This is a genomic window from Streptomyces griseus subsp. griseus (assembly GCF_003610995.1).
Taxonomy (GTDB): Bacteria; Actinomycetota; Actinomycetes; order Streptomycetales; family Streptomycetaceae; genus Streptomyces.
Genome location: NZ_CP032543.1, coordinates 114,504 through 345,189, shown reverse-complemented (window position 1 = coordinate 345,189; position 230,686 = coordinate 114,504). Strand labels below are relative to the sequence as shown.

Genomic DNA, 230,686 nt, shown 5'->3' with positions numbered 1-230,686 from the left:
AGCTGCCGCCCCGCCAGGGTCAGCACCGCGCCCGGGGTCGCGGGCGCGTCCTTCTCCACCACGGCCGTCACCGCCGCGAAACCGCGCCGGAGGTTGCTGCCGTGGTCGGCGTCCCCGATCGCCGAGTCCAGTTCGGTCAGTCGGTCCGCCTCACGGTCCACGGCGGCCGCGGCGGCCATCATCCAACGGCGGAAGAAGTCGGCGTCCAGCACATGATCTCCTGTTCCCCGGGGCCTGCCCGGCCCGGTTCGTACGAGTACGGTCGGCGCGGGAACTCAACGGCCCCAGCGGAGCGCGGGAGTCTCCACGGGCGCGTCCCACAGCCGCAGCAGCTCCTCGTCTACCTGGCACAGCGTCACCGAGCAGCCTGCCATGTCGAGTGAGGTCACGTAGTTCCCCACGAGCGTACGGGCCACCGGCACACCCCGTTCGGAGAGCACCCGCTGGACCTCGGCGTTGAACCCGTACAGCTCCAGCAGCGGTGTCGCCCCCATCCCGTTGACCAGCGCCAGCACGGGTCCGGTCGGCCGGAGGTCCTCCAGCACCGCGTGCACCGCGAAGTCGGCGATCTCGCCCGAGGTCATCATCGGCCGCCGCTCGCGTCCCGGCTCGCCGTGGATGCCGATGCCCAACTCCAGCTCACCGGTGGGCAGATCGAAGGTCGGGCTGCCCTTCGCCGGGGTGGTGACCGCGCTGAGGGCCACCCCGAAGCTCCGCGAGGAGCCGTTCACCTGCCGGGCCAGCGAGGCCACCCGCTCCAGGGGTGCGCCCTCGTCGGCGGCGGCCCCCGCGATCTTCTCGACGAAGAGCGTCGCCCCCGTGCCGCGCCGCCCGGCCGTGAAGGTGCTGTCGCTCACCGCCACGTCGTCGTCGACCACGACCTGGGCGACCTGGATGCCCTCGTCGTCGGCGAGCTCGGCGGCCATCTCGAAGTTCAGCACGTCACCGGTGTAGTTCTTGACGACGAAGAGCACCCCCGCCCCGCTGTCCACCGCCGCTGCCGCCCGCACCATCTGGTCCGGCACCGGCGAGGTGAACACCTCCCCGGGACAGGCGGCCGACAGCATCCCGGGCCCGACGAACCCGGCGTGCAACGGCTCGTGCCCCGACCCGCCCCCGGAGACGAGCGCCACCTTCCCGGCCACCGGCGCGTCCCGCCGTACGACGACCCGGTTCTCCACATCGACGGTCAGTTCGGGGTGGGCGGCGGCCATACCCCGCAGGGCGTCGGCGACGACGGTCTCGGGGACGTTGATGAGCATCTTCATGGCTGTCTCCTTGTCGGTCCACCCGCCCTGGCGGGGGTCCCTGGCCAGGGCGGGTGCCGGGTGGCTGCGGCGTACGGTCCGCAGACGTCGGGTTTCCAGTTCTTGAGGGAGTGTCCCCGTGGGCTATGCCGAATACCGCCGCCACGACGCCGACTTCTGCCGCACCTACGTCTTCGGCGACGACCCGGACAAGCCCCGCCTGCTCCAGGACCTGCCCCGCGTTTCGACGCCGGGCGCGCCGTACTCCAGGCCGATCCGGGCATCACCGGCAAGAGGCTCTTCGCCGAAGTCGAACGGCTGGCGGCCGAGGCCGGGTGGGAGATCGGCATCTGGCACGCCGGGCACCTCGTCGGGGAGTTCCCGCACGAGACCCATGACGGCGCGAAGGCGGAGTCCTGCATCACCCCGGAGAACACCACACGGCTGCGCCGCACCGACCGTGCGGGCCGGGTCTGCCACTGGATCCTGGAACCGCACTTCGTGGAGAGGCGGCGCGGGTTCGGCGGCTTCTGCGAGCAGTTGCTCGACCTCGCCTGACGCCGGTCACGGAGACGCGACACCGAACTCCGGGCGGACGCCCCGCGCTTCCGCACAGCCCGGCCAAGGCGGACCGGGGGCCAGCACCTCGCGGTGCGACGACCGGCTCTTCGGCCGCTCGGAGCCTTTCCCGACCGGCACGCGGATCGGCTGGTGTCCGGTCGGCCCCACGCGTCACCTCCTGAACGGGCGTGGTGTCACCGCGGCCCGGCGGCGAGGCCGGTGATCCCGGTCCGGACCTGACCTCGCCGGCTACCGCGCCCCCGGCCAGGCGCCGACCCAGACCCGGTTGATGGCGCTGATGTAACGCGCCCCGCACCGGTCTACCGGCACCACCAGCTGGCTGCCGGCCGCGTCCAGGCCCTCGTCGTCCAGCCGGGTGGCCAGGAGGACGGGGGCGTCGCCGAAATCGGCGTCGATCTCCGCCCAGGCCAGGACGGTGTGGTGCCCGTCGCCGCCGGAGACCGCCAGAGCGAACCGGGAGCGGTCCTTGCGCCGGCGGGTGTCGAAGAGCGGCTGCGAGGCGAGAGCGACCTCGCGCAGCAGAGGTCCCTCGAACACATGCCGCTGCGGCCCGCTGGTGGCGCAGTCGAAGACGACCTCCGCCCGGTGCTGCTGCCATCCGTCCCGCAGGTCACGCACCGTCAGGGTGGCGGGACGGCCGACGTCCCCGAGCAGGGCCAGAGACGCGAGCTGTGCGGCAGGGGCGCGGCGTGGCGCACCGAGTCGGCTCATGGTGATCCCCCATCCGGACGGCCCGTGGGTCGGCTGCCAGAGAGGTATGCCCAGCGATCGGGCCGGCGAACCGTGGATGCGAGGCCGTGCGGTTGTCCGGCCTGGCTTCTGTGACCCCTATCCGAGGTTCGTCCTCCCATCCGCCGGTGTGCGGGACGGTCGGCGTCAGCGCTCCCGGGGCTGGCTCCCGGGGCGGTCGATGTGCACGTTGGTCGACTTCACCCGGGCCGTCGCCAGGACGCCCACTTCGAGACCGAGTTCCTCCACGGACTCGCGGCTGATCAGCGACACCAGCCGGTGCGGGCCCGACTGGATCTCCACCTGGGCCACGATGTCGTCCATCGTGACGGCGGTGACGATCCCGGCGAAGGAGTTCCGCACGGAGGTCAGCGCCCCGCCGCCGGGCACCGGGTGCAGGCCCGCGGCGCGCTCCGTGGCGAAGCCCGCCAGGCTGACGCCGTCGATCAGCCGGTTCCCCGAGCCGCCCCGGTCCATCGCGAGGTGACCGCCGTCCGCCCATCGGCGAACGGTTTCCGGACTGACGGCCAGCAGCTCTGCGGCCTGGCCAATGCTGTACGAAGGCACCCCCGCACTCTAGGCCAAGGGGGACCGGAACCATGGCCTCACCCGCTGCCGTCACAATACGTGACACATGGCCCACCACGGCCGACAACAGGGCAGGTTGCTGCGTTAATTGACAGCTCGTCAGGGCGGCGATATCCGCTTTGCCCTATCGACATCCTCGATCGGATTAGCTTAGGCTCACCTAAGTCGGGCTGGGCTGCTCTGTCGGCGTGCCCATCTCGCGTACCTTCCCGGCGCCTGACAGGCGGCTTTCCCGCACGATGGGAGTGACATGTCACAGGTTCATCCTGGCGACGCACCACTGATCCATGACCTCATCGGGATCGGCTTCGGTCCCTCCAACGTGGCCATGGCGATCGCGCTCAGAGAGCACAACACACGCGTCGGCGGGCAGGAGTCGGTCACCGCTCACTTCTTCGAGCAGCAGCAGAGCTTCGGCTGGCACCGCGGCATGCTGATCGACGACGCCACGATGCAAGTGTCGTTCCTCAAGGACCTGGTGACCCTCCGTAACCCGGCGAGCGAGTACAGCTTCCTCTGCTATCTGCAGAGCAAGAACCGGTTGATCGACTTCATCAACCACAAGAACCTCTTCCCGCTGCGCGTGGAGTTCCACGACTACTTCGAGTGGGCGGCGGCCAAGGTCGACGACATGGTCTCCTACGGACACGAGGTCGTCTCCGTGACGCCCTTCGTCCACGACGGCACCGTGGAGTACCTGGACGTCACCGTCCGGTCGGGCGGCGGCCTCGAAGTGCACCGCGCCCGCAACCTCGTCATCGGCACCGGGCTGCGCCCGATCCTGCCGGAAGGCGTACAGCGCGGCGACCGCGTCTGGCACAACTCCGATCTGCTGCGCAAGGTCGACGGCCTGGAGGGCACCTCGCCCTCGCGGTTCGTCGTCGTGGGCGCCGGACAGAGCGCCGCCGAGAACGTCGCCTACCTGCACCGCCGTTTCCCCGAGGCCGAGGTCTGCGCGGTCTTCTCCCGGTACGGCTACAGCCCCGCCGACGACAGCAGCTTCGCCAACCGGATCTTCGACCCGGGCGCCGTGGACGAGTTCTTCGCCGCACCCGACAGCGTCAAGAACAAACTGATGGCCTATCACGGGAACACCAACTACTCCGTGGTGGACATCGACCTGATCGACGACCTGTACCGGCAGATGTACCGGGAGAAGGTGCTCGGCACCGAACGGCTGCGCTTCCTCAACGTCTCCCGGGTCACCGAGGTCGAGGAGCGGCCCGACAGCGTCCGTACCACCGTGAAATCCCTCGTCACCAGTGAGGAGACCCCGCTGGACGCCGACATCGTGGTGTTCGCCACCGGCTACAGCCCCGCCGACCCGCTGGGCCTCCTCGGCGAGGTCGCCGACCGCTGCCTGCTGGACGACGAGGGCCGCGTCCGGGTCGAGCGCGACTACCGGATCGCCACCGACCCCGCCCTGAACTGCGGAATCTATCTTCAGGGCGGTACGGAGCACACGCACGGCATCACCACGTCCCTGCTCTCCAACACCGCGATACGGGTCGGCGAGATCCTGGACTCCCTGCTGGACCGGAGCGTCAAGTCCACCTCCGACGAGGCGCGCCCGGTCACCGACGGCACCGGCAGCGCCGTCGCCTGAGGGCCGTGAGGGCGTCCCCGGAGACGGGCGCGCCCTCACGCCGGACCATGACGTCCCGGTGATCAGTAGGGATAACGTACGTCCATATGAGCACGACTGCAGTTGAGCGCCCCGTGACCAGGGGTGCGACAGAGGTCCGCCGCGGGCGGCTTGTGGGGCTGGGCACGCTGGTGGCGCTTCTCGCGCTCGCAGCGACCCTGTCGTTGGCGGTGGGAGCCCGTGCGCTCAGCCCCGGCGAGGTCTGGCACGGGTTGTTCGCGTCGCCGGACCCCGACCAACGGCTCACCGAGATACGGCTCATCGTGCAGACGGTCCGGGTCCCCCGTACGGTCCTCGCGATCGTGGCGGGCATCGCCCTGGGCGTCGGCGGAGCGCTGATCCAGGGGTACACCCGTAACCCCATCGCCGACACCGGGCTGTTGGGGGTGAACAGCGGGGCCTCGTTCGCGGTGGTGACGGTGATCGCCGTGTTCGGGTTCACCGACCCCTTCCAGTACGTCTGGTTCGCCTTCGTGGGGGCGGCTCTCGCCGGCGTCGTCGTCTTCGGGCTGGCGAGCATCGGCAGGGGAGCGGGCAATCCGCTGACGCTCGCCCTGGCCGGGCAGGGCATCACGGTCTTCCTCATGGCGATGACCACCGCGGTCGCCCTGACCGACCAGAAGTCGCTGAACGCGCTGCGGTTCTGGAACGCGGGCTCGGTGGCCGGGGTGGGGTTCGACGTCATCTGGCCGGTGACCGGGTTCATCGGCGTCGGGCTCCTCCTGGCCCTGAGCGCCCTGCCCTCCCTCAACCTGCTGAATCTGGGCGACGACGTGGCGCGGGGGCTGGGCGTGAACATCGTGCTGAGCCGGGCCATCGGCATCGTCGCCATCACCCTGCTGGCGGGGGCGGCCACGGCGGCGTGCGGTCCCATCGCCTTCCTCGGGCTCATGGTCGCCCATGTGGCCCGGTATCTGACGGGCCCCGACTACCGCTGGCTGGTGCCGTACGCGGGTCTGCTCGGCGCCGTCATCCTGCTGGTCTGCGACATCGTGGGGCGCCTGGTGGTGCGGCCCGGTGAGCTGGAACCGGGTGTCGTGGTCGCCCTCGTCGGCGCCCCGTTCTTCGCGGTCCTGGTGTGGCGAGGAAAGTTCAAGAGCGCATGAGCGAAACAGAGATGAATCCGAAGGGCGCCGACTCGGCGGATCCGAAGGCACCGTTGGCGCCGGGTGTGCGGATCGGGCGGGTGTCGTTCGTCTGGCGGCCCTGGCTCGTCCTGGTCACACTGGTGCTGGCGGCCTCCGCCTTTCTGGTGTTCTGCCTCTCCATCGCCGTCGGGGACTTCCCCATCGGCCTGTCGCGGGTGATCGCCACGCTGCTGGGCCAGGGCGAACAGGTCGACGAGTTCGTGGTGATGGACCTGCGGATGCCGCGTGCCCTGGCCGGCCTCGTCGTGGGCATCGCGCTCGGTGTGTCCGGGGCGATCACCCAGTCCGTCGCCCGCAATCCGCTCGCCAGCCCCGACATCCTCGGGATCACCAGCGGCGCCAGCGCCGTCGCGGTCTTCCTGGTGACGGTGTCGGGCGGGGCCGCCGCGGCGGTCGTCGGCTCGGTGGGCCTGTCGGCGGCGGCGCTCCTGGGCGGCCTCGGCACCGGGCTGCTGGTCTACTTCCTGGCCTGGCGGCGCGGGATCGACGGCTTCCGGCTCATCCTCATCGGCATCTCGGTGAGTGCCGTGATGCAGGCGATCACGACCTGGCTGCTGGTGTCGGCCGACATCAGGGACGTGGCCCGGGCCCAGGCGTGGCTGGTCGGCTCGCTGGACGGCCGGTCGTGGGACGAGGTCGAGGTGGCGTTCTGGGGCGGGCTCGTCCTGCTCGTGGTGGTGGCCGCCGCCGCGTTCCAGTTCAAACCGATGCACCTCGGCGACGACGTGGCCGCCGGGCTGGGCGTCCGGTACGGCAGGGTACGGGCCGTGCTCCTGCTGTGCGCGGTGCTGCTGGCAGCCGTGGCGGTGAGCGCGGCGGGCCCTGTCCCGTTCGTCGCGCTGGTGGCGCCCCAGGTGGCGATGCGGCTGGCGAGGTGCCCGACGCCGCCGATGGCCGCCTCCGGCCTGCTGGGGGCGCTGCTGCTGACCGGTTCGGACCTCATCGCGCGTACGGCGCTGCCGGTCACCCTTCCGGTCGGCGTGGTCACCGCGGCGATCGGCGGCCCGTTCCTCGTCCATCTGCTGGTACGGGCGAACCTGCGCCGGTCCGGTCCGTGACGGCCTGAGGCGAACTGCCGTCGAAGGCACTAAGGTTAGGCGAGCCTAAATTCAAGGGGTGCTTGTGGTCGCGCAGTTCATCACCGAGACCCGGTCCGAGGTCAAGGGCGCCGCACGGCTGGCGGCGAGGGGCGTCACGGTCGGCTACGGCGGACGGGCGGTCATCGACGATCTCGACGTGGCGATCCCGCCGGGGGTCGTCACCACGATCATCGGTCCCAACGGCTGCGGAAAGTCGACGCTGTTGCGCACCCTGACCCGTCTGCTCAAACCGGCCAGCGGGACGGTCGTGCTGGACGGCGAGGACATCGCCAGGCTCAGGACCCGGGACGTGGCGAAGAAGCTCGGCCTGCTGCCGCAGGCGCCCGTGGCACCCGAGGGGCTGACGGTGGGCGACCTGGTCGCCCGGGGACGCCATCCGCACCAGAGCTGGCTGCGGCAGTGGTCCTCGGACGACGCCGGAGTCGTGGAGCGCGCTCTGGCCATGACCGGGGTGGCCGATCTGGCCGACCGTCCCGTCGACTCGCTCTCCGGCGGCCAGCGCCAGCGCGTCTGGATCTCGATGACCCTGGCCCAGGGCACCGATCTGCTGCTGCTGGACGAGCCGACCACCTATCTGGACCTCGCGCACGCCATCGACGTGCTCGATCTGGTCGACGACCTGCACGAGTCGGGGTGCACCGTGGTCATGGTGCTGCACGACCTCAATCTCGCCACGCGCTACAGCGACAACCTCATCGTGATGCGGGCGGGTTCGATCCTGGCGCAGGGGCACCCGCGTGATGTGATCACCGCCGAGCTGCTGCACGACGCCTTCGGGCTGCAGGCGAAGGTGATCGAGGACCCGGTGGGCGACCGGCCGCTCATCGTCCCGATCGGACGTACGCACGTCCGGCCGGTGATCGACTCCTCGGTGAAGTGAGACCCCGACAGCGGGAATCGGCCGGACGGTGACGGGCCCGGGCGGCGAGAGAATTTCAAGTAAGGCTAGGCTCGCCTCACTTGGTCGGATAAGGTTTGCTCGCCCTCATCCAGGGGCGCAGTGGACAGCGCGAAAGCAAGGGATTCCGGATGCTTCTCCATCGAACGACGCAGGTGCGGCCGTGGCGGCGGCTGGCCGCGGCACTTTCTGTCGCGACCCTCGGCGTCGGCCTCCTCGCCGGATGCGGTTCCGGCACGGAGGCGAAGAAGAGCGACGACGCCCCGGCCGCCGAGGCCGGCGCGTTCCCGGTCACGGTGGAGCACGCGTTCGGAACCACGAAGGTCGAGAAGGCCCCCAAGCGGGTCGTCTCCGTCGGCTACACGGACGACCAGGCCATCCTGGCGTTCGGCATCAAGCCGGTCGGCATGGTCGACCAGTACCCGAACCCGGTGGGCCGGACCCCCGACATCAACACCCAGTGGCCCTGGGTCAAGGACAAGTGGGGCGACACCCGCCCCGAGGTCATCATGAACAACGGTGACTCGGGCCCCAACTACGAGAAGATCGCCGCCCTGCGGCCGGACCTGATCATCGCGGTCTACTCCGAGGTCGACAAGGCCGCCTACGACAAGCTCTCCAGGATCGCGCCCACCGTCGGCCGCACCAAGGCCGAGAAGGAGCCCTTCAGCGCCGCGTGGCAGGACAACGCGGTGCACATCGCCAAGGCGCTCGGCAAGGAGTCCGAGGGCACCGAACTGGTGAAGGGCATCCAGGACAAGCTGGACGCCGCCAAGAAGGACAACCCCGACTTCGCCGGCCAGAAGGCCGTCGCGCTCTCCTGGTACAAGGGCGCGGTGTACCCGTTCACCTCCACCGATGTGCGCGGCCAGCTGGTCACCGGTTCCGGCTTCGGCTACCAGACCGAGATCGACAAGATCGCCGACGGCAAGTTCTCCACCGAGCTGTCGCCCGAGCGCATCGACCTGCTCGACGTCGACCGCATCTTCGTCATCAACGACAAGGCGGACACCGAGGCGCTCAAGAAGTTCGAGCTCTTCGCCAACCTGCCCGCCGTCAAGAACGGCAAGGTCTCCTACCTCCTGGACAGCGAGGGTCCGGCCATCGGCGCCGCCATGTCCCAGGGCACGCTGCTCTCCCTGCCGTACGCCATCGACGAGCTGGTCAAGGCGGCCAAGTAGCGATGACGGCCGAACCGCCCTCCCCCCACCGAGAACTGGCGATCGCGTGACTGTCACCGACACCCCCCCGGCCCCGGCGAAGCTGCGTACGGCGACGGGGAGGGAGGCCACCGGCTGGGTGGCGGCACACTGCCGCCGGGCCCCGTGGCTGACCCTCTCCACCGTGGTCACCACCGTGGCCGGAGCGGCCCTCCAAGTGGTCCCCGTGCTCCTGCTGGGCCGGGTGGTCGACGGGGTGGTCGGCGGCGAATCACGCTCGGTGCTCGTCACGGTCGGAGTGCTGATGGGGGCCGCCGCGCTGTTCGGCGCGGCGGCCACCGCGGCCTCCACCTATCTGATCGGGCGGCTGGGGGCCGAGCTCCTCGCCCAGCTGCGCGAGAGCGCCGTCCGCGCCGTGCTGGGCATGCCGAGCGCCCGCGTGGAGCAGGTCGGCCGGGGCGATGTGCTCTCCCGCGTCGGCGACGACGTGGCCGTCCTGTCCAAGGGCATCCGGCAGGCCATCCCCACGGTGTTCTCGGCGGGCGTGCTGGTCGCCATCGCCACCCTCGGCATGTTCGGCCTGGACTGGCGGCTCGGCGTGGCCGGCGCCTGCGCCCTGCCCGCGTACGCGCTGGCGCTGCGCTGGTATCTCCCCAGGTCCGCCCCGCTCTACCGCAAGCAGCGCGTCGCCCAGGCCGACCGGGCGCAGGCGCTGATCAGCGGCCTCAACGGGATCGACACGGTCCGGGCGTACCGCCTGGAGGGCGACGTCCGCGAGAAGGTCACCGCCGAGTCGTGGCGGGTGCGCAACCTCGGCGTCGAGGTTTTCCGGTTCTTCGGCCGCTTCGTCGGCCGGGAGAACCGGGCCGAGTTCATCGGCCTCGTCCTGATCCTGGTGGTGGGGTACGCCCTGCTGGAGGCCGACGCCGCCACCCTCGGCGAGGTGTCGGCCGCCCCGCTGATGTTCCACCGGCTGTTCACCCCGCTGGGCTCCATCATGTTCACCTTCGACGAGGCGCAGAAGTCCGGCGCCAGCCTCACCCGCCTGGTCGGGGTGCTGGGGGAGCCGTCGGAGGAGCGGCTGGTGGGCGACGAGTCCGTCGTCCCGGCCGAGGCCGTACCGTACGCCGTGACGGTCCAGGAGCTGACCTTCAGCTACCCGGACACCGACGAGCCGGTCCTGCGCGACGTGAACCTCTCCATCCCGGCCGGTGGCTCGCTGGCGCTCGTGGGCGCCACGGGCGCGGGCAAGTCGACCCTGGCCGCGCTGATCGCCGGCATCGGGACCCCGCAGTCCGGGGCCGTGCGCATCGGGTCGCGGGAGCTCGCCGGACTCGACGAGGCCGAGGCCCGGTCCCTGGTGAGCATCCTGACCCAGGAGACGCACGTCTTCTCAGGGCCGCTCGCCGACGATCTGCGCCTCGCCGCACCGGACGCGAGCGACGACCAGCTGATGGAGGCGCTGCGGACCGTCGGCGCCGACGGATGGGTGGAGCTGCTCCCCGGCGGGCTGCACGCCATGGTCGGCGAGGGCGGCGAGCGCCTCGATGTGACCAAGGTCGCACAAGTGGCGCTGGCCCGGCTGGTGTTGAGCCGGTCGCCGGTGGTGGTCCTCGACGAGTCAACCGCCGAGGCGGGCAGCGAGGGCGCCGCCGAGCTGGAGCGTGCCGTGCTGGCCGCGTGCGCGGGCCGCACCACCCTCTTCGTGGCCCACCGGCTGACCCAGGCGATGGCGGCGGACCGGATCGCCGTCCTGGACGCCGGGCGCGTGGTGGAGGAGGGGACGCACGAGGAGCTGGTGGCTCTGGGTGGCATGTACGCGCGTCTGTGGCGCGCTTGGCGCGAGGGTAGTTAGGTCAACCTCAGTAAGGTTAGGCTAACTTTCAAACCTCGGAAGGGTCTGAGTCTTCGATGACGGAACCGTCTGCTCCTCACGTACTGCTCTCTCCCACCCACTTCGCCGATGTGCGCAGGCGCATCGGCGAGTACAGCGACCGGACCGTCGCCGAGGCATGTGCCATCGGGCTGGCGTACTGGGCGACGGGTACCGGCCCCGAAGGCATCGACCTCACGCCCGGGACCTCGTTCGCCGATGTCCTCGGCTGGGTCGACAACGGCGGTGGCGGGAGCCGGGGCTGGGAGGTCGGTGCGGACGGCCTGAGCGTCACGGTCCCCGACGGTGTGCCGGTGGCCGACGCGCAGCTCGCCCTGGACGACCTGGCCGACTTCCCCGACCGGCCCGTCGGCACCATCGGCCCCTCCGGCATCGCGGCACGGATCGAGACCCTGGCCGGCTGGAACGACAACCGGGCCGACCGCGTCCGCCCGACCGTCGTGGAGCTGTTCCGCGAGCAGGCCCGCAGCAGGCCGAACGCCGTCGCGATCGTCGACGAGCACCGAACCCTGACCTACCGTGAGGCCGCCGAGAAATCTGCGCAGTTGGCCCAGCACCTGATCGGGCGCGGGCTCGACTCCGAACAGGTCGTCGGGATCTCGCTCGGTCGCTCCGCCGAGATGGTCATCGGCCTCCTCGCCGTGCTCCAGGCCGGCTGCGCGTTCGTCCCCCTCGACCCGCAGTGGCCCGCCGCCCGCAGGGCCGTCGTCATCGAGGACGCCGGGGTCGTGCTCCAGCTCGACGGCTCGGGCGTCTCCGACGCGTCCGAGCCGGACGCCGTCGCCGTCGACCTCGGCGACTGGGGATTCGGCTCCTGCCCGGCACAGGCGCCCGAGGTGGTCGTCCACCCCACCTCACTGGCGTACGTCATCTTCACCTCCGGCTCCACCGGCCGCCCCAAGGGCGCCATGATCCGCCACGAGGCGATCAGCGAGCGCCTGCTGTGGCAGCGGGAGGAGATCCTGCGGTTCGGCCACGACGACGCCTCGCTCTTCAAGGCGCCGCTCTCCTTCGACATCTCCATCAACGAGATCTTCCTGCCGCTGGTCTCCGGCGGCCGGCTGGTCATCCTGCGGCCCGGCGGCGAGCGCGACCCGCACCACCTGCTGAGCGTCATCGCCGAGCAGCGCGTCACCTTCACCTACCTGGTCTCGTCCATGCTGGACGTCCTCCTGGAGATCGAGGCCGGCTCCGGCCGTCTCGACAGCCTGCGCCACGTCTGGTGCGGCGGCGAGGTGCTGACCCCGGAGCTGTACGAGCGGTTCCGCACCCGCCTCGACATCCCCATGTACCACGGCTACGGCCCCGCCGAGACGACCATCGGCGTCTCCCACGTCATCTACCGGGGCGAGGCGGAGCGCCTGTCGACCTCGATCGGCAAGGCCAACCCCAACACCCAGCTCTACGTGCTGGACGACGAACTGCGCCCGGTCCCGGTCGGCGTCGGCGGCGAACTGTACGTGGGCGGACTCCTCCTGGGACGCGGCTACGTCGGTGCGCCCGGCCTCACCGCCTCCCGGTTCGTCGCCAATCCCTTCGCCTCCGACGGCTCCCGGCTCTACCGGACCGGCGACCTCGCCCGGTTCGCCCCCGACGGGTCGCTGGACTTCCTCGGCCGGGCCGACAACCAGATAAAGATCCGCGGGATGCGGCTGGAGATCGAGGACGTCGAGGCCTCCCTCGCCGAACACCCCCGTGTCCGGCACACCTGCGTCGTCGCCCGGAAGAACAGCGCGGGCGGCACCTACCTGGTGGGGTACGTCATCCCCTCCACCGGTGGCGAGGAGCTCACGGCCGACGAGGTCACGGCCTGGGCCACCGCCCACATGGTCGAGTACATGGTCCCCGCCCACCTCGTCGTCCTGACGGAGTTCCCGCTCACCGCCAACGGCAAGATCGACCGGGCCGCCCTGCCGGAACCCGCCCGGCCCACCGGCGGCCTCGTGGCACCCGCCACCGAGAACGAGCGCCTGGTGTGCGCGGCGGTCGCGGCGGTGCTGCGCGTCGACGACGTCGGCGTCGACCAGGACTTCTTCCTGCTCGGCGGCGACAGCATCCTGGCGATCTCCCTGCTCAGCGCCCTGCGCGAGGTCGGTCTGCATGTGACGGCACGCCAGATCTTCACCAACGGCACCGTCGGGGCGCTGGCGGCGGTGGCGAGCCGCGACGACGTCTCCGCCGTCGACCACGCCGACACCCCGACCGGCTCCGTGGTGGGATCACCGATCGTGCAGTGGCTCGGCGAGACCACCGAAGCGGTCGACGGCTTCGTGCAGTCGGTCGTCCTCAACACCCCGGCCGCGCTGACCGCCGACGCCCTCTCCACCGTCCTCACCGCCGTCCTCGACCGCCACGACATGCTCCGCGCCCGGCTGGTACGCGGCGAGCGCTGGAGCTTCGACATCCCGCCTGCCGGGGCGGCCACCGTGGGCTGGGAGGAGAGCGACGCGCCGCTGGAGGAGTGCGTCGAACGTGCCACCGGGGCACTGGACCCGGACAACGGTGTGATGCTGCGTGCCGTCTGGCGCCGCGCGGAACGCCAGCTGGTCCTGGTCGCCCACCACGTGGTGATCGACGGCGTGTCCTGGCGGATCCTCATGGAGGACCTGGCCACGGCCTGGCGTCGGCACGCCTCGGGCGCAGCTGTCGAACTCCCGCCCGTCGGTACGTCGTTCAGGCGCTGGACCCAGCTCCTGGAGCGGGCGGACTTCGCCACCGACCGCACCTACTTCGAGCGTGCCCTGCCGGGCGAGGACGCGCCGATCGGCAGGCGTTCCCTCACCGAGGCCGACACCGTGGCCCGTGAGCGGACCCGGACACTCACCGTCGGACCCGAGGAGACGGCCGCACTGCTGGGCGAGGTCCCCGCCACGTTCCACGCGGGCGTCAACGACGTCCTGCTGACCGCGCTGGCCGTCGCCCTCGCCCGGTGGCGCCGCGACCGGGGGCAGGAACAGACCTTCGCCCACATCGAATTGGAAGGGCACGGCCGTGAGGGGAGGTTCGTGGCGGACGCGGTCGGCTTCGACCCCGAACTGTCGCGTACGGTCGGCTGGTTCACCACGCTGTTCCCGGTGACCGTCGACCCCGGCGCGGCCCCCGACCTCACCGCACCCGCCTATCTCGCCGCCGCCCTCAAGGCGGTCAAGGAAGACCTCGCCCGGGTCCCGAGCAACGGCCTCTCCTACGGCGCCCTGCGCTACCTCACCGACACCGGACCGGTCGCGCCCGCGCCCCAGGTGCTCTTCAACTACCTGGGCCGCTTCGACGCGGGCGCCTCGGGGGACTGGCAGCTCGCGGGCACCACAGGCCAGTTGGGTGAGAGGCGCGACCCGAGGATGCGCCTGCCGCGCGCCCTGGAGTTCAACGCGATCGCCGAACCCGACGCCGACGGCGCGTACGAGCTGGTCACCACCCTCTCCTGGCCCGAGGGCGTCTTCACCGACGAGGACACCGCCACCCTCGCCGCGTACTTCGGCGAGGCACTGTCCGCACTGGCCACGCTGGAGGAGGGCGGCCACACCCCCAGCGACTTCCCGCTGGTGGCGCTCGCCCAGGCCGACGTCGACGACCTGGACAGCGCGGAGCTGCGGGACATCCTGCCGCTGACCCCGCTGCAGGAGGGCCTCTACTTCCACTCGGTCTTCGACGACGACGCCACGGGCAGCTACGTGGAGCAGCAACTGCTCACCCTGGAGGGGGAGGTGGACGCCGGCCGGCTCGCGGCGGCCGCCACCCGGCTGCTCACGCTCCACCCCAACCTGGCCGCCCGCTTCACCGCCCTCGCCGACGGCCGGGTGGTCTCGGTCCTGGAGAGCGGAGTCCGGGCGCCCTTCACCACACTGGACCGCCCCGCCATCACCGACGACGAGATCCGCGGCCTCGCCGAGCGGGACCGCCGCGCCGGGTTCGACCTCGCCACCGGCCCCCTGATGCGCTACACCCTCATCCGCGCCGGAGCCGGCCGCACCGTCCTGGTGCAGACCGTCCACCACATCATCGCCGACGGCTGGTCCGTGCCGCCGATGCTCCGCGCCCTGCTGGCCGAGTACCACGCACCGGGGTCCGTGTACCCGATCGGCGGCTACCGCGACTACGTCGGCTGGCTCGCCCGGCAGGACCAGGACGAGAGCGACCGGGTATGGCGCGAGGAACTCGCCGACCTGCCCGGCCCCTCCCTGGTCGCCGAAGGGCACACCCCCTCCGAGCAGTTCGCCGACATCGCGGCCGAGCCCGCCGAGGACATCGACATCGCCGCACGGTCGGCGGGCGTGCCCCTGAGCGTCGCCGTCCACAGTGCGTGGGCGGTGACGCTGGGAGGCATCCTGCACGGCCGGGACGTCGTCTTCGGCTCCACCGTCTCCGGACGCGACGCCGACGTGCCAGGCATCCGGGACATGGTGGGCCTCTTCATCAACACCATCCCCGTACGGGCCCGTTGGTCCGCCACCGACACCGCGTACGACCTGCTCACCGCTGTCAAGGAACATCAGAGCGCCGTCCTGGCGCACCAGCACGTGTCGCTGGCACGGATCGGGCGGCAGAGCGGCGCGGGCTCCCTCTTCGACACCCTGGTGGTGTTCGACGTCGCGACCGACGTGGACGCCCTGCGCGGCCCGGACGACACCCTGGCCGTCACCGACATCGTCAACGAGGGCGCCCCGCACTACCCGTTGACGCTGGTCGTGGAGCGGTCGCACGACGGCCGCCCGCGCTTCAACCTGATCTACGACGGGGAGCTGCTGCGCAGGGAGAGCGCCGCGGCGATCCTGCACGCGTTCACCCGGACCCTCACCGAGCTGCTGAGCCGCCCGGACGCCCGGGTCGACGAGCTGGCCCCCGAGTCCGACAGGGCCCCCGAGCGGGCCGCGCCGACGACCCTGGGAGCGCTGTTCGACACCGCCGCCCGCCGTGACCCGGCGGCCACCGCCGTGACCCAGTGCGCCCTGGACGGCGGTACCCGGTCCCTGACGTACGGCGAACTGACCACCGCCAAGAACGCGTTGACGTCCGTCCTGGGCGCGGCCGGAGTCCGCCCCGGGCAGCGGGTCGCCGTCGCCGTCCCGCGCTCCCTGGAGCAGGTCGTCGCCCTGATCGCCGTCGTCACCGCCGGAGGCGCGTACGTGCCGCTGGACCTGGCGTACCCGGACGAGCGGCTGGAGTACATCCTCGCCGACTCCGCCCCGCAGGTCGTCCTCGTGGACCGGGACCAGCGCGACCGCTTCACCCGGCTGCTGGAGAGCGCCGGAGTGGAGGCCCGCGTACTCGTCCAGGGGGATGAACAGCCGTCGGCCGGCACCGCCGCGCCCGAGGTGAGCCCGCAGGACGCCGCGTACGTCATCTACACCTCCGGCTCCACCGGCCGGCCCAAGGGCGTCGTCGTCCCGCACTCCGCGGTGGCCACGCTCCTCGCCAACACCCGACCGGACATGGACTTCGGGCCGGACGACGTCTGGGTCCAGTTCCACTCCTTCTCCTTCGACTTCGCCGTCTGGGAGCTGTGGGGCGCCCTCGCGCACGGTGGCGAACTGCTCGTCCCCGAATACGCGTTGACCCGCTCGCCCGTCGACTTCCACCGGCTGGTCAGGGAGCGCGGAGTGACCGTGCTCAACCAGACCCCCTCCGCCTTCCACCAGTTCGTCGAGGCCGACCTGCACGCCGACCGACCGGTCACCGCCCTGCGCCGCGTCATCTTCGGCGGCGAGGCGCTGGACCTCGGGCGGCTGCGCGGCTGGGTGGAGCGGCACGGCACCGGTGCGCCCGAGCTGGTCAACATGTACGGCATCACCGAGACCACCGTCCATGTCACCCACCGGGTCCTGACCGACGAGGACTTCACCGGCGGCACAGACGTCAGCCCGATCGGCGGACCCATCCCGGGGCTGACCACGTATCTGCTGGACGACCGGCTCCGGCCGGTGCCGCCGGGCCGGGTGGGTGCCATCTACGTCGCGGGCGATCAGGTGTCCCTCGGCTATCTGGGCCGCCCGGCGCTCACCGCGAGCCGCTTCGTGGCGAACCCGTTCGCGGGCGACGGCTCCCGGATGTACCACACGGGCGACCTCGCCCGCCGGACCCTCGACGGGGAGCTGGAGTTCGCGGGCCGCGCCGACGACCAGGTGCAGCTGAAGGGGTTCCGGGTCGAACTCGGCGAAGTGGAGAACGCCATGAGGGAGGTGAACGGCGTCGTCGACGTGGCCGTCACCGTGGCCGACAGCGGCGACCACCTCGTCGCACACATCGTGGGCGCCGCGCCCGCCGATCTCACCACCCTGCTCTCCGCCAAGCTGCCCGTCCACATGGTGCCCGGCCGGGTGCTGCCGGTCGACGCGCTGCCGCTGACGGTCAACGGAAAGCTGGACCGCAAGGCGCTGACCGAGCGGGCCGCGCACCAGGACGGCCCCCAGCAGGAGCGGGCCACGGGCGGCTCCGACGCCCTCACCGCACTGGTCGACATCTTCGCCGGGACGCTGACCGGCACCTCCGTGGACGCCGACACCGACTTCTTCGGTGCCGGGGGCGACAGCATCATCGCCATCACCGTGGTCAACCGGGCCCGCGCGCTGGGTCTGCCGATAGCGCCCCGGGACGTGTTCCTCCGCAAGACCCCGCGCGCCCTCGCCGACCACCTGGCCACCCGCGCCCCGCAGACCGCGCCGACGCCCGTCACCCGCCGCGAGGACGGCCCGCTGCCGCTCACCCCGATCATCCTGCGCCGACGGGAGCTGGGCGGCTCGCTCGCCCGGTTCGCCCAGGCCAGGGCCCTGGAGGTCGCCGACGGCACCGGTCTCGCCGACATCCGGCGCGCCGCGAACGCCGTCGTGGCCGCCCACCCGGCCCTCCGGCTGCGGCTGGGGACCGAGCACGGCGTATGGACCCTGCGCACCGAACCCGCCCGGGAGGCCACCCTCGCCACCCCGGACACCACCGACGCGACGGCCGCCGCCAACGCGGCCGCCGGACGGCTGGACCCGGAGGCCGGAGACGTCATCGCGTTCTCCTGGCTGGCGGCGAGCCGCACCCTGGTCGTCACGGTCCACCACCTCGCCGTCGACGCGGTGTCCTGGCTGATCCTCCTGGACGACCTCACCACCGCCCTGACCGGCGCCGCCCTGGAGCCGCCGACCACGTCGTACGCCGCGTACGCCGAAGCCCTCGCCGTACGGTCGGCGGAGTCGGCCGAAGGGCTCGGCCACTGGCTCACCACCCTCCAGGCCCCGCCCTTGGTGCCCGCACCCGGCGAACTGCGCGAGACCACCGCCGTACTCCCGCCCGACGTCAGCGACCTCGTGACCCGCACTGCCCCCGCGGCCCTCGGCGTCGGCCTCACCGAGCTGCTCTGCGGCGCCCTGCGCACCGCGCTGACCCACATCCAGCCCACCCCCACCGACCTGGCGATCGACCTGGAGCGCCACGGCCGGGTCCCGGCGGCGGAGCACCACGACTACACCCGTACCGTCGGCTGGTTCACCTCCATCGCCCCCGTACGGCTCACCCCGCACACCGACCCCGTCGCCGCGGCCCGCGAGATCGCCGAGCGCCAGCCCGATGAGGAAGGCCACGTCGCCTACGGCCGGCTCAGGTACCTCAACCCGCAGACGGCCCCCCTCCTCACCGCTCGCCCCCAGGTCCTCTTCAACTACCTCGGCAGGGGTGGTGAGTCGGAGGCCTTGAGGGTCACCGGTGACGGCGAGGGCGAGAGCCCGTACGCCGTCGAGGTCAACGCCTGGACCGACGACGCCACCGGCAGCCTGCACGCCGCTCTCACCCTCGCCGCGGGGATACCCGAGGAGCTCACCGACCACTGGCTCACCGCCCTCACGCAGATCGGGAGCGCCGCCGCCACCGCCGAGCGCACCGCCCCGGTCACCCCCCTCCAGCGCGGCCTCTTCTTCCAGGCCCAGATGGCGGGCGCGGCCGGACACTACGTCGCGCAGAGCTGGTTCACCTTCGACCGGCGGCTGGACACCGGCGCCTTGGCCGAAGCGATGGCGTACGTCATCGCCCGCCACCCGGTCGTCGGTGCGGGCTTCACCACCGACGACGACGGCAACCCGGTCCAGCTTCTCAAGGCGGGCCGCCGGGTCGACGTCCGCACGGTCGAACTGACCACGGACGCCGAGGCCGAGGCCCTGCGCATCCGGGACCGTGAGAGCGGCTTCGACCCGGGGGAGCCGCCGCTGATCCGGCTGACCGTGGTGCGGCTGCCCGACGGCCGTGACGGGCTGCTGCTCAGCTACCACCTGCTGCTCTGGGACGGCTGGTCCCGCGAGATCCTGCTGCGCGACCTCTTCGACGCGTACGAGGCCGTCGTCGCGGGCGAGCCGTGGGACGCCACCCCGGCCGTGCCGGGCTTCGAGGAGTACGCCCGGGAGCTGGCCGCCAAGGACCCGGCCGTGGCGGAGCGCTTCTGGGCGGACCATCTGACCGGCCTCTCCGGTCCTACGCTGCTCGCCGGTCCGGCCCCGGACCTCATCGAGGAGCTGCCGCAGCCGCTGGTGCACACGCTCTCCGCCGAGCTGACGGAGCTGCTGAGGGAGGCCGCCCGGGTCCACGGCGTCACCCTGAACTCGGTGCTGACCGGGGCGTTCGGGCTGCTGCTGGGCGCCCGTACCGGCCGTGCCGACGCCGTGTTCGGCGTGACCGTCTCGGGCCGGGAGGGCGCAGGGCACGGAGACATCGTCGGCGTACTGCTGAACACCGTGCCCATGTGGACCCGGGCCCGGCCCGAGGAGACGGTCGGCGCGTATCTGTCGGCCGTACAGGCGGCGCGGGTGGCGGCGATGGACCACGAGCACCTGGGGCTCGGCGAGATCCAGCGGGCCAGCGGCCACGACACCCTGTTCGACAACCTCTTCGTGCTCCAGAACTTCCTGGACCTGGACGCCTTCGCCGCGATGAACGCCCGCCACGGCATCACCTCGGTCCGGGCGGACGACTCCACGCACTACCCGTACACCTGGGTCGTCACCCCCGGCGACCGCCTCACGGTCAAGCTGGAACACCGGCACGGCGACGCCGAGGCCGCCCGACGGCTGCTGGACGACTACCTGCGGGTGCTGGAGGACGTGGCCCGGTCGACGGGCCTGATGGGTGCGCTGCGCGGCCTGGGGCCGGACCCTGAGCCCGCCGCACGTACGGACATCGGTACGGACACCGTCGTCGACCGCTTCGACCTCGCGGCCGACCGCCACCCGGATCGGATCGCGCTCGTCGCCGACGGCGCGACGATGACGTTCGCCCAACTCCGCGACCGCAGCCGGGCCGTGGCGGGGGTGCTCGCCCGGCGGGGGATCGGCCCGGAGACGACCGTGGGCCTCGCGATCCCGCGCTCCCTCGACTGGATCGCGGCCCTCTTCGCCGTACTGCGGGTCGGTGGCGCCTACGTACCGCTGGAGCTCGACCACCCCGACGAGCGGATCGCGACCATCGTCGAGGACGCGCGGCCCGAGGTGATCCTCACCGTGAGCAGCGTCTCGCCCCGGCTGAGCGGCGAGCTGATCGAGCTGGACCGCCCGCTGCCGGAGGCCGAGCCGTACGTCACGTTCGCCCCCGACGACCCGGACCGGCTGAGGCGTCCCGCGTACACGATCTACACCTCCGGATCGACCGGCAAGCCCAAGGGTGTGGTCACCGAATACGCGGGTCTCACCAACATGCTGATCAACCATCAGCGCCGGATCTTCGAACCGGTCCTCGCCGAGCACGGCCACCGGACCTTCCGGATCGCGCACACCGTGTCGTTCGCCTTCGACATGTCCTGGGAGGAGCTGCTCTGGCTCGCCGACGGACATGAAGTCCACATCTGCGACGAGGAGTTGCGCCGGGACGCACCCCGGCTCGTCGCCTACTGCGCCGAGCACGCGATCGACGTCATCAACGTGACCCCGACCTACGCCCAGCAGCTGATCGCCGAAGGGCTGCTGGACGACCCGCGACAGCGGCCCCCGCTCGTGCTGCTGGGCGGCGAGGCCGTCACCCCGACGCTCTGGCAGCGGCTCTCCGAGACCGAGGGAACGGTCGGCTACAACCTGTACGGGCCCACCGAGTACACCATCAACACCCTGGGCGTCGGCACCTTCGAATGCCAGGACCCGGTGGTGGGCGTGGCCATCGACAACACCGAGGTGTACGTCCTCGACCCCTGGCTGCGACCGCTGCCCGACGGGGCCCCGGGCGAGCTGTACGTGGCGGGCGTCGGCATCGCCCGCGGCTACCTGGGCCGGAGCGCCCAGACCGCGCACCGCTTCGTCGCCTGCCCGTTCGGCGCCCCCGGTGAGCGCATGTACCGCACCGGGGACCTGGTGATCCGCCGGCCGGACGGGAACATCGTCTACCTGGGCCGTACCGACCAGCAGGTCAAGATCCGCGGCCACCGGGTCGAACTGGGGGAGGTGGAGGCCGTGTTCGCGGCCCATCCGGCGGTGCGGTTCGTCGCCGCCGTCGCCCAGCCCGACCCGCAGGTCGACGGCGCCTACCGGCTGGCCGCCTATCTCGTCGTGGAGGGGGCGGAGCTGGCCCAGGTCGCCGCCGAAGTCAGCTCCGGGCTGCCGGACTTCCTGCGCCCGACCCACTTCGCCCGGGTCGACAGCATCCCGCTGACCGTGAACGGGAAGGCTGACACCAAGGCGCTGCCCGAGGCGCGACCGCTCGGCGCGCTGACCACGGCGGGCGAGCGCGGACCGGAGACCGAGACCGAGACCGTGGTCTGCGAGTTCTTCGCCGAGGCACTGGACCTGGAGGACGACGAGGTGAGCGCGGTGAGCGACTTCGTGTCCCTCGGAGGACACTCCATGCTGGCGGTGCGGCTGATCGGGCTGCTCCGCCGCGAGTACGGTCCAGTGGTCACCATCCGTGATCTGTTCACCCTGCGCACCCCGGAAGCGATCGCCCGCCACCTCGATGAGAACTGACACCCCTTGATGAAAACTGACACGCAGCGGCCCCGCCCGGGCGCCGCCATCCTGCGCACCGCGCTGCGCCGCAACATCGGCGCCATGATCGCGGGCACCGTCCTCATGGGCCTGTACCAGGCGGCGGAGACGGCGTTCCCGATCGCGCTCGGGCTGATCGTCGAACACACGATGCAGGACCGCAGCCTCGGCTCGCTCGGGGTGTCGATCGGCTCGCTCGCCGTGATCATCACGACGGTCTCGCTGTCGTGGCGGTTCGGCATGCGGGTGCTCCAGAAGGCCAACACGACCGAGGCGCACCGCTGGCGCGTCCAGGTGGCCGCCTGCGGGCTCCAGCCGGTGGCCCGGGATCTGGACGGCCTGAAGTCGGGTGAGATCCTCACCATCGCCACCGAGGACGCCGACCAGACCGCCGACATCATCGAGGTGGTGCCGCTGCTGGTCAGCTCCCTGGTCGCGGTGGTCGTCGCCGCGGTCGCGCTGAGCCTGGCCGACATACGGCTCGGCCTGCTGGTGATCGTGGGGACCGTCGGCATCCTGTCGATCCTCGCGGTGATGTCCCGGCGGATCGGCTCCAGCACCCAGGAGCAACAGGCCAAGGTGGCGCGGGCCGGGGCCAAGGTCGCCGACCTCATCATCGGCCTGCGCCCGCTGCACGGCTTCGGCGGCAACCACGCCGCGTTCGGCTCCTACCGCAAGGTCAGCACCGACGCCAGACGCCAGGCAATCACCGTCGCCAAGGTGAACGGCGTCTACGCGGGCACCGCGCTGGCCCTGAACGCCGTCCTCGCCGCCGCCGTCTCGCTGACGGCGGGCTGGCTGGCGTTCGGCGGCCAGATCTCCATCGGTGAACTGGTGATGGCCGTGGGCCTCGCGCAGTTCATCATGGAGCCGCTGAAGCTGTTCTCGGAGATGCCCAAGTACGTGATGATCGCCCGGGCCTCCGCCGAGCGCATGGCGCTGGTGCTCTCCGCCCCGCCGGTGGCGACACCGGGCCCCGAACGCCCTTCCCCGGGCGGTGATCTGGAGATCGACGGAGTCCGGCACGGCACCCTGCAAGGGGTGAAGTTCCAGGTCGCGGAAGGGGAGTTCGTGGCGATCGCCCCCTACCAGCCGCGTGCGGCGGCCGACCTCGTCGCGGTGCTCGCCGTGAACGTCGCGCCGCCCGCGTACGAGGGAGCGGTCCGGCTCGGCGGGCAGGAGCTGGCGGACCTGTCGGTCGAGGCGGTCCGGGAGCACCTGCTGGTGAACCCGTACGACGCGGAGATCTTCGGCGGCACCCTGCGGACGAACATCGACCCGTCGGGCACCAGCCGTACGCTCCCCGAGGCCGTCGAGGCGTCCATGCTGACCGATGTCGTCGCCCTCCACCGCGACGGCCTCGACTACGCGGTCCGCGACCGGGGGGCCAACCTCTCCGGAGGGCAGCGCCAACGGCTTTCGCTGGCACGGGCGTTGGCCGCCGACACCGACATACTGGTGCTGCACAATCCGACGACCGCCGTCGACGCGGTCACCGAGCAGCTCATCGCCCGCAACATCGCGAAGCTGCGGCGGGGGCGCACCACGCTCGTCATCACCAGCAGCCCGGCGCTCCTGGACGCGGCCGACCGGGTGCTCGTCCTGGACGAGGGGGTCATCACCGCCGAGGACACCCACCGCAACCTGCTCGCGGGCGACGAGGCGTACTGCCTGGCCGTGGCCCGGTGATGCCACCGGCGGGGGCGGTCGCCGCCCCCGCCGGTGCTCAGCCCAGCGCCCAGGCGACATCCCTCAGCAGAGCCTGCCGCCAGCCCGCCCGGTCATGGTCCGACGCGGACCGCGAGACCCGTACGGTCGCCCCGGCCCGCTCGGTGAGGGACTCGACCAGCTCGCAGTGCGGCAGCATCCGCCTCTCGTGCTCGCCCAGGTCGAAGGCGCACCGCAACCGCGACAAGTCGTGCGCCCCGCGCAGGAGTTCGGCGATGGTTCCGCCGACCGGCCCGCCCAGCGGGTCCGCCGATCCCTCGGCGCCCGGCGTCCACCAGAACGACCCCGACTGACAGGCGACACGGGAGACCAGCTCCGGGAACTCCAGCGCCGCGTACAGCGCGCTCAGCCCGCCCAGGCTCTGCCCGGCCACCACCAGCCGGTCCGGATCGGCCCGTACGCCCGCCCCGGCCACCAGCGGCAGCAGCTCGTCCCGCACCGCCTCCCACAGCCCGGGTCCGCACCCGAACTCGGTGGACCGGTCCTTGGCCGGGAGGAAGACCAGGGTGACGGGTTCCAACTCGCCGGCGGCCACGGCGGAGGCGAAGGCGTCCATCGCCGGGTGGAGGTGGAGCCAGTCGTCCCCGTCGAGGAGCAGGACCACCGGCCCGCCGCCCGCGACCGGGTGGACCCCCACGGTCCGCCGCCCGCCGAGCCGCTCGCTGCGCCAGCGCAGCCGGGTGTCCGGGAGGGGCAGGATGTCGTCGGGGCCGACGGCCGGCCAGTGCGGCTGGGGCGGTGCGTCCGGCGTCGCGGCGATGGAGCGGTCGCCGCCCGCCCCGACCGGGTTGAGCGGGTCGGCGCAGGCCTCGCCGGCCACGAGGAACCGGTAGGTCACCCGGAGCCGCGCGGGCATGGCCACCTCGGCGTACCAGCAGTCCGTCTCCGCCCACCGCCGCAGGGAGACAGGCCCCGACCAGCTCTCGAAGTCGAGGGCGGCCGGAGAACCCCGCCACAGGAACAGCGTCAGCCAGCCGTCGTCGGCGGGGACCGACAGCGGCGCGCGGGCCGTGGCCCAGAACGCGTCGGTGCCGGGCTTGCCGGGAAGGCCGAACGAGGCGAAAGGACTCTCCGCGTCGGCCGGGCGGCCGGGTCCGGGGCCGGTCATGGCCGGCCCCGGAGATCGGGTGCCGGGTGCCGGATGAGCAGGCGCATGGACATCTCCTGGTGGGAGGGGAGGGGCTCGCCCTGGGTAAGGCGAGCCTAACCCGGCGATCTTCACCCTTCCAGAGGTACTCCGCATCGCGAACTCCCCGTGGCCGAGGAGGTGTACGTCCCCGGCTCCGCACTGCGAGCCGTACGGGCCCTCGCTAGCGTGGACGGTGCAGAGCCCCGCCCCGACGAGCAGAAGGACCTCACGATGGACCGACCCCCGCCCGCGGCGAGAGGCGACATCGGCCGACGCGTCGCGGCGCGCCGCCTCCAGCTGGATCTGTCCCGGCAGGACGTGGCCCTGCGGGCGGGCGCCGCACCCGGCTACATCCAGTACGTCGAGGAGCAGTCCGCCACCCCCGGCATCGGCTTCCTGCTCCGGCTGGCCGACGCCCTGGAGACCACGGTCCAGGAGCTGACCGGCGGGACCGTGGACCTGCCGGGCGGGCTCGGCCGGGCGGCCCGTGAGGCCCGGATGGTCGAACTCGACGACACCGAGTGCTGGGCCCTGCTCGGCGACCACGGCGTGGGGCGGGTGGCGCTGAACGACGGCGACGGGCCCGTCGTGCTGCCGGTGAACTACCAGGTGTCCGACGGCGAGGTCAGGTTCAGCACGGGGGACCGCTCCCCGCTCGCTGGAGCGGACGGTACGGAGATCGCCTTCGAGACCGACCACATCGACGAGGCCTTCAGCAAGGGCTGGAGCGTGCTGCTGGTGGGAACCGTCCGCACGGTGACGGACGAGGACGAGGCGCTCCGGCTCCGGGAGACGGCGTACTCCAGCCCCTGGGCCGGTGAGGGACGCGACCGCGTCATGATCCTCGCGCCCCGCCGCCTCACCGGGCGCAGGATCGTCGTGGACGGCGCCCCGGGCCAGGCCGGCTGAACCGGCGGCGCCGGGTGGGGGCGGTCCGCTCAAGGCGACGTACGCACCACGGGCGCTGCCCGGTCCAGATCATTCCGCCGGGTTACGCGGGGAAGGGCGACGGCGGCGGCAGCCGAGCCCCCCGCCGCTGAACGGAGCCGGCACGGAGCCGACGGAGCCCCGGAGCAGGCTGGTCCCGGGCTCCGGGTGCCGCCACGGCCGTCACTCCACGGTCAGGACCTCGTCGACCGGCCGGCGAGGGGTGGCGACACCCCGGGGCCCGTACCCGAACCGGAACACCATGTGGACGAAGCCGGTCAGGGAGCCGGGCTCGCGGGTCAGCGAGCGGAGTTCGGGCCATTCCAGGGGCTGCGACATCAGCGAGGTCGACAGCCCGTCGAGAGTGGCTTGCAGGAGTACGCGTTCCATGGCCTGCCCCGCCCGCAGCCAGTCGGCCGGGGAGTCGTCCAGTGTGCCCAGCAAGGCGATCTGCGGCCGCTCCTCGAAGGCGGCGACGGCCCGGCCCGGCAGGTCGCGCGGCGCGTCGAAGTCCCGTGCGGGGGCGGTCACCCCGTACTGGCGCGGGCCGAGCGCGTAGGAGGGGATGCCCTCGGTGGCGGGTCCCTCACCGGCCTTGCCCGTACGGGTCCAGGCGGCGATCTCCTCGCGCAGCGCTGCGTCGGCCGACTCGAAGAGTTCGGCGTCGCGCACCAGGTCCAGGACCGCCTCCGAGTGCCAGGTCCCCGGCACGATCAGCCGGCACCCCTCCAGGAGGGCGGCGCCGCGGAGCCCGTCGACGATCTCCCCCGGAATCCGCTCGTCGGAGAAGGGGAAGCGGCTGGTGTGGCGCTGCCGTACGGCGGGGTACAGCTCCGCCGGGTCCGGCTCCGCCGGGTCGGGCCCCTGGAGCACGACATCGGCCAGGTGCCAGGGGTCGCGCGGGTCGGGGAGCAGCTCGGTGGCGGCGCCCCACCCGTGCTGGGCGGCGGACACCCGCAGGTTGAACAGGGCGGCGCCGCATCCCAGGTGCAGCCCGCGCCCGTCCGGATCTCCGGCGGGCAGTGAGCGCGACGGGTCTCCGTACAGGGCGAGCGAACGGGTGCCCGCGCGGTGGACGAACCGCCAGGGCTGGGCGTTGTGCATGGACGGTGCGGTGACGGCGTCCTCGACCAGCGAGGTCACGGTCTCCACGAGCTGCTCTGTGGTGGGCATGGCTTCCTCTCCGGTGCTCCCTCGGCTCCAGCTTCCGCCGGGAACGCCAACGCGGGGAGGGGCCGAACGGCCCTGCCCCCGGACCGACCGGGGCCCCTCTCCGCCCCCTGCGGCCCGCACCGCCGCCCTTTCCCGATGCCAGTCTCGGAAGAGCTCCGGGCTGCGGACGGCAGGAGGACCCCTCATGAGCGGTACGGCGAGAGGCCAGGACACCGTGGTCGGTGCCGACCCCCGCGCGGACCGGTACCCGGCCGTCCGCTGGGCGGCCGACGAGGCCCGCCTCCGCGCCCCCGGGCGGCGGCTCGTCGTGGCCGTACCGCCGCTCCACGAACCCCGGCGACGCCCCCGCGCCACCGGGAGGCCGAAGAGGCCGCCGTACAGGACCTGGCGGCCGCCGTGGCCGGGGCGCGGGAGCGGCAGCCGGGCCTGCGGACCACCGCCTCCCGTCTCGAAGGGCCCCCGGCGCCTGTCCTGGCGGGCCTGACCCGCGAGGCCCGCATGGTGGTGCTCGGCTCCCGGCACCTGGGCAGGCTGGAGGAGTTCCTCAGCGCCGGTTCGCTGGTCGTCCCGGTCACCGCGCAGGCGCACTGCCCCGTGACCGTGGTGGGCCGGGCCGGAGGAAGCGCCGCGCGGCCGCCGTACCTCGTGGTCGGCGTCGACGGCGGCGAACCTCCAAGGCGGCGCCCGCCCTGGCGTTCGAGGAGGCCGGTCCACGGGGCTGCGCCCAGCGCGCGGTCGCGGTGTGGCAGCCGCCCCGGTGTTCTCGTTGCGCGGCGGTGACGCCCCGACGGAGGCCGAGCGCCGCCTGCTGGCCGAGCCTGTTGCGGGGTGGGCCGGGAATTACCCCGACGTCCGGCTGGACCACGAGGTGGTGACCGGGTCCCCGGTCGAGGCGCTCGCGGACGCGGCCGGACACGCCGTCGCCGTGGTGGTGGGCCGCCGGGGCCGGGGTGGCTCCACCGGGAGCGCCCGGACTCCGTCGTCCACGGGCTGCTGCACCGGGCCCCCTGCCCGGTGATCACGGCCCCCGCGCCGGCACCGGCATGACCGGGCCCTCCCACGGCGGCCTCATCACGGACACCTCGACATGAGCCGGCGCGGTGCGGCGGCTACGTTGGGAGGTGCGGACACGAGCGGTCCGCGCCCTCGACGCCGTCGGAGGTGTTCATGGGCGGCGACGGCCGTGAGACCGAACGTGCCAGGCTCCCGCGCTTGAGACTCGACGAACTCCTCGACGAGCTCCAGGGCCGCATCGACGAGGCCCGGGGGACCCGCGACCGGCTCAACGGCCTGCTGGAGGCCGTCATGTCGGTCGGCCGGGAACTGGCTCTGCCCCAGGTGCTCCGGGGCATCGTCGAGGCGGCGGTCGCGCTCGTCGACGCCGAGTACGGGGCGCTGGGCGTGATCGGCGACGACCAGAAGCTCGCCGAGTTCCTGCCCATCGGCATCAGCGACGAGGTACGGGAACAGATCGGCGGCCTCCCCTCCGGCCACGGCATCCTCGGCGAGCTGATCCGGCACCCGGAGCCCCTGCGGCTGGGCGAGCTCTCGGCCCACCCGACCTCGTACGGCTTCCCGCCCCACCATCCGCCGATGCACTCCTTCCTCGGCGTGCCCATCAGGGTCCGCGAGGAGGTGTTCGGCAACCTCTACCTCACCGAGAAGCGCGGCGGCGCCGACTTCGACGCGGAGGACGAGGCCGTCGTCTCCACGCTGGCGGTCGCGGCGGGCATCGCCATCGAGAACGCCCGCCTCTACGAGGAGGGGCGGCTGCGCGAGCGGTGGCTCGCCGCCGGCTCCGGCTTCACCAGCGCGCTCCTCTCCGGCTCGGCGGAACCGGAGGTACTGGAGGGGATGCTGGCCCGGGCCGTGGACATCGCCGGTGCCGACCTGGGCGTCTTCCACCTGGTGGAGCCGGACGGTGAGCTGAGCGGGTCGCTCGCCCGGGGGAAGGGGGCCGAGGCCCATCGCGGCCTGGCGCTGCCGTCCACCTGGGGCACCCTCGCCGGGGTCACGCTCGCCGCCGACGCCCTCATCACCGTTCCCGACGTGGCCGACGACCCCCGGATCACCGTACGGCCCGAGAGCTGGGAGGGGTTCGGCCCCGCGGTCGCCGTCGTCGTGGGACCAAGGAGAAGCTGAGCGGGGTCCTCATCCTGGCGCGGCTCCAGGGCGGTGCCCCCTTCGCCGGCCCGGAGATCGCCTCGCTTCCGGGGTTCGCAGGGCAGGCCGCGCTGGCGCTCGAACTGGCCGAGCGTCGCCGCGCCGCCGAGCAGGTGAGCCTGCTGGAGGACCGGGACCGGATCGCCCGTGACCTTCACGACCTCGCGATCCAGCGGCTGTTCGCCACCGGGATGACCCTCCAGAGCGCCCGCCCGTTCGTCGACCACCCGGAGGCGGCCGAACGGCTGGGCCGGGCGATCGACGACCTCGACACCACGATCAAGATCATTCGCTCCACCATCTTCGGCCTCCGTGAGCACGAGCCGACCGGAGCCGCCCCCAGACTCCGGACCAGGGTCGTCGAGGCGGTGGACACCGCAGCGCCCGCCCTCGGGTTCCCTCCCGCGCTGCGGATGGAGGGGCTGATCGACACGGACGTGCCGCAGGACGTGGCCGACCAGGTGATCGCGGTGATCGTGGAGGCCCTGAGCAACATCGCCCGGCACGCGGGGGCGCGGGAGGCGGAGGTGTCGGTCGTCGCCGACGACGGTGTGCTGACGGTGACCGCGACCGACGACGGCACCGGCCTCCCTCCTGACGCCCGGGGCAGCGGCCTGCGGAACCTGACCGAACGGGCCGAACAGCTGGGCGGCACCTTCTCCGCGGAGAGCGGCCCGCCCCCGCGCGGCGGCACGGTACTGGAGTGGCGCGTCCCGCTGCCTGCGGGGCACGGGGGAGGGCCGTACCGGACGGCGGGGTGACCGCGCCCCTCCCTGTCGGCCGCCCCGGCCGGCAGTTTCGGTCCGCTCACCGGCCGGGGCCTCGCCACGTCTGCCGCCCCGGGCGCCCCTCACCCGTCCTGCTGCCTGTGCTCCCGCACCTCTGTCGCGATGACGGCCGCCTGGACCCGGCGCTCCACCCCGAGCTTCCCGAGCAGCCGGGAGATGTGGTTCTTCACGGTCTTCTCGGAGAGGTAGAGCCGCTCGGCGATCTGCCGGTTGGTCAGCCCCTCGCCGATGAGGTCCAGCACGGAACGCTCCCGTTCGGAGAGGGCCGACAGCCGCTCGTCCTCCACGGGACCGGCGGGCAAGGGCGTGCGCAGGCGGCGCATGAGCCGGGCCGTGGTCGCCGGGTCCAGCATCGACTGGCCCGTCGCCACCGTCCGCACGGCCGACACGAGGTCCGACCCGTTGATCTGCTTCAGCACATACCCGGCAGCCCCGCCCATGATCGCGTCCAGCAGGGCGTCCTCGTCGTCGAAGGACGTCAGCATCAGACAGGCCAGCCCCGGCATCCGGGAGCGCAGCTCGCGGCAGACCGTGATGCCGTCCCCGTCGGGCAACCGCACATCGAGGACCGCGACATCGGGCCGGAGCGCGGGGCCGCGGGCGAGCGCCTGGGCGGCGGTGGACGCCTCCCCGACGACCTCCAGACCGGGCTCGGCCCCCAGGAGGTCGTGCAGCCCCCGGCGTACGACTTCGTGATCGTCCAGCAGGAAGACCCGGATCGGCGCCCCGGCTGCTGCGGTCGGTGTGCCGGACATCTGCGGCCCCCGGTGGTCGGTCGGCTCCCAAAGCTTCCACCCCGGGCTTCCACCTCAGGACTACGTCCAGGGCTTCCGCTCCAGGCTTACGTCCAGGGCTGTCCCTCCAGGCTCCGGTCGGGGTCAGGCCCCGGCTCCCGGTCCTACCCGCATTGTCCCAGGGGCGCGGCCCAAAGGCCCCCCGGATCCGTTTTCCGCTGGTCAGTGCGGGTGGCGGAAGGCGTTGGCGTAGGCTTGCCAGCCTGACTGGACAGACCTGCCCACCCGTGCGCGCGCAGTTGCGGTGGGGTGACTACGGAGGTTCGCGTACATGCCGAGCAGCAGTCGTACGGCACTGGTCGAGGACCTGATGGGGCGTTTCCCCGAGGTGCCCCGGGAAGCCGTCATCAAGGAGGACCTGCTGCGCGGCGGCATGGCCTTCGACGAATCCGCGCTCAGCGGATCGGTCGGCGGGGCCACCGGTGACGTGAAGCCGAAGTCGTACTTCATCTTCTCCTTCGACCACCGCACCCTGCCCGAGCTCGGTGCCGCCGCGCTCAACCGGCCGCCCGAGGAGGTCGTGCTCACCGGCGGCCCCTACGGGCTGCGCCGCACCGTCGTGTCGGTGCGCGTCAACCCCGACTCCCCGTACGTCGTGCGCGGCGGTGAGGACGGGACGCTCGGCCTCTACCTCGACGGGGCGCGGATCGCGGACGTCGGGCTGCCGCCGATGCCGGAGTACTACCGCCACCAGCTGTCCAACGGCAAGTCGGTGATGGAGGTCGCCCCGACCATCCAGTGGGGCTACCTCATCTATCTGACGGTCTTCCGGGTCTGCCAGTACTTCGGCGCCAAGGAGGAGTGCCAGTTCTGCGACATCAACCACAACTGGCGCCAGCACAAGGCGGCCGGCCGCCCGTACACCGGGGTCAAGCCGGTCGAGGAGGTGCTGGAGGCCCTGGAGATCATCGACCGGTACGACACCGCCGGCGTATCCCGCGCCTACACCCTCACCGGCGGATCGATCACCTCCCAGGTCGCCGGGCGTGACGAGGCCGACTTCTACGGGCACTACGCCAAGGCCATCGAGGAGCGCTTCCCCGGCCGCTGGACCGGCAAAGTGGTGGCGCAGGCGCTGCCCCGCGAGGATGTGCAGCGCTTCCACGACTACGGCATCCGGATCTACCACCCCAACTTCGAGGTGTGGGACCGCCGGCTCTTCCAGCTGCACTGCCCCGGCAAGGAGCGGTACGTCGGCCGCGACGAGTGGCACCGCCGGATCCTGGAGTCCGCCGAGGTGTTCGGGCCGCGCAACGTCATCCCCAACTTCGTCGCGGGCATCGAGATGGCCGAGCCCTTCGGCTTCACGAAGGTGAGCGAGGCCATCGACTCGACCACCGAGGGTCTGCGGTTCTTCATGTCCAACGGGGTCGTGCCGCGCTTCACCACCTGGTGCCCCGAGCCCACCACCCCGCTCGGCAAGGCAAACCCGCTGGGCGCGCCGCTGGAGTACCACATCCGCCTCCTCCAGGCGTACCGCGCGACGCTGGAGGAGTTCGGGCTCAACTCCCCGCCCGGCTACGGCCCCGCGGGACCCGGCCGCGCCGTCTTCTCGGTCAGCTCCTTCATGGACAGTCTCGAAGGTCTGGAGGAGGAGCCCGCCGTCTGAAGATCCCCGAAGATCGGGCACCGTTCCGCGGGAACGGGCACGATCCGGGCGCACGCCCCGGCCGAGCGGGCGCCGGGGGCGCCCGGAAAGCCCGCCGGTAGGGGTGTGACCAGCGGCGGTCCATCGATGTAAACGGGCATGAACGGGCAGAGGGAATCTCGCGAAGAGCCTGGTCGAGGGGGAGACCCTGCTTGTAAAAACGTCACATGGGCCCGAACGGACCGGCCCACCGCCTGAACAGCGCCACCGCAAGAGCCAGGGATGTGTGTCGTGGACACCGACGAACGCCGCAGAGGAATTCTCGACACCGCCCGGCGGGACGGGTCGGTCGAGGTGAACGCCCTGGCGGCGCTGTTCAAGGTGGCGAAGGAGACCGTCCGCCGCGATCTGCACGTACTGGAGGAGCACGGTCTCGTCCGCCGGACCCATGGCGGCGCCTACCCGGTGGAGTCGGCGGGCTTCGAGACCACGCTCGCGGTCCGCACCACCCGGAACGTCCCGCAGAAGTCACGGATCGCGGCCGCCGCCGCCGACCTCCTCGGCGACGCGGAGACCGTCTTCGTCGACGAGGGCTTCACCCCCCAGCTCGTCGCCGAGGCGTTCCCCCGGGACCGGCCGCTGACCGTCGTCACGGCGTCCCTGGCCGTCGCCACCGTCCTCGCGGACGCCGAGAAGATCTCCGTCCTGCTGCTCGGCGGCCGGGTGCGCGGCTCCACGATGGCCACCGTCGACCACTGGGCCTCCAAGATGCTCGCCGGCTTCGTCATCGACCTGGCGTACGTCGGTGCCAACGGCATCTCCCGCGAGTACGGCCTCACCACCCCCGATCCGGCCGTCGCCGAGGTCAAGGCCCAGGCCATGCGCAGCTCCCGGCGCCGCGTCTTCGCCGGGATCCACTCCAAGTTCGGCGCGGTGAGCTTCTGCCGTTTCGCCGGTGTCGGCGACTTCGAGACGATCGTCACCGACGCCGGGCTCTCCTCGGCTGAGGCCCAGCGCTACTCCCTGATGGGCCCCCAGGTCATCCGCGTCTGACCCGCCGCCCCGGTCCCGCACCGGCCGCACCACCCCCGTACCACCGCGCCCCGCCTCCCCCGTCGGGGCGCGGTCCGTCCTGCCCCCGCGCCGCCCTTGGCGCGACCCGCACGACCCGATCACCGAGCCGTTACGACTGATCAGGAGTCCCCATGCGCCATCACCCCCGCCGACGACACGGACCACGCCGCCTGCCGCGCACGGCCGCCACCGCCGCGGCACTCGCCCTTCTCGCCACCGGCTGCGCCGGGGCCGGCGGGACCTCCTTCGGGGGAGGCGACGCCCTCAACGTCCTGATGGTGAACAACCCGCAGATGGTCGAACTCCAGAAGCTGACCGAGGAGCACTTCACCAAGGAGACCGGCATCACCGTCCACTTCACGGTGCTGCCCGAGAACGACGTCCGCGACAAGATCAGTCAGGACTACTCCAACCAGGCCGGTCAGTACGACATCGCCACCATCTCCAACTTCGAGCTGCCGTTCTTCGCCGAGAACGGCTGGCTGCGCCCGCTGGACGAATACGTCGACGCCGACCCGGACTTCGACCAGCAGGACATCCTCCCGCCGCTGCGCGAGTCGCTGACCCACAAGGACGGCAAGCTGTACGCCCAGCCCTTCTACGGCGAGTCCTCCTTCCTGATGTACCGCAAGGACGTCTTCGAGAAGGAAGGGCTCACCATGCCCGCCAAGCCGACCTGGAACGAGGTCGCCGAACTCGCCGCGAAGACCGACGGGTCGCAGCGCGGGATGAAGGGCATCTGTCTGCGCGGCCTGCCCGGCTGGGGCGAGGTCATCGCCCCCCTCACCACCGTCGTCAACACCATGGGCGGCACCTGGTTCACCGAGGACTGGCAACCCCAGCTCACCTCACCGGAGTTCAAGAAGGCGACCAAGTTCTACGTCGACCTGGTGCGCAAACACGGAGAGCTCGGCGCCCCGCAGTCCGGCTACGCCGAGTGCCTCAACAACATGACCCAGGGCAAGACCGCCATGTGGTACGACGCCACCGCCGGCGCCGGATCGCTGGAGGCCAAGAACTCCCCGGTCAAGGGCAAGATCGGCTACGTGCCGGCCCCCGTGGAGCAGACGAAGAGCTCCGGCTGGCTCTACACCTGGGCCTGGGGCATGCAGAACGCCTCCAAGAAGGCCGACGACGCCTGGAAGTTCATGTCCTGGGCCTCCAGCAAGGAGTACGAGGAGCTCGTCGGCGCCACCAGCGGCTGGTCCAACGTCCCCGCGGGCAAACGCGCTTCGACCTACGCCAACCCCGACTACCGCAAGGAAGCAGGGGCGTTCGCCGACGTCACCGAGCAGGCGATCTCCGAGGCCGACCCCAACAACCCCGGCACCCAGCCGCGCCCCACGGCAGGCATCCAGTTCGTCGGCGTACCGGAGTTCACCGACCTCGGCACCAAGGTCGCGCAGGAGATCAGCGCCGCCATCGCGGGCCGCCAGTCGGTGGACGCCGCACTCGCCACCTCCCAGAAGCTGGCCGAGAAGGTCGCGGAGGAGTACCGATGACCACTACCACCGCCGTACGCCCGAACCCGCCCCGTCCCGCCCCGCCGGGCAAGCGCCCCACGGGCAGCAGAGCGAAGGCGTGGGCGACCCGCGCACCCCTCCTGCCCGCCCTTGTCTTCCTGATCGTGGTCACCCAACTGCCCTTCGTGGCAACGCTGGTGATCTCCTTCTTCGACTGGAACTCGCTCAAGCCGGACCAGCGCCACTTCACCGGCTTCGCCAACTACGGCTCCGTCTTCACCGACCCCGCCCTGCGGGAATCGGTCCTGACCACCGTCCTGCTCACCGCCACCGTGGTGATCGCCAGCGTCGTCCTCGGCCTTGCCTTCGCCCTGCTCCTGGACCGCACCTTCTTCGGCCGGGGCTTCGTCCGCACCCTGCTCATCACCCCGTTCCTGATCGTGCCGGTCTCGGCGGCGCTGCTGTGGAAGCACGCGCTCTACAACCCCGAGTACGGACTCTTCAACGGCGCGCTGACCTGGTTCGGGAACCTGTTCGGCATCGAGTCGATCGCCCAGCCGGAGTGGACCTCCGAGATGCCGCTGATGGCTGTCGCCGCGGCCCTCGTCTGGCAGTGGACCCCGTTCATGATGCTGATCCTGCTGGCCGGGCTGCAGAGCCGCCCCGCCGAGATGATGGAGGCCGCCCGTCTCGACGGCGCGGGCCCCTGGCAGATGTTCCGTTTCCTGACCCTGCCCCATCTGCGCCGGTACCTCGAACTCGGCGTCCTGCTGGGCTCGGTGTACATCGTGCAGAACTTCGACGCCGTGTTCACCATCACCGCGGGCGGCCTCGGCACCGCCAACCTCCCGTACACCGTCTACGAGACCTTCTACCGGGCCCATGAGTACGGGCTGGCGTCCGCCGTGGGCGTGGTCGTGGTGATCGGCACCGTGATCATCGCGACCTTCGCGCTCCGGGTGGTCTCCTCCCTCTTCCGTGAGGAGGCGAGCCGCGCATGAGCGCCTCGACCGCAGCACCGAACCGCACCCGCGCCACAGCCAAGGCCACCGCGCCGACGGCCCGGGCCCGCAGGCGCTCCACCGTCCTCGGCCTGGCCGCCTGGGCCGTCGGCATCGTCTTCTGCCTGCCCGCCCTGTGGATGGTGCTGACCTCCTTCCACTCGGAGGCCGACGCGGCGACCAACCCGCCGTCCCTGGCCGCCTCACTCACCCTCGACGGCTACCGCACCTTCTTCGGCGGCGACGGCGGACCGACCCCCTGGCCCCCGCTGGTCAACTCCCTCACGGCGTCACTGTTCTCGACGCTCCTGGTGCTCCTGCTGGCGCTGCCCGCCGCGTACGCGCTCTCCATCCGCCGGGTGCGCAAGTGGACCGACGTGATGTTCTTCTTCCTCTCCACCAAGATGCTGCCGGTGGTCGCCGGGCTGCTGCCGATCTACCTGTTCGCGAAGAACACCGGGCTCCTGGACAACATCTGGCTGCTCGTCCTGCTCTACACCTCGATGAACCTGCCGATCGCGGTGTGGATGATGCAGTCCTTCCTCGCCGACGTCCCCGTCTCCATCATCGAGGCCGCCCAGGTCGACGGGGCGAAGCTGCCCACCGTGCTGGGCCGGGTCGTCGCCCCGGTCGCCGCCCCCGGTATCGCCGCCACGGCCCTGATCTGCTTCATCTTCAGCTGGAACGAGCTGTTGTTCGCCCGGGTGCTGACCGGCGTGGTCGCCGGGACGGCGCCCGTCCACCTGACTACCTTCGTCACCAGCCAGGGGCTCTTCCTCGCCCAGCTGTGCGCGGCGTCCGTGGTCGTGTCCCTGCCGGTGCTCATCGCCGGCTACGCCGCCCAGGACAAACTCGTCCAGGGCCTTTCCTTGGGAGCAGTCAAATGAGGGCAGCCATCGTCGAGGCCCCCGGCAAGGTGTCCGTGACCACGGTCGAGGACCCCACGCCCGGCCGGCGTGACGTGGTCGTGAAGGTGGCGTCCTGCGGGCTCTGCGGCACCGATCTGCACATCCTCCAGGGCGAGTTCGCCCCCACCCTGCCCATCGTCCCCGGCCATGAGTTCGCCGGTGAGATCGTCGCCGTCGGCACCGGCGTCACCGAGCTGGCCGTCGGCGACAAGGTGGCCGTCGACCCCTCGCTGCACTGCCACGAGTGCCGCTACTGCCGCTCGGGCCGCGGCAACCTCTGCGACAACTGGGCCGCCATCGGCGTCACCGTCCCCGGCGGTGCGGCCGAGTTCGCCGTCGCCCCGGTCGCCAACTGCGTCAAGCTGCCCGAGCACATCGACGTACGGGACGCGGCCCTGATCGAACCGCTCTCCTGCGCGGTGCGCGGGTACGACGTCCTCAACGGCAACCTGGGCGCCGAGGTGCTGATCTACGGCTCCGGGACGATGGGCCTGATGATGCTGGAGCTGGCCAAGCGCACGGGTGCCGCCTCCGTGGAGGTCCTGGACGTCAACCCCCAGCGCCTGCAGACCGCGACGCTCCTCGGCTGCACCGGAGCCGCCTCCCGCGCCGAGGAGTTCGACCGGCCCGGCGGCTGGGACGTGGTCATCGACGCCACCGGCAACGCCGGGGCCATCCAGGACGGCCTCGGCCGGGTCGCCAAGGGCGGCACCTTCCTCCAGTTCGGGGTGGCCGACTACGGCACCACCGCGGTCATCGAGCCGTACCTGATCTACAACCAGGAGATCACCATCACCGGTTCGATGGCGGTCCTGCACAGCTACGAGCGGGCCGCCGCGCTCTTCGCGAGCGGGGTGCTGGACCCGGCCGTCTTCATCAGCGACCGGCTGCCGCTGGAGCAGTACCCGGAGGCGATCGACCAGTTCAAGGCGGGGGTGGGGCGGAAGATCGTGGTGCAGCCGTAGCCGTTCGGCCCGGCTCGGCGCCCGAGACCCAGGAGGAAGCCCTCCGGCGGACGGTCATGTCCGTCGGAGGGCTTCTGCCGTGCCGGCGGGCTGGCCGGTCCGGGCCGCCGGACACCGGACCGGCTCATCCGTCGTGCACCGGCTGGATCAGGGGAAGTTGACGACGGTCGAAGGGATCGTCGACGTTCCCGAGGTCGGGGAGCCGGTGTTGTTGATCACGTGCTGGTACTGCCCGTTGCCGCCGAGGGAGACGACCAGCAGGTTGTGGAACTTGACGCCCGGCTTGACCGGCGCCTTGAAGCCGTGTTCCTGGATGATCGTCGGGTCGACGTTGTAGTAGCAGTAGCTGCCCAGTCCCCAGCCCTCGTGCTGGTTCACCGAGTCGTCGACCCGGTAGGCCGCGTACCCCCTGGTGCTGCCGTTCTGGATGGCGGCCTGGTTGGGCGCGTCGTACGCCTTCTCGTTCTGGAAGAAGATCGTCCGGCCGCGCTCGCCGAACCACTCCACGTCGTACTTGTTGAAGTGTTCGACGAAGAGTCCGGTGGCCAGGACGTCGGCGCCGTTGACGCGGAGGCCGTAGTCGGCGCGGTTGGTCTCCCAGCCCCAGCCCTCGCCGTGGTCGGCGCGCCAGAGCCAGGTGTGGTCGATGATGGTGTGGTTGCTGTTGACGACCAGGCTGGTGGTCGCCTTGCCCGGGCCCGCACCGCCGATGCGGATGAACACGTCCTGCAGGGTGGTGGGGTTGACCGAGTGGTCGGCGGAGGAGCCGGGCGGGCCGACCTCCAGCAGGGTCGGGGAGTTGACCCGGCCGGCGTCGATGAGGAAGCCGGCGAGCTTGACGCCGTCGACATCGGCGACCTTCATCGCGGTCACCCCGTTGTCCGGGATGATCGTGGCGAGGCCGAGACCGAGGACGACGGTGTTGGCGCGGTTCACGTTGATGGTCTGGTCGATGTGGTAAACACCGGGCGTGAACAGCAGGTTGAGGCCCTGGGCGAGCGCCGCGTTGATCGTCGCGGCGGTGGCGCCCTGCTTGACCACGTAGAAGCGGCTCAGCGGGATGGACTCACCCTGCTGGTTCCCGCCCTCCCAGGAGACGCCGCGCGCGTTGACGCGCTTCGCCGGGACGAAGACCTTGTACTCGTTGCCGTCCAGATAGAGGAACGGCTTCTCGCGCGAGACCGGTGTGGTGTCCAGCGTGGTGTACGGCGGGTTCGGGAAGCTGGAGGCGGGCGCGCCCTGGACACCGGAGAAGGTCATGTTCCAGACGGCGTTGGTCCAGCCGCCGACCGAGCTGTCGCGGGTGTACCACTGCTGCTGGGAGTACGGGCCCACGGTGCCGTCGATCTTGCTGTCCGCGATGTAGCCGCCGCTGGCCCAGCCGTATCCGTCGGGCGCCAGGTTGAGTCCGCCCTTGACGTGCATCCGGCGGAAGGGCGCGGCCTGGGAGACGGCCCAGCGGTTGGTGCCGTTGACCGGGTTGAGGGTGAGGTTCTCCGCCGAGCGCCAGAAGTTCTGGGTGGCGTTCCCGTTGAACCAGCCCGCGTCCACGGTCACATCGCCGTTGAACGTGGTGGCGCCGGGGTTGAGACCGAGACCGGCGATCTGGGTGTAGAAGCCGATCTGGGCGTTGAGGTTGTTGTACGTGCCGGGCTTGAAGAGCAGTGCGTGCCGCCCGTTGCCGAACTGCGCGGACTCCTGCTGCCGGAAGATCTCGTCGACCTTGCCCTGGATGTTCGGCGTGGAGGGGTCGAAGACATGGACGTTCGGGCCGAGGTCGCCGCCGCCCGGGATCTGCGGGCCGCCGCCCCCGTCCCGCGTACCGAAGACCTTGAACTCCCACAGGGAGTAGCCGTATCCGGTGGCGCGCTGGGTGCCGGTCAGGCGTACGTAGCGGGCCTCGCCGGAGACGGTGAGCGTCTCGTTGCCGCCCTGGCCCGTGGTGGTGCTGTACGCGGTCGTCCAGGTGGTGCCGTTGGTGGAGAGCTCGATCCGGTAGCCCCTGGCGTACGCGGCCTCCCAGGCGAGCTCCACCCGGCTGAGGGTGGCCGGGGAGCCGAGGTCGATCCGTATCCACTGCGGGTCGGAGAACGCGCTGGACCAGCGGGTCCCGGGGTTGCCGTCCACGGCGTTGGCGGCGGTGAAGGGACCTTCGGTGCTGGAGGCGGTCGTCGGGCTGCCCTGGGAGAGCAGGACGGGCGCGGCCTGCGCGGGGGCGGCCTGTGCCACCCCGAGCAGGGCCGCGACCAGGGCGGTCACCAGCGCGAAGCCGATCGCGCGCCATCGGTGGAGTGCGGCCACCGGGGGCCGCGGGGGTCTGGCGAGGGCAACAGACATGCCTGATCTCCTGGGGTGTCATACGTGCGGGGGCGGGGGTGGGCGCAACTCCCCACCAAAGGGAGAGAGCGCTCTCTCGGTAGCCGAATGATTCTCCCGCGTTTCGGCCGCGTCAAGAGTTGTGCACAGGATCGCCGGGATCGGCCTCCGGGGCCGTCTGATGTTTCATCTCCTGAAAGCGCAGCGGGAGTTGGTGGAGATCTGGCATGACAAGTCGGGCGGGGCTCCGGCGGCGGGCGCGCCAACTGCCCGCGGCCTCTTGACGGTTGGTGTCGCTCCCGCCACGCTCCCCACAGCGGGGGAGCGCTCTCTCGGACCGAACCCGCTACGGAGCAAGGAGTTCATATGAATGCCCGTGGAACACCACGGCTTCGAGGCGCCCTGGCCTTCATGGCCGCGGTGGCCCTCCTGTTCACCCTCTCGGCAGCGCTCGCCCCGGAACGGGCCGTCGCCGCCGCCGTCCTCGTCTCCCAGGGCAAGCCGGCCACCGCCTCCAGCACCGAAGGCCCCTTCACCGCCGCCAACGCCGTGGACGGCAACCTCGGCACCCGCTGGTCCAGCGCGTTCAGCGACGACCAGTGGATCCGTATCGACCTCGGTACGAGCACGGCGGTCGGCCAGGTCGTGCTCAACTGGGAGGCCGCGTACGCCAAGGGCTACCGGATCCAGCTCTCCGCCGACGGCCAGCAGTGGACGACCATCCACTCCACCACCACCGGCACCGGCGGTGTCGAGACCCTCACCGTCGCGGGGACCGGCCGCTACATCCGGCTGCTCGGCACCCAGCGCGCCACCCCGTGGGGCTACTCGCTCCACGAGTTCCAGGTCTACTCCACCACCGGCGGCAACGAACCGGGCGGCGACGTCCTGCTCTCGTACGGCAAGCCCGGGTCCGCCTCCACCTCCCAGCACGACGGCACCTGCTGGCAGTGCGGCCCGGACAAGGCCTTCGACCGCGACCCCGCGAGCCGCTGGGCCACCAGCCCCGAGGGCGGCTGGACCGATCCGGGCTGGATCGCCGTCGATCTCGGCGCCCGCGCCGAGATCCACCGGGTGGTCCTCCAGTGGGACCCGGCCTACGCCCGCGCCTACCGGATCGAGGTCTCCGACAACGGGACCGACTGGCGGACGATCCACCAGACCACCACCGGCACCGGCTTCAAGGAGACCCTGAACGTCACCGGCACCGGCCGGCACGTCCGCCTGTACGCCACCCAGCGCAGCGGCCAGTACGGCTACTCGCTCTGGGAGTTCCAGGTCTGGGGCACCGGGGGAGCACCGACCCCCGCCCCGCCGCTGCCCGCCGAACCCACCTACGACCGGCTGGTCTTCAGCGACGAGTTCAACGGCCCCGCCGGCGCCGCGCCGGACCCCGCCAAGTGGGTCCCGGAGACCGGCACCGGCCCCAACAACGAGCTGGAGTTCTACACGAACAACAAGAACGCCGCCCAGGACGGCAACGGAAACCTCGTCCTGGAGGCCCGTCGCGAGCCCACCCCGGGCTCGGCCTGCCCGCGCGATCCGCTGAGTGGCAGCACCACCTGCCAGTACACCTCGGCGCGGCTCAACACCTACGGCAAGTTCCAGTTCACCTACGGCCGGGTCGAGGCGCGCATCAAGGTCTCCGGCACTCAGGGGCTCTGGCCCGCCTTCTGGATGCTGGGCGCGGACTACTTCGACAAGGGGCGCCCATGGCCCTACACCGGTGAGATCGACATCATGGAGCACGTCGGCAAGGAGCCGAAGACCGCCTACTCCACCCTGCACGCCCCCGCCTACAACGGCGCGGCGGGCTACGGAGGTCCCCACTCGCTGCCCGGGGGCGCGAACTACGCCGACGGCTTCCACACCTTCGCCGTGGACTGGAACAGCACGGGCATGACCTTCCGGGTCGACGGCCAGGTGTCGTTCCGGGTCGACAGGGAGGAGCTGGAGCGCACCCGTGGACCCTGGGTGTTCGACCACGACTTCTTCCTGATCCTCAACAACGCGGTCGGCGGTGACTGGCCCGGCCCGCCGGACACCACCACCCGCTTCCCGCAGAAGCTGAGCGTCGACTACATCAAGGTCTGGCAGTAGCCGTCCGCCGATAGGTGCGGCCCGGGCCACAGCCGGTGGCCCGGGCCGCACCCAGGAGCCTCAGCGGGCGGCGTACACGATCCAGAGCGGCCCCTCGGCCAGGTCGATCCGCTCGCCGCCCGGCGTGGTGAACCGCGTGTCCGCGTCCGCCGAGGTCCGCGCCCACCGGGCGTCGTACGCCTTGCCGTCGCGCAGCACCTGGGCGGTGCCCGAGCCCACGGTCTCGGTGAACGGGGTGTTGTTCCCGGACCGGTCGCCGAAGGCGGAGGGGCGTACGGTCACGTTCTGCACGATCACGGTGGCGGCCCCCAGCGGCCGGCCCTCGCTCGTACGGGCGGGGGAGCCGTCCATGGAGACCAGCCACCGCTCGCGCTCGGCGGACCAGGTGAAGGTGGTGCGCGCGGACGGGAAGCGGACCGTACGGCTGTCCTCGGTCTCTCCGCCGGGCGGCGCGGGCCCGAACCTCAGCCCCAGCGTCTCGACGGCCTCGGTCCCGGAAGCGGTGTACGGGATCCTCTCCGGCCGCAGATAGAGATTGTGCGGAGCCGGCCGCTCGGCGCCCCGGAAGTACGCCCGGGGCGCGGCCGACGGCGGTACGGCGTCCAGGGGCGCCCGGCCGATGGCGGGCAGGAGCCCGCTCTGGGCCCCGGAGAAGGCGAGCACCGGCCGGTCGAACTGGCGCAGCAGCTCCAGATCGGTCTCCCGGGCGCTGCGGACCGGGCCGATGACCGGCGGAACGTCTGAGGAGTAGACCGCGAGAAGCCTGCTCAGCCCGGCCTCCACCTGCTCCACATAGACGATGTCGGCGCGCTCCAGCCCGGTCTGCGGCCGGGCCGGTGCCACGTTGTCGATCTTCACCGCGAGCACTTTCGCGTCCGCCGGCGTCCCCGGCGGGCTGCTGCTGCGACTCTCCGGCCCCGGCCCGTTCCCGCCCGCGCACCCGGCCGCCGCGAGGAGGACCAGGAGGAGCGCGGCGAGGAGTGCGGCGGCCGGTGTCCTCGATCGGGCTGATGTGTTCGACCGGGTCACGGACATGGCGACCGCCCTTCCGGGGCACCGGCCGGCCGTTCCGGCGGAGCGTTGCCGCGTCGTTGCCCTTCATCCATCATCACGCGTCCGGACGGTTCGTGGTTGCTCCGGATCCGGAGCGGACGAACGGAGTCCGGGGTGGTGGCCGGAACGCGCGCTCATCCCGCAGGCCGCCGCGGTGCCGGGGCGCTCCTCGCCGTCCCCCGACGATCCCGCCCCCCGGGCCGGGGCGCCACCCGAGTGGCATCGTGCTCCCTGGCGCGGCCCGCCGTGGGCAGGCATGGCCGGGACCGCACGGCACAAAGCCAGGATTCCGCTTCCGACGGGACCGTTCGCTCTCTACGGTTGCACCAGCGACGGGTTACGTGCCCGTACGGTGACGGGTGAGACAGAGGGGGGCCGATGGAAGCCGAGTTGGCGGCACTGGCGGCATCCGGTGCGACGACGTTCGTGGGACTGATGGCGACCGAGGCCTGGTCGCAGGTGCGCGGGCGGCTGGCCCGGTTCCTGGCGCGGGGCGATGACAGCGGGGCGGTGGACGCCGAGCTGGAGGAGTCCCGCGAGGAACTGGTCGCGGCGCGCCGCAGCGGCGACGAGGAGAGCGCCGAGGACATCGCGGCGGCATGGCGGGTCAGGCTCCGCAGGGCCCTGCGCGACAACCCGGAGGCCGCCGGGGAGCTGAGGGACCTGCTGGACGAACTGGCCCCGCACCAGGCGACCGGCCCCACCGTCACGGTCAACAACAGCACCAACGGGGGCACCTACTACGGCCAGGTGATCCAGGCGCACGACATCTCCGGGCTGACCTTCCACGGGGGTGGGACGGCGCCCCGGCCGGAACCTGAAGGGCGCTGACCGTCGCGCCCGGGCGCTGAGCCCCGGTCCGGCTCCGGCTCCGGTCGGCCGTCCGGCCGGTCCGTCGCCCGCCCGGGAGCCCTGATCGACTCGCTCCGGTGTGGCCTGTTCCCGCTGGTTGACGCGCGTCGACCAGGGCCGCCAATCTTTGACAGGTGCACGCTAAAGCCTGCCCTTCCGGGCCAGGGCGGGATGCAGGACTCCGCCCCGAGTCCCGGAGCCGCGCCCGGCCGTCGCGGCCGACCTGTCCGCCCCGGTCCCGGCCGGTCCCCACGTGAAAGGAGCACCGCCTGTGTTCTCCGGACTACCTCTGAGAGCCACCGTCGCCGCGCTCGCCGTCACCGGGCTGCTCGCCGTCGCCCCTGTGGCAACGGCGGTCCCCGGCAGCACCTCGGCCGGGCCCTCCAAGGCGCCCGCCGCCGATGTCGTCGTGAAGATGCCGTCCGCTGTGGGCGCTCGTGTCGGCGCCGACCGCGAGCAGCTGATCGACGCGGTCACCGCCGACGCCCTCGTGCGATCCCGCGACGCCGCGCGTCTCGCTCCGGTGGCGGCCGTGTCGCGGCTTGCCGACGAGGGCCGCGACGTGGTCGTCGATGTGCGGGCCGCCGAGGGTGACTGGGCCCGGGGCGTCGCCTATGTCGAAGCCTCCCGTGACCGGCACGGCGGGCCGGAAGGGTGGCTGTACATCGCGCACCGGCAGGACGGGCGATGGGTCGCGGGCCTGGAGGGCGACCGGGAGTTCGCCGCCTTCGTCGCCCGGTCCCCGCTGGTCGGCGCGGCGGAGCGGCGGAACATGACGGCGTACGCGGAGCGCAGGGCCGATCCGCAGGCCTGGGTCGGCGCCGCTGCCAGCACCAACGGTCTCCTGCTGCCCTGGATGCCGGACCACTACATGACCCTCACCGGTGGTCCCCACTCCCACGACGGCGGCGCCGGTAACTGGAGCGCTCTCGACTTCGCCGGCGGCAACGCGAGCGGACTGGTCCGTTCCTCGCGCGAGGGCACGGCGACCTCGATGTGCGGCCCGGGCGGCGGGTGGACCCGGGTGATCCACCCCGGCGGATTCTCCACGGACTATTACCACATGCGGGGCACCACCTACTACAACGGTACGTCGATCGCCCGGAGCGCACTGCTCGGCACGATCGGGACCGACACCTGCGCCGGTGGCGCCGCGACCGGCGCGCATGTGCACTGGAGCCTGCGCACGTACGACGCCAACTACAACGGCCAGTACACCTGGTTGAACGGCCGAACCATCGGCGGCTGGGCGTGGTGGAACGGTTCCGGCCAGTACACGGGCTGCGGTACCCGGCTGGGCGTCACGGCGTGTCCCGGCACGGCGATCTACAACCGTACGGGCTGATCACCGCGGGCCGCGAGGGCGCTCAGCGGCCCGGCCCCACCGGGCGGCGCTCCTGGGTGCCGTCCGGTGCGGTGACCTCCCAGAACAGGCCGGTGCCGTCGGGCGGGACGAGCGCGTCGATCCACTCGGCGACGACATCGAACAGGACGTCCCCGAGGCGCGCGGTGGACCAGGAGGCGGGCCGGTCCGGTACGGGGGGCGTCCAGCCGGTCTCGGAGTGGACGACCGCGAGGAGCTGGCGGTCGTCCCCGAGCCGCCGGTCCAGTACGAAGGCGTCGCTGCCCTCGAACCGCGCCCAGACGGCGAACGTGCCTTCGCCGTCCTGATCGGGGAACACGTCGATGACGACCCCGTCGGTCCGTTCCGTGGCGGTGTCGCGGATCGCCGCGAGCCGTCGGGCCACGTCCGGTGAGACCGTGTCCAGCACGCGCCTCAGCTCCGCGCGGTAGCGGGAGGCGTCCGTGGCCTTCTGATGATCGTGAGGTGGTTCCACGGGCTCAGAATAGGAGGAGGCGTGCGGCGCGACGCAGGCCGACCGGGCTCACGCCGTGCCTGCTCGGCCGGTTCCTTCCTCCGCCTTCGGCCCCACGAACCGCACCGGAGCCCGGAAACGCGCCTTCCGGGCCGCCCGCCGGAACGTGGTGAGCACGGCCGGGCCGGCCAGCGTGATGCAGAGGAAGTTCGTGACGGCCCGTCCGGTGTCCCAGCCCAGCGACGTCGCCACGTCGAAGGCGAGGTAGCGCTGCCACTGCTCGGTGAAGGGCAGGCCGGGGAGGTACGCGATGGAGCTGTTGGGGTCGACCGAGAACGGCCAGAAGGACAGGTTCAGCAGGAAGCCGAAGAGATAGCCGGAGAGTGAACCGTAGACCGCGAGCATCAACACCTCGCGCCGGCCAGTGGCGCGGGGCAGCAGACCCGCGAGCATGCCGACGAAAGCGCAGCCGAACATCTGGTACGGCATCCACGGGCCGACCCCGCCGGTGATCAGCGCGGACGCGAAGAGCGAGGTGCACCCCAGCGTGAAGCCGAAACCGGGACCGTAGACGCGGCCCGCCAGGACCAGGACGAAGAAGACCGTCTCGATCCCCGCCGTGCCCGCGCCGAGCGGCCGCAGCGCCGCGTTGACGGCGGAGAGCACCCCGAGCATCGCCAGCGCCTTCGAGTTGATGCCGCCCTCGGCGATCTCGGAGACCACCACGCAGAGGACGAGGATCAGCAGGACGCCGAAGATCAGCGGTGGGGCGTAGTCGGCACCCAGGCGTCCCGGCGCGACCAGGAACGGCCAGAAGAACGCGACCAGGCCGAGGAAGGCCGCCAGGGCGATGACGATTCCGGCGCGCGGGCCGATACGGATGGCACCGGCCGAGCGGTCGGTGAGGCGCGGAAGTCCTGTCACGCGCCCGCCTCCTCGGCCGGAAGCACGGGGACGACTTGACCGACCGTCAGGTACGGGAGCGGCGCGAGGATCTTCGCCACCTGCGGGGCGAACACAGGGGAGGCGACGATCACTTCGGTGGTCGGGCCGTCCGCGACGATGTCTCCCTCGGCCATCACGACCACCCGGTCCGCCGCCCGTGCCGCGAACTCGACGTCGTGGGTGGAGATCACCACCGCCCTGCCCTCGGCGGCCAGTTCGTCGACCATGGCGATGAGCTGGGTCTTCGCCCGGTAGTCGAGTCCCCGGGTGGGCTCGTCCAGCAGCAGCACCCGGGGTGCCGCCGTCAGCTGGATGGCGAGGACCAGCGCCAGCTTCTGGCCCTCGGAGAGGTCCCGTGGGTGCGTGGCGCCGTCGATGCCCGGTGCCAGCCGGTCCAGGATCGCGCGGGCGGAGAGGCCCGCGCCGTCCGGGGCGGCCGACTCCGCGTCGGCCTGGTCGAGTTCCTGCCTGACGCTTTCCAGGTAGAGCAGGTCCGTCGGGGTCTGCGGGACGAGACCGACGAGCGTTCTCGCCTCGGCGGCGGAGAGGCTCCTGGGGTCGCTGCCCTTCGCCGGGGTGCGCGAGCCCTCCGCGGGCCCCCGATCGACAAGCACCGTACCGGACTTGCGCGGCCCCGAGCCCTGGAGCGCCCACAGGAGCGACGACTTGCCCGATCCGTTGCGGCCCATCAGCGCGGTGATCTCGCCGCCCCGCAGATCGAGGTCCACCTCGCGGACCGCCGCCACGCCCCGGTACGCCACCGTGACCCCGCGCGCCGTGAGCAGGGCCGCTCCGCGCTCCTCCGGCACCGGGCGGACCGGCGGGGGCGGGGTGGCCGCCAGGGCGGTGCGCAGTGGGGCGGCGGCCCGGCGGGCGTCCCGGACCGAGAGCGGCAGCGGCGACCAGCGCGCGGCGCGGCCCAGCTCCACGATGGGCGGCGCGATCGACGACGTGGTGAAGATGTCCGCCGGGGCGCCGGAGACCACGAGGCCGTTGCCCGGCAGGTGGATGACCCGGTCCGCGTACTGCACCACCCGCTCCAGGCGGTGCTCGGCCAGCAGCACCGTCACGCCCAGGTCATGGACCAGACGTGTCACCGCGGCCAGGACCTCCTCCGCCGCCGTCGGGTCCAGCGCGGACGTCGGCTCGTCCAGCACGAGGACGCGGGGGTGCGCGGTGAGGACCGAGCCGATGGCCACGCGCTGCTGCTGCCCGCCGGAGAGTTCGTACAGCGCCCGGTGGCGCAGATCGGCGAGCCCGAGCAGATCGAGGGTCTCCTCCACCCGCTTGCGCATCACCGCCGGAGAGATCGCCAACTGCTGCATCGCATAGGCGAGTTCCTCCTCGACCGTGTCCGTCACGAAACCGTCCAGCGGGTCCTGGCCGACCACACCGACCACATCGGCCAGTTCGCGGGGCGGGTGGTCGGCGGTGGAGCGGCCGTCGACGGTGACCGTGCCGTACAGCGTGCCGCCCGTGAAGTGCGGCACGAGCCCGTTGACCGCGCCCAGCAGTGTCGATTTGCCGACCCCGGTATGGCCCACCACGAGGCAGAGCTCGCCCTCCTCGACCTCCAGGTTCACCTCCCGCAGGACCGGCTCGGCGGCCCCGTCGTACTCGACGGTGACCTGGTCGAAGGTGATCATGCGGCTTCCTCGGTGCGCGGTGCGGAGACGTACGGGAGTGGCCTGCTCGGCGGCGGGGCCAGGAATCCGGCCGCCCCGGCGAGCAGGATGGCGGCGGCCGGGACGAGCGGCAGCGTCGGCCAGCTGAGGGGATAGATGGACGGGTTCAACGCGGCCGGGTCGTAACCCACGTTGACGAACAGCAGCACCGCCGACAGCACCCCGCAGGACGCCACCGCCCACTCCGCGAACCGCCAGGGATCGGGCCGGTACGTCGTCCGTGTCACCCGGCGCCCGCCGAGCCGCAGCCCGGCCAGGCAGAGCACCGAACCGGCCGCCAGCGCGGGCAGCCCGAGCAGCTTGGGCGCGGTCGGGTCGAGGAGCCCGTACGCCCCGGCGCAGAGCCCGCACATCCCCAGCAGCATCAGCGCCCCGGTCAGACGGCGCGAGCCACGCGTCGCCGAACCCGCCCGCCCGTAACCGCGCGAATCCATCGCCGCGGCGAGCCGCAGCGACCGCTCCAACGCGTCCTCCAGCACCGGCACGACGATGCCCCGCAGCGCCTTCAACCCCTTGTTGCGCCCGGCCCGCAGACGACGGGCGCGCGCCACCCGCTGCACGCTCTGGACCAGTTGAGGGGCGACGCTGATCGAGACCGTCACGGCGACGCCGAGTTCGTACAGCGCGCCCGGCAGCACGCGCAGCGCCCGCTTCGGGTTGGCGAGCGTGTTCGCCGCGCCGATGCAGCACAGCATGCAGGCGAGCCGCAGGCCGTCCGTTGCGGCCGACAGCAGCGCCTCCAGGGAGACCGGGCCGCCGAGCTGGATGCCCGCGTACCAGTCCGGCGTCGGAATGTGCGGGAGCGAGAAGAGGTGGTGGTCGGTCGGCCGCATCCCGGTGGCGAAGACGGCCCGGAAGACCACCCTGATCGCGACGACCGTCAGCGCCAGACAGAGGTAGTACTTGAAGCCGCGCGCCCACGGGGCCTCGGTGCGCCGCATGGTGATGACGTAACCGAGCACCGCCAGCACCAGGAAGAGCAGCAGCGGGTTGTTGGTCCGGCTGACGGCGGTGGCCAGAGCGAGCGCCCAGATCCACCAGGCGAGCGGATGCAGGGTGCGCGGAAGCCGCCTGCCGCCGGTGTCCGGCCCGGGGGCGGACACCGGCGGAAGCCGCCTGCCGCCGGTGTCCGGCCCGGGGGCGGACACCGGCGTGCCGCCTCTCCCGGCCGGGCCGGCTTTCACGGCAGCGGTACGCGGCACGCGGGCGCTACTCCCCACGGCGGCGGCGTTTCGCGGCGAACACGGCCGCGCCGCCGATCACCGCCACGAGACCGGCCGTCGCCGCGACGGGCACCACCGAGCCGGAGTCGTGCCCGGCGTCCGGCGCCGGTGCCGCGTCCACCACCTTCGCCGCACCGCCCGGTGCCGCCACCACCTCACTCGGCGACGCGGAGACCGGGGCCGAGGCAGAGGCACTGGGGGAGGCGGAGGCGGACGGGGACGCGCTCGCGGAGGGGGACGGCGAAGGGGACGCCGCCGCCGTCTCCGACGGCGCCGCGGGCGGCGGAGCCTGGCCACCCCCAGCCGGCTGCTGCGGAGTCGTCCGTACGGGATCGGGCTTCGGCTTCGGCTGCGGTGCCGGATCGCCGCCTGTGGGGCGGGAGTTGCGGGCGCGCAGCTGGTTCGGTGTGAGCGTCGGGCGGCCCTTCGTGCCCTCGATGTTCGTCCCGCCGAAGATCCACAGGTCCACGCTGCCCGGCCGGGGCTTGTAGCTCATGGCCCCGAGCTGGCTGTACTCCCAGGTGTTCTCCCCGGGGTCGGCGTGCCAGTACGACCAGTAGGCGGAGGCGGGCGGGGTGAGGACGCAGTCCTCCTGCTGGGGCGGCGGGTACTGCTTGCCGCCCTGGTGGCCGCTGTACCCGATCCGGCAGATGAACGCCGGCCCGTCGTGCCCGGTGCCGGTGGTCTGCCAGCCGCCCTGGTTGAGCAGCTCGTAGCCCGTGGTCGGCGTCGTACCGCAGGAGCGGTAGACGGGACCGCCCCAGTGGCTGAAGTCGACGGCCAGGACGACGCCCGAGGAGGTCGTGCACCGGCCGATCGGCTGCGGGGCCGCCGCTGCCGGGGAGGCGGGTGCGAGGAACGCCGCGCCCGTCAGGCCGAGTACGGCCAGGGCATGGCCGACCGCCCGGCGGAGACGGGACCTCACAGGTCACCGCCCACGGCCGTACGCCGCTTGCGCGTGGCCACGACCGCGCCCCAGCCCGCCAGGACGAGTACGGCGGCCGCCGCGGCGAGGCCCAGCGCCTGCCCACCCGTCGAGGCGAGACCACCACCGCCACTGCCCGGACCGCCCGCGTTCACGACGCCCGGTCCGCCGGCGGAGCCCGCGCTGTCCCGGGCGTGACGATCACCGGGGTGGTGGAGGGGGTCGGCACCGGATTCGGCGTCGTACCGGCCAGGGAGCGGGTCAGCACACCGAAGGAGATGCCGGTCGAACCGCCCACCGCCTGCGTCGAGGCGCGCAGGTCGGAGCCCCGCTGCCCTTCCTCGGCCACGTTGAAGCCGCCGTCCGTGTTCTGCTGCGAGGCGAGGAACTTCAGCGCCTTCGTGATCTGCCTGCCGTACTTCTCGGCGTCCAGGGACAGGCCCTGTACGGCGAGCGCCGCCGAGTTCACCGAGTTGCCCGCCGCGCCCGGGAAGCCGCCGCCCTTGAGCTGCTTCGAGGCGATCCAGGCCAGCGCCTTGTCCACGGCCGCCGCGTGGGCGTCGCCGGGGACCAGGTCCAGGGCCATCGCGGCCATCGCGGTGGAGTCGACGTCCGCGTCACCTGTCGGCGGGACCAGGCTGGGCCAGGCTCCCGAGGAGGGGTGCTGGAGCCCGGCCAGATAGCCGATCGGGGCCTCGGCCGCCTTCGTCTCGCCCGCCCGCACCTGGGCGATGACGCCGAGGGACTGGCCGAAGACGGACATCGCGTAGCTGTAGGAGCCCTTGTCGGCGCAACTCCGGTCCGGCGCGGCGCTCTTCGCTGTGCAGACCGCGTCGGCCAGGCCGGCGATCAGGTCCTTGCCGCCGAAGTCGCGCGGGTCCCGTTCGACGACCTGGGCGAGCAGTGCCGCCTTGCCCATGGAGCCGCCCATCGCGTGCGCGGAGCCTGCGTTGGTCCAGTCGTGCACCGTACGGGCTTCGCCGTCCTTACCGCCCCGGTCCAGGAAGTCGACGATCGTGCGCAGCGCGTCGTTGTCGTGGCCGGTCGCGGCGAGCGCGAAGGCGCCGTCGACGGTGAGCCCGAAGTCGGCCCGCCCGGTGGGGCCGCCCGCCGTGTAGTAGCGGCCCTGGTGGAGATTGGCGGAGCTGGTGAGGTAGGCGACGCCCTTCTTGAGGTCCGGGCCGTCACCGGACGGAGGCGTCGTCGGCGGGGTGGTGGGCGGCGTCGTGGGCGGAACGGTCGGGGGAGTGGTCGGCGGGTCCGTGGGTTCGGGCACCTTCGTGGTCAGGGTGACCAGGCTGGTGGAGCTGCCCGCCAGCACGGCGGGCGCCGTCGCGTAGAGAGCGGGTTCCTCCGCCCCCTCGTCGAACCCGAACCCCCCGTCGGCGAGTTGCTCCCGCGACAGCCACCAGACCGCCGCGTCGGCCGCCCGGACCTCACCGAGCGCGCGCAGCGTCTGCGCCGCGTAGGCGGTGGCCGCGACGGAGCCGACAGCGGATCCGTTGTACGCGGGGAACGCACCGCTCCTCAGCTGCGCCTTCTTCAGGTATGCGACGCTCCTGGCGACGGTGGTGTCGTGGCCGCCCGCCTCGTCCAGCACCAGGGCGACCAGGCCGGTGGTCATCGGGTCGCCGTCGCAGAACTCGCCCGGCCCGATGAGGATGCTGGTCACCGAGCCGTCCTCGCAGACCAGTTGCGTCAGCCGGGTCACCGTCTCGTCCGGCGGCGCGACCCCGCCGCGCAGCAGCGCCAGTACGGCCAGCGCCTGGGCGTCACCGTACGAGGCGCCCCGGAAGTCGCCCTTGGCCGTGCACCCCGGACCGGGGCCCGCCTGGCAGACGTTCTTCTCCAGGTCGCCGAGCAGGTCGTGCCCGCCGAAGTTCCGCGGGTCGCCCTCCGTGATCGCCGCGACCAGCGCCAGCCGGGCCGCGGCGGTGGCGTCGGGCGCCTCCTGCGGGCCCGCCGCGTAGGCGTACTCCGTGGCGCCGGAGGCGAGGCGCGCCACCACCTTGTCCAGCGCGGGGCTCCCGCCCCCGGCGGCGGCGAGTGCGTAAGCGGCCTCGGTGGTCAGGAAGTAGTCGGGGGTCTCGGAGCCCTCGTTCACCACGTGGCTGCCGTCGTGCAACTGCTGGGTCACCCAGCGGGCGGCGGCCGGTACGTCGATCTTCCCGACCGGCACGTCCGGACCGTCCGTCGGGGTCCCCGAGGGGGTGGGTGTCCCGCCCCCGCCCGCGCGTACGTCGTCGGGAGTGAAGGTGGGCCGGCCGGTGGTGCCGCCGACGTCCGTTCCGCCGAACACCCAGGCGTCCACGTCGCCCGCCTTGGGCTTGCGGTCCATCGCGCCGAGCGGGCTGTAGGACCAGCTCGCCTGGCCGGGGGAGGCGATCCAGTACGACCAGTAGGCGGTGGCCTGCGGGGTGAGGACGCAGTCCTCGGTGGCCGGAGTCGGGTACCGCGTACCGGAGTTGAACGCGCCGTTGCCGATGCGGCAGATGAAGCCGGGCCCGTCGTGCTGGGTGCCCTCCGTGGTGAACCCGCCGTCGCGCAGCAGCTCGTACCCGGTGGTCGGGGTGGTGTCGCAGCCGCGCACCACGCCGCCGCCGAACGGGCCGAAGTCCACCGCCACGATGGCGCCCACGGCCGGCGTGCACGATTCGATCGGGTCGGCGGCCGCCGGAGCCGCCCCGGTGACGAAGGCCACGCTCGCGGCGAAGGTCACCGCTGCCGCCGAGAACAGCGAGAGGAGTCTCTTCCCGGCTGTGTGCCGGTCATGTTGCTGTGCGGTCCCCACCACGGCCCCTCGTGTCGTCCGGGCGGGCCATGCGTGGCGGACGGCTCACCTGGACGCGGCCGTGAAAGGGCCGCCCGCAGGGAGCTGTTCGAACCACGCCGTAGTCCGCGACGGCGTTTCTCGCTGGAATTCCAGGCCCCAGGCATTCCGGCTCGCCCGCGCGGTGGCGGGCCTACGGTTGCGGGTCAGCGCCGGATTCCGACCGGCTTCCCCTGAGGCTGAGTGCTTATCAGGCGGATTGGAACACGCACTCGAAGAGACCGTCAAGGTGGGCTGTGTCTCCTGCCCTTCGCGCCCCCTGCCGTCCTTGGCGTGCCCCTGCTGCCTCGGGTAGCGTCCTGGCCTGCCACGAGGGGGAACCCGGTGCGAATCCGGGGCTGACGCGCAGCGGTGTGGGACGGCAGGGGGCCGCTCCCGAGCCCGAATGCCCTGCTGGCAGCTGTATCGGCCAAGCCGTACCCACGCGTCCGGGCGCCGGCCACCCACCTCCGCCCCGGGCTCATCCGGGGGCGGGCGGTGCCGTGCGCCCCTCATCCCAGGAGCAGGCACATGCCCCGTTCTCTCACCTCCCGCCGTATCGGCCTTGTGGTTCCCGCCGCCTTGGGGGCCCTCGTCCTCACGGCGCTTCCCGCCGCCGCGACCTCCACCCCCGCCCAGATAGCCACCTCGAAGACCAACGGGGTGGCGTATCTCAAGACCCTTCAGGCCGCCGACGGTTCGTACGCGGGCTCCGGGCTCTCCAACGAGTGGGCCTTCAGCGCGTTCGCCGCCGCCGGAACGGCTGCGGTGGACGTGACGCCCGGCGGCGACGCGACGAAGAACGCCCGTACCGTCTACCGCAATCTGCTCGCCACCCCCGGCTGGCCCTCCGCTACGCCCGTCGTCACCGACTACCAGCGCGGCACGCTCAACGCGTACGCCGCCGGGATCGACCCCGCCCGGGTCTCCGCGTCACGCAACCTGATCGCCGACATCTACGGCTACTGGCAGAACGCGGAGGCCGGGTACTTCGGCCCGTCCGCCAACTACAACGGGACGGTCTTCGCCGCACTCGCGCTGGGCGGCGCCAGAACCCAGGCGGGCGCCCAGCGCGTACCGCAGGCGCTCGTCGACAAGATCGTCACCCGGGTCCGGGCCAACCAGCACAACGACGGCGGCTGGACCTACAGCAAGGCCGAGGGCAACGCGACCGAGCTCGCCAAGCCGGGCGACATCGACATGACGGGCGCCTCGATGGCCGCGCTCTGCGTCTCCGGCGTCCCCAACACCGACCCCGACATCGTCCAGGCGAAGGCGTTCCTCAAGAGCAAGCTGGTCAGCGCCTCCGGCGCGTTCAACGCCGTGTACGGCATCAACACCAGCTCCAACGGCTGGGCGGTCTCCGGCCTCAACGCCTGCGGCATCAACCCGCAGACCGGTGACTTCCTCACCCCGGCGGGCAAGACCCCGGTCGACTTCCTGATCGCCAACCAGTTCAACCCGGCCGGCGGCTTCAAGTACCAGCCCTCGGACACCACCCCGTCCGCCTACTCCTCCACCGACGCCCTGCGCGCCGTCGCCGGTGGCGGCTTCACCGCCGCGCCGCCCACCCCGGTCACGGCGGGCGCGCCCACCTGGGTCGCGGCGAGCGGCTTCACCTCCGGTACGGCGACGAAGCTGGCGCTCACCGTTGACGACGGCACCGGCACCCTGAAGGTCTGCAACGTCGCCTTCACCCCCACCGGCACCACGACCGACCTCGGCACCGTCCTGGCCGCCGCGTCGACCGCGTCCACCCCGTCCGGCTGCGTCACCTCCGTGGTCCCCGGCTCCGGGACGGGCGCCATCACCTCCGTCAACGGCAAGGCCAACACCGGCTCGGCGACCTGGAAGGTGTCCGTGGACGGCTCGGCGTTCGCCGGGGCCACCCGTGACAAGGTGATCGGCGTGGGCGACACGATCGCCCTGCGCTTCTCCTGACCCGGTCCGGTGAAGGGGGCGCACACCGGCTACCCGGGCGCCCCCTTCACCGGGTACGGCACGAACGTGCTGCTGTTCTCGTCGATGGCCAGCGGCTGCCCCAGTGGCGGCACCGCGCGCTGCGGGCAGTCCAGCCGCTCGCAGATCCGGCACCCCATCCCGATCGGCGTCGCCGCCGAGGCGTTGTCCAGGTCGAGGCCGTCGGAGTAGACGAGCCGCCCCGCGTGCCGGATCTCGCAGCCCAGCCCGATCGCGAACGTCTTGCCGGGCTCGCCCCAGCCGCCCCGGTGGCGCGTCACGGCCCGCGCGGTCCACAGATAGCGCTGCCCGTCGGGCATGGACGCGATCTGTACGTGGATGCGGCCCGGGGCGGCGAACGCCTCGTACACGTTCCACAGCGGGCAGGTGCCGCCCGCGCGCGAGAAGTGGAACCCGGTCGCGGACTGCCGCTTCGACATGTTCCCCGCCCGGTCGACCCGGACGAAGGAGAACGGGACCCCGCGCAGCCGGGGCCGCTGGAGCGTGGAGAGCCGGTGGCAGACCGTCTCGTAACCGAGCCCGAAGTGGTCGGTGAGGCGTTCGATGTCGTACCGGACCTCCTCCGCCGCCGTGTGGAAGGCGCGGTACGGGAGGATCAGCGCGCCCGCGAAGTAGTTGGCGACCCCGATCCGCGCCAGTGGCCAGGTCGCCGATCCCTCGTCGTAGTCCTCCGACGCCAACCGCGAGATCTCCTCGCCGTACTCGAGCAGCACCAGCTGGGTGGCCATCCGGAACGCCTGCTGCCCGGGGCGGAGCCGGCTGGAGAGGTACAGCACCCGCGCGTCCCGGTCGAAGTGGTGCAGCCGGCCCGTGCCCGCGCCGCCGGAAGCGCCCCTGCGGCTTTCGTCGCCGCCGTTCCGGGCCGGGCGGCGGCCTCCCGACGCGCTCCCGGCCCGGCCCTGCCGGTCGTCGGCGGTGGCCAACCTGATCCCGTGCCGCTCGGTGAGCCGGGCCGCGAGCGCGGTGACGACCTCGCCGGGGCGCACCCCGATCTCCGCGGCCAGTCTCTCCGCCGTCAGGTCCGCCTCGTGCAGGTAGTTCTGCCGCCGGTAGAAGAACTCGCGGATCTCCTCGTGCGGTGAGCGCGGCAGATCGGGCCCGCCGCCGCCCCGCAGCTCGGCGGCCTCCGCGAGCCGCCCGGCCAGCGCCTGGTTGCGCCGGCCCAGATCCAGCAGCACGTTCGCGACGCCCGGCAGCCGGGAGGCCAGCTCGGACAGTTCGGCGGCCGAGACCCGTGCCGCTCCCACCTCGTCGGCGAGCGCCTCGCGCAGGTCGGCCAGCACCCGGGTGGTGTCCCGCTCCGAGAAGAAGCCGGGGTCGACCCCGAACGCCTCGGTCAGCCGCAGCAGCACCGGGACCGTGAGGGGGCGCGAATCGTGCTCCATCTGGTTGAGGTAGCTCGGCGAGATCGCCAGTATCCGCGCCAGCTCCGCCTGGCTCAGCCCGCGCTCCTCACGCAGTCGGCGCAGCCGCGCGCCCGCGTAGGTCTTGCTCACATCGGAGCCCTTTCCACCGTGGTCAACATGTCGACAACCCTAGCCTTGACAGGCCCGCCCGAGCCCTTCGCAACCTTGGCAAAGTGGACGGAAAGATTCGCAGAACTTGGCATGCTTCCCCGGTTGATGGCACTCAGTGCCACTGTCAGAGTTGGTCCTGCGGCCCACCGGACACCGGTTCCGAACCGGGGTACCGAGCACGATTTCACGCCCTGACGTCGTACTCCTCGGGATCCCGGACCGGTTCGCCGGGCGCATTGCTTACCGTCCCACCTCGGAGGTCCGGTGGGCCGCACCAGAAGCTGCGTCACTCGGTGACGCAGGCTTCGCACCATTCACACGATGCACCGTTCACACGATCGACCCCCACGACTTCGGGAGTAACGCCATGGCGCAGGCAAGGACGACGGCGGAAGAGCTGGCGCAGCGGTGGGCGAGCGACCCCCGCTGGAAGGGCATCGAGCGCAGCTACAGCGCCGAGGACGTGGTCCGGCTCTCCGGCAGCGTCCGCGAGGAGCACACCCTCGCCCGGCGCGGCGCCGAGCGGCTCTGGCGCCAGCTGCACGAGCGGGACTACATCCACGCGCTCGGCGCCCTGACCGGCGGCCAGGCCGTCCAGCAGGTCAAGGCCGGTCTCCAGGCCATCTACCTCTCCGGCTGGCAGGTCGCCGCCGACGCCAACCTGGCCGGCCACACCTACCCCGACCAGAGCCTCTACCCGGCCAACTCCGTTCCCAGCGTGGTCCGCCGGATCAACAACGCCCTGCTCCGCGCCGACCAGATCGCCACCGCCGAGGACGCCGGCGACACCACCGACTACCTGGCCCCGATCGTCGCCGACGCCGAGGCAGGCTTCGGCGGCCCGCTCAACGCCTTCGAGCTGACCAAGGCGATGATCGAGGCCGGAGCGGCCGGCATCCACTACGAGGACCAGCTCGCCTCCGAGAAGAAGTGCGGCCACCTCGGCGGCAAGGTCCTCGTCCCCACCGCCCAGCATGTGCGCACCCTCAACGCGGCCCGCCTCGCCGCCGACATCGCGGACGTCCCGACCCTGATCGTGGCCCGCACCGACGCGCTCGCCGCCAACCTCATCACCAGCGACGTGGACGAGCGCGACGCGCGGTTCATCACGGGCGAGCGGACCGCCGAAGGCTTCCACCGCGTGCGGAACGGCATGGCGCCGGTCATCTCGCGCGGCCTCGCCTACGCCCCGTACGCCGACCTCATCTGGGTCGAGACCGGCACCCCGGACCTCGACCAGGCACGCGAGTTCGCCGAGGCCATCCACGCCGAGCACCCGGACCAGATGCTCGCGTACAACTGCTCGCCCTCCTTCAACTGGCGGGCCGCGCTGGACGACGACCAGATCGCCAAGTTCCAGCGGGAGCTGGGCGCGATGGGCTACCGGTTCCAGTTCATCACCCTGGCCGGCTTCCACTCCCTCAACCACGCCATGTTCGACCTGGCGCGCGGCTACGCCGAGCAGGGCATGACCGCCTATGTCGACCTCCAGGAGCGGGAGTTCGCCGCCCAGGCGCAGGGCTTCACCGCGGTCAGGCACCAGCGCGAGGTCGGCACGGGCTACTTCGACCAGGTCTCCACCGCCATCAACCCGGCCTCCTCGACCACGGCGCTGACCGGGTCGACGGAGGAGGAGCAGTTCCACTAGAAAGCCCTGCCGGTCGCGGGGGCCCCACCGCCCCCGTGACCGGGTCCGATCCCGCCCACGCCCCGCTGAGGAGACCCGCATGACCACCCTTGTCACGACCGGCCACGTCCAGGTCCTCGGCGTACCGGGCGACCGGCACGAGGAGGTCCTCACCCCCGAGGCCCTCGACTTCATCGCCCGTCTCGACGCGGCCTTCGCCACCCGCCGCTTCGATCTGCTGACCGAGCGCCGCCGCCGCTCCGCGCTGCTGCGCGGCGGCACTCCTCTCGACTTCTCCCGTGCCACCAAGTCGATCCGTACGGACCCCGACTGGCGCGTCGCCCGGCCCGCCCCGGGCCTCACCGACCGGCGGGTGGAGATCACCGGCCCGCCCGAACGGCGCATGGCCGTCAACGCCCTCAACTCCGGTGCCCAGGTGTGGATGGCGGACTTCGAGGACGCCACCTCGCCCACCTGGGAGAACATCGTCCAAGGCCAGCTGACCCTGATCGACGCCATCGACCGGCGCATCGACTTCACGGCGGACAACGGCAAGGAGTACCGGCTCACCGACCGGCCCGCCACCATCATGGTCCGTCCGCGCGGCTGGCACCTCACCGAGAAGCACCTCGTCATCGACGGCCGGCCCGTCCCCGCCGCCCTCGTCGACTTCGGCCTCTACTTCTTCCATTGCGCCCGCCGCCAGATCGACGCGGGCAGCGGACCGTACTTCTACCTCCCCAAGCTGGAGAACCGGTACGAGGCCCGCCTCTGGAACGACGTCTTCCTCCTGGCCCAGGACCTGCTGGACATCCCCCGGGGCACCATCCGCGCCACCGTCCTCATCGAGACGATCACCGCCGCGTTCGAGATGGAGGAGATCCTGCACGAGCTGCGCGAGCACAGCGCGGGCCTCAACGCGGGCCGCTGGGACTACCTTTTCAGCCTGATCAAGAACTTCGCGCACCGCCCCGACTTCGTCCTTCCCGACCGGGCGACCGTCACGATGACCGCCCCCTTCATGCGCGCCTACACCGAACTCCTCGTCCGCACCTGCCACCAGCGCGGCGCCCACGCCATCGGCGGCATGGCCGCCCAGATCCCCGGCGGCGGTACGGAGTCCCTGGAAGCGGCGCTGGCCAAGGTGCGGCTGGACAAGGAGCGTGAGGCGGAGGACGGCTTCGACGGCTCCTGGGTCGCCCACCCCGGTCTGGTCCCGGTCTGCCGGACCGTCTTCGGCGAGGTGCTCGGCGACCGGCCGCACCAGCTGGAACGCACCCGCAACGACGTCCATGTCACGGCCGAGGAGCTGGTCGCCGTACGGCGTACCGCAGGGCGTCCGACCCCGGAGGGCGTACGCGACAACATCGCCGTCACCCTCCGCTACTACGACGCCTGGCTGAACGGCCGGGGAGCCGTCGCGCTCAACGGCCTGATGGAGGACGCGGCGACCGCCGAGATCGCCCGGGTCCAGATCTGGCAGTGGCTCAAGCACGGGACGGTCGAGCGCCGGAGCGTGGAGCGCCTCTTCGAGGAGGAGCTGGCCACGCTCGGTGCCACCTACCCCTGGGCCCGCCTCGACCAGGTCCGGGACCTCTTCGAACGCACCGCCCTCGCCAAGGAGCTGCCCGCGTTCTTCACCACGGAGGCGTACGCACGCCACCTCGTCGGCCGGCCGGTGGTGCAGGCATGAGCGCGCGCATCTCCAGGGCGGGCGTCGTCGGAGGAGGCCAGATGGGCGCCGGGATCGCCGAGGTCTGCGCCCGGGCCGGCGTGCACACCATCGTCTGCGAGGCGGACGCCACCGCCGCCGACCGAGCCCGCGAACGGGTCGCGGTCTCCCTGGAACGAGCCGTCCAACGCGGCAAGCTGGACCGCCTCACCGCCGAGGACGCGCTCGGCCGGCTGGTGTTCACCGGAGACCTCGACGCCCTGGCCGACCGTCAGCTCGTGGTCGAGGCCGTCGTCGAGAACGCCCAGGCCAAGACGGAGGTCTTCACTGCCCTCGACAAGATCGTCGAGGACCCGGGGGCCATTCTGGCCACCAACACCTCCGCCATCCCCGTGATGCGCCTGGGCATGGCCACCCACCGCGCCGACCACGTCCTCGGCCTGCACTTCTTCAACCCGGTCCCCGTACTGCCGCTGGTGGAGGTCGTCCCCTCCCTGCACACGGCGCCCGCCACGGTCGTGGCGGCCGAGGAGTTCGTGACGGACGTGCTCGGCAAGACGGTGGTCCGCTCCCAGGACCGGTCCGGCTTCGTCGTCAACGCGCTGCTGGTCCCGTACCTGCTCTCCGCGATCCGGATGGCCGAGTCCGGCTTCGCGACCGCCGCCGACGTCGACGCCGGGATGGAGCTGGGCTGCGCCCACCCGATGGGCCCGCTCAAGCTGGCGGACCTGATCGGCCTGGACACGGTGGCCTCCATCGCGGCGTCGCTGTACGACGAGTTCAAGGAACCGCTCTACGCCCCGCCGCCGCTGCTCCTGCGGATGGTGGAGGCGGGGCTGCTCGGCCGGAAGACCGGCCGCGGGTTCCACACGTACGACCGGGGCTGAGGGGCCCGGGTCGAGGCCGGGGTTGAGGGACCGCGGCCGGTGCCGAGCGGGGTGCGGAGCGGTTGACTGTGCTGCTTCCCACCCCGCCGCGGTGTCTTCTCGCCCCCGGGCCGGACGGGTTGGTCCAGACCTCTTGACCGAAGGTCTGGACCATTCTACGGTTTGGCAGGGTCACGACACTGGGCGGGTCGGGGCGAACCTTTCGCGCCGTCGGCGGCGGACCCGGGCAGGAAGGACTACGGATCATGGGCCGTACATCACGACTGCTGGGCCTCGGCCTGGCCGCGGCGCTCGTCGTACCGATGCTGGTCGGAGCCGCCCCGCCGAAGACCGCCGACTCCCCGAAGACGACGGCCGCCGAGACCTGCGCGGTCAAGTCGAAGCCCACCGGCAAGGTGCTCCAGGGGTACTGGGAGAACTGGGACGGCGCGGCCAACGGCGTGCACCCGCCGCTCGGCTGGATCCCGATCACCGACTCCCGTATCACCCAGCACGGCTACAACGTCGTCAACGCCGCCTTCCCCGTCATCCGCTCCGACGGCACCGTCCTCTGGGAGGACGGCATGGACAACACCGTCAAGGTCGCCACCCCCGCGGAGATGTGCCAGGCCAAGGCCTCCGGACTCACCCTCCTCATGTCGATCGGCGGGGCGGCCGCCGGGATCGACCTCAGCTCCAGCAAGGTCGCCGACCGGTTCGTGGCGACCGTCGTCCCGATCCTGAAGAAGTACAACTTCGACGGCATCGACATCGACATCGAGACAGGCCTCACCAGCAGCGGCAACATCAACCAGCTCTCCGCGTCCCAGGCCAACCTCATCCGCATCATCGACGGCGTCCTCGCCGCCATGCCGTCGAACTTCGGCCTCACCATGGCGCCCGAGACGGCGTACGTCACCGGGGGCAGCGTGGTCTACGGCTCCATCTGGGGCGCGTACCTGCCCATCATCAAGAAGTACGCCGACAACGGCCGGCTCTGGTGGCTGAACATGCAGTACTACAACGGCAGCATGTACGGCTGCTCCGGTGACTCCTACTCCGCCGGCACGGTCGCCGGGTTCACCGCCCAGACGGACTGCCTGAACCGGGGGCTCGTCATCCAGGGCACCACCATCAAGGTCCCCTACGACAAGCAGGTCCCCGGCCTGCCCGCGCAGCCCGGCGCGGGCGGCGGCCATATGGCACCCTCGCTCGTCTCCCAGGCCTGGAACCACTACAACGGCTCCCTGAAGGGGCTGATGACCTGGTCCCTGAACTGGGACGGCTCCAAGGGCTGGACCTTCGGCGACAACGTGAAGCGCCTCCAGGGCCGCTGACCCCCCGAGTCCGCCGCGCCCCCGGTCCTCCCCCCGGACCGGGGGCGCGGTGCCGTCCCGGCCGGGCGGCCACGCGAGGAAGGCGTGAACCCGTCACGCACCGATGCGGGGCAAGAGGACAGAATCGGGTACGGATCGGGGTGATCGTCCGCCCCGGGACGGCGGCCCGTTCCCTCGGGCCGGTGATGACGAAGAGGCAAGAGGAGACTCGATGGTGCACGCACGGGCCGGGCAGCCGGCGCAGTCAGCTGACCTGGTCGACGTGGCACGGCTGGTGACGGCCTATTACGCCCTCCACCCCGATCCGGCCGAGCCCGCCCAGCGGGTGGCCTTCGGCACCTCGGGCCACCGCGGCTCCGCCCTCGCGGCCGCGTTCAACGACGACCACATCGCCGCCACCACCCAGGCGATCTGCGACTACCGGGCCCGCCAGGGCACCGACGGGCCGCTCTTCCTCGGCGCCGACACCCACGCCCTGTCCGAACCCGCCCGGGTCACCGCCCTGGAGGTGCTGGCCGCCAACGGCGTCACCGCCCTCATCGACAGCGACGACGGCTACACCCCCACGCCCGCCGTCTCGCACGCCATCCTCACGTACAACCACGGCCGCACTGAGCACCTGGCCGACGGCATCGTGGTCACCCCGTCGCACAACCCGCCCGCCGACGGCGGCTTCAAGTACAACCCGCCCAACGGCGGACCGGCCGCCTCGGACGCCACCTCCTGGATCCAGGACCGGGCCAACGCGTTGATCGAGGCCGGACTCGGGGAGGTCCGCCGTATCCCGTACGCCCGCGCGCTGGCCGCCGGCACCACGGGGCGCCACGACTTCCTGACCGCGTACGTCGACGATCTGCCCTCCGTCCTGAACCTGGAGGCCGTACGGGACGCGGGGCTCCGGATCGGCGCCGACCCGCTCGGCGGCGCTTCCGTCGCGTACTGGGGGCGCATCGCGGAACGGCACCGGATCGACCTCACCGTGGTCAACCCGCTCGCCGACCCGACCTGGCGGTTCATGACGCTGGACTGGGACGGCAAGATCCGGATGGATTGCTCCTCCCCGCACGCCATGGCCTCGCTGATCGCCCAGCGCGACGCGTACGCCATCGCCACCGGCAACGACGCCGACGCCGACCGGCACGGCATCGTCACCCCCGACGGCGGCCTGATGAACCCCAACCACTACCTGGCCACCGCCATCGACTACCTCTGCACCCACCGCGAGGGCTGGCCCGCAGGAACGGGAATCGGCAAGACGCTGGTCTCCTCCTCGATGATCGACCGGGTCGCCCACGACCTCGGCCGCACCCTGGTGGAGGTGCCGGTCGGCTTCAAGTGGTTCGTGGACGGGCTGTACGACGGCAGCCTCGGCTTCGGTGGCGAGGAGTCGGCCGGCGCCTCGTTCCTGCGGCGCGACGGCCGTGTCTGGACCACGGACAAGGACGGCATCCTGCTGGCCCTGCTCGCCTCGGAGATCACGGCCGTCACCGGCTCCACCCCGTCCCAGCGGTACGCCCAGCTCACCGCCCGCTTCGGCGACCCGGCGTACGCCCGCGTCGACGCGCCCGCCACCCGCGAGGAGAAGGCGGTCCTGGCCAAGCTCTCCCCGCAGCAGGTCAAGGCCGACACCCTGGCGGGCGAGCCCATCACCGCCGTACTCACCGAGGCGCCGGGCAACGGGGCCGCGATCGGCGGCCTCAAGGTCTGCACCGACAGCGCCTGGTTCGCCGCCCGCCCCTCGGGCACGGAGGACGTCTACAAGGTGTACGCGGAGAGCTTCCAGGGGCCCGAACACCTCGGCCAGGTGCAGGAGGAGGCGCGCGCCCTGGTCTCGGAGGCGCTGGGGAGCGCCTGAGACGCCGCCGGAGGTCCGGGGGAGAGGCGCGGGCCGGGTGAAAGCCCTGTCCCGCTCTCCGGGCGGCCCGCTCCGCTCGACGGCGGTGCCGCCCTACCCGGGGGGCGCCGGCCCCGGCCTCCCCGGCCCCCCGGCCAGGACCTCAGCCCTCGTGGGCCGTTACCCAGGGGACTTCCGTGGAGGGCAGATACGCGAGGCCGCGCTGCTCCCAGAGCCTGCCGTGGTGGGCCAGGCGGGCCCGGTGGCCGGTCCAGTCGGGGGCGCGCCCGGACCAGGCCGCCGCCGCGACGGAGGCCAGGCGGGGCAGCAGAAGGGTCGTCACATCGTCCAGCGACTCCACCGACTCGGCGAAGACCGTCGCCTCCACCCCGGCCACCCGGTCCTCCGGAATCCCGTGGGACGCCGGGTCCCAGGCCGCCGTGTGCTCGACGCCCAGGGGGCGGTAGGTCGGGAATCCGAGACGGGCGGCATCCCCCTCGCGCCCGGCCGGGACGATCTCCGGTGCGTAGGCGCGGTCCAGATAGAGATGTGACTGCGGGGAGAGCAGGACACGGCCGCCGCCGTCGAGGATGCGGGCCAGATCCTGATCGGTCGGCGCGAAGAACGACTTCAGGGCCTGGACGAACTCCAACGTGGTTCCCGCGGCGACGAGTTCGGGGCGGGCGGCGATCTCGTCGGCGGTGTCGGGCAGGTCCATCATCGGGACGTCGACCCAGAACTGGAGGATGTCCTCGGGGTCGACCCCTGCCCGCGACGACTCCTGCCAGCCGAGCGGCCGCTTGCCCGACTTCCTCACCAGGGACCTGAGTTCGCGGACGGAGTGGGCGAAGCTCTCGTCGGTGGCGCCCACGGCCTCGTCGCCGCCGACATGCACGAAGGGGCCGTCCGTCAGCCGGCACGCGTCGGCGAGGATCGTGGCGACGGCCTCCCGGGTCGCCCGGTCGGTGAGGTCCAGCGGCGCGACGAACGGGAAACGGCCCGCCAGCCACTCGGGTACGGGGGCGTCGGGCAGGCCGGGCAACGCCTCGCGCAGGGTGGCGCAGTGGCCGGGCAGATCGATCTCGGGCACCACGGTGACGAACCGCTCCGCCGCGTACGCCTGGAGCTCGCGGTAGTCGTCGGTGGTGTAGAAGGCGCGCGGTGTGCCGTCGGGCGCGGGGGCGGTCAGCTCGGGGGTGCCGGGGATCTCCAGCCGCCAGCCCTCGTTGTCCGTGAGGTGCAGATGGAGCACGTTCAGCTTGTAGAGCGCGGCGAGGTCGATCACCCGCCGGACCTCGTCGGGGGTGAGATAGCCGCGCGCCGGGTCCAGGAGCAGGCCGCGCCAGGCGTGGCGGGGGGCGTCGGTCAGCTCCTGGCGGGGGACGCGGTCGCCGGAGGTGACGAGCAGGTGGAGTGCCGTGGTGGCGGCACGGAACACCCCGGCGGGTGTGGCGGCGCGGCAGAGGATGCCGTCGGCCTCGACGGTCAGGCGGTAGGACTCGTCAACCGGCAGGGCCGTCCCGTCCGGTGCGACGCCGATGGGTGCGGGGGAGCCCTCGGCTCCGTCGCCGAGGGCGAGCGTGAGCGTCGGGACGTCGGGGCGGTGGACGGTGCCCAGCGGCAGCAGGCGGCTCCCGAAGTGGGGCTCCAGCAGGGCGTGGACCGTGGCGGCGACGCCGGTCAGGTCCGGATCGGCGGGGTGGACGCGCCAGGCCCCGGCGGTGCGCGGGCCCGGTTCCTGGCCGGCGGCGGGGGCGGCGGTCCGGGGCTCGGGAATGACGGCGTTCATGGGTCTCCTCCACTGGCAGGGCCGGAACGTGGCCGGGTGTCCGGCCTGTGCGCCGGGCCGGTCGCGGGACGTGGTGGACCGGGAGGCCGGGCGTCCGCGTCAGGTCGGGCCGGGCCTCCCGGCGCAGGTGGCTCCCGGTGGCCGGGATGGGCTGCGGCTCTTCCTGCCGGGCCGGGTGCGCCTGTACGCTAACACGAAAACCGATCAATGAACGCTTTTCGCGGACGGTGTCGACGCCCCCTCGTCGGCGCGTACTTCGCGATGGAAGGAGCCGCCTCGTGGCGCTGCCGAACACCCCCGGACCCGCCCTGCCGGAGGGCTTCCTCATGGGGGCGTCCACCGCCGCCCACCAGGTCGAGGGGAACAACGTGTCCAGCGACTGGTGGGCCGTCGAGAACCGCCCGGGCACCTTCGTCGCGGAACGCAGCGGTGACGCGGTCGACAGCTTCCACCGCTGGCCGGAGGACATGGACCTGCTCAGCGGACTCGGCTTCAACGCCTACCGGTTCTCCATCGAGTGGGCCCGGATCGAACCCGAGCGCGGACACATCTCCCGGGCGGCGATCGCCCACTACCGGGCCATGGTCCAGGGGGCGCTGGAGCGCGGTCTCACCCCGGTGGTGACCCTGCACCACTTCACCTCGCCGCACTGGTTCAGCGCGCTCGGCGGCTGGAGCGCCCCGGAGTCCACCGACCTCTTCGCCGCCTACGCCGAGGTGGCCACCGAGATCCTCGCCGCCGGCGTCCGCCATGTGGCGACCATCAACGAACCGAACATGGTCGCGCTGATGCACACGATCGTCCGCCGCATGGGGCTCGGACAGGAGACAGCCCCGGCGCCCGAGGGAACGGAGCGGTCCGGTGCGGCCGCCTTCGACCCCGCCACGGTCGACCCCGACCCGGAGGTCACCCAGGCCCTCATCCGCGCCCACCGGGCGGCCCGCAGCGTCCTGAAGGCGGCCGACCCCGGGCTCCAGGTCGGATGGACGGTCGCCAACCAGGTCTACCAGGCCGAACCCGGAGCGGCGGAGGCCGCCGCCGCGTACGCCTGGCCCCGTGAGGACGTCTTCCTCCACGCCTCCCGTGAGGACGACTGGGTCGGGGTGCAGGCCTACACCCGCCACCGGATCGGCCCGGACGGTCCGCTGCCGGTGGAGCCGGGCGCGGAGACGACGCTGACCGGCTGGGAGTTCTACCCCGAGGCGCTCGGCGAGGCGATCCGCCACACCGCCGAGGTGGTCGGCCCGCACGTCGCGGTCCTGGTCACCGAGAACGGCATCGCCACCGACGACGACGAACGCCGCGTCGCCTACACCACCCGGGCGTTGGCCGGGGTGGCGGAGGCGCTGCGGGACGGGATCGACGTACGCGGCTATCTGCACTGGACCGCGCTGGACAACTACGAATGGGGCTCCTACCGGCCCACCTTCGGGCTCGTCGCGGTCGACCGGGAGACCTTCGCCCGGACCCCGAAGCCGTCCGCCCACTGGCTCGGCGCCCTGGCCCGCGCCGGACGCCTCCCGGGCCCGGAGCCGGAGCCCGCGGCCGTGCCCGCCGGTGGCCGGCACGCCGGTTAGGCTTCCGGTCATGGCGAAACGGGGCCCGTACGAAAAGGGCGAGGCGAAGCGCACGGAGATCCTGCACGCGGCACTGGAGATCTTCGCCGCCGAGGGCTATCGGGGCACCTCGCTGCGGAAGGTGGCCGCCAGGTGCAACCTCAGCCTGCCCGGACTGATGCACTACTTCAGCTCGAAGGAAGACCTGCTCACCCAGGTCCTGAGGATGCGTGACGAGACCGCCAGGGTGCGCCAGACCGAGCGCCCCGGGGAACCGAGCTACCGCGACATCATCCGCGAGGGGGCGCAGACCCCCGGTCTGGTGGAGCTCTTCGTCTCCATGGCCGCCGCGGCCAGTGACCCGGAGCACCCGGCGCACGCGCACTTCGCCGAGCGCTATCCGGTGCTGCGCGAGCGGGTTGCGGGATATGTGCGGCAGCGGATGGACGAGGGGCGGCTGACCACCGAGATCCCGCCGGAACGGCTGGCCGTGCTGCTGCTCGCCCTGGCGGACGGCATCCAGTTGCAGTGGCTCATCGACCGTTCGACCGACATGGAGCAGCCGATCGACGACGTCTTCCGGCTGCTGGCCGTCGACCGGGACGGCGGGCGCGAGGCCCCGGAGCCCGAGCGGGAGTGAGAACACGGCGGCGGGCGGGGACGGCTTCTCGGCCTCCCCGCCCGCCGCCGCGCCTTCGCCGGCCACCGGGGAGCGCTCCCGGTGGTCCGGGCCTCAGCCGCCGCCGAGCCCCGCCGCCTTGCCTATCGCCTCGCTCCACGGCATCCACCGGGGATCGGGTCCCGCCGACGGCTCCCACGCCATCGTGGTGCACACGTAGCCGACCGCGAGCCCGCTCTCCGGGTGGGCCATCCCCAGCCTGCCACCCGCCCCCGCATGCCCGAACGACCCCTCGCCCAGCAACGGTGCACCGGGCCGGGGGAGTTCGAAGCCCAGCCCGAAACGTGAGCGGTCGGGTCCGTCGAGCCGGTGCAGAACTCCGGGCTGCGGCAGATGGTCGGTACAGGGGGTCCTCGCCCGGTCCACCGTGGCCGCCGACAGCAGCCGCACGCCGTCCACGGGGCCGACGAGCGCCGCGTACAGCCGGGCGAGGGAACGGGCGTCACCGATGCCGCCCGCCGCCGGGAACTCCGCCGCCCGGCCCCGGCGGGTGCCGAAGGAGGCGGTGGCGCGGGCGAGTTCGGCGGACGAGGCCCGCAGCGAGGTGGCGAGCCGGTCGCCGGGGGCGAGACCTGCCCGCTCCACCGCCCGCGCCACCTGCCCGGGCGTCGGGTCGGGCCGCACCGCCCGCTGCGGTACGAAGCGGTGCTCCTCCCGCTCCGGCAGGCCGATCCACAGGTCCAGTCCCAGGGGCCCGGCGACCTCGCGGGCGAAGAACCGGCCGACGCTCTCGCCGGACACCCGGCGAACGACCTCGCCGACCAGATCGCCGTAGGTGAGCGCGTGGTAGAGGAACGCCTTCCCCGGGTCCCATACCGGAGACATCGCCGCCAGGGCCCGCACCCGGGCCGCCGGCTCCAGCAGAGGTGCTTCCGGGAGGCCCGCCGGGTCGTCGGCGTACGCCGGGAGCCCGGCACGGTGGGCCAGCAGGTCCGCGACCGTGGTCTGTGCCTTTCCGGCGGCGGCGAACTCCGGCCAGTGGCGGGCGACGGGGTCGTCCGGATCCAGGACGCCCCGCTCGATCAGCAGATGCGCGCAGACGGCCACCAGGGCCTTGGAGACCGACATGAGGACACCCACGGAACCGGCCCGGAACGCCCCGCCTCCGGGCCCGGCCCCGTGCTCGTTCCGGTACCCGGTTTCGGCGTCGCCTCCGGCCCCCGCCTCGGTCCTGCGGGCGTGCTCGGCCCGGGTCCCGTGAACGCCGCCGGCCGCCCCAGCCCCGTCCGTACCGCTCGCGTCGGCCGTACCGCGCGCTCTGTCCGTGCCGCCCGCGCCGTCCGCACCACGCGCCCCGTCCGGCGCGGCGCCGTACCCGAACCGGCCCGTGCCCGGCGTCCAGAGGTCCACGACCGTCCGGCCCCCGTGGCGGACGGCCAGTTGCGCGCCGCCCGGGTCCTCCGCCTGGCCGCGCGCGAAGGCGTCCTGGACGCCTTCCCAGCCCGGCCGCACGATTTCCGTGACCACCGGGGCCGGACGGCGTCCGCTCATGCCCGCGGCTCGTCCGTGCCGGGTGCGCCGGGCGTGTCAGCCGCACCGGGCGAGGCGGCGGCCGCCACCAGAGCGGCCACGCCCTCGGGGCCCACCGGACTCTGCGGGAAGTCGGCGATCACCTCCAGCGGCATCCCGGCGAGGAACCGCCACAGCACCGGGTTCTCCAGCGCGCTCGGCCCCGCCTCGGCTCCTGCTGCGGCCCGGCCCTCGGCGAACCCCTTCATCAGCAACGGGCCGCCGACGGGGTGTTCCAGCCACTCGGCGAGGGAGTTGCGGCCGGTGAGCACGAGCCGCGAGGGGTCTCCCGCCACGGTGACCTCGGCGCTGAGCCGGAGGTCGCGCGACGACGCGCCCGCCGCGATGACGTAGTCACCGCCCTCGACCCGCCATCCGCCTTCCCGCTCGCTGTAGTACGCGAGGTCTTCCCGGGAGACGCGGACGACCACCTCGCGGCTCTCGCCCGGAGCGAGCGTCACCGAGGCGAAGCCGCGCAGCTCCCTCGGCGGACGCGCCACGGACGACCCGACGGGGCCGCCGCTGTACACCTGGACGGTCTCACGCCCGGTGCGCGACCCGGTGTTGGCGACGGTGACCGCGACCGAGAAACGGCTGCCGTCCTCCTCCGGCGTGACCCGCAGCCCGCTGTACGTGAACGTCGTGTACGACAGCCCGTGGCCGAAGGGGAACGCCACCTCGCGGTCGGCCGCGTCGTACCCCCGGTAGCCGACGAAGACGCCCTCGCCGTACCGGACATGCCCCTCCTCGCCGGGGAAGGAGAGGTGGCTCGGCGCGTGCTCCAGTCGCAGCGGTACGGTCTCTGCCAGCTTGCCGGACGGGTTGACGTCGCCGAACAGGACCCGGGCCAGCGCCCCGCCGCCCGCCTGGCCGAGCAGCCAGCCCTCGACGAGTGCGGGGACCGTGCGGTGCCAGGGGTCGGTGCGGACCACTCCGCCGTTGGAGAGGACGACGACGGTACGCGGGTTGGCGGCCACGACGGCTTCCAGGAGGCGCAGTTGGTCCTCCGGCAGGTCGATGTGGTCCCGGTCGAACCCCTCGGACTCGTCCTGCGCGGAGAGGCCGAGGAAGAGCAGCACGGTGTCGGACCCGGCGGCGAGCCGGACCGCCTCCTCCGTGAGCGCGTCCTCGTCGGCCGGGGTCTGCGCGGTGCCGGTGCCCGCGAGGGCGTACCCGGGGGCGAACGCGACCCGTGCCCCCTCGGCGCGGTCGCGCAAGGCGTCGAGAGGGACGTCCAGCCGGGTGGGGGTGACCTGCGAGCTGCCGGCCCCCTGGTAGCGGGGGGTGCGGGCCGGCTCACCGATGACGGCGACGCTTCCCGCGTCCGGGCTCAGCGGCAGCAGCCCGTCCTCGTTCTTGAGCAGGACCACGCACCGCTCCGCCGCCTCCCCGGCGAGGCGGTGGTGGTCGTCCACGGACATCCGCGGCTCGGGGCGCCCGTCGCCGGCCGTGGCGCGCCGGGCGAAGCGGACCAGGCGCTCCACGGCGGTGTCCAGCACCGACTCGTCCAGGGAGCCGTCCCGCACGGCGGCCACGACCTCGGCGTCGGTGCGCCCCCGGGTGCCGGGCATCTGGAGGTCCAGACCCGCGCGGAGGGCGGCGACCCGGTCGCGTACGGTACCCCAGTCGGACATCACGATGCCGTCGAAGCCCCACTCGGTGCGCAGGATGTCGGTCAGCAGCCGGGTGTTCTCCGAGAGGGTCACGCCGTTGACGCCGTTGTAGGCGGACATCACGGACCAGGGGCGGTCGCGGCGGACGATACGTTCGAAGGCGCGGAGGTAGATCTCGCGCAGCGGGCGCTCGTCGATGTCGGCGCTGACCCGCATCCGGTCGGTCTCCTGGTTGTTGGCCGCGTAGTGCTTGAGTGCCGCGCCCACACCGGACTCCTGGAGCCCGCGCACCATGGCCCCGCCCAGCTCTGCGGTGAGCAGCGGGTCCTCGGAGAAGTACTCGAAGTTGCGCCCGCAGAGCGGCGAGCGCTTGATGTTGATGCCCGGCCCCAGCAGCACCCGGACGCCGTGCGCGGTCGCCTCGTCCGCGAGCGCTGCGGCGACGCGATGGGCGAGCTCCGGGTCCCAGCTGCTGCCGAGTGCCACGGCGGGCGGGTAGCAGGTGGCGGGGGCGGCGCTGTGCAGATCGAGCTGTCCTCCGTCGCCCGCCTCCTTCGGCAGACGCAGTCCGTGCGGCCCGTCGGAGAGGGTGACGGCCGGAACGCCGGCCCGGTCCACGGCCGAGGTGACGAAGTCCCCGCCGCCGCTGGTCAGAGATGCCTTTTCGGCCAGGGTCAGAGGCGTGGCCGAGGCGTCTGCCGCCGGGGCCGAAGCGGTCTGGTCGGTCGTCATACGGCGCACCTGTCGGTTCGAGTGGGGGAGTGGATGTGGGTTGGGGCGGCGGGGGAGCGGCCGGTGGCCGGCGTCAGGGCCCGCCTCGGGCGGCTCCGGGAGGGGCGCAAGGCCGCCATCGTGCAAAAACCGTAAGTTGATCGGTTTTGGGTGTCAAGGGTCCGCGTCGCCCGCTCCCGCGCCTCGTCTCCGGGGGTGTCGACAGTGACGGAACGGTGCCGCGCGCACCCTTGACGGCTGGAAACCGTTCATCGTACGGTTTTCGCTCTCCGGTCCGTCCGGTCTCCGAGCGACCCTCGTCCGACCCCGCGTCAGCCGGTGCCCACCGCCCCGCACCAGCGTCCGCCTCCGCTTCCACCTTCCGACGGTGCCTCCGCGCCGAAGAGACGAGGAATGGCCATGCACCCTGCCGACAGGCACCCCGCCCCCGCCGCTCACCGCCGCCGTACGGCCGTCACCACCCTGGCCGTCACCGCCGCCACGGCCCTCCTGGCCACGGCCGGGGCCCCGGCCACCGCCGCCCCGGCCGCGCGGACGTCCGACCGCGCCGCGCAGGACGCCCCGGTCCACTACGTGGCGCTCGGTGACTCCTTCAGCTCGGGGCCCGGCATCCCCGAGCAGACGGACGCCGCCTGCGGCCGCTCCTCGCGCAACTACCCGGCCCTGGTGGCCGCCGCCCTCCCGCTGGCGTCGTTCGCCGATGCCACCTGCGCGGGCGCCGACACCCGTCACATGACCGCCGCGCAGGGATCGGCACCGCCCCAGCTGGACGCCCTGCGGCCCGACACGACCCTGGTCACCCTCGGCATCGGCGGCAACGACCTCGACCTCCCCGGAGTCCTCACCCGCTGCGTCCTGCTCGGCAAGCTCGCCCCGCTGGGCGCACCGTGCAAGCGGAGCTACACCCTGCTCGGCACCGACGAGATCGGCGCCCGCATCGGCGCCACCGCGCCGAAGGTGGCCGCCGTCCTCGCCGCGATCCAGGCTCGCTCGCCGCAGGCCCGCGTCCTGGTGGTGGGGTATCCGGCGATCGTCCCCGACGACGGCACCTCCTGCCGACCGGTCGTTCCCTTCGCCGACGGGGACTTCGCCTGGTTCCGGGACAAGCAGAAGCAGCTCAACACGATGCTCGCGCAGCAGGCGGCCGGGCGGGGCGGGACCTATGTCGACGCCTACGCGCCCTCGGTCGGGCACGACGCGTGCAAGCCGCAGGGCGTGCGCTGGATCGAGCCCGAGGAGACCGCGGAGGCGGCCGGGTTCCACCCCAACGCCGCCGGACACCGGAGCACGGCCGATGCGGCCCTCGCGACCCTCAACGGCTGACGCCGCCGGCCTCCGCGCCGTCTCCGGCCTCCACGCTTACGCCGTCTCCGGCCTCCATGTCCGCTACGTCTCCGGCCTCCGCTCCGTCCGTGGCCTCCGTGCCGTCTGCGGGCAGCAGCTCCAGGCGGTCCAGGAAGTCCCGTACGAGCGCCTCCATCGGTACGGCCTCCGGCTCCAGCAGCCACTGCGTCTGCAAGCCGTCCATCAGCGCCAGCAGCTGACCGGCCACCACGCCCGGGTCCGCGGCGTCACCCGCGCCTGCGGCCTGCTGGAGATCGGCCACGATGCCGGTCAGCTCGGTGCGCAGATACCGGTAGCGCCGGGCGAAGTAGGCGTGCGCGGGGTGGTCCGGATCGGTCGCCTCGGCCGACACCTTCGCGTAGAGGGCGACCAGGCCCGGCGTCCGGCTGTTGCGCGCCACCAGCTCCAGCAGCAGCCGCAGCCGGCGGGCCGGTTCCGGCGCTGGCGAACCCGGCCGCAGCAGGCCGGGGAAGAGTTCGCGGGCGTCGATCAGGTCGCGCCGCTCCAGGACTTCCAGGAGCAGGCGGTCCTTGCCCGGGAAGTGGTGCAGCAGCCCGGCATGGGTGAGTCCCGCGTGGGCGGCGATGTCGCGCAGCGAGACCGCGTTGAAACCGGAACGCGAGAACAACTCGGCCGCCGCGTCGAGGATGCGGGCGCGGGTGCGCTCCCCCTTCGACGGCCGGGCCCCCTCGGCCCCGGCCCGTACGGGACGCGCCCGGCCCCTGTGCTCATCGCGGCGGCCCCCTGCGCTCGTCGGACACGGCGTCGCCGCCCGTTACCCCTGATTCCACCCCACAGAACTTACCAGCTGGTTAATTTCCCGCCCAAAAACCTACCAAGTGGTTAATTCCGCAGGTAGGCTCACCGCCACTCCACCCCGGGACGTCCTTCCCGGGCTCTCCAGACGGAGCGAACCCATGAGCAGAACCACCCGAAACGCGGCCCTGGCCGGTTGCCTGGCGGCCGTCCTCACCCTCGCCGGCTGCGCGGACAGCGGCCCGCAGGGCAGCGCCGGAGCGCAGCTGAACCTCGCCACGCTGACCTCCCCGCAGAGCCTCGACCCCTCCCAGGCGGTCGGCAGCGCCCTGCCCTTCTTCCAGGCCGTCTACGACACCCTGGTCAAGCGCGAGGCCGGCGGCGAATTCAGCCCGATGCTCGCCACCGAGTGGACGTACGACGGCACCAGGACCGCCCTCACCCTCACCCTGCGTGATGACGTGAAGTTCGCCGACGGCACCGCCTTCGACGGCGCCGCCGTCAAGGCCAACCTGGAGCGCTTCAAGAAGGGCGGCGGCGCGGCGGCCAAGTGGCTCAAGGACCTCAGGTCCGTCGAGGTCACCGACGCCACGCACGTCACGCTGAAGCTCGCCCAGCCCGACCCCGCGATGCTCTTCTACCTGAGCGACGCCGCCGGGCTGATGGCCAACCCCGCGGCCTTCGCCAAGGGCGACGCCCTCAAGACGACCCCGGACGGCACCGGCCCGTACCGCCTGGCCAAGGCGAAGACGACCATCGGCACCAAGTGGGTCTACGAGCGCAACGCCGACTACTGGGGCGAGGAACTCCCGTACAAGGAGCTGGCGATCAGCTTCTTCGACAACGAGACGGCGATCGTCAACGGCCTGCGGACCGGCCAGGTGAACGCCGCGCTGCTCCAGAACGCCGACCAGCAGATCAGCATCGAGTCCGACCCCCGGGTGAAGACGACGGAGCAGGAGTTCGACTTCCAGGGCCTGCTGCTCTTCGACCGGGGTGGCGCCATCACTCCGGCGCTCAAGGACGCCCGCGTGCGCCAGGCGCTCAACCTCGCGGTCGACCGGAAGACCATGCTCGCCACCATCCGGCAGAACCGCGGCGCCGCCACCGGCCAGGTCTTCGGCCCGGACACCGCGGGCTACGACAAGGCGCTGGACACGTACTACGCCCACGACCCGGCCAAGGCCAAGTCCCTGCTGAAGTCCGCCGGGTACGCCAAGGGGTTCACCCTCAAGCTGCCCCGGATGAGCGCGATCGTCAACGACGCCCTCGCCTCCTCCCTCTCCACCGACCTCAAGGCCGTCGGCATCACGCTGAAGTGGGAGGAGCTGGACGGCTCCACCGCGCTCCGCAAGATCTTCACCGACCGCGCCTACCCCGGCATGGTCATGAACATGGGCCAGGCCGCCGACGACTGGATCGTCGTCAACGAACTGGTCACCCCGGGCACGTTCAACATGTTCGGCACCACCGACGCGACGGTCGGCAAGCTCCTGCCGCAGATCCAGAGCGGCGGCGAGAAGCAGAAGGAAGCCGCCCGGCAGCTGAACCGGCACCTGGTCGAGGAGGGCTGGTTCGTGCCCTTCTACCGGATGACGTACCTGCACGTCTCCGACGGCACGGTGCAGATCACCCCGCAGTCCGGCATGGCCGTCCCGTCGATCTACAACTACGCCCCCGCCGGCTGAGACCACGACGGCCTCTCCTGAAGCGCCCGACAGATACCGAGTGCCATGCTGAACTTCATCGCCCGCAGGATCGCGGCGGGAGCCCTGCTCCTCCTCGTCATCTCCTTCCTCTCCTACCTGCTGCTGTCCATCCCGGACACCGACGTCGGCCGTACGCTGCTCGGCCAGGGCGCCGACCAGGCCGCCGTCGACGCGAAGAACGCCGCGCTCGGTCTCGACCGGCCGGTCCTCGCGCAGTACACCGACTGGCTCACCCACGCGGTCCGCGGTGACCTCGGCACCTCCTGGTTCACCAGCGAGGACGTCACCACCGCGGTCATCGCCCGGCTCCCGGTCACCGCGAGCCTGATGGTGGGGGTGACCCTGGTCGCCACCCTCGTGTCGTTCCTGCTCGGCGTCTGGGCCGGGGTGCGGCGCGGCGCCGCCGACCGCTTCGTCCAGGTGCTGGGCGTGATCGGGTACGCGCTCCCCGGCTTCCTGGTGACCCTGGTGATCGTGCTGGTCTTCGCGGTCAACCTCAACTGGTTCCCGGCCATCGGCTACACCGCGTTCTCCGTGTCGCCGTCCGGCTGGCTCTCCACCATCACGCTGCCCGTCCTCGCGCTGTCGGTCGCCTCGGTGGCCGGCGTCTCCCAGCAGGTCCGGGGCGCGGTCATCGACGTCCTGCGCCAGGACTACATCCGCACGCTGCGCGCCCGCGGGCTGCCCACCTCGCGGATCGTCCTCCGGCACGTCCTGCGCAACGCCTCCGCGCCCGCGCTGTCGGTGCTCGGCATGCAGTTCGTCGGCCTGCTGGGCGGTGCGGTCATCGTGGAGCAGATCTTCGGGCTCCCCGGCATCGGCAGCATGACCGTCACCTACACCACCCGCGGCGACATCCCCGTGATCATGGCCCTGGTCATGCTCACGGTCATCGGAGTCGTCCTGATCAACCTCCTGGTCGATGTCATGATCGGCTGGCTCAACCCGAAGGCGAGGGTCGCATGAGCGACAACCTCCCGGCCGACCCGGCGCCCCCGCCCCGCCCGGCACCCGACTCCGCGCCCGCCTCCGACACCCGGGCCGCCGTGCGCGGCGGACTGCCGCGGCGCCTCCTGCGCAATCCGCTCGGCGCCGCCTCCGCCGGAGTCCTGCTGCTCCTGTTCGTCGCGGTGCTCCTGGCGCCGCTCATCGCCCCGCAGGCCCCCGACGCCTCCGCGCTGGGCGCCGCGTTCGAGGGGCCGAGCGCGGCGCACCCGCTCGGTATGGACTCGGCGGGCCGCGACATCCTCTCCCGCCTCCTGTACGGCGGCCGCAACACCCTCGGCGGTGCGCTGATCGCCCTGGGAGTCGCCCTCGCCCTCGGCGTGCCCACCGGGCTGTACGCCGGGTACCGCGCCGGCTGGTTCGACTCGGCGGCCAACTGGGCCGTCAACCTCGTCATGGCCCTCCCCGCCATGGTGGTCCTGCTCGCCTCCCGCGCCATCCTCGGCCCCAACGTCTGGGTCCTGATGATCGTGCTGGGCGTGCTCGCCGCCCCCAGCTTCTTCCGCCTGGTGCGCGGCATCGTCGCCAACGTCCGCAAGGAGCTGTACGTGGACGCCGCCAAGGTGTCCGGACTCTCCGACGCCCGCATCGTCGGACGCCACATCCTCATCGTCGTACGCGGCCCCGTCATCATCCAGGTCGCCCTGGTCGCCGGGATCGCCATCGGCCTCCAGGCCGGACTGGAGTTCCTCGGTGTCGGCAGCGGCTCCTCGGCCACCTGGGGCGCGATGCTCAACGAGGCGTTCCAGAACATCCAGCGGGCCCCGCTCCTCATGCTCTGGCCCGGACTCGCCCTCGGCATCACCAACGGTGCCCTGGTCCTCCTCGCCGGCGCCCTGCGCGACGCGCTGGAGGAGCGCGGCGGACCGCCGGCCGGCGGTCGCTCCCCGCGACGGGCACGCCCCGCACCGGCCTTCGAGGCCCCGGCGGAGTCAGGACCGCGCAGCCCGCTGCTCTCGGTGCGCGGCCTCACCGTGGTCTACGACCGGCCCGACGGCCCGCCCAAGCAGGTCGTGCACGGCGTGGACCTCGACGTGGCACCCGGCGAGATCGTCGGCCTGGTCGGTGAGTCGGGGTCCGGCAAGTCGCAGACGGCGTTCTCGGTCCTCGGCATCCTGCCGGAGGGCGGCAGGATCGGGTCGGGCAGCATCACCGTCAACGGGCGGGAGACCGTCGGCCTGCCGGAGCGCGAGCACCGCACCCTGCGGGGCGGAACGGTCGCGTACGTCCCCCAGGAGCCGATGAGCAATCTCGACCCGGCCTTCACCATCGGCAGCCAGCTCACGGAGCCGATGCGCCACGTCCTCGGCATCACCCGCAAGGAGGCCGAGACCCGCGCGCTGGACCTGCTGCGGCTGGTGGAGATCCCGTCGCCCGAGCGGACGATGCGGCTGTACCCGCACGAGATCTCCGGCGGCATGGCCCAACGCGTCCTGATCGCCGGGGCGATGTCCTGCGACCCGGAACTCCTCATCGCGGACGAGCCCACCACCGCACTCGACGTCGTGGTCCAGGCGGAGGTCCTGGAGCTGCTGCGCCGCCTCCAGCGGGACCGCGGACTCGGGGTCCTCCTGGTCACCCACAACCTCGGTGTCGTCGCGGACCTCTGCGACCGGGTGGCGGTGATGAGCGCCGGCCGGATCGTGGAGACCGGCAGCGCCGAACAGGTCGTCCACGCGCCCGGCGACCCCTACACCCGGTCCCTGCTCGACGCGGTCCTGGACGACGCGCCGCCACGGGAGCCGTGGCAGCCACGAGAGGCGAGGAGCACCACCGTATGACCAGCGATGCCACCGGCGGGCACGGCGGGGAGTTCCCGGACGCCCTGCTCTCCCTCCGCGACCTGAGGGTCTCCTACCCCGGCAAGGGCCGCCGCGCACCGCGCGCCCAGATCCTCAAGGGGGTGAGCCTCGACATCCGTCCCGGGGAGACCCTCGGCCTGGTCGGCGAGTCCGGCTCGGGCAAGACGACGATCGGCCGGGCGGTGCTCGGCCTCGCCCCCGTGGAGTCGGGCACCATCACCTTCGCGGGCAGCCGCATCGAGCGGGCCGGGCGGGCGCGCCGACGGGCCCTGGCCCGCGACCTCCAGGTCGTGTTCCAGGACCCGTACACCTCGCTCAACCCCTCCCGTACGGTCGGCGACACGCTCGGCGAGCCCCTGCTCGGCCAGGGCACCGGGACCAAGGAGGCACGGGCCCGGATCGCGGAACTGCTGGAGCGGGTACGCCTGCCCGCCGACGCCGCCGACCGGCTGCCCCGGGAGTTCTCCGGCGGTCAGCGCCAACGGGTCGCCATCGCCCGCGCCCTGGCCCTGCGGCCCCGGCTGGTCATCTGCGACGAACCGGTCTCCGCACTGGACCTGACCACCCAGCGGACGGTCCTCGAACTCCTCCTGGAGATCCAGGAGGAGACCCGGGTCGCCTACCTGTTCGTCACCCACGACCTGGGGGTCGTCCGGTTCATGAGCCACCGGGTGGCGGTCATCCAGGCCGGCGAACTGGTCGAGACCGGTGACGCGGGCCAGGTCACCTCGGAACCCCGCCACCCCTACACCCGGGCCCTGATGCTCGCCGCACCGGTCGCCGACGTACGGGAGCAGCGGCGGCGCAGGGAGGCGGCGGAGCTGACGGCGCGGAGCTGAGCGGCATCCTCAGGCGCCCGGCACGGTGGGCTGCACCTGGCGGAGGAACGTGGCGTTGTCCGGGGTACGGCGGACCTTGTCCAGCAGCGCCTCCAGGGCGCCCTGACCGTCCCGGGCGTGCAGGGCGCGGCGCAGCGCCCGTACGGTGGCCAGCTCGGCTGGGCCTGTCAGCAGCTCCTCGCGGCGGGTGCCGGAGCGGGCGATGTCGACGGCCGGGAAGACCCGCCGGTCCGCGAGCGAGCGGTCCAGCCGCAGCTCCATGTTTCCGGTCCCCTTCAGCTCCTCGAAGAAGAACTCGTCGGCGCGGGAGCCCGTCTCGACGAGGGCCGTCGCCAGGATGGTGAGCGAGCCGCCCTCCTCGGCGGAGCGCGCCGCCCCGAACAGCTTCTTGGGGCCGGCCAGGGCCGCCGCGTCCACACCGCCGCTCAGGGTCCGGCCGCCCGGTCCGGCAGCGTTGTTGTGGGCGCGGCACAGCCGGGTCAGGGAGTCCAGCAGGAGCACCACGTGCTGCCCCTGTTCGACCAGGCGCTTGGCGCGCTCCACGGCCAGCTCGGCGAGGGCGATGTGCTCCTTGGCGGGTCGGTCGAAGGTGGACGCGTACACCTCACCGCGCACCGAGCGCCGCATGTCGGTGACCTCCTCGGGCCGTTCGTCCAGGAGGACCACCATCAGGTGGCACTCGGGGTGGTTGGTGGCGACGGCGGCGGCGAACTGCTGGAGCAGGACCGTCTTCCCGGTCTTCGGCGGTGCGACGAGCAGGCCGCGCTGGCCCTTGCCGACGGGGGAGACCAGATCGACGATCCGGGGTGCCGGGCCGCCCTTCTCCGTCTCCAGTCGCAGCCGCTCGGTGGGGTGGACCGGGGTGAGGTCGCGGAAGTGGGCGCGGCCGGCCAGGGAGTTCGGCGCGAGACCGTTGACGCGGTCGACGGTGGCGAGGACGCGCGGCCGTTCGCAGCTCCCCTCGACGGCGTCGCCCTTGCGCACGCCGTACCGGCGGATCAGTGCGGGTGGCACCTGGATGTCACCGGGTGAGGGGTGGCCCCCCTGGACGCGGAGGAGGCCGTGGCCGCCCGCGCTGGTGTCGAGGAGCCCGGCGGCCCGGACGGGGCGCGGCTCACGGATGGCGGGGCGTTCGAGTGTGGTGGTCATGGGAGGGTCCTTTCGCGGACATGGCGCATCAGGGACCGGCGTACGGAGGGGCGGCATCGTCACACCCGCACCGGGGCACGGAAGCCCGGCAGCCGGAAGGAGAGACAGCGAGAACGCTGGGAGAGAAGCTGGATCGCCGGTCGGAAAGGACGGGCGCGACAGCGATGGAGAGAGACTCAGCACCGGTGCCCGACGAGGGGGCATCCACGTGTGCTCATCGCACTGTAGCACGGTCCATCGGAAAACGGGTCGAGGGTGGTGCGGACCCGGTACTGCCGGGTCCGCACCACCCTCCGAGGAACTGCCGAAAGAGCTGCTGGAGGAGCTGTCTACCGCCGCCGTCCGTTCAGCCGGTCACCCCGAGCAGCGGCGCCCAGGACTCAAGGGCCGGCTTCTCGGCGAGGTCGGCGAAGGCCACCTCGATCCCGTGGTCGCGGCGCCAGGCCGCCGCCAGGGACATCAGGCGCACGGAGTCGAGTCCGTAGTCGACGAGGTTCTCGTCGAGGGGGATCTCCTCCGGCTCCTCGCCGAGGATGTCGGCGACATCGGCACGCAGCTGTCCGAGCGTCAGGGCCACCGTGGTCACTTCCCTTCGAAGACGGTTCGGGCGGTGGTGACGACGGCGCACCTGCCGGCCGCCCAGCGCAGCGCCATCGCGTGGTCGTCGGCCGAGAAGTCCGCCACCGCGTCGGCCACCACGAACGCCTGGATGTCCTGCATCCAGGCGTCGCACGCGGTCATCAGGACACCGATGTGGGCGTAGACGCCGGTGAGGACGATCTGGTCGCGGCCCTGTTCGCGCAGCCGCTCCAGAAGATCGGTGCGGACGAAACCGCTGTACTTCCACTTGGTGATGACGGTGTCGCCGTCGTCGGGCGCCACCTCGTCCGCGATGGCCGCCGCGTGCTCGTCGGCGGGCAGGCCGGGGCCCCAGAAGTCCTGCTGGAGCCCGCGCTCCGCGGCGCTCTGGCCACCGGGCTGCGCGGTGTAGAGGACCGGAACGCCCAGGCGCGCCGCCTCCTTCTTCAACTCAGCCACATGCGCGAGGAGTTCGGGCACGGGCGCGGCCTGCCGGTCGTACGCCGACAGGAAGTGGTTCTGCAGGTCGTGGACGAGGAGCACGGCGCGCGCCGGGTCGACGGTCCAGTCGACCCGGTTGGCGGGCAGCTCACCGGCGGCCGGCATGGGATAGGGGGTGATGGCGGGCAGATCCATGGTGGAGAGGGTTTCCGTTCGAGAGGTGCGGTGACGTGCGGAGGGGACGTCAGGGAGCGGGGACGGCGGTCCGGGCGGCCGCGTTGCGCAGGTCCTTCTTGGAGACCTTGCCGACCCCGGTCTGCGGGAACGCGTCCACGAACTCGACCCGGTCCGGCACCTTGTAGGCGGCCAGGCCCCGTTCGCGTACGAAGCGTTTGACCGCCACGGCCTTCAACGGACCGGCGCCCGGGCGCAGGATCACATACGCGCAGACGCGCTCACCCAGATACGGGTCGGGCTCGGCCACCACGTTGGCGTCGTGCACGGCCGGGTGGGCGAGGATGTGGTTCTCCACCTCCTCGGCGGCGACCTTCTCACCGCCCCGGTTGATCTGGTCCTTGGCGCGCCCCTCCACGACGATGTGCCCGCTCTCCGTGAGCCGCACGACATCGCCGGTGCGGTAGAAGCCGTCCTCGGTGAAGGAACGGGCGTTGTGCTCGGGCGCGTTCCAGTAGCCGCGGATCGTGTACGGGCCCCGGGTCAGCAGGTGGCCCGTCCCGCCCGGCGCCACCTCGCGGTCCTCGTCGTCGACGACCAGGATCTCGTCGTCCGGGGAGATGGGCCGGCCCTGCGTGGTGACGATGGTCTCCACCGGGTCCTCCAGCCGTGTGTAGTTGACCAGCCCCTCCGCCATCCCGAAGACCTGCTGGAGCGTGCAGCCGAGCGCGGGACGCACCCTGCGTGCCGCCTCCTCGCTGAACTTGGCCCCGCCCACGAGCAGCACGTCCAGGCTGCTGAGGTCGTGCGCGGAGCCGGGCGCGGCCTCGGTCCACAGCAGCGCCAGTGGCGGCACCAGCCCGGTGATGGTCACGCCCTCGCGTTCGATCAGCGGGAAGGCCACCTCGGGCGAGGGCTGCGGGCACAGCACCACGCGCCCACCGGCGTACAGCGTGCCGAGCGAACCGGGGGAGGAGAGCGGGAAGTTGTGGGCGGCGGGCAGCGCGACCAGGTAGACGCTGTTCTCGTCGACCCCGCAGATCTCGTTGGAGCCCCACAGCGAGTAGATGTAGTCGTCGTGGGTGCGCGGGATCAGTTTCGGTACGCCGGTGCTGCCGCCGGAGAGCTGGAGGAAGGCCAGGTCGTCGGGGCGCGGCCCGCCGTGACCGACCGGCTCCTCGGCCACCTCGGCCAGCGCCTCGAACGCGCCCGGGTCGCCCTGGGCGACGAACACATGCTTCAGCGCAGGCACCTGGGCACGCGTCTTCGCCGCCAGCTCCCGGTAGTCGTAGCCGCCGTGCTCGGCCGCGACGATGTAGGCGACCGCCCCGGTGAACTCGCAGAAGTAGGTGATCTCACTCTCGCGGTGGGCGGGCAGCGCGAAGACGGGCAGCGCGCCGATCCGGAACAGTGCGAAGATCACCTCGAAGAACTCGGCGGTGTTGGGGAGTTGGACCACCACGCGGTCGCTCTTGCCGATGCCCCGGGCGAGGAACCCCGCCGCCAGCCGGTCTGCGCGCCGGTCCAGATCGGCGTAGCTCCACCGGCTCCCGGCCACCGGGTCGACGATCGCGATCCGGTCCGGGTGCGCCTCCGCGCGCTGCCGCAGCATCTCGCCGAAGGTCTCCCCGCGCCACCAGCCGGCCGCCCGGTACCTCTCGGCGAACTCGGCGGGCCAGGTCGGCGCCGCTCGCGTACTCACAGCTCGGCCCCCACGGCGCTGAGGAAGGTGCGGAACTTGGCACCGGTCTCGGCGGTCTCCGCCTCGGGCTCGGAGGCGGCGACGATGCCCGCCCCGGCGTAGAGGCGCAGCGTGCGCTCCTCGGCCTCGGCGCAGCGGATCGTGACGACCCACTCCCCGTCGCCGTCGGCGTTCCCCCAGCCGACGACACCGGTGAAGAAGCCGCGGTCGAACGGCTCGGTATCCGCGATGACCTGACGTGCCGTCAGTGTCGGTGTCCCGCACACGGCGGGCGTCGGGTGCAGCGCCATCGCCAGGTCCAGCGCCGAGGTGTTGGCGGAGGTGAGGGTGCCGGTGACCGTGGTCGACAGGTGCCACATGGTGGCGGTACGGATCAGTGTCGGCCGGGCCGGGACGGTCATCCCGGTGCAGTGCGGGGCGAGCGCCTGGTGGACGGCGTCCACGACGACGGCGTGCTCGTGGAGGTCCTTGACGGACTCCAGCAGCGTCGCGGCGCGGCGGACGTCCTCGGCGAGGTCGTCGCTGCGCGGGGTCGACCCGGCGAGCGGGTTGGCGACGACCCGGTTGCCGTGGCGGGAGACGAGCAGCTCGGGGCTGGCACCGATCAGGGTGCTCGCGGGGCCGGTCGGCAGCGCGAAGGTGTAGCCGGAGGGGTCGCGGCGGGCGAGGCGCTGGAGCATCGCGGGCAGGTCCAGCGGGACCCCGGAGGTGAGCTCCAGGGTGCGGGCCAGCACCACCTTGCTGAACTCGCCGCGCCACATGCGGGCCACGGCGGCGGCGACGCCCTCCCCGTACACCTCGGGCGCGGGCACCGGCCGGATCTGCCAGTCCGCGGTGGCCGAAGGGCCGGCGGGCAGGGCGATGAGCGGATCGGAGGCGAGCGGCGGGGCGGTGCGCACCGCCGTCGGCACGTGCAGGGCGGCCGGTGCCGTGTGGTCGAACGGGACGGCGCCGATCACCACGGGCGATTCCTGTCCGGCGGTGACGGCCTCGGACAGGGTGGCGGCCACTCGCTCGGTCAAGGGTCTTCCGTCGTGCGGGACGTGGCGTCCCGCTCCGCGTGCGAGCAGGGTACGCCCGGGCGTGGCGAGGAAGTGGTCGCCCGGTGTGTAGGCGTCCAGGAGCGAGGTGGCCGCTCCTACGGCGGGGTGGGCCGGATCGGCCGGGGGGACGTGCGTGGCGACCTGGGATGCCGTCGACACGGGGACTCCATTCTCGATGGTCCCGTCAGCGGGTGCGGGGGCTGGCTGGGAAAGGTGAAGGGGTGCGGAGGGAACGTGCGGGGTCCGCCGGTCAGCGCAGGGTCGCGCCGCCGTCGACGTACAGTTCCTGGAGCGTGATGTGGCGCGCGCGGTCCGAGGCGAGGAACGCCACCGCGTCGGCGATGTCGGCGGGTTGGGCGATCCGGCCGAGCGGAATGCCGGTGCGGTACGTCGACGGGTCGCCGTCGATCACCCGTGCCTCGGCGCCCGGGCCGGTCCACAGCGCGCGCTGCATGGCGGTGTCGGTGGAGCCGGGGGCGACGACGTTGCAGCGAACGCCGCTGCGGGCGAGTTCGAGGCCCAGGCACTTGGTGAACATCGCGGCGGCCGCCTTGGAGGCGGCGTAGGCGGCCATGCCGGTGCGCGGGATCCCGGCCGCGTTGGAGCCGACGGTGACGATGCAGCCGGTCTTCCGGGCCGCCATCAGAGGGGCGACGGCCTGGGAGACCTGGAAGACGCCGGTGGTGTTCACCGCGAAGGTGTCCGCCCAGTCCTGCGCGGAGAGCGTGGTCGCCGGGCCGGTGCGCAGAATGCCCGCGACGTTCACCAGGATGTCCACCGGGCCCAGTTCGCGTTCGACGCGGGCGACGGTGTTCTCCACCGCGACCCGGTCGGTGACGTCCATCACCAACTGTTCCAGACGGCCCGCCGATCGCTCGCCCGTCGGCAGTTTCTCCTGCCGTCGGGGCCAGTCGGCGGCCAGTGCCTCGATGCTGTGGCCGGCGCGGTCGGTGGCGGCCACCCGGGCGCCGAGGTCGGCCAGCAGTTCGGCGACAGCGGCCCCGATGCCGTGACCGGCACCCGTCACCAGGGCCGTGCGGCCCTCGAACTCGCCACGTCCGTCCGGTATGTGCTCAGCCATGAACAACCTCCCCCTGCAGGTTAGGTAAGGATAACCTAAGTTCATTCGATCACCCGGGAGGGTGTCGAGTCGTCGATACTTAATTAGGTTAGCCTCACCTTATGCAAATGCCGCGCACGGGGACCTCGGCCTCGGCCCCCGAACATGACGCCCCTACCGCCCAGTTGGACGGAGGGGAGAGCGAAGCGAGGGCCGGGACGCCGCCCGCCACAGCGGAGGAACCCGCTCCGGCAGCCGGCTCCGGACCTAAGCGCGTACCCGGTACGGAGATATCCGCGGGTACGGAGGCGGCCTCGCGCGCACCCTCGGCCGACGGCCGCACCGTGGCGCTCGCCGTCGCCGGTCTCACCGTCGCGGTCCTGCTGCTCAGCGGCCTCTCCCTCGCCATCGGCGCGGGCGAGGTCGGCGCCGGCGGGGTGCTGGACTATCTGCTCAACCGGGACGGGGCCCGCGACAACGCCCGGCTCGCCCTCGTCGTCGGCGACCTGCGCCTCCCGCGCACCCTCACCGCACTGCTCGTCGGCGCCGCCCTCGGTGTGGCCGGGTGCCTGCTCCAGGCGGTCACCCGCAACCCGCTCGCCGAGACCGGCCTGCTCGGCGTCAACGCGGGTGCGTCCCTGGGCGTCGTCGCGGGTATCGCGCTCCTCGGCTTCGATTCCGGTTACGCCTACCTGGTCTGCGCGTTCGTCGGCGCCGTGGTCGCCAGCGGCCTGGTCCTCCTCATCTCCGGACGGCGCGGCGGCGGCTCTCCCATGCGGCTGGTGCTCGCCGGTGCGGCGCTCGGCGCCACCTTCGGCGGGCTCACCAGCGTCATCGTCGTCAACTCCGCCGAGACCTACGACCGATTCCGCTTCTGGGTGCTCGGCTCCCTCGCCGGAGTCGAAGGGTTCGGCGAACTCGGCCGCCTGGCCCCCGTCCTCGCCATCGGCTTCCTCGTCGCCCTGCTGGTGGCACGCCCGCTCTCCGCCCTCGCGCTCGGCGACGACCTGGCCCGCAGCCTCGGCCACCGGCCGCCCGTCATCCGTACGGTGGTCGCCGCCGGCGTCACCCTCCTCACCGCTTCCGCCGTCGCGCTCGCCGGGCCGATCTCCTTCCTCGGCCTCCTCGCCGGGTTCCTCGCCCGCGCCATCGCGGGCACCCGGCTGGCCGCCCGCCTGCTGCTCGCCGGTCTCATCGGCGCCTGCGTCCTGGCGGCCTCGGACGTCGCCGCCCGCGTGGTCTCCCGGCCCTTCAAGGCCCCCGTCTCCGTGATCGTCGCCCTCATCGGCGCCCCCGTGCTCATCGCCATCGTCCGCTCCAAGCAACTCGCCTCGATGGGTATGACGGAACCGGCCACCGAGGAGCGCGCCCCGGACCGCCCCCGCCGCTTCAAGCTCGCCCTGCCCCGTCCGAAGGGCCTTGTCCCCAGGGCCGTACGCGTCCGTCCGCCGGACACCCTCGTCGTCCGCCGGGGCCCGCTCTCCCTGCTGGTCGCCCGGCGCGCGGCTCTCGCCGCCCTCGCCCTCGCCGCTGCCCTCCTGCTCGCCGTCGTCCTCTCCGCCTACGCGGGCCAGAGCGACATGAGCGTCGCCCGCACCTTCCGCGCGGTCCTCGGCCAGGGCGACCGCTTCGACGTCCTGCTCGTCCAGAACTTCCGCCTCGGGCGCATCGTCGCCGGGCTCACGGCGGGCGCCGCCCTCGGCCTCGCGGGCTGCCTCACCCAGACCCTGGCCCGCAACCGCCTCGCCACCCCCGAACTCCTCGGTGTCAACGACGGGGCCACCGCCGCCGTCCTGCTCTCCGTCAGCCTCAGCGCCACCGGAACGTTCGGCGCCTGGTGGGCCGGGCCGATCGGTGCCCTGGCCGCGGTCATCGTCGTCACCACCGTCTCCGGCGGGCTCGGCCGGCGCGGCTACCGCGTCCTCGTCGTCGGCCTCGCCATGTCCGCCCTGGCCTCCGCGATCACGCAGGTCGTCCTCTCCCGCCGCTCCCTCAGCTCCGCGAGCTCGCTGTACGTGTGGACCTCCGGCAGCCTCAACGGGCGCAGCTACTCCGTCGCCGTCCCCGTACTCATCGGCCTCGCCGTCCTCGTCCCCATCAGCCTCGCCGTCGCCCGCCATCTGGGCGTCCTGCGCTTCGACGACGCCACCGCCTCCTCCCTCGGCTCCGCCCCCGGCCGGGTCCGCGCCCTCGCCCTGCTGCTCGCCGTCGGCCTCGCGGGCCTCGCGGTCGGCATCTGCGGACCGGTCGGCTTCGTGGCGCTCGCCTCACCCGTCATCGCCTCCCGGCTCGCCGGCCCCCTGCGGGTCCCGCTCGTCGGATCGATGCTCACCGGCGCCGTCCTCGTCGTCGCCGCCGACACCCTCGGCCGGATCGTCTTCGACGGCGTCGAACTCCCCGTCGGCATCGTCACCACCGTCCTCGGCGGCCCGTTCCTGCTCTGGGTCCTCCTCGGCCGCTCCGCCGCCACCCGCGTCTGAAAGGCGGCCCGAGCATGACCTGCCCACCCGCCGCGACCCGCCCGCCCCTCCCGCACGACCTACCCGAACCGAGGTGCCCACCGTGCGAAGCCCCCTGCTGCGCAAGCTCCTTGAGGACGTACGGGCGGGCAAGCCCGACGCCGAAGATGCCTTCTGGGGCTACGTCTGCGAAACCGGCGCCCCCCTCGTCGAATCCGACCCCGAGGGCGACCCCGGCCACCGGCTGGTCACCTTCGTCCGCCGCGAGGACCCCGCCCGCCCCGCCACCCACGTCCTGGCCCTGGTCCACACGGTCACCGACAAGGACCGGCACGCCGGGGACCTCGCCCCGCACCTGATGGAGCGGATCGAGGGCACCGGGGTCTGGGCCATCAGCCACCGGCTCCGCGCCGACCACCGCGCCTCGTACCAGTTCCACGCCACCAGCGGCACCCGCGAGGACGCCCTGCGCGCCGACCGCCCCGCCTGGCTCCGGGTCCTCGACCACGCCGAGCCCGACCCGCTCAACGCCGGGGCCCCGCTGCCCTCCCGTGACGGCCGCAACCCCGCTTCCGTACTCGAACTCCCCGCAGCCCCCGACCAGTCGCGCACCCGGCGCCGCGACGGCGGCGTGGCCCGGGGCGAGAGCCTCGACACCGAGGTGGACGGCCGCCGGATCACCGTCCACCTCCCGCCGGAACACCGCCGGGGCGACGGCCCGTACGCGCTCGCCGTGCTCCTCGACGGCGAGATGTGGGGACCGGTCCTCGGCGTCGGCGACACCCTCGACAACCTGCACGCCGACGGCGAACTCCCGCCCACCGTCGCCGTCCTGGTCGACACCATGGGCCGCCGCATGCAGGACCTGGCGTGCAGCGCCCCCTTCGTCGACTGGCTCGCCGACACCCTGCTGCCCTGGACCGAGCGGGAGTACGGGGCCGGGGCGGACGCGGCCCGTACCGTTGTCGCCGGCCAGAGCGCGGGCGGCCTCACCGCCGCCTTCGCCGCCTTCCGCCGCCCCGACCGCTTCGGCCTCGCGCTCTCCCAGTCCGGCTCCTTCTGGTGGCCCGACGACGACCGCGAGGGCGAGTGGCTCACCGGCCAGTACGCCCGGGCGGAGCGCAGGCCGGTCACCCTCCATCTGGAGGTCGGCCGGCAGGAGTGGATGCTGCTGGCGGAGAACCGCCGCTTCCGCAACATCCTGCGGGCCCGTGGCTACGACGTGCGCTACCGGGAGTTCAACGGTGGCCATGACTACGCCTGTTGGCGCGGTGGCCTCGCGGACGGCCTGGCGGGTCTGCTCGGTCCGTAGCGCATACCGGTCCCCTGGAACAGCGAAGGGGCGGGGCGGCATCCGGAGGGATGCCGCCCCGCCCCTTCGCTGCGACCGCTCAGCCCCTGAGAGCCTCGGGCTCTCAGCCCTTGACGGCCGCAGCCTCGTCCGCCGCCAGGCCCTCACCCGGCGGCGGCGCGTCCTCGTCCTCGAACGGCGGCGGCTGCGGGGCCTCGCGCGGCAGCCGCAGCGCGATGAGCGCCCCGGCGGCGACGAGCCCCGCCGTCACCCACACCGCCGTCCGGTACGGGCCCGGGGCGGCGGCCTCCGTCACGTGGCCGTCCCCGATCACCGCCGCACAGACGGCGATACCCAGCGCGCCGCCGAGGGTGCGGACGATCTGGAACAGGCCCATCGCCTGGCCCATGTCGGCGGGCCCGATCGACTCGAACCCGGAGATCTGCACGGTCAGCACCGCCGTGCCGAGCACCAGACCGATCAGGAACATCAGCCCGCGCACGCTCCACGCGTTCTCCGCCACGCCCGGGATCGCGAGTGTCGCGAAGACCGCCGCCGCGACCAGCAGCGCCGGCACGGTCAGCAGCCGGGGGCCGAGCCGGGGCAGCAGCCGGTCCACCACCTGAGAGGCCAGCATCAGCCCCACGGCCTCCGGGAAGACGCTCAGCCCGGCGTCGAGCGCCGAGGCGCCCAGGCTCGCCTGGTAGAGCAGCGGGAAGACGAACAGCACGCCCATCAGCCCGGCCGCCGTGACCCCGGCCAGCGCGGACGCCGACCCGTAGACCCGGTCGGCGAGCAGCCGCAGCTTCAACAACGGTGTCTTCGCTCGCACGTGATGCAGAACGGCCGCCACGAGCAGGGCCGAGCCCAGGGCCGCGCTGACGGCGACGGCGGGCCGGGTCCACCCCTGGGACGGGCCGAAGCCGAGCGCGTACGTCAGCAGTCCCAGCGCCGGAGTGGCCAGCCAGAAGCCGACGGTGTCGAACGTCCCCTCGGAGCCCTCGACATGCTCCCGCAGACCGAGGACGCCCAGCGCCACCGCCGCCGCACCGATCGGTACATTCACGAAGAACAGCCAGTGCCAGGAGAGGTGTTCGGTCAGCAGCCCGCCCAGCGGCGGACCGAGCGCGGGCATCAGGGCCGTCGGTACGATCAGCACCTTGGCCAGCTTCATCCGCTCATGCGGTGGGAACGCCCGGAACAGCAGCGTCATCCCGACCGGCGTCAACAGCCCGCCGGCCAGGCCCTGTACGGCCCTGGCCGCGACGAGCGTGTTGAGGTCCGGTGCCAGGCCGCAGACCGCCGAGGCGAGAGTGAACGCCGTGAGCACGCCGAGGAACACCCGCTTCGTCCCGAACCGGTCACCCAGCCACCCCGCCACCGGCAGCCCCACCGCGAGTGCGACCAGGAAGGCCGTCTCCACGGTGTTGGCAGCGGACAGGGGGCGGCCGAAGTCGCCCGCGATGGTGTAGAGCGCCGGGTTCACGATCGTCGAGTCCAGGCCGTTCATACACATCGCGGCCGTGTAGACGAGGACGACGGCGACCCGGGGACGTATCCGGGGCCGGATCAGCAGCCCGCTCACCGCGCGGTGGCGGCGACGGGGCCGTCCCAGTGCGCGCTGATCCAGTCCAGCGCCTCCCGGCGGGTGCAGGGACCGTGAGCCGTCGACCAGCCTTCGGGCACCGCCGCGAAGAGCGGCCACAGCGAGTGCTGTCCCTCGTCGTTGGTCAGGACGAGGAACTCCCCGTCCGCATCGAAGGGGTTGGCGGGTGCGTCACTCATCGGTGTCACTTCTCCAGCTCGGTGAGTCGGTCGGCGACCACGCGGGCGATGTGCGCGATCGGTTCGGGCAGGGTCATGTCCTTGTGCGAGCAGGCGACGTTCGTGTTGTCGATGCGCCCGCTCACGTACGGCGTCCACGTCTCCGGCGTCAGGGTGTCGTCGATGGTGTCCACCGTGGCCCGGAAGAACAGCACATCGCCCCGGAACACCCGGTGGTCGTAGGCGCGTACGAGGTCGTTGGTGTTGAGGTACACCTCGCCCAGCGCCTCGATCTTCGCGGCGGAGAGCGCGGCCAGCGGGGAACCCTCGCGGCGCAGCACCTCCACCACGCCGGCCGTCGTCAGCTCCTTGTCGCCGAGGCTGTCGGGGCCGTAACCGCCCATCGTCAGAAGGGATTCCAGCGCCTCGGCCTGGTCGGGCACCGGCAGGTCGCGGAATCCCTCGGCCGGGTATGCGTCAAGGATCGCCAGCAACTCCACCTCAGCGCCTGCCTCTTGGAGGACAGCCGCGATGGCGTGGGCGATGATGCCGCCGGTCGACCAGCCGAGCAGCCGGTAGGGGCCCTCGGGCTGGACCTCGCGAATCCGACAGGCGTAGTGGGCGGCCAGCTCCTCCAAGGTGGTCGGCAGCGGCTCGTCCGCCGTGGCCTCACCGACGCCCTGCGCCTGGAGCCCGTAGATCGGCACATCGGCCGGGAGATGGCGGATCAGCCCGGCATAGCACCAGCTCAGACCACCGGCAGGGTGTACGCAGTGGACGGGCGCCCGGTCACCGGGGCGGGCCGGCCGCAGCGGCAGCAGTACATCCAGTGGGTCCTCCTCGCGCGAGACGTCCAGCGCCCCGTCCAGTGCGGCCGGAGTCGGCGCCTGGAAGACCGTGCCGATCGACACCTCGACCCCGAACGCGGACTTGATCCGCCCCGCCAGGCGCACCGCGAGCAGCGAATGGCCCCCCAGGTCGAAGAAGTTGTCCTCCGCCCCGGCCGACGGCAGCCCCAGCACCTCCGCGAAGATGGAGCAGAGCTGCTCCTCGCGTACGGTGCGCGTCGCCCGGCCCCCACCACGCACCGGAACTCCCGGCGCGGGCAGCGCCTTACGGTCCAGCTTGCCGTTGCCGGTCAGCGGCAGCCGGTCCAGCACCACCACGGCCGAGGGCACCATGTGCACCGGCAGCGTCGCCGCCGCGTGCTCGCGCAACCCGCCCGGGACCGGGTCGGTGCCGGGCGGCGGAACCACATAGCCGACCAGCCGCTTGTCGCCGGGCACGTCCTCGCGTACGACGACCGCCACGTCGGCGACCTCCGGATGCGCGGCCAACACGGCTTCGATCTCTCCGAGTTCGATACGGAAACCGCGGATCTTCACCTGCTGGTCGCCGCGCCCGAAATACTCCAGGGCCCCATCGGTACGCCGTCTGGCGAGGTCGCCCGAGCGGTACATCCGGGTCCCGCTCTCGCCGAAGAGATGGGCGAACGGGTCGGCGACGAAACGCCCCGCCGTCAGGTCGGGCCGCCCCAGATAGCCGAGGGCGACACCCTGGCCGGCGACGTACATCTCGCCGGTGACCCCGGACGGCACCGGCTGGAGCCGGTCGTCCAGCACGTAGACGCGCAGGTCGGGGATGTTGACCCCGATGGTGCTGGAGACCGCCGAGGCGGCCGTCGCCCGGTCCAGCGCCAGATAGGAGACATGGACCGTGGTCTCGGTGATGCCGTACATGTTGACCAGGGTCGGCGCGTTCTCCTGGTGGCGCGTGTACCAGTCCGCGAGCCGCCCCAGCTCCAGTGCCTCACCGCCGAACACCACATACCGCAGGGCCAGGTTGTGCCCCGGGGCCTCCCGGTCGGCGGCGGCCAGCTGGTAGAAGGCGGACGGCGTCTGGTTGAGAACGGTCACCCGCTCGTCCGCCAACAGCCTCAGGAACGCCTGCGGGTCACGGCTCGTCAGGTGCGGTACGACGACGACCTTGCCGCCGTACAGCAGCGCGCCCCACAGCTCCCAGACCGAGAAGTCGAAGGCGTAGGAGTGGAACAGCGTCCACACGTCGTCCGGACCGAACGCGAACCAGTGCTCGGTCGCCGTCATCAGCCGCGTCACATTGTGCTGCGTGACGACAACTCCCTTGGGGCGTCCGGTGGATCCCGAGGTGTAGATGACGTATGCCGGGTCCTGCGGGCTCAGCGGGCGGGTCCGGTCCGACTGGCTGAGCGGTCCGTCCGGGAAGCCCGCCGCCTCGTCCACCGTGATCAGCGGCAGCTCGTGCGCGGGCAGCCGGTCCGCCGTTCCCGCGTCCGTGACCAGCGCGGCCGGACGGGCGTCCGCCAGCATGTACGCCAGCCGGTCGGCCGGGTAGTCCGGGTCCATCGGCAGATATGCGGCCCCCGACAGCGACACCGCGAGCAGCCCGGCGACCAGGTCCAGCGAACGCGGCAGCGCGAGCGCCACGATGGAGCCGGGTCCGATGCCACGGGCCGCGAGCAATCGTGCCAACGACCGTGCGCGCGATGAGAGTCGGGCGTACGTCAGTGACTCGCCCGCACAGCTCACGGCCACCCGCTCCGGGTGGAGGCGGGCCGCCACCTCGTACACCTCCGCGAGCGACAGCGGCACCGGCCGGTCGGCGGGCAGGCCGTTGGCCTCGACCAGAACACGGCGCACCTCGTCCGCACCGAGCACGGGCAGCAGACCCACGGGGGTCTCGGGCTTCCTGGCCGCAGCGGTCAGCAGCCGGGTCAGCCGGTCCGCGAGGGCCTGGGCGGTCGCCCGGTCGAAGAGGTCCGTGCGGAATTCCAGGAACCCGGCGATGCCCCCGTCGGCCAGCTCGCCCGCGTTGAGGGTCAGATCGAACTTTGCGGTGCCCGACGGTACGGCGGTGAGCCGCGCGGTGGCGTCAGGACCGAAGGCGGCGGGCCCGTCCGCGATGGACTGCCAGGCCAGCATCACCTGGAACAGCGGGTGCCGGGCCAGCGAGCGCGGCGGGTTCAGCGCCTCCACCAGATGGTCGAACGGCAGTGCGTCGTGCTCGTACGCGGCCAGCGTCGTCGCCCGCACCCGGTCGAGCAGCGCGCCGAAGCCCGGGTCGCCCGAGGTGTCCGTGCGCAGGACCACGGTGTTGGTGAAGAAGCCGACGAGCCCGGCCGTGGTGTCGTCGTCGCGGCCCGCCACGGGGGTGCCGAGCGGGATGTCGGTGCCGCAGCCGTGCCGGGTGAGGAGGGCGGCGAGGCCCGCCTGCACGGTCATGAAGACCGTCGCGCCGTGCGCCCGGGCCAGCCGGCGCAGCGCCTCGTGCGTGGCCGCGTCCAGGGCGAACGGCACGGTGTCACCGGCCGAGGTGGCGATGGGAGGGCGGGGCCGGTCGGTGGGCAGCTCCAGCTGGTCCGGCAGCCCGGCCAGCGCCTCGCGCCAGTGGGCGAGCTGGGCCTCGGCGAGCGGGGTCGGCTCGGCCGGGGTGCCCAGGACCGCTTGGAGCCGGGCGGCCTGGTCGACGTACTGGCCGGCCGGCGGTGCGAACTCCGGGGCGGTGTCGTTGAGGCGGGCTGTGTAGGCCGTGGCGAGGTCGCGTGCCAGGGGCGTGGTGGACGCGCCGTCGCCCGCGATGTGGTGGAGCAGCAGGAGCAGGGTGTGGTGAGCGGGGGAGTCGCTGAACAGGACCGTGCGCAGGGGCGGCTCGGCGGCCAGGTCGAAGGAGTACCGCACGGCCTCGGTGAGGTCGCTGCCGGGCTCCGCGAGGCGCAGCACCGGCCGGGCCGCCTCATGGCCCGGCGGAAGAATGACCTGGTGAGGGGCGTCGTCCCCGGCCGCTCCGGGGGCGTTGTCAGTGGGTGGATATACCGTTCTCAGTGTCTCGTGACGGTCCACCAGATCGTGCAGGGCGAGCTGGAGCGCGTCCCGGTCCAGGGGGCCGCTGACGCTGAGGACGAGCGGGATGTTGTAGGTCGGGCTGGGGCCTTCCAGGCGGTGGAGGAACCAGAGCCGCCGCTGGGCCGGAGAGAGAGGGAGGGGACCGGTGCGGGGGAGCGGGGAGAGGGGTACGGACGCGGTGGCCGCGCCGCTGCGGGCGCGGACCTGCGCGGCGATGGCCGCGGCGCTGGAGTGGCGGAAGACGTCGGCGATGGAGAACGGGACGCCGAAGTGCCCGCGGACGCGGGCGGCGAGCCGGGCGGCGAGCAGGGAGTGCCCGCCGAGGTCGAGGAAGCCCGCCTCGGCCGCTGGGGGCTCCGCGATACCGAGCACGTCGGCGTAGAGCCCCCGCACGATCTCGGTGTGCGGTCCGCTCTCACCGACGACCTCCGCCCCGATGGCGGGGGAGAGGGGCTCGGGGTCGGGCAGGGCGCGGTGGTCCAGCTTGTCGTTGGCGGTACGGGGGAGGGCGTCCAGCAGGGTCACGGTCGAGGGGACCATGTGCTCGGGCAGGGCGGCGGCCAGGTGGTCGCGGAGGGCGTCGGGGGTGGGGAGCCCCGTGTCACCCTTCGCCGGGACCGCGTAGGCGAGCAGCCGCTTGCCGTGTCCGGTCTCCCGGGCGATGACGGCGGCCGCCGTGACCTGCGGATGGGTCGCCAGCCGGGCCCGGATCTCGCCGAGTTCGATCCGGAAGCCGCGGATCTTCACCTGGTCGTCGCTGCGGCCCAGGAACTCAAGGGTGTGGTCCTCCCGGCGGCGCACCAGGTCCCCGGTGCGGTACATCCGGCCGCCGGGGGTGCCGTGGAGCGGGCCGAACGGGTCGGCGACGAACCGCTCGGCCGTCAGGTCTGGGCGGCCGAGATAGCCGAGGGCCAGACAGGGCCCGGCGACGTACAGCTCACCGGCCACCCCGGCGGGCACGGGACGCAGGGAGGAGTCCAGGACGTAGACCCGCGATCCCCGCACGGGTCTGCCCTCGGGCCGGTCCGTGGCGGTGCCGGGGAGCCAGTAGTAGGCGTCGACGGTCGTCTCGGTGGGCCCGTAGAGGTTGACCGGGTGCACGGCATCGGCGGCGGTCAGCCGCTCCCAGAGGGCCGGGGGCACGGTCTCTCCACCGACGACGACATGGGCGGGGCGGTGGCGCCCCTCGTCCAGCAGGCCTTCGGCGATGAGCGCTTCGGCGTAGGAGGGGGTGACATCGAGATAGTCGACACGGTGGCTGTCGACGTACGCCGACAGGACCGCGGGGTCGCGGTAGGCGGCGTCGTCCAGCAGATGCAGCTCATGGCCGTGGACCATCCACAGCAGCGGGTCCCAGGAGGCGTCGAAGGCGAACGAGGCGCTGTGGGCGACCCTGAGCCGCTCCCGGCCGGTGCGGGCGACGGCCGGGGCGATGTGGTCGGTGAGGTGGCCCGCGCCGAGATTGGCCGGCGAGGCATGGCTGACGAGGACGCCCTTGGGGCGCCCGGTGGAACCGGAGGTGTGGATGAGATAGGCGGGATCACCGAGGGACGGCCCGGTGGGGAGCGGCCCGCCGGGGCAGGCGGCGAGGGCGTCGGCCGTAGCGGGCGCGTCGAGTGCGACGGTGGCGAGGCCGTGCGGCGGCAACGCGGCGAGCGTGGTCGCCGTGCCGATGACACAGAGCGGCCTGGCGTCCTCCAGGACGGCCAGCGTCCGGGCGGCGGGGTGGCCGAGGTCCAGCGGCTGGCAGACCAGGCCTGCCTTGAGCACGGCGAGCAGGGCCACCACCATGTCGGCGGTCCGGGGCAGGGCGAGTGCCACCGTGGCACCGCTCTCCGCCCGGCCCCCGGCCCCGGCCAGGAGGTGGGCCAGGCGGTCGGAAGCGGCGTCCAGCTCGGCGAAGGTGAGGGTGGCCCCGGCACCTTCCGCCTCCTCAGCGCCGTCCGTCGCCCCGGCTCCGGCCCCACGGAACGTCCCCGCGAGGGTGGAGCGTACGGCGACGGCATCGGGCGTCAGCGCGGCCTGTGCGGTGAACGTCTGCGGGACGGTCAGGGCGACGGCCGGCTCGGTGCGGCCCGCCGTCGCCTCGCGCACCTCGTCGTCGCTCAGCAGATCCAGCGTGGCGACGGGCCGGTCCGGCTCCGTGAGCAGCAGCTCGGCCCAGGCGTGGAGGTAGCGCAGCCAAGTCTCCTCGTGGGCGGCGAGCCCCGCCTCCCCGTACGCCGCGGGGTTGGCGTCCAGCGTGAGCCGCAGACCGCCCTCCGGTCCCGGTGCCGCGCCGACCGCCAGGCTCTCCACGGGGCCTGCGGCGAGGTTGCGCACGGTACCGGGGAGTCCGGCGAAGTCCAGGGCGGTGTCGAAGGCCTTGATGTTGACCATCGGGCCGGTCAGCGGGGCGTCGGCCGACTCCAGGGCCAGGTCGCGGCGGAGGTCGGCCTGCGGGTAGCGCTGGTGGCGGCGGACCGCGCGGATCTCCAGCACCACCCGGCGCAGCAGCTCCGCCCCGGTGTCCCACGGGCGTACGGCGATCCGCAGCGGCAGCACGTTCACCGTCATGGCGGGGGTGCGCAGGGCGGCCGGACCGCGCCGGTTGGTGAGGGGCAGGCCGAGCACCACGTCCTCGGTGCCGGTGAGCCGGTGCAGATGCCCTGCGGTGGCGGCGACGACGAGCTCGGCCCAGGTCGCCTTCGCGGCCCGCGCCGCCCGGGAGAGCCGGTCCAGGGTGCTCGCGGGGAGATCGGTGATCCGGTGCAGGAGGTCGCCACCGGCAGAGGCGTCGGGCATGGCCGGTGCGGCCTCCGGGGAGTACCCGGCCATCCGCTCCGCCCAGAAGGCGCGGTCCGCGTCGTACTCCTCACCGGAGAGATACGCCGCCTCGTCGTCGGTCAGCTCGCTCAGCGGGGCGAACCGGCTCTCGGGCACGGGCTCGCCGGTGACGGCCGCCGAGTAGAGCTCGGCGACCCGCTGTCCGATCAGCGAGAGCGCGTAGGCGTCGACGGCTATGTGGTGGACGCGCTGGTACCACCAGTGGCGGGTCTCGCCGACGCGGATCAGTGCCTGCGTCATCAGCCCGTCGGCGGAGGCGAGGTCCACCGGCCGGGCCAGGTCCTCCCGCATCCATGCCTCGGCCTGCTCATCCGTCAGTTCCAGCCGGTGGACCACGAGTTCGGTGTGCGCGACGCGCTGCACCGGTGTCCCGTCGGCCTCGGAGACCCGTACGGCCAGTGTCTCCGCCTCGCCCACGGCACGCCCCAGCGCCTGGGTGAACAGGTCGGCGTCGAGTGGCCCGTCGATCTCCACGCAGTCGGCCGTGTTCAGCTCCGCGCCGAGGGGGGCCAGTTGGTGGGCGTAGTAGATGCCTGCCTGGGAGGTGAGGAGGGGGAGCGCCCGGGAGGGAGGGCTGCCGGGGTGCGCTGCCGAAGAGCTGGTCGGGCGGTTCGGACGCTCATGCATGTGGGTGACGACTCCCCTGAAGGACAACGGACACCGGGCCACCGGGCTCCCCGGCTCACTTAGGTAAGGCTAAGTTAACCTACTCCGGACAGTGCAGGCGACCGTCCCCCGGGCGGTCCGGAACGCCAGGAGAACCCCATGACCGTCCCCGGAACCGACCGTGGCGCGACACCGGGCGGCGAGGTGGCCGACGAGCGTCTCGGAGCCCTGAAAGCCGCCGTCCGGGACAGGGTCATGAAGAACGCCGAGACCCTGGTCGGCCTCAGCAGACGCATCCACGCCGACCCCGAGACGGCCTTCGGGGAACACCGCGCCGCCGCGCGCTGCGCTCAACTCCTGGCCGCGCGCGGGTTCGATGTCACCGCGCCCGCCCACGGTCTGGAGACGGCGTTCCGCGCCACGATCGGTTCGGGGCCCGTCACCGTCGCGATCGCCTGCGAGTACGACGCGCTGCCGGGCCTCGGCCACGCCTGCGGCCACAACCTGATCGCCGCCGCCGGGATCGGCGCGGCGCTCGGCCTCGCTCCGTACGCCGACGACCTCGGCCTGACGGTAAGGGTTCTGGGCACGCCCGCCGAGGAGCGCGGCGCGGGCAAGGCGCTTCTGCTGGAGGCCGGGGCGTTCGACGGGGTGGACGCCGCGATGATGGTCCACCCCTGCCCCTTCGAGCTGGCCGACTTCCGCTCGTTCGCCCTCGGCACTCTCGACGTCACCTACACCGGCCGCTCCGCCCACCCCAGCCTCAACCCGCACGAGGGCCGCAACGCCGCCGACGCGCTCACGGTCGCCCAGGTCGCCCTGGGGCTGCTGCGCCACCAACTGCCCTCCCAGTGGCGGGTGCACGGCATCACGACTGCGGCCGGCACTTCGCCCAACGTGATACCCGACCGGGCCACCGCCACGTACGAGATCCGCGCGCTCGCCGCCGAGGACCTGCGGGAGCTGCGGCAGCGCGTCGAGGACTGCTTCCGGGCCGGGGCGCTCGCCACCGGGTGCGAAGTGACCTTGGAACAGCCCGAACCCGACTACCTCGACTTCCGGGGCGACGCGGAGCTGCTGCGGCTCTGGACCGCCAACGCCCGCGAGCTCGGCCGCGCCGAGTCCGTGGAGCGGTCGCCCTTCGCCTGTACGGACATGGGCAACGTCTCGCACGTGGTGCCGTCCATCCACCCGGTGCTGGACATCAGCGGGGGAGCGTGCGGGCCGCACGAGCCCGAGTTCGTCGCCGCCGCCGTCTCCCCGGCGGCCGAACAGGCCCTGCTGGACGGCGCGGTGGGCATGGCGTGGACGGCGGCGGACTTCGCGGCTGCTCGAAGAGGCGCCGGAACCGCTGCCGGAACCGCCGCCCCGACGGCCTGATCCGGGCCGCACGCCGTGCGGCCCGGCCCGGAGTCTCCGAGCCGGGCCGCACGGCGTGGCGGTGTGGGACTGGACGGCGTGGCGGTGCGGGACCGGTCGGCCGATCGACTACTCGGCGGAGAGCGCCTCGACGTAGTCCTCCATCACGGCGTCGGCGGCCAGCGGCCCGCCGCGCGTGGACCACACCGAGCCGTCGACCGTCACGACCTGCTTGTTCCTGACGGCGCCGAGCTCCTTGTAGGCCGGCTTGTCCTGGACGTCCTTGAGGGCCTTGGCGCCGTCCGAGGTCAGCGTCGACAGGAACAGCCAGTCACCGTCGATCTCGTTGATCTTCTCCAGGCTCAGCGAAGGCGTGTGCGCGTTTCCGTCCTTGTTCTGGGACTTGGGCCGCTTCAGCCCCATCTCCAGCGCGACACCACTGGCGAACTGCTTGTTCTCCATCCAGCTCGGCCCGTCCGGGTTCCAGCGGACGATGGAGACCTCGGCGCCCTTGTTCTTCCCGAGCTTCTCACCGGCGGCCTTCGCGGCGGCCTCGTGGTCGGTGATGAACTTGTTGGCCGCGTCCAGCTTGTTGACGGCGTTGCCGACGCCCCGGAAGAACAGCTTCCAGTCGTCGGTCGGCGCCATCGTCACCAGGGTGGCCGGGGTGATCTCGCGGAGCTGCTTGAGCACCTGCTCGTCCTGCATGTCACCGGCGAGGATCAGGTCGGGCTTTGCGGCGACGACCTTGTCCATGACCGGCTGGAGCAGGTTGCCGACGATGTCGATGCCCTCGACCTTGTCCGCCAGGTAGGCCGGCGGCTTGTCCAGGCCCTGCCCGTTGGTGATGCCGACCGGCTTGATGTCCAGTGCGAGCACCGCGTCCAGGTCCTCCTGGGTGAGCGTCACGACGCGCTTCGGCTCGGCGGGTATCTCCACGGCCGCCCCCGTGGCGTCCTTGACGGTCCGCGTCCTGGCCGAGGAGGAGTCCGCCTTGGCCGGCTTGTCGCCGGACGGCTTGCTGTCGGCGGAGTCGGAGCTTCCCCCGCAGGCCGTGAGAAGCAGGACCGCGGCCCCGAGCGTGGCGACGGCCTGGGCCGCTCTTCGGGAGGCGGTGCGGACGGGGCGGTGGTGCAGGGTCATCAAGGGCTCCGGAATCAACGGGACATGAAGCGACGAGGGTCTTTCGGCAGCACGAGGGCTACCGACGACCTCACGGCGAGATAAGGTTAGCCTTACTTTAGTGGCGTCGGGCAAGGTGATGCCCCATCTCTTCGGAAAGGCCGGTCCTCGTGGACATCCGTGTTGAACAGCTCACCGCTGGATATGCCGGTCATACCGCCGTGGACCGTGTCGATCTGACCGTCGGCTCCGGCCAGGTGGTGGCGATCGTCGGCCCCAACGGCTGCGGCAAATCGACCCTGTTGCGCTGCGTCGCCCGCCTCCACCAGCCGCGCTCGGGCAAGGTGTTCGCCGGTGACGCGGATGTCTGGGAGCTGCGGCAGCGGGACGCCGCGCACCGCATCGCCCTGCTGCCCCAGGCCCCGCAGGCGCCCGAGGCGGTGACCGTCGCCGGACTCGTACGGTACGGACGCCACCCGCACCAGGGGCTGTTCCGCCAGTGGTCGCACGAGGACGAGGAGGCGGTCACCCGCGCCCTGGAGGCGACCGGTACCACGGGCCTCGCCGACCGCCGGCTCGACCAGCTCTCCGGCGGCCAGCGTCAGCGGTGCTGGCTCGCCATGGCCCTCGCCCAGGAGACCCCGGTCGTCCTCCTCGACGAGCCCACCAGCGCGCTGGACATCGGTCACGCCGTGGAGGTCCTGGACCTGGTGCGCGAGGTCGCCGCCCAGGGCCGGACCATCGTCATGGTCGTCCACGACCTGGCCGGGGCCGCCCGGTACGCCGACACCCTGGTCGCCATGCGTGCCGGGCGTATTCTCGCCTCCGGGCCGCCGCGCGAGATCGTCGACGCCGACCTCGTCCGGGAGTTGTACGGCATCGAGGCCGAGATCCTCACCGCGACCTCCGACGGTGCCCCCGTCGTCGTACCGACCGTGAGCGCGCCCCCGGTCGCAGCCTGACGCACTGCCGGGAAGCTTTCCCCTTCAAAAAACGCCGATGGGCCCCTCCGTCCAGGGGCCCATCGGTCCATCACCGTACGGTTCAGGCGGGCTCGCCACCCCGGAACACGTGCAGGATCTCCTCGGCGGCCAGCGTCGCCGTCAACGTCCCTTCACGCACCCGCTGTTCGAGCTCGGGCGCGAGCTTCCGTACCGCAGGGTGGTTGCGCAGGCTGTACAGCAGCTCGTCCCGGACCATCGTCCAGGTCCAGTCCACCTGTTGGTCCCGGCGCTTGGCCGCCAGTCGGCCGGTGGACTCCAGGACCGTACGGTGCTGCTCCAGCCGCTCCCACAGCGCGTCGAGCCCGGTCGACTCGCGGGCGCTGCACGTGAGGACCGGCGGGGTCCAGGCCGCGTCCACCGGGTGCATCAGCCGCAGTGCGCCCGCCAGTTCGCGCGCCGCCGAACGGGCGTCGCGCTCGTGCGGGCCGTCGGCCTTGTTCACCGCGATGGCGTCCGCCAGCTCCAGGACACCCTTCTTGATGCCCTGCAACTGGTCGCCGGTCCGGGCCAGGGTCAGCAGCAGGAACGTGTCGACCATGTTGGCGACGGCCGTCTCCGACTGCCCGACCCCCACCGTCTCCACGAGCACCACGTCGAACCCGGCCGCCTCCATCACCACGATGGACTCCCGGGTCGCCTTCGCCACCCCGCCGAGCGTGCCCGCCGTGGGGGAGGGGCGCACAAACGCGGCCGGGTCCACCGCGAGCCGTTCCATCCGGGTCTTGTCGCCCAGGATGGAACCGCCCGTACGGCTGGAGGACGGGTCGACGGCCAGCACCGCCACCCGGTGGCCGAGCCCGGTGAGCATCGTGCCGAGCGCGTCGATGAAGGTCGACTTGCCGACCCCCGGCACCCCGCTGATCCCGATCCGCCGGGCCGCCCCCGCATGCGGCAGCAGCCGGCTCAGCAACTCCTGCGCCAGCACCCGGTGTTCGGCCCGCGTCGACTCGACGAGCGTGATGGCGCGCGCCACGAACGCCCGCTTGCCGTCGAGCACTCCCTGCACATAACTGTCGATGTCGATCTTGGCAGCCATCCGGTCAGCGGCTCACAGCTCGTGGCCGAGCGCGGCACCGAGCCGCGTCACCAGGTCGTGGGCCGCGTCCGGGATCACCGTCCCCGGCGGGAAGACCGAGGCCGCCCCCGCCTCGTGCAGGGCCTCGATGTCCTGCGGCGGAATGACCCCGCCCACCACGATCATGATGTCCTCGCGCCCCTCGGCTGCCAGCTCCTCCCGCAGCGCCGGCACCAGGGTGAGGTGCCCGGCCGCCAGCGAGGAGACGCCCACGATGTGCACGTCCGCCTCCACCGCCTGCCGCGCCACCTCGCCCGGCGTCTGGAACAGCGGGCCGACGTCCACGTCGAAGCCCAGGTCGGCGAAGGCCGTGGCGATCACCTTCTGGCCCCGGTCGTGGCCGTCCTGGCCCATCTTGGCGACCAGGATGCGCGGACGGCGCCCCTCCGCCTCCTCGAACGCGTCGACCAGCGCGCGCGTGCGGTCCACCGAAGGGGAATCCCCTGCCTCTTTGCGGTACACACCGGAGATCGTACGGATCTGCCCGGCGTGCCGCCCGTACACCTTCTCCAGCGCGTCCGAGATCTCGCCGACCGTGGCCATCGCCCGCGCCGCGTCGACCGCCAGCGCCAGCAGGTTGCCCTCGAGCCCCGGACCCGGGTCGCGCTCCGCTGCCGACGTCAGCGCCCGCAGCGCCTCCTGGCAGGCCACCTCGTCGCGCTCCTCGCGCAGCCGCCGCAGCTTCTCGATCTGCTGGGTGCGCACCGAGGAGTTGTCGACCTTGAGCACGTCGATCTTCTCGTCGGTCTCCACCCGGTACTTGTTCACCCCGATCACCGGCTGCCGCCCGGAGTCGATCCGCGCCTGTGTCCGGGCGGCCGCCTCCTCCACCCGGAGCTTGGGGATGCCCGCGTCGATGGCCTTCGCCATCCCGCCGGCCGCCTCCACCTCCTCGATGTGCTGCCAGGCCCGGTCCGCCAGGTCGCGCGTCAGCTTCTCCACGTACGCGCTGCCCCCCCACGGGTCGATGACCCGGCAGGTACCGGACTCCTGCTGGAGCAGGAGCTGGGTGTTACGCGCGATCCGCGCCGAGAAGTCGGTGGGCAGCGCCAGCGCCTCGTCCAGCGCGTTGGTGTGCAGCGACTGGGTGTGCCCCTGCGTCGCCGCCATCGCCTCCACACACGTACGCGTGACGTTGTTGAACACGTCCTGCGCGGTCAGCGACCAGCCAGAGGTCTGCGAATGGGTGCGCAGCGAGAGGGACTTGGGGTTCTTGGGGTCGAACTGCTTGACCAGGCGCGCCCAGAGCAGCCGGGCCGCCCGCAACTTGGCGACCTCCATGAAGAAGTTCATCCCGATCGCCCAGAAGAACGACAGCCGGGGCGCGAACGCGTCGACGTCCAGGCCCGCTTCCTGCCCGGCGCGCAGATACTCCACCCCGTCGGCCAGCGTGTACGCCAGCTCCAGATCGGCCGTCGCACCCGCCTCCTGGATGTGATAGCCGGAAATCGAGATGGAGTTGTAGCGCGGCATCTTCTGCGAGGTGAACGCGAAGATGTCGGAGATGATCCGCATCGACGGGGTCGGCGGATAGATGTAGGTGTTGCGGACCATGAACTCCTTCAGAATGTCGTTCTGAATGGTCCCGGCCAGCTTCTCCGGCGGTACGCCCTGCTCCTCTGCGGCCACGATGTACAGCGCCAGCACGGGGAGCACCGCGCCGTTCATCGTCATCGACACCGACATCCGGTCCAGCGGGATGCCGTCGAACAGCTGACGCATGTCGTAGATCGAGTCGATCGCCACCCCGGCCATACCGACGTCGCCGGTGACGCGGGGGTGGTCGCTGTCGTACCCCCGGTGGGTCGGCAGGTCGAAGGCGACGGAGAGGCCCTTCTGCCCGGCCGCGAGGTTGCGCCGGTAGAAGGCGTTGGACTCCTCGGCCGTGGAGAAACCGGCGTACTGACGGATCGTCCAGGGCTGGTTGACGTACATCGTCGGGTACGGACCGCGCAGATACGGGGCGATGCCCGGGTACGAGTGCAGCGCGTCCAGGCCCTCCAGGTCCTCGCCCGTGTAGAGCGGCTTGACCGTGATGCCCTCGGGCGTCTCCCAAAGCGGGGCCTCGGAGCCGTCGGCCGCCTTCGCTACGGCCGCCTGCCACTCCTCGGCGGAGCCGGCCGGGGGAGCGGGCGACTCCAGCGGGACCTCGGAGAAGTCGGGAACGGAGGATTTCTGTTCCGTGGGCGATGTCTGCATCACGCCACTCCCATGCGGTCGAGTACGGAGGTGAGAACGGCGATGGTGTCGCAGCCCGCGAAGACGTAGGAGTCGACACCGGCGTACTCGCCGGGGCGTCCGGCCAGGAACACCTGCGCAGCGCCCGCCGACTTCAGCGCCCCGGCCACCTCGGCCGCCTGCTCGGCGTACAGGGCGTCCGACGAACAGAGACAGGCGACGCGCGCACCGGAGGCGGTCAGGGCGTCGGCGGCCGTGGCCGCGTCCACCGACACCGGCCGGTGCACCGCCTCGATCCCGCCCGCCCCGAAGAGGTTGACGGCGAACGAGACCCGCGCGGTGTGCGCGGCGGCCGGCCCCAGCGCGGCGATGAACACCTTGGGCCGCTCGCCGGTCGCCGCGAGATGCGCGTCCGACCGGGCGCGCAGCGCCTCGAACGCCTCGTCGCGGCGGACCCGGGGCAGACCGCCCGGGGCGCCGGCGTACGGATCGGGCGCCGGCTCGCGCTCCACCGGCCGCTCGGACGGCATCGGGAACTCGCTGACCCCGGTCACCGGCTCCTTGCGGCGGGCCAGCTTCGCGCTGCGCGCCGCCCAGGTGGCGGCGAGCCGCTCGGCGACCATCCCCGAGTGCAGCGCTGCGGGCAGCCCGCCCGCCCGCTCGGTCTCCTGGAAGAACACCCAGGCGGACGCGGCCAGTTCATCGGTGAGCCGCTCCACGTACCAGGAGCCGCCCGCCGGGTCGACGACCCGGGCCAGATGCGACTCCTCCATCAGGATCGTGGAGGTGTTGCGGGCGATCCTGCGGGCGAACGCGTCGGGCAGGCCCAGCGCGTGATCGAACGGCAGGACGGTGACCGAGTCGGCGCCGCCCACCCCCGCGCCCAGCGTGGCGAGCGTGGTGCGCAGCATGTTCACCCACGGGTCGCGGCGCGTCATCATCACCGGTGAGGTCACGGCGTGCTGGCGCTGTCCGCCCGCCCCGGGCGCCCCCGACGCCTCGGTGACCCGCGCCCACAGCCGGCGCGCTGCCCGCAGCTTGGCGATCGTCAGGAACTGGTCGGCGGTGGCCGCGTAACGGAACTCCAGCTGGGCACAGGCCTCTTCGACACCGAACCCGGCCGCGGTCAGCGCCCGCAGATAGGCGACGCCGGCCGCCAGGGAGAGCCCCAGCTCCTCGGCGGCCGAACCGCCGGCCTCGTGGTACGGCAGCGCGTCCACGGCGATCGCCCGCACCCCCGGGTACTCCGCGCCGCAGACCTTCGCCCAGCGGACGGCGGCGGTGAGGTCCGCCTCGACGCCGGTCCTGGCCTCGTGGCCGAGCGGGTCGGCGCCCAGCGTCCCCCGCGCCTCGCCCTTGGCGACGCCGCGCTCCTCGTACAGCCGCAGCAACTCGGTGGCGGCGGCGTCCAGGTCGGCCGGGGCGTCCAGGACGACGGGCGCCAGGTCCAGGTAGACGCCGTCCAGCGCGCGGGCGAGGGAGCCCACGGGGATACCGGCCGGGCCGCCCACGGTGAGCCAGAGCGAGGTGACCCCGTTCTCCAGATCGCCCAGCACCGCCTCGTTGAGGCGGGCGGGATCGGTGAGGGCGTGGCGCTGGCGTACGTCCCAGCCGCCCGCCGCGTTCCCTTCGGCCCTGCTGCCCCGGGTGAAGGGCGCGAAGCCGGGGAACCCGGTGTCCGGCGAGGTGTCGTGCGCGGTGTAGAGGGGCCGGGTGGTGAGCCCGTCCTCCAATGTGGTGGACAGCGCTTCCTCGGCGGCCGAGCCCGAGACTTCCTTGCCCGACTTGCGCAGAACGCCTTCGACGAGGCTCTGCCACTGGTCGTGGGAGGGGTCGGGGAACGCGGCGGCCGGAGAGAGCCCGTCAGCAGGCTGGACCGTCATGGTCAGATGCTAGGCCAGCACGGGCGACGAGCAGCAGGGGCACGTGCTGTGACCTTGCCCTCTCCGGTCCGCTTGTGGTCGCTCACTTGACGTCGCGTTACCGGACGGACGCCGCCACGCAACCGGAAGCCGGGGCGGGTGAGGCGCAACACGGCCATTATCGACAACAGGGTGAATTCGACAGTTGATGCATATTATGTGCTGAGTTTTCCCGTTTCTTACGTAATTTTTGGAATGCCCGTATCCACCCCGGAGCCCTCATGGCCGCCGGGATGCGGAGAGGACGCGACCGTGGCCGTCGGACCTGTGGAACACCTCGTCATCGCCTTCCCCGGCAGCGGCTTCACCGGGGCCGTGGTCCCCGTCCTGGCCGATGCCGTGGCGTCGGGCGCCGTACGCGCCTCCGATCTGGCCTTTCTGCGCCGCGCCGGGGGCGGCCCGCTGACCCCGGTGGAGCTGCGGGACCTGGACCCGGAGGGGACCGTTCCCGCCGGTACGGAGGCGGGCGGGGCGGCCGTGGCGCTGGACGCCGGGAACGTCGAGGTGCTGGAGGGGAGCGTGCCGCAGGGTGAGGCGGTCGCCCTCGTCGTCCGGGAGGACCTGTGGACCTCGCAGCTCGCCCTCGCCTTCCGGGAGGCGGGCGGGGTCTTCGTCGCCCATGAGCGCTTCGGTACGGCGGGGGCGGTCGCGGACGAAGCGGCGGAGGGCGACGACATCATCACCCGGCTGGAGCGGCTCGCCGAGCTGTGGCGGCGGGAGGTGCTCACGGACGAGGAGTTCGCCGAGCAGAAGGCCAATCTGCTGGCGGACTGAGTTCCGGCCGGTGGGCCGGTGGGTCGTTGGGCCGAAGGGGCCCTAGGCGTTCTCATCAGGGAAAGAGGCAGTTCATCGTGCAGACCGCCCGGACCGTTCCGGCCGCCACCGTTGTCAATCTGCGCGACCTGGGGGGTGTCTCCCTGGGCCGTGACCGCCGGGTGCGGCAGGGCGTACTGTTCCGTTCGGGGCAGCTGAGCGAGCTGGATCCGGCGCGCGACCGTGCGGTGGCCGCGCTCGGTATCCGTACGGTCGTCGATCTGCGCACGGCCGACGAACGGCAGTGGGCCCCCGACCGGCTCCCGGACCGGGCCCGGCTCTTCGTCGCCGATGTCCTCGGTGACCACCCGGGTGTGGCACCGGCCAGGCTCAAGGCGCTGCTCGCCGATCCGGCCGAGGCGGAGCGCGCGCTGGGCGGCGGCCGGGCCGAGGAACTGTTCGCCGAGACCTACCGCAAGATGGTGCTCTCGCCCGGCGCGGCGGCCGCCTACCGGGCCTTCCTGGAGACCGCCGCGGACCCGGGCGCGCGGCCGGTGCTCTTCCACTGCACGGCGGGCAAGGACCGCACCGGCTGGGCGGCGGCCGTCCTGCTGATGATCCTGGGCGCTTCCCGGGAGACCGTGCGGCGGGACTTCCTGGCCGTGAACCCGGCCGTGCGGGCCGCGTTCGCCCCGTACGTCCAGAAGTTCCTGGACGGCGGCGGCGACCCGGCCGTCGCGGCGGCGATCGTCGAGGTCCGCCCCCGCTACCTCGACGTGGCCCTCGACGCGATGGACGAGCGGTGGGGCGGCCTCGACGGCTACGTACGCACAGGGCTGCGCATCCCCGGACCCGTGCTGGACCGGCTGCGCGAGGGGCTGGTGATCACCGGCTGAACCCCGGCGGCCCGGGCGGGGCGGGCCCGCACACCGCGAGGGGCGGTCCGGCCGGTACGTACCCGGTCGGACCGCCCCTCGCGTGCGGTCATCGTGCGCTCACCGCTCAGAGGCGGAGGAGGCGTTCCGTCAGATCGCGGTACTGCTGGAGGGCGATCCGCAGATCCTCCGTCCCGGCCTCGGACCGCTCGCCGTCGCGGTCGGCGCGCAGCAGCCGGGACCGTTCGGCCAGGGCCTTCGTGAGTCCGGTGACGACCTCGTCGAACGTGGCGTCGGCCTCCTGCACCGCCTGGCGGGGGTTCTCCACGAAGCCGGCCACCGCCTGGTGGATGCGGGCGTCGAACTTCTCCCGCTCCTCGGCGGCGAACAACGGACGGCCGTTGGCCTTCGCCGAGTCGGTGCCGGGGGAGTGGGAGGAGTCCGTCGTACGGCCGGTCTCCCGGCGCGCGTCCACGCGGTCGGACTCCACGCGGTCGGAGTCCGCACGAGCGGAGTCCGGGCGGACCGCGTCGGTGCGGCCGGTGCCGGTGTGCGTCTTGTCGGCCGTGGTGGCCGGTGCCGGATCGGACGCGCCGGTGGTCGTGCCGGTCGTCGGCGGGGAGCCGGAGGGCTTGGCGGCCGTCGGCGGAACGGGCGTGCCGAGGGCGTTGCCGGGAGGCGTCACCGGCGGGACGCGCTCGGACCCGGTCGACGGTGTGGGCGTGGTCGGCGTGCTGCCGGTGTTCCCGGCGGTGTTCGGAGTCTGCGTCATGATGTGCCCCGTCCCTTCGTGAGCTGTCGGTTGCTGTGGTCGCGGGTGGCCGGGCCGTCCTCCAGGAGAGCGTCGAAGAGGCCGCGGGCCTCGACGAATGCCTCGCGCATCTCCTCGGTGCCGGTGCCGTCGTTCCGCGCGGTGTGCACCCTGCGGTAGCCCTCGACATGACGGGCGTGGTGGACGGAGAGCGCGGCGGTGCGGTCCTCGAAGCTCTCACCGGCCGGGAAGCCACGGTCGCGGGAGAGGTCGGCCAGCAGCGCGTCCGCCTCGTCGAGCGCCTGCTGCGGCGACTCGACGAACTGCTCCTGGGTGCGGGCCCAACGGGCGGTGTAGTCGGCGCGGGCCGCCTCGGTCAGCGGCCGCCTCTCCAGGTCGCCGTGGAGCTTCACCCGCTCACCGAGCTCCTGCTCGGCCGCCTTGGTGTCGCCGTCGTGCCGGGCGACGACCCGGTCGTACTCGGGGCCGAACCGGCTGCGCAGACTGTGGCCCCCGCCGACGGAACCTCCGCGCACCAGGAAGAAGTAGACGGCGGCGGCCACCACGAGGGCCACGGCGATGATGATGATCACTGTTGTCACGGTTACCGCCCCCACCGCTCATCGGCCGGTACGCAGCTTCGTCGTCGCACAGTGGTCAACCCCTTTCGGTCCGGGCCCGGGGGAGCAACCACCGGGCGAGGTGCAGGGGTCCGTGTACCCCCGAACAGCCGTTCATGCGCCGCGATCCGCAGGAGTGATGCGTGTACCGTGCATGTATTGTGTGCGTCCGGGATTCCGTCGTCGTACGTAATATTCGACGTATGAGATCAGGCATTACGCACTCCGGACGGGGCCCGCACCGTCCGGACCTCCTGGTCCGCCGGGCCACAGCACGTGACGCCCGCAGGCTCACCCGGCTGGTGCGGACCTCACGCGCCTACGAGGGCCCGTACGCCCCGATGGTCGCCGGATACCGCGTAGGACCGGACTACATCGAGGCGCACCGGGTCTTCGTCGCCGCCGGCCGCGACGACGACCGGGTTCTCGGCTTCTACGCGCTGATCCTCCAGCCGCCCGAACTCGACCTGATGTTCGTCGCCGACGAGGCACAGGGGCTCGGCGTCGGGCGCCTCCTCGTCGGCCATCTGCGCGAGGAGGCGGGGCGGGCGGGGCTCACCGGAGTCCGGATCGTGTCCCACCCGCCCGCCGAGGGCTTCTACCGCGCGGTCGGCGCCGAACCCGCCGGCACCGTCCGCGCCAACCCGCCCGCGGTCATGTGGGACCGCCCCGAGCTCCTGCTCCCCGTCGGGCGCTGAACGCCGCGCTCAGCCGCCGTAGGGGCGGGTGATGAGCTCCATGCCGTGACCGCTCGGATCGGGGAAGTAGACGCCCCGGCCGCCGTCGTTGTGGTTGATCCGGCCCGGGCGCTTCATATGGGGATCCGCGTAGTACGCGATGCCCAGCTCCTGGATCCTGCCGAACGCCGCGTCGAACTCCGCCTCCGAGATGAGGAAGGCGTAGTGCTGCGAGGTGATCGACTCCTCGGGAACCGTCGCGAAGTCCAGCGTGACGCTGTTCGCCAGGACGACGGGGATGAACGGGCCCCACTCCGGTCCGATCTCCAGGCCCAGCAGATCCGCCAGGAACTCGGCGGACTCGCGGTTGTCGCGGGAGTGAATGATGGTGTGGTTCAGCTCGGCCGACACGGTGGAATGCCTCCGACGGGCATCTCGCGGGCTACCTCCACGCCTCACCCGGACGGTGACCGGCGCGCGATGCCGTGGACGCGACTCCAGGCGGACGGGGCCGTCCGGTCGAGTGGGAATCGCGCACCTCGCCGGTGGGATTGAGCCCGTGCGGCCGGGGCACCAGTAGCCCCGAATCGAATGGGTGTATCAGTGCTCCCGGTCGCGTCGAAGTCGAGGAGAGTGTCCGTGTCAACGACCAATGGCAGAGGCCGCGAGGAAACCGAGGAGGAGCGGGCGGACCGGCAGTGGACCGAACTCCTCCAGGAACTGCGCGTCGCCCAGACCGGGGTGCAGATCCTCTTCGGCTTTCTCCTCGCGGTGGTGTTCCAGCCGAGGTTCGCCGCCCTTCCCGAGGTGGACCGCGACATCTACATCGTCACGGTGGTGCTCGGCTCGGCGACCGTCGCCGCGCTGATCGGCCCCGTCACCTATCACCGGCTGCTCACCGGACGCAGGATGAAGGCGGAGACGGTCATCTGGGCCTCCCGCATGACCATCGCCGGGCTGGTGCTGCTGTTCCTGACGATGTGCTCCACCCTGCTGCTGATCCTGCGGGTCGCCCTGCATGACACGTTCGCCCTGTGGCTGGTCGGCGGGATAGCGCTGTGGTTCCTGGCCTGCTGGTTCATCTTCCCCCTCTGGGCGCTGGCCCGCGGCCGCTCCGGACCGCGTGCGGACGACCCGCCCGGCGACCCGGAGGACTAGAGCCGCTCAGCTCTCCGGGCCCCGCACGCCCGTCACTGTGAACAGTGCGCCGTCGGGGTCCCGCAGGGTGGCTTCCCGGCCGCCGAGGAAGGCCCGTTCCTCGACGAGGGAGCCGCCCTGCCGTTCGGCCTCCGCGACCGTGACGGGGACGTCCTCCACCGGGAACTGCACCTGCCAGTGCGGGCGTACCAGCGGATCGACGGCGGCCTCCACCGCCCCGGAGCTGATCCGGGCCAGCGGGCGCCCCTCGCACCGCACGATGACCTCCTCGCCCTCGTACGCGACGTCGCAGCATCCCGGACGTCCGCTCGCCCAGTCGAGTACCTCGCCGTAGAAGATCGCCGCGTCGAAGGCGTTGCGGGTCCGCAGCCGCAGCCAGGCGTGCGCGTGGTCGTCGGGGGCCGGCGGGGAGGTGGCCGGTTCGGTGCGCTCCCAGAGGCCGAACGGTGCACCGTCCCGGTCGGAGGCCAGTACGCCGCGTCCCTTGCCGAGCGTCAGCGGCCCCACCGCCACCGTCCCGCTGCGCTCCCGGACCCGGGCGGCGGCCACATTCGCGTCCGCCACCGCGAAGTACGGTGTCCAGGCCACCGCGACCTGGTACGCGGTCGAGACCGCGAAGATGCCCGCGACCGGGATGTCGCCCCGGCGGGCCACGGAGAACTCCGCGTCGAGCTTCCCCGGACGGAACGACCAGCCCAGGACGGCGCCGTAGAACCGCTGGGCGGCCTGAAGGTCCCGGGTCATCAGGGTGACCCAGCACGGCGCGGCGGGGCCGGTCAGGGGCGCCGCCGAGGGGGCCTTACGGGGCTCGCTTCCGGTCATGGTCCACTGCCTTCTCACGGGTGTGCGGCGCGGGGGCGACCGCTGCGGTCCAGCACCCACCCTCGGCCGACCGGTGCGGCGGCGCAACGCGGGACGGGCGCACCGACCGATGCGCGGCGGAGCGTTCGTGATGTCCAGGAAGACCTGGTCCGCCCGCGGCCACCGCTCGCACATCGCGTGTCGGACGCGCAGCGAGACCTTCTCCCCCCGCTCGCCGTCGATCCCGGCAGCCAGATCGATGCGGCCGCCGCGGACAGCGGGGCGGGCGAGCCGGAGATCAGCCCGCCCACCGCCCTGGCCGCCGCGATCACCGGGTTGGCCGCGAGCGCGACCAGGACCGTGGCGCGTGCTCGTCGGCCGGCCCGATCATCGATCCGTGTCGGTGCGCGGCTCGTCCTGCTGCGGCGGGAGCGGCTCGTTGCCGTGGCCGTCCAACTGGTGCGGATTGAGGGCGCTGCCGTCATCGGGGAAGCGGTTGGAGGCGTGGTGGTCGTGCGCGTCGATGTGCGTGCGCCCCTCCGGCTGCTTGGGCTGCTCACCGGGGAGCGGCGGGGGCAGTTCGGTGTCCTTCTTGCGCTTGCCCAGCACGAAACCGCCGATCAGCAACCCCACCACGGCAAGCGCGGCGATGGGGAAGACGACGGCCGCCAAAGTGCCCGTGCCGTCGGCGAGAAGGGCGGCCAGTGACTGCGTGGATCCGTTCGATACGTCCATGGGTGCCGCATACCCCGGCGGGAGGCAGTCAGTCGGCCGTTCACATCAATTCATGTTTTGTGGGTATCTCAGGGGAAAAGCGTTTCGCATGGTGCGAATCGGCTACACGATGATGACCGAACAGACCGGACCGCGAGAGCTCGTACGGGATGTGGTGGCCGCGGAGAAGGCGGGATTCGACTTCTCCGTCACCTCCGACCACTACTTCCCCTGGCTCCGGGAACAGGGTCACGCACCGTACGCCTGGGCGGTGCTCGGCGCCGCGGCGCAGGCCACCGAGACCATCGGCCTGATGACGTACGTGACCTGTCCGACCACCCGCTACCACCCCGCCGTCGTCGCCCAGAAGGCCGCGACGCTGCAGCTCCTCGCCGAGGGCCGGTTCCGGCTGGGCCTCGGCTCCGGCGAGAACCTCAACGAGCACGTCGTCGGCGCCGGCTGGCCCGCCGCCCACGTACGGCTGGAGATGCTCGACGAGGCCGTGGAGATCATCGGCGCCCTCTTCGACGGCGGGAACGTCAACCACCACGGCACCCACTTCGACGTGGAGAACGCCCGGCTGTGGGACCTGCCCGCGACCCGGGTGCCGATCGGCGTCGCCGTCTCCGGCCCGGCCTCCTGCGCGCTCGCCGGGCGCGCGGCGGACCTGGTGATCGCGACCGAGGCCAAGAGCGGACTCCTCGACGACTTCGACCGGCACGGAGGCGTCGGAAAGCCCCGCGTGGGCCAGCTCCCCGTCTGCTACGACCCCGACCGGGACGCCGCGATCGCCCGCGCCCACGAGCAGTTCCGCTGGTCGGTCGGCGGCTGGAAGGTCAACTCCGAACTCCCCGGACCGGAGAGCTTCGCCCAGGCGACCGAACTCGTCCGCGAGGAGGACGTCGCGTCGGCCGTCCCGTGCGGACAGGACCTCGACACGTTCGTCGACGCGGTGCGCGCCTACACCGAGGCGGGATTCACCGAGATCGCACTGGTCCAGGTCGGCGGGGAACACCAGCAGTCCTTCATCGCATGGGCTGAGAAGACCCTCCTGCCCGCCCTGCGGGAGCTATAGCCTCTTCGGCCCTCCCGTGTCGCCGTCGGCCCGGCGCGGGGTGAGCCTGGAGTGGACCCGCAGGCCGGCACCCGACGGAAGGAACCCCGTGAACAGCACCCCCGAACGGAACGGCGACGACTCCACGTCCGGCCAGGAGGTGCTGGTGTCGCTGAGCCGCTGCGCTCTCGCGGACGCGCGGAGCGTGTTCGGCGTGCTCGGCAGGGCCTTCGCATCCGACCGGGACGCCGACGACGAACCCGGCGCGACGAGCGGCCCCCGCCCCACCGTCTGGGTCACCACCGTCGACGTCTCCGAGCCGAAGGCCGCCGTCGGACCCGTGACGCTGACCGCCCCGGTCACGGTGGACGCCCAGGGCGGCTACTGGGCCGTCGACCGGCTGCGGGACCACCTCACCGGCGCGTTCACCGTCCGCGTCGTCGGTACGGCCGCGGGGGACCAGGAGCAGGAGGTCCGGCTGCGGCTGGAGAACCGCTGACGCCGCCGAGGCCCCTGACGTGGGCCACGTACGCCGAAGAGCCTGTGAACAGGGTCGACAGGGGCCCGTAGTGAAAGGTGTTCCAGCATGGATTCCCTCGCCCTGGAATCGGTCACCGCACCGGAACCGGTCACCGTCGAACGGTCCACCGTGACCCTGCGCATCAACGGGGAAGAGACCGAGGTGACCCTCGACCACCGCACCACGGTCCTGGACCTGCTGCGCGAACAGCTCGGTCTGACCGGCGCCAAGAAGGGCTGCGACCACGGCCAGTGCGGCGCCTGCACGGTCCTCGTCGACGGGCGCCGCGCCAACAGCTGCCTGCTGCTCGCCGTCGCCCAGGACGGTGCGGCGATCACCACGGTGGAAGGTCTCGCCGACGGCGACACCCTGCACCCTCTGCAACAGGCCTTCGTGGATCGCGACGCCCTCCAGTGCGGCTACTGCACGCCCGGGCAGATCTGCTCGGCCGTCGGCATGCTCGAGGAGGCCGCCGACGGCCACCCGTCCCACGTCACCCCTCCCGACGCCCTGACCGAGAACCCCGCCCCTCTGGACGCGGACGAGATCCGTGAGCGGATGAGCGGCAACCTGTGCCGGTGCGGGGCCTACCCCCGGATCGTCGAAGCCATCGAGGACGTGACGCCGTGAAACCCTTCGGCTACCAGCGACCCACCACCACCGCCGAAGCCGTACGGCTCTGCGCGGAGGGAACCGGAGCCCGGTTCCTGGGCGGCGGCACCAACCTCGTCGACCTCATGAAACTCGGCGTCGAGGAACCCGGCCTCCTCGTCGACGTCACCAGGCTGCCGCTGGACCGGGTCGCCCCGGACCCGGACGGCGGCCTGCGGATCGGCGCCACCGTCCGCAACAGCGACCTCGCCGCCCACCCCGACGTACGCCGCGCCTATCCCGTGCTCACGCAGGCGCTCCTCGCCGGGGCCTCGGGCCAGCTCCGCAACACCGCCACCACCGGCGGCAACCTCCTCCAGCGCACCCGCTGCTCCTACTTCCAGGACGTCTCCAAGCCCTGCAACAAACGGCTCCCCGGCTCCGGCTGTCCCGCCCGCGAAGGCTCCCACCGCGACCTCGCGATCCTCGGGCACTCGGCGGAGTGCGTGGCCACCAACCCCTCCGACATGGCCGTGGCCCTCGCCGCCCTCGACGCCACCGTGCTGCTGCTGGGGCCCGAGGGCGAACGGGCCGTCCCCGTCACCGAGTTCCACCGGCTGCCGGGGGAGAACCCCGACCAGGACACCGTGATCAGGCCCGGCGAACTCATCACCGAGGTGGTGCTCCCGCCGCCCGTCCCCGGCACGGTCTCCCGCTACCGCAAGGCCCGCGACCGGGCCTCGTACGCCTTCGCCCTGGTCTCCGTGGCCGCCACCCTCCAGGTGGAGGCCGGCCGCGTGGAGCGGGCCACGCTGGCGTTCGGCGGCGTCGCCCACCGGCCGTGGCGCGCCCGCCGGGCCGAGGCCGAACTGCTCGGCGCCCCCGCCACACCCGCCGCCTTCCAGCACGCGCTGATCGCCGAACTCGCCGAGGCACAGCCCCTGCGCGACAACGCCTTCAAGGTGGACCTCGTCCGCCGCGTCGCCCAGGACGTCCTCGGCGAACTCAGCGAGCCGCACGGTCCCGAGGCCGGCCCGACCACCTGACCCCCACCGACCGGAGGCCCCGCCGCCATGTCCCACGCCCCGCAGCTCACCGGTGCGCCCGTCGTCCGCAGGGAGGCCCGGGACAAGGTCACCGGCACCGCCCGGTACGCGGCCGAGCACACCCCGCCCGGCTGCCTGTACGCCTGGCCGGTCCCGGCCACCATCGCCGCCGGCCGGGTCACCGCCGTACGGGCGGTCGACGCGCTCGCCGTCCCCGGCGTCCACACCGTCCTCACCCACGACAACGCGGCGGCCCTCGCCGAACCCGACGACCCGATCCTCGCCGTCCTCCAGAGCGACCGCGTCCCGCACCACGGCTGGCCGATCGCCCTCGTCGTCGCCGACTCCCCGGAGGCCGCCCGGACCGGCGCGGGGCGGCTTCTCGTCGAGTACGAGAGCGACGAGCACGACGTGACCCTGACCGAGGACCACCCGGGCCTCTACACGCCCGAGGAGGCCAACGGCGGCCACCCCGCCGTCCGCAGGCGCGGCGACTTCGAGCGGTCCTTCGCCGCCGCCCCCGTCCAGATCGACGCCACCTACCGCCTCGCCTCGCTCCACAACCACCCCATGGAGCCCCACGCCGCCACCGCGTGGTGGGAGGACGGACACCTCACCGTCCACGACTCCAGCCAGGGCTCCGACGCCGTACGCAAGAGCCTCGCCCGGGTCTTCGGTCTGGACCCCGCCCACATCACCGTCGTCTCCGAACACGTCGGCGGCGGCTTCGGCTCCAAGGGCACCACCCGGCCCCAGGCGGTCCTGGCCGCCATGGCCGCCCGCCACACCGGCCACCCGGTCAAGCTGGTCTTCCCCCGCGCCCAGCTCGCGGAGGTCGTCGGCCACCGGGCCCCCACCATCCAGCGGGTGCGCCTCGGCGCCGATCTCGACGGCGCCCTCCAGGCCCTCTCCCAGGAGATCGTCACCCACACCTCCACCATCAAGGAGTTCGTCGAACAGGCCGCCGTACCCGCGCGTGTGATGTACGGATCCCCGGACAGCACGACCGTCCACCGGGTGACCGCCCTCGACGTCCCCAGCCCCTCCTGGATGCGCGCCCCCGGCGAGGCATCGGGGATGTACGCGCTGGAATCGGCCATGGACGAACTCGCCTCCGCCCTCGGCCTGGACCCGGTCGAACTGCGGCTGCGCAACGACCCGGCCACCGAACCCGACAGCGACCGCCCCTTCAGCAGCAGGGGGCTGGCCGCCTGTCTGCGCGAGGGCGCCCAGCGCTTCGGCTGGCACGGCCGCGACTCCCGACCCGCCGCCCGGCAGGAGGGCCGCTGGCTCCTCGGTACGGGCGTGGCCTCGGCGACGTACCCGGTCCTGGTCTCCAAGTCCTCCGCCCGCGCCCACGCGGCGGCCGACTCCACCTTCCGGGTCGAGGTCAACGCCACCGACATCGGCACGGGCGCGCGGACCGTCCTCGCCCAGATCGCCGCCTCGGCCCTCGGCGTCGACGTGGCGAGCGTCGACGTGCGGATCGGCTCGACCGACCTGCCCACCGCCCCGCTCGCCGGCGGCTCCTCCGGCACGGCCTCATGGGGCTGGGCCGTGCACAAGGCGGCCACCGCCCTCGCCGGCCGCCTCGCGGAACACCCAGGTCCGCTGCCCGCCGAGGGGCTCACCACCACCGCCGACACCGAGGAGGAGACGGCCGCCGCATCCCCGTACGCCCGGCACGCCTTCGGCGCCCACTTCGCCGAGACGGCCGTCGACTCCGTCACCGGCGAGATCCGGGTCCGCAGGCTTCTCGGCGTGTACGCCGCCGGGAAGATCCTCAACGCCCGCACCGCACGCTCCCAGTTCACCGGCGGCATGATCATGGGCATCGGCATGGCGCTCACCGAGGGCTCCGCCATCGACCCGGTCTTCGGCGACTTCACCGCCAAGGACCTCGCCGCCTACCACGTGCCCGTCCACGCCGACGCCCTCGACATCCAGGCCCACTGGATCGACGAGGACGACCGCCACCTCAACCCCATGGGCTCCAAGGGCATCGGCGAGATCGGCATCGTCGGCACCGCGGCCGCCATCGGGAACGCGGTCCGCCACGCCACCGGCGCCCGGCTGCGCGAGCTTCCGCTCACCCCCGACCGGCTGCTGCCCTACCTCCTGTGAGGACCCGGCGGAACGGCCCTCACCAGGACGAACAGCTCATCTGTTGCGCGGACGGTCCACCCGGGTCACCCTGTTGAGTGACCCAGAAGTGATTGGTGCTCACGCTTCGTGTTCGGGGGTCGTTCGTACGACGGGGTGAAGCAGGTGGGCCTCGTGGTGAGGAGCCTCGACGATGACCGTTCCACTCGACCGGCACTGCCCGGTCGAACTGCAGGTGTCGGCAGAGCGCGTTTCCCAGGTGCGGCGCATCGTCGCCGCGCACCTTCGTCACTGGAGTCTCGAACTCCACGTCCGGCCGGTGTGCCGGGCCATGGACGAACTCCTGACCAACGTCCACCGGCATGTCGGCGACACCGACCGGTGCGTCGTCGAACTCCGCTGGACCGGACGGCACGTCACCGTGTCCGTCGCCGACAGCAGTGCCCGGATGCCCCGGCTGCTCCCGGCCGGTGGCGGGCTGAGCCGGGTGATGGCCCTCAGCGACAGCTGGGGCACCTGCCGGACCACGGACGGCAAGGTGGTCTGGTTCACCCGCTACGCCCAGGCTCAGCAGACCGCGGGCCTGCTGCCCTACCCCCCGCTGCCGGGCGTGCGCGAGTCGCGCCGCGCCCCGCTCACGGCGCTCGTGTAGGCGTACCGCAGCATCCCCACCCGGCACCGCCCACCCGGCCGACGCGGAACGTGCCCACCCGGCACGCATGATCCGCGTCGGCCGGGTACGTGCGGAAGGGGCCGCGTTGCGTCCGACCATGTGGCGCGGCACCGTCGAAGTACCGATGCAAGGAGGCCACTGCCATGCCCATCGCGACGGTCAACCCCGCGAACGGCGAACTGATCAGGTCCTACGACGTCCTCGGCGAGGAGGAGACCGAGCGCAGGATCACCGCCGCCCACACCACCTTCCAGCAGTACCGCACCACCTCCTTCGAACAGCGCGCCGCCTGGCTGAACCGGGCCGCCGACCTGCTGGACGAGGACCGCGACGCCATCGCCCGCACGATGACCCTCGAAATGGGCAAGCCGGTCACCGCGGCCCGTGCCGAGGCGGCCAAGTGCGCCAAGGCGATGCGCTGGTACGCGGCCAACGCCGAGCGCCTGCTCGCCGACGAACACCCGGACCCCGACGACGTGACCGATTCCGGGGCCTCGCGCGCCCTGGTCCGCTACCGCCCGCTCGGCGTCGTCCTCGCCGTGATGCCGTGGAACTTCCCGCTCTGGCAGGTGGTCCGCTTCGCCGCCCCCGCGCTGATGGCGGGCAACGTGGGCCTGCTCAAGCACGCCTCCAACGTCCCGCAGACCGCGCTCTACCTGGAGGACCTCTTCCACCGGGCCGGATTCCCGGCGGGCTGCTTCCGTACGCTGCTGATCGGCTCGGGCGCCGTCGACGCCGTCCTGCGCGACCCCCGGGTCGCGGCGGCCACCCTCACCGGCAGCGAACCGGCGGGCCGCGCCGTCGCCTCCACAGCGGGCGACGAGGTCAAGAAGACCGTGCTGGAGCTCGGCGGCAGCGACCCGTACGTCGTCCTGCCCTCGGCCGACGTCGAGAAGGCCGCCGCCACCGCCGTCACCGCACGCGTCCAGAACAACGGCCAGTCCTGTATCGCGGCCAAGCGGTTCATCGTCCACGCCGATGTGTACGACACGTTCGCCGAGCACTTCACCGCCGGGATGCGGGCCCTGACCGTGGGCGACCCGCTGGAGGATTCCACCGACGTCGGGCCGCTCTCCAGCGAGCAGGGCCGTACCGACCTGGAGGAGCTGGTCGACGACGCCGTCGAACGCGGTGCCACCGTGCTCTGCGGCGGCGGCCGGCCCGACACGCTCGGCGGCGGCCTGGAGAACGGCTGGTTCTACAACCCCACCGTCCTCGCCGGGATCACCCCCGCCATGCGCATCCACCGCGAGGAGACCTTCGGCCCGGTCGCCACCCTCTACCGGGTCGCCGACCTCGACGAGGCCGTACACCTGGCCAACGACACCCCGTTCGGGCTCAGTTCCAACGTATGGACCCGGGACGCGGGGGAGCAGGAGCGGTGTGCCCGCGACCTGGAGGCGGGCGGGGTCTTCTTCAACGGGATGACCGCATCACACCCGGCCCTGCCCTTCGGCGGGATCAAGCGCTCCGGTTACGGGCGCGAGCTGGCCGGGCACGGCATCCGCGAGTTCTGCAACGCGACCACGCTCTGGTACGGCCCCGAGAACTCCTGAGCCCTGGGGCCGGTCGGCCCCAGGCAGCCCACCGCGCGCCGTCATCCCCCGAGGAGAGCTGCTCCGTGAGCGACACCCGCACCCCGCCCGCCCTCTCCGACGAGCAGCTCGCCGCGCTGGACGCGCACTGGCGCGCCGCCAACTACCTCGCCGTCGGCCAGATCTACCTGATGGCCAACCCCCTGCTCACCCGGCCGCTGGCCCCCGAGGACATCAAGCCGCGGCTGCTCGGCCACTGGGGCACCTCACCGGGGCTCAACCTGGTCCACACCCACCTCAACCGTGTCGTCAAGGACCGTGGCATCGAGGCGCTCTGCGTCTGGGGCCCCGGCCACGGCGGCCCGGCCGTCCTCGCCAACTCCTGGCTGGAGGGCAGCTACTCCGAGACCTATCCCGACGTGCCCCGGAACGCCGAGGGCATGGGCGTGCTCTTCAAGCAGTTCTCCTTCCCCGGCGGCGTGCCCAGCCATGTCGCCCCGGAGACACCCGGCTCCATCCACGAGGGCGGCGAGCTCGGCTACGCGCTCACCCACGCCTACGGCGCCGCCTTCGACCACCCCGGCCTGCTGGTGACCTGCGTCATCGGCGACGGCGAGGCGGAGACGGGACCGCTCGCCGCCTCCTGGCACGGCAACAAGTTCCTCGACCCGGTCCACGACGGGGCCGTCCTGCCCGTCCTCCACCTCAACGGCTACAAGATCGCCAACCCCACGGTCCTGGCCCGGCTCCCCGAGGACGAACTCGACCAGCTCCTGCGCGGCTACGGCCACGACCCGCTGTACGTCACCGGCGACGACCCGGCCACCGTCCACCGGGCGATGGCCGCCGCGATGGACACCGCCGTGGAGCGGATCGCCGCCCACCAGCGCGCGGCACGCGAGGACGGGGCCACCGAGCGCCCCCGCTGGCCCATGATCGTCCTGCGCACCCCCAAGGGCTGGACCGGGCCCAGGGAGGTCGACGGACTGCCCGTCGAGAACACCTGGCGCTCCCACCAGGTCCCGCTCTCCGGCGTCCGGGACAACCCCGAGCACCTGCGGCAGCTGGAGGACTGGCTGCGCTCCTACCGCCCGGAGGAGCTGTTCGACGCCGACGGCCGTCCCACCGAGCAGGTCCTCGCCTGCGTCCCCGAGGGAGCGGCGCGGCTCGGATCGACCCCGTACGCCAACGGCGGCCTCCTCCTGCGCGACCTGCCGGTCCGCGCCCTGGAGGACCACGCCGTACGCGTCGACAAGCCCGGCTCCGCCACCCACTCACCGACCCAGGTGCTCGGCGGACTCCTGGCGGACATCATGGCCGCGACCGCCGAGCGCCGCGACTTCCGGGTGGTCGGCCCCGACGAGACCGCCTCCAACCGGCTCCAGGACCTCTACCGCGCGACCGGCAAGGCCTGGCAGGCGAAGACCCTGCCCACCGACGAACACCTCGCCCGCGACGGCCGGGTGATGGAGGTGCTCTCCGAACACCTCTGCCAGGGCTGGCTGGAGGGGTACCTGCTGACCGGACGGCACGGCCTCTTCTCCAGTTACGAGGCGTTCGCCCATATCGTCGACTCGATGGTCAACCAGCACATCAAGTGGCTGCGCACCTCGCGACGGCTGCCCTGGCGGCGCCCCATCGCCTCCCTCAACTACCTGCTCACCTCGCACGTCTGGCGCCAGGACCACAACGGCTTCTCGCACCAGGACCCAGGCTTCGTCGACCACATCCTGAACAAGAGCCCCGAGGTCGTACGGGTCTATCTGCCGCCGGACGCCAACACCCTGCTCTCCGTGGCCGACCACGCGCTGCGCAGCCGGGACTACGTCAACGTGATCGTGGCGGGCAAGCAGCCGACCTTCGACTGGCTCACGATGGCGGAGGCCCGAGCCCACTGTGCCCGGGGGGCCGGGGCGTGGGAGTGGGCCGGGACCGAGGACGGCAGCCGCGAGCCGGACGTGGTGCTCGGCTGCGCCGGGGACGTCCCCACCCAGGAGGTGCTGGCCGCCGCCGACCTGCTCCGCCGCCATCTGCCGGAGCTGGCCGTGCGCGTGGTCAACGTGGTCGACATCGCCCGGATGCAGCCGCACGAGGAGCACCCGCACGGGATGACGGACGCCGAGTACGACGCCCTGTTCACCCGCGACAAGCCGGTGATCTTCGCGTACCACGGCTACCCGTGGCTGATCCACCGGCTCGCCTACCGCCGGACCGGCCACGCCCACCTGCATGTGCGCGGCTACAAGGAGGAGGGCACCACGACCACGCCGTTCGATATGGTGGTCCGCAACGACCTGGACCGCTACCGGCTGGTCATGGACGTCATCGACCGGGTGCCGGGGCTCGGCGTCCGCGCCGTCGCCGTACGCCAGGCGATGGCCGACGTCCGCACCCGCCACCACGCCTGGATCCGCGAGCACGGCGTCGACCTGCCCGAGGTGGAGGAGTGGAGCTGGGGCGGCTGAGACGGGCGGGGTGATCATGGGGCTGTCCGCCCGACCCCGTCCCGCCGGACAGCCACCCATGAAGCTGCGTTGCGCCGTGATCGAGGACTTCCAGTCCGCCGCCACCACCGTCGCCGAGGAGCACGGCGTCACCGTCCGCGGAACCGCCGGCTCCGCCACCCCGCCGGTCGAACGGGCCTGGGCCCTGCTGCTCGGCCTCGCCCGCTCCATCGTCCCCGAGGCCAACGGCCTTCGCACGGAGGGTCCTTGGCAGTCCACTCTCGGTGCCGACCCGCACGGCCGGACGGCCCCGGGTCCGCTCGCTGAGCGCCAGGTGCCTGATCGGCGCCGCCGAACTCGCCCGGACGCACCCCACCGCCTACCTGGTCAACACCAGCCGGGCCGCCATCGTCGACCAGGACGCCCTGCTCGCGGCCCTGCACGCCGGGACCATCGCGGGGGCCGGGATCGACGTGTTCGACACCGAGTCCCTCCCGGCCGGCCACCCGATGCGCACCGCCCCGCGGCTGCTGGCCACCCCGCACCTGGGGTACGTCTCCCGCGCCAACTACGCGACGTACTACGGCCAGGCGGTCGAGAACATCCGGGCGTTCCTCGACGGGAAGCCGGTCCGCCGGATCGGCTGAGGGCGCCCCCGTACGCCACGTACGGAGACGCCCTCGCCGGGGCCGATCCCGTCAGAACCGCAGCGCCGCCGCGATCCGCCCGTGCTCGGCCAGGGAGTCGTCCTCGACGAAGACCACATCGGCCCCGCCGTCCAGCGCCGCCTCGATCAGCTCGTCCACGATGTCCTCGCGGACCTCCGGGTCGTCCGACTGCGTGGTCCCCTCGGGGACCGGCTCCAGATGCCCGTCGGTCACCCGGACGGTGGCCTGGAAGTGCTCCTCCACCGCGATGAGCCCCACCCGGCCCTCCCGGACGGCGGCCCACACCTCGTCCAGCCCGCCGGCGAACGCGTGCCCGCTGCGGGCGTTGTCGAGACGCCGCTCCACGTCGGCCGTGGCCTGCCGGGCCCCTTCCTCCAGCGCGGGCCTCAGCTCCTTGAGGACATCGGCGGGCGGCAGGTCGGCCGGTGCGCCTTTGGCCACCCGCCCGGCGGCCGCCTTCGTACTCTCGCCGACGTCGTCCAGCAGCGAGAGGGCGGGCGGCAGCCCCATCACGTACAGCGGGCGCGGGTCGGCGGCCAGCAGGGCCCGCAGCTTCTCGTCGACCGTACGGAAGAAGTTCCGGGTGTCCTCGTCGGTGAACGTGCTCGGGGTGTCCCCGATCCGCTCCTCGCGCTGCGGGTTGGGCGGCTCCTTCGGCGCGGTCAGCGGGAACCCGCCCGTCTCACGCACCTCGACGTCCCCGTCCGTGCCGTTCCACAGGGTGGCGTGGTCGGCGGCGAGGGTGAGCGCCCAGTAAGGACGGGCCTGGGCCTTCGCGGCGACCAGGTTGCGGGTGAGGTAGCTGTCGCTGAGCACCACCCGTTCGGGCGCGGTGCGCGGCAGCTGCCAGACCTGGTGCTCATCGGCCGTGGCCAGGACGACCAGCGAGTCCAGTGCCCGGCGCGGGTCCACCTCGTCGACCGCCCGGTCCAGCTCGGCCTTGATGGCGGCTGCGCTCTCCTTGCTCACCTGGGGATCGGCCTCCAGACGATGGACCGCCTCCGCCACCAGGTTGCGCAGCCGCACGGGGTCCTGGGCGTTGTCCGGGGCGGTGCGGTGCGTCGGCATGGTCAGGGACAGGGCCGGATAGGGCCGGCTCGCCCGCAGCTCCCGCAACAGGTCGGCGGTCAGGGCGTCCGTGTCCATCGTTCCCTCCCAGGGCTCGAACCCGCTCCCGTATGAAGCGGATGCTTCGACGAGTCAATTCATACCTTTTGATCCTAGTATGGGCGAGTTGGTGATCATCGGCTGTGGGAGGTGCGCGCGACGTCCACGCTCGCGGCCTCCTCCTTCTCGCTCGCCCTCTCCTCATCCCCCGATTGGACGGACCGTCCGTGAAAGCGAACCCCTCCCCGCGCAGGGCCCGGGTCCTGGTCCCCGCCGTGGCCGCCGCCCTGCTGGCCGCCACCACGGCGGCCTGCGGCTCCGACACCACGAGCGAGGGCACCTCCCGTTCCGTGCGGACGCTGACGCCGGAGCACTCCGAGCACGCGGAGTCGCCGTCCGCGCCCTCCGAGCCGACGGGGTCGCCGTCCCAGGAGCGGAGCCCGCGCACCCAGCAGAGTTTCGCCGCCTCCGTCTCCGCCGAGACCGAACGCGTCCGGCAGGAGGCCGCCAAGCGGCTCGAAGGCGTCGAGGGCCGGGGCAACGCGGTCGCCGACGTCTCGGTGAGCGGGCTGCCCGTCGCCGCGTCGGAAGAGGTCCGCAGCGCCCGCGTCCGGATCACCAACCCCACGGACGCACCCGCCTTCTACGCGGTGAAGGTGGAGTTCGTGGACGCGCAGGACAAGGTCCTCGACACGGTGGTCGTCGGGGAGGAGGACGCCCCGCCGGGCCGTACGGTCGACGTCCAGGCCAACAGCCGCAAGGCCGCCGGGGTGAAGACCTTCCCGCGGGTCGCCCAGGCCGAGCGCGGCTGAGGGGCGGCGCGGATGAGTGCCGCCGACGCGGTGACCGACTCGCTCAACAGGATGCGCGCCGAATTCGCCGACCTGCCCGGCGGCCGGCCCGCCGACTACATCCCGCAGCTGGGCCTCGCCGACCCGGACGCCTTCGGACTGGCCCTGGTCAGCATGGACGGCCACCGTTACAGCGCGGGCGAGGCCGAGGTCCCCTTCACCCTCCAGTCCGTCTCCAAACCGTTCATCTACGCCCTCGCGCTCTCCGTCCTCGGTCTGGACGAGGTGAGCCGGTGGGTGGGGCCGAGCCGAGCGGCGACGCGTTCAACGCCATCAGTCTGGAGCCCGGCACCGGCCGGCCCGCCAACGCGATGGTCAACGCCGGGGCCATCGTCACCACCGCCCTGATCCCCGACACCCCCGGCGAACCCGCCTTCGAACGCATCCTGCACTGCCTCGGCCGGTTCGCCGGGCGCGAACTGGACGTGGACGAGGAGGTGTTCACCTCGGAGTCCATGACCGGTGACCGCAACCGGGCGCTGGCGTACCTGATCCGCGCCACCGGCACCATGCCCGTCGACCCGGTCCTCGCGGTGGACCGCTACTTCCGGCAGTGCGCGGTACGTGTCACCGCCCTCGACCTCGCGACGATGGCCGCGACGCTCGCGTACGGCGGGGTCAACCCGGTCACCCGCGACCAGGTCGTCTCCGCGGAGGTCGCCGCCCGGGTGCTCGCCGTCATGGCCACCTGCGGCATGTACGACGGCTCGGGGGAGTGGCTCCTGCGGATCGGGCTGCCCGCCAAGAGCGGGGTCTCCGGCGGCCTCATCGCGGTCGGCCCCGCCCGCTTCGGGCTCGCCACCTACAGCCCGCCGCTGGACACCACCGGCAACTCGGTACGCGGCCAGGCGGCGCTCAGGGCGCTCTCGGAGCGGTACGGGCTCCACCTGATGCTCAACCCCGCGCTGCCCGGCTCCACGGTCAGCCTCGTCACCACCGCGGACGACCTGCCTTCCGCGCCCTCGGCCGAGCACGAGAGGGTCCTGCACGAGAAGGTCGGAGTGGTCGCCGCACAGGGGGCCATCGACTTCACGGCGGCCGAACGCGTGCTGTACGCGCTGGACGAGTCCGGGGTCGACGGGAAGGGTTCGGTCGTGCTGGACCTGCACGACGTGACCGCCGTGGACTCGGTGGCCCTGGGGATGCTGCACATCGGTCTCGGCCGGCTCTCCGCCGACGGCCGGCGCGCGGCGGTCGTCGACCCGCGTGATCTGCTGGGCCCCCCGGACGTCGTCCGGGAGGGCATCGGCCAGGACCTGCCGCGCTATGCGACCCGTGAGGCGGCGGTGGAAGGCAGCGCGAAGGCCCTGGCCGGCGAGGAGTGATCCGGGGCCGGGGCTACCAGATGGCCCCGACCCACTCGGGGTGGTCGATGAACGGGTTCCGGTTGTGCTGGAACTGCTCGAATATGACGTCGTTACGCCGCTTCTCGAAGGCGTCCGGCGGGTCCTCCTGGCTCCACTGCTTCAGCACGGACAGCTTGCCCATCTTCGGGGCGGAGCCGTTGCCGACCTGGTCGTTGGGTTCGAGGTCGGCGAAGGAGTCGTTGCCCTCGTAGCGCACGGCCATGTAGAGGATCATGCGCGCGACGTCGCCCTTGACCGCGTCACGCGGTTCGAACGAGTCGCCGTCGGTGAAGTTGCCGGGGGCCTCTCCCAGTTCGCTGCCGCCGTTGTCGAAGTCCTTGTTGCCCCGGGCGGAGTTGACCGAGACGTCCTCGGGCCGCAGATGGTGGATGTCGGTGCCCGGGCCGGTGGCCGTACCGAAGTCGCCGTGCGACTTGGCCCAGACGTGCTCACGGTTCCACTGGTCGGCGTTGCCGCCGTTGTCGTTCTTGGACTGGGAGCGGCCGGTGTAGAGGAGGATCACGTTGGAGGAGTTGGCGGGGTCCTCGTCGGTGGCCTTGAGCGCGTCCCACACCTGGCTGTAGGAGAGCTTGGTCTGGTCGCTGATGATCGTGTGCAGGGCGGCCTTGAGCTCGGTGCCGGTCTTGCCGAGGGCGTCCTGGTAGTACGTGTCGTCGAGTGCTGCGGCGAGGGTGGCGGGGCGGTCGGGCGGGGTGTCGGCGGCGGGCGCGGCTGCCGCGGTGCCCGCGAGGAGGGCGACGGCGGCCGCGGTGGCCAGCAGTGGACGCGCGTAGAGCGGAGAGCGACGGGACATGTGGGGTGTCCTCTCGGAACGCGGCCACCACGACGCCGGCCCCGGGTCGGGGCGCTCGTCGGGGTGGCCGTGCGATGTCTGGTACGCGGGAGCCTTCCACACGCACCGTGGCCCGCGTGTGAACGCTGTGTACCTATCATGTGCAGGTCAAGATTGGGCCTGGTCGGGCCCCTGGAACGTCCCTGTCCCAGGGGGCCCGGAAGGCCGTTATCCGGCGGAGGCCCAGTCGCGCAGGGCCCGCACCGAGTCGAAGTCGGCGACGTTCTTGTCGAGGGGGTCGTCGGTGTACTGATGGATGCGCCAGGACGCCTCGATGCGCGGCTTGCCGGCGGAGACGTAATCCGCGATCCACAGCCCGTCGCCCGCGTAGTCGCTGGTGTCATGGGTGCGCCAGAAGGCCCGGTTGCAGTACAGGAGGACCCGGTGGCCGGGCCGCTCCCGCTTCACCTCACGGATGAAGCGGTCCTTCTCCGCGCTGCTCGCGCGCGTCCCGCCGCCGGTCTGCTCCCAGTCGACGGCGAGCAGATCGCCCTCCTTCTCCGGGGTCTTGTTCAGGAAGTACGCCACCTGGTCCTTGATCTCCCCCGGCCAGAGGAAGTGGTAGAAGCCGACGACGCACTCGGCGTCCCGGGCCCGCTTCACCTGGGCGTCCAGACGTGGATTGACATAGCTGCGGCCCTCGGTGGACTTGATGAAGACGAAATCGAGGCCCTCCGTGTCGTAGGAGGGCTGATAGGCGCTGACGTCGACGCCGTGGAGCATTGGGCACCGCCTCAAGAGGTGAGAACCGACATTCCGCTTCTGCCCACTCCTCGTGCGGCCCAATGACCGGTTCACTCTCCCGGGTGGCCCACCGGTTTCCGGCCTCCTCGGATGCGCCCCGGCCCGCGTGGCGCGAGAATTGCCGCAAGGACGAGGAGGAGGCGGCATGAGCGAAGACCCCGAATCCGTATCCGCGGCTGTGCCCGAGGCGTCGGGTGTCACCCCCGACCGGCTTCTGCACACGGGTGCGAGCGACACACCGAGCGCGGAGGACGTGGTGCTGGCCTCCGGGCGTGACCTGACCCCGGAGAACCTGGAATGGGCGCGGCGCAAGCTGGCTGACGAGGGGCGCTCCGCCCTCGACCGACAGCTGCCCTGACGGAGCCCCGGCCCGACCGTGGACCGGGCGGGAGCGGTCCGGCGGTGCGGCAGGCAGGGCGATACGACCGAGGGGCCGGGGAGCGTGTGGGGCGCCCCCGGTTCCTCGGTTAGCCTGAGTGACATATGAACCGTTTGACGACCTCACAGGGCACTTTCGAGCTCGCCCGCTTCCCCGAGCACCCCAGCGACCCCTTCCGGGCCTGGGACGCCGCCGACGAATACCTGCTCCGCCAGCTGACGGATCCCGGGACGGGCCCCGTCGACCTCACGGGCACGGTCGCCGTCGTGGGGGACCGGTGGGGTGCCCTGGCCACCGCGCTGGCCGCCCACCGGCCCGTCCAGATCAGCGACTCCTACCTCGCCCGGCGCGCCACCCAGGCCAACCTGGAGCGCAACGGCCTGGACCCGGAGGCCGTGACGCTGCTGTCCTCGCGCGACACCCCGCCGGACCGGATCGACGTACTGCTGGTCCGGGTGCCCAAGTCCCTGGCGTTCCTGGAGGACCAGCTCCAGCGGATCGCCCCCGCGCTCCACGCCGGCACGGTCGTCATCGGCACCGGCATGGTCAAGGAGATCCACACCTCGACCCTCAAGCTCTTCGAGCGGATCGTCGGACCGACCCGCACCTCCCTCGCGGTCCGCAAGGCGCGGCTGATCTTCAGCACCCCGGACCTGGAGCTGCCGCGTACACCGAGCCCCTGGCCGTACCGGTACGAGCTGCCCGGCGACGTGGGACCCGCCTCGGGCCGCACCACCGTCAACCACGCCGGGATCTTCTGCGCCGAGCGCCTGGACGTCGGCACCCGCTTCTTCCTGAAACACCTGCCCACCCGCGGCGGATCCGTCGAGGTCGCGGACCTGGGCTGCGGCAACGGCGTCCTCGGCCTCTCCGCGGCGCTCGCCAACCCCGACGCGCACATCACGTTCGTCGACGAGTCGTACGGGGCCGTCGCCTCCGCCGAAGAGACGTTCCGCCTGGGCGCGCCGGAGGGCGCGAAGGCGGACTTCCTGGTGGGCGACGGACTCTCGGACATCGCCCCGGGCACCATGGACCTGGTGCTGAACAACCCGCCGTTCCACTCCCACATGGCGACGACCGACGCCACCGCCCGCACGATGTTCGTCAGCGCGCGCACCGCGCTGCGGCAGGGCGGCGAACTCTGGGTGGTCGGCAACCGGCACCTCTCGTACCACACCCATCTGCGCCGGATCTTCGGCAACTGCACCACGGTCGCGGGCGACGCGAAGTTCGTGGTCCTGCGCGCGGTGAAGCGCTGACACCGAACGGCGCGTGACGGCCCTTCCAGATTCTTGCAACACGTTCTACTGTGTGCGCCGCCGCACACGGGCGACGCAGCCGCGAGACTCTGGAGGGCCGTGCACCTCGAATACACACCTGAGCAAGAGCAGTTGCGCACCGAACTGCGTACGTACTTCGCCGGTCTGGTCCCGACAACGCCTACAGCCGCTACGCGGAACCCGCCGCCCAGAAGCGCTTCTACCGCGAGACGATCCGCCGGCTCGGCACCGACGGCTGGCTGGGTGTGGGCTGGCCCGAGGAGTACGGCGGCCGGGGGCTGACCCCGATGGAACAGTTCATCTTCTTCGACGAGGCGGCCCAGGCGGGCGTACCGCTGCCGCTGATGGCGCTGAACACGGTCGGACCCACGATCATGCAGTTCGGCACCGGCGAGCAGAAGGCGTACTTCCTCCCGAAGATCCTCGCCGGGGAGATCGACTTCGCGATCGGCTACAGCGAACCGGACGCCGGCACCGACCTCGCCGCCCTCAGGACCCGCGCGGTCCGCGAGGGGGACGCGTACATCGTGAACGGCCAGAAGATCTGGACCACCAACGGCGACACCGCCGACTGGGTCTGGCTCGCCGTCCGCACCGACCCCGACGCCCCGCCGCACAAGGGCATCACCATGCTCCTGGTCCCCACCAGCGACCCCGGCTACTCCTGCACCCTGATCAACACGCTCGCCTCGCACGACACGACGGCCAGCTACTACGAGAACGTCACCGTCCCCCTCACCCACCGCGTGGGCGAGGAGAACAAGGGCTGGCGGCTCATCACCAACCAGCTCAACCACGAACGCGTCACCCTCGCCGCCCACGGCACCATGGCGGTCCGCGCCCTGCACGACGTCCAGCGCTGGGCCGCCGAAGCCAAGCTCACCGACGGCCGCCGCGTCATCGACCTCCCCTGGGTCCGCACCCGCCTGGCCCGCACCCACACCCGCCTGGACGCGATGAAACTGCTCAACTGGCAGATGGTCTCCGCCCTCCAGAACGCCACCCTCACCCCCCAGGACGCCTCGGCCGTCAAGGTCTACGGCTCCGAGGCCCGCCGCGACGCCTACGCCTGGCTGATGGAGATCGTCGGCTCGGCGGGTCCCCTGAAGGAGGGCTCGGCCGGCGCGGTACTCCACGGCGAACTGGAACGCGGCTACCGGTCGGCGGTGATCTTCACCTTCGGCGGCGGCAACAACGAGATCCAGCGCGAGATCATCTCCTGGATCGGGCTGGGGATGCCTCGGGTGCGGCGGTGAGGGCCTGCGGCGCGGAGAACCGGCCCGGACGGAGATTTCAAGCCGGGTGACGGTCCGGGCCGGAGATCCGCGATCTGTGACTGGAGCGTTGGCGGCGACAGCTTCCCTCAGCTCGGGCCCGAGAGGCAGCTCAGACAGCGTGACGCGCCCCGGCCCGATCCCGTCACTCCCACGGCTCCCTTCTCCCGCCTCAAGCTCACGGAGCCCGAGGCGCTGTCCGACGTCCTGGAGGGGCGCGTCTGCAATGTCTGCGACGGGATCCGAACGCTCTGAGGATCGCGGTGCACCGGCTGGACGACAGCACCAGTCGCATCTACCTCAGGGGCGTCAACTGAGGTCCGGTGGCCGGCTCGCGCCCCTCGCGCGACTCGCCCCCGTGGGACGATGGCCGGGTGACGCTGGAGGACCTCGTCCGGCTGCGCCGGGCCCGTGACCGGATGGACCGTGAGTACGCGGAGCCGCTGGACGTACCGGCGCTGGCGCGGGGTGCGCTCATGTCGCCGGGGCATTTCTCCCGCAGTTTCCGGGCGCGTACGGCGAGAGCCCGTACAGCTATCTCATGACCCGGCGGATCGAACGGGCCAAGGCGCTGCTGCGCCGCGGGGACCTGTCGGTGACCGAGGTCTGCTTCGCGGTCGGATGTACGTCGCTGGGGTCCTTCAGCTCCCGCTTCACCGAGCTGGTCGGCGTGAGCCCCAGTGCCTACCGGGCGCGGTCGCACGAGGACGGTGCCGCCATCCCGGCCTGCGTCGCCAAGATCCACACGCGACCGGTCAGGAATGGAGAAGCGAAACCCCCGCCCCGTCCGTAGCGTGAAGCACATGGAAATCAAGCTCGCACAGACCTTCATCGCCGTCGACGACCACGACAAGGCGCTCACCTTCTACCGGACGTTCTCGGCCTGGAGGTACGCAACGACGTCGGGTTCGAGGGGATGCGCTGGGTGACGGTCGGCTCCCCGGCGCAGCCGGACGTGGAGATCGTCCTCGAACCGCCGCTCGCCGACCCCAACGCCCCGGCCGCCGACCGGCAGGCCATGGCCGAGCTGCTGGCCAAGGGCCTGCTGCGCGGCGTCATCTTCTCCACCGACGACGTCGACGCCACCTTCGAACGCATCCGTGCCGCGGGCGGTGAGGTGCTCCAGGAGCCGATCGACCAGCCGTACGGGGTCCGCGACTGCGCCTTCCGCGACCCGGCCGGCAACATGCTGCGCTTCAACCAGCCGCGCAGGAGCTGAAGCCCGTCGGTGGGCCGGTTCCGCTGCCGGACGGGACCGGGTCGGCGAGAATAGAACGCGCTGTTCGAAAGTGAGCGAGAGCAAGCCGGGGCCGCCGTGGGCGGCGGCCCCGCGCTACAGATGGAGAGACGATGAGCAAGGCCGAGAGAACCGGATCGCGGTCGTCCGCGCAGCCGGTCGCCGACAGCCATGAAGTGATCCGCGTGCACGGGGCGCGCGAGAACAACCTCAGGGATGTCGACATCGAGATCCCGAAGCGCCGGCTGACGGTGTTCACCGGGGTCTCCGGCTCCGGCAAGAGTTCCTGGTGTTCAACACGATCGCCGCGGAGTCGCAGCGGCTGATCAACGAGACCTACAGCGCCTTCGTCCAGGGCTTCATGCCGACGCAGGCCCGCCCCGAGGTCGACGTACTCGAAGGTCTGACGACGGCGATCATCGTCGACCAGCAGCGGCTGGGCGCAGACCCCCGCTCCACCGTCGGCACGGCCACCGACGCCAACGCGATGCTCCGCATCCTCTTCAGCCGGCTCGGCAAGCCCCACATCGGCTCGCCCAACGCGTTCTCCTTCAACGTTGCCTCGGTGAAGGCGAGCGGTGCGATCACGGTCCAGCGCGGTGCCGGGACGAGGACGGAGAAGCAGACCTTCACCCGTACCGGCGGCATGTGCGTCCGCTGCGAGGGCCGCGGCACGGTCTCCGACATCGACCTCACCCAGCTGTACGACGACACGAAGTCGATCGCCGAGGGCGCGTTCACCATCCCGGGCTGGAAGTCGGACAGCTGGTGGACCGTGCGGACCTACGCCGAGTCGGGGTTCCTCGACCCGGACAAGCCGATCCGCGAGTACACCAAGAAGGAGATGCGGGACTTCCTCCACCGGGAGCCCACCAAGGTGAAGGTCGAGGGCGTCAACCTCACCTTCGAGGGACTCATCCCCAAGATCCAGAAGTCGTTCCTCTCCAAGGACAAGGAGGCGATGCAGCCGCACATCCGCGCCTTCGTGGAGCGCGCCGTCACCTTCACCACCTGTCCCGAGTGCGAGGGCACCCGGCTCAGCGAGGGTGCCCGGTCCTCGAAGATCGGGAAGATCAACATCGCCGACGCCTGCGCGATGCAGATCAGCGATCTGGCCGACTGGGTGCGTGAGCTGGACGAGCCCTCGGTGGCACCGCTGCTCGCCGCGCTGCTCGGGACCCTCGAATCGTTCGTGGAGATCGGCCTCGGCTACCTCTCCTCGACCGGCCCTCGGCACGCTGTCGGGCGGCGAGGCACAGCGCGTCAAGATGATCCGCCACCTCGGCTCCTCGCTCACCGATGTCACGTACGTCTTCGACGAGCCCACCATCGGTCTGCACCCGCACGACATCCAGCGGATGAACGACCTGCTGCTGCGGCTGCGCGACAAGGGCAACACCGTACTCGTCGTGGAGCACAAGCCGGAGCCATCGCCATCGCCGACCATGTCGTCGACCTCGGCCCCGGCGCCGGGAGCGCGGGCGGCACCGTCTGCTTCGAGGCACGGTGGAGGGGCTGCGGGCCGGCGGCACCCTCACCGGCCGCCACCTCGACGACCGGGCCGTCCTCAAGGAGAAGGTCCGCACGCCCTCCGGCACCCTGGAGATCCGCGGCGCCTGCGCACACAACCTGCGGGATGTCGACGTCGACATCCCGCTCGGGGTGCTCTGCGTGGTCACCGGGGTCGCGGGCTCCGGCAAGAGCTCGCTCATCCACGGGTCGATCCCGGCGGGCGAGGACGTCGTCTCCGTCGACCAGACCGCGATCCGCGGCTCCCGGCGCAGCAACCCGGCCACGTACACCGGGCTCCTCGAACCCATCCGCAAGGCGTTCGCCAAGGCCAACGGCGTGAAGCCCGCCTGTTCAGCGCCAACTCCGAAGGTGCCTGCCCCACCTGCAAGGGCGCCGGCGTCATCTACACCGACCTGGCGATGATGGCGGGCATCGCCACGGTCTGCGAGGAGTGCGAGGGCAAGCGGTTCGAGGCCTCGGTGCTCGACCACCACCTCGGCGGCCGCGACATCAGCGAGGTGCTCGCGATGTCGGTGGACGAGGCCGAGACGTTCTTCGCCGAGGGGGAGGCCCGCACCCCGCCGCGCACAAGATCCTGACCGCCTCTCCGACGTCGGCCTCGGCTACCTCCGCCTCGGCCAGCCGCTCACCACGCTCTCCGGCGGCGAGCGCCAGCGGCTGAAGCTGGCCACCCACATGGGCGAGAAGGGCGGTGTGTACGTCCTCGACGAGCCGACCACCGGTCTGCATCTGGCCGACGTGGAGCAGCTGCTCGGGCTGCTGGACCGCCTGGTGGAGTCCGGGAAGTCGGTGATCGTCATCGAGCACCACCAGGCGGTCATGGCGCATGCCGACTGGATCATCGACCTCGGCCCGGCGCGGGTCATGAGGGCGGCCGGATCGTCTTCGAGGGCACCCGGCCGACCTGGTCGCCGACCGCTCCACCCTCACGGGCGAGCACCTCGCGGCGTACGTGGGGCGCTGACGGGCGCTCATGGGGGCACCTCGCGGCGTGCGTGAGGGCTGATGGGGGAGCGTCGTACGCCCTGCCTGCCGTGCGTCGTACCTGATGCGTCGTACGGGGCTGGGGGAGCGGTTGTTCCCCAGCCCCGTGGGCCGTGCCCGGGCGAGGTTCTCCCCGGCCCGTGCCCCCCGCTCACCCCCGCGCCAGCAGCACCTGCACCATCTCGCGCGGCGCGGCGTGAAGTCCAGCCGTAGTGCCGCCAGTTGCGGGTCGGCCTCATAGGCGGCCGACACCGCCGCCGACGGCTGGTCATGGGTCCAGATCGCCCCGCACCAGCAGCGTTCCGGCCGCCACACGGCCCGCACGGTGGTCGTCCAGCTCGGGTACGTACTCCCCGATGAGGCGCCCCGGCTCCGTCGCGTGCGCGAGGGCCGCGCGCTCGTCCTGGGCCGCCTCCTCCGCCGACACGTTCCGCTCCAGCTCCGCCGCCTGGGCGCTGATCAGGTCGCAGAGCACCGGCCGGGCGGCGAGCGAGTCCGCCAGGACGGCGGCCACCCGGCCGGCTGCCGGCGCCCACCCCGGCCACACCCGCACCAGCCTCCAGACGGCGGGCGCGAGCCTGGGGCGCGACAAGCCCAAGCGCTCTCCGCTCAACTCCTTCACCGTGCTGCCCTCCAACTCCCCGAGCAGGGCGCGGAAGCGCTGCTGTACGCGGCGGCCGACCCCGGGTCCGTCCCCGGCGGCTACCACGGACCGGGCGGCCGCCTCGGACTCGTCGGCCCGACCGCCCCGGCCCGCATCACCCGCCGGGCCCCGTCCAGGACCAGCACGAACCCGTCGCGCTCCCGGTAGAGCCGCCGCCGCTTCGGACCGGCCGGATGCACCGGCTCGTACCCCTCGGCCCGCTGCCGCAGCGCTTCCAGCGTCTCCTCGCGCGTGCCGTCCACATGGTCCATGACGCCGGCCGACCAGACCCGGCGCCGGCCGCCGAGCCCCAGGTTCCGCTCCACCAGCAGCCCCCATCCGGGCATGATCTCCCCGCTCTCCGTTCGCTCCACCGTGCCGCGACGGCCCTTTGCCACGGAAGGGCGGAGCGTCGCACCATTGTTTCCGATCTTGTTACGCGCCCCGGCGCCGCCCGGGTACCCGGCCCAGCCGCGTACCGCTCCGCCAGGAGGCCGCCATACTGGACGGGCCGGGGAGGGCGCAGCGGTGGTGGCGGGGAACGACGGGGGCGGGAAACGGCAGATGGCGGACACCAGGCTGATCCAGAGCCGGTACCGGCTGCTCGAGCTGATCGGGCGCGGTGGCATGGGCGAGGTGTGGCGGGCCCGCGACGAGTCGCTGGGCCGCCTGGTCGCCGTCAAATGCCTCAAGCCCATGGGCCCCCAGCACGACCAGGCGTTCACCCGCGTCCTGCGCGAACGGTTCCGCCGCGAGGCCCGGGTCGCCGCCTCCCTCCAGCACCGGGGCGTCACCGTCGTCCACGACTTCGGCGAACACGAAGGCGTCCTCTACCTCGTCATGGAGCTGCTGGACGGGCACAACCTGAGCCAGCTGCTGGAGGGGAACCAGCAGCGTCCGCTCCCCGTCGACCACGTCGTCGACATCGCCGAACAGGTCGCCGACGCGCTCGGCTACACCCACCGGCAGGGCATCGTCCACCGCGATCTGAAGCCCGCCAACATCATGCGGCTGAGCGACGGCACGGTGAAGATCTGTGACTTCGGCATAGCGCGCCTCGGCCGCGACATCGGCGTCACCTCCCGGCTCACCACCACCGGCATCGCCATGGGCACCCCGCACTACATGTCGCCCGAGCAGATCGGCGGGAAGGAGGTCGACCACCGCAGCGACCTCTACTCGCTGGGCTGTGTGCTGTACGAGATCGCCACCGGCGTACCGCCGTTCGACCTGGAGGACCCCTGGTCCATCCTCGTCGGACACCGCGACACCCAGCCCGAGCCGCCGCGCACCCACCGTGCCGAACTCCCCGGCTTCTTCGACCGCGTCGTCCTGGACCTGCTGGCCAAGGCCCCCGACGAGCGGCCCGCCGACGCGAGCGACCTCCGCCGCCGCATCCTGCTCGGCCGCACCGGCGGACAGACCGGACCCGGGGCCGTCCACCCGCCGACCGCCCCGTACCAGGCCGCGCCCACCACCGCCCCGCACCAGGACCCCACCGCGCGGAACCCGAACTGCCCCCTGGGCCCGGGACATGACCCCCGGACACAAGGCGACCGGTTCCCTGAGCCGGGAGGCCGGCCCACCCGGTCCCGCCGCCGGACTGACCAGCCGGTGGACCACCGCGACGAGCACCGCCGCCACCCGCCGCCCGGCACCGACGGCTCCACCCGCGTCCGCCCGCCCCCGCCCCCGAACTGCTCGCCGCGCTCGCCGGCCGCCACAGCTCGGGCATCGACCTGGGGCGGCTGGGCCGCTGGGAGGAGGCGGGCGAGGTGCACCGCGCGGTCGCCGCACAGCGCGAGAGCGTCCTCGGGCCCGACCACCCGGACACCCTCGCCAGCCGGTACGAGATCGGCTTCACCCTCAGCCGCACCGGCCGGGCCGCCGACGCGCTGCGCGAGTTCGGCCAGGTCGCCGCGCCCGGGAACGCACCCTGGGCCCCGACGACCCGCAGACTCTCGCCGCCCGGCAGGAGACCGCGTACGTCCTCGGACAGCTCGGCCGCTACTTCGAAGCACACCAGGTGTACGCCGCGGTCCTCGCCGGCCGCGAACGTTCCATGGGCCCCGACCACCCCGACACCCTGCACTGCCGCCACAACCTGGCGTTCAACCTCAGCCGTCTCGGACGCCCCGAGGAGTCGTGGCAGCTGGCCCGCCAGGTGGCCGAGGACCGGGCCGGCTGCTCGGCGCGACCCACCCCGACACCCTCGCCACCCGGTACGAGGTCGCCTACACCCTGGGCCGGCTGGGCCGCTGGGCGGAAGCGCTGGAGACCTACCAGGACGTGGCCCGCGCCCGTGCCGCCACCCTCGGCCCGACCACCCCGACACCCTCGCCGCCCGCTACGAGGCGGGCATCGGCCTCGGCCGGCTCGGCCGCAGCGCGGAGGCCCTGGAGCTCTACCGGGCGCTGGTCGCCGACCGTACGCGGGTGGGCGGCCCTCCGACGCCGAGACGCTCCGCGCCCGCCACGGCCTGGGCGTCAACCTGGGCGGATGGGCCGCTGGGAGGAGGCGCTCGCCGAGGCGCGCGAGGTGTGCGCGCTGCGGGGAAGCACGCTCGGCCCGGACCACCCGGACACCGTGATCAGCTGCCGCGAGGTCGCGGTGGCCCTCGGCTGGCTCGGCCGGTGGTCCGACGCCCTCACCGCCTACCGCCAGGTCACCGAGGCACGGGGCCGGGCACTGGGCCCCGACCACCCGGAGACCCTGGCCGCCCGCAGCGACGAGGCACACTGCCTGGACCGGCTCGGGCGCAAGGACGAGGCCGCCGAGCTGTACCGCACCTCGCCGCGCACCGGGCCCAGAACGCGCTGCCGCCGCACTGAGCGGGGACCGTCCGGCGGGTCGGCCCGAACCCGCGGCGGAAGGACGCGCCCGGCCGGCGGGAACGGTCCCGAGCTTCCCGGCGGAAGCGCACCGGACCTGCTGCAACGACCCCGAGCCCCCTGGCCGGGACGCCGCCCCGCATGTTACGAAGGTGCATGCCCGCACCCGAGCCGTCCGCATCCCCGACGCCTACCCGCCGGCCCGGCGCGCCCTCCCGGGACCGCTACGACGCCGTGATCGTGGGCGGCGGCCACAACGGTCTGGTCGCCGCCGCCTATCTCGCCCGCGCCGGACAGTCCGTCCTCGTCCTGGAACGCCTGGACACCACGGGGGAGCGGCCGTCTCCACCCGCCCCTTCGCCGGGGTCGACGCCCGCCTCTCGCGCTACTCCTACCTGGTCTCGCTGCTGCCGCAGAAGATCGTCCGCGACCTCGGCCTCGACTTCGCCGTACGCAAGCGGACCGTGTCCTCGTACACCCCGCGCTGCGCGACGGACGCCCCACCGGGCTCCTCGTCGGCGGCGACCGTACGCGGGAGTCGTTCGCCGCGCTGACCGGGGGCGAGCGGGAGTACGAGGCGTGGCAGCGCTTCTACGCGATGACGCGGCGCGTCGCCGAACGGGTCTTCCCGACCCTCACCGAACCGCTGCCCGCCCGCGACGCGCTGAGGGCCCGTATCGACGACACCGAAGCCTGGCGAACCCTGTTCGAGGAGCCCATCGGGGTGGCCGTCGAACGCAACTTCACCGACGACCTGGTACGCGGCGTGGTCCTGACGACGCCCTGATCGGCACCTTCGCCGACGCCCACGACGCCTCACTGCTCCAGAACCGGTGCTTCCTCTACCACGTGATCGGCGGCGGAACCGGTGACTGGGACGTCCCCGTCGGCGGTATGGGAGCCCTGACCGACGCCCTTGCCCGTGCCGCCCGTACGGCGGGCGCCGAGATCCGCGTACGGCACGAGGCGACCCGGATCGAGACCGACGGCACACACGCCGAGGTCACCGTCCGCACACCGGACGGCGAACACGTCGTCGCCGCCCGCCGGGTGCTCGTCAACGCCTCACCGCAGGCCCTCGCCGCCCTCCTCGGGGAGACCCGCCACCGCCCTCCGAGGGCGCCCAGCTCAAGGTGAACATGCTGCTCACCCGGCTGCCAAGACTCCGTGACCGGACCGTCGACCCCCGCCAGGCCTTCGCCGGAACGTTCCACATCGCCGAGGGATACGGGCAGCTGGCCGACGCCTACCGGGACGCTGCCGCCGGACGGCTGCCCGCCGCACCGCCGTCCGAGATCTACTGCCACTCGCTGACCGACCCCTCGATCCTCGGCCCCGGCCTAGCCGCGCGCGGCTACCAGACCCTCACCCTCTTCGGCCTCCACACCCCGGCCCGGCTCTTCGCCGCCGACAACGACGCCGCCCGGACCGCCCTGCTGAAGGCGACCCTCGCCGAACTGGACGCCCACCTGGAGGAGCCGATCAACGACTGCCTGGCCCTCGATGAGAACGGCGAACCCTGCATCGAGGCCAGGACCCCCCTCGACCTCGAACGCGATCTGCGCCTGCCCGGCGGCCACATCTTCCACCGCGACCTCTCCTTCCCGTACGAGAGCGGGACCACCGGTCCGTGGGGCGTGGAGACCGCTCACGCCAACGTCCTGCTCTGCGGAGCGGGCGCGGTGCGCGGCGGCGGGGTCAGCGGGGTACCCGGCCACAACGCGGCGATGGCCGCCCTGGGCTAGCCCCTACCGCAGGTCCCGGCGTTCCACGGCGGCGGCGATCGCCGTGTGGCCCGCGGGCCCCGGGTGCAGGCCGTCGCCGCTGTCGTACGCCGGCAGCAGTCGCGAAGGCCGGTCCGGATCGCGGAGCGCGGCGTCGAAGTCGGCGACGGCGTCGAAGATCCGTCCGGTGCGCACGGCCTCGTTGACCTGCCGGCGCACCGCGTCCTGCTCAGGCGTCCAGCGCGTCCACCCCTCGAACGGCGTGATGGTGGCGCCCACCACCCGCAGTCCGGCGGAGCGGGCGCGCAGGGCCAGTTGGCGGTAGCCGGCCACCATCCGCGACGGGTCGCGCTCGTTGGGCTCATGGTGGAGGTCGTTGACGCCCAGGTGGACCAGGACCGTCCGCAGCCCCGGCAGCGACAGCACGTCCCGGTCGAAGCGGGCCTGACCGCCCGGCCCGAAGCGGTCGCTGTCCAGGAGCAGACGGTTGCCGCTGATGCCGAGGTTGGCGACGGCGGATCCGGGCAGCCTGCGGGCCAGCTGGTCGGGCCAGCGGAGGTCCGCGTCGTCGGGGGTGCCGGAGCCCTCGGCGATGGAGTCGCCCAGCACGGCGAGGACCGGGCCGCGCGCCCCGGTCGTCCCGACCCCGGTCAGGAGGAGGACGGACCGGGTCCGGACCCCGTCGACGGTGTGCCAGGCGTGCGTGTTGCGGTGGAAGGAGAGCGGACCGGTGGGGCCCGGGAGCCGTGTCTCGACGGTCAGCAGGGAACCGTCCTCCACCTGGAGCCCTTCCACCGGGTCGCTGGTGAGTGAGGAACCCGCCGCCAGCCACCCCTGCCGCTGACCGGTGAAGGTGACCGGGTGGCCGTCGGCGGTCACCGGGCCCACCAGCACCGGCGCGGTCCCGAAGGCGTTGGCGTAACGGAGTCTGACCTGCCCGCCCGCCGAGAGCCGCAGCCGCGCGGTGCAGAGCCCGTCGGTGAGACCGGCGAACGCGAGCGGGTCGTCCGGGGTGGGCGCGGTCTGCGCGGTCGCCCAGGAAGCGGTCCAGGTGGTGGCCGAGGGGAGGCGGGCGGGCGTGGCCGCTTGGGCGTCCGGGGCGGTGAGGGCCGCCGTGATCCCGGCCGCCGCCGCGTACAGCAGACCCCGCCGCGCGGGCAGGTGGAGCCGGCCGCCGGTCACCGGGAGAGCGCCGGGCAGGACGGGGTGGTGCGCCGGACACTGCTCATGGGGGTGCCTCCTGGAGTCGCCCGAGGGGAGTGGTCTGTGCGCGGCCCGTGTCAGCCAACAGCCCCCCAATGAACGGGTGGTGACATCGTCACGCTCCGGGCGCGACGCCATTATGACGGCCGCGCCCGGAGCGTGGGGGCTCACCACGCGCCCCGCCGCTCAGTCGGCCGACAGCACCCAGCCCACCGCCCCGATCCGCCCCGCGTCCCGGGGCCGGCCGGAGTCGAAGACCGTGGCGGCGCCGTCCCGTACCCGCAGGGAGTCCACGTACGCGCCTCGCCCCACGTACAGCTGGTCCGTGGTGTAGCGCCACCGCAGCTGGACGCCCTTGCCGCGCCAGGCCGACAGGTCCGCCTCCAGCCGGTGCCACACCCGCCCCGACCAGCCGGAGACCCACCCCTCCGGGTGCCGTCGCGGGCCCGGGCCCGGGCGGGGGTGGCCGGGGCCCTGGGCCACGGTGGTGAACGGCACCGGCTGCCACTCCCCGCCCACCGACGCCTCCAGTGCCAGCCGGTCGGCGCCGGGTTCGGTGTCCCACCACAGGGCGCACTCCAGCCGGGAGCGTGCGGAGGCCAGGCGCAGTACGGGCAGGGTGAGCGTGGCCGTCGACGCGCTCGCCATCCCGGAGAACCAGGCCGTACGTCCCCGCTCCGGCCGGACCGGCACCGCCCGGGCCAGCTGGTTGGCCGTCGCCACCCGGGGCGCGCTGCCCGAGCGCCAGCTCCGTACGGGATGGACCGAGTTCCCCAGCACGATCAGGAACGTGTCGGTCGACGGGTCGAGTACCAGGCTGGTCCCGGTGAACCCGGTGTGGCCCGCCGTACGCGGGGTGGCCATCGCGCCCATGTACCAGTGCTGGTAGAGCTCGAAGCCGAGGCCGTGTTCATCGCCCGGGAACGCGGTGTTGAAGTCGGTGAAGAGGAGGTCGACGGAGTCCTCGGAGAGGATGCGGGAGTGGCCGTAGACGCCGCCGTTGAGGAGGGCGCGGGCCAGGACCGCCAGGTCCCAGGCGCAGGAGAACACCCCGGCGTGGCCGGCCACCCCGTCGAAGCTGTAGGCGTTCTCGTCGTGCACCTCGCCCCAGACCAGGCCGCGGTCCAGACCGGACCACGGCGGCCGGGCGTCCTCGGTGGCCGCGATTTTCGGCTTCCAGGAGGCGGGCGGGTTGTAGCGCGTGCGGTGCATCCCGAGCGGAGCGGTGATCTCGTCGTGGAGCAGGACATCCAGCGTGCGGCCGGTGATCCGCTCCAGGATCAGTTGCAGCGAGATCAGGTTGAGGTCGGAGTAGAGGTAGGCGCTGCCGGGGGCGCTCGCCGGGACCTCGTCCCAGAGCATCCGGAGCTTCCCCTCCCGGGTCGGCTCCTGGTGGAGCGGGATCCAGGCCCGGAAGCCGGAGGTGTGCGTGAGCAGCTGACGGACGGTGATGTCCTGCTTGCCGCCGCCCGCGAACTCCGGGAGGTACGAGGCCACGGTGGCCTCCAGCTCCAGCGCGCCGCGCTCGATCCGCTGCACGGCCAGGATCGAGGTGAACAGCTTGGAGATCGAGGCCAGGTCGAAGACGGTGTCCTCGGCCATCGCGATCTGCTGCTCCGCCGGGAACTCCACCCCGGTGTCCGTCGCCTCGTCGTACGCCGCGTACCGCACCGCCTTGCCGATCGGCCGGTGCAGCGCCACCGTGCCGCCCCGCCCGGCCAGCAGCACCGCCCCCGCGTACCAGGGGTGGTTGGGGGAGTCGGCGAGGTAGGCCTCCGCCTCCCGGACCAGCTGGTCCAGCGGCCCCTGGAGCAGCCCCGCGCGGGCCGCGCTGCCCCGCCGCAGCGTGGGCCGGCGCTCGGGCCGGTGCGCCCCTGATCCCATGCTCGCTCCCGTGTCCGCCGCCACCGGGCCCGTACCCGGCGCGCCCCGTTCGGCCGCCCCGGCCAGCGGGATCGGCGCCAGGGCGAGCGCGCCGCCCAGCGCCAGTATCCCGCCGCCCAGCCTCCGCCGGCCGATGCCGCTCCCGGTGCCTCGCGGAAGCCCGCCTGCCGCCGTGTCCCCGTTCTCCGCCGCGTACCCGGTCATCCGCAACCCCTTCCCGTGCCCGGAGCCGCCCCGAGGGCTGAGCCCGCGAACGCTCCGGCGCGAAAGTAACTTCCGAAATTCCGCCGAGCAGTGAAAGTTCCTGCCGCCGCAGAGATTACTGTCGCCCCCGCCGTCCCGTACGCCTCCGGGCCCGCAAAGAATCTGACACTGCATCAGAAAAGCTCTTCCCTCGTCCGTCCGGCTGCGGCATCCTGCCGCCCATGGAGACGGAGCTGAGCAGAGAACTGGGCATCGAACACGCCATCTTCGGCTTCACGCCGTTCCCCGCCGTCGCCGCGGCCATCAGCAGAGCCGGCGGGTTCGGCGTGCTCGGCGCGGTCCGCTACACCGACCCGCGGGAGCTGGCCCGCGACCTCGACCGGCTGGACCAGCTCGCCGGCGGCAGGCCGTACGGCCTCGATGTCGTCATGCCGGCCAAGAAGGTGGAAGGGGTCACCGAGGCCGAGGTCGAGGCGATGATCCCGGACGCGCACCGGGGGTTCGTCCAGGAACTCCTCACCCGCTACGGGGTGCCCGAACTCGCCGAGGGGGAGGCGTCCGGCTGGCGCATCACCGGCTGGATGGAGGAGGTCGCCCGCAGCCAGCTCGACGTGGCCTTCGACCATCCGATCAAGCTCCTCGCCAACGCACTCGGCTCCCCGCCCGCCGACGTCATCGACCGCGCCCACGCCCACGGCGTCCTCGTCGCCGCCCTCGCCGGAAGCGCCGGACACGCCCGCCGGCACGCGGCGGCGGGTATCGACGTCGTCGTCGCCCAGGGGTACGAGGCGGGCGGCCACACCGGCGAGATCGGCTCCATGGTGCTCGTCCCCGAAGTCGTCGAGGCCGTAGCCCCGCTGCCCGTCCTGGCCGCCGGAGGCATCGGCAGCGGCGAACAGGCCGCCGCCGGCCTCGCCCTCGGCGCCCAGGGCGTCTGGCTCGGCTCCCTCTGGCTCACCACCGAGGAGGCCGACCTGCACTCGGCGGCCCTCACCCGCAAACTCCTCACCGCGGGCTCCGGCGACACCGTCCGCTCCCGCGCCCTCACCGGGAAACCCGCACGCCAGCTCCGTACCGCGTGGACGGACGCCTGGGACGACCCGGACGGACCCGGCACCCTGCCCATGCCGCTCCAAGGGCTGCTGGTCGCCGAAGCCGTCTCCCGGATCCAGAAGTACGAGGTCGGGGAGTTGCTCGGCACCCCCGTCGGGCAGATCGTCGGCCGGATGACCAGCGAACGCAGCGTCCAGGCGGTCGTCGACGACCTGACGCGCGGCTTCGAACGGGCCGTCACCCGCATCAACCGCATCGCCGGAAGGAGCGCCACGTGAACCAGCCGCCCAACGGCTTCTGGGCCCAGGCCGCCGCCGATCCCGACCGGACCGTCCTCGTCGCGCCCGGCGGCGAGGAGTGGAGCGCGGGGCGCCTCCACGCCGACGTCAACCGCATGGTCCACGGGCTGCGCGCGGCCGGGATGAACGAGGGCGACGCGTTCGCCGTCGTCCTGCCCAACGGCACCGAGCTGCTCACCGCCCACCTCGCCGCCTCCCAGGCCGGCTTCTACCTGGTGCCGGTCAACCACCACCTCGTCGGCCCCGAGATCGCCTGGATCGTCTCCGACTCGGGCGCCCGCGTCCTCATCACCCATGAACGCTTCGCGGCCGCCGCGACGGCCGCCGCCGACGAGGCCGGGCTCCCCGCGAGCCACCGCTACGCCGTCGGCACCGTCCCCGGCTGCCGCCCCTACGCCGAACTGCTCGACGGCCACCCCGCCACCCCGCCCGAGAACCGCACCCTCGGCTGGGTCATGAACTACACCTCGGGCACCACCGGCCGCCCGCGCGGCATCCGCCGGCCCCTGCCCGGCAAGCTCCCGGAGGAGACGTACCTCGGCGGCTTCCTCGGAATCTTCGGCATCCGCCCGTTCGACGACAACGTCCACCTGGTCTGCTCGCCGCTCTACCACACCGCCGTACTCCAGTTCGCGAGCGCGGCCCTGCACATCGGCCACCCGCTGGTCCTGATGGACGGCTGGGCCCCGGAGGAGATGCTGCGGCTCGTCGACACCCACCGCTGCACCCACACGCACATGGTCCCGACCCAGTTCCACCGGCTCCTCGCGCTGCCCGACGAGGTGAAGCAGCGGTACGACGTCTCCTCCATGCGCCACGCGATCCACGGAGCCGCGCCCTGCCCCGACCATGTGAAACGCGCCATGATCGACTGGTGGGGGAGCTGTGTCGAGGAGTATTACGCGGCCAGTGAGGGCGGCGGCGCCTTCGCCACCGCCGAGGACTGGCTGAAGAGGCCCGGCACCGTCGGCAAGGCTTGGCCGATCAGCGAACTCGCCGTCCTCGACGACGACGGCAACCGGCTGCCGGCGGGTCAACTCGGCACGGTCTACATGAAGATGAGCACCGGCGGCTTCAGCTACCACAAGGACGAGAGCAAGACCCGCAAGAACCGCGTCGGCGACTTCTTCACCGTCGGAGACCTCGGTCTCCTGGACGCGGACGGCTACCTCTTCCTCCGCGACCGGAAGATCGACATGATCATCGCCGGTGGCGTGAACATCTACCCCGCTGAGATCGAGTCCGCGCTGCTCACCCACCCCGCCGTCGCGGACGCCGCCGCCTTCGGCATCCCGCACGCGGACCGGGGCGAGGAGGTCAAGGCCGTCGTGGAGCCGGCCGGGGGATACGAGGCGGGGGACGCGCTCGCCGCCGAGATCCTCGCCCACTGCGAGGCGCGCCTCGCCGGGTACAAACGGCCCCGCTCCGTCGACTTCATCGCCGCGATGCCCCGCGACCCCAACGGCAAGCTCTACAAACGGCGGCTGCGGGAACCCTACTGGGAGGGGCACCAGCGGCCCCTGTAGAGCGCCGGGTCCGCGAGCGACACCCCCTCGCGGACCCGGCTCGCCCTCTCCTACCGCCGCTCGTGCACCCGCACCACCCTCAGCTGCGGCGAGCGCGCGATGTCCTTCTCGCAGAACCGGGACGTCACCCACCGCTCACCCGAGAACAGCCGGGTCTGGTCGCTGTGATGCGGTGAGCCGGGGTTCGAGGACTGGGAGTACGTGAGCAGCGTCCGCGCCACCGGGCAGCGGGTGTCGTCCCAGCCGACGGCCTGGATGTAGCTGGACCCGGCCGACACCTCGGTGTAGCCGCCCGCCGCCGGGGTCCACACCGGCTCGATCTTGTTCCAGACGCCGAGCGACTCCGTGCCGCCGCCGACCGGGACGCGCTTCCCGTTCCGTACGACGAACTGGTGCCTGCCCAGGGGCGCGTCCAGCGCGATACCCGCCGCCCGCAGCTCCGCCACCGTGTCGGCCAGGGCCCTGCCCAGGCCGGGCGCGGCGGTGTCGAGGCCGCGCGGCGTACGTACCGGATCGGCCGCGTCGAACGGCACCGTCCACAGCTCTGCCACCGGCACCCCGGCCGTCGCCCTGCGCCAGAACCGGTCGAAGAGGAGCGCCCCCCGGCTCTCGCTGTCCACGCTCCGGTCCCACCGCCGCAGCACCGGGCAGGCCGCCGACACATCGACCGCCGCACCGTCACCGCCGACGGCCGTACCACCGGGCAGGGCGGCACACCACTTCGCCACATCCGCCGCGACCAGATCCCCGGCCGGCGCCCGGTTCGCGAACTGCTGGCGCTCCAGGTCGCCGACGCGCAGCCGCCCGCGCTCCGCCATCGCCGCGACATCCTCGATCGCGCCCCGGGTCCGGATCGACCGCTGGGTGGCGATGGTGCCGAAGACCCGCTCGTAGCCGGTCAGCGGCCTCCCGGCGTTGGTCAGCCAGGCGCTGTCGTTGGAGTTCTCGGCGTACGGGGCGTTCTTCAGCGTCGGCATCCGGCCGGGCCCGAAGATCCCCGGCTGCACCGCGTCCCGGTCGCTCCCGAGCGCGCACGCCGACGTCGACCCGTCCAGCACCGCGAGCCCGGCGGACGGATAGGTGGCCTGGCCCAGCGGGGTCGAACAGCGTGCCGCCAGCTCGTCCGTGATCCTCGGCAGCACCTGGGACTGGGAGAAGAAGGAGTTCCCCGACCGGTCGGCGGCGACCGTGTTCACCCAGGGCAGCCCCTGGGAACGGTTCAGCGCCCGCTGGATCCCGGTGGTGGAGCGTGCCTTGCTGAAGCCGAGCGAGGTGTCGGCGCTGCGCAGGTTCGTCGCGTTCGGGTCGTTCAGCGCGTACGCGGTGGTCGCCGTCCAGGGCAGCGGGAGCGTCGCGCCGAACGAGGTGACGACCGGGCCGTACCGGGTCCACCACTGGGTCCGGGTGACCGGGGCGGCGCCCTTCACCGGCACGGTCACCGTGCGCCGTGTCATCCGCTCGGGCTTGCCGTCCACCAGATGGACCGTGGGGTCGGCCGGGTCCAGGGTCAGCTGATGCAGGTTCACCGGGACACCGGTGGCCACCGTGTGGCTCCACGCCACGTCCGCGTTGTGCCCGATCGAGACGGTCGTCGACCCGAGCAGTGAGCCGCCCGCCACGTTCAGCTCGCCGGGGATCGTCTGCTGCGACTGCCAGAAGCGGCGGCCGCCGTCCCACGGATAATGCGGGTTGCCGAGGAGCAGCCCGCGCCCGTTCGCCGTCGTGGACCCCCGGAAGGCGACCGCGTTGGAGCCCATGTCGGCGTTCTCCGCCGACAGGAGCCGCTGGGCCGCGGCCGCCGCCTCCTTCGGGGTGACCCCGGCGGCGGGCGGTGCGGCTGTCGGCGGCTGGGCGGCGGTGATGCCGTCGATGCCGCGCCCCTGCCCGCCGAGCACGGCCAGGGCGAAGCCCCGTACCGCCACCTCCAGCGTGGTGACCGGCCGCACCCAGGCGGCGCCCCGGCAGGCGGGGTCGGTGATGCGGGATCGGTTCTGCCTGAGCCAGGCGTTGTACCCGGCGGCGAACCCGCGCATCGACTCCTTGGCGTCCCGGCTCGGACCCGCCGGGGCGGGCACCTTCAGCAGCTTCTCCACCGTCCCGCTGTCCTGGACGCCCCGGAAGTAGAGGTCGCTGGAGAGGTTCTTCGCCGCCGAGGAGAGCGAACCGTCCGGCGCCGCGTCCGGCCCGAAGAACCGGGACCGCTCGCCGCGTACCGTGACGAACCCGTCGGCCAGCGTGCACACCTGGTCGGCGGCCTGTGCCCAGCCGGTGCCGAAGCCGAGGTTCGCGTAGTCCTTCGCCACGATGTGCGGAATGCCGTACTCCGTGTAGCGGATGGTGGCGGAGAGCCCGCCGCCCGACGGATGCCGGGCCTCCGGTGAGCCGGAGGCGGCGGCCGGCGGCAGCGACGCCGACACGGTGAACAGGGCGAGACCGGAGACCGCGAACAGTCTGAGACGGTTACGGAAGGTCAAGGGTGTTCCTCCCAACAAGGCGGGTGGCCAAGGAGGTTGCCCGAGCCCGCCGGGCAGCCACGCGCCACTCAGCCAGGGCGCTCCAGGATCTGTCAACCGGCTGGTCGGTATCCAGCCGCCCCGCGGCCCCGCCACCCCTCACCGGACCCTTGACCCGCCGGGACCCGGCCGCACAGGATCACGTCATGACCGGTGTACGCAGCAGCACAGTCGACGGTGTCCTCACCCGCAGCGCCCGCCGCACCCCGGAACGGACCGCCGTGCGGTACGGCGAGCGGGCGTGGACCTACGGGGCACTCGACGCGGCGGTCTCCACCGCGGCCGCCGTCCTGACCGGCGAACACGCGCTGCGCCCCGGCGACCGGGTGGCCTCGTACGCCCACAACTCCGACGTCTATCTGATCGCTTTCCTCGCCTGCGCCCGGGCCGGGCTCGTCCACGTCCCCGTCAACCAGAACCTCACCGGCGACGACCTCGCCTACCTCCTGGACCAGTCCGGCTCCGCCCTCGTCCTCACCGACCCGGACCTCGCCGACCGTATCCCCGCGGGCCGTCCCGTACGCGCGCTGCGCGAGGCACCCGGCTCACTCCTCCAGGCCCTGGCAACCGAGCGGCCCTTCACCCCGGAGCGTGCCCCCGGCTCCGGCGACCTGGTGCAGCTGCTCTACACCTCGGGGACCACCGCCCTCCCCAAGGGCGCGATGATGACGCACGGGGCCCTGGTCCACGAGTACGTCAGCGCGATCACCGCCCTCGGCCTGACGGCGGGGGACCGGCCCGTGCACTCGCTGCCGCTCTACCACTCCGCCCAGATGCATGTGTTCCTGCTGCCGTATCTGGCGGTCGGGGCGGAGAACACCATCCTGGACGGGCCGGACGCGGGCCGGATCTTCGACCTGGTCGAAGCGGGCCTGGCCGACAGCCTGTTCGCCCCGCCCACGGTCTGGATCGGCCTCTCCAACCACCCGGACTTCGCCACCCGCGACCTCTCCGCCCTCCGCAAGGCGTACTACGGGGCGTCGATCATGCCCGTACCCGTCCTGGAACGCCTCCGCGCCCGTCTGCCACGGCTGGCGTTCCACAACTGCTTCGGGCAGAGCGAGATCGGCCCCCTCGCCACCGTCCTCGGCCCCGACGAGCACGAGGGCCGGATGGAGTCCTGCGGACGTCCCGTCCTCTTCGTGGAGGCCCGCGTCGTCGACGAGGAGGGGCGCGAGGTCCCGGACGGCACCCCGGGCGAGGTGGTCTACCGCTCGCCCCAGCTCTGCACCGGCTACTGGGACAAGCCCGAGGAGACGGCGGACGCCTTCCGCGACGGCTGGTTCCGCTCCGGCGACCTCGCGGTCCGCGACGCCGAGGGCTACTTCACCGTCGTCGATCGGGTGAAGGACGTCATCAACTCCGGTGGCGTCCTGGTCGCCTCCCGCCAGGTGGAGGACGCCCTCTACACCCACCCCGCCGTCGCCGAGACGGCGGTCATCGGCCTGCCCGACGAGCGCTGGATCGAGTGCGTCACCGCCGTCGTGGTCCTGCGCGGAGAGGCGAGCGACACCGAACTGATCGACCACACCCGCGAGCGGCTCGCCCACTTCAAGGCGCCCAAGCGGGTCGTCTTCGTGGACGAGCTCCCGCGCAACGCCAGCGGGAAGATCCTCAAGCGGGAGCTGCGGGACAAGCTGGCCTGACGGGCCGGGCCCCGGCGCGGTGTCGGACCGGAACGGGCTGGGCATACCGTGGGCGAAGGAGCGGTCACCGGAAGGGGGGTGTGCCGATGGTGATGAGGCTCGGCGCGGGGGCGCTGCTCCTGTTCTGCTACATCGACGTCGTCGCGGTTCTCGCCATCGGGGACGTCATCTCCGACGTGGGCCCCGCCCTGCTCCACGGCGGCCCGGTCGCCTTCGTCGCGGGGTTCGCGGCCCTCGCCGCCCACGACGCCTGTCGGCGCCGCACGGGGCGCGGCTGACCGGCCGCCCGGCAGCCGGAAGAAGCCCGCCCTCCCCTGTCCGGGGAGGGCGGGCTCGGTGTCGTACCGGGGCCTACTTGAGACCGTTGCTGATCGCGGTCACGAGTTCGCCGTTGGCGGTGTCACCGTTGAACTCCCAGAAGAACGCGCCGCCCAGGCCCTGGCTCTTGGCCCAGGCCATCTTGGTGCCGACGGTCGCCGGGGTGTCGTAGCTCCACCAGTTGTTGCCGCAGTGGGCGTACGCGGTGCCGCCGACGGTGCCGGTGGCCGGGCAGGTGGTCTTGAGGACCTTGTAGTACTGGTTGCCCGGCTCGATGCCGGCCGCCGGGCCGGTGGCGGTGCCGCCGGGGGCGGACTGGGTGACGCCGGTCCAGCCGCGGCCGTAGAAGCCGATGCCGAGCAGCAGCTTGGAGGCCGGGACGCCCTTGGCCCTCAGCTTGGCGATCGCGTCCGCCGAGTTGAATCCCTGGGCGGGGATGCCGGGGTACGAGGTCAGCGGGGAGTGCGGGGCCGTCGGGCCCTGCGCGGCCCAGCTGCCGAAGTAGTCGTACGTCATCACGTCGTACCAGTCGATGTACTGCGCGGCGCCGCCGTAGTCGGCCGCGTCCAGCTTGCCGCCGTTGGAGCCGTCCGCGGTGATGGCCGCGGTGAGCAGGTTGTTCGGGCCGAACTTGGCGCGCATGGCCTGCATCATGTTCTTGATCGACGCCGCGCCGCTGCTGTCACAGGTCAGACCACAGGCGTTGGGGTACTCCCAGTCCAGGTCGATGCCGTCGAAGACATCGGCCCAGCGCGGGTCCTCGACCAGGTCGTAGCAGGACTGGGCGAACGCGGTCGGGTTCTGGACGGCCTGGCCGAAGCCGCCGGACCAGGTCCAGCCGCCGAAGGACCAGAGGACCTTGATGTGCGGGTACTGCGCCTTCAGCTTGCGCAGCTGGTTGAAGTGGCCGCGCAGCGGCTGGTCCCAGACGTCGGCCTTGCCGTCGACGGAGTTGGCGGCCGTGTAGGACTTCTCGTAGTCCTCGTACGCGTCGCCGATCGTGCACTTGCCGTTCTGCACGTTGCCGAAGGCGTAGTTGATGTGCGTGATCTTGGGGGCGGAGCCGGAGGCCACCAGGTCCTTCACCGTGTAGGAGCCCCAGTTGGTGAAGTAGCCCAGGTTGATCTTGCCGCCGCCGGGGTTCTCGCCGCCACCGCCGCCGGTGGTGCGGACCGCCGTGGCGGGGGAGGCCGGGCCGGTCTGGTCGGCGGTGTCGCGGGCGACCACGGTGTAGCTGTAGTCCGTGCCGGCGGTCAGACCGGTGTTGGTGTAGGTGGTGCCGGTGACCGTGGCGACGGTGGCGCCATCGCGCTTGACGTCGTAGTTCTTGATGCCCTTGTCGTCCGTGGCGGCCGCCCAGGACAGCTTCACCGAGGTGTTGGTGATGTCGCTCGCGGTGGGCTTGCCCGGGGCGGAGGGCGCGTTGTCACCGGGGTTGGTGGAGCCGCCGTCACACGGGTTGCCGTTGAGCTTGCAGCCGGAGGGCGCGCCGGAGCCGGAGCCGTTGAAGCCGAAGGAGGCGGACGCGCCGGGGGCCAGGGTGCCGTTCCAGCCGAGGTTCTTCGCCGTCCAGCGGTTCGCGGAGTTGGTGACCGTCGCGTCCCAGGCGGAGGTGACCTTGGTGTTCGAGGGGAAGTCCCACTCGACGGTCCAGGAGGTCAGCGTGGTGGTGCCGGTGTTCTTCACCGTCCACTTGCCCTCGAAGCCGGAGCCCCAGTCGGAGGCCTTCGCGTAGGTGGCGGTGGCCGAGGTGGCGGCTTCCGCGGGGCTGGCGAGGCCGACCATGGCGGCCAGCGGGAGGAGCAGTGCGGTGGCGCCCGCGAGGGCTTTGGACCGCTTGTTCGGGCCGGTGCTCCGGGTCGGTCTGGCTCTGCGCCATCGTGCGTCGGTGCTCAAGGAAGGCTCCTCGGGTGAACTCCGGAGGCCATGGGGGGTCCCTGGCCTGGCAACCCTGCGTGGCCTCGAGCACGTGGTGTCTCTTCTCGGCACCCCCGCAGTGTTGCCGTGACCCTAGGAAGGCCTAGACCAATCGTCAAGAGGTCTGGACCAAAAGATCGTTGAGCGTCGGAAGCCGGCCGAGGTTCGTATCCCGCTCCTCACAACCGTCCTGCCTCCACGATCCGCCGGAGAAACCTCCGCGTACGCTCCTCCCGGGGCGCGCCGAACACCTCTTCCGGCGTGCCGCGTTCCAGCACCACCCCCGCGTCCAGGAAGCAGACCTGGTCGGCGACCTCGCGGGCGAAGGCCATCTCATGGGTGGCGATCACCATCGTCAGCCCCTCGTCCTTCACCTCGCGGACCAGGCCGAGCACCTCGCCCACCAGCTCCGGGTCGAGGGCGGCGGTGATCTCGTCCAGGAGGAGAAGCCGGGGCCGTACCGCCAACGCCCTGACGATTGCTGTACGTTGCTGCTGACCGCCGCTGAGCCGGTCCGGGTATTCGTGGGCCTTCGCGCCGAGCCCGAGCCGCTCCAGCAGCTCATGTGCCCGCGCTTCGGCATCGGCGCGGGAGAGGCCGTGGACGCGCTGCGGGGCGAGGGTGATGTTCTGGAGGACGGTGAGGTGCGGGAAGAGGTTGTACGCCTGGAAGACCACGCCGATCCGCCGGCGCACCGCGTCGGCATCGGTCCGGGGATCGGTGATCTCCTCGCCCTCCAGCCAGATCGCCCCGTCGTCGATCTCCTCCAGCAGGTTGGCGCAGCGCAGCAGGGTCGACTTCCCGGACCCCGAGGCGCCGATCAGCGCGGTCACGGTGTGCGGGGCGACCTCCAGGTCCACGTCCCGCAGCACCAGCGACGCACCGAACGACTTGCGGACCGCCTCCATCCGCAGCACGGGCTCCGTGCTCATACCAGTCCTCCCTGCGCGCGTCGCCGGTCCATCCGGGCCGTCACCCAGTCGGTGAGCCGGGTCATCGGGATGGTCAGTGCGACGAAGACCAGGCCCGCCACGACGTACGGCGTGTAGTTGAAGTCCTTGCTGGCGATGATCTGCGCCGCGTACACGGCGTCGACCGCCCCGGCGATCGAGACGAGGCCGGTGTCCTTCTGGAGGGAGACCAGGTCGTTGAGGAGCGGCGGCACCACCCGGCGTACCGCCTGGGGCAGCACGACGAACCGCAGCGTCCGGCCGCTGCTGAGCCCCAGCGACCGGGCGGCGGCCCGCTGCGAGGGGTGCACGGACTCGATGCCCGCCCGGAAGACCTCCGCGACGTACGCCGAGTACGTCAGCACCAGCGCGGCACCGCCCAGCAGCACCGGATCGTTGGTCACGCCCTCCAGGCGCAGCGCGGGCACCCCGAAGACCACCATCAACAGGCAGATGATCAGCGGCAGTCCGCGGAAGAAGTCCGTGTACGCGGTGGCCAGCGCCCGGATCGGGAAGAACACCGGCCCGCGCAGCGTCCGCGCCACGGCCAGCAGCAGGCCGAACGCGAGCACGGCGCTGCCGCACACCGCCAGCAGCCGCAGGTTCAGCCAGAGCCCCTCCAGGACCTGCGGCAGAGCGACGCGTGCGTAGTGCGGGCTGAAGAAGGTCTCCTGCGTACGGTCCCAGCCGGGCGAGCCCGTGATCAGCAGGAACAGCACCACCCCCGTCACCAGCGTGCTCGTCGCGGCGATCGCGGTCGCCCGCCGGGTGCGGGCTCGCCGGTGGCGCTCGCGGGCGATCCGGCGCTCGGAGGGAACGTAGGTGTCCTCGCCGGGCAGCGTCTTGTGCAGGGTCACTTGAGCACCGGCGCGTCGACGGCGTCGGAGAGCCACTCCTTCTCCAGGGCGGCGAGCGTGCCGTCCTTGCGCAGGGCGTCCACCGCACCGCTGACGCAGGAGGTGAGCGTGGACTCCTTGTCGAGGACCAGGCCGAACTGCTCAGGCTGGTCGGCGGAGTTCGGGAACTGACCGACGACCTCCGCCTCCGGCACCTCGGCCCCGGTGATGTAGAAGGCGGTCGGCAGGTCCACCACGATCGCGTCCACCTGGCCGGTCTTCAGCGCCGACTTGGCGAAGTCGTTGCGCTGGTAGACGGCGGGCTTCGTCTCCGGCTTCACCAGGTCGTTGATGAACTCCAGGCTGGTGGTGCCCACTTGGGCGCCCAGCTTGACCTTCTTCAGATCGGCCACGCTCTTGGCTCCCGCCGCCTTCGATGACTTCAGCGCGACGACCGCCTGGCGTACGTCGTAGTAGCCGGAGGAGAACGCCACGGCCTTCTCGCGGGACTCGCTGATGGAGACCTGGTTGATGTCGAAGTCGAACTTCTTGGCGCCGGGCGCGAACGCGCTGTTGAACGGCGTGTGCTGCCAGACCACCGCATCGCGGTCGTAGCCGAGCCGCTTCGCCACGGCGTACGCCACCGCCGACTCGAACCCCTTGCCGTTGGACGGCTCGTCGTCGGAGAACCAGGGGGCGTACGCGGGCTTGTCCGTGCCGACGGTCAGCTTCCCCTCGACCTCGGTGGCCAGCCCGCCCGGCGCGCACGCCTCGGCCGTCACGCCGTTCCGGCCCGAGGCGCCCGAGGCCTTCGGCTTCTCCTCCGGTTGCGGGGCGCAGCCGGTCAGGGCGGCGCAGAGGACGACGGCGGAGCTGACGGCGGTGACCGTGGTGGCCAGGGAACGGGTGGCGAGATGCATAGCGGGAGACTGGCAGTGCCCGGGCCTCCCTGTCGAGATTTTCGAGCAGGTGTCCGCATAGTGGGAACGGGTGTTGCGGTGGTGTGAACGCGCCGGTCACCGGGGCTGTCCACCCCCCCCTTCAGCCACCCGGACACCGGGGCCGGTCACCCCGCGCCGGACTCCCGCAGGTCCACGATCCGCCGGATCTTGCCCACCGAGCGCTCCAGCGACTCCGGGTCCACGATCTCGACCCCCACCGACACCCCGACCCCGTCCTTCACCGCCGCCGCGATCGCGAGGGCCGCCCTCTCCCGGTCCGCCGCCGTCGCGTCCACCCGCGCCTCCGCCCGTACCGTCAGCGCATCGAGACGGCCCTGCCGGGTCAGCAGGAGCTGGAAGTGCGGGGCGACGGCAGGCGTACGCAGCACGATCTCCTCGATCTGCGTCGGAAACAGGTTCACCCCGCGCAGGATCACCATGTCGTCGCTGCGCCCGGTCACCTTCTCCATCCGGCGGAAGTTCCGGGCCGTCCCCGGCAGCAGCCGCGTCAGGTCCCGGGTGCGGTAGCGGATCACCGGCATCGCCTCCTTGGTGAGCGAGGTGAAGACCAGCTCGCCCTCCTCCCCGTCCGGCAGTACCTCACCGGTGAACGGGTCCACGACCTCCGGAAAGAAGTGGTCCTCCCAGATGTGCAGCCCGTCCTTCGTCTCCACGCACTCCTGCGCCACCCCGGGGCCCATCACCTCGGAGAGCCCGTAGATGTCGACGGCGTCGATGGCGAACCGGTCCTCGATCTCCCGGCGCATCGCCTCGGTCCACGGCTCCGCGCCGAAGATGCCCACCTTGAGGGAGGTCGTACGCGGGTCGACGCCCTGCCGCTCGAACTCGTCCAGCAGCGTCAGCATGTAGGAGGGCGTGATCATGATGATCTCGGGCCGGAAGTCCTGGATCAGCCGCACCTGGCGCGAGGTCATCCCGCCGGAGGCCGGGACCACCGTGCAGCCGAGCCGCTCGGCCCCGTAGTGCGCCCCGAGGCCGCCGGTGAACAGCCCGTACCCGTAAGCCACGTGGACCTTGTGGCCGGGCCTGCCGCCCGCCGCACGGATCGACCGGGCGACCACGTCCGCCCAGGTGTCCAGATCCCGTTCGGTGTAGCCGACCACGGTCGGGCGCCCGGTCGTACCGCTGGAGGCATGGATGCGCCGGATGTCGTGCTCCGGCACGGCGAACATCCCGAAGGGGTAGTTGTCGCGCAGGTCGGCCTTGGCGGTGAAGGGGAAGCGGGAGAGGTCGGCGAGCGTACGGCAGTCCTCGGGGCGCAGCCCGGCCCCGTCGAACGCCGCCCGGTAGAACGGCACGTTCTCGTACGCGTGGCGGAGAGTGGCGCGGAGCCGTTCCAGCTGGAGGGCCTCCAGCTCCACGCGGCTCAGCTGCTCCGCCGCGTCCAGCATGGCTGTCATCAGGGCCCATCCTCTCCCGAACCGGGCGACCGATCATTCGGTCGATCTTCCTGGGAGCAGTAATTCAGGAGGCCGGGGGCGCTGGCAAGAGGGGCGCACGGACCCGTTCCGGGTCGGCTCGCGGCGAAGCCGGGTGCGTTCGTCGGCGCGCTCCTGTTTGGATGGAGGGCATGCCGACCTTCTCCGCGTACGACACCACCCAGCTCGCCTACCACCTGGTGGGGGAGGGCGAGCCGCTCATCTGCCTGCCCGGCGGGCCGATGCGGGCGAGCGCCTACCTCGGCGACCTCGGCGGGCTCTCCGCCGTACGGCAGCTGGTCCTGCTGGATCTGCGCGGAACGGGGGAGTCCGCCGTACCCGAGGACCCCTCGACCTACCGTAGCGACCGGCTCGTGGCCGATGTGGAGGCCCTGCGCGAACACCTCGGCCTGGACCGGATCGACCTGCTGGCCCACTCGGCGGGCGCGGATCTGGCCCAGCTGTACGCAGCCCGGCACCCCGAGCGGCTGCGCACCCTGACCCTGATCACCCCCTCCACCCGGGCCGCGGGCATCGAGGTGACCGACCAGGACCTGCGCGAGGCCGCCGAACTGCGCAGTGGCGAACCCTGGTACGCCGAGGCCCGGGCGGCGCAGGAGGCGCTGCTCGCCGGCGGGCCGTTCGCCGAGCTGTGGCCCGCCGTCCGGCCACTCACCTACGGCCGCTGGGACGACGCCGCCCGGGCCCACGCCGCCGCCTCCGCCGGACAGACCAACCCCGAGGCGCGCGGTCGCTACGGCGACGGCACGTACGATCCCGCCACCACCGTCCCCGCCCTGCGCGGGCTGCCCGTCCCCGTGCTCGTCCTCGCCGGGGAGTACGACGGCCACCCGAGCCCGGACCGGGCGACGGAGCTGGCCGCACTCTTCCCGTACGGCGAGTTCACCGTCCAACGGGGCGCGGGGCACTTCCCGTGGCTGGACGATCCGGGCGCCTTCTCCCGTACGGTGGCGGCCTTCCTCGACCCGGACGTCCTCACCGTGCACGCGGGCGGTGTCCGGCTCGCGTACCGGGTCTGGGGCGAGCCGTCGGCACCGCCCGTCGTCCTCCTCCACGGCCGGGCCGGCTCCTCCCTCACCTGGACCCGCGTCGCCGAGGAGCTCGCCGCCGAACACCGCGTGTACGCCCCCGACTTCCGGGGCCACGGGCTCAGTGACTGGCCCGGCCGCTACTCCTTCGAACTCTTCCGCGACGACCTGCACGCCTTCCTGGAGGCCCGCAATCTGGCCGGCGCCACCGTGGTCGCGCACTCCATGGGCGGGGTGGCCGCCTATCTTCTGGCCCAGCGCGAGCCCGGGCTCATCGGGCGGCTGGTCATCGAGGACGCCCCGCCGCTCCTCCCTCTCGACCCGCCCCGGCCGCGGTCCGAACGGCCGGAAGGCGAGCTGGACTTCGACTGGCCCGTGGTCGCGGACACCGACGCCCAGCTGAACGACCCGGACCCGACGAGCCGCGATCGGCTGGCCGAGATCACCGCCCCGACCCTGATCATCGGCGGCGGCGCGACGAGCCACATCGACCAGAAGCAGCTGGCCGGCATGGCGGACACCATCCCCGACGCCGTGTTCACCACCATCGAGGCGGGCCACCTCGTCCACACCACCCGGCCGGATGAGTTCCTCGCGGCGCTCAGGTCGTTCGGCCTGCTGTGACCCGGCCGCCTCACCCCGCTGTGCCGGCCGCCGCCACCGCCTTCGCCCAGCGGTAGTCCGCCTTGCCGCTCGGCGAGCGCTGGATCCGGTCGGTGAGGACCAGGGCGCGCGGGATCTTGTACCCGGCGAGCCGGGTCCGGCAGTGGGCCTGTACCGCTTCGAGGTCCAACGCCCTTGCCCCCTCGCGCAGTTCGAGGACGGCCGCGACCCGGCTGCCCCAGCGCTCGTCCGGCACGCCCGCGACGAGCGCGTCGTACACGTCCGGGTGGGACTTGAGCGCCTGCTCCACCTCTTCCGGATAGACCTTCTCCCCGCCGGTGTTGATGCACTGCGAGCCCCGGCCGAGCACGGTGACGATGCCCTCCGCGTCCACGGTCGCCATGTCGCCCAGCAGCACCCACCGCTCATCACCCTTGCGGAAGAAGGTGTCGGCGGTCTTGGCCGGGTCGTTGTAATAGCCGAGCGGTACATGGCCGCGCTGGGCGATGCGGCCCACCTCACCCGGCGTCACCGGCTCGTACGTCGCCGGGTCGACCACGGCCGTACGGGCGTTGACCTGGACCCGGAAGCCGTGCTCCGGGCCCGAGTCCGCGGTGGCCGTGCCGTTGAAGCCGGACTCGGACGAGCCGAAGTTGTTGAGCAGCATCACGGTCGGCACGAGCGCCTGGAACTCCGCCCGCACCGAATCCGACATGATCGCCCCGGAGCTTGAGACGGAGAACAGCGACGAGCAGTCCGTCCCGCGCAGCGGACCGTTGAGGGCGTCGATCAGCGGACGGAGCATCGCGTCGCCCACCAGCGACACGCTGGTGACCTTCTCCCTCTCGATCGTCCGCAGCACCTCCTCGGGGACGAACTTGCGGTGCACGACCACCCGTTGGCCGAAGTTGAACCCGATGAAGGCGGTCAGTGTGGAGGTGCCGTGCATCAGCGGGGGAGTGGGGAAGAAAGTGATGCCGTCACCGCCCGCCGCCACCCGCTCCGCCAGCTCCTGTGGGCTCTTCACCGGCTCACCGGTCGGCGCGCCCCCGCCCAGACCGGAGAAGAACAGGTCCTCCTGACGCCACATCACCCCCTTCGGCATCCCGGTCGTGCCTCCGGTGTAGATGATGAACTGGTCGTCCGCGGATCGTGGTTGGAAGCCGCGTGTGGGGGATCCGGACGCCTCGGCCTCGGTGAAGGGCATGGCCTCCAGGCCCGTGGGCGCGGCTGTGGGTCCGATCCGGACCAGGTGGCGCAGGCCGGGAGCCTGCGCGGACGCCGCTGCCACCCGCTCGTCGAACTCGCCGTCGAAGACCAGCGCCGCCAGGTCCGCGTCCCGGTAGAGGTAGACCAGCTCCTCCTCCACGTAGCGGTAGTTGACGTTCACCGGCACCAGGCGCGCCTTCAGCGCCCCCAGGACCGTCTGGAGGTACTCGATGCCGTTGTAGAGGTGCAGCCCCAGATGTTCGCCCGGGCGGAGGCCCGCACCGATGAGGTGGTGGGCGATCCGGTTGGCGGCGGCGTCGAGCCCGGCGTAGGTGAGGCGCCGCTCGGCACCCGTGCCGGGATGGTCCACGTACAGGAGCGCCTCGCGGTCGGGGACCACGTCCACGACCGACTCGAACAGGTCGGCAAGGTTGTACTCCACCGTTCCTCCTGACCCCGGATGACTGGCGACTCGGCCGTCATTAGAGCGCCGGGCGGCACAAGTGGGAAGGGGTGCCGTCGAAAGAATCTGACGAGCTGTCAGAAAACTATTGAACTGCGACCCCGCCTACTGCAACCTGTTCCAGGTCTGCAGACGGGAGTTGGTCATGGGCGGTACGGAACACCTCACCGTGGAGCGCCGGGGCGCCACGCTGGTGCTCACCTTGAACAGACCACAGGCCAGGAACGCGTTGTCGCTGCCGATGCTCGTCGGCCTGTACGACGGGTGGCTCGCGGCCGACGCCGACGACGAGGTGCGCTCCGTCGTGCTGACCGGGGCGGGCGGTGCGTTCTGTTCCGGCATGGACCTCAAGGCGCTGGCGGGTGGCGGGATGGAGGGGGAGGAGTACCGGGAGCGGATGGCCGCCGACCCGGACCTCCACTGGAAGGCGATGCTCCGCCACCACCGCCCGCGCAAACCGGTGATCGCCGCCGTGGAAGGGCCGTGTGTCGCCGGCGGCACCGAGATCCTCCAGGGAACGGATATCCGTATCGCCGGGGCGGGGGCCACCTTCGGGCTCTTCGAGGTCCGGCGCGGCCTCTTCCCGATCGGCGGCTCCACCGTCCGGCTGCCCCGCCAGATCCCCCGCACCCACGCCCTCGAAATGCTGCTCACCGGCCGTCCGTACACCGCCGACGAGGCTTGCGCCATCGGGCTCGTCGGCCGCGTCGTGCCCGACGGCACCGCCCTGGAGGAGGCCCTCGCCGTCGCCGAGCGGATCAACGCCTGCGGGCCGCTCGCCGTCGAGGCCGTCAAGGCCTCCGTCTACGAGGGTGCCGAGCTGACCGAGACCGAGGCGCTGGCCGCCGAACTCAAGCGCGGCTGGCCCGTGTTCGCCACCGAGGACGCCAAGGAGGGCGCCCGCGCCTTCGCCGAGAAGCGCCCGCCCGTCTACCGGCGCGCCTGAGCCCTGAGCCTTTGGAGAGTGCCATGACCGACGTCCTCAGCGCCCCGCTGGTGGTCGAATTCCCCTTCACCCGTTCCCTCGGCCCCGTCCAGAGCGCCTTCCTCACCGGGCTGCGCGAACGCACCGTCCTGGGCGTCCGCACCGACGAGGGCACGGTCCTCGTACCGCCCGTCGAGTACGACCCCGTCACCGCGAACGAGCTCCGCGAACTCGTTGAGGTCGCCGCCACCGGCACGGTCACCACCTGGGCCTGGAACCCGTCCCCCCGCCGCAACCAGCCGCTGGGGACTCCGTTCGCCTGGGTGCTCGTCCGCCTCGACGGCGCGGACACCGCCCTCCTGCACGCGTTGGACGCGCCCGGACCCGACGCCGTGCACGCCGGGATGCGGGTCCGTATCCGCTGGGCCGCGACACGGACGGGCGCCATCACCGACATCGCCTGCTTCGAGCCGTACGACGGTGCGGCAGGGCCCGACGAACCCGCGCCGCACGACGGGGAGTTCACCGACCCCGTCACCGGCATCGTCGCCGCCGCCCGCCTCGACTACGTCCACTCCCCGGGCCGCGCGCAGAGTGCCTACCTCAAGGCGCTCGCAGGCCACCGCACCGTCGGCGAACGCTGCCCCGCCTGCCGCAAGGTCTACGTACCGCCGCGCGGGGCCTGCCCCACCTGCGGCATCGCCACCGCCGAACAGGTCGAGGTCGGACCGCGCGGGACCGTCACCACCTTCTGCATCGTCAACATCAAAGCGAAGAACCTGGACATCGAAGTCCCCTACGTCTACGCCCACATCGCCCTCGACGGCGCCGACCTCGCCCTCCACGGCCGCATCGCCGGCATCCCGTACGACCAGGTCCGCATGGGGCTGCGCGTCGAGCCCGTCTGGGCTGAGGGCACCGCCCACCCCGACCACTACCGGCCCACCGGCGAACCCGATGCCGACTACGACACGTACAAGGAGCTGGTGTAGATGCGAGACGTGGCGATCGTCGCCTTCGCCCAGACCGCGCACCGGCGGCGCACCGACGAACTCTCCGAGGTCGACCTGCTGATGCCCGTCCTCCACGAGGTGCTCGGAGCGACGGGGCTGAAGGCCAACGAGATCGGATTCACCTGCTCCGGCTCCGCCGACTACCTCGCCGGTCGCGCCTTCTCCTTCACGATGGCCCTCGACGGCGTCGGCGCCCACCCGCCGATCTCCGAGTCCCATGTCGAGATGGACGGGGCCTGGGCGCTGTACGAGGCCTGGGTGAAGATCATGACCGGCGAGGCGGACACCGCGCTGGTCTACTCGTACGGCAAGTCCTCGCCCGGCGAGGTCCGCGACGTCCTCACCCGCCAACTCGACCCGTACTACCTCGCCCCGCTCTGGCCGGACTCCGTCGCACTCGCCGCCCTCCAGGCGCAGGCCCTCATCGACGCGGGCGACACCGACGAGGCGGCCCTGGCCTCCATCGCCGCCCGCAGCCGCGCCGACGCCACCACCAACCCGCACGCCCAGCTCACCGGCGACGTCCCCGCAGGCGACCACCTCGTGCACCCCCTGCGCACCGGCGACTGCCCGCCCATCGGCGACGGCGCCGCCGCCGTCATCCTCGCCGTCGGGGAGACCGCCCGCGCCCTGTGCGCACGGCCCGCCTGGATCCGGGGCATCGACCACCGCATCGAGGCCCACAGCCTCGGCGTCCGCGATCTGACCGACTCGCCCTCCACCCGGCTCGCCGCCCAGCACGCCGGGGCCTTCGAACGGCCCGTCGACACAGCCGAGTTGCACGCCCCGTTCACCTCGCAGGAGGTCGTCCTGCGCAAGGCCCTCACCCTCGGCGACGACACCCGTGTCAACCCGTCCGGCGGGGCGCTCGCCGCCAACCCGATCATGGCGGCGGGCCTCATCCGGCTCGGCGAGGCCGCCGCCCGTATCCACCGCGGCGAGTCCGACCGGGCCCTCGCCCACGCCACCTCCGGGCCCTGCCTCCAGCAGAACCTGGTCGCCGTCCTGGAAGGGGAGACCGCTCATGCCTAAGGAGCCCGTCGCCGTCGTCGGCATCGGCCAGACCAAGCACGTCGCCGCCCGGCACGACGTCTCCATCGCCGGACTCGTCCGCGAGGCGGCGGTCCGTGCCCTGGCCGACGCCGGACTGACCTGGAGCGACATCGACGCCGTCGTCATCGGCAAGGCGCCCGACTTCTTCGAGGGCGTCATGATGCCGGAGCTGTATCTCGCCGACGCGCTCGGCGCCGTCGGCAAGCCGATGCTCCGCGTCCACACGGCGGGCTCCGTCGGCGGATCGACCGCGCTCGTCGCCGCCAACCTCGTCGCCGCACGCGTCCACCGGACCGTCCTGACCCTCGCCTTCGAGAAGCAGTCCGAGTCCAACGCCATGTGGGGGCTCTCGCTGCCCGTGCCGTTCCAGCAGCCGCTGCTGGCCGGGGCCGGCGGCTTCTTCGCCCCGCACGTGCGCGCGTACATGCGCCGTACGGGAGCCCCCGACACCGTCGGCTCCCTCGTCGCGTACAAGGACCGCCGCAACGCGCTCAAGAACCCCTACGCGCACATCCACGACCCGGACATCACCCTGGAGAAGGTCCAGGCCTCGCCCATGCTCTGGGACCCGATCCGCTACTCCGAGACCTGCCCTTCCTCCGACGGGGCCTGCGCGATGATCCTCACCGACCGGGAGGGCGCGAGGAGGGCACCGCACCCGCCGGCCTGGGTGCACGGCGGCGCCATGCGCAGCGAACCGACGCTCTTCGCGGGCAAGGACTTCGTCTCCCCGCAGGCCGGCAAGGACTGCGCGGCCGACGTCTACCGGCAGGCCCGGATCACCGACCCGCGCCGGGAGATCGACGCCGTCGAGATGTACGTCCCGTTCTCCTGGTACGAGCCGATGTGGCTGGAGAACCTCGGCTTCGCCGGGGAGGGCGAGGGGTGGAAGCTCACCGAGGCGGGCGTCACCGAACTCGACGGGGACCTCCCGGTCAACCCCTCGGGCGGAGTGCTCTCCACCAACCCCATCGGCGCGTCCGGCATGATCCGCTTCGCCGAGGCGGCTCTCCAGGTACGGGGACGGGCGGGCGAGCACCAGATCGAGGGGGCCACCCGGGCGGTCGGCCACGCCTACGGGGGCGGGGCGCAGTTCTTCGCCATGTGGCTCGTCGGATCGCAGCCCCCGCCGGGGTGAGGCGGGCGGGCTTCAGGGCAGGGGGCAGCTGAGCGGCAGCACCCGCTCGGCGAGCCGGCCCGTGAGACGCCCGTCGGTGACGGCGGCCTCCTCCAGCCAGTCCGCCGCGGTCAGCTGCTCCACCAGGGGTTCCAGCTCGCCGGAGTCGACGGCACACCAGGAGGTGAGGACCGCCGTGTCGATGCCCTCGCCCTCGGGCCCCAGCCGTCCGTCGATCGTGGTCCGGATCGCCAGGGCCAGGGCGAGGAGCCGGACGGCCGCCCCCGTCTTCTTCTTGCGGAGCTTCCTGTCCCCGACCACCCGCTGGGCCCATCCGCTGAGCTTGGGACGTGTCTTCCTGCCGAAGTCGAACGGGCCCTCGCCGTCCTCGTCGGGCATCAGGGACGGGATGGTGATCGGGGTGGGGCTCTCGGGGCGGGAGGCGAGCAGATCGTCGGCGGTACCGGGGATGGACAGCCAGCCGGAGTCCAGGAGCCGCCCGATCAGCTCCTCGGGCTCCGTCAGGGGCAGCCCCTTGACGTCCTGCCCCACCAGGTTGCCCGTGCCGGTGAGCGCCGAGCGCAGGGTCAGCACCACCGCCATCAGGCGGGCCTCGGGGCCGGGCAGCGGGGTGTGGTCGGCGACATGGGCCAGGACCGTCCGCGCGTGGTCCCACTGCGTGAGCCCCGGCAGCAGGCGGCTGGTGACCTCGCCGTCGCCGACCGGGCTCTGGCCGGTGCGCTGCTGGTGCTGGAGGAGAGCGGCGGCGGCCGCCTGCTCCGCGCGCTGCGCCTCCAGCCGCAGATCGGTCTCACCGGTGACCTCCCACCACCTCGTGAAGGCCACCGCCTTGCGGGAGTGGAGCTCGGCGAGCTGCGCCAGGTCCGGTTCGGGGCGCTGCTGGTAGGCGCGGAAGAGGTCGCCCAACTCGATCAGCTCATCGCGCAGGGCGACGGGGTGCAGATCGTGCGGCACGATCCGCTGCGCGATCTTCCCGGTCCGGCGGTTGCGCCGGGGCTTCGGGCGGGGGGCGGGCACCGCCCGGGGGACGGCGGCCGGGGACGAGGCGGCGTGGGAGAACTGCGGCCCGGCCGGGACGGGCGGCCGGCCGGCCGGGGGACGGGCTCCTGGCGTGGGGGCCGGGCTCGCGGCGGCCGGGGCGGTGGCGACGATCCTCGCGGAGGGGTGGGCGGCCGCACACCGGGCGCAGCACTCCAGGGCCCGCCACCAGCGGCCCTGCCGGTCGTTGATGACGGCCATCACGACGGGGCCGCCGCACCGCGACGGCGTGGCCCGCTCACGCGGACCCGTCTCCCGGGTGTGGGTGTGGCACTCCTCGGCCCGGCAGGCGCAGTACGCCTCGGGGCGGGGCCCGGCGGCCGCCCGCAGATGCGTCGCCAGGTGGGCGACGGCGGCGGTGCGGCCGACGGCGGCGGAGGGCAGGACCTGAGGAGCGCAGGCCGGGCGGCCGCATGAGACGCGTACCGCCGCACCGCCCCGGTCCGCCGGGTCCAGGCGCACCATCCACGCGCGCCCCACCGCCCGCTCCTCCAGCCCGCTCACAGTGCCCTCCACCGTCATCCTGTCCTCTCTCCCGGCCCGTCGCCGTACCCGCATCGCCGCACTCGCCGCTGCCTCGACGGGCGGGGCAGGGCGGTGGACCCAACGGTATGCGTCATGGGAGCCCCGGGCGGGCGAACTTGCGCCGATTCCACGCGGAAGAGTCGCCGCCGGAGCGGGGTCCGCGATTCCCGCCGGTGGCCGGAGGGAATCGCGGGCGCCGGGGCCGGGTTCCGCTCCGGGCCCGGCTCCGCAACGTGAGCCGGGCCACGTAACATGGCAGCATGTCCTTCCTCCGCCGCCGTAGCGCCGCAACACCCGCGGGCCCGGACTTCGATGTCCTGGCCATGGACCCGGGGGACTGGCCCGGCAACCTCGGCGCCGGTCTGCTCCCCGCGCCCGACGGCAGCTGCCAGGGCGTCTTCCTCCGGTACGACCTGTACGGCGGCCGCGGCCCGGCCATGATCATCGGTAATCTCCCGGAGGGATCGCCCGCCCGCGAGACCGAGGACGGCCAGGTTCCCTTCGAGGTCGCGCAGCTCCTGCTGGCCCTGGAGAACGACGAGCCGATCGAGGTCGTCAGCAGCGAGGACGTCCCCGTGATGCAGGGCGACAACCTGCTGATCGTCCGCCGGGTGAAGCTCTCGGAGAGCCGGATCGCCTGCGTCCAGTTCGACCGCAGCGACGGGGTGCTCGTGACCATCGCCAGCTGGGACCGGCCCATCACGGACGACCTCTACACCCTCCTCAAGCCGCTGCCCGCAGAGCTGTTCCAGCAGGGCTGAAACGTCACTGCATAGGCCGCCCGAATATGCCGGGCGGCCTCTTCCCATGCCCTCGTGGGGCCGCGGCCTTTTCATGCCCCCTCGTGGTGCCCCGCCGCATTCGATGCCTGCGCACAGGACGCCGACGGCCGGCCGTGAGGTGCGCACGGCCGGCCGTCGGCCGGGCTCGGTACTGCCTACCCCCTGCTGCCCGCCAGCTCGGCCATCAGCCGGGTCACCTGAGCCGCCGAGGTGCCGAGCCCCGTGGGGCCGCCGAGGTGCCAGGGGGCGCCGTGGCCGCGCCGCAGGTCCTCCTCGCGGTACCGGCGGCAGCCCCGGTGCCAGATCAGGATGCCCGCGAGCCAGTGCTTCAGCTCCTGCACATAGCCCGCCAGCACCTCCCGCGCCTCGGCGTCCAGGCCGAAGTCGTCGTACAGCACCGGCAGTTCGACCTCCGCCACGTGCAGGAACTGCCGCAGCCGCGACTTCATCAGGTCGTGCACGATGGCCACGCCCGTCGGATAGTCGACCCCGAAGAAGTTCTGCACGACCAGGACGCCGTTGTGCACCTCGCCCTCGTACTCGATCTCCTTCTGGTACGAGAACAGGTCGTTCAGCAGGCACGCGTAGTCCGCCGCGGCGTTCTCCAGCGACCGCATCGGGCCACTGCGGTAGACCGCGTCCGGCACCGTCCTGCCGTGCCCGAGCCGGCACAGGCTCATCGTGAGGTCCGAACCGAAGGTCGCCCGCCGCATCTCGACGTAGTCGACCGGATCCGGGATGCGGTTCTGCGCCTGGTTGGCCAGCTCCCACAGCCAGCTCTCGGTCATCGACTCGATCGCGGTCCGGAAGGTGCGCCGCGCGTCCGGGTCCATCGGTCCCGCGGTCCTGCGCCACAGGTCGCCGAGCGACCGCTCCAGCGCGTTGACCGGCTCCGGGGCGGCCTCACCGTCCAGCGGCATGAAGAGCGAGAGCCGCTCGTTGGCCAGCCGCGCCCCCGCCAGGTCCCTGGTCCGCCCGTGCACCACGGGGAACCAGTCGTCACCGTACGTCCCCCAGGCCAGCCATGCCGAGGAGATGTCCAGCTCGTCAGGTGAGGCGTCCGGGTGGATGCCCGCCGCGCAGAGGGGGAGGTCGATCGCGAGGATCCGGTCCTCGTCCCAGATGTGCGAACCCGGGATCCCCGGCTGCGCCTCCAGGATGCCCATCCGGCGGGCCCAGTCGACGAGCCGGACCCGGGCACCCTCCAGGTGCGGGCTCAGCGTCGTCCCGAACGGCAGCTCCAGGTCGGGGACGAGGGAGGGGCCCACGTGCCGGAAGGGGAGATGGCTGTGGCTGCGGGCGCGCGCCGTCTCCGAACGCGGTGTGAACTTGATCGAGGCGGCGGACATGCCGAAGCCCGCCACCGCCTCACCGGCCCCGCCGCCGTTCATGTAGCGGCTGGAGCGCATGTGCCACTCATGGCCGCCGGACTGCCAGTCCTGGAGCCCCTTGACGTACGCGAGGACGGAAGCGGTCTGCGCCGGGTCGAGGCCCTTCTCCGCGCAGAGCGGGCCCAGTTCGGTGAGGGCCGTGTTCTCGAACTGGTGGAGCCGTGAGGTCAGCAGGTCGTTGACGGCCTCGGCGGCCTCCTGCGTGGAGCAGCCGAGGAACCTCTCCAGGACGAGGACCCCGTTGCTGTTCTCGCCCTCCTCCTCGACCTCGCGCTGGTACGAGAAGAGGTCGTTGCGCAGGTGAACCCCGTCGGAGAAGGCGTCGCGCAGGACCCGCAGGGGGCGGGCGTCGGCCACCGCCGCCGGCACCTCGGCGTTGGCCGCGTACTCCACGAGTCCGGCCGACCAGGGTGCGCCGCCCACCTTGCGGCGCATCTCGATGTACTCGACGGGGTTGGCGATGCGGCCCTCGTTGATGTTGGAGAGCTCCCACATCGACTCGTTGAGGAGGTTCTCCGTCGCCTCGGCGAACCTGGCCCGCCAGGCGTCCGACATCGCGGGAACCGTCCGCTCCCACAGATCGGCGAGGCCCGCCTCGACGGGGTTCTCCGGCTCGGGGGTCGCGGCCCCGCGCTCCATCGGCATGAAGGCGGGCAGCCGGTCCAGATACCGCTTGGCACCCTCGCGGTCGGGCGTGCGCTTGAACAGCTCAAGGAAGTGGTCGTCGAAGAAGAAGACCCACACATACCAGTCGGTGACCAGGGACAGTGCCTCGGCCGAGCAGTCGGGGTGGGTGTAGGCGCAGAGCAGAGCGTAGTCGTGCGCCTCCAGGTCCTTCTCCTCCCAGATGCCGGATCCCTCCAGCATCCCCATGCCGCGGGCCCACTGACGCGTGTGCGTCCGTGCCGCCTCCACATGAGGGTTGAGCCGTGCCGGATACGGAACATAGAAGTCCGGCAGTGAGAAGGGCTGTGCCATGTGCGTCAGGCCTTTCCGGAAGCCTCCGCGCAGTGGTGGGTGCGCGGACCAGTGGTGTCCGCGCCAGCTCTACCCTTCGGCCAACCGGGGCACGCACCAGGGCGATTAGTCAGATGATCGCGGTCTGGTTCGGCCCTTTCGGCGGCGGTCCGCCCGGCGGGCGGGATCGACCCGGACTCAGTACGCGGAGTCGACGTTGTCGATGGAGCCGTACTTGTCCGCCGCGTAGTTGGCGGCGGCGGTGATGTTGGCCACCGGGTCGGTGAGCTTCTTCGGGGTGCCCTTGACGTGGTACGCGTCGAAGGTCGGCTGGATCACCTGGAGCAGGCCCTTGGAGGGGATGCCGTTCTGCGCGTTGACGTCCCAGTCGTTGACGGCGTTCGGGTTGCCGCTGGACTCGCGCAGGATGTTGCGGTGCAGCCCCTCGTAGGAGCCGGGGATGTTCTTCTTCTTCATGATGTCGAGCGACTCGCGTATCCAGCCGTCGAGGTTGTTCTTGTACTGCTTGGGCGCGGCGACGGCCTTGCGCTCGGTGGAGCGGTTGGCGGTCTGCTTCTCGGAGTGCGCCTTCTCGGCGGACTTCTTGGCAGCGGCCTTCCGCTCGGCCACGGCCTTCTCCGCGGCGGCCTTCCGCTCGGCCGCGGCCTTCTTCGCCGCGGTGTCGGCGGCTGCCCTCTTCGACGCGATCTCCTTCGCCGTGGGAACGCCGGTGGCGATCTTCTCGGCGGCGACGGAGGACTTGGCCGCGGCGGGCTGTGCCTCGCTCTGCCCGCCGGTCGCGGTGATGGCCGTGACGGAACCGGCCGCGACGAGCACGGCGGTGGCGAGCTTGTGGGAGCGGGTGATGCGGATGGTGCGGGGCATGCGTGAGCTCTTCCTGTTGGGGACGGGATCTGCGGCCTGGGGCCGCGTGAGCAGAGACCGAGGGGATTTCGGCTGCCGACCGCCGGTGGGCGCTCGTCGCAGGCTCGGTCTCGGTGCTTGCCGGGATCCATGGTTAACGTCCGCCAGGACAGGAAGCAATGACCCTATTTACTACCTCTGATAGGAGATTGGGGTGAATGACCGCTTTGGTCGTTTCGTGGCGCCGTGGTGGAGGGCCCGCGCCCACTACCGAAGCTCGTAGGTGACGTGGGTCTCGTGGCGCGCCTCACCTGGGGGCGGCCTCCGGATGGCAGCCGGTCAGCGCTCTGTCACGGAGCGGGGCCGTCTACGGGGGCATCGGAGAACAGCACAGCGCGCTGCGGGAGCGGTGTGTCGGCACCGGTCCCGCAGCGCGCTTCCCTTGCACAGTGGCTCTTCGGCGCCCTCGCGCCCGCGGGCTCAGCGCGTCCCGACCGCCGCCCGCACCGCCCGCCGCGCCATCGCGCAGTCGTCGTGCAGCCTGCGCAGCAGCAGCCGCTGCTCCTCGCCCGAGGAGAGCACCCCCGGCCGGTCCTGGCCCGCGCTCACCGACGGCGCCTCCCGCATGGTGCGCTGCACGGCCGTCTCGTAGTTACGGATCTCCCGCGTCAGGACGAGCATCAGGTTGACCAGGAACGCGTCCCGTGCGGCCGGGCCCCTCGCCTGCGCCAGCTGGCTGATCTGGCGCCGCGCCACCGGGGCGTCACCGAGCACCGTCCACAGGGTCGCCAGGTCGTAGCCGGGCAGATACCAGCCCGCGTGCTCCCAGTCGACCAGCACCGGCCCGGTCGGCGACAGCAGGATGTTGGAGAGCAGCGCGTCACCGTGGCAGAACTGACCCATGGACTGACGGCCGCCCGCCTGGGCCAGGCCGTGCAGCAGCTTCTGCAGGTCGCCCAGGTCGCGGTCGGTGAACAGCCCGAGCTCGTGGTAGCGGGAGATCCGCGAGGCGTAGTCCAGCGGCGCCTCGAACAGCCCGGGCGGCGGTCGCCAGGCGTTCACCCGGGCGATCGCGCCGAGCGCCGCACGGATGTCGGCCCGCGGCGGCGCCTCCGCCGGGTGCCGGGTCAGCGCCGCCACCCGGCCGGGCATCCGCTCGATCACCAGCGTGCAGTTCTCCGGGTCCGCCGCGATCAGCCGGGGCACCCGAACCGGGGGGCGGTGCCGGACGAACGCGCGGTACGCCGCTATCTCGTGCTGGAACCGCTCCGTCCAGGCGGGGGAGTGGTCCAGTAAACACTTCGCGACGGCGGTGGCCCGGCCGGTGGTGCCCACGATCAGCACGGAGCGGCCGCTGCGCCGCAGGACCTGGACCGGGTTGAACTCGGGGCAGATGCGCTGCACGGAGGCGATGGCCATCCGCACCTGCGCGCCCTGCGGCCCGGAGAGGTCGATTCGTCCGCTGAGGGGTCCTGCACCCGGTCCCGCCGCCCGCCGGGTCCGGCCCAGGCCCTGCGCCGGCGCACCGGCGTGGGGGGCGAGATACGGCCCGCCGCCCGTCCCCATGGAACGGAGCGGCCGGGGCGGGGCGGACACGGAGGACGATGCTGTGTACATGGGCGAGACAGATCCCTTCGTGCGCCGACAAGTTACGTGCGCCAACCCGGCCGACGGCCGTTCGGCACCCTGGGGAGTACCTAGGGCTGCCGGGCGGGGTGGCGCTTTCCTACCTGACACCGGGTCACGGGTGGCAGACCATCTGGCGGACCCTGGCGAACCCTGGCGAATAGTCCCGGCGCATCTGACAGGGGGTTAGTGTCAAGTCAGCCGAGAACCTGGGGGCTTGACGTGACCGGAGAACCCAACACCCGTCTTTCCGACCTGTTCGGCCTGGCCGGCTGGTCCAAGGGCGAACTCGCGAGAATGGTGAACCGGCAGGCGGCGGCCATGGGCCACCCGCAGCTGGCCACCGACACCTCGCGGGTCAGGCGCTGGATCGACATGGGGGAGTCCCCCCGTGATCCCGTGCCCGAAGTGCTGGCAGCCCTGTTCACCGAGCGGCTCGGCCGTGTCGTGACCATCGAGGACCTCGGGTTCGGCCGACGCGGGCGTGTGGGGAAACGGCGGGACTCGGGTACGGAACACGACCCCGATCAACTGCCGTGGGCGCCCGAACGGACGGCAGCGGTCCTCACCGAATTCACGGGAATGGACCTCATGCTCAACCGACGCGGCTTGGTGGGTGCGGGCGCCGCGCTCGCCGCCGGCTCAACCATCGCAGGCCCTATGTACGACTGGCTGCACAGCGACCCCGTCCTGGCGGCCGACGCGCCACGCGCCAACGATCCCCAGCACGCCGACCCCGCCGGTTTCGACCGGTACGAGGCCGCGCCCGTGGGCTCCGAGGAGATCGAGGCCCTGGAGCACTCCGTCGAGGTGTTCCGCGCCTGGGACGCCTCCCGTGGCGGCGGACTCCAGCGCAAGGCCGTCGTGGGCCAGCTCAACGAGGTGGGCGGCATGCTCGCCTACCGCCACCCCGACCATCTCCAGCGCCGCCTGTGGGGCGTCGCCGCCAACCTCGCCGTACTGGCCGGGTGGATGTCCCACGACGTGGGCCTCGAACCGACCGCCCAGAAGTACTTCGTCATCGCCGCCCACGCGGCCAGGGAGGGCGGCGACCGGCCGCGCGCCGGTGAGGCGCTCTCCCGCGCCGCGCGCCAGATGGTGCACCTGGGCCGCCCCGACGATGCCCTCGACCTGATGAAGCTGGCGAAATCCGGCTCGGGCGAGGAGACCCTGCCCCGTACACAGGCGATGCTGCGCACCATCGAGGCCTGGGCGCAGGCGGCGATGGGCAGGGGCCAGGCCATGCGGCGCACCCTCGGCGAGGCGGAGGAGCTCTTCGTCTCGGACAAGGGCGATGTGCCGACCCCGAGCTGGATGCAGATGTTCGACGAGGCCGACATGCACGGCATGCAGGCCCTGGCGTTCCGCACTCTGGCCGAGCACGACCCCGGTGCGGCGTCCATCGCCCAGCGCCACGCCAAACAGGCCCTGGAGCTGCGGGTCAACGGACGTCAGCGGTCCAAGCTCTTCGACCACATCTCGCTCGCCTCGGCCTGCTTCATCGCCAACGACCCCGAACAGGGCGACCGGTACGCCCGGCTCGCGCTGGTGTCGATGGGGGAGACCTCCTCGCACCGCACCTGGGACCGGCTGCGCGAAATGTACCGGCTCACCGGCCAGTTCGCGGGATACGCCAAGATCCAGGACCTCCGCGAGCAGATCGAACTCTCCCTGCCGCAGAGCCCCGTCACCAAAAAGGCCAGGGGTACACAGGCCTGATTCCCCTACGTGTCCGCCGGCGGAGGCCGTAACCGCCGCGCGTACCCACCGTCATGACGCGCAGTCAGCCCTGAGGGCCGGTCTCGCGCTCCCTCATGCCCCGATGCGGGCGACCAGCACACACGCGTCGTCCAGGCGCTCGGCCCCGCCGAACTCCTCGACCACACCCCGTACACACTCCTGTGCGTCACGGGCCTGTGCGAACAGAGGGGCGAGGGCGAGCAGTTGCTCCGGGCCCGCACCTGGGCCGCTGCGGCGCGTCAGGCCGTCCGTGTGCAGCACCAGCACGTCGCCGGGGAGCAGGCGCACCTCGTCCTGCTCATGGGCGAGCCGGGACGCGGCACCGAGCAGCGCCCCCTCCGGGGGAGGCAGCCGGCGCCCCGTTCCGTCGCGGAAGAGCAGTGGCGCGGGGTGTCCCGCCTGCGCCCAGGAGAGGAGGCCGGTCGCCGGATCGACATGGCAGCACAGGGCGCTGCCCAGGGCGGGTCGCATCGATGTTTCGAGGAGGTGGTCGAGGTGCCCCAGCAGGGCGCCCGGCCGGACGCCGGCGACAGCCATGCCGCGCACTGCGCCGAGCACCATGGCCAGGGCCGAGGTGGCGGGGATCGCGGGCCCGGTCAGATCGCCGACGGCCAGCAGGGTCCCGCCGTCGGGCAGTTCCATCGCGTCGTACCAGTCGCCGCCGATGAGGCCGCCGGAGGCGGAAGGGAGGTGGTGGGCGGCGATGTCCAGGACGCCGGGGCCCTGCCGGGCGAGGTGTGACGGGCCGCGCCAGGGCGGCAGCGCGGTCTCCTGGAGCTCTTCCGCCGTCCGGTGTTCCGTACGCCCGTCACGGCGGGCCGAATCCCGGTTCCGGCCGACGGTCTCCTCGCTGCGGCGCAGCTCGCCGACGTCCCGGAGCACGGCCCACATGGAGGCGGTGCAGCCCTCCGGGTCGAGGACCGGTTCTCCCGTCATGTGCAGCGTGCGGACCCGGCCGTCGGGGAGCACGATGCGGAACTCCCCGTCCATCGGCTGCCCGTCCACGAGGCAGCCGGTCACCATGGAGGTCAGCTTGGGCTGGTCGTCCGGGAACAGCACGGACGGCAGGTCGTCCAGGGACAGCGGAGGCGAACCGGGTGGCCGGCCGAAGATCTCGTACAACTCGTCCGACCAGCTGACCTCGTCGGTGAGGAGGTTCCATTCGGCGCTGCCCACCCGGTTCGGCGCGGAACCGGCCGACGGGCCGTCCGGGGGTACGTCGCCGTCCCGGGCGGCGGGGCGCCGGGCCGGCAGACCGGTCTTGAGCTGGCCCAGATGCTGGTCGAGGGTGTCGAGGTGCTGGACGGCCAGGTCGCACAGGGCGCGCTGCCAGCGAGCCTGGGGGTCGTCCTCGTCGCTCACGGCCGCGTTCCGTCCCACGGCGTCCACGTCTCCGCGCAGCTGGCGCGCCCGGTGGATCAAGGCGTCGACGGCATCGTGCGCGGGGGGCTGTGGTGCGGGGCGGTCCGCGAACAGATGGGACGGCATCTCGTACTCCGATACAGGCGCGGTGCGGCCGGGTCTCAGGGGTCGACCGCTATCGACTGTCGCACAGGCCGCGGCGGCCCGTAAGGGATTCGACAACACTCGATGGGTTGTTGCTTATGGCATATGCCACAGGCTGTGCGGAGACGGTGATCCGCCGAACGGGCGTACGGATAAGGGGTGTTGGTCAGCCCCGGTGGCATAGGCCCCCGCGACGGACGAGCCCAAAGTGAATCCGGGTGCGTGCGGCGGGGCCGACCGGCAGGATGCCTCGCATGCCCGAACAGCCGCGTGCCCCCCTTCCCCCGCAGTCCGTTCTCGACGCCTTCGGCCTGCGCGGCACCCCCGAGCCGCTGACCGGTGGTCAGGGACGCAGCGTCCGCGTCGGCGGGGCCGTCCTGAAGCCCGCGGAGGGGACCGAGGGGGAGTCGGAGTGGGCCGTGTCCCTCTTCGAGCGGCTGCCCCGGGGCGCCGGCTTCCGGGTGCCGCGACCCCTGCGTTCGGCCGAGGGGGCCGGTGTGGTCGACGGCTGGACGGCCGCCGAGTTCATGGACGGCCGCCCCGGCCCCAGCGGACAGTGGCCCGGCGTCGTCGCCGCGGGGCGCGCCTTCCATGCCGCCCTGCGGGAGGAGCCCCGCCCCGGCTTCCTCGCCCGCCGTACCCACCCCTGGGCGGTGGCCGACCGCGTCGCCTGGGGCGAGGAGGAGGCCGACATCGTCGCGGAGCTCGCCGAGCCGTTCGGGCGGCTGCTGGCCCTGCGGCGGCCCGTGGAGGCGGCGCCGCAGATCGTCCACGGCGACCTCGCCGGCAATGTCCTCTTCGCGCCCGGCCAGGACCCCGTCATCATCGACTTCTCCCCCTACTGGCGCCCGGCTCTCTACGCGGAGGCCGTGGTGATCGGCGACGGCCTGCTCTGGTACGGCCCCGCCCCCGCTCTCACGGCGGGCGGGGGCGGCGACCCCCGCTGGCGTCAGATGCTGGTTCGCGCACTGATCTTCCGGCTCGTCGCGCTGAGCGGCCTTGTCGGCCCGTCCCGGTCCGCCGGGAAGAAGGAGGGTGCCCGCTTCCGGGCGGCCGCGGATGCCGTGGAGCGCGGGGCGTAAGGGGGTAGGGCACGGCCCTGAGGGCTGCCGGCGCCGGTGTGACCCGGCCGGGAATGCCGACGGGGTATGGCGCGTTACTCCACCAGAACGAAAACGAATCCCATTCCCGTTATGAGAGGTGGGGTCGTCGAGTCCCGCAGGAGGCGCCCATGGCACGCAGCGAGCTCAGGCCCGTCGTGACCCTCCGGTCCACCGCCGGCACCGGCCACAGCTACGTCACCCGCAAGAGCCGCCGCAACACCCCCGACCGGCTGGAACTGCGCAAGTTCGACCCCGCCGCCGGGCAGCACGTCCTCTTCCGCGAAGCCCGCTGACCGGGCGGAGCCGACCCGAGCGGAAGCACTCCCGTACGCCACCGTCACCGCCATCCGCGGTGAGGAAGGAACGCATCGATGAAGCCTCGTATCCACCCCGTCTCCCGCCCCGTGGTCTTCCGCGACCGCTCGGCGGACGTCGCCTTCCTGACCCGCTCCACCGCCGACTCCGGCGAGCGCGTGGCATGGGAGGACGGCAACACCTACCCCGTCATCGACGTCGAGACCTCGTCCGCGAGCCACCCGTTCTACACCGGGGGTCGTCAGGTACTCGACACGGCCGGCCGCGTGGAGCGGTTCCGGCGCCGCTACGGCACCGATGGGGCGTCCCGGAGCTGATCGCATCTGCTCTTCGGCAGACGGCGGAACCGGGGATTCCGTGCCGTGGATCACATCCGCGGGGGAGGGTTCCCGGGAACGGTCCGAGATGGTTTATCGTTCATCTATACGTGGGTGTGAGGGGGACGGTGTCCCCGGGCCTCACCAACAGCCCATGGGGAGAGTTCGCACCGCCGAAGCCCCATGGAGCCCCTCGCCGAGAGGTGACCGCCCTTCATCCCCGCACTCAAGCCGCCCCGGCTGGATTCCCCCGATCCGGCCGGGGCTTCCCCCTGTCCCGGCCCCCACGCGGCGCGGTTTCGAGAACCAGCGCCGAGGCCACCAGCGCCACCGGACCCAGCGCGGCCCCCGGGCTCCACCACCGCTCCGCCAGCGCCGCGACCCCCGCACCGGCCACCGCCGCCCCCAGCCGGCCCACCACCCAGACGTCCCCCGGCGTCAGCTCCCGCGCCGCCGTCCGGCCGGCCAGCGAGGTGAGGGTCCCGGTGAAATAGTTCGTCGGCGCCACCCGGATGCGCCCCTGGACGCCCATCGCCAGCGACACGAGGGCCAGCAGCCCGAGGCGGTCACCGTACGACGCCACCAGACCGAACCCCCACAGCACGGCGGCCACCCCGAGCAGGACGGACTCGGTCAGCAGCGTCAGTCCCGGCGGGAGCCCTGCCATCAGCGCACCGGCCGCGGCCCCGCAGACGTACGCCGCCAGGGCGGTGACCACCCGCAGCGCCACCCCGTCCTCACCCGCTCCGGCCGCCGAGGCCCCGAGCAGCACCAGATTCCCGGTCATCACCCCGGCGAAGACCTGGCCCACACAGAGGAAGACGAACGCGTCCGCCGCCCCGGAAGCCGCGGACAGGAGCAGCAGCGCCCACTCTCCCCGCCGGGAGAGGCCGTCGGCCCGGGGCGCGGCGGACGAGGGGGACGGGGGCGGGGGAGGGGAGTGCACCCGAGCATTCTCGGTAGGTACGCGTTGCGGGACCGCGCTCCGCCGCCGACGCGGCGCGCCGCGTACGGGTACGTCCCCTGCCGGCGATGCCCCGGGTCACATGGTCTCGTGCAGATCCTTCGCGTAGTGCTCGATGGCCGGCCGGTACTGCTGCACTTGCCGGTCGTCGCTCGTCGACGCCACCAGCCGCAGCAGCAGCTGCATCGCCTCGTGGTGCTCCTCGGTGTTGAACAGGGCCATCGCCAGGAACGACTGCAGCGCCCCGTCGTCGGGAAACTCCTCGACGCCCCGGCGGAGCGTCTCCACGGCCTGTCCGTACCGCCCCAGCACCCGGTAGGTGCTGCCGAGACCCAGCAGCGCCCCCCGCCGGTCCTCCCTGCCGAGCCCCGTCCCCGCCAGGCTGCGTTCGTAGTAGGCCACCGCCTCGGTCTCCAGGCCCAGGACGTCGTGGACCCACGCGGTCCGGTAGGCCACCTCCGCGTCGTCGGGGAACTCGGCGGTCAGGACGAGCAGCCGCTCACGCGCCTCCCCGGCCCGGCCCTCCTCGCGCAGCCGGTCGGTCTCGGCCAGCAGGTCCTTCTTCTCACGTAGGCTCATGGGCCCATCGTCGCAGGCGGCACCGGACGGCCGGGCGATTTTCAGGCTCGGACGTCCACCCGGGTGTTTTCCGCCCCGGCGCGGGCAACTGTCCGCCATGACTGCAGAGACGAACCCCCCTGCGCGACAGGGGGCATGGGCGCGCGTGCTGCTGAGGATGACCGTCCTGACCGTGGTGCTGTTGGGGCTGGTGGTGTTCTCCGTCCTCCTGGCCAAGGTGACCCTCACCCCCTCCCCGGCCTCCGAGGACCTGATCACCTCGAATCTCCAGCCGGGCCGGTCGCTGCGCCAGTACGCCGAGGACTACACCTTCCTCGCCGCGTGCAAGCAGGCGGGCGGAAACCTGCTGCTCGGCGTGCCCTTCGGGCTGCTGCTCCCGTTCCTCGTGCCGCGCCGCCTGCGGATGATCAGCATGACGGTGCTGACCGCCGCCGTCATGATCATCGTGGAGCTGGTCCAGGGCGCCCTGGTCACCGGCCGTGCTTTCGACATCGACGACGTCATCCTCAACACGGCGGGCGCCCTGCTCGGTTACCTCGTGCTGGGCCGCCGGATCAGCCACAGCTATCACAAGCGCGCCCACGACCCGAAGGCCGAGGCGGTCGAGCCCGCGGCGGAGCCTGAGGCGGCGGGGAGGCTGAAGCCGTCCCGGACCGGCACGAAGACCGGGACGAAGGCCAGCACGAAGGCCGGGAGTAAGGCAGGGACGACGAGGACCGGGACGAGTGCCCGGGGCACGGCCAAGGCGAAGGAGCCGTCCAAGGCAGCGGCGCGGACCGGTGGCACGCGCCTGACGAAGCCCAAGGGTTCGAGCGGTCGCCCCACCGTGGGCGGCACGCAGCCCGGCTCCGGCCGCACCCTCCTGAACCGCCTCCGCAGGCGCTGACCCCAGGGGGCGCCCTTTTCCCCTCCCGCCGCGCGGACGGCACAGCGCCGCCCGACGGGCCGGACCCGCCCGGCGGGCCAGTGCTGCCCCAGCCCGTCCGGGAGGGCACGCCGCGACTGCCCGGCGGCGTGAGGCCGCTCGTCCCAGCGGTGCATGACGCCCTCGGGCCCGGCCGCCCCCACCGGCACGCTCCTCCACCCGTTCGGGCCGCGGCCGTTTGCGGCCCGTGCCGTGCGGCCGCAGCGTGGGGGGCATGTCCTGCGCGCTGCCGCCGTACGGACCCCCTGCCGAGGAGGAGCGACATGGCCGACGGCCGGTGGAGCCCGGGCCGCAAGGAGACCGACGCCGACGAGTTCAGGCCCGTTCTCGACATCGTCGAACCCGGCCGGCAGCGCCGGCTGACGGTCTTCTTCCGACTGCTGCTCCTGATCCCGCATTTCATCGTGCTGTTCTTCCTGCACATCGCGGCCTTCTTCACCGTGATCGTGGGCTGGTTCGCCGCCCTGGTGCTGGGGCGGCTGCCCGATCCGGTCTTCCGGTTCCTGGCTCAGTTCCTCGGGTACGACATGCGCGTCTCGGCGAGCCAGATGCTGCTGATCGACCGCTATCCGCCCTTCGCGCTGAACCCGCCGCCGGACTACCCGGTCCAGATCGACGTACGGCCCACGGCTCTCAACCGCCTGGCGGTGCTGTTCAGGATCTTCCTGATGATCCCGGCGGCGATCGTGCAGAGCCTCGCGATCTACGGCTGGTGGGCCCTGTGCTTCGTGTGGTGGGTCATCACCCTCGTCCTGGGCCGGATGCCGCGCCCCCTGTTCGAGGCGACCGCGGCCACCCTGCGCTACCGGATGCGGTTCTCGGCGTACGCCATGATGCTCACCCCGGCCTACCCCAAGGGCCTCTTCGGGGACGACGACCTCGTCGTGGAGCAGGGGCACTCCCGCTCCGCCACCCGGCCGCTGGTCATGAGCAGCGCCGGGAAGTGGCTCGTGGTGCTCTTCCTGGTGCTCGGCCTCATCGGCAACGTCACCACTTCGGTGACCACCACCACGACCTCCGACGACACCACGGAGCTGTCCGGCCGCCCCTGAGGGCCCGCCGCCCGCATCCGTCTACCCGCACTGGTCGAACTGGCTTATTTCGCAGGGGAGATGGGTTGAAATCGCGCCTGCGGGTCACATGCAGTCCATGACGTCCAGCGACGCAACCACGGATACCGCCCCGCCGAGCGGGAAGAAGCCCACGCCCCGTCCCGGGCGTGGGCTGCTGAAGGCCGTCGCCATCTGCGCGGTCGTTCTGGCCCTGATCTTCGCCGCCGGCAAGTTCATCGTGCTGCCCGGGATCGGCAGCCTCTTCGGGGAGGAGACCCGCGACCGGTCCGGCCCCGCCGTGCTCAAGTCGATCCAGGACATGAGCGCGTACGAGGCGGCCTCGGGCAACTTCCAGGTCGTCGTCGACCTGGAGAAGGACGCCAAGTTCCTGCCGGACGTGGTACGCGGCACCCGCACGCTCTTCGTCGGCGCGGGTACGGTCGGCGCCTCCGTCGACCTCGGGAAGGTCACCGAGGACGGAGTCGTCATCAACGAGGAGCGGACCACCGCCGAGATCCGGCTGCCGCACGCGGTGCTGGGCAAGCCGGCCCTGGACCCGGACCGCTCCTACGCCGTCTCCAAGCAGCGCGGACTCCTGGACCGGCTCGGCGACCTCTTCTCCGACAATCCGAGCAGCGAACAGGCGGTCAACCAGCTGGCCGTCCGGCACATCGGTGACGCGGCGAAGGAGAGCGGGCTGACCGCCCGCGCCGAGAAGAACACCGCGGACATGCTGAAGGGTCTGCTGGGCTCCCTCGGCTTCGAGCGCGTCACCGTCCGCTACGGCGATGACCAGGGCTGATGGCGCCCGGCGACCGGGCGCGGTGACCGTCCGTCGCGGCCCGCGCCCGGCCGCCGCCCCACCCGCCACGCGCGCCGCTCCCTTGACGCGTACGCGACGGTGAGTATGGTCTAGGCCAAGTGCAAGGCCTTTCCGGCACCGGTCATCAGGCCTGTCCGGCAAGGGACTTGCAGCCCTTCGCGCCTCGTAGGCCCCACACTAGCGAGGCCTCGCCGCCGACTCCGGGCCCCCCACGGCCCGCCACCGCGCGGTGCGGTCTCAGGTGAAGGAGAAGCATGCACACGAAGAGGAAGACCGCCCTCGCCATCGGTGCCGTTCTCGCCCCGGTCCTCGCCCTGAGCCTCCCGGCGAGCTCCGCCAACGCCCACGGCTACATCTCCAACCCGCCCAGCAGGCAGGCCCAGTGCGCCGCCGGCACGGTCAGCTGCGGATCGATCAGCTACGAACCGCAGAGCGTCGAAGGCCCCAAGGGGCTCACCAGCTGCAGCGGCGGGAACAGCGGGTTCGCCGAGCTCGACGACGACTCCAAGGGCTGGGCGGTCACCCCGGTGAACCGCTCGCAGGAGTTCGAGTGGAAGATCACCGCCCGCCACTCCACCAGCACCTGGCAGTACTTCGTCGGCGGCGAGAAGATCGCCGAGTTCGACGACGGCGGCGCGCAGCCCGGCGCGACCGTCACCCACCAGGTCGACTTCGGCAACAAGACCGGTCAGCAGAAGGTCCTGGCGGTCTGGAACATCGCGGACACCGTCAACGCCTTCTACGCCTGCATCGACGTCAACGTCAGCTAGCGGCAGGCCCTGTTCCATCCATCGCGCCCCGGCCGGGCCCCAGCTCCACCCGGCCGGGGCGCGGTGCTGTTCCCCTGCGTCGATGGAGCATGGTCCGTCCTGGCCGGAAAGCGGCATGGCGTGGATGCTCCAGGTAGTCGAACGGTTACCCTTCGTCAGCTGTCCGATTGGTCATCAGTGCTCGAGGGGACCCCTGAATGAACCGCATGCGTACCGTACTTGCCGCGCTCGGCATCACCGCCGGACTGATCACCACCCCCACCGCCACAGCCGCCCCGGCCGCCGCCGAACGGCACGAACCCTGCACCGGCGAATACCGCGGTGACGCCCGGCTCGGCCCCAAGTGGCTGCCGAACAACCGCCTCGCCCCGGTCGGCCCGCTCCTCAAGGGCTACCAGCGCACCGGCGGCCTCTCCCCGCAGGCCTTCCTCAAGAAGTACTGGGAGGGGCCCGCGGACACCGGAAGCTGGAAGTACCCGCCCAACGACGGCTTCGGCGAGGTCAACGGCGAGATCGACAAGGAGCCGTCCAAGCTCCGCCCCGGCCAGCGCCTGGACCGCTTCGGCTCGGAGTACGGCGGCTACCTCGCCCCGGCCGGTGACGCCTACGCCGAGCGCGCCCTGCCCCCGCAGAACCTCAGCACCCGGGAAGCGGCGACCCCCTGCGACTACCGCGTCTACAAGGTGGCGAAGCCCTTCTGGGTCTGGCAGGGCAGCATCGCCCCGTGGTTCGAGCAGCCCGGCGGCGGCCGGCAGATCAAACTCGACCCGGTCTTCCTCAACCCCGGCGAGGGCGAGCGGCTGAACGTGAAGTGGCTGCTGGACCACGGCTACCTCACCTCCGTGGCCGCGTAACCCCCCGTGGACCGCGAGACGTTGAACGCCGCGCTCGTGGCGGCCGGCATCCCCGGCGGTTACTACCGGATCGAAGGCGTCCACGAGCCGGCCCCCACCCCGCCCGACTTCCTCTTCCTGCGACGGGCGGCGGACGGCGGATGGGAGACCGGCGCCTACGAACGCGGTCAGGACGACGTCCTCGCCCGCCACCCGGACGAGTCCACCGCCTGCGCACACCTGCTGCGGCTCCTCGTCTGACCGTCCCCGGCCCCCTTTTGCCGGTACGGCAAAGATCCTTGTGCGGGCGGCGGACGCCCCCGAATGATCGTGAGCGGGCGGCCGGGCTCCGGCCCGGCCGCCCGACCGCACCCGTCACGACCGCCCCGTACCCCTGGGGCGTCCGAGGAGGAACCATGCCGCAGCCCCCGACGGACCCCGCCACCCCGCCCGGCGCGGTCCACCGCCTGGTGGACACCCCCGGCGGCCGCATCCACCTGGTGGAGCAGGGCGCGGGCCCCCTCGTCCTCCTCGTCCACGGCTTCCCCGAGTCCTGGTACTCCTGGCGCCACCAGTTCCCCGCGCTGGCCGCCGCCGGATACCGGGCCGCCGCCATCGACGTACGCGGCTACGGCCGTTCCGCCAAACCCGCCGCCACCGACGCGTACCGCATGCTCGCCCACGTCGCCGACAACACCGCCGTCGTCCACGCCCTCGGCGAGGAGACGGCGACGGTCGTCGGCCACGACTGGGGCTCGCCCATCGCCGCCGACAGCGCCCTGCTCCGCCCGGACGTCTTCACCGCCGTCGGCCTGCTCAGCGTCCCCTACTCCCCGCGCGGGGAGCACCGCCCCACCGACGGCTTCGCCCGGATCGGCGGGGACGAGGAGTTCTACGTCAGCTACTTCCAGACCCCCGGCCGGGCCGAGGCGGAGATCGAACGGGACGTACGGGGCTGGCTCGCCGGCTTCTACACCGGGCTGACCGGCGGAACCCTCTCCCCCGAGGAGCACGGCAGGCTCTTCTTCGTACCCCCGGGAGCGCGGCTCGCCGACCGGCTCCCCACCGGACCGCTGCCCGCCTGGCTCACCGAGGCCGACCTCGACGTCTACAGCGGCGAGTTCGAACGCTCCGGATTCACCGGCGCCCTCAACCGCTACCGCAATGTCGACCGCGACTGGGAAGACCTCGCCGCCTGGCACGGAGCGCCCATCACCCAGCCCTCCCTCTTCATCGGCGGCGCCCTCGACGCCTCCACCACCTGGATGGCCGACGCCATCGACGCCTACCCGGCCACCCTCCCCGGCCTGTCCGCCGCGCACATCCTCGAAGGCTGCGGGCACTGGATCCAGCAGGAGCGCCCGGACGAGGTGAACCGGCTGCTGACCGAGTGGCTGGACGGGCTGCGGTAGGGCGTACGCGCCGGGCGACGCGCGTGTGTCGGAGCGCGGTCCGCGCGGCCCAGGAGGCGAAGGTGAAGGGATGAACAGTGCGAACACGCTGGCCGAGGCGTTCGACCGGGTCAGGGAAGCGGTCCACGCGGCGGCCGAAGGACTCCCGGCCGACGACCTCAACGCCCGGATCGACGACGGGGCGAACTCGATCTCCTGGCTGATCTGGCATCTCACCCGGGTCCAGGACGACCACATCGCCGACGCCGCGGGCACCGGCCAGGTCTGGCTCACCGAGGGCTGGGCCGACCGCTTCGGACTCCCCTTCGACGAGGAGGCCACCGGATTCGGGCACAGCGGCGACGAGGTCGCCGCCGTCCGCGTCGACTCCGCCGACCTGCTCCTCGGCTACTACGACGCCGTCCACGAGAGGACCCTCGACTTCGTCCGCGGACTGGACGGCCGGGGCCTGGACCGCATCGTCGACGAGGCCTGGTCGCCCCCGGTGACCCTGGGTGTCCGGCTGATCAGCGTCATCGCCGAGGACCTCCAGCACGCGGGCCAGGCCGCATTCGTCCGGGGCGTACGGGAACGCGCGTGAGACAGGGTTGCGGAGGAACCACCTCCGCAACCCGTGCACCCTCCAGGCGGCGGTGCCATACTCGAAAGCAGTCCGCCGCAGAGGCTTGTCATCGTCCGAAAGGCGGCACGTCATGAGCTGGGCATCGTGGACGACCAGCGGTGTCTTCGCGGGAACAGGCGGAGTCCGCACCGAAGAAGCCGGCATCCTGAGCGGAGACCTCACGGTGCACACGACATGGTCCGATGGCCAGGCGTCGGTGGCCGTGCAGTACAGCGGTTCGTCGGACTGGTTCACGCTCGCGGGCAGCCCCGTGCCGTGCGCCTCCGAGGAGGAGAGCCGCGCCTTCCACCAGAGCGTGGTCGAGGCGGTGCGCGCCGGTGCCGGGGCCACGGTCCCGCCGGACGGCACCGCCCCCGCCACACCGCCGGCCCCCGCCACCTGACCTCCGCGTCGGGAGCCGCGACCCGCCGCGTCCGCCGCGCCCCATAGAGTGACCCGACAAGATCCGTTCCCCACCGGGACGGGTGGGCGGGACACGGGGCGAGGAGCGGCGTCATGGTGCGTGCGGGTGCACGGCGGGCGGGGACGAGAAGACACCGGCCCTTCTGGGTGGAGCTCCCGCTCCTCATCGGGATCGCCCTCGTCCTGGCCCTGCTCATCAAGACCTTCCTCGTCCAGGCCTTCTCCATCCCGTCGGAGTCCATGCAGAACACCCTCCAGAAGGGCGACCGGGTCCTCGTCGACAAGCTGACCCCGTGGTTCGGATCCGAGCCGGAGCGGGGCGAGGTGATCGTCTTCCACGACCCGGACGGCTGGCTGGACGGCGTGGCGACCGACCCGCCCAACACCGTGCAGAAGGTGCTGAGTTTCGTCGGCGTGATGCCATCGGCCGAGGAGAAGGACCTCATCAAGCGGGTGATCGGCGTCGGCGGCGACACCGTGGAGTGCGCGGGCGACGGACCGGTCAAGGTCAACGGCAAGGCCCTGGACGAGCCCTATGTGTTCCCCGGCAACACCCCGTGCAGCAACGACGACAAGGGCACCTTCAAGGTCACCGTCCCGCAGGGCGGGCTCTGGGTGATGGGCGACCACCGGCAGGCGTCGGCGGACTCCCGCTACCACACCGACGACCGCAACAAGGGCATGGTCCCGGTCGACGAGGTCGTCGGCCGCGCCGTCGTCGTCGCCTGGCCGGCCGACCGCTGGAACACCCTGCCCGTGCCCGACACCTTCGCCACACCCTGACGGCGGCCCGGCCGGGCAGGGCTACCCGGCCCGGCCGAACTCGCGTACGTAGCGCCGCTGCCACGGGGTCTCCACCGCTCGCGGGTGGTACCCCCGGCGGACGAACGCCACCGCTTCCCCGGCCGGCACCCCGTCCAGCACGGCCAGGCAGGCCAGCGCCGTCCCGGTCCGCCCGATCCCGCCCCCGCACGCGACCTCCACCCGCTCGCCGGGGGCCCGCCGCCACACCTCCGCCAGCAGCTCCCGGGCCTGCCGCCGGTCGGCCGGCAGCCGGAAGTCCGGCCACCGCAGCCACCGCGACTCCCAGCCGGAGGGCGGAGGCGTACGCCCCAGCAGATAGACGCCGAACTCCGGCTCGGGGCCCTCGGGCAGGGGGTTGCGCAGGCCCCGACCGCGAATCAGGCGCCCGGAGGGCAGTGTCAGTACGGCCCGGTCGGCCGCGTCCCAGCTCTCGGTCATACCGTCGAATCTAGCGACGGGAAGCGGCCCGGGAGCACGGAACGGGGCACCGGACCAGAGATCCTGTGCCCCGTTCCGCGAGCGTGACGAGGTCAGACGGTCGCACCCACCCGGGAGTCCGCGGCCACGGCCTCCGCCTCCCCTGCCGGTACCGCGGCCGTCCGGCGGACGCCCTTGAGCAGGACCACCAGCGCGGTCGCCACGAGGGTGCCCGCGGCGATCGCCAGCAGGTACAGGAACGGTTCACCGATCAGCGGCACGACGAAGATGCCGCCGTGCGGAGCGCGCAGGGTGCACCCGAAGGCCATCGACAGCGCACCGGTGACCGCGCCGCCCGCCATCACCGACGGGATCACCCGCAGCGGGTCGGCGGCGGCGAACGGAATCGCGCCCTCGGTGATGAACGAGGCGCCCAGCACCCAGGCCGCCCGCCCGTTCTCCCGCTCCGTCCTGGTGAACAGCTTCTTCCGTACGGTGGTGGCCAGGGCCATCGCCAGCGGCGGGACCATACCGGCCGCCATGACCGCCGCCATCACCTTGAGGCTGCCGTCGGTCGGATCGGCCAGACCGCCGACCGCGAAGGCGTACGCCACCTTGTTCAGCGGGCCGCCCATGTCGAAGCACATCATCAGGCCGAGGACGACGCCGAGGATGACCGCGTTGGAGCCGGAGAGACCGTTCAGCCAGTCCGTGAGGGCGCTCTGCAGAGCGGCGATCGGCTTGCCGACCACGATGAACATCAGGAACCCGACCACCGCCGACGCGATCAGCGGGATCACCAGCACCGGCATGATCCCGCGCAACGTGGCGTGGACCGGGACCCGCTGGATGGCCATCACCACCGCACCGGCCAGCAGACCGGCGACCAGACCGCCGAGGAACCCGGCATCCACGGTGAGCGCGATCGCGCCGCCGACGAACCCCGGGACCAGGGCGGGCCGGTCCGCCATCCCGTACGCGATGTACCCGGCCAGCACCGGCACCAGGAAGCCGAAGGCGGCCGAACCGATCTGGTTGAACAGCGCGGCCCAGCTGTCCATCTGCCCCCACACGAAGTGGTCGGCGACCGACTTGGCGTCCACGATCTCGTAGCCGCCGATGGCGAACGACAGGGCGATCAGCAGACCGCCCGCCGCGACGAACGGCACCATGTAGCTCACGCCGGACATCAGATACGTACGCAGCCGGACCCCGAAGTGCGCACTGTCCGCACCGGATCCACCGTCCGCACCGGCCTCCGGCCCGTCCCCGCCCTGCGGTGCGGCGGAGATCTCACCGCGCTCCGCCTTGCGCCGGGCCTCGGCGATCAGCTCGGCGGGCCGGTTGATGCCCGCCTTCACCCCGACGTCCACGAGCGGCTTGCCCCCGAAGCGCCCCTTCTCCCGCACCTCGACGTCATGCGCCCAGATGACCGCGTCGGCCCGGGCGATGACGGCCGGGTCCAGCTTGCTGAACCCCGCCGAGCCCTGGGTCTCCACCGTCACCTCGACCCCCTCGGCCCGGCCGGCGGCGGTGAGGGACTCGGCGGCCATGTAGGTGTGGGCGATACCGGTGGGGCAGGAGGTGACGGCGACGATCCGGAAGGGGGTCTCGGTGGTCTCCCTGGCTGCCGGTATCGGCGCCGCGGCCTCGGGCTCCGGAGCGGTGTCCGTCCGCGCGGTCTCCGGCGCCGGCTCCTCGCCCCGGATCAGCGCGGCGACCGCGCCCGGTTCGGTCCCGGCCCGCAGGGCGGCGGTGAACTCCGGGTCCATCAGCCTGCGGGCCAGCCCCGACAGGATCGTCAGGTGGTCGTCGTCCGCCCCGGCGGGCGCGGCGATGAGGAAGATCAGGTCCGCCGGACCGTCGGCCGCGCCGAAATCGACGCCCCGGGCGCTGCGCCCGAAGGCCAGGGTCGGGGCGCTGACATGCTCGCTCCGGCAGTGCGGGATGCCGATCCCGCCGTCGAGTCCCGTCGGCATCTGCGCCTCGCGGGCGGCGACATCGGCCAGGAAGCCGTCGAGATCGGTGACACGGTGCGCGGCCACCATCCGCTCGGCGAGCGACCTCGCGGCGGCGTCCTTCGTTGCGGCGGACAGATCGAGGTCGACCAGATCCGCGGTGATCAGCTCACTCATCGCGGTGCTCCTTGCTCGGGGACCGCCGGGCGGCGGTGCGGGGGACGGAAAGGCGGCGGGCTCGTTCGGGTGGGGCTCGGGGCGGGGTGTGCGGGGGTCATGGGGCGGGCTCCGTCAGCGGACGGTCCAGGGGTACGTCTCCACCCGACGTGACCGCCGACAGGTCGAGGTCGGCCGGGGTGGGCATGAGGCTCCCCGCCAGCTGCACCGCCGCCGCACCGTGGGCGACGGCCGACGCGAGGGCCCGCGGGCCCTGACCACCCGCCGTCAGGAATCCGGCGAGCGAGGCGTCCCCGGCGCCGACATTGCTGCGTACGGTCGCCACGCGGGCGGTCGCGAAGTACGCCCCGCCCTCCTCCACCAGCAGCTGTCCGTCGGCCCCCAGGCTCGCCAGCACCGCCCGGGCGCCGCGCTCGCGCAGCTCCTCGGCCGCCTTCAGGGCGTCGCCCACGGTGGCGAGCGGACGGCCGACGGCCTCGGCCAGCTCCTGGGCGTTGGGCTTGATCACGTCCGGCCCTTCCCGCAGCGCGGCGGTCAGCGCCGCCCCGGAGGTGTCCAGCGCGATCCGCGCACCGGCCCGGTGGCTCCGCGCGACCAGCTCCGCGTACCACTGTGGCGGCAGCCCGCGCGGCAGGCTTCCGCAGCACGCGATCCAGTCGGCGGAGGCGGAACGGGCGCGCACGGCCTCCAGGACGTCCTCCGCCTCGGCGGCGCTGAGCTCGGGCCCGGTCGCGTTGATCTTGGTCAGGGTGCCGTCGGGTTCGACGAGCGTGACGTTGATCCGGGTGCTGCCGGTGACCGGCACCCCGGCGGCCTCGATGCCGTGCTCACCGAGCAGCCGCGCGAGCAGGGCGCCCTCCGGCCCGCCCATGGGGGCGACGGCGACCGTGCGGTGGCCGGCCGCCGCGACCGCGCGGGAGACGTTGACGCCTTTGCCGCCCGGGTCGACGCGGTCGGCCGTGGCGCGCAGGACGGTGCCCCGGACCAGGTCCGGCAGCTCGTAGGTCCGGTCCAGGCTGGGGTTGGGGGTGACGGTGAGGATCATGCGCGTACCACTTCCGTGCCCCGGCTCTCGATGGAGCGGGCGTCGTCGGGGCTCAGGCCCGTGTCGGTGATGAGGAGGTCCACATCGGTGAGGTCACCGAAGCGGGCGAAGTGCCGCTGCCCGAACTTGCCCGAGTCGGCGAGCAGGACGACCCGGCGGGCGGCCTTGACCACGGCTCGCTTCACGGCGGCCTCGGCGAGGTCGGGGGTGGTCAGGCCGCTCTCGGGCGAGAAGCCGTTGGTGGCGAGGAAGACGACGTCGGCGCTGATCTCGGCGTACGAGCCGAGCGCCCAGGCGTCGACCGCCGCTCGCGTACGGTGCCGGACCCGGCCGCCGACCAGGTGCAGGGCGATCCCCGGGTGGTCGGCGAGGCGGGCGGCGACCGGCAGCGCGTGGGTCACCACGGTCAGCGCGGAGTCGACGGGAACGGCCGCGGCGAGCCGGGCCGTCGTGGTCCCGGCGTCGATGATCACGTTGCCGTCCGCGGGCAGCTCCGCGAGCGCCACCTGCGCGATCCGGTCCTTCTCGTCGGCGGCCACGGCGTCCCGCTCGGCGAGGTCGGGCTCGAAGTCCAGCCGCCCGACCGGAATGGCACCGCCGTGCACCCGGCGCAGCAGCCCCGCCCGGTCCAGCGTCCTGAGATCCCGCCGCACGGTCTCGGCGGTCACCTGGAACTCCTCGGCCAGCGAGAGCACGTCGACCCGGCCGCTCTCCTGGGCGAGGCGGAGGATCTCCTGCTGACGCTCCGGTGCGTACATGTGGTTTCGTATCCGTTTCATGCCCGAGTCTGTGGTTTCGCGCTCAGATTACGTCCGAGGTTCCGGAAAGTAAACACATTCGGGCGGGAAGTGGGCATGGGTGGGCGTGGACGACAAGAGGGTGTGAGGTGTCGTGGCATACGTCGGCGGGGCGTACCGCTCATCGGTACGCCCCGCCGGTCCGGCCGCTCAGCGCTTCCCCGGAACCCCCTCGCCCAGCGGCCGGGCGAGCAGCGGGGTGCCGGGGGCCTGGTGTCCGCCGCTGGCGAGCATCCGCACCTCGCCCCGGTCGCTGATCTCGGCGCGGACGATCCCGGTCTCGTCCTCGTACACCGGAGATCCGCCCGCCCCGGTCCGGTCGGTCAGCCCGACGGCGACCACGTCGTCCTCGGCGCCGGACATCTGGAAGATGAGTTCGTAGCGCTCCGTGTGCTCCATGACGGCCTCCCGGCGGGGCCATGACGACATCCGGCCCCGATCCCATTGTTTCGCACCCGGGTGCGCTCCGCCCGGGGAGCGGTGAGGGGGAGGGGCGCGACGGCCAACGGGCGGAGGTGTCCGGTCGATCGGGTGACTCCGGCCGGTAGGACAACATGACTGGTCGCCGGGAGGGCTAGGCATGCGTACATGAGACTTGAGCCCCGACGGAACAACCGTCTTTCCCTACGCTCCCGCAACCTCAAGGCGACCGGTGCCGCCGCCTGCGTGGCGGCCGCCGCTCTCCTGTTGACGGCATGTGGTCAGAGCTCGGACAGTGCGACGTCCGCGGCCACCGAAGCCGCGAAGGTCCTCCCGCAGAAGACGACGGCGTCCCCGTCCGCCACCGCGAAGCTGACCGAGGACCAGCAGGAACGCAAGAACGTCCTGGACGCCACCAAGGTCACCTTCGACGATGCCGCGACGACCGCGGTCGGTGAAGTGGCCGGCGGCAAGCTCGTCGATCTGGACCTGGAGGGTGTGGACGACGACGACCGCGACCAGAGCCCCAGCCCGACCGGCAGCGCCACGGGCAGCGCCAGCCCCACGGGTAGCCCGAGCCCGACCGGCAGCCCCACCGCGACCGGTTCGCCGAGCGCGAGCCCGGGGGCCGACGCCCCCGTCTGGATCGCGGAGGTCGCCGAGAAGGACGGCACGGTCCACACCGTCCGGATCAACGCGGTCGACGGCAAGGTGATCGAGGCCCGCGTCGACGCGGACCAGGACGACGAGGACAAGAAGCAGACGGCCGAGTGGCTCTCCCAGGCCACGCAGACGCCCGAGCAGGCGGCGAAGGTCGCCACCGAGAAGAAGAAGGGCACCATCACCTCCGTCAGCCTGGACGACAACGACGGCAAGGGTGTGATCTGGTCGGTCGACGTGGTCGGCTCCGACTGGAAGAAGACCACGTTCGACGTGGACGCCAAGAACGACACCATCGTCCGCGAGGAGACCGACAACGACTGACCGTCCCCGGACGGGTCACCGGTCCACGGGAAACGGGAAAGGGGTACGCCGGACACCCGGCGTACCCCTTCTCCCTACGCCCCGTGCGGCTTCTGCCGCTCCAGCAGCCGGCAGACGAAGTCCTCCTGAAGGGCGCGGAGGGTGGCCAGCAGCCGGGGGTTCGTCGCGCTGTTGACCTGCGACGTCAGCGAGACGGTCAGCGACCGCCTGCCGTCCTTGGTGGCGGCCGCCAGCTGGGTGTAGCCGGGGAAGTTGCCGGTGTGGCCGTACACCGTCCCGCACCGCGTCCGGTACGCGAAGAGGGCGGGCCCGGCTTCGTTGCGCCCGGGGCCCGCCGGCTCGGAGCTGCCCGCCACGAACGTCAGCTGCCGGCGGCGGACCGCCGGACTCAGATCCCGGCCGCCGGCCCAGGCGCGGATGAAGGCGCCCAGCTCCCCGGGCGTGGAGACGATGCCGCCCGACGCCCACACCCCGGAGGCGCCGATCGCGGTCGAGAGGTCCTCCGGCGGATTCGGCGGGTCCACGGCGTACCCGTGCAGATACGGCGCGGGCAGCCGGTACCCCTGGGGGAGCGAGGTGGCGCGCAGCCCCAGCGGCCGGTACACGGTCTCCGCCAGCAACTGCTCGTAGCGGGTGCCCGTCGCGGCCTCGGCGACGAGGGCGACGGCGATGTTGTCGGAGTTGGAGTAGCGGTACGCCGAACCCGGCCGGAACCGCAGCGGTTCCCCGGCGACGTACCGCAGCAGCTTGCGCGAGTCGAAGGGGCGGCGCGGATCGGCGGCGAACTCGGCGATGAACGTGGGGGACTCGGTGTAGTCCGGCAGCCCGCTGGTGTGGTTGAGGAGCTGGCCGACGGTGACCCGGTGCCAAGCCGCAGGGAGCCGGGGGAGCCACCGGCCGAGCGTGTCGTCCAGTGAGAGGCGCCCCCGGTCGGCCAGATGCAGCGCGACCGCGCCGCTGAAGGCCTTCGCCACACTGGCGATCCGCATATGGTCCGTGGTCTGCGGTCGCCGCCCGGTGCCGACCTCGGCCGTACCGGCCCGGTACACCTCGCTGCGGCCACCGGCCGTCAGTACGGCGATGGCCCCGGGCGGCCCGCCCGGGGTGTCGACGAGCGCCTGGAGCCCGCGCTGCAACTCGCGGTCGACCGGCCCGTGCGGCCCGTCACCGCCGGCCTGGGCGGGGCCGGTCATCAGCCCGGCGAGCGAGGCGGCGGCCAGGACAGCGACGACGGCTCTTCGCCGCAGCGGCAGGGAAGGGGCGGGCAGAGGGGGACGGGTGGGCACGGGCGTACCTCCTGGGGATGGGGGAGGGGCGGGGACGCAGTCCGGGCCGGGCACCTCGCGCCCGGCGGCTGCCGCGAGCCCAGCATCGGGCGACCGCCCGGAGCCCGCCCCCGAGGTGGCCCATCCGGCCGATCACCGCCACCCGGCTGTCGCACCGGTGGCGGGAAGCGTCGCTCACCCGGCCGGAGCCGACTGGTGATCGTCGTACGGGAGGCCGGTGATCCGTGTCGGCAGGCGGAGGTTGGGAGCGGGGACGGCGGCGTCCGGGCCGTGAAGGGAACTGCCGCCCGAGGGCGTGGTGGGGGCAGAGTTCGGTCACGGAGGCAACTGCCACCCCGGGGGCGTGGTGCGGGCCGCGTCCGGTCACCAAGGGAATCGCCGCCTCGGAGCGTCCTTCAGGGCGCGCCAGGTCAGGAGGGCAGTTGGCGCTCCAGGGCATGGGCCAGACCACGCTCGGCGTCGTCGGCCGAGGCCCGGCGATAGGCCCGTTCGTACGCCGTGTTCCCCGCCGCCTGCCGGGCCTGGAGCTCCCACTGCTCGCGGATCGCGCCGAGTTCGGGGGTGCCCCGGTGGGGGTGGCCGATGATCCGCCAGTACGTGTGGCCGGTGCCGGAGGTGCGGGCCGCCGCGACGCCGTCCCCCTGCGCGGCGATGGCACCGGCGAGCAGGTCGAGGCCGAGGGCGATGCCCAGGCTGTCGTGGAGCTCGTGCTTGCTCGCGAGCATCGTGCGGGCATGGCTCTCGGCGTCGCGGGGGCGGCCCTGCAGCAGATGGATCAGGGCCAGCTGGTGATCGGCGTACGCCCGCGCCCAGTGCTCACCGAAGCGCAGGCTTATCCGCTGGAGCCGGGTGGCCTCCTCGTACGCCTCGTCCAGGCGGCCGAGCGCGGACAGGGCGAAGAGCCGTATCACGCGGCAGCGCATCTGGGAGGGGGCGTCGGCGGGGTCCCCGGGGTGGAGGCGCAGGGCATGGTCGCTGACCAGGTGCGCGGTCTGCGGACGGCCCATCATCAGATAGGTGAAGCTCATGGAGTGAGCCGCCGAGAGGACCCCCTCGGCGTCCTGCCCGAGGCGGGCCGCCTCCTCGCACTCCTTGCCGACCCGGCGGGCCGCCTCATGGTCCCCCTGGAGGGTCAGCGTGATGCCGAGGGCCCAGAGCGCACGGGTGCGGTGCGGACCGGCCGAGAGGGGCAGCGCCAGCACCCGCTCCAGATAGGACCGGGCCTGGTGCAGATGGCCGCAGCAGCTCCAGAAGAGACCGGCGCACCCGGCCATCTCCATCGCCCGCTCGGGGTCCTCGGCGAGCAGATGCTCCAGGGCCGCGCAGAGATCCGCGTGCGTGGCGGCGACCCTGCCGTACCACTCGACCTGCCGGGGCCCCAGCCAGCCCGCGTGCGCCTGCACGGCCGTCTGCGCGAAGTGCCGGGCGTGCCGGTCGGTGAAGAGCGTGTCCTCCGCCAGCTCCGCGAGCCACATCGCCCCGTACTCGCGCAGTGTGTCCAGCATCCGGTAGCCGTCCCCGGTCCGCCGGAGCACGGACTGCTCGGCGAGACTCTCCAGCGCGGGGCCGATCTCCTCGGCGCCCAACGGCCCGCCCGCACAGACCGCTTCGGCGTCGGCCGCCATGATGACGCCCCGGAAGACGGAGAGCCGCGCCCACAACAGCCGCTCCAGCGGGGCGCAGAGCTCGTGGCTCCAGCCGATCGTGGTGCGCAGGGCGCGGTGACGGCGGGGCCAGAGCGTGTCGTCGCTGAGGGCGTCCAGCCGGGAGGCCAGCCGCCCGGTGATCTCCCGCGCACTGCGCTCGCGGAGCTGGGCACAAGCCAGTTCGACGGCGAGCGGTATCCCTTCGAGGCGGCGGCAGATCTCGGCCACGGCGGCGCTGTCGGCGGGGGAGTCGAACGTCAGGCCGGGGACGACGGTGGCGGCGCGGTCGTGGAAGAGCCGGACGGCCTCGTCCCCGGCCTCACCCGCCGAGAGCGGGGCCACCTCCACGGCGTGCTCACCCTCCGCTCCGAGCGGCTGCCGGCTGGTGGCCAGGACCGTCAGCCCCGGCGCGGCGGCGAGCAGTTCGGTGACGAGCTGACGGCAGGAGTCGACCACCCGCTCGCAGCAGTCGAGGACGAGCAGCAGCCGGCGGTCGGAGAGCCATTCGCAGAGCGCGGCCACCGGCCGGCGAGGGCTGTGGTCCAGCAGCCCGACGCCGTCGCAGACCGTCGTGGTGAGCAGCTGGTCGTCGTCGAGATGGGAGAGGTCGGCCCACCACACGCCGTCCGCGTACCGGTCCCGGACGCGTCCGGCGGTCTGCAGGGCCAGGCGGCTCTTGCCGACGCCGCCGCTCCCGCTGAGCGTGACCAGCCGGTGGTCCCGAAGCGCCCGGTCGATGCTGTCCAGTTCGCTGTCGCGGCCGACGAAGCTGGTCGTCACGACAGGGAGGTTGCCCATCACGGAGGCCATCCTGCCTCGCCGAGCCCCACGGCCTCCGTTCATAGCGAAAAGCAGTCAAAAACGGCTGACAATGTCTCCTGTCTGATCGGAAGTCGACACAGATGAAAGGTCGCGTCAGACCAAGGCGGCCAGCGACTCCAAGGCCCCGAGCGGGTTCGGCCCGACCGGGGTGAGGACGGCGTCGGAGACGCCCGCCGCACCGAGCTCGCCCAGCCGGGCGCGGGCCGCCTCCGGTGTTCCGGTGACCGCGAGCTGAGCGACCCAGGCGTCGGGCATCCGGCGGACGAACTCCTCCCGGGTCGCGCACCCTGCCCGCAGCTCCACCAGCTCCCCGGCGAAGGGGAGCGGGGCGATGTGGGCCTGCCAGTCCGGCTCGCCGATCCACTCCAGGCCGGGCCGCGCCGCCGCGAGGGCCGCCTCCGGATCGGGGCCGACGGAGCCGATGTTGTACGCGACCAGCCGGTGCGGGCGGGCCGCCGCGATCTGCCCGAGGGCCGCCCGTACGTACTCGGGCGCGACGGGCTCGGCGAGGATCGTCCCGTCGGCCACCTCTCCGGAGACCGCGAGGGACTTCGGCCCCCGGACGCCCGCCAGGATGTCGGGCACCACGTCGGGCAGCGCGCCGCGCTCCAGCCGGACGCCGTCGAGGTGCACGTACCGCCCCCGCACCTCCGGGCCCTCGCCCCGAAGCAGCGCGCGCAGGGCGTCGATGTACTCGTTGAGGAAGGTCAGCGGGCTCTTGGGCCACTGGCCGACGCTCCGCATCCAGCCGGGCATCCCGTGCCCCACGCCGATGTCGGTCCGGCCGGGGAAGAGCTGGGCCAGGGAGGCGATCTCCATCGCCGCGAACGCCACGTTGCGGGCGCCGGCGGGCAGCAGCCCGATGCCCACCCGGATCCGGGAGGTGGAGGCCAGCACGGTGGCCGCCTGGGCGATCCCGCCGCGGAACCCGAGATCCTCCACCACCCACACCGATGCGAACCCCAGCTCCTCGGCCCGGCGCGCGAACGGAAGGATCAGCTCCGTGGGCAGATCGCGGGGCAGCATGACACCCACGGCGGGGGAGGGGGTGGAGGAAGGCACAGGTGTTCTCCTCTGGAGCTCGGCATGCGGTACGGATCTCGGTGCACGGGACGGGCCTCGGCGGACGTACGGCACGCCTCCCGGCGTACGGACCCGAGGGGTCCGCATATCGAGAACCTAGCGAACGGGGCCCGGCGGACCAAGGGCCAGGGGCACTGTCGGACCCCTGCGTTACGTTGCTGCCATGACGAACTTCGTACTCGTGTCAGCCGCCGCCCCGGAAGCGGCGGGAGCCGGACGATGACGGAGCACCCGGAGATCACGTACATCGGCTGTGCCCGGTGCGGCACCCAGATCGCGGGACTCGACGGCCGCTACGCCTGCTCGGGCTGCGGCTGGGTGAACGAGTGGACCGAGGGGCACCGGCCCCTCCCCGGCGCCCGACGACGGCGCACCCAGGGAGCACCCGCCCCGCGCCCGGAACAGCCCTGAGCACGGCGGAGCCGGCCCGAGCCGATCGCTGTGCGACCGGACCGACCAGCCGGCGGCGCCGTGGCCGCAGAAGGAGAGCACCCCTGTGACCGAACCCCACACCCCCGACGACGCCCGCGCGGCCCTCGCCGCGATCGCCTCGCTGCTCGCCCCCGCGCATCCCGATGTCGCCGAGGAGGTGCTGCGGGCCCACGACAGCCCGCACGGTTACGTGAGCGCCTTCGCGGACCGGCTGGACGGGCGGGGCATCGACGAGCCGGTGGAGAACCTCGCCTGGATCGCGCTCATCGACGCCCTCGACGCCCGTGGGCTGCTCGCGGAGTTCGACTGGAAGGAGGACGCGCAGGAGATCCGGTCCCAGCTCCGCGGCCTGGAGTCGCGGCCTTCCGCGGACCCGTGGGTGCTCTTCGAGGACCGGGAGACGCACCTGCCGACGGTGGAGTTCCTGCACGCCTGCGGCCGCCACTACCGGGAGACCGGGGCCGCCCTGGCCGTCCTCGACATCGAGTCCGACTGCTACCCGGTGGTGGGTCTGCGGGCCGCCCGTACCGAGGAGCTGACCGCGCTGGCCGCCCGTGCGGGCTTCCCCGTGCACCACCTCGGCGCGGGCAGCGGCGGAGGGTGAAGCGGATGCCGCCGAGAGCCGCCGGGGCGGGGCCCGGGAGCTGTTCCGGCAGGTCCGGGGCCGTCTCGGTCCCCGGACCGGGAATCGCGGCCTCCGCCGCCCACCACGTACACTCGCCCCCGCTCCGCCGACCGGCGGGGCTTTTCGCACCAGACCTGACGGGGAAATCCATATGAGTTCCGCAGACAGCATCGAAGCGCCGATCTACGCCGGCCTCGTGGAGGAGCAGGGAGACGTGCTCGCCGAGGTGCGACGCGTGGCCGAGGAAGTGCTGCGTGACGCCGACCGCGCGATCGATTTCGGCGGCGTGCAGTCGTCCGCCGCCTACCGCTAGCACCGGCCCCGACGCCAGGACGGACCACCCCGGACGGACCGCTCACGGCGGACCGCCGAGAAGCGGCCATGTCCATCACGAGGCGATAAACGTCGTGCAACTATTGCCATATTCTTGCGTATCCGAGGCGACGGCTTACTGAAGAACCGTCGCCGGCGGGAGTGGGTGGGGCCGCGGTCCGGCCGAGTGCTCGGCGAGCACCGGTGCACCGCGGCCACCCGGCGGCCGGCTGCGAAAGACGCGCCACCGCCCCGGTGAGCGGTCCGTACGTCCGTGCGGAGAGCGCTCCCGAACCGTCGATGACGGTCATCTCCCGCACGCTTCCCGCGCGCGTCCCCAGTCCGCACCCGGCTGCCGCCGCTTGCAGGCGTTGCGGAGCCGACGCGCCCGTAATAGCCGGATCCGCGCCTCCGTGTACAGCCTCCTGCCCGCACTTCTGCGGGCTCTTGTCGTATCCGATGGGTACGCGCTGTCAATGATTTACGAAATCAACGTGACATCTTGCGGACATTCGTCGGCGGTGGTTGAGTGTGGTCCGCCGCACAGCTCGGGGCTGTGGGCTTCCCGCACTCCTGCCCTAAAGGGGTCCACCGATGAGAAGTTCTGTTCTTCGTCGTACCTGCACCGCCGCCGTCGCCACCGCACTGGCCGTCACCGGCCTGGCCGCCTGCAACTCCGAGGGCGAGAGCGCCTCGGACGGCAAGACGCGCATCACGGTCAACTGCTGGCCCCAGCCGAGTGCGAAGATCGACCACCAGCGGTTCGACGAGGACGTCAAGGCGTTCGAGAAGCAGAACCCGGACATCGACATCACCGCGCACGACGCCTTCCCGTGCCAGGACCCCAAGACGTTCGACGCCAAGCTGGCCGGCGGTCAGATGGAGGACGTGTTCTACACGTACTTCACCGACACCGAGCGCGTCGTCTCCATCAACCAGGCCGCCGACATCACCGAGTACGTCAAGGACCTCAAGGCGTACAAGGACATAGCCCAGCCCCTGCGGGACGCCTACGCGGTCGACGGGAAGATCTACGGCATCCCGCGCACCAACTACTCCATGGGCCTGCTCTACAGCAAGGCGCTCTTCACCAAGGCCGGACTCGACCCGGAGAAGCCGCCGGCCACCTGGCCCGAGGTCCAGGCGGCCGCCAAGAAGATCGCGGGCCTAGGCAACGGCACCGTCGGCTTCGCCGAGTACAGCGCCCAGAACCAGGGCGGCTGGCACTTCACCGCCCACATCTACTCCCAGGGCGGCTCGGTCGTCAGCGAGGACGGCAAGAAGGCCACCGTCGACACCCCCGAGGGCAAGGCCGTCCTGCAGAACCTCAAGGACATGCGCTGGCGCGACAACTCCATGGGCGCCAAGCAACTCCTCATCATCAACGACACCCTCCAGATGATGGGCTCCGGCAAGCTCGGGATGTACCTCGCCGCCCCCGACAACGTGCCGCGCATCGTCAAGGAGGCCGGCGGGAAGTACGAGGACCTCGCGTTCGCCCCGATGCCCGGCGGCCAGGGCACCCTCATGGGCGGCGACGGCTACATGTTCAACAAGAAGGCCACCCCCGAGCAGATCAAGGCCGGCCTCAAGTGGCTGGAGTGGACCTTCCTCACCCCCGGCCAGGGCTACATGAACAACTACGCCCGCGCCGCCGAGGACAAGTCACCGGTCGGCCTGCCCGAGCCCCGCCTGTTCACCGGTGCCACCGACGCCAAGGACCAGGAGCTGAAGAAGGCCTCCGCCAACGTGCCGGTGGAGAACTACCAGGCGTTCATCGACGGCGGCCAGAAGCTCGACATGAAGCTGGAGCCCAAGCACGGCCAGCAGATCTACGCCGTCCTCGACGGCGCCGTCTCCGCCGTCCTCACCAAGAAGGACGCCGACATCGACCAGCTCCTCAAGGACGCCCAGTCCAAGATCGACGGAATCCTGACCCGGGGCTGATCCATGAAGACCACGTCCCAGCCCGCTCCACCCGCGGTGACGCGGCCCGCCGGCACGGCGCCCCTCTCGGGGGGCGCCCGCCCGGCGGGCCGCGGGCCGCTGGGCCCGCTCCGCCGGAGGATCGCCGACCAGGCCACCGCCTACGCGTTCCTGACCGGCGGTCTGCTCTGCTTCATCCTCTTCTCCTGGTACCCGGCCATCCGGTCGGTGATCATCGCGTTCCAGAAGTACACGCCCGGCTCAGACCCGCAGTGGGTGGGCACCGCCAACTTCACCCGGGTCTTCCAGGACCCGGAGTTCACGGCGGCCTGGCGCAACACGCTCACCTTCACCGTGCTCGCCCTGGTCATCGGCTTCGCCATCCCGTTCGTCATGGCCCTCGTCCTCAACGAACTCCGCCACGCCAAGGCGTTCTTCCGGGTCGTCGTCTACCTGCCGGTGATGATCCCGCCGGTGGTCAGCGCCTTGCTGTGGAAGTGGTTCTACGATCCGGGCGCGGGCCTCGCCAACGAGGTGCTCAGCTTCTTCCACCTGCCCACCTCGAACTGGACCAACGGCGCCGACACCGCCCTCGTCTCCCTCGTCATCGTCGCCACCTGGGCCAACATGGGCGGCACCGTCCTCATCTACCTCGCCGCGCTCCAGGGCATCCCCGGCGAGCTGTACGAGGCGGCCGAGCTGGACGGCGCCTCGCTCTGGCAGCGCATCCGCCACGTCACCGTCCCGCAGACCCGCTTCATCATCCTGATGCTGATGCTGCTCCAGGTCATCGCGACGATGCAGGTGTTCACCGAACCCTTCGTCATCACCGGGGGCGGGCCGGAGAACTCCACCGTCACCGTGCTCTACCTGATCTACAAGTACGCCTTCCTCTACAACGACTTCGGCGGCGCGTCCGCCCTCAGCGTGATGCTCCTGCTGGTGCTCACCGCCTTCTCCGCCCTGTATCTGCGACTCACCCGCACCGACTGAGAGGAGCGGCCGCCCACCATGACCCAGACAGCTCCGCCCCCGGTACAGCAGCCCGCCGCCCTCACGAAGCGGCCGGCGTACGCCCCCGCCGAGCGGTCCGTACGCACCATCGTCTCCCCGCTCGCGCTCGCCGGACGGCGCGGCAAGGTCACGTACTGGTCGGTGTTCGCCCTCGTCGTCGTGCTCTTCGCCTTCGCGTTCCTCTTCCCCGTCTACTGGATGGTCACGGGCGCGATGAAACCACCCGAGGAAGTGGTGCGCACCCCGCCCACCCTCGTCCCCGAGCAGTGGCAGGTGACCGGCTACACCGACGCCTGGGACCTGATGCGGCTGCCCACCCACCTGTGGAACACGGTGGTCCAGGCGACCGGCGCCTGGGTGCTCCAGATCGTCTTCTGCACGGCCGCCGCCTACGCCCTGTCCAAGCTGAAGCCCGCCTTCGGCAAGGTGATCCTCGGCGGCATCCTCGCCACCCTGATGGTCCCGGTCCAGGCCCTCGTCGTACCGAAGTACCTGACCATCGCGGACATGCCGCTGATCCACGTCAACCTGCTCAACGACCCGCTGGCCATCTGGCTGCCGGCCGTCGCCAACGCCTTCAACCTCTACCTGCTCAAACGGTTCTTCGACCAGATCCCGCGCGACGTCCTGGAGGCCGCGGAGATCGACGGCGCGGGCAAGCTCCGTACGCTCCGGTCCATCGTGCTGCCCCTGTCCCGGCCGGTGCTCGGCGTCGTCTCGATCTTCGCGCTCGTCGCCGTCTGGCAGGACTTCCTCTGGCCCCTGATGGTCTTCTCCGACACCGACAAACAGCCCATCAGCGTCGCCCTGGTCCAGCTCTCCCAGAACGTGCCCCTGACCGTGCTGATCGGCGCCATGGTCATCGCGAGCATCCCGATGGTCCTGATGTTCCTGGTCTTCCAGCGCCACATCATCGCCGGGATCAGCGCGGGCAGCACCAAGGGCTGACCGGCCGGCAGCACCCAAGACCCCAGGACCCGCCGCCGTCCCCGGCCTTCCCGCCCCGCTCCGGGGCGGCGGCGCCAGAACCTCCAGCTCCTCCTTGTTGCGCGGACCGGCACACCCCGCCGGCGACCGCGCCCGTCCGAAAGGAACCCGCCTTATGGAAGGCAGCCAGCTTGCCGCCGACGACTGGTGGCGCTCGGCCGTCATTTACCAGGTCTACGTCCGCAGCTTCGCCGACGGCGACGGCGACGGCACCGGCGATCTGACGGGCGTGCGGTCCCGGCTGCCCTACCTGGCCGAACTCGGCGTCGACGCCCTGTGGTTCACCCCCTGGTACCTCTCCCCGATGGCGGACGGCGGCTACGACGTCGCGGACTACCGGGTCATCGACCCGGCCTTCGGCACGCTCGCCGAGGCCGAGAAGCTCATCGCCGAGGCCCGGCAGGCGGGCATCCGGACCATCATCGACATCGTGCCCAACCACGTCTCCGACCAGCACGTCTGGTTCCGGGCGGCGCTGGCGGCGGGCCCCGGCAGCCCGGAGCGGGAACTCTTCCACTTCCGCCCCGGCCGCGGCGAACACGGCGAACTCCCGCCCAACGACTGGGAGAGCGAGTTCGGGGGAGTGCCCTGGACCCGGGTCGCGGACGGCGAGTGGTACCTGCACCTCTTCGCCACCGAACAGCCCGACCTCAACTGGGCCCACCCGGCCGTACGCCAGGAGCACGAGGACGTCCTGCGCTTCTGGTTCGAACGCGGCGTCGCGGGGGTCCGCATCGACTCCGCCGCCCTCGTCGCCAAGGACCCCGCCCTCCCGGACGTCGCCGGACACCCGGGCCCGCATCCGTACGTCGACCGGGACGAACTCCACGACATCTACCGCGGCTGGCGGGCCATCGCCGACGAGTTCGGTGGCATCTTCGTCGGCGAGGTCTGGCTCCCCGACTCCGAACGCTTCGCCCGCTACCTGCGCCCCGACGAGCTGCACACCGCCTTCAACTTCAGTTTCCTCAGCTGCCCCTGGGAAGGCGAGCGGCTGCGCCGGTCCATCGACGAGACCCTCGACGAACACGCCCCGGTCGGCGCCCCCGCCACCTGGGTCCTCTGCAACCACGACATCACCCGCACCGTCACCCGCTACGGCCGCGAGGACACCAGCTTCGCCTTCACCAGCAAGGCGTTCGGCGTCCCCAGCGACCCGGAACTCGGCACCCGCCGCGCCCGTGCCGCCGCCCTCCTCTCGCTCGCCCTGCCCGGCTCCGTCTACCTCTACCAGGGCGAGGAGCTGGGCCTGCCGGAGGCCGACGTACCGCTGGACCGCATCCAGGACCCGATGTACTTCCGCTCCCAGGGCCGCGCCCCCGGCCGCGACGGCTGCCGCACCCCGCTGCCCTGGGCGGCGGACGAACCGTACGCGGGCTTCGGCTCGACGGTGGAACCCTGGCTGCCGCTCCCCGACGACTGGTCCTCCCGCGCCGCCGACCTCCAGGCCACCGACTCCGCCTCCATGCTGGCCCTCTACCGTGAGGCCCTGCGGCAGCGGCGCGCCCTGCCCGAACTGCACACCGGTCAGCTGCGCTGGCTGAGCGAGGAGCGGGACGTCCTCGTCTTCGCGCGCGGCGCCACCCTCGTCTGCGTGGTCAACCTGGCCGATGCCCCCGCCGAACTCCCGGCGCACACCGGCGTACTGCTGGCCAGCAACCCCCTGGACGAGGACGGCCGGCTGCCGAAGGACACGGCGGTCTGGCTGGCCGTCTGACCTCTGCACGTTGAATGGTCGGACCACTCCGGAGCGAATGGTCCGACCTCATCGGGCGAAAGGTCCTGCCTCTCCGGGGAAAGGTCCGACCTCCCGTGGGGCGAACCGCCTCGGCCCCGGACCCCGCCACGGTGTCCGGGGCCGAGGCGGTTCAGGCCGCTGCGACCGAGCCCCGCGCCACCGGATGCAGCGCCGCGAACTCCAGCGGAGCCGACGGATCGATCGACACATCCATCGGAGCGGGCTCAGCCCCCGCCCGTACGAGCAGGTCGCCGACGGCCGCGATCATCGCCCCGTTGTCCGTGCACAGCCGCAACGGAGGCACCCGCAGCGTGACCCCGGCCGCCCGGCACCGCCGCTCCGCCAGCTCCCGCACCCGCGAGTTGGCGGCCACACCGCCGACCACGACCAGCGTGGACACCCCGTGGTCACGGCAGGCCGCCACCGCCTTACGGGTCAGCACGTCGGCCACCGCCTCCTGGAGCGACGCGGCACCATCGGCCAGCGGCAGCTCCCCGCCCTCCACGCGCCGCTGCTCGGCCCAGCGAGCGGCAGCCGTCTTCAGCCCGGAGAAGGAGAAGGCGTACGGGGCGTCCCGCGCCCCGGTCATCGGGCGCGGGAACGCCACCGCGCGCCGATCACCCTCCCGCGCCGCCCGGTCGATCGCCGGACCGCCCGGATACGGCAGCCCGAAGACCCGGGCCACCTTGTCGAAGCACTCACCGGCCGCGTCGTCCACGGTGTCCCCGAGATGCACGATCGGGTCCCGGGCCAGATCGCGGACGAGCAGCAGCGAGGTGTGGCCGCCGGAGACGATCAGCACCACACAGGGATCGGGCAGCGGACCGTGCTCCAGGGTGTCCGCCGCGACGTGCCCCGCCAGGTGGTGGACCCCGTACAGCGGCACACCCAGCGCGTACGCCAGCCCCTTGGCCCCGGCCAGCCCCACCTGGAGCGCCCCGGAGAGCCCCGGCCCGGTGGTGACGGCGACCGCGCCGATGTCCGTCATCCGCAGCCCCGCGCTCTCCAGCGCCTGCTCCACGACCGGGCCGAAGGAGTGCACATGGGCCCGCGCGGCGATCTCCGGCACGACACCGCCGAAGCGGGCGTGCTCGTCCATGCTGGACGCGAGCGCGTGCCCGAGCAGACGTCCGTCCCGGACCAGACCCGCTCCGGTCTCATCGCACGACGACTCGATCCCGAGCACCACGGGAGAGCCCACGGCCGCCTCCTTGCCACCTGTAAGTAATTGCAATCTGTATGCAACAAGGTAGTCGACGGCTCACCCGGACCACGTACCGGATCGAGCGGACCGGTGTTCCGGCAGGGGCGCGGCCGGGCACCGCACCCCACCCCCGGATGAGTATCCGGACTCAGGTCCGAGCCCCGCCCCGCCGCGACGATGAACACGACCGCGAAGCCAAGGTCACCTCACCGACCGCAACCACAGGAGAACCGTGCTCAGCAGCGTCGCAGCCGCCGTCATCCCTTGCCTCGGCCGCCTCACGGTCACCTCCGACCACAGCGCCGCCCCGGCCCCCGGCTCCATCATCGTCGCCAACCACACCTCCCTCGCCGACCCCGGCGTCGTCCTCGCCGCGCTGCTGCGCCTCGACGTCGAACCGGTCGTCCTGGCCACCGCGGGCCTCTGGCGCATCCCGGTCCTCGGCCGGCTCCTGGAGCGCGGCGGCCACGTCCCCGTGCACCGCAACACCCACCGTGCGGCCGACGCCCTCGACACAGCCGCCGCCGCACTCCGGGCGGGCCGGCACGTCCTCATCTACGGGGAGGGCCGGATTCCGCCGCGCGGGGACGCGGCCGAGGCGCCGCCGGAGAGCTTCCGCAGCGGCCTCGCCCGCCTGGCCCACGCGTCCGGTGCGCCCGTCGTCCCCCTCGGGCAGGCCGGCGCCCGCAGGGTGACGTCCGGCCCGGGCGCCAAGCAGATCGCCGGGTTCCTCACCGCCCCGGTCCGCCGCCCCCGGCTCCATGTCCACCTGGGTTCACCGCTGCACCTGCCCCTGGGCGTCGAGGCCGCGACCGCCACCGCCCGCGAAGCCGTCACCACCGCGTGGCGCACCGCCGCCCGGCACCTGGGCGAACCCGCCGCGGCCCTCGCCGTACGGTGAGAGCCACGGCGGCCGAGGGCCCGCGCCCGGGTGGCGCCGCCGACCCGGGCGGCGTAGGTATGTAGGGCATGTTGTTCGGCGAGGAGACGGATCGGCGATGGCGGAGGCAGAGCGGACCACCCCTGTGCACGGCGTTCCCTGCTGGGTCAGTCTCATGACCCGTGACCTGCGCGCCGCCCAGGACTTCTACACGGCCGTCCTCGGGTGGACCTTCCGCTCCGGCACCCTCGGCGAGGGTTTCACCGTCGCCCACGCAGACGGCCTGCCCGTCGCCGGGATCGGCCGGATCGGGCCCGGCCTGCCGACCGCCACCACCTGGACCCCGTACTTCGCCGTCGCCGACGTGGACGTCACCGCCGCCCGCGTACGGGAACGCGGCGGCACGATCGCCGTCGGCCCGCTCCGGCTCGGCCCCGGCAGAGGAGCCGTCGCCGCGGACCGCGAAGGGGCCGGCTTCGGCTTCTGGGAGGGCCGCACCCCGCCTTGGTCCATCGGCCGGGGCAGCGCACCCGCCTCCCTCGAACTGCGCACCAGCCACGCCTTCGACGCCGCGGTCTTCTACTCCGAGGTCTTCGGCTGGGACCCCCACGACCCCGGCGGCTGCGAGGTCGGCTACGTCCACCAGCGGGACACCGTGGTCGTCCGCCAGGGCGGTGGCACCATGGCCAGCCTGCGCGGCGGCGGCGACGGGGCGTCCCCCGACCCCCGGCTGCGCCCTCGATGGCACGTCCGCTTCCAGGTCGACGACCTGACGGCGGCCACCGAGTCCGCGCGGAAGGCGGGTGGTGAGGTCTCCCCGCCGAGCATCTCCCCGGACGACGGACCCGAGTCGTTGATCGTCGACCCCCGCGGCGCCCTCTTCACGCTCACCTCCCGCCGGTCACCCGCGTCCCCCGGGTGACCGGCTCCGGCCCGTATCAGCAGGTCCGGAAGACGTAGCCCTTCTGCCCCGCCGGCCGGACGTCGAGGTCGCGCTGGACCACCGAGAGCTCGGCGCCCACGGCGGAACAGGCCTGGGAGAAGTCGCGGGCGGTGTATTCGATGACGAAGACCCTGTTGCCGTACGCGGTGGCGTAGTCGGCGCACTCGCCGTAGCGGCCGCACTCCTCGGCGACCGCGAAGTCGAAGCCGATGGTCTTGCGCTGGTCCAGCAGGTCGGTGGTGTTCTTCTGGCCGATCGCCAGCCCCGCCGCGTGCGCCCGCGTGGCCAGCAGCTTGGCGAACGCGGCGTTGTGCGCCCGGGTGAGCCGTCCCCCGGAGCGCTCGTACGAATCGAGGTTGTCCGGCTCCACCGCCTGGAACCCGGACTTCGCACAGCCGTCGATCCAGCCACCGACGATCTTCGCCAGCCGGGTCCGCTTGGCCGCGGTCGAGGTGTCGAGAAGCGCCTCCCCCCAGGCCTCGTCGTTGACCGGCTCGCCGCTGCCGTCGCGCAGCAGCAGGTCCGGGTTCTGCTTCTGCCACCAGTCCATCGCGTCCGGCTGGGTCTGGAAGGCGTTGACGTAACAGACGTTGTACAGACCGCGTACGGGCTCGGCGCCCCGGTCCCGCGAGAGCGCCTTGACCCCGGCGGGCGGGGTGTACGCGCCGCCGATCTGGTAGTCGAACGTGGCGTCGGCCTGGGGGAGTACGACCTTGGGCGCGGGTTCGGCCGCGAAGGCGCCGGACAGCAGGACCCCGGCGCCGGCCGTCACGGCGACCCCGCCGGCCAGGGCCGCGAGGGTGGAGCGGCGGCGGAGGAAGGGGGTGGCGGCGTGCTGGGGCATGGGGAACTCCAGTGTGTGGTCTGCGTACCTGCCCTCGCATCATGAACGGCCGATCATGAGCGAATCGTGAGCGTCGGCCCATGAGCGAGTTCCCGGCGTCAGCCGCCCGGACCCCTGCCCGCCCGCCTCCGCCGCGACCGGGCGGGCGCCAGCCGCAGCACGAACTCCGCACCGCCGCCCTTCCGGGTCCGCACGGTCAGGCCGCCCCGGTGGGCGAGGGCCACCCGCCGCACCAGCGAGAGGCCGATGCCCGTACCGCCGCCCGGCGAGCGGAAGCGCTCCATCAGCTCCGGCAGCCGCCCGGGCTCCACCCCCGGACCCCGGTCCGCGACCGAGACCTCCGGCCCGCGTACGGACACGAGCAGCTCGGCACCGCCCGGCTCCCCGGGCATACGACCGTGCCGTACGGCGTTGTCGAGGAGGTTGCGTACGGCCACCCGCACCAGCGCGGCGTCGGCGTCCACCACCGACTCCGCCAGCCGCAGCTCCAGCCGGTGCCCGCCCTCCGGCAGATCGGCGCACACCTCCTCCACGAGCTGGTCCAGCCGCAGCGGTTCGGTCCGCACCGACTCCACGGCCGCCTCCAACCGCCCCCGGGTCAGCAGGTTCTCCACCACGTGACCCATCCGGTCCGCCGCCCGCCGGATCCTCGGCAGATGGTCCGCCGGCTCGCCCGAACCGCGCTCGGCCATCTCCACCGAACCGCGCATCACCGCCACCGGGGTCCGCAGCTCGTGCGCCGCGTCGGCCAGCAGCCGCTCCTGCTGCTCCAGCGCCTGCCAGGCGGGCCGCATCGACCGCCCGGAGAGCACATGGCCGGTGAGCCCGGCCAGCGCGGTGAGCGCGGCGCACCCGACGACGAGGGAGAGGACCAGGCTGCGGTGCTCGGCCGACCCGTACGCCGGGTCCCCGACCGCGACGGCCGCGCCCGCCACCTCGTCGGTCGCGTCGTGGTAGAAGGGCACGGCCAGCAGCCGGACGGGCCCGCCCGTGCGGTCGTGCGCCTCCTCCCGTACCGTCTCCTCGCCGCGCATCGCCGATCGCGCCGCCCGCGCGAGCGTCGCGGCCGGTACGTCGAACTGCTGGGCGCCGCCCCGGAACACCACGGCCGGAACGCCACCGGGCCGGTCCTCCAGCACCAGGACCTGGGGCGTGCCCGCGGTCGCCTCGTCGTCGGCCAGGCCGTCGAGGCGGACGCGGTCGTCCTCGTAGTAGACGAGCGAGGCGGCGACGGAGGCCCGGCGGCGCATCTCGTCGTACTCGGAGGCTTCCCGGGACCGGTCGTCGGTCCGGATCACCAGCCAGGACAGACAGCTCAGCCCGACGACGGTGATCAGCGTGTACGCGACGGTCAGGCGCAGCTGGAGCCGGCGCAGCCGACTCCGGGCCGGGGAGCCGCGCCGCGCGGAGCCGAGGCCTTCGCGCCGGTTCATGCCGAGCTCATCAGGAACCCCTGGCCGCGCACGGTGTGCACGAGGCCCGGGGCGCCGAGCTTGCGCCGTATGCCGGCGATGACGGCGTCCACCACATTGGAGACCGGGTCGGCCATCTCGTCCCAGCAGTGCTCCAGCAGCGCCGTACGGGTGACGACACTGTCCCGGTGGACCAGGAGCTGCTGGAGCACGGCGTACTCCTTCGGGCTCAGCGAGAGCAGCACCCCGCCCCGGCGCACCTCGCGCCGCGCCAGATCCATCACCACATCCGCGCAGCTCAGGAAGGCGGGCAGCCGCTCGGCCGCCCGCCGGGTCAGACTGCGTACCCGCAGGACGAGTTCGCGCATCGCGAAGGGCTTGGCGAGGTAGTCGTCCGCCCCGCTCTCCAGCCCGCGTAGCCGGTCGTCGAGGGCGTCCAGGGCGGTGAGGCAGAGCACGGGAACCGACCAGCCCGCCCGGCGCCTGCTCTCCAGCCGCGCGAGGGAGTCACCGGAGGGCAGCATCCGGTCCAGGACCACACAGTCGTACGCGGTGACGTGCAGCATCACGTCCGCCTCCGGCCAGTCGTCCGTACCGTCGACGGCGAACCCGGCCTCGCGCAGACCGGCGGCGATCACCGCCCGCAGGTCGTCGTCGTCCTCCACCAGCAGCACGCGCAAGGGGACGCCTCCGGGTCTCTCGGGATGGCCCCCGGGCGCGGCCGGCCTGTAGCGGGAGCCCTGACCCGGGGGAGACCCGCCATCCTAAGGGGCCCCGTCGAGTGCCTCGGCGGCCTCCACCACCACCGCCTCGGCCACGGTCGCGAGGGCCGGTGAGTCCAGCTTCCACTGCTGCCAGTAGAGGGGCACGTCGACGTGGCGGTCCGGGGCGAGGAGGACCAGCCGCCCCGAGCCCAGCAGCGGGCGGGCCTGGACGTCGGGGAGCATGCCCCAGCCCATCCCCGCCGCCACGGCGTCCACGAACCCTTCCGACGTGGGCACGAAGTGGCGCCGAAAGCCCGCCCGGCGACCGGCCCCGACCGCGCGGACGAAGGAGTCCTGGAGATCGTCGCGCCGGTCGAAGTCCACCACCGGCGCGTCCGCGATCAGCTCGCGCAACGGGGTCCCCGTCCCCCGCCCGAGCCAGCGCCCGGCGAACTCCGGGGTCGCCACCGGCAGATAGCGCATCCGGCCCAGACTCCGCACCGAACACCCGGTCACCGCCTCGGGCGACGAGGTCACCGCCGCCATCACCAGCCCCTCCCGGAGCAGCGCCGCCGTATGGTCCTGGTCCTCCCGGCGCAGCTCGTAACAGACACCCAGCTCCTCCGGTACGCGGCCGAGCGCGGGCAGGAACCAGGTCGCCAGCGAATCGGAGTTCACCGCGACCGTCAGCCGCGTCGGCTCGCCGGGGCCCGACATCCCGAGGGCCGACTGCGCGTCCTGCTCCAGCCGGGCCAGCTGGCGGGCGAAGCGGACCACGACCTCGCCGGACTCGGTGGGCCGCACCGGCTTCGTCCGCATCAGGAGCACCCGCCCCGTGCGCTGCTCCAGGGCCTTCACCCGCTGGCTGACCGCAGACGGCGTCACATGGAGGACGTCGGCCGCCGCGTCGAAGGTGCCTTCGTCGACGACGGCCAGCAGGGTCCGCACCTGATCAAGAGGAAGCCCCGACATCACAGCAGCTAATGATACGTAAGAATCATTAGCTGTACATGTGTCGAGGACCTCCCTAGCGTCTGGACCATGACCAACGCTCTGACCACCGCGGCCGCCGGGTTCGGTACCGGCCTCTCCCTCATCGTCGCCATCGGCGCCCAGAACGCCCTGGTCCTGCGGCAGGGCGTGCGCCGGGAGGCCGTCCTCGCGGTGGTCGTCATCTGCGCCCTGTCCGACGCGGTCCTCATCACCCTCGGCGTCGCCGGGGTCGGTGCCGTCGTCGTGGCCTGGCCGTCCGCCCTGACCGTGGTCTCCCTGCTGGGCGGCGTGTTCCTGATCGGTTACGGCGTCCTGGCCGCACGCCGGGCCTTCCGCCCCTCCGCCCTCCATGCGCAGGACGCGCCCTCCGGGGCGAGGCGGGGTGCGGTCCTCGCCTGCCTCGCGATGACCTGGCTCAACCCGCACGTCTACCTCGACACGGTGTTCCTGCTCGGCTCCGTCGCCGCCGACCGCGGCCCGCTGCGCTGGACGTTCGGGCTGGGTGCGGTCCTCGCCAGCGTCTGCTGGTTCGCCGCCCTCGGCTTCGGCGCCCGGCTGTTGAGCGGGGTACTCGCCCGCCCGTCGTCGTGGCGCGTCCTGGACGGCCTCGTCGCCGCGATGATGATCGGCCTCGGCACCCGGCTGGCCCTGACCGCCTGAGGGCTGTCCCGCAACTGCTGTTCACGGGTGAGATGATCTTGGTGTGGCTGGTGTGACCGTGGCATCGGAGCCGTCCTGGACCCGTCCGCTCACCGGGCCGAGCCCGCGCCGTTCAGGCGAATTGGTGACCGCGGTGCAGCGCGGGAGCGCAGTCGGACCACGGACGGGTCCTCCGCGAGGCCGGTCACCTGAAGACCGCGTTCTCCTGGTCGCGGCCTGCTGGCGCACCGACGTGACCATGTGCCAACTGGCCCCGCTGTGCGCGAACTCGAAGCCGGCGGCCGGCCGGATCATCGACCGCATCGACCCGACCTCGGGCAGGTCCCTCACCCGGGTCCGCCGGCGGGGTGCGGTGCGTGCCGCGGCCACCGCCCGCCCACCTGTTCCACCACAGCGGCCCGGAACGCTTCCAGAAGGACGCACCCGGGATACGTCCCGAACGCTCCGTACTTCCAGCGGTAGTGGCACGACCAATAGCTCACCACGCGCCGCTCCGTGCGTGCGAAGAAGGCCGGATTCCGGGCGATGAACTCCCCGTAGAGGCGGCGCTGGGCCGAGCCCGGGACGGCGAGTCCGGGAAGCCCCCGGCCGATCGCCTCGATGATCTCCAGCACGTATTCGCCGGCCAACTGCACCACGAACGGGACCACCCACGGCTCGTCCGACGCCACCATCTGCTCAAGGTGCCGCTGGCGGACCCGGCCATCGTGGTGCCGGGAGTACAGGCAGTGCAGGATCACCTGCTGAGTCCCGGCCAGGCGCGGCTCCTCCTGGTCGGCGCTCGGCTCCTCGATGTAGATGCGCGACGGGATGGCCACGGTCTCGCCCTGCACCTCGACCTCGAAGGGCATCGCCCGCGCGAGCCCGGCCTCCGGCATGGCCGCCAGGACGCTCTTCACGTCACCGGCAAGACGGGTCGGAAACGCTGCCACCAGGGCAGAGGTGACGTTCGACGGATCCTTGGGCAGCTGCACAACAGAGAGGACAAGCGGCGAACCTCTCCGTCTCTCGACCGCCCGCCTCGGCGCTGCGGGACAGCTCTTAGGGGGCTCAGTACGCGGGGGCGAGGCGGGCGAGGTCGGTGGTGCGCTGGGGGCTGAGGTCCAGCGCGGTGAGGATGGAGGGGGCGGCGATGCTGGGGAGGATGTGCCGCTGGAGCGTGATGTAACGCTGCTCCAGATCACGGTAGTTCGTGAGGGTCTGGGAGACGGCCTGGATGCCGGTGAAGGCCGCGACATAGACATCCGCGGTCTCGGTGGGGTTGACGTGCGGGAGGAGTTCGCCGTTCTGTTTGGCTTGGGCCAGCAGATCGTGGGTCGTCCGCTGCCAGCGCAGGAACGGGCCGGTGCGGTCCAGGCCTTGGGCCTGCTGGTCCATGGAGAGACGGACGCCGGCACGGGTGAGGAGACTGGTGTGGAGGCGGTGGCTGAACAGCATCCCCATGTCCACGAGCTTCTGGAGCTTGAGGAGTTGGTCGGGGGTGGGCGCCGGAGGCTCCTGCGCCTCGATCACACCGAGCGCGAGCTCTTCCTTGGAGGGGAAATGGAAGTAGAGCGCGCCTTTCGTGACCCCGGCGATCTTGAGTATTTCCGTGATGGTGGCTGCTTGGTAGCCGTACTTCTCGAAAACCTCAGCCGCTGCCATCAGGATTGCCTGGCGGGTGCGGATCGCCCGGTCCTGCTTGGCCATCCCTGTCTCCTTCGTCGGGGTGTGCCGGTCGTGCGGCCGGACGGGCGTTCTGCGGAGGGCTGTGGGCATAGAAAAAAAACCGCTTAGTCTGTATCTTATCAGCGCGTGCGCACCGCAGGAACGGCTCGCCCATCACATGACCCCTGGGGGGGAGTTATGCCCGAAGCAGCAGTGTTGACCGATCCTGTAGCGGCCTCGGCCGTGGGCTCGGAGGCCCGAGTGGTGCATCCGGTGGGAATGGAACTGGTTCACAGGAGCAGGGCGGAGGACGCGTTCCCGCGCACTTGGGAACAGGTGGGCCCGGACCGCTTCCACGTGGAGGCGGTGCTGCCGCACGACCATCCGTTCTTCGCCCCCGTGGGCGCGGACCGCCACGACCCGCTGCTGGTGACGGAGGCGATGCGGCAGGCGGCGATGCTGGCCTTCCACGCCGGGTACGGCGTCCCCGTCGGCTACCACTTCCTGATGGCGGATCTCGACTACGCGACCCGCCCCGAAGGCCTCGTCGTGGGCGGTCTGCCCACCGTGATCGACGTGGAGGTGACCTGCTCCGAGCTCAAGTGGCGCGGCAGGCTGCCGGTGCAGGGCCGGGTCGACTGGGTGGTGCACCGCGCGGGCCAGTTGGTCGCGACCGGCATGGGCGCGACCCGGTTCACCAGCCCCCGGGTCTACCGGCGGATGCGCGGTGGATCGGCGGAGCCGTGCGTGGCGATACCCCGGACGGCGCCGGTCGACGCCGCCCGGGCGGGCCGTGACCGGGCGCAGGACGTGGTGCTCGCGGAGAGCGTGCGCGAAGGGGTCTGGGAGCTGCGGGTGGACACCCGTCATCCGACGCTCTTCCAGCGGCCCAACGACCATGTGCCGGGCATGCTGTTGCTGGAGGCGGCTCGGCAGGCCGCGTGCCTGGCCGCCGGGGGCGCCGGGTTCGTCCCCGCCGAGGGGCGTACGCACTTCCACCGGTACGCGGAGTTCGGCAGCCCCTGCGCGATCGCCGCCGAGGTCCTGCCGGGCGCGGCGCCGGGCGAGGCGAGAGTCCGGGTGATGGGCCATCAGGACGGGGAGCCGGTCTTCGACACGGTGCTCTCGGGCCCTCTGGGCGCAAGCTGAGGGCGCGACCGCGCGCGGGAGCGCGAGCTGTGTCGCGGGTGTCCGGCAGGGTGATGACGGTGTGTGAGGAGTGAGCGGCGTGATTCTGGTGACAGGAGCGACCGGGGCGGTGGGGCGCGAGGTCGCCGGTCAGCTGGCGGCCGCCGGTCCGGTACGGATCCTGGCGAGGCGGCCGGAGCGCGTGACGGTACGCGGGCCCGGAGTCGACGTCGTGGCGGGCGAGTACGCGGACCGCGCCTCTCTCGACCGGGCGCTGCGCGGGATCGACGCGGTGTTCCTCGTGACGAACAGCCCCACCGAGCCCGACGACGCGAGGGTCGCCGCGGCGGCCGCGGCGGCGGGGGTGCGCCACCTCGTGAAGCTGTCGATGATGGCGGTGGAGGAGCCGGACGCCGACGACTTCATCACCCGGCTCCAGCGGGGCAACGAACGGACCATCAGGCAATCCGGGGTGCCCTGGACGTTCATCCGCCCCCGGGCGTTCATGTCCAACACGCTCTCCTGGGCCACGGGCATCCGGTCGGACGGCGTGGTGCGCGACCTCTACGGGGACGCACCGGTCGCGTGCGTCGATCCGCGCGATGTCGCGGCGGTGGCCGTGGCAGCCCTCACCGGTGCGGGTCACGAGGGGCAGGCCTACGCCGTGTCGGGCCCGGAGGTGATCACCGCGCGGGAGCAGACGGCTCAGCTCTCCGGACTGCTGGGCCGGCCGCTGCGCTTCGAGGAACTGCCCCTGGACCGGGCGCGCGAGGCGCTGCTCGCGAAGTATCCTCAACCGGTGGCCGAGGCGTTCCTCGAAAGCGCGGAGCGCCGGCGCGCGGGGGCCAAGGCCGCCGTGCTGCCCACCGTAGAGAAGCTCACGGGCCGCCCCGCCAGGACGTTCCGTACCTGGGCAGCCGACCACACCGCCTCCTTCGCCGCCACGGTCCGCGCCGGATAGCGGACCGCGCGCGGTCATGGAGCCCGTCCGCGCACACGTTCCCCTGGAAATCAAACCGGTAAGTTGGTTTGATATTCCCCATGACACTGCTGTACGGCTCCGGTGGAGAGCTCCCGGCCCTCGTGGCTCACGGCCCAGGCCCCCTTCCCGCCCGCTCCCCCCACCGACGGAGGCGGCGGTGACCAAGCAGGTGCGCGCCGCGCGCACCCGCCGGGCGCTGATCCGCTCCGCGGCGATCGTCTTCGAGCAGCACGGGTACGGACAGGCGCGCCTGGCGCTGATCAGCTCCGGCGCCAATGTCAGCACGGGCGCGCTGCACTTCCACTTCGAGAACAAGGCCGCGGTCGCCCAGGCCGTGGTCGCGGAGGCCTCCCACGGGCTGCTGGAGGTCTCCACCGGCATCCGCCGCGGAACGGACACCGCCCTGCAGACCCTGGTCGACACCTCGCACGCCCTGGTGGAACTCCTCGGCCGCGACCCCGTGACCAGGGCCGGATTCCGGCTCGGTTACGACGGGGAGAGATGCGACGAGCCGGGTCTGCACGCGCAGTGGCGGCGCTGCGTAGGCGAGTTGCTGGACGATGCGGCCGCCGCGGGCACGCTCACCGAGGGGCTGTCCCGCCCTGACGTCACAGCCGCGACGGTGGCCGCGACCACCGGCTTCGAGGTGCTCGGCCGCCACGACTCCACCTGGCTGTCCGCCCGGACGCTCACCGGCTTCTGGCGCCTGCTGCTGCCCCGTCTCGCCACTCCGGAGACCCTGCCCCTCCTGGACCCGTCGGGAACCGCCGCGGCGAGGCAGGCCGTCGCGGCGGGCAGGACCGGCCGCGAGAGATCCGGGGCGGGTGCCCCGGGCTGACGCCCGGACCCCTGCGGTCCGCCCTCAGCGCTCCCCGGCCAGGCCCCGGGGAGCGTCGCCGAACGCGTCCGCACCCCAGCCGGCCAGCAGGCGCAGTGCCTGGGCCGACTCCGACCCCGGTTCCGCGTGGTAGGTGACCAGGCACTGTTCCTGGTCGTCCGGCAGATGCAGGGTCTCGTACGACAGGGCCATGTCGCCGACGAGCGGATGCCGGAGCAGCTTCGTGCCGTGGCCCTTCTCCTTCACGTTGTGCGTGGCCCACAGCCGCCTGAACTCGTCGTTCTTGACCGACAGTTCACCCACCAGCGCGGAGAGCTGCGGATCGTCCGGGTGGCAGCCCGCGTACAGGCGCAGATAGCTGACCATGTCCGAGGCCTTGGAGTCCCACTCCACGAACAGGTCCCGGTAGGAGGGGGAGAGGAACACCAGCCGCGCCCAGTTGCGCTGCTCGGGCGGCAAGGCACCCCAGTCGCCGAACAACGCCGCCGCCATCGGGTTCCAGGCGAGGATGTCGGAGCGGGCCCCGGAGACGTACGCGGGGACGCCCTCCAGGCTGTCCAGGAGGTGCAGCAGCCCCGTCCGCACCCGCTGCACCCTGGCCGGCCGACGCTTCTTCTTGTGCTGCGCCGGCTTGGCCATATGCGTGAGATGCGCGTGCTCGGCGTCGCTGAGCCGCAGCGCCCGGGCGATCGCGTCCAGCACCTCGGCCGACACATTGCGCCCGTTGCCCTGCTCCAGGCGCGTGTAGTACGCCACCGAGACCCCGGCCAGCTGCGCCAGCTCCTCCCGTCGCAGCCCGGGCACCCGTCGGGCCCGGCCGAACTCCGGCAGCCCCACGTCCTGCGGCCGGAGCCGGGCCCGCCGGGTGCGCAGGAACTCGCTGAGCTCGGCGCGCCGGTCGAGGGGCTCGGGGGCGGAGGTGTCGGGCGAAACGTCCATGGCTCCCATTATTCCTGGTCGTACGCGTGGCAGCCTGTCCCCGCCAGTGGTAGGACCACTGGACGTAGGCAAAGCGGTGACCTGGGTAAACCCTGGCCGCACCCTGATGCTGGGAGACGTTCCTACCGCATCACCCAGAGGAGAACCTCCGGCATGACCACCGTTGCCGCCTACGCCGCTCCCCGTGCCAAGGCCCCGCTGGTGCGCACCACGATCGAGCGCCGCCCGGTGGGCGAGTTCGACGTCCTGATCGACATCAAGTTCGCCGGTATCTGCCACTCCGACATCCACCAGGCCCGCGACGGCTGGGGCGAGGGCATCTTCCCGATGGTGCCCGGCCACGAGATCGCCGGGATCGTCACCGAGACCGGCCCCGGCGTCACCAAGTTCAAGGCCGGCGACCGTGTCGGCGTCGGCTGCATGGTCGACTCCTGCGGGAAGTGCGATGCCTGTCTGATGGGCCGCGAGCAGCACTGCGCCGAGGGGAACACCCAGACGTACAACGCGCTCGACCGCGGCGGCGAGCCCACCTACGGCGGCTACTCGACGCACATCGTCGTGACCGAGGGGTTCGTCGTCGGTATCCCCGAGGGCATCGCGCTGGACGAGGCCGCGCCGCTGCTCTGCGCGGGCATCACCACGTACTCCCCGCTCCGCCGCTGGGGCGCCGGCCCCGGGAAGAAGGTCGCCGTCATCGGCCTCGGCGGGCTCGGCCACATGGCCGTCAAGATCGCGCACACCCTGGGCGCCGAGGTCACGGTCCTCTCCCAGTCGCTGCGCAAGAAGGACGACGGGCTCAAGCTGGGCGCCGACCACTACTACGCGACCAGCGACCCCAAGACCTTCGAGGAACTGGCCGGAACCTTCGACATCATCCTCTCCACGGTCTCGGCCCCGCTGGACTTCGGCGCCTACCTCGCCCTGCTGCGGACGGACGGCACCCTGGTCAACGTGGGCGCGCCCGAGGAGCCGGTCTCGCTCAACCTCTTCTCGCTCATCGGCGGCAACAAGTCGATGGCGGGCTCCGCGATCGGCGGCATCGCCGAGACCCAGGAGATGCTGGACTTCTGCGCCGTGCACGGCCTCGGCGCCGAGATCGAGGTCATCGGGGCCGGCCAGGTGAACGAGGCGTACGAGCGGGTCCTCGCCAGCGACGTCCGCTACCGCTTCGTGATCGACACCGCGACCATCTGAGCGGTCCGACAGCTGTACGTCGTCCGCCCCGGGCCTGCGAAGAGGCCCGGGGCGGACGACGTACAGGCGTTGTTCAGGCCGAAGGCGCGGGGGAGCGGGCGGAGCGCCGTGCCGCCTCCAGGACGGCCGCCAGCAGTCCCGGGAAGCGTGCCTCCAGGTCGGCCTCGCGCAGCCTGCTCATGCGGGAGGTCCCCTCGTAGTGCTGACGGATGACACCCGCCTCGCGCAGCACCTTGAAGTGGTGGGTGGTGGTCGACTTGCTCACCGGAAGGTCGAACGCGATGCAGGCCATGTCCGCGTGCCCGTCCGCCAGCTCACGCGCGATACGCAGCCGGACAGGGTCGGCCAGCGCGTGCAGGACGGTCTCCAGACGGATCTCCTCCACGGACGGATGGGCCAGCTGCCGGCCGGACGTGGTGCCGCGCTCGGTCGTGGACATGGGTGGCCTCCTTCGGTTCTCGCACCCCCAAAGTACGAACATCCTCGTAGTTTGACAACTGCCGTACTACGAGGTCTATCGTATTGGCCATGGCGCTGCTGCCCTTCCCGTCCGGCAGGGCGCCCAGGCCCCGACCCGGAGGAGACATACCGGTGAGTGCTCTGTTCACGCCCCTGACCCTGCGGTCCCTGGAGATAGCCAACCGCGTGTGGATGTCCCCGATGTGCATGTACTCCGCCGCCTCCCACGGGCCCGAGGCCGGGGTCCCGACCGACTTCCACCTCACCCACCTCGCGAGCCGCGCCGCCGGAGGCGCCGGGCTCGTGATGGCGGAGGCGACCGGCGTACGCCCCGACGGGCGGATCAGCCCCTGGGACCTGGGTCTGTGGAACGACCGCCAGCAGGAGGCCTTCGCCCGGATCGCCGCGGCCATCGCCTCCCACGGATCGGTCCCCGCGATCCAGCTCGCCCACGCCGGCCGCAAGGCGTCCACCGATCGGCCCTGGCTCGGCGGTGAGTACGTCCCCGAGAGCGACGGCGGCTGGCGGTCCGTGGCCCCCAGCCCGGTGGCGTTCGACGGGCTGCCCGTCCCGCACGAGCTGACCGAGGACGAGATCCAGCAGCTGGTACACGACTTCGCGGCGGCCGCCGAGCGCGCCCTCGCCGCCGGATTCCGGGTCGTCGAGATCCACGGCGCCCACGGCTACCTGATCAACTCCTTCCTCTCCCCGGCCGCCAACCGGCGCACCGACGCCTACGGCGGCAGCTGGGAGAACCGGCTGCGCTTCCCGCTCCAGGTGGTCGACGCCGTCCGCGCGGTCTGGCCCGACGACCTGCCCGTCCTCTTCCGCACGTCGGCCACCGACTGGCTGAGCGAGAACGAGGACGACCCGCGCGAGGGCTGGACCGGCGACGACACCGTCCGCCTCGCCAAGGAGCTGACCACCCACGGCGTCGACCTCCTCGACGTCTCCACCGGCGGCCTGGTCCGCGACGCCCGGATTGCCGCCCACCCCGGCTACCAGGTGCCCTTCGCCGCACAGGTACGGCAGGCCACCGCCCTTCCCGTCTCCGCGGTCGGCCTGATCCTGGAGCCCGCCCAGGCCGAGGAGATCGTCGCCACGGGACAGGCCGACGCCGTCATGCTCGGCCGTGAGCTGCTGCGCGACCCGTACTGGGCCCACCACGCTGCCGACACCCTCGGGGCGGAGCCCCGCTGGCCCGACCCCTACGGCTACGCCGTGGTGCGCCGCCGCACCGCGCAGAAGGAGACGGCCGGCGCCTGACCGCACGCCGGGCCGGCCCGCCATCCCGAGCGGACGGCCCGGCGCGGGCCGACAATGGCCCATGTGATCCCCACCGGGCAGGAGAGGGCGACCATCGTCCGCCGGGCCATCCGGGTCGCCGTCGCGGCGGGCGCCGGGTTCTACCCGCTGCTGTACGGTGCCGGGCTGCCGGTCATGGCGGTGTACGCCCTCTTCGCCCCCATCGCCATCGGCCTGCTCTCACCGATCCCCGGCTCCGGCCGCCAGCGGGCCGGCGTCATGGTGCGGGCGCTGCCCTGGGCCCTGGTCCTGGCGACCCTGGGCACGCTGCTGGCGGTCGAGACCTGGGCGGCCGTCGGTGGCATGCTCGTCGTCGGCTTCCTGCTGGCGTTCGCCGCGGTGGGCGGCCCGCGCCCGGCGGGCGCCGGGCCGGGACTCCAGCTCTTCTACATCCTGGCCTGCTTCCCGCCGTACGCCCCCGACACGCTCGGCCAGCGGCTGTCCGGGCTGGCCGTCGGCGTCCTGCTCCTCGCCGCCTGCGAACTCCTGCTGCCCGACCCGTCCGCCGCCACCTACCGGGAACGCCTCGCCCGTGCGCTCGGCGAGGCGGCCCGCGGGGCCGCCTCCGGTGACGTACCGCCTCGGGAGCTGCGCGAGGCCGGGGCGAGGCTCCGGCTGGGGTCCGTGCCCCCGGCGGAACGCCCCGCCGGTGCGGGGCGTGACGACCGCGCGCTGGAGCAGGCGGGCCGTGCGGTCCGCAGACTGCTGGACCAGCTGGCCACCCTCGCCGAGAAGTTCCCGGCAGCCGCCGACCCCGCCTCCGCCGCGCTCCTGGACCGCGTCGCCGGTCTGTGCACCAGCTGCGCCCGGTTCGTGCGCACGGGAGACGACCCGCCGGTGGCCGGGGCCCTGGAGAAGGCGATGCGGGACTTCCAGGCGGAGCGCGTACGCAGGGCGTCCGGGCCACCCGGCGAGCGGCCCCCGGTCGAGGTGGAGCGACGGCAGTCGCAGGTGCTGGCGCTGGCCGAGTCGGCGCGGATGGCGGAGATCACCACCGACATCGCCGTCCACGGCAGACCCACCGAGCCCGCCGCCCCGCGCCGGCTGTTCTGGTACGCGGAGCTGTCCACGCCGGAGCTCTGGGCCCGGCGGGTCGCCGGCAACATGACGTTCCGGTCGGTGCTGCTCCAGAACGCCCTGCGGACCGCGCTCGGCCTCGCGGCGGCCCGCGCGGTGGCCGGTTCCCTCGATCTGTCCCACGGCTTCTGGGTGCTGCTCGCCGTCCTGACCCTGGGGCGGACGACGGCCGGCGCGACCTGGCGGGCGGTCCGCCTGGCGGTGGCCGGGAACGCGGCCGGGGCGCTCGTGGCGGGAGCCCTCCTGGTTGGGCTGGGCCCGCACACCGATGTGTACGCCGCTCTGCTGGGCCCGGTGATGCTGGTGGCGTTCGCCCTGGGACCGCTGCTGGGCGTCGCGTACGCGCAAGGCCTCTTCACGCTGGTCGTCGCCACCGCGTTCGCCCAGATCGAACCGGTCACCTGGCGCCTCTCGGAGGCCCGGATGATCGACGTCGTCACCGGCAGCGCGATCGGCCTGCTCTGCGGCCTCCTGGCGTGGCCGGCGGGCGCCCGCCGGGAGGTCCACCGAGCGATGGCGGCGCTCCTGCGCACCTGCGCCGAGCTGGTCCCGGCGACGGCCCGGACGCTGGTGGGACCGGAGGGCGGCTGGGAGGGCCGGACGGCAGGTCCGGGCGGTTCAGGGGCTTCGCCGTGGCCGTCGGGGGGCGGTGCCGGGGGTGATCGGCCCGACCCGCCGGGCGGGACCGGAGGCAACACGCCGACTTCGTCGGAGGGAGCGCGGGACGAGTCGCAGCCTCCGCCGGACGGCTCCCGGGCCGCGCCTTCGACCTCGCCGGGCGGTTCAGAGGCTTCGCCGTGGCCATCGGCGGGCGGTGCCGGGGATGATCCGCAGACGCTGCCGGCCGGTTCACGGAGCTCGCCGCAGCCTCCCCCACGCGGCTCGCAGCCCGAGCCCCGAACCCTCCCGGCCGTCCACCAACTGCGCCTCGCCGAGGCGGCGTACGCGCAGTACCGCACGGAGGCTCCGGGGGAGGACACCCGTACCGACTGGCACGCCATCCTCATCGCCGCCAATCACATGCTCCTCGGCGCCCACTGGCTGCCCCGCTTCGGCCTGCGACCCGGGTCCGGCGCGACGGCCCCGGCCGCAGCCTGGGCCCGCACCACGGCCCAGGCGCTGGTCGCGGAGACGGACCGGATCGCCTCCCTGCTGACCGGCGACCATCCGGAGAGCGCACGGCGGCGGGCCCTACCGGAAGGGCACCCGCCGACGCCCCTCTCGGCCGACCTGGAGGTGTGGATGACGAGCCTCGCCCACCAGCTCACCCGGATCGAGTCCTCGCTGACCCCACCGCCGGACCCGGACGAGCCGCCGGTCACCTCGTCGCGGCGTCGAACAGCACCCCCGGGTTGAGGATTCCGGCAGGGTCGAGCGCCTGCTTCGCGGCCCGCAGCGCGAGCGCGAACGGCTCCGGGCGCTGGCGGTCGTACCCCGGCCGGTGGTCGCGGCCGACCGCGTGGTGATGGGTGACCGTCGCCCCCTGCTCGCCGAGCGTCTCCATGGCCGCGGCCTTGATCTCGTCCCACATGGCGACCTCCGACCCGCGCCGGCCGGGAGCGATCACCGTGAAATAGGGGGCGGGCCCGTCGGGATAGATGTGCGTGAAGCGGCAGTTGATCAGGCCGGACACACCCGTCACCTTCCGTACGGCCTCCCCGACGTCCCGGTGCACCGCCTCGTACAGGGCCGGGAACCGGTCCCAGGTGCAGGCCGTCTCGAACGTCTCGCTGATCACGCTCATCCGGGCCAGCCCGTCGCGGAGGTAGGGCATGCGCAGGAACGCCGAACGCCAGGTCTCGGCGGCCGAGTCGCCCGCGGCCGCCGGCCGCTCCACCGGGGAGCCGCCGTGGTCCCGGGCCAGGGCGACCAGTTCCGCGAGCCGGCTCCCCACCGGCCCGTGCGCCGACTCCACCCCCAGCACCAGCACGCTCCCGCCCCCCTCGGCCACCCCCGACAGGGCCGCCTCGCCCGGGTCCAGCAGGCGGCAGTTGGCCGGGTGCAGGCCCGACTGCGCGATCGCCCGGACGGCCTCCACCGCGTCGGGGAAACGCTCGAACACCACCGAGGCCGACGCCTTGTGGGACGGGCGGTCCTGGAGCCGCATCCACGCCTCCGTGATGATCCCGAGAGTGCCCTCCGAGCCGAGGAACAACCGGTCCGGCGAAGGCCCGGCCCCCGAACCCGGCACTCGCAACGACTCGCTCACCCCCGCCGGGGTGACCACGCGCAGGGATTCGACCAGGTCGTCGATGTGCGTGTGGAGGGTGGCGTAATGACCGCCCGCGCGGGTGGCGAGCCAGCCGCCGAGCGTGGAGAACGCGAAGCTCTGCGGGAAGTGGCGCAGTGTCAGCCCGTGCGGCCGTAGCCGCGACTCCAGGCCGGGCCCCAGGACACCCGCCTGGATCCGCGCGGCCCGGCTGACCCTGTCGATCTCCAGGACCCGGTCCAGCCCGGACAGGTCCAGGGAGAGGACTCCGGAATGCTCCCCGGCGCGGCACTCGACCCCGCCGACGACCGAACTGCCCGCCCCGTACGGGACCACGGCGATGTCCGCCCCGGCGGCCCAGTCCAGGAGGTCCACCACGTCCCGTTCGTCCCGGGGGCGGGCGACCAGATCCGGAGCGGCCGCCAGATCGCCGTACAGCGCGCGGACCACGTCCCGGAACGCCTTGCCGTAGGTGTGGGCCGCACGGTCGGCCGGGGCGGAGGACACGAGACGGGCGAGCGTCGCAGGGGCGCTCACCCGCACCGGGGGCAGCTCCAGCGAGGCGACCGATGGAACGGGGAGCGCCGACGCCGCCGCGCCAGGGATCAGAGCGGCCAGCGAGGCGCACTCCGCGTCGGGCAGGGCCTGGTCCACGTCACCCCAGCCCCACCAGGACCGGCTGGGGGCGCCGGCGGGCGAGGGAGGAAGGGAGGAGGCATGGTCCGCCATGAGCGTATGACCTTCCAGTAATTTACCTCTGGGTAATTTACTGCAACGTATAGTTCCAGGCATGAACACGGCAAGATCCTCGGTGTCCGCCTCCACCCCGCCCGCGAACGGCCCCCGTGGCGCCGGGACCAAGGGGATCCCCCGCGCGCGCCGCGAGGAGCAGATCCTCGCGGCGGCCGTGGACGAGTTCGGCCGCCACGGCCACGCCTCCGCGTCGATGGCCGCGATCGCGGGGCGTGTGGGTGTCACCAAGCCGATGCTGTACACGTACTTCGGCTCCAAGGACGGCCTCTACCTCGCCTGCCTGGAGCGCGTCGCGCCTCGGCTCGTCACCGCGATCGAGGAGGCGATGGCCGGGGAGCACCCCAGGGCTGAGACGCCCCATCGCGTGCTCAGCGCCGTCTTCGAAGTCCTGGAGGAGCAGCGGGGCGCCTGGTTCGTGCTGTACGACAGGACGCTGAGGCCCGGTACCGACCTGCACGCCGCCGCGCATCGGCACCGGCGGACCATCGACGACCTCGCCGCGTCCGGAACGGCGGACCTCCTGCGCGAGCGCGGCAACGACGACCCGCTGGACGCCGACGCGCTGAAGCACGTGTGGACCGGCACGGTCGGCGCACTCGTGGGCTGGTGGACCGGCCACCCCGACCGGTCGGCGCGGGACATGGCGGCCCGCTGCGCCCGGCTGCTGACCGCGATCCGGGGCTGAGCCGCTACGCGGTCGGGCCCCGCCCAGGACTCGGCGGGGCCCGACGTGCGGCGCTGCGCGGTCAGCCGGTCAGCGCGAACGACTGGGCGGCAGCCCCGTTGCACGGCTGCTGGGAGAGTCGGGCCCCGTTCGCGGTGGAGGAGCTGTCGACGGTGAGGCACTTGCCGCTGTGGCGGGCGACGAAGCGGTACCGCCCGGTGGTGGCCAGGGGTTCGGGCCGCCACTGCTGGTTCGTGGAGCCCACGTACGACCAGAGGTGGACCTTGGTGCCGTCGGCGGTCGCCCCGGCGCCGCCGTCCACGTCCCACACCTTCGTGTTGTGCCGGTTCACCACCTGGTAGTGCCCGCCGCCGGTCGGCCGGAACTGCCAGCTCTGGTTGGCCTCGGTGCCGCACGCCCACTGCTGCAGCGCGGTGCCGTCACCGGTGCCCCAGTCGGCGGCGTCCAGGCAGGCCCCGCTGTTGGTGTTCTGCACCCGGTACCAGGCGGCCGGATCGATGGAACCCCCCGGAGGCTCCGTCGTACCACCGCTCCCGTCCCAGGTGAACGTGGCGACGGCACCGGCGGGCAGGGTGTACGCGAGGGACCTGCCGTTGTCCGTCAGCGAGAACCGCTGGGCGCCGGAGGCGGTGTTGACGACGACGGCGGCACGCGTTCCGTCGGGGTTCTGGAAGGCGACGTTCTGCACACCGCCCGCACCCTGGCTGGTGGAGCCGATACGGGTCGCGCCGGGCTTGACGAACTTGGTGACGTGCCCCAGGACGTAGAACTCCGCGTTCCGGGTGACCTGGCCGCCGGCGATCTCGACGATGCCGTTGCAGCGGTTGGTGCAGTGGCCCTGGTGGGGTCCGCCGTTCCGGTCCAGGGCGAGATTCCAGTTGATGACCGTCTCGCCGCCGTTGCGCATGTTCTGGACGACGAGGTTCTCGGTGTGCCACTTGAGGGTGTCGCCGAACGTGGTGGCGGGGTTCGCGCTGTCGGTGCCCGAGCACTCGGTGAAGAAGACCCGCTTCCCGGCGTTGACGATCTGCTGCTGCGCCGCCGGTGCCCCGCCGTAGCAGTGGAAGGCCGCACCGATGATCCGCTGGATGCCGCCCGTCCGGGCGAAGACGTCCAGCGGGTAGTTGGGGTGGTCCCAGTTGTGGTCGTACGCCAGGAGGTTGGTGGGCAGGTTCGCGGCGGTCAGCGTACGGTCCAGGACCTGGAAGAAGTCCGCCTGCTGGGCGGCCGTCATGCTCATCGACGGGTAACTGGTCGCGAACTCCGGCTCGTTCTGCGCCGTGAGGTCGGTGAGGGTGATCCCCTCCTGCCCGTACGCCCTGATCGCCTTCACCAGATAGTCGGCGTACGCCTGGTGGTGCTCGGTCCTGAGGCTGCCCCCGTTGAGGGAGTTGTTCGTCTTCATCCAGGCCGGGGGAGACCAGGGCGAGCCCATGAACCGGATGGCGGGGTTGATCGCGGTGGCCTGCTTCAGGACCGGGATGATCTGGCTCCGGTCCCGGTCGATGGAGAACGAGCCCCGGGTGTCCTCGTACGTGTAGAAGTCGGAGTTGGCGTCGAAGTCGGTGCTGCCCAGCGGCTGGCGCAGGTAGTTGAGTCCGATGCCGTCCCCCTCCGCGGAGAACAGCGACCTGAGAAGTGTGGTGCGCTGGGCCTGGGGGAGGCCCTGGATGAGATGGGCCGAGGCACCGGTCACGGAGGCGCCCGCGCCGGTGAACCTCTGGCCCTTGCTGTTGGCGTCGATCCGGATGTCGACGCCCTGCGGGGTGCCGGTGAACGGCACGCTTCCGTCGGCGGTGAGCTTCTTGCTGCCGTCGGTGGTGGTCACCCAGACCTGGGCGACCGGGTCGGCGGCCCGGGCTGTGGTGACGGTGGCGTTGACGCCGAGTCCGGCGACGGCCATGACGAGCGCGGCGCCTGCCGCGCGTGCTCTGAGGCGCCGGGGGTGGGGGTGAGGCATGTGCGGCTCTCTCCTTGGGTCGATACGTCGATACCTGGAGACATCGGCGGGGCAACGGCATGAAACCACACCCGCTAAGTGGTTAGTAAGTAGTCGGAGGCGGTGTTCTGCCGTCCCGGGCGGATCTCTCCCGGATCACCGTTCCGAGCAGGCTTAAGCTGACCGGGTGAGCAACCAGTCAGTGGGCAACCAGTCGGTCGGCCGGCCGCCGCGCCGTCCGGCCAAGCCCCGTACGCCGCGCAGTCCGGAAGCCCAGCAGCGCCAGCAGGACATCCTGTCCATCGCCATGGACACCTTCGCCGCGCGCGGCTACAACAACGCCTCGCTGGCGGAGATCGCGGACCGGGTCGGTCTCACCCAGGCGGGCGTCCTGCACTACTTCCGCTCCAAGGCGCTGCTCCTCACCAGCGTCCTCGAACTGCGCGACCGGGCCGACATCGAACAGCTCGGCCCCGACCGCCCCCAGGGGCTCGACTTCCTGCGCCACCTGGTGAACACCGCGCTCCGCAACGCCGAGCGCGAAGGGATCGTCAGGCTGTACGCGGTCCTCTCGGCGGAGTCCGTCACCGACGACCACCCGGCCCAGGACTACTTCCGCGACCGCTACGACGGACTGCGGGTCTTCGTCGCCGACGCCCTGCGCGAGGCGTGCCAACTCCCCGCCGACCGCGCGGAGCTGACCGGGAACGCGGCCAACGCCATCATCGCGGTCATGGACGGCCTCCAGGTCCAGTGGCTGCTGTCGCCGGACTCCGTGGACATGGCCGCCTCGACGGATCTCGTGGTCACCTCCCTCCTCGCCACCCTGGCACCCGAGCGCTTCGGCCCGCCCTCCGGCCGCTGACCCCGCTGCGCACGGACGGTGTATTTGGCCCGTTCCCCGGCTAAGCGCGCCCAACTGGCCGTAGCATGCGAGGGCTTCGGAGATCCGGAGCGACAACTGAATGCGTGCGCGACTGGGGGAAGCCGGTGGGAATCCGGCGCTGACCTGCAACCGTGTGCGGCCCGTCGGGCCGTGAGTCGGACAGCCCGGCGCGTGACGTGTACCGCTTCCCCTGTCATGGTCTGCAGTGCGAAGCCCCGCGGCCCCGGTCCGCCGCGCGTACGCCGCGAGACGCGCGGACGGACGCGGCGCGGACGGTCGGGCCCCGGTGCGGCACGGCAGGCTGCCCCGCACCGGAAAGGCACACTCGTGCACCTGACATCGGCCCGCCGCACCCTCGTCGTCACGGCCGCACTCGGCCTCGCTCTCGCCTCCGCCCCCGCTGTCGCCCAGCCGCAGGCCAAGGCCTCCACGAACGCCCCCGTGAAGGTCTCCCTCACCGTGAAGGGGCCGGACGGACGCCTCTTCAAGGGAAAGATCACGACCAAGGGGCATGACGTGACCACCGCCACCGGCGGCACCCACCGCTGCGACGGCACCAACGGCGGAGCCAACCCGAGCGCCGTACCCACCCCGACCGCCGCACTCGACGACGCCGCGCGGAAGAGACACTTCACCTGGGACGGCACCTGGTACGCGTCGTTCGACGACTACTCCGTCGACACGATAAAGAACGTCAGCGGCGGGGGCGTCGCCTACTGGAACATCGCCGTCAACGGCACCTCGATCCCGGTCGGCGGCTGCCAGTTCAAGCTGAGCGCCGGCGACAAGGTCGCCTTCACCTGGACCGCCTTCTAGAAGGGCGGAGCCCTCCCGCAGGACAGCCGGTCCCGGGCCGTGCGGGCCCGGGACCGGCCTCAGCGGACCCCGGCCCGGCCCGCGTCGGCCGCAGCCTGGCGGAGCTGGCCGGTCCCACTGCCGAGTGCGGACTTGAGACGGGCCGGGCCGTCGGTGGACGTCATGATCGACACACCGCTCTGGATCCCGGCCGGCAGGGCGGCGCTATCCTGACCGGGGCGGCGGCCGGCGGGGGCCAACGGCTGAAGCCCGCCGACGCCACCGAACCGCCCTCGCATCTGCGGCCGTTCCTCCTCGACGTTCCCGAACGGCCCCGCGAACGTGCCGGCAACACCGACCTGTACCTCCCCGAGGCGCAGGGGCCGCATCCGGCCGTGGTGTTCGTCCACGGCGGCCCCGTACCGGCCGGGGCGCGGCCGACGCCCCGGGACTGGCCGGCCCTGACGGGGTGCGCGCGGTACGTCGCCGGGCGGGGAGCCTTGGCCGTGACCCTCGACCACCGGCTGCACGCCTTCACCGACTGCCATCGGGCGGCCGTGGATGTCGCCACCGCGGTGGGCCGGGTCCGCGCCGACCCCCGGGTGGACGCGGACCGGGTCGCCCTGTGGTTCTTCTCCGGCGGCGGCCCCCTCGCCGCGGACTGGCTGGCCGCGCCCCCGCCCTGGCTGCGCTGCCTGGCCGCCAACTACCCGATTCTGGCCCCGTTGCCGAGCTGGGGGTGGCCGACCCCCGGTTCCACCCGGTGCGGGCGGTCGCCCACGCGGGGAAGCTCCCGGTCGTGCTGGTCCGGGCAGGGCGCCAGCTGGCCGAGATCGCCGTCACCGTCGAGGAGTTCCTCACCGAGGCCGAACGCCGCGGGGCCCACGTCGAGGTGGTCGACGTACCGGAGGGCCGCCACGGCTGCGAGCCCCTCGACCCGACGGACGAGGGACGCGACACCATACGCCGGGCGGTCGAGGCGGTACTGGCCCGCCTGACCGCCCGAGGGCGGGGGACTACTCGATGACCAGCTCCACGTCGATGTTCCCGCGGGTCGCCTTGGAGTAGGGGCAGTAGGCGTGGGTGGCCTCGACGAGCTGCTGCCCGACCTCTCCGGTGAGGGAGTCCGGCAGCTCCACGCGCATGACGACCGCGAGACCGAAGCCGCCGCCGTCCTTGCCGATGGAGACCTCGGCGGTCACCGAGACGTCCTTGGTGTCGACCTTCATCTCACGGGCGACCGACGCCATCGCACTGGCGAAACAGGCCGCGTACCCGGCTGCGAAGAGCTGCTCGGGGTTGGTGCCCTTGCCGTTGCCGCCGAGGGCCGGGGGCAGGGCGAGCGGCAGGTCGATCTGACCGTCCGAGCTCACGGCACGTCCCTCACGGCCGTTGGCGGTTGCGGCGGCGGTGTACAGCGCGTCCATGGGGTGACCCTCCTCGTCGGTGCCGCGAACGGATCGGTCGCGGTCACGAACACAAAGATTGCACATCATTAAGTTGTGCACAACTTAATCGCGTGGTCGGCGGTACGCTGATTCCATGACGCCTGTTCCGAACGCCTCGCCCGACCTCCCCGCCGTCCCCGACGAGGAGCTGCTGCGGCTGGACCACCAGGTCTGCTTCTCGCTGCACGCGGCGTCGCGGGCGTTCGGCGGCTTCTACCGGCAGGCGCTCAAGGAGCTCGGCCTCACCTACCCCCAGTACCTGGTCATGCTGGTGCTCTGGGAGGAGGGGCCCCGGCCGGTCAAGGTCATCGGGGAGCGCCTCCGTCTGGATTCCGGGACCCTCTCGCCGCTGCTGAAGCGGCTGGAGGCGGCAGGGCTGGTCCGGCGCGAACGCAGCCGTGAGGACGAGCGGTCCGTCGTCATCGAACTCACCGGTGAGGGTGCGCGGCTGCGTGAGCGCGCGCTGTCCGTCCCCCGGGGGGTGCTCGCGGCGACGGGCCTGTCGGTGGAGGAGGTTCTCGGGCTGCAGGAGGTCCTCGGCCGCCTCACCGCGGCCCTGACGGAGGCTGCCCACGCGCGCTGACAGTTTTTCTTGTCTCGCTCCATTGTGACAGTTAAACTTGTCGCATGGAGGAATCGA

The 230,686-nt window shown here is 72.4% G+C and carries 175 protein-coding genes, 13 pseudogenes and 3 riboswitches (2 of these 191 only partly in view); of the genes and pseudogenes, 109 read left to right on the top strand and 79 right to left on the bottom strand.

From position 1 onward, the window contains the following. Together dhaL and dhaK are read right to left on the bottom strand one after the other, a co-directional pair. Positions 1-212 carry the beginning of a dihydroxyacetone kinase subunit DhaL gene (dhaL, locus tag D6270_RS01505; protein ID WP_109167140.1) on the bottom strand. It extends 403 nt beyond the left edge of the window, so only the first 212 of its 615 coding nucleotides appear in the window; it begins with the start codon at positions 210-212; the stop codon falls past the left edge of the window. Positions 213-275: 63 nt separating this feature from the next. Beyond that, positions 276-1,268, bottom strand: a complete 993-nt coding sequence (gene dhaK, locus D6270_RS01500) for a dihydroxyacetone kinase subunit DhaK (protein ID WP_109167141.1) — start codon at positions 1,266-1,268, stop codon at positions 276-278. 145 nt (positions 1,269-1,413) lie between these two features. Between dhaK and D6270_RS01495 the strand changes: the two are divergent. Continuing rightward, positions 1,414-1,805 (top strand): annotated as a pseudogene (locus tag D6270_RS01495) (M24 family metallopeptidase); the annotation flags it as partial. Positions 1,806-2,057: 252 nt separating this feature from the next. Here D6270_RS01495 and D6270_RS01490 read toward each other — a convergent pair. Together D6270_RS01490 and D6270_RS01485 are read right to left on the bottom strand one after the other, a co-directional pair. Further along, positions 2,058-2,540 carry a molybdopterin-binding protein gene (locus tag D6270_RS01490; protein ID WP_109167142.1) on the bottom strand — a complete coding sequence of 161 codons (483 nt, stop codon included), beginning with the start codon at positions 2,538-2,540 and terminating at the stop codon, positions 2,058-2,060. A 165-nt stretch (positions 2,541-2,705) separates the two neighbouring features. After that, entirely contained in the window at positions 2,706-3,125 is a 420-nt protein-coding gene (locus D6270_RS01485; protein ID WP_109167143.1) for a TOBE domain-containing protein, read from the bottom strand. Between the two features lie 271 nt (positions 3,126-3,396). Here D6270_RS01485 and D6270_RS01480 point away from each other — a divergent pair, with 271 nt between their 5' ends. The 8 genes from D6270_RS01480 (at position 3,397) to D6270_RS01445 (ending at position 23,614) form a co-directional block, all read left to right on the top strand. Continuing rightward, positions 3,397-4,752 (top strand): lysine N(6)-hydroxylase/L-ornithine N(5)-oxygenase family protein, encoded by a 1,356-nt coding sequence (locus D6270_RS01480; protein ID WP_109167144.1) that lies wholly within the window; start codon positions 3,397-3,399, stop codon positions 4,750-4,752. Between the two features lie 86 nt (positions 4,753-4,838). After that, complete coding sequence (locus tag D6270_RS01475) at positions 4,839-5,897, top strand: FecCD family ABC transporter permease (RefSeq protein WP_202419023.1); 1,059 nt, start codon at positions 4,839-4,841, stop codon at positions 5,895-5,897. Next, positions 5,894-6,997 (top strand): FecCD family ABC transporter permease, encoded by a 1,104-nt coding sequence (locus tag D6270_RS01470; RefSeq protein WP_109167145.1) that lies wholly within the window; start codon positions 5,894-5,896, stop codon positions 6,995-6,997. The genes D6270_RS01475 and D6270_RS01470 overlap by 4 nt, the downstream gene beginning before the upstream one ends. A 64-nt stretch (positions 6,998-7,061) precedes the next feature. After that, positions 7,062-7,919 carry an ABC transporter ATP-binding protein gene (locus D6270_RS01465; RefSeq protein ID WP_109167146.1) on the top strand — a complete coding sequence of 286 codons (858 nt, stop codon included), beginning with the start codon at positions 7,062-7,064 and terminating at the stop codon, positions 7,917-7,919. 149 nt (positions 7,920-8,068) lie between these two features. Continuing rightward, a complete protein-coding gene (locus D6270_RS01460; RefSeq protein ID WP_109167147.1) occupies positions 8,069-9,118 on the top strand; it encodes an iron-siderophore ABC transporter substrate-binding protein in 1,050 nt (349 codons plus the stop codon). A 46-nt stretch (positions 9,119-9,164) separates the two neighbouring features. Further along, complete coding sequence (locus tag D6270_RS01455; RefSeq protein WP_109167148.1) at positions 9,165-10,952, top strand: ABC transporter ATP-binding protein; 1,788 nt, start codon at positions 9,165-9,167, stop codon at positions 10,950-10,952. A 56-nt stretch (positions 10,953-11,008) separates the two neighbouring features. Beyond that, on the top strand, positions 11,009-21,904 hold the full coding sequence (locus tag D6270_RS01450; protein ID WP_109167149.1) for a non-ribosomal peptide synthetase: 10,896 nt from the start codon (positions 11,009-11,011) through the stop codon (positions 21,902-21,904). Between the two features lie 9 nt (positions 21,905-21,913). Beyond that, on the top strand, positions 21,914-23,614 hold the full coding sequence (locus D6270_RS01445; protein ID WP_109167150.1) for an ABC transporter ATP-binding protein: 1,701 nt from the start codon (positions 21,914-21,916) through the stop codon (positions 23,612-23,614). Positions 23,615-23,651: 37 nt separating this feature from the next. Here D6270_RS01445 and D6270_RS01440 read toward each other — a convergent pair whose 3' ends face one another. Beyond that, entirely contained in the window at positions 23,652-24,761 is a 1,110-nt protein-coding gene (locus D6270_RS01440) for an alpha/beta hydrolase-fold protein (protein ID WP_109167151.1), read from the bottom strand. A gap of 252 nt (positions 24,762-25,013) precedes the next feature. On the opposite strand from D6270_RS01440, the gene D6270_RS01435 reads away from it, so the two are divergent. Continuing rightward, positions 25,014-25,691, top strand: coding sequence for a helix-turn-helix domain-containing protein (locus tag D6270_RS01435; RefSeq protein WP_109167629.1), 678 nt, complete (start codon positions 25,014-25,016; stop codon positions 25,689-25,691). Positions 25,692-25,892: 201 nt separating this feature from the next. On the opposite strand, the gene D6270_RS01430 is transcribed toward D6270_RS01435, so the two are convergent. After that, on the bottom strand, positions 25,893-26,882 hold the full coding sequence (locus D6270_RS01430; RefSeq protein WP_109167152.1) for an Acg family FMN-binding oxidoreductase: 990 nt from the start codon (positions 26,880-26,882) through the stop codon (positions 25,893-25,895). A 396-nt stretch (positions 26,883-27,278) separates the two neighbouring features. On the opposite strand from D6270_RS01430, the gene D6270_RS33595 reads away from it, so the two are divergent. The 3 genes and pseudogenes from D6270_RS33595 (at position 27,279) to D6270_RS01420 (ending at position 29,806) form a co-directional block, all read left to right on the top strand. Next, positions 27,279-27,662, top strand: coding sequence for a universal stress protein (locus D6270_RS33595; protein WP_239476922.1), 384 nt, complete (start codon positions 27,279-27,281; stop codon positions 27,660-27,662). Continuing rightward, positions 27,625-27,900, top strand: a complete 276-nt coding sequence (locus D6270_RS32680) for a hypothetical protein (RefSeq protein ID WP_225976747.1) — start codon at positions 27,625-27,627, stop codon at positions 27,898-27,900. The genes D6270_RS33595 and D6270_RS32680 overlap by 38 nt, the downstream gene beginning before the upstream one ends. A gap of 149 nt (positions 27,901-28,049) precedes the next feature. Beyond that, positions 28,050-29,806: pseudogene (locus tag D6270_RS01420) on the top strand (GAF domain-containing protein). An 89-nt stretch (positions 29,807-29,895) separates the two neighbouring features. Here D6270_RS01420 and D6270_RS01415 read toward each other — a convergent pair. After that, positions 29,896-30,588 (bottom strand): response regulator, encoded by a 693-nt coding sequence (locus D6270_RS01415; RefSeq protein WP_109167154.1) that lies wholly within the window; start codon positions 30,586-30,588, stop codon positions 29,896-29,898. 310 nt (positions 30,589-30,898) lie between these two features. On the opposite strand from D6270_RS01415, the gene D6270_RS01410 reads away from it, so the two are divergent. The 6 genes from D6270_RS01410 to D6270_RS01385 all read left to right on the top strand — a co-directional run bounded on the left by D6270_RS01410 (position 30,899) and on the right by D6270_RS01385 (position 37,626). Beyond that, complete coding sequence (locus tag D6270_RS01410; protein ID WP_109167155.1) at positions 30,899-32,236, top strand: radical SAM protein; 1,338 nt, start codon at positions 30,899-30,901, stop codon at positions 32,234-32,236. 270 nt (positions 32,237-32,506) lie between these two features. Beyond that, positions 32,507-33,268: a DeoR/GlpR family DNA-binding transcription regulator gene (locus D6270_RS01405; protein ID WP_109167156.1), complete on the top strand. Its 762-nt coding sequence runs from the start codon at positions 32,507-32,509 to the stop codon at positions 33,266-33,268. Positions 33,269-33,420: 152 nt separating this feature from the next. Continuing rightward, positions 33,421-34,791 (top strand): ABC transporter substrate-binding protein, encoded by a 1,371-nt coding sequence (locus D6270_RS01400; RefSeq protein ID WP_109167157.1) that lies wholly within the window; start codon positions 33,421-33,423, stop codon positions 34,789-34,791. Next, the gene (locus tag D6270_RS01395; protein ID WP_109167158.1) at positions 34,788-35,753 is read left to right on the top strand and encodes a carbohydrate ABC transporter permease; all 966 of its coding nucleotides are present in this window, start codon (positions 34,788-34,790) and stop codon (positions 35,751-35,753) included. Before D6270_RS01400 ends, D6270_RS01395 begins: the two co-directional genes overlap by 4 nt. After that, positions 35,750-36,640 (top strand): carbohydrate ABC transporter permease, encoded by an 891-nt coding sequence (locus D6270_RS01390; RefSeq protein ID WP_109167159.1) that lies wholly within the window; start codon positions 35,750-35,752, stop codon positions 36,638-36,640. Before D6270_RS01395 ends, D6270_RS01390 begins: the two co-directional genes overlap by 4 nt. Next, positions 36,637-37,626 carry a zinc-dependent alcohol dehydrogenase family protein gene (locus tag D6270_RS01385; protein WP_109167160.1) on the top strand — a complete coding sequence of 330 codons (990 nt, stop codon included), beginning with the start codon at positions 36,637-36,639 and terminating at the stop codon, positions 37,624-37,626. Before D6270_RS01390 ends, D6270_RS01385 begins: the two co-directional genes overlap by 4 nt. A 147-nt stretch (positions 37,627-37,773) precedes the next feature. Here D6270_RS01385 and D6270_RS01380 read toward each other — a convergent pair whose 3' ends face one another. Continuing rightward, positions 37,774-39,963 (bottom strand): discoidin domain-containing protein, encoded by a 2,190-nt coding sequence (locus tag D6270_RS01380; RefSeq protein ID WP_109167161.1) that lies wholly within the window; start codon positions 39,961-39,963, stop codon positions 37,774-37,776. Between the two features lie 345 nt (positions 39,964-40,308). On the opposite strand from D6270_RS01380, the gene D6270_RS01370 reads away from it, so the two are divergent. Continuing rightward, positions 40,309-42,042 carry a discoidin domain-containing protein gene (locus tag D6270_RS01370; RefSeq protein ID WP_109167162.1) on the top strand — a complete coding sequence of 578 codons (1,734 nt, stop codon included), beginning with the start codon at positions 40,309-40,311 and terminating at the stop codon, positions 42,040-42,042. Between the two features lie 60 nt (positions 42,043-42,102). On the opposite strand, the gene D6270_RS01365 is transcribed toward D6270_RS01370, so the two are convergent. After that, a complete protein-coding gene (locus D6270_RS01365; protein WP_109167163.1) occupies positions 42,103-43,077 on the bottom strand; it encodes a DUF3048 domain-containing protein in 975 nt (324 codons plus the stop codon). Between the two features lie 396 nt (positions 43,078-43,473). Between D6270_RS01365 and D6270_RS01360 the strand changes: the two genes are divergently transcribed. Together D6270_RS01360 and D6270_RS01355 are read left to right on the top strand one after the other, a co-directional pair. Further along, positions 43,474-43,926 (top strand): hypothetical protein, encoded by a 453-nt coding sequence (locus D6270_RS01360; protein ID WP_109167164.1) that lies wholly within the window; start codon positions 43,474-43,476, stop codon positions 43,924-43,926. A gap of 292 nt (positions 43,927-44,218) precedes the next feature. Then, entirely contained in the window at positions 44,219-45,292 is a 1,074-nt protein-coding gene (locus D6270_RS01355; RefSeq protein WP_109167165.1) for a M23 family metallopeptidase, read from the top strand. 22 nt (positions 45,293-45,314) lie between these two features. On the opposite strand, the gene D6270_RS01350 is transcribed toward D6270_RS01355, so the two are convergent. The 6 genes and pseudogenes from D6270_RS01350 to D6270_RS01325 all read right to left on the bottom strand — a co-directional run bounded on the left by D6270_RS01350 (position 45,315) and on the right by D6270_RS01325 (position 53,333). Beyond that, positions 45,315-45,785 carry a DUF6389 family protein gene (locus D6270_RS01350; RefSeq protein ID WP_225976746.1) on the bottom strand — a complete coding sequence of 157 codons (471 nt, stop codon included), beginning with the start codon at positions 45,783-45,785 and terminating at the stop codon, positions 45,315-45,317. A 48-nt stretch (positions 45,786-45,833) separates the two neighbouring features. Next, on the bottom strand, positions 45,834-46,688 hold the full coding sequence (locus D6270_RS01345; protein ID WP_109167167.1) for an ECF transporter S component: 855 nt from the start codon (positions 46,686-46,688) through the stop codon (positions 45,834-45,836). Then, on the bottom strand, positions 46,685-48,355 hold the full coding sequence (locus D6270_RS01340; protein WP_109167168.1) for an ABC transporter ATP-binding protein: 1,671 nt from the start codon (positions 48,353-48,355) through the stop codon (positions 46,685-46,687). Before D6270_RS01340 ends, D6270_RS01345 begins: the two co-directional genes overlap by 4 nt. Continuing rightward, positions 48,352-49,542, bottom strand: coding sequence for an energy-coupling factor transporter transmembrane component T (locus D6270_RS01335; protein ID WP_225976745.1), 1,191 nt, complete (start codon positions 49,540-49,542; stop codon positions 48,352-48,354). The genes D6270_RS01340 and D6270_RS01335 overlap by 4 nt, the downstream gene beginning before the upstream one ends. Positions 49,543-49,603: 61 nt before the next feature. Beyond that, complete coding sequence (locus tag D6270_RS01330) at positions 49,604-50,542, bottom strand: hypothetical protein (protein WP_109167169.1); 939 nt, start codon at positions 50,540-50,542, stop codon at positions 49,604-49,606. Then, positions 50,539-53,333 (bottom strand): annotated as a pseudogene (locus D6270_RS01325) (prenyltransferase/squalene oxidase repeat-containing protein). The gene D6270_RS01330 and the pseudogene D6270_RS01325 overlap by 4 nt, the downstream one beginning before the upstream one ends. Positions 53,334-53,473: 140 nt before the next feature. Then, positions 53,474-53,547: riboswitch (cobalamin riboswitch) on the bottom strand. A gap of 137 nt (positions 53,548-53,684) precedes the next feature. Continuing rightward, positions 53,685-53,763: riboswitch (cobalamin riboswitch) on the top strand. A gap of 119 nt (positions 53,764-53,882) precedes the next feature. On the opposite strand from D6270_RS01325, the gene D6270_RS01320 reads away from it, so the two are divergent. Next, on the top strand, positions 53,883-55,292 hold the full coding sequence (locus tag D6270_RS01320; RefSeq protein ID WP_109167171.1) for a hypothetical protein: 1,410 nt from the start codon (positions 53,883-53,885) through the stop codon (positions 55,290-55,292). A gap of 29 nt (positions 55,293-55,321) precedes the next feature. Here the strand turns inward: D6270_RS01320 and D6270_RS01315 are convergent, their stop codons facing one another. Further along, on the bottom strand, positions 55,322-56,827 hold the full coding sequence (locus D6270_RS01315) for a short-chain fatty acyl-CoA regulator family protein (protein WP_109167172.1): 1,506 nt from the start codon (positions 56,825-56,827) through the stop codon (positions 55,322-55,324). Between the two features lie 388 nt (positions 56,828-57,215). On the opposite strand from D6270_RS01315, the gene aceA reads away from it, so the two are divergent. The 5 genes from aceA (at position 57,216) to pgm (ending at position 64,205) form a co-directional block, all read left to right on the top strand. Then, positions 57,216-58,496, top strand: a complete 1,281-nt coding sequence (aceA, locus tag D6270_RS01310) for an isocitrate lyase (RefSeq protein WP_109167173.1) — start codon at positions 57,216-57,218, stop codon at positions 58,494-58,496. A gap of 79 nt (positions 58,497-58,575) precedes the next feature. After that, positions 58,576-60,168, top strand: a complete 1,593-nt coding sequence (gene aceB, locus D6270_RS01305) for a malate synthase A (RefSeq protein ID WP_109167174.1) — start codon at positions 58,576-58,578, stop codon at positions 60,166-60,168. Next, positions 60,165-61,034: a 3-hydroxybutyryl-CoA dehydrogenase gene (locus D6270_RS01300; protein WP_109167175.1), complete on the top strand. Its 870-nt coding sequence runs from the start codon at positions 60,165-60,167 to the stop codon at positions 61,032-61,034. Before aceB ends, D6270_RS01300 begins: the two co-directional genes overlap by 4 nt. A 245-nt stretch (positions 61,035-61,279) precedes the next feature. After that, positions 61,280-62,350, top strand: coding sequence for a chitinase (locus tag D6270_RS01295; RefSeq protein WP_109167176.1), 1,071 nt, complete (start codon positions 61,280-61,282; stop codon positions 62,348-62,350). Positions 62,351-62,561: 211 nt separating this feature from the next. Then, positions 62,562-64,205, top strand: a complete 1,644-nt coding sequence (gene pgm, locus D6270_RS01290) for a phosphoglucomutase (alpha-D-glucose-1,6-bisphosphate-dependent) (protein WP_109167177.1) — start codon at positions 62,562-62,564, stop codon at positions 64,203-64,205. Between the two features lie 142 nt (positions 64,206-64,347). On the opposite strand, the gene D6270_RS01285 is transcribed toward pgm, so the two are convergent. Beyond that, complete coding sequence (locus D6270_RS01285; RefSeq protein WP_109167178.1) at positions 64,348-65,973, bottom strand: family 20 glycosylhydrolase; 1,626 nt, start codon at positions 65,971-65,973, stop codon at positions 64,348-64,350. A gap of 284 nt (positions 65,974-66,257) precedes the next feature. Between D6270_RS01285 and D6270_RS01280 the strand changes: the two genes are divergently transcribed. Next, positions 66,258-67,550: a glycoside hydrolase family 1 protein gene (locus D6270_RS01280; RefSeq protein ID WP_109167631.1), complete on the top strand. Its 1,293-nt coding sequence runs from the start codon at positions 66,258-66,260 to the stop codon at positions 67,548-67,550. Positions 67,551-67,560: 10 nt separating this feature from the next. Further along, positions 67,561-68,169 carry a TetR/AcrR family transcriptional regulator gene (locus D6270_RS01275; RefSeq protein WP_109167179.1) on the top strand — a complete coding sequence of 203 codons (609 nt, stop codon included), beginning with the start codon at positions 67,561-67,563 and terminating at the stop codon, positions 68,167-68,169. A 93-nt stretch (positions 68,170-68,262) separates the two neighbouring features. On the opposite strand, the gene D6270_RS01270 is transcribed toward D6270_RS01275, so the two are convergent. Together D6270_RS01270 and D6270_RS01265 are read right to left on the bottom strand one after the other, a co-directional pair. After that, complete coding sequence (locus tag D6270_RS01270; RefSeq protein WP_109167180.1) at positions 68,263-69,699, bottom strand: serine hydrolase domain-containing protein; 1,437 nt, start codon at positions 69,697-69,699, stop codon at positions 68,263-68,265. Next, positions 69,696-72,062 (bottom strand): glycoside hydrolase family 3 C-terminal domain-containing protein, encoded by a 2,367-nt coding sequence (locus D6270_RS01265; protein WP_109167181.1) that lies wholly within the window; start codon positions 72,060-72,062, stop codon positions 69,696-69,698. The genes D6270_RS01270 and D6270_RS01265 overlap by 4 nt, the downstream gene beginning before the upstream one ends. A 399-nt stretch (positions 72,063-72,461) precedes the next feature. Here D6270_RS01265 and D6270_RS01260 point away from each other — a divergent pair, with 399 nt between their 5' ends. Further along, positions 72,462-73,385, top strand: a complete 924-nt coding sequence (locus D6270_RS01260) for an SGNH/GDSL hydrolase family protein (protein ID WP_109167632.1) — start codon at positions 72,462-72,464, stop codon at positions 73,383-73,385. Here the strand turns inward: D6270_RS01260 and D6270_RS01255 are convergent. Further along, positions 73,375-74,088, bottom strand: a pseudogene (locus D6270_RS01255) (TetR/AcrR family transcriptional regulator); the annotation flags it as partial. The gene D6270_RS01260 and the pseudogene D6270_RS01255 overlap by 11 nt on opposite strands. 235 nt (positions 74,089-74,323) lie before the next feature. Here D6270_RS01255 and D6270_RS01250 point away from each other — a divergent pair. The 4 genes from D6270_RS01250 to D6270_RS01235 are packed head-to-tail and all read left to right on the top strand — an operon-like array spanning position 74,324 to position 79,517. Next, complete coding sequence (locus D6270_RS01250; RefSeq protein ID WP_151414646.1) at positions 74,324-75,850, top strand: ABC transporter substrate-binding protein; 1,527 nt, start codon at positions 74,324-74,326, stop codon at positions 75,848-75,850. A gap of 45 nt (positions 75,851-75,895) precedes the next feature. After that, a complete protein-coding gene (locus tag D6270_RS01245) occupies positions 75,896-76,837 on the top strand; it encodes an ABC transporter permease (protein WP_109167633.1) in 942 nt (313 codons plus the stop codon). Then, entirely contained in the window at positions 76,834-78,657 is a 1,824-nt protein-coding gene (locus D6270_RS01240) for a dipeptide/oligopeptide/nickel ABC transporter permease/ATP-binding protein (RefSeq protein WP_225976744.1), read from the top strand. The genes D6270_RS01245 and D6270_RS01240 overlap by 4 nt, the downstream gene beginning before the upstream one ends. Next, on the top strand, positions 78,654-79,517 hold the full coding sequence (locus D6270_RS01235) for an ABC transporter ATP-binding protein (RefSeq protein ID WP_109167634.1): 864 nt from the start codon (positions 78,654-78,656) through the stop codon (positions 79,515-79,517). The genes D6270_RS01240 and D6270_RS01235 overlap by 4 nt, the downstream gene beginning before the upstream one ends. Positions 79,518-79,526: 9 nt before the next feature. Here the strand turns inward: D6270_RS01235 and rho are convergent, their stop codons facing one another. The 6 genes from rho to D6270_RS01205 form a co-directional block, all read right to left on the bottom strand. Beyond that, the gene (rho, locus tag D6270_RS01230) at positions 79,527-80,666 is read right to left on the bottom strand and encodes a transcription termination factor Rho (RefSeq protein ID WP_225976743.1); all 1,140 of its coding nucleotides are present in this window, start codon (positions 80,664-80,666) and stop codon (positions 79,527-79,529) included. A gap of 346 nt (positions 80,667-81,012) precedes the next feature. Beyond that, complete coding sequence (locus tag D6270_RS01225; RefSeq protein ID WP_204117239.1) at positions 81,013-81,243, bottom strand: phosphopantetheine-binding protein; 231 nt, start codon at positions 81,241-81,243, stop codon at positions 81,013-81,015. Positions 81,244-81,248: 5 nt separating this feature from the next. After that, complete coding sequence (locus D6270_RS01220) at positions 81,249-81,881, bottom strand: isochorismatase family protein (protein ID WP_109167637.1); 633 nt, start codon at positions 81,879-81,881, stop codon at positions 81,249-81,251. Between the two features lie 49 nt (positions 81,882-81,930). Next, positions 81,931-83,562 carry a (2,3-dihydroxybenzoyl)adenylate synthase gene (locus D6270_RS01215; RefSeq protein WP_109167638.1) on the bottom strand — a complete coding sequence of 544 codons (1,632 nt, stop codon included), beginning with the start codon at positions 83,560-83,562 and terminating at the stop codon, positions 81,931-81,933. Further along, positions 83,559-84,764 carry an isochorismate synthase DhbC gene (dhbC, locus tag D6270_RS01210; protein ID WP_109167639.1) on the bottom strand — a complete coding sequence of 402 codons (1,206 nt, stop codon included), beginning with the start codon at positions 84,762-84,764 and terminating at the stop codon, positions 83,559-83,561. The genes D6270_RS01215 and dhbC overlap by 4 nt, the downstream gene beginning before the upstream one ends. Before the next feature lie 91 nt (positions 84,765-84,855). Then, on the bottom strand, positions 84,856-85,686 hold the full coding sequence (locus D6270_RS01205) for a 2,3-dihydro-2,3-dihydroxybenzoate dehydrogenase (RefSeq protein WP_109167640.1): 831 nt from the start codon (positions 85,684-85,686) through the stop codon (positions 84,856-84,858). Positions 85,687-85,787: 101 nt separating this feature from the next. On the opposite strand from D6270_RS01205, the gene fhuB reads away from it, so the two are divergent. Beyond that, positions 85,788-88,145 carry a Fe(3+)-hydroxamate ABC transporter permease FhuB gene (fhuB, locus tag D6270_RS01200; RefSeq protein WP_109167641.1) on the top strand — a complete coding sequence of 786 codons (2,358 nt, stop codon included), beginning with the start codon at positions 85,788-85,790 and terminating at the stop codon, positions 88,143-88,145. Positions 88,146-88,218: 73 nt separating this feature from the next. Continuing rightward, a complete protein-coding gene (gene fes / locus D6270_RS01195) occupies positions 88,219-89,436 on the top strand; it encodes an enterochelin esterase (RefSeq protein ID WP_151414645.1) in 1,218 nt (405 codons plus the stop codon). A gap of 103 nt (positions 89,437-89,539) precedes the next feature. Here fes and D6270_RS01190 read toward each other — a convergent pair whose 3' ends face one another. From D6270_RS01190 to D6270_RS01180, 3 genes are read right to left on the bottom strand one after another with little or no spacing between them, the layout of a single operon-like run. Then, positions 89,540-91,000 (bottom strand): DHA2 family efflux MFS transporter permease subunit, encoded by a 1,461-nt coding sequence (locus D6270_RS01190; RefSeq protein ID WP_109167643.1) that lies wholly within the window; start codon positions 90,998-91,000, stop codon positions 89,540-89,542. After that, on the bottom strand, positions 90,997-91,200 hold the full coding sequence (locus D6270_RS01185) for an MbtH family protein (protein WP_109167644.1): 204 nt from the start codon (positions 91,198-91,200) through the stop codon (positions 90,997-90,999). Before D6270_RS01185 ends, D6270_RS01190 begins: the two co-directional genes overlap by 4 nt. Positions 91,201-91,205: 5 nt before the next feature. Beyond that, positions 91,206-98,513 carry a non-ribosomal peptide synthetase gene (locus D6270_RS01180; RefSeq protein ID WP_109167645.1) on the bottom strand — a complete coding sequence of 2,436 codons (7,308 nt, stop codon included), beginning with the start codon at positions 98,511-98,513 and terminating at the stop codon, positions 91,206-91,208. 138 nt (positions 98,514-98,651) lie between these two features. Between D6270_RS01180 and D6270_RS01175 the strand changes: the two genes are divergently transcribed. After that, complete coding sequence (locus D6270_RS01175) at positions 98,652-99,872, top strand: M20 family metallopeptidase (RefSeq protein WP_109167646.1); 1,221 nt, start codon at positions 98,652-98,654, stop codon at positions 99,870-99,872. 108 nt (positions 99,873-99,980) lie between these two features. Here the strand turns inward: D6270_RS01175 and D6270_RS01170 are convergent, their stop codons facing one another. Next, a complete protein-coding gene (locus D6270_RS01170; RefSeq protein WP_109167647.1) occupies positions 99,981-100,994 on the bottom strand; it encodes an ABC transporter substrate-binding protein in 1,014 nt (337 codons plus the stop codon). Positions 100,995-101,143: 149 nt separating this feature from the next. On the opposite strand from D6270_RS01170, the gene D6270_RS01165 reads away from it, so the two are divergent. Next, complete coding sequence (locus D6270_RS01165) at positions 101,144-101,935, top strand: ABC transporter ATP-binding protein (protein WP_109167648.1); 792 nt, start codon at positions 101,144-101,146, stop codon at positions 101,933-101,935. Between the two features lie 82 nt (positions 101,936-102,017). On the opposite strand, the gene meaB is transcribed toward D6270_RS01165, so the two are convergent. The 3 genes from meaB to D6270_RS01150 are packed head-to-tail and all read right to left on the bottom strand — an operon-like array spanning position 102,018 to position 107,113. Then, positions 102,018-103,013 (bottom strand): methylmalonyl Co-A mutase-associated GTPase MeaB, encoded by a 996-nt coding sequence (gene meaB / locus D6270_RS01160; protein WP_109167649.1) that lies wholly within the window; start codon positions 103,011-103,013, stop codon positions 102,018-102,020. 12 nt (positions 103,014-103,025) lie between these two features. Further along, the gene (gene scpA, locus D6270_RS01155) at positions 103,026-105,251 is read right to left on the bottom strand and encodes a methylmalonyl-CoA mutase (protein WP_109167650.1); all 2,226 of its coding nucleotides are present in this window, start codon (positions 105,249-105,251) and stop codon (positions 103,026-103,028) included. After that, positions 105,251-107,113 carry a methylmalonyl-CoA mutase family protein gene (locus tag D6270_RS01150; protein ID WP_109167651.1) on the bottom strand — a complete coding sequence of 621 codons (1,863 nt, stop codon included), beginning with the start codon at positions 107,111-107,113 and terminating at the stop codon, positions 105,251-105,253. Before D6270_RS01150 ends, scpA begins: the two co-directional genes overlap by 1 nt. A gap of 291 nt (positions 107,114-107,404) precedes the next feature. Between D6270_RS01150 and D6270_RS01145 the strand changes: the two genes are divergently transcribed. Further along, a complete protein-coding gene (locus D6270_RS01145; RefSeq protein WP_109167652.1) occupies positions 107,405-107,926 on the top strand; it encodes an SHOCT domain-containing protein in 522 nt (173 codons plus the stop codon). Positions 107,927-108,003: 77 nt separating this feature from the next. Next, a complete protein-coding gene (locus tag D6270_RS01140; RefSeq protein WP_109167653.1) occupies positions 108,004-108,801 on the top strand; it encodes a tyrosine-protein phosphatase in 798 nt (265 codons plus the stop codon). A gap of 106 nt (positions 108,802-108,907) precedes the next feature. Here D6270_RS01140 and D6270_RS01135 read toward each other — a convergent pair whose 3' ends face one another. Both D6270_RS01135 and D6270_RS01130 read right to left on the bottom strand, forming a co-directional pair. Continuing rightward, the gene (locus D6270_RS01135; protein WP_109167654.1) at positions 108,908-109,552 is read right to left on the bottom strand and encodes a hypothetical protein; all 645 of its coding nucleotides are present in this window, start codon (positions 109,550-109,552) and stop codon (positions 108,908-108,910) included. Beyond that, positions 109,549-110,133, bottom strand: coding sequence for a hypothetical protein (locus tag D6270_RS01130; RefSeq protein WP_109167655.1), 585 nt, complete (start codon positions 110,131-110,133; stop codon positions 109,549-109,551). Before D6270_RS01130 ends, D6270_RS01135 begins: the two co-directional genes overlap by 4 nt. A 221-nt stretch (positions 110,134-110,354) precedes the next feature. Here D6270_RS01130 and D6270_RS01125 point away from each other — a divergent pair, with 221 nt between their 5' ends. After that, on the top strand, positions 110,355-110,849 hold the full coding sequence (locus D6270_RS01125) for a GNAT family N-acetyltransferase (RefSeq protein WP_109167656.1): 495 nt from the start codon (positions 110,355-110,357) through the stop codon (positions 110,847-110,849). 9 nt (positions 110,850-110,858) lie between these two features. Here the strand turns inward: D6270_RS01125 and D6270_RS01120 are convergent, their stop codons facing one another. Then, entirely contained in the window at positions 110,859-111,239 is a 381-nt protein-coding gene (locus D6270_RS01120) for a VOC family protein (RefSeq protein ID WP_109167657.1), read from the bottom strand. Positions 111,240-111,467: 228 nt separating this feature from the next. Between D6270_RS01120 and D6270_RS01115 the strand changes: the two genes are divergently transcribed. Further along, positions 111,468-111,986, top strand: coding sequence for a DUF6328 family protein (locus tag D6270_RS01115; protein WP_109167658.1), 519 nt, complete (start codon positions 111,468-111,470; stop codon positions 111,984-111,986). A 6-nt stretch (positions 111,987-111,992) separates the two neighbouring features. Here D6270_RS01115 and D6270_RS01110 read toward each other — a convergent pair whose 3' ends face one another. Both D6270_RS01110 and D6270_RS01100 read right to left on the bottom strand, forming a co-directional pair. Further along, the gene (locus tag D6270_RS01110) at positions 111,993-112,808 is read right to left on the bottom strand and encodes a VOC family protein (RefSeq protein WP_109167659.1); all 816 of its coding nucleotides are present in this window, start codon (positions 112,806-112,808) and stop codon (positions 111,993-111,995) included. Between the two features lie 366 nt (positions 112,809-113,174). Continuing rightward, the gene (locus D6270_RS01100) at positions 113,175-113,522 is read right to left on the bottom strand and encodes a DUF6479 family protein (RefSeq protein WP_109167661.1); all 348 of its coding nucleotides are present in this window, start codon (positions 113,520-113,522) and stop codon (positions 113,175-113,177) included. Positions 113,523-113,610: 88 nt separating this feature from the next. Between D6270_RS01100 and D6270_RS01095 the strand changes: the two genes are divergently transcribed. From D6270_RS01095 to D6270_RS01055, 9 genes and pseudogenes are all read left to right on the top strand, one after another. Then, complete coding sequence (locus D6270_RS01095) at positions 113,611-114,576, top strand: LLM class F420-dependent oxidoreductase (RefSeq protein WP_109167662.1); 966 nt, start codon at positions 113,611-113,613, stop codon at positions 114,574-114,576. An 88-nt stretch (positions 114,577-114,664) separates the two neighbouring features. Next, the gene (locus tag D6270_RS01090) at positions 114,665-115,054 is read left to right on the top strand and encodes a hypothetical protein (protein WP_109167663.1); all 390 of its coding nucleotides are present in this window, start codon (positions 114,665-114,667) and stop codon (positions 115,052-115,054) included. Between the two features lie 87 nt (positions 115,055-115,141). Continuing rightward, positions 115,142-115,705, top strand: coding sequence for a (2Fe-2S)-binding protein (locus D6270_RS01085; protein ID WP_109167664.1), 564 nt, complete (start codon positions 115,142-115,144; stop codon positions 115,703-115,705). Beyond that, positions 115,702-116,712, top strand: a complete 1,011-nt coding sequence (locus D6270_RS01080) for an FAD binding domain-containing protein (protein ID WP_109167665.1) — start codon at positions 115,702-115,704, stop codon at positions 116,710-116,712. The genes D6270_RS01085 and D6270_RS01080 overlap by 4 nt, the downstream gene beginning before the upstream one ends. A gap of 27 nt (positions 116,713-116,739) precedes the next feature. Further along, a complete protein-coding gene (locus tag D6270_RS01075; protein ID WP_109167666.1) occupies positions 116,740-118,836 on the top strand; it encodes a xanthine dehydrogenase family protein molybdopterin-binding subunit in 2,097 nt (698 codons plus the stop codon). Between the two features lie 172 nt (positions 118,837-119,008). Then, entirely contained in the window at positions 119,009-119,467 is a 459-nt protein-coding gene (locus D6270_RS01070) for an ATP-binding protein (protein ID WP_109167667.1), read from the top strand. A 164-nt stretch (positions 119,468-119,631) separates the two neighbouring features. Then, on the top strand, positions 119,632-121,044 hold the full coding sequence (locus D6270_RS01065; RefSeq protein WP_109167668.1) for an NADP-dependent succinic semialdehyde dehydrogenase: 1,413 nt from the start codon (positions 119,632-119,634) through the stop codon (positions 121,042-121,044). Between the two features lie 65 nt (positions 121,045-121,109). Beyond that, positions 121,110-123,488: a phosphoketolase family protein gene (locus tag D6270_RS01060; RefSeq protein WP_109167669.1), complete on the top strand. Its 2,379-nt coding sequence runs from the start codon at positions 121,110-121,112 to the stop codon at positions 123,486-123,488. Positions 123,489-123,600: 112 nt separating this feature from the next. Further along, positions 123,601-124,114: pseudogene (locus D6270_RS01055) on the top strand (NAD(P)-dependent oxidoreductase); the annotation flags it as partial. A gap of 51 nt (positions 124,115-124,165) precedes the next feature. Here D6270_RS01055 and D6270_RS01050 read toward each other — a convergent pair. Further along, the gene (locus D6270_RS01050; protein ID WP_109167670.1) at positions 124,166-125,281 is read right to left on the bottom strand and encodes a baeRF3 domain-containing protein; all 1,116 of its coding nucleotides are present in this window, start codon (positions 125,279-125,281) and stop codon (positions 124,166-124,168) included. Positions 125,282-125,469: 188 nt separating this feature from the next. On the opposite strand from D6270_RS01050, the gene D6270_RS01045 reads away from it, so the two are divergent. Continuing rightward, positions 125,470-126,054 (top strand): hypothetical protein, encoded by a 585-nt coding sequence (locus tag D6270_RS01045; protein WP_109167671.1) that lies wholly within the window; start codon positions 125,470-125,472, stop codon positions 126,052-126,054. Positions 126,055-126,066: 12 nt separating this feature from the next. After that, positions 126,067-127,418: pseudogene (glsA, locus tag D6270_RS01040) on the top strand (glutaminase A). A 13-nt stretch (positions 127,419-127,431) separates the two neighbouring features. Here the strand turns inward: glsA and D6270_RS01035 are convergent. Next, the gene (locus tag D6270_RS01035) at positions 127,432-128,253 is read right to left on the bottom strand and encodes an endonuclease I family protein (RefSeq protein WP_109167673.1); all 822 of its coding nucleotides are present in this window, start codon (positions 128,251-128,253) and stop codon (positions 127,432-127,434) included. 207 nt (positions 128,254-128,460) lie between these two features. Continuing rightward, complete coding sequence (locus tag D6270_RS01030) at positions 128,461-129,015, bottom strand: GH25 family lysozyme (protein ID WP_109167674.1); 555 nt, start codon at positions 129,013-129,015, stop codon at positions 128,461-128,463. Positions 129,016-129,181: 166 nt separating this feature from the next. Between D6270_RS01030 and D6270_RS01025 the strand changes: the two genes are divergently transcribed. The 6 genes and pseudogenes from D6270_RS01025 to D6270_RS01000 all read left to right on the top strand — a co-directional run bounded on the left by D6270_RS01025 (position 129,182) and on the right by D6270_RS01000 (position 135,703). Further along, a complete protein-coding gene (locus D6270_RS01025) occupies positions 129,182-129,394 on the top strand; it encodes a hypothetical protein (protein WP_109167675.1) in 213 nt (70 codons plus the stop codon). A gap of 125 nt (positions 129,395-129,519) precedes the next feature. Continuing rightward, complete coding sequence (locus tag D6270_RS01020; RefSeq protein ID WP_109167676.1) at positions 129,520-130,674, top strand: methyltransferase; 1,155 nt, start codon at positions 129,520-129,522, stop codon at positions 130,672-130,674. Between the two features lie 99 nt (positions 130,675-130,773). Then, a pseudogene (locus tag D6270_RS01015) lies at positions 130,774-131,951 on the top strand (acyl-CoA dehydrogenase family protein). Between the two features lie 392 nt (positions 131,952-132,343). Next, a pseudogene (locus D6270_RS01010) lies at positions 132,344-132,762 on the top strand (helix-turn-helix transcriptional regulator). 10 nt (positions 132,763-132,772) lie between these two features. Beyond that, positions 132,773-133,188 (top strand): annotated as a pseudogene (locus tag D6270_RS01005) (VOC family protein). 131 nt (positions 133,189-133,319) lie between these two features. Further along, positions 133,320-135,703: pseudogene (locus tag D6270_RS01000) on the top strand (ATP-binding cassette domain-containing protein). 288 nt (positions 135,704-135,991) lie between these two features. Here the strand turns inward: D6270_RS01000 and D6270_RS32675 are convergent. After that, positions 135,992-136,432, bottom strand: coding sequence for a hypothetical protein (locus D6270_RS32675; protein ID WP_225976742.1), 441 nt, complete (start codon positions 136,430-136,432; stop codon positions 135,992-135,994). Continuing rightward, positions 136,426-136,764, bottom strand: coding sequence for a hypothetical protein (locus tag D6270_RS00985; RefSeq protein ID WP_158650564.1), 339 nt, complete (start codon positions 136,762-136,764; stop codon positions 136,426-136,428). The genes D6270_RS32675 and D6270_RS00985 overlap by 7 nt, the downstream gene beginning before the upstream one ends. A gap of 166 nt (positions 136,765-136,930) precedes the next feature. Between D6270_RS00985 and D6270_RS00980 the strand changes: the two are divergent. Both D6270_RS00980 and D6270_RS00975 read left to right on the top strand, forming a co-directional pair. After that, positions 136,931-139,153, top strand: a pseudogene (locus tag D6270_RS00980) (tetratricopeptide repeat protein); the annotation flags it as partial. 200 nt (positions 139,154-139,353) lie between these two features. Then, positions 139,354-140,942: pseudogene (locus tag D6270_RS00975) on the top strand (phytoene desaturase family protein). Between the two features lie 3 nt (positions 140,943-140,945). Here the strand turns inward: D6270_RS00975 and D6270_RS00970 are convergent. Together D6270_RS00970 and D6270_RS00965 are read right to left on the bottom strand one after the other, a co-directional pair. Further along, the gene (locus D6270_RS00970; protein WP_225976741.1) at positions 140,946-142,103 is read right to left on the bottom strand and encodes an SGNH/GDSL hydrolase family protein; all 1,158 of its coding nucleotides are present in this window, start codon (positions 142,101-142,103) and stop codon (positions 140,946-140,948) included. Positions 142,104-142,310: 207 nt separating this feature from the next. After that, positions 142,311-144,212 carry a serine hydrolase domain-containing protein gene (locus D6270_RS00965; protein ID WP_109167681.1) on the bottom strand — a complete coding sequence of 634 codons (1,902 nt, stop codon included), beginning with the start codon at positions 144,210-144,212 and terminating at the stop codon, positions 142,311-142,313. Positions 144,213-144,433: 221 nt separating this feature from the next. Here D6270_RS00965 and D6270_RS00960 point away from each other — a divergent pair, with 221 nt between their 5' ends. Both D6270_RS00960 and D6270_RS00955 read left to right on the top strand, forming a co-directional pair. After that, positions 144,434-145,543: an NAD(P)H-dependent flavin oxidoreductase gene (locus D6270_RS00960; RefSeq protein WP_109167682.1), complete on the top strand. Its 1,110-nt coding sequence runs from the start codon at positions 144,434-144,436 to the stop codon at positions 145,541-145,543. Beyond that, positions 145,540-147,090: an acyl-CoA synthetase gene (locus tag D6270_RS00955; RefSeq protein WP_109167683.1), complete on the top strand. Its 1,551-nt coding sequence runs from the start codon at positions 145,540-145,542 to the stop codon at positions 147,088-147,090. The genes D6270_RS00960 and D6270_RS00955 overlap by 4 nt, the downstream gene beginning before the upstream one ends. A 50-nt stretch (positions 147,091-147,140) precedes the next feature. Here D6270_RS00955 and D6270_RS00950 read toward each other — a convergent pair whose 3' ends face one another. After that, positions 147,141-149,564, bottom strand: coding sequence for an acylase (locus D6270_RS00950; RefSeq protein ID WP_109167684.1), 2,424 nt, complete (start codon positions 149,562-149,564; stop codon positions 147,141-147,143). Between the two features lie 185 nt (positions 149,565-149,749). Here D6270_RS00950 and D6270_RS00945 point away from each other — a divergent pair, with 185 nt between their 5' ends. Together D6270_RS00945 and D6270_RS00940 are read left to right on the top strand one after the other, a co-directional pair. Next, positions 149,750-151,249: an acyl-CoA synthetase gene (locus D6270_RS00945; RefSeq protein WP_109167685.1), complete on the top strand. Its 1,500-nt coding sequence runs from the start codon at positions 149,750-149,752 to the stop codon at positions 151,247-151,249. A gap of 86 nt (positions 151,250-151,335) precedes the next feature. After that, on the top strand, positions 151,336-151,527 hold the full coding sequence (locus tag D6270_RS00940; RefSeq protein WP_109167686.1) for a hypothetical protein: 192 nt from the start codon (positions 151,336-151,338) through the stop codon (positions 151,525-151,527). Positions 151,528-151,600: 73 nt separating this feature from the next. Here D6270_RS00940 and D6270_RS00935 read toward each other — a convergent pair whose 3' ends face one another. The 5 genes from D6270_RS00935 to paaK form a co-directional block, all read right to left on the bottom strand. Next, positions 151,601-153,463: a glycoside hydrolase family 18 chitinase gene (locus D6270_RS00935; RefSeq protein ID WP_109167687.1), complete on the bottom strand. Its 1,863-nt coding sequence runs from the start codon at positions 153,461-153,463 to the stop codon at positions 151,601-151,603. A 200-nt stretch (positions 153,464-153,663) separates the two neighbouring features. Beyond that, on the bottom strand, positions 153,664-154,416 hold the full coding sequence (locus tag D6270_RS00930; RefSeq protein ID WP_109167688.1) for an amino acid ABC transporter ATP-binding protein: 753 nt from the start codon (positions 154,414-154,416) through the stop codon (positions 153,664-153,666). Continuing rightward, positions 154,413-155,291, bottom strand: coding sequence for an amino acid ABC transporter permease (locus D6270_RS00925; RefSeq protein WP_109167689.1), 879 nt, complete (start codon positions 155,289-155,291; stop codon positions 154,413-154,415). Before D6270_RS00925 ends, D6270_RS00930 begins: the two co-directional genes overlap by 4 nt. Then, positions 155,288-156,190, bottom strand: coding sequence for an ABC transporter substrate-binding protein (locus D6270_RS00920; RefSeq protein WP_109167690.1), 903 nt, complete (start codon positions 156,188-156,190; stop codon positions 155,288-155,290). The genes D6270_RS00925 and D6270_RS00920 overlap by 4 nt, the downstream gene beginning before the upstream one ends. A 146-nt stretch (positions 156,191-156,336) precedes the next feature. Then, a complete protein-coding gene (gene paaK, locus D6270_RS00915) occupies positions 156,337-157,632 on the bottom strand; it encodes a phenylacetate--CoA ligase PaaK (RefSeq protein ID WP_109167691.1) in 1,296 nt (431 codons plus the stop codon). Positions 157,633-157,802: 170 nt separating this feature from the next. Here paaK and D6270_RS00910 point away from each other — a divergent pair, with 170 nt between their 5' ends. Beyond that, positions 157,803-159,323, top strand: a complete 1,521-nt coding sequence (locus D6270_RS00910) for an alpha/beta fold hydrolase (protein ID WP_151414644.1) — start codon at positions 157,803-157,805, stop codon at positions 159,321-159,323. A 10-nt stretch (positions 159,324-159,333) separates the two neighbouring features. Here the strand turns inward: D6270_RS00910 and D6270_RS00905 are convergent, their stop codons facing one another. Continuing rightward, positions 159,334-160,953 carry an acyl-CoA synthetase gene (locus D6270_RS00905; RefSeq protein ID WP_109167692.1) on the bottom strand — a complete coding sequence of 540 codons (1,620 nt, stop codon included), beginning with the start codon at positions 160,951-160,953 and terminating at the stop codon, positions 159,334-159,336. Positions 160,954-161,119: 166 nt separating this feature from the next. Here D6270_RS00905 and D6270_RS00900 point away from each other — a divergent pair, with 166 nt between their 5' ends. The 4 genes from D6270_RS00900 to D6270_RS00885 are packed head-to-tail and all read left to right on the top strand — an operon-like array spanning position 161,120 to position 165,103. Continuing rightward, entirely contained in the window at positions 161,120-161,920 is an 801-nt protein-coding gene (locus D6270_RS00900) for a crotonase/enoyl-CoA hydratase family protein (protein ID WP_109167835.1), read from the top strand. 23 nt (positions 161,921-161,943) lie between these two features. After that, the gene (locus tag D6270_RS00895) at positions 161,944-162,891 is read left to right on the top strand and encodes a Zn-ribbon domain-containing OB-fold protein (RefSeq protein ID WP_109167693.1); all 948 of its coding nucleotides are present in this window, start codon (positions 161,944-161,946) and stop codon (positions 162,889-162,891) included. Further along, positions 162,892-163,944: a thiolase family protein gene (locus tag D6270_RS00890; RefSeq protein ID WP_109167694.1), complete on the top strand. Its 1,053-nt coding sequence runs from the start codon at positions 162,892-162,894 to the stop codon at positions 163,942-163,944. Next, positions 163,937-165,103 carry a thiolase family protein gene (locus tag D6270_RS00885; RefSeq protein ID WP_109167695.1) on the top strand — a complete coding sequence of 389 codons (1,167 nt, stop codon included), beginning with the start codon at positions 163,937-163,939 and terminating at the stop codon, positions 165,101-165,103. Before D6270_RS00890 ends, D6270_RS00885 begins: the two co-directional genes overlap by 8 nt. A 12-nt stretch (positions 165,104-165,115) precedes the next feature. Here the strand turns inward: D6270_RS00885 and D6270_RS00880 are convergent, their stop codons facing one another. Then, on the bottom strand, positions 165,116-166,663 hold the full coding sequence (locus D6270_RS00880; RefSeq protein ID WP_109167696.1) for a hypothetical protein: 1,548 nt from the start codon (positions 166,661-166,663) through the stop codon (positions 165,116-165,118). Between the two features lie 263 nt (positions 166,664-166,926). Here D6270_RS00880 and D6270_RS00875 point away from each other — a divergent pair, with 263 nt between their 5' ends. After that, entirely contained in the window at positions 166,927-167,427 is a 501-nt protein-coding gene (locus D6270_RS00875) for a hypothetical protein (RefSeq protein ID WP_093694429.1), read from the top strand. 176 nt (positions 167,428-167,603) lie between these two features. On the opposite strand, the gene D6270_RS00870 is transcribed toward D6270_RS00875, so the two are convergent. The 3 genes from D6270_RS00870 to D6270_RS00860 all read right to left on the bottom strand — a co-directional run bounded on the left by D6270_RS00870 (position 167,604) and on the right by D6270_RS00860 (position 172,277). After that, on the bottom strand, positions 167,604-169,817 hold the full coding sequence (locus D6270_RS00870) for a terpene synthase family protein (protein ID WP_109167697.1): 2,214 nt from the start codon (positions 169,815-169,817) through the stop codon (positions 167,604-167,606). Positions 169,818-169,994: 177 nt separating this feature from the next. Further along, complete coding sequence (locus D6270_RS00865; protein ID WP_109167698.1) at positions 169,995-170,681, bottom strand: transglycosylase SLT domain-containing protein; 687 nt, start codon at positions 170,679-170,681, stop codon at positions 169,995-169,997. Between the two features lie 459 nt (positions 170,682-171,140). Continuing rightward, complete coding sequence (locus D6270_RS00860) at positions 171,141-172,277, bottom strand: aminoglycoside phosphotransferase family protein (protein ID WP_109167699.1); 1,137 nt, start codon at positions 172,275-172,277, stop codon at positions 171,141-171,143. Between the two features lie 231 nt (positions 172,278-172,508). Here D6270_RS00860 and D6270_RS00855 point away from each other — a divergent pair, with 231 nt between their 5' ends. Beyond that, positions 172,509-174,005: a DNA-binding protein NsdB gene (locus D6270_RS00855; protein WP_109167700.1), complete on the top strand. Its 1,497-nt coding sequence runs from the start codon at positions 172,509-172,511 to the stop codon at positions 174,003-174,005. A 93-nt stretch (positions 174,006-174,098) separates the two neighbouring features. On the opposite strand, the gene D6270_RS00850 is transcribed toward D6270_RS00855, so the two are convergent. Beyond that, positions 174,099-175,514, bottom strand: coding sequence for a PP2C family protein-serine/threonine phosphatase (locus D6270_RS00850; protein ID WP_109167701.1), 1,416 nt, complete (start codon positions 175,512-175,514; stop codon positions 174,099-174,101). A gap of 272 nt (positions 175,515-175,786) precedes the next feature. On the opposite strand from D6270_RS00850, the gene D6270_RS00845 reads away from it, so the two are divergent. The 3 genes from D6270_RS00845 (at position 175,787) to D6270_RS00835 (ending at position 177,267) form a co-directional block, all read left to right on the top strand. Next, positions 175,787-176,614: a phosphotransferase gene (locus tag D6270_RS00845; RefSeq protein ID WP_109167702.1), complete on the top strand. Its 828-nt coding sequence runs from the start codon at positions 175,787-175,789 to the stop codon at positions 176,612-176,614. Between the two features lie 149 nt (positions 176,615-176,763). After that, complete coding sequence (gene rpmG, locus D6270_RS00840; protein ID WP_109167703.1) at positions 176,764-176,928, top strand: 50S ribosomal protein L33; 165 nt, start codon at positions 176,764-176,766, stop codon at positions 176,926-176,928. A gap of 78 nt (positions 176,929-177,006) precedes the next feature. Beyond that, positions 177,007-177,267 (top strand): type B 50S ribosomal protein L31, encoded by a 261-nt coding sequence (locus tag D6270_RS00835; RefSeq protein ID WP_109167704.1) that lies wholly within the window; start codon positions 177,007-177,009, stop codon positions 177,265-177,267. A 226-nt stretch (positions 177,268-177,493) separates the two neighbouring features. Here the strand turns inward: D6270_RS00835 and D6270_RS00830 are convergent, their stop codons facing one another. Together D6270_RS00830 and D6270_RS00825 are read right to left on the bottom strand one after the other, a co-directional pair. Further along, positions 177,494-178,129 (bottom strand): DUF1275 family protein, encoded by a 636-nt coding sequence (locus D6270_RS00830; protein ID WP_109167836.1) that lies wholly within the window; start codon positions 178,127-178,129, stop codon positions 177,494-177,496. A gap of 180 nt (positions 178,130-178,309) precedes the next feature. After that, complete coding sequence (locus tag D6270_RS00825) at positions 178,310-178,810, bottom strand: tetratricopeptide repeat protein (RefSeq protein ID WP_109167705.1); 501 nt, start codon at positions 178,808-178,810, stop codon at positions 178,310-178,312. A 157-nt stretch (positions 178,811-178,967) separates the two neighbouring features. On the opposite strand from D6270_RS00825, the gene D6270_RS00820 reads away from it, so the two are divergent. The 10 genes from D6270_RS00820 to lepB all read left to right on the top strand — a co-directional run bounded on the left by D6270_RS00820 (position 178,968) and on the right by lepB (position 186,432). Continuing rightward, positions 178,968-179,696, top strand: a complete 729-nt coding sequence (locus D6270_RS00820; RefSeq protein ID WP_225976740.1) for a VanZ family protein — start codon at positions 178,968-178,970, stop codon at positions 179,694-179,696. Between the two features lie 302 nt (positions 179,697-179,998). Beyond that, a complete protein-coding gene (locus D6270_RS00815) occupies positions 179,999-180,787 on the top strand; it encodes a DUF4389 domain-containing protein (RefSeq protein WP_109167707.1) in 789 nt (262 codons plus the stop codon). Between the two features lie 97 nt (positions 180,788-180,884). After that, the gene (locus D6270_RS00810) at positions 180,885-181,589 is read left to right on the top strand and encodes a DUF4230 domain-containing protein (RefSeq protein ID WP_109167837.1); all 705 of its coding nucleotides are present in this window, start codon (positions 180,885-180,887) and stop codon (positions 181,587-181,589) included. Positions 181,590-181,864: 275 nt separating this feature from the next. Beyond that, positions 181,865-182,380: a lytic polysaccharide monooxygenase auxiliary activity family 9 protein gene (locus D6270_RS00805; RefSeq protein ID WP_109167708.1), complete on the top strand. Its 516-nt coding sequence runs from the start codon at positions 181,865-181,867 to the stop codon at positions 182,378-182,380. Positions 182,381-182,577: 197 nt separating this feature from the next. Next, the gene (locus D6270_RS00800) at positions 182,578-183,234 is read left to right on the top strand and encodes a TNT domain-containing protein (RefSeq protein WP_109167709.1); all 657 of its coding nucleotides are present in this window, start codon (positions 182,578-182,580) and stop codon (positions 183,232-183,234) included. A gap of 6 nt (positions 183,235-183,240) precedes the next feature. Continuing rightward, the gene (locus D6270_RS00795) at positions 183,241-183,474 is read left to right on the top strand and encodes a hypothetical protein (RefSeq protein WP_109167710.1); all 234 of its coding nucleotides are present in this window, start codon (positions 183,241-183,243) and stop codon (positions 183,472-183,474) included. A 155-nt stretch (positions 183,475-183,629) separates the two neighbouring features. Next, positions 183,630-184,625 (top strand): alpha/beta fold hydrolase, encoded by a 996-nt coding sequence (locus D6270_RS00790; RefSeq protein WP_109167711.1) that lies wholly within the window; start codon positions 183,630-183,632, stop codon positions 184,623-184,625. 70 nt (positions 184,626-184,695) lie between these two features. Then, positions 184,696-185,205 (top strand): mycothiol transferase, encoded by a 510-nt coding sequence (locus tag D6270_RS00785; protein WP_109167712.1) that lies wholly within the window; start codon positions 184,696-184,698, stop codon positions 185,203-185,205. A gap of 112 nt (positions 185,206-185,317) precedes the next feature. After that, positions 185,318-185,629 (top strand): hypothetical protein, encoded by a 312-nt coding sequence (locus tag D6270_RS00780; protein ID WP_109167713.1) that lies wholly within the window; start codon positions 185,318-185,320, stop codon positions 185,627-185,629. Positions 185,630-185,742: 113 nt separating this feature from the next. Continuing rightward, positions 185,743-186,432 carry a signal peptidase I gene (lepB, locus tag D6270_RS00775; protein ID WP_109167714.1) on the top strand — a complete coding sequence of 230 codons (690 nt, stop codon included), beginning with the start codon at positions 185,743-185,745 and terminating at the stop codon, positions 186,430-186,432. A 21-nt stretch (positions 186,433-186,453) separates the two neighbouring features. Here lepB and D6270_RS00770 read toward each other — a convergent pair whose 3' ends face one another. From D6270_RS00770 to D6270_RS00750, 5 genes are all read right to left on the bottom strand, one after another. Beyond that, positions 186,454-186,891: a protein-tyrosine phosphatase family protein gene (locus tag D6270_RS00770; protein WP_109167715.1), complete on the bottom strand. Its 438-nt coding sequence runs from the start codon at positions 186,889-186,891 to the stop codon at positions 186,454-186,456. Between the two features lie 92 nt (positions 186,892-186,983). Further along, complete coding sequence (locus D6270_RS00765; protein WP_109167716.1) at positions 186,984-189,005, bottom strand: PTS fructose transporter subunit IIABC; 2,022 nt, start codon at positions 189,003-189,005, stop codon at positions 186,984-186,986. Positions 189,006-189,102: 97 nt separating this feature from the next. Then, positions 189,103-190,050, bottom strand: coding sequence for a 1-phosphofructokinase (pfkB, locus tag D6270_RS00760; RefSeq protein WP_109167717.1), 948 nt, complete (start codon positions 190,048-190,050; stop codon positions 189,103-189,105). After that, the gene (locus tag D6270_RS00755; protein ID WP_109167718.1) at positions 190,047-190,808 is read right to left on the bottom strand and encodes a DeoR/GlpR family DNA-binding transcription regulator; all 762 of its coding nucleotides are present in this window, start codon (positions 190,806-190,808) and stop codon (positions 190,047-190,049) included. The genes pfkB and D6270_RS00755 overlap by 4 nt, the downstream gene beginning before the upstream one ends. A 189-nt stretch (positions 190,809-190,997) precedes the next feature. Beyond that, positions 190,998-191,246 carry a DUF6296 family protein gene (locus D6270_RS00750; RefSeq protein ID WP_109167719.1) on the bottom strand — a complete coding sequence of 83 codons (249 nt, stop codon included), beginning with the start codon at positions 191,244-191,246 and terminating at the stop codon, positions 190,998-191,000. Between the two features lie 189 nt (positions 191,247-191,435). Between D6270_RS00750 and D6270_RS00745 the strand changes: the two genes are divergently transcribed. Continuing rightward, positions 191,436-192,251 carry a PepSY domain-containing protein gene (locus D6270_RS00745; protein ID WP_204117242.1) on the top strand — a complete coding sequence of 272 codons (816 nt, stop codon included), beginning with the start codon at positions 191,436-191,438 and terminating at the stop codon, positions 192,249-192,251. Positions 192,252-192,325: 74 nt separating this feature from the next. On the opposite strand, the gene D6270_RS00740 is transcribed toward D6270_RS00745, so the two are convergent. The 3 genes from D6270_RS00740 to D6270_RS00730 all read right to left on the bottom strand — a co-directional run bounded on the left by D6270_RS00740 (position 192,326) and on the right by D6270_RS00730 (position 197,067). Continuing rightward, positions 192,326-193,444 (bottom strand): serine hydrolase domain-containing protein, encoded by a 1,119-nt coding sequence (locus D6270_RS00740; protein ID WP_225977020.1) that lies wholly within the window; start codon positions 193,442-193,444, stop codon positions 192,326-192,328. A 503-nt stretch (positions 193,445-193,947) separates the two neighbouring features. Beyond that, on the bottom strand, positions 193,948-195,981 hold the full coding sequence (locus tag D6270_RS00735) for an ATP-binding protein (protein ID WP_109167838.1): 2,034 nt from the start codon (positions 195,979-195,981) through the stop codon (positions 193,948-193,950). Positions 195,982-196,098: 117 nt separating this feature from the next. Beyond that, complete coding sequence (locus D6270_RS00730) at positions 196,099-197,067, bottom strand: LLM class flavin-dependent oxidoreductase (protein ID WP_204117243.1); 969 nt, start codon at positions 197,065-197,067, stop codon at positions 196,099-196,101. Positions 197,068-197,307: 240 nt separating this feature from the next. On the opposite strand from D6270_RS00730, the gene D6270_RS00725 reads away from it, so the two are divergent. The 7 genes from D6270_RS00725 to D6270_RS00700 all read left to right on the top strand — a co-directional run bounded on the left by D6270_RS00725 (position 197,308) and on the right by D6270_RS00700 (position 204,101). Beyond that, positions 197,308-197,499, top strand: coding sequence for a hypothetical protein (locus D6270_RS00725; RefSeq protein WP_109167722.1), 192 nt, complete (start codon positions 197,308-197,310; stop codon positions 197,497-197,499). 85 nt (positions 197,500-197,584) lie between these two features. After that, a complete protein-coding gene (locus D6270_RS00720) occupies positions 197,585-198,124 on the top strand; it encodes a DUF6630 family protein (protein WP_109167723.1) in 540 nt (179 codons plus the stop codon). A 172-nt stretch (positions 198,125-198,296) separates the two neighbouring features. Further along, positions 198,297-198,458 carry a hypothetical protein gene (locus D6270_RS32670; protein ID WP_202419017.1) on the top strand — a complete coding sequence of 54 codons (162 nt, stop codon included), beginning with the start codon at positions 198,297-198,299 and terminating at the stop codon, positions 198,456-198,458. Between the two features lie 593 nt (positions 198,459-199,051). Further along, a complete protein-coding gene (locus D6270_RS00715) occupies positions 199,052-200,404 on the top strand; it encodes an ABC transporter substrate-binding protein (protein ID WP_109167724.1) in 1,353 nt (450 codons plus the stop codon). Between the two features lie 3 nt (positions 200,405-200,407). Continuing rightward, positions 200,408-201,376 carry a carbohydrate ABC transporter permease gene (locus D6270_RS00710; RefSeq protein WP_109167725.1) on the top strand — a complete coding sequence of 323 codons (969 nt, stop codon included), beginning with the start codon at positions 200,408-200,410 and terminating at the stop codon, positions 201,374-201,376. A gap of 18 nt (positions 201,377-201,394) precedes the next feature. After that, a complete protein-coding gene (locus tag D6270_RS00705; RefSeq protein WP_202419016.1) occupies positions 201,395-202,345 on the top strand; it encodes a carbohydrate ABC transporter permease in 951 nt (316 codons plus the stop codon). 154 nt (positions 202,346-202,499) lie between these two features. Further along, positions 202,500-204,101, top strand: a complete 1,602-nt coding sequence (locus D6270_RS00700; protein WP_109167726.1) for a glycoside hydrolase family 13 protein — start codon at positions 202,500-202,502, stop codon at positions 204,099-204,101. A gap of 151 nt (positions 204,102-204,252) precedes the next feature. Here the strand turns inward: D6270_RS00700 and tsaD are convergent, their stop codons facing one another. Further along, a complete protein-coding gene (gene tsaD / locus D6270_RS00695; protein WP_109167727.1) occupies positions 204,253-205,323 on the bottom strand; it encodes a tRNA (adenosine(37)-N6)-threonylcarbamoyltransferase complex transferase subunit TsaD in 1,071 nt (356 codons plus the stop codon). Positions 205,324-205,558: 235 nt separating this feature from the next. On the opposite strand from tsaD, the gene D6270_RS00690 reads away from it, so the two are divergent. Together D6270_RS00690 and D6270_RS00685 are read left to right on the top strand one after the other, a co-directional pair. After that, positions 205,559-206,227 carry a lysophospholipid acyltransferase family protein gene (locus tag D6270_RS00690; RefSeq protein ID WP_109167728.1) on the top strand — a complete coding sequence of 223 codons (669 nt, stop codon included), beginning with the start codon at positions 205,559-205,561 and terminating at the stop codon, positions 206,225-206,227. A gap of 97 nt (positions 206,228-206,324) precedes the next feature. Next, positions 206,325-207,128, top strand: coding sequence for a VOC family protein (locus D6270_RS00685; RefSeq protein WP_109167729.1), 804 nt, complete (start codon positions 206,325-206,327; stop codon positions 207,126-207,128). 16 nt (positions 207,129-207,144) lie between these two features. Here D6270_RS00685 and D6270_RS00680 read toward each other — a convergent pair whose 3' ends face one another. From D6270_RS00680 to D6270_RS00665, 4 genes are all read right to left on the bottom strand, one after another. After that, positions 207,145-207,993: an endo alpha-1,4 polygalactosaminidase gene (locus tag D6270_RS00680; RefSeq protein WP_109167730.1), complete on the bottom strand. Its 849-nt coding sequence runs from the start codon at positions 207,991-207,993 to the stop codon at positions 207,145-207,147. Positions 207,994-208,091: 98 nt separating this feature from the next. Continuing rightward, the gene (locus D6270_RS00675; RefSeq protein ID WP_109167731.1) at positions 208,092-209,426 is read right to left on the bottom strand and encodes a sensor histidine kinase; all 1,335 of its coding nucleotides are present in this window, start codon (positions 209,424-209,426) and stop codon (positions 208,092-208,094) included. After that, complete coding sequence (locus D6270_RS00670) at positions 209,423-210,085, bottom strand: response regulator transcription factor (RefSeq protein WP_109167732.1); 663 nt, start codon at positions 210,083-210,085, stop codon at positions 209,423-209,425. The genes D6270_RS00675 and D6270_RS00670 overlap by 4 nt, the downstream gene beginning before the upstream one ends. An 84-nt stretch (positions 210,086-210,169) precedes the next feature. Beyond that, positions 210,170-211,084 carry a LysR family transcriptional regulator ArgP gene (locus tag D6270_RS00665; RefSeq protein ID WP_109167733.1) on the bottom strand — a complete coding sequence of 305 codons (915 nt, stop codon included), beginning with the start codon at positions 211,082-211,084 and terminating at the stop codon, positions 210,170-210,172. A gap of 66 nt (positions 211,085-211,150) precedes the next feature. Between D6270_RS00665 and D6270_RS00660 the strand changes: the two genes are divergently transcribed. Continuing rightward, the gene (locus tag D6270_RS00660) at positions 211,151-211,762 is read left to right on the top strand and encodes a LysE/ArgO family amino acid transporter (RefSeq protein ID WP_109167734.1); all 612 of its coding nucleotides are present in this window, start codon (positions 211,151-211,153) and stop codon (positions 211,760-211,762) included. A 326-nt stretch (positions 211,763-212,088) separates the two neighbouring features. On the opposite strand, the gene D6270_RS00655 is transcribed toward D6270_RS00660, so the two are convergent. Together D6270_RS00655 and D6270_RS00650 are read right to left on the bottom strand one after the other, a co-directional pair. Then, positions 212,089-212,736 (bottom strand): hypothetical protein, encoded by a 648-nt coding sequence (locus tag D6270_RS00655; protein WP_109167735.1) that lies wholly within the window; start codon positions 212,734-212,736, stop codon positions 212,089-212,091. A 76-nt stretch (positions 212,737-212,812) separates the two neighbouring features. Then, positions 212,813-213,451 (bottom strand): ScbR family autoregulator-binding transcription factor, encoded by a 639-nt coding sequence (locus D6270_RS00650; protein WP_109167736.1) that lies wholly within the window; start codon positions 213,449-213,451, stop codon positions 212,813-212,815. A gap of 237 nt (positions 213,452-213,688) precedes the next feature. Here D6270_RS00650 and D6270_RS00645 point away from each other — a divergent pair, with 237 nt between their 5' ends. The 3 genes from D6270_RS00645 (at position 213,689) to D6270_RS00635 (ending at position 216,357) form a co-directional block, all read left to right on the top strand. Further along, positions 213,689-214,558, top strand: coding sequence for a 2-oxo-3-(phosphooxy)propyl 3-oxoalkanoate synthase (locus tag D6270_RS00645; protein WP_109167737.1), 870 nt, complete (start codon positions 213,689-213,691; stop codon positions 214,556-214,558). 79 nt (positions 214,559-214,637) lie between these two features. Beyond that, entirely contained in the window at positions 214,638-215,498 is an 861-nt protein-coding gene (locus tag D6270_RS00640) for an NAD(P)H-binding protein (protein WP_109167738.1), read from the top strand. Between the two features lie 178 nt (positions 215,499-215,676). Next, complete coding sequence (locus D6270_RS00635) at positions 215,677-216,357, top strand: ScbR family autoregulator-binding transcription factor (RefSeq protein WP_109167739.1); 681 nt, start codon at positions 215,677-215,679, stop codon at positions 216,355-216,357. A 24-nt stretch (positions 216,358-216,381) separates the two neighbouring features. Here D6270_RS00635 and D6270_RS00630 read toward each other — a convergent pair whose 3' ends face one another. After that, positions 216,382-217,296, bottom strand: a complete 915-nt coding sequence (locus tag D6270_RS00630) for a helix-turn-helix domain-containing protein (RefSeq protein WP_109167740.1) — start codon at positions 217,294-217,296, stop codon at positions 216,382-216,384. A gap of 153 nt (positions 217,297-217,449) precedes the next feature. Between D6270_RS00630 and D6270_RS00625 the strand changes: the two genes are divergently transcribed. Continuing rightward, entirely contained in the window at positions 217,450-218,490 is a 1,041-nt protein-coding gene (locus tag D6270_RS00625; RefSeq protein WP_109167741.1) for an NAD(P)-dependent alcohol dehydrogenase, read from the top strand. 73 nt (positions 218,491-218,563) lie between these two features. Here the strand turns inward: D6270_RS00625 and D6270_RS00620 are convergent, their stop codons facing one another. Next, positions 218,564-218,929, bottom strand: a complete 366-nt coding sequence (locus tag D6270_RS00620; RefSeq protein WP_109167742.1) for an ArsR/SmtB family transcription factor — start codon at positions 218,927-218,929, stop codon at positions 218,564-218,566. A gap of 152 nt (positions 218,930-219,081) precedes the next feature. On the opposite strand from D6270_RS00620, the gene D6270_RS00615 reads away from it, so the two are divergent. Beyond that, a complete protein-coding gene (locus D6270_RS00615) occupies positions 219,082-220,215 on the top strand; it encodes an NADH:flavin oxidoreductase/NADH oxidase (RefSeq protein WP_109167743.1) in 1,134 nt (377 codons plus the stop codon). A gap of 54 nt (positions 220,216-220,269) precedes the next feature. After that, positions 220,270-222,687 (top strand): FUSC family protein, encoded by a 2,418-nt coding sequence (locus D6270_RS00610; protein ID WP_151414643.1) that lies wholly within the window; start codon positions 220,270-220,272, stop codon positions 222,685-222,687. Here the strand turns inward: D6270_RS00610 and D6270_RS00605 are convergent. Then, the gene (locus tag D6270_RS00605; protein ID WP_109167744.1) at positions 222,650-224,269 is read right to left on the bottom strand and encodes an FAD-binding oxidoreductase; all 1,620 of its coding nucleotides are present in this window, start codon (positions 224,267-224,269) and stop codon (positions 222,650-222,652) included. The two genes, D6270_RS00610 and D6270_RS00605, sit on opposite strands and share 38 nt — an antisense overlap. Positions 224,270-224,330: 61 nt before the next feature. On the opposite strand from D6270_RS00605, the gene D6270_RS00600 reads away from it, so the two are divergent. After that, positions 224,331-224,978, top strand: a complete 648-nt coding sequence (locus tag D6270_RS00600; RefSeq protein WP_204117244.1) for a TetR/AcrR family transcriptional regulator — start codon at positions 224,331-224,333, stop codon at positions 224,976-224,978. Between the two features lie 61 nt (positions 224,979-225,039). Here the strand turns inward: D6270_RS00600 and D6270_RS00595 are convergent, their stop codons facing one another. Next, a complete protein-coding gene (locus tag D6270_RS00595; RefSeq protein ID WP_109167745.1) occupies positions 225,040-226,938 on the bottom strand; it encodes an RICIN domain-containing protein in 1,899 nt (632 codons plus the stop codon). Positions 226,939-227,224: 286 nt separating this feature from the next. Between D6270_RS00595 and D6270_RS00590 the strand changes: the two genes are divergently transcribed. The 3 genes and pseudogenes from D6270_RS00590 to D6270_RS00580 all read left to right on the top strand — a co-directional run. Next, positions 227,225-227,782 carry a TetR/AcrR family transcriptional regulator gene (locus D6270_RS00590; RefSeq protein ID WP_109167843.1) on the top strand — a complete coding sequence of 186 codons (558 nt, stop codon included), beginning with the start codon at positions 227,225-227,227 and terminating at the stop codon, positions 227,780-227,782. 115 nt (positions 227,783-227,897) lie between these two features. Next, positions 227,898-227,969: riboswitch (cobalamin riboswitch) on the top strand. 161 nt (positions 227,970-228,130) lie between these two features. After that, the gene (locus D6270_RS00585) at positions 228,131-228,619 is read left to right on the top strand and encodes a DUF4430 domain-containing protein (protein WP_109167746.1); all 489 of its coding nucleotides are present in this window, start codon (positions 228,131-228,133) and stop codon (positions 228,617-228,619) included. Between the two features lie 206 nt (positions 228,620-228,825). Further along, positions 228,826-229,625 (top strand): annotated as a pseudogene (locus D6270_RS00580) (alpha/beta hydrolase); the annotation flags it as partial. Here the strand turns inward: D6270_RS00580 and D6270_RS00575 are convergent. After that, positions 229,615-230,025, bottom strand: coding sequence for an organic hydroperoxide resistance protein (locus D6270_RS00575; protein ID WP_109167747.1), 411 nt, complete (start codon positions 230,023-230,025; stop codon positions 229,615-229,617). The pseudogene D6270_RS00580 and the gene D6270_RS00575 overlap by 11 nt on opposite strands. Before the next feature lie 115 nt (positions 230,026-230,140). Between D6270_RS00575 and D6270_RS00570 the strand changes: the two genes are divergently transcribed. Next, positions 230,141-230,629, top strand: a complete 489-nt coding sequence (locus D6270_RS00570; protein ID WP_109167748.1) for a MarR family winged helix-turn-helix transcriptional regulator — start codon at positions 230,141-230,143, stop codon at positions 230,627-230,629. A gap of 44 nt (positions 230,630-230,673) precedes the next feature. Then, positions 230,674-230,686, top strand: the 5' portion of a protein-coding gene (locus D6270_RS00565; protein ID WP_109167749.1) for a hypothetical protein. It continues 614 nt past the right edge of the window; 13 of the gene's 627 nt are visible here — the first part of the coding sequence; its start codon is at positions 230,674-230,676; its stop codon lies off the right edge, out of view.

Excerpts from the sequence above, each read along its gene's own strand:
- D6270_RS00870 (WP_109167697.1), bottom strand. The coding sequence starts at position 169,817 with ATGGCACAGCCCTTCTCACTGCCGGACTTCTATGTTCCGTATCCGGCA.
- aceA (WP_109167173.1), top strand. The coding sequence starts at position 57,216 with ATGGCGCAGGCAAGGACGACGGCGGAAGAGCTGGCGCAGCGGTGGGCG.
- D6270_RS00675 (WP_109167731.1), bottom strand. The coding sequence starts at position 209,426 with ATGAACCGGCGCGAAGGCCTCGGCTCCGCGCGGCGCGGCTCCCCGGCC.
- D6270_RS01380 (WP_109167161.1), bottom strand. The coding sequence starts at position 39,963 with ATGTCTGTTGCCCTCGCCAGACCCCCGCGGCCCCCGGTGGCCGCACTC.
- D6270_RS01490 (WP_109167142.1), bottom strand. The coding sequence starts at position 2,540 with ATGAGCCGACTCGGTGCGCCACGCCGCGCCCCTGCCGCACAGCTCGCG.
- D6270_RS01100 (WP_109167661.1), bottom strand. The coding sequence starts at position 113,522 with ATGGACGTATCGAACGGATCCACGCAGTCACTGGCCGCCCTTCTCGCC.
- D6270_RS00940 (WP_109167686.1), top strand. The coding sequence starts at position 151,336 with ATGGTGATGAGGCTCGGCGCGGGGGCGCTGCTCCTGTTCTGCTACATC.
- D6270_RS01240 (WP_225976744.1), top strand. The coding sequence starts at position 76,834 with ATGAGCGACAACCTCCCGGCCGACCCGGCGCCCCCGCCCCGCCCGGCA.
- D6270_RS00685 (WP_109167729.1), top strand. The coding sequence starts at position 206,325 with ATGGCGGAGGCAGAGCGGACCACCCCTGTGCACGGCGTTCCCTGCTGG.
- D6270_RS00600 (WP_204117244.1), top strand. The coding sequence starts at position 224,331 with ATGAACACGGCAAGATCCTCGGTGTCCGCCTCCACCCCGCCCGCGAAC.
- D6270_RS01275 (WP_109167179.1), top strand. The coding sequence starts at position 67,561 with ATGGCGAAACGGGGCCCGTACGAAAAGGGCGAGGCGAAGCGCACGGAG.
- D6270_RS01360 (WP_109167164.1), top strand. The coding sequence starts at position 43,474 with ATGGAAGCCGAGTTGGCGGCACTGGCGGCATCCGGTGCGACGACGTTC.
- D6270_RS01320 (WP_109167171.1), top strand. The coding sequence starts at position 53,883 with ATGCCCCGTTCTCTCACCTCCCGCCGTATCGGCCTTGTGGTTCCCGCC.
- D6270_RS01340 (WP_109167168.1), bottom strand. The coding sequence starts at position 48,355 with ATGATCACCTTCGACCAGGTCACCGTCGAGTACGACGGGGCCGCCGAG.
- D6270_RS00645 (WP_109167737.1), top strand. The coding sequence starts at position 213,689 with ATGGAACTGGTTCACAGGAGCAGGGCGGAGGACGCGTTCCCGCGCACT.
- D6270_RS01385 (WP_109167160.1), top strand. The coding sequence starts at position 36,637 with ATGAGGGCAGCCATCGTCGAGGCCCCCGGCAAGGTGTCCGTGACCACG.
- D6270_RS01445 (WP_109167150.1), top strand. The coding sequence starts at position 21,914 with ATGAAAACTGACACGCAGCGGCCCCGCCCGGGCGCCGCCATCCTGCGC.
- D6270_RS01415 (WP_109167154.1), bottom strand. The coding sequence starts at position 30,588 with ATGTCCGGCACACCGACCGCAGCAGCCGGGGCGCCGATCCGGGTCTTC.
- D6270_RS00715 (WP_109167724.1), top strand. The coding sequence starts at position 199,052 with ATGAGAAGTTCTGTTCTTCGTCGTACCTGCACCGCCGCCGTCGCCACC.
- D6270_RS00815 (WP_109167707.1), top strand. The coding sequence starts at position 179,999 with ATGGCCGACGGCCGGTGGAGCCCGGGCCGCAAGGAGACCGACGCCGAC.
- D6270_RS01170 (WP_109167647.1), bottom strand. The coding sequence starts at position 100,994 with ATGACCCTGCACCACCGCCCCGTCCGCACCGCCTCCCGAAGAGCGGCC.
- D6270_RS00820 (WP_225976740.1), top strand. The coding sequence starts at position 178,968 with ATGACCGTCCTGACCGTGGTGCTGTTGGGGCTGGTGGTGTTCTCCGTC.
- D6270_RS01070 (WP_109167667.1), top strand. The coding sequence starts at position 119,009 with ATGACCGTTCCACTCGACCGGCACTGCCCGGTCGAACTGCAGGTGTCG.
- D6270_RS01025 (WP_109167675.1), top strand. The coding sequence starts at position 129,182 with ATGAGCGAAGACCCCGAATCCGTATCCGCGGCTGTGCCCGAGGCGTCG.
- D6270_RS00920 (WP_109167690.1), bottom strand. The coding sequence starts at position 156,190 with ATGCATCTCGCCACCCGTTCCCTGGCCACCACGGTCACCGCCGTCAGC.
- D6270_RS00620 (WP_109167742.1), bottom strand. The coding sequence starts at position 218,929 with ATGTCCACGACCGAGCGCGGCACCACGTCCGGCCGGCAGCTGGCCCAT.
- D6270_RS00930 (WP_109167688.1), bottom strand. The coding sequence starts at position 154,416 with ATGAGCACGGAGCCCGTGCTGCGGATGGAGGCGGTCCGCAAGTCGTTC.
- D6270_RS00575 (WP_109167747.1), bottom strand. The coding sequence starts at position 230,025 with ATGGACGCGCTGTACACCGCCGCCGCAACCGCCAACGGCCGTGAGGGA.
- D6270_RS00875 (WP_093694429.1), top strand. The coding sequence starts at position 166,927 with ATGTCCTTCCTCCGCCGCCGTAGCGCCGCAACACCCGCGGGCCCGGAC.
- D6270_RS00810 (WP_109167837.1), top strand. The coding sequence starts at position 180,885 with ATGACGTCCAGCGACGCAACCACGGATACCGCCCCGCCGAGCGGGAAG.
- D6270_RS00885 (WP_109167695.1), top strand. The coding sequence starts at position 163,937 with ATGCCTAAGGAGCCCGTCGCCGTCGTCGGCATCGGCCAGACCAAGCAC.
- D6270_RS00735 (WP_109167838.1), bottom strand. The coding sequence starts at position 195,981 with ATGGGCAACCTCCCTGTCGTGACGACCAGCTTCGTCGGCCGCGACAGC.
- D6270_RS00605 (WP_109167744.1), bottom strand. The coding sequence starts at position 224,269 with ATGGCGGACCATGCCTCCTCCCTTCCTCCCTCGCCCGCCGGCGCCCCC.
- D6270_RS01300 (WP_109167175.1), top strand. The coding sequence starts at position 60,165 with ATGAGCGCGCGCATCTCCAGGGCGGGCGTCGTCGGAGGAGGCCAGATG.
- D6270_RS01365 (WP_109167163.1), bottom strand. The coding sequence starts at position 43,077 with ATGTCCGTGACCCGGTCGAACACATCAGCCCGATCGAGGACACCGGCC.
- D6270_RS01175 (WP_109167646.1), top strand. The coding sequence starts at position 98,652 with ATGACCGTCCCCGGAACCGACCGTGGCGCGACACCGGGCGGCGAGGTG.
- D6270_RS00650 (WP_109167736.1), bottom strand. The coding sequence starts at position 213,451 with ATGGCCAAGCAGGACCGGGCGATCCGCACCCGCCAGGCAATCCTGATG.
- D6270_RS01030 (WP_109167674.1), bottom strand. The coding sequence starts at position 129,015 with ATGCTCCACGGCGTCGACGTCAGCGCCTATCAGCCCTCCTACGACACG.
- D6270_RS01450 (WP_109167149.1), top strand. The coding sequence starts at position 11,009 with ATGACGGAACCGTCTGCTCCTCACGTACTGCTCTCTCCCACCCACTTC.
- D6270_RS32670 (WP_202419017.1), top strand. The coding sequence starts at position 198,297 with ATGAGTTCCGCAGACAGCATCGAAGCGCCGATCTACGCCGGCCTCGTG.
- D6270_RS00845 (WP_109167702.1), top strand. The coding sequence starts at position 175,787 with ATGCCCGAACAGCCGCGTGCCCCCCTTCCCCCGCAGTCCGTTCTCGAC.
- paaK (WP_109167691.1), bottom strand. The coding sequence starts at position 157,632 with ATGACAGCCATGCTGGACGCGGCGGAGCAGCTGAGCCGCGTGGAGCTG.
- D6270_RS00825 (WP_109167705.1), bottom strand. The coding sequence starts at position 178,810 with ATGAGCCTACGTGAGAAGAAGGACCTGCTGGCCGAGACCGACCGGCTG.
- pfkB (WP_109167717.1), bottom strand. The coding sequence starts at position 190,050 with ATGATCCTCACCGTCACCCCCAACCCCAGCCTGGACCGGACCTACGAG.
- D6270_RS01075 (WP_109167666.1), top strand. The coding sequence starts at position 116,740 with ATGTCCCACGCCCCGCAGCTCACCGGTGCGCCCGTCGTCCGCAGGGAG.
- D6270_RS00590 (WP_109167843.1), top strand. The coding sequence starts at position 227,225 with ATGGACACCTTCGCCGCGCGCGGCTACAACAACGCCTCGCTGGCGGAG.
- D6270_RS00800 (WP_109167709.1), top strand. The coding sequence starts at position 182,578 with ATGAACCGCATGCGTACCGTACTTGCCGCGCTCGGCATCACCGCCGGA.
- D6270_RS01095 (WP_109167662.1), top strand. The coding sequence starts at position 113,611 with ATGGTGCGAATCGGCTACACGATGATGACCGAACAGACCGGACCGCGA.
- D6270_RS01220 (WP_109167637.1), bottom strand. The coding sequence starts at position 81,881 with ATGGATCTGCCCGCCATCACCCCCTATCCCATGCCGGCCGCCGGTGAG.
- meaB (WP_109167649.1), bottom strand. The coding sequence starts at position 103,013 with ATGGCTGCCAAGATCGACATCGACAGTTATGTGCAGGGAGTGCTCGAC.
- D6270_RS00610 (WP_151414643.1), top strand. The coding sequence starts at position 220,270 with ATGGCCCATGTGATCCCCACCGGGCAGGAGAGGGCGACCATCGTCCGC.
- D6270_RS01135 (WP_109167654.1), bottom strand. The coding sequence starts at position 109,552 with ATGACGCAGACTCCGAACACCGCCGGGAACACCGGCAGCACGCCGACC.
- D6270_RS01440 (WP_109167151.1), bottom strand. The coding sequence starts at position 24,761 with ATGACCGGCCCCGGACCCGGCCGCCCGGCCGACGCGGAGAGTCCTTTC.
- D6270_RS01185 (WP_109167644.1), bottom strand. The coding sequence starts at position 91,200 with ATGAGTGACGCACCCGCCAACCCCTTCGATGCGGACGGGGAGTTCCTC.
- D6270_RS01475 (WP_202419023.1), top strand. The coding sequence starts at position 4,839 with ATGAGCACGACTGCAGTTGAGCGCCCCGTGACCAGGGGTGCGACAGAG.
- D6270_RS00755 (WP_109167718.1), bottom strand. The coding sequence starts at position 190,808 with ATGTACGCACCGGAGCGTCAGCAGGAGATCCTCCGCCTCGCCCAGGAG.
- D6270_RS00725 (WP_109167722.1), top strand. The coding sequence starts at position 197,308 with ATGACGGAGCACCCGGAGATCACGTACATCGGCTGTGCCCGGTGCGGC.
- D6270_RS01180 (WP_109167645.1), bottom strand. The coding sequence starts at position 98,513 with ATGCATGAGCGTCCGAACCGCCCGACCAGCTCTTCGGCAGCGCACCCC.
- D6270_RS01035 (WP_109167673.1), bottom strand. The coding sequence starts at position 128,253 with ATGTCCCGTCGCTCTCCGCTCTACGCGCGTCCACTGCTGGCCACCGCG.
- D6270_RS00660 (WP_109167734.1), top strand. The coding sequence starts at position 211,151 with ATGACCAACGCTCTGACCACCGCGGCCGCCGGGTTCGGTACCGGCCTC.
- rho (WP_225976743.1), bottom strand. The coding sequence starts at position 80,666 with ATGACCACCACACTCGAACGCCCCGCCATCCGTGAGCCGCGCCCCGTC.
- D6270_RS01050 (WP_109167670.1), bottom strand. The coding sequence starts at position 125,281 with ATGGACACGGACGCCCTGACCGCCGACCTGTTGCGGGAGCTGCGGGCG.
- pgm (WP_109167177.1), top strand. The coding sequence starts at position 62,562 with ATGGTGCACGCACGGGCCGGGCAGCCGGCGCAGTCAGCTGACCTGGTC.
- D6270_RS00785 (WP_109167712.1), top strand. The coding sequence starts at position 184,696 with ATGAACAGTGCGAACACGCTGGCCGAGGCGTTCGACCGGGTCAGGGAA.
- D6270_RS01435 (WP_109167629.1), top strand. The coding sequence starts at position 25,014 with ATGGACCGACCCCCGCCCGCGGCGAGAGGCGACATCGGCCGACGCGTC.
- D6270_RS01400 (WP_109167157.1), top strand. The coding sequence starts at position 33,421 with ATGCGCCATCACCCCCGCCGACGACACGGACCACGCCGCCTGCCGCGC.
- D6270_RS00850 (WP_109167701.1), bottom strand. The coding sequence starts at position 175,514 with ATGCCGTCCCATCTGTTCGCGGACCGCCCCGCACCACAGCCCCCCGCG.
- D6270_RS00900 (WP_109167835.1), top strand. The coding sequence starts at position 161,120 with ATGGGCGGTACGGAACACCTCACCGTGGAGCGCCGGGGCGCCACGCTG.
- D6270_RS01390 (WP_109167159.1), top strand. The coding sequence starts at position 35,750 with ATGAGCGCCTCGACCGCAGCACCGAACCGCACCCGCGCCACAGCCAAG.
- D6270_RS00770 (WP_109167715.1), bottom strand. The coding sequence starts at position 186,891 with ATGACCGAGAGCTGGGACGCGGCCGACCGGGCCGTACTGACACTGCCC.
- D6270_RS00680 (WP_109167730.1), bottom strand. The coding sequence starts at position 207,993 with ATGCCCCAGCACGCCGCCACCCCCTTCCTCCGCCGCCGCTCCACCCTC.
- D6270_RS01395 (WP_109167158.1), top strand. The coding sequence starts at position 34,788 with ATGACCACTACCACCGCCGTACGCCCGAACCCGCCCCGTCCCGCCCCG.
- D6270_RS01265 (WP_109167181.1), bottom strand. The coding sequence starts at position 72,062 with ATGACGACCGACCAGACCGCTTCGGCCCCGGCGGCAGACGCCTCGGCC.
- D6270_RS00745 (WP_204117242.1), top strand. The coding sequence starts at position 191,436 with ATGAGACTTGAGCCCCGACGGAACAACCGTCTTTCCCTACGCTCCCGC.
- D6270_RS01430 (WP_109167152.1), bottom strand. The coding sequence starts at position 26,882 with ATGCCCACCACAGAGCAGCTCGTGGAGACCGTGACCTCGCTGGTCGAG.
- D6270_RS01370 (WP_109167162.1), top strand. The coding sequence starts at position 40,309 with ATGAATGCCCGTGGAACACCACGGCTTCGAGGCGCCCTGGCCTTCATG.
- D6270_RS00965 (WP_109167681.1), bottom strand. The coding sequence starts at position 144,212 with ATGACCGGGTACGCGGCGGAGAACGGGGACACGGCGGCAGGCGGGCTT.
- D6270_RS00860 (WP_109167699.1), bottom strand. The coding sequence starts at position 172,277 with ATGTACACAGCATCGTCCTCCGTGTCCGCCCCGCCCCGGCCGCTCCGT.
- D6270_RS00790 (WP_109167711.1), top strand. The coding sequence starts at position 183,630 with ATGCCGCAGCCCCCGACGGACCCCGCCACCCCGCCCGGCGCGGTCCAC.
- D6270_RS01065 (WP_109167668.1), top strand. The coding sequence starts at position 119,632 with ATGCCCATCGCGACGGTCAACCCCGCGAACGGCGAACTGATCAGGTCC.
- scpA (WP_109167650.1), bottom strand. The coding sequence starts at position 105,251 with ATGCAGACATCGCCCACGGAACAGAAATCCTCCGTTCCCGACTTCTCC.
- D6270_RS00805 (WP_109167708.1), top strand. The coding sequence starts at position 181,865 with ATGCACACGAAGAGGAAGACCGCCCTCGCCATCGGTGCCGTTCTCGCC.
- D6270_RS01250 (WP_151414646.1), top strand. The coding sequence starts at position 74,324 with ATGAGCAGAACCACCCGAAACGCGGCCCTGGCCGGTTGCCTGGCGGCC.
- D6270_RS00910 (WP_151414644.1), top strand. The coding sequence starts at position 157,803 with ATGCCGACCTTCTCCGCGTACGACACCACCCAGCTCGCCTACCACCTG.
- D6270_RS00705 (WP_202419016.1), top strand. The coding sequence starts at position 201,395 with ATGACCCAGACAGCTCCGCCCCCGGTACAGCAGCCCGCCGCCCTCACG.
- D6270_RS01410 (WP_109167155.1), top strand. The coding sequence starts at position 30,899 with ATGCCGAGCAGCAGTCGTACGGCACTGGTCGAGGACCTGATGGGGCGT.
- D6270_RS01470 (WP_109167145.1), top strand. The coding sequence starts at position 5,894 with ATGAGCGAAACAGAGATGAATCCGAAGGGCGCCGACTCGGCGGATCCG.
- D6270_RS01205 (WP_109167640.1), bottom strand. The coding sequence starts at position 85,686 with ATGGCTGAGCACATACCGGACGGACGTGGCGAGTTCGAGGGCCGCACG.
- D6270_RS01235 (WP_109167634.1), top strand. The coding sequence starts at position 78,654 with ATGACCAGCGATGCCACCGGCGGGCACGGCGGGGAGTTCCCGGACGCC.
- lepB (WP_109167714.1), top strand. The coding sequence starts at position 185,743 with ATGGTGCGTGCGGGTGCACGGCGGGCGGGGACGAGAAGACACCGGCCC.
- D6270_RS01295 (WP_109167176.1), top strand. The coding sequence starts at position 61,280 with ATGGGCCGTACATCACGACTGCTGGGCCTCGGCCTGGCCGCGGCGCTC.
- D6270_RS01085 (WP_109167664.1), top strand. The coding sequence starts at position 115,142 with ATGGATTCCCTCGCCCTGGAATCGGTCACCGCACCGGAACCGGTCACC.
- D6270_RS01285 (WP_109167178.1), bottom strand. The coding sequence starts at position 65,973 with ATGAACGCCGTCATTCCCGAGCCCCGGACCGCCGCCCCCGCCGCCGGC.
- D6270_RS01020 (WP_109167676.1), top strand. The coding sequence starts at position 129,520 with ATGAACCGTTTGACGACCTCACAGGGCACTTTCGAGCTCGCCCGCTTC.
- D6270_RS00740 (WP_225977020.1), bottom strand. The coding sequence starts at position 193,444 with ATGACCGGCCCCGCCCAGGCCGGCGGTGACGGGCCGCACGGGCCGGTC.
- D6270_RS01125 (WP_109167656.1), top strand. The coding sequence starts at position 110,355 with ATGAGATCAGGCATTACGCACTCCGGACGGGGCCCGCACCGTCCGGAC.
- fhuB (WP_109167641.1), top strand. The coding sequence starts at position 85,788 with ATGCAAATGCCGCGCACGGGGACCTCGGCCTCGGCCCCCGAACATGAC.
- D6270_RS00710 (WP_109167725.1), top strand. The coding sequence starts at position 200,408 with ATGAAGACCACGTCCCAGCCCGCTCCACCCGCGGTGACGCGGCCCGCC.
- D6270_RS00625 (WP_109167741.1), top strand. The coding sequence starts at position 217,450 with ATGACCACCGTTGCCGCCTACGCCGCTCCCCGTGCCAAGGCCCCGCTG.
- D6270_RS00765 (WP_109167716.1), bottom strand. The coding sequence starts at position 189,005 with ATGAGTGAGCTGATCACCGCGGATCTGGTCGACCTCGATCTGTCCGCC.
- D6270_RS00630 (WP_109167740.1), bottom strand. The coding sequence starts at position 217,296 with ATGGACGTTTCGCCCGACACCTCCGCCCCCGAGCCCCTCGACCGGCGC.
- D6270_RS01245 (WP_109167633.1), top strand. The coding sequence starts at position 75,896 with ATGCTGAACTTCATCGCCCGCAGGATCGCGGCGGGAGCCCTGCTCCTC.
- D6270_RS01270 (WP_109167180.1), bottom strand. The coding sequence starts at position 69,699 with ATGAGCGGACGCCGTCCGGCCCCGGTGGTCACGGAAATCGTGCGGCCG.
- D6270_RS00960 (WP_109167682.1), top strand. The coding sequence starts at position 144,434 with ATGGAGACGGAGCTGAGCAGAGAACTGGGCATCGAACACGCCATCTTC.
- rpmG (WP_109167703.1), top strand. The coding sequence starts at position 176,764 with ATGGCACGCAGCGAGCTCAGGCCCGTCGTGACCCTCCGGTCCACCGCC.
- D6270_RS00595 (WP_109167745.1), bottom strand. The coding sequence starts at position 226,938 with ATGCCTCACCCCCACCCCCGGCGCCTCAGAGCACGCGCGGCAGGCGCC.
- D6270_RS00945 (WP_109167685.1), top strand. The coding sequence starts at position 149,750 with ATGACCGGTGTACGCAGCAGCACAGTCGACGGTGTCCTCACCCGCAGC.
- D6270_RS00835 (WP_109167704.1), top strand. The coding sequence starts at position 177,007 with ATGAAGCCTCGTATCCACCCCGTCTCCCGCCCCGTGGTCTTCCGCGAC.
- D6270_RS01460 (WP_109167147.1), top strand. The coding sequence starts at position 8,069 with ATGCTTCTCCATCGAACGACGCAGGTGCGGCCGTGGCGGCGGCTGGCC.
- D6270_RS00880 (WP_109167696.1), bottom strand. The coding sequence starts at position 166,663 with ATGACGGTGGAGGGCACTGTGAGCGGGCTGGAGGAGCGGGCGGTGGGG.
- D6270_RS01150 (WP_109167651.1), bottom strand. The coding sequence starts at position 107,113 with ATGACGGTCCAGCCTGCTGACGGGCTCTCTCCGGCCGCCGCGTTCCCC.
- D6270_RS00570 (WP_109167748.1), top strand. The coding sequence starts at position 230,141 with ATGACGCCTGTTCCGAACGCCTCGCCCGACCTCCCCGCCGTCCCCGAC.
- D6270_RS01480 (WP_109167144.1), top strand. The coding sequence starts at position 3,397 with ATGTCACAGGTTCATCCTGGCGACGCACCACTGATCCATGACCTCATC.
- D6270_RS00750 (WP_109167719.1), bottom strand. The coding sequence starts at position 191,246 with ATGGAGCACACGGAGCGCTACGAACTCATCTTCCAGATGTCCGGCGCC.
- aceB (WP_109167174.1), top strand. The coding sequence starts at position 58,576 with ATGACCACCCTTGTCACGACCGGCCACGTCCAGGTCCTCGGCGTACCG.
- dhaK (WP_109167141.1), bottom strand. The coding sequence starts at position 1,268 with ATGAAGATGCTCATCAACGTCCCCGAGACCGTCGTCGCCGACGCCCTG.
- D6270_RS00865 (WP_109167698.1), bottom strand. The coding sequence starts at position 170,681 with ATGCCCCGCACCATCCGCATCACCCGCTCCCACAAGCTCGCCACCGCC.
- D6270_RS00780 (WP_109167713.1), top strand. The coding sequence starts at position 185,318 with ATGAGCTGGGCATCGTGGACGACCAGCGGTGTCTTCGCGGGAACAGGC.
- D6270_RS00700 (WP_109167726.1), top strand. The coding sequence starts at position 202,500 with ATGGAAGGCAGCCAGCTTGCCGCCGACGACTGGTGGCGCTCGGCCGTC.
- D6270_RS01110 (WP_109167659.1), bottom strand. The coding sequence starts at position 112,808 with ATGACCGGAAGCGAGCCCCGTAAGGCCCCCTCGGCGGCGCCCCTGACC.
- D6270_RS00895 (WP_109167693.1), top strand. The coding sequence starts at position 161,944 with ATGACCGACGTCCTCAGCGCCCCGCTGGTGGTCGAATTCCCCTTCACC.
- D6270_RS00890 (WP_109167694.1), top strand. The coding sequence starts at position 162,892 with ATGCGAGACGTGGCGATCGTCGCCTTCGCCCAGACCGCGCACCGGCGG.
- D6270_RS01260 (WP_109167632.1), top strand. The coding sequence starts at position 72,462 with ATGCACCCTGCCGACAGGCACCCCGCCCCCGCCGCTCACCGCCGCCGT.